143 protein-coding genes, 2 tRNA genes and 1 pseudogene are annotated in these 181,774 nt (G+C 54.6%); 77 read left to right on the top strand and 69 right to left on the bottom strand.

All coding sequences use genetic code 11. The features are described 5' to 3' along the window. From ltrA to ABD971_RS19595, 10 genes are all read left to right on the top strand, one after another. Positions 1 to 1,461 (top strand): group II intron reverse transcriptase/maturase (gene ltrA / locus ABD971_RS19640; protein ID WP_345324842.1); only part of this gene is annotated, 1,461 nt, incomplete at its 5' end. 241 nt (positions 1,462 to 1,702) lie between these two features. Continuing rightward, positions 1,703 to 2,245 carry an SMI1/KNR4 family protein gene (locus tag ABD971_RS19635; RefSeq protein WP_345324840.1) on the top strand — a complete coding sequence of 181 codons (543 nt, stop codon included), beginning with the start codon at positions 1,703 to 1,705 and terminating at the stop codon, positions 2,243 to 2,245. 70 nt (positions 2,246 to 2,315) lie between these two features. Then, positions 2,316 to 2,969 (top strand): hypothetical protein, encoded by a 654-nt coding sequence (locus ABD971_RS19630; RefSeq protein ID WP_345324838.1) that lies wholly within the window; start codon positions 2,316 to 2,318, stop codon positions 2,967 to 2,969. A 273-nt stretch (positions 2,970 to 3,242) separates the two neighbouring features. After that, complete coding sequence (locus ABD971_RS19625; protein WP_345324836.1) at positions 3,243 to 3,581, top strand: hypothetical protein; 339 nt, start codon at positions 3,243 to 3,245, stop codon at positions 3,579 to 3,581. Positions 3,582 to 3,756: 175 nt separating this feature from the next. Then, positions 3,757 to 4,137 (top strand): hypothetical protein, encoded by a 381-nt coding sequence (locus tag ABD971_RS19620; protein WP_345324834.1) that lies wholly within the window; start codon positions 3,757 to 3,759, stop codon positions 4,135 to 4,137. Positions 4,138 to 4,401: 264 nt separating this feature from the next. After that, positions 4,402 to 4,962 (top strand): leucine-rich repeat domain-containing protein, encoded by a 561-nt coding sequence (locus tag ABD971_RS19615; RefSeq protein WP_345324832.1) that lies wholly within the window; start codon positions 4,402 to 4,404, stop codon positions 4,960 to 4,962. Between the two features lie 275 nt (positions 4,963 to 5,237). Next, entirely contained in the window at positions 5,238 to 6,314 is a 1,077-nt protein-coding gene (locus tag ABD971_RS19610) for a TlpA family protein disulfide reductase (protein WP_345324830.1), read from the top strand. Positions 6,315 to 7,077: 763 nt separating this feature from the next. Next, positions 7,078 to 7,230 carry a hypothetical protein gene (locus ABD971_RS19605; RefSeq protein WP_345324828.1) on the top strand — a complete coding sequence of 51 codons (153 nt, stop codon included), beginning with the start codon at positions 7,078 to 7,080 and terminating at the stop codon, positions 7,228 to 7,230. 1,799 nt (positions 7,231 to 9,029) lie between these two features. After that, entirely contained in the window at positions 9,030 to 9,614 is a 585-nt protein-coding gene (locus tag ABD971_RS19600; RefSeq protein WP_345324826.1) for a hypothetical protein, read from the top strand. A 96-nt stretch (positions 9,615 to 9,710) separates the two neighbouring features. Continuing rightward, complete coding sequence (locus ABD971_RS19595) at positions 9,711 to 10,724, top strand: DUF1559 family PulG-like putative transporter (protein ID WP_345324824.1); 1,014 nt, start codon at positions 9,711 to 9,713, stop codon at positions 10,722 to 10,724. 526 nt (positions 10,725 to 11,250) lie between these two features. On the opposite strand, the gene ABD971_RS19590 is transcribed toward ABD971_RS19595, so the two are convergent. After that, positions 11,251 to 11,472, bottom strand: coding sequence for a hypothetical protein (locus tag ABD971_RS19590; protein WP_345324822.1), 222 nt, complete (start codon positions 11,470 to 11,472; stop codon positions 11,251 to 11,253). A 216-nt stretch (positions 11,473 to 11,688) separates the two neighbouring features. Here ABD971_RS19590 and ABD971_RS19585 point away from each other — a divergent pair, with 216 nt between their 5' ends. The 6 genes from ABD971_RS19585 (at position 11,689) to ABD971_RS19560 (ending at position 17,301) form a co-directional block, all read left to right on the top strand. Further along, positions 11,689 to 11,991 carry a hypothetical protein gene (locus ABD971_RS19585; protein WP_345324820.1) on the top strand — a complete coding sequence of 101 codons (303 nt, stop codon included), beginning with the start codon at positions 11,689 to 11,691 and terminating at the stop codon, positions 11,989 to 11,991. A gap of 103 nt (positions 11,992 to 12,094) precedes the next feature. Next, positions 12,095 to 12,664: a type II secretion system protein gene (locus tag ABD971_RS19580; protein ID WP_345324818.1), complete on the top strand. Its 570-nt coding sequence runs from the start codon at positions 12,095 to 12,097 to the stop codon at positions 12,662 to 12,664. A 306-nt stretch (positions 12,665 to 12,970) separates the two neighbouring features. Then, positions 12,971 to 13,387 (top strand): hypothetical protein, encoded by a 417-nt coding sequence (locus ABD971_RS19575; RefSeq protein WP_345324816.1) that lies wholly within the window; start codon positions 12,971 to 12,973, stop codon positions 13,385 to 13,387. A 2,049-nt stretch (positions 13,388 to 15,436) separates the two neighbouring features. Further along, positions 15,437 to 15,781, top strand: coding sequence for a hypothetical protein (locus tag ABD971_RS19570; RefSeq protein WP_345324814.1), 345 nt, complete (start codon positions 15,437 to 15,439; stop codon positions 15,779 to 15,781). Between the two features lie 242 nt (positions 15,782 to 16,023). After that, positions 16,024 to 16,866: a hypothetical protein gene (locus tag ABD971_RS19565; protein ID WP_345324812.1), complete on the top strand. Its 843-nt coding sequence runs from the start codon at positions 16,024 to 16,026 to the stop codon at positions 16,864 to 16,866. 24 nt (positions 16,867 to 16,890) lie between these two features. Further along, positions 16,891 to 17,301 (top strand): glyoxalase superfamily protein, encoded by a 411-nt coding sequence (locus ABD971_RS19560; protein ID WP_345324810.1) that lies wholly within the window; start codon positions 16,891 to 16,893, stop codon positions 17,299 to 17,301. 306 nt (positions 17,302 to 17,607) lie between these two features. Here the strand turns inward: ABD971_RS19560 and ABD971_RS19555 are convergent, their stop codons facing one another. Then, a complete protein-coding gene (locus tag ABD971_RS19555; protein ID WP_345324808.1) occupies positions 17,608 to 17,835 on the bottom strand; it encodes a hypothetical protein in 228 nt (75 codons plus the stop codon). A gap of 793 nt (positions 17,836 to 18,628) precedes the next feature. On the opposite strand from ABD971_RS19555, the gene ABD971_RS19550 reads away from it, so the two are divergent. Continuing rightward, positions 18,629 to 19,387 (top strand): hypothetical protein, encoded by a 759-nt coding sequence (locus ABD971_RS19550; protein ID WP_345324806.1) that lies wholly within the window; start codon positions 18,629 to 18,631, stop codon positions 19,385 to 19,387. A 111-nt stretch (positions 19,388 to 19,498) separates the two neighbouring features. Here the strand turns inward: ABD971_RS19550 and ABD971_RS19545 are convergent. After that, positions 19,499 to 19,651: pseudogene (locus ABD971_RS19545) on the bottom strand (IS91 family transposase); the annotation flags it as partial. Positions 19,652 to 20,218: 567 nt separating this feature from the next. Between ABD971_RS19545 and ABD971_RS19540 the strand changes: the two are divergent. From ABD971_RS19540 to ABD971_RS19530, 3 genes are all read left to right on the top strand, one after another. Continuing rightward, positions 20,219 to 20,794, top strand: coding sequence for a hypothetical protein (locus ABD971_RS19540; protein ID WP_345324802.1), 576 nt, complete (start codon positions 20,219 to 20,221; stop codon positions 20,792 to 20,794). Positions 20,795 to 21,666: 872 nt separating this feature from the next. Next, on the top strand, positions 21,667 to 22,116 hold the full coding sequence (locus ABD971_RS19535; RefSeq protein WP_345324800.1) for a hypothetical protein: 450 nt from the start codon (positions 21,667 to 21,669) through the stop codon (positions 22,114 to 22,116). Between the two features lie 1,408 nt (positions 22,117 to 23,524). Then, complete coding sequence (locus ABD971_RS19530) at positions 23,525 to 24,391, top strand: hypothetical protein (RefSeq protein WP_345324798.1); 867 nt, start codon at positions 23,525 to 23,527, stop codon at positions 24,389 to 24,391. A gap of 479 nt (positions 24,392 to 24,870) precedes the next feature. On the opposite strand, the gene ABD971_RS19525 is transcribed toward ABD971_RS19530, so the two are convergent. Continuing rightward, complete coding sequence (locus ABD971_RS19525; RefSeq protein ID WP_345324796.1) at positions 24,871 to 25,338, bottom strand: hypothetical protein; 468 nt, start codon at positions 25,336 to 25,338, stop codon at positions 24,871 to 24,873. Positions 25,339 to 26,329: 991 nt separating this feature from the next. Here ABD971_RS19525 and ABD971_RS19520 point away from each other — a divergent pair. Then, a complete protein-coding gene (locus ABD971_RS19520; protein ID WP_345324794.1) occupies positions 26,330 to 27,535 on the top strand; it encodes a hypothetical protein in 1,206 nt (401 codons plus the stop codon). Between the two features lie 174 nt (positions 27,536 to 27,709). Here ABD971_RS19520 and ABD971_RS19515 read toward each other — a convergent pair whose 3' ends face one another. Then, the gene (locus tag ABD971_RS19515) at positions 27,710 to 30,244 is read right to left on the bottom strand and encodes a ComEC/Rec2 family competence protein (RefSeq protein ID WP_345324792.1); all 2,535 of its coding nucleotides are present in this window, start codon (positions 30,242 to 30,244) and stop codon (positions 27,710 to 27,712) included. A 214-nt stretch (positions 30,245 to 30,458) separates the two neighbouring features. Here ABD971_RS19515 and ABD971_RS19510 point away from each other — a divergent pair, with 214 nt between their 5' ends. Next, entirely contained in the window at positions 30,459 to 32,540 is a 2,082-nt protein-coding gene (locus ABD971_RS19510) for a prolyl oligopeptidase family serine peptidase (protein ID WP_345324791.1), read from the top strand. Between the two features lie 49 nt (positions 32,541 to 32,589). On the opposite strand, the gene ABD971_RS19505 is transcribed toward ABD971_RS19510, so the two are convergent. Beyond that, on the bottom strand, positions 32,590 to 33,618 hold the full coding sequence (locus ABD971_RS19505; protein WP_345324789.1) for a D-alanine--D-alanine ligase family protein: 1,029 nt from the start codon (positions 33,616 to 33,618) through the stop codon (positions 32,590 to 32,592). A gap of 99 nt (positions 33,619 to 33,717) precedes the next feature. Continuing rightward, positions 33,718 to 34,728: a putative zinc-binding metallopeptidase gene (locus tag ABD971_RS19500; RefSeq protein WP_339938140.1), complete on the bottom strand. Its 1,011-nt coding sequence runs from the start codon at positions 34,726 to 34,728 to the stop codon at positions 33,718 to 33,720. 124 nt (positions 34,729 to 34,852) lie between these two features. Here ABD971_RS19500 and ABD971_RS19495 point away from each other — a divergent pair, with 124 nt between their 5' ends. Beyond that, entirely contained in the window at positions 34,853 to 36,127 is a 1,275-nt protein-coding gene (locus ABD971_RS19495) for a GTPase (protein ID WP_345324786.1), read from the top strand. Between the two features lie 83 nt (positions 36,128 to 36,210). Here ABD971_RS19495 and ABD971_RS19490 read toward each other — a convergent pair whose 3' ends face one another. From ABD971_RS19490 to ABD971_RS19440, 11 genes are all read right to left on the bottom strand, one after another. Next, entirely contained in the window at positions 36,211 to 36,552 is a 342-nt protein-coding gene (locus ABD971_RS19490) for a hypothetical protein (protein WP_345324784.1), read from the bottom strand. A gap of 48 nt (positions 36,553 to 36,600) precedes the next feature. Beyond that, positions 36,601 to 37,410, bottom strand: coding sequence for a DUF4198 domain-containing protein (locus ABD971_RS19485; RefSeq protein ID WP_345324782.1), 810 nt, complete (start codon positions 37,408 to 37,410; stop codon positions 36,601 to 36,603). 136 nt (positions 37,411 to 37,546) lie between these two features. Next, a complete protein-coding gene (locus ABD971_RS19480) occupies positions 37,547 to 38,641 on the bottom strand; it encodes a DUF1559 family PulG-like putative transporter (protein WP_345324780.1) in 1,095 nt (364 codons plus the stop codon). 348 nt (positions 38,642 to 38,989) lie between these two features. Next, positions 38,990 to 39,637: a hypothetical protein gene (locus ABD971_RS19475; RefSeq protein WP_345324778.1), complete on the bottom strand. Its 648-nt coding sequence runs from the start codon at positions 39,635 to 39,637 to the stop codon at positions 38,990 to 38,992. A 181-nt stretch (positions 39,638 to 39,818) separates the two neighbouring features. Continuing rightward, entirely contained in the window at positions 39,819 to 41,453 is a 1,635-nt protein-coding gene (locus tag ABD971_RS19470; protein WP_339938149.1) for a peptide chain release factor 3, read from the bottom strand. 433 nt (positions 41,454 to 41,886) lie between these two features. Beyond that, complete coding sequence (locus ABD971_RS19465) at positions 41,887 to 42,495, bottom strand: nucleotidyltransferase family protein (protein WP_345324775.1); 609 nt, start codon at positions 42,493 to 42,495, stop codon at positions 41,887 to 41,889. After that, on the bottom strand, positions 42,492 to 43,646 hold the full coding sequence (locus ABD971_RS19460; protein ID WP_345324773.1) for an XdhC family protein: 1,155 nt from the start codon (positions 43,644 to 43,646) through the stop codon (positions 42,492 to 42,494). Before ABD971_RS19460 ends, ABD971_RS19465 begins: the two co-directional genes overlap by 4 nt. Further along, the gene (locus ABD971_RS19455) at positions 43,643 to 45,880 is read right to left on the bottom strand and encodes a xanthine dehydrogenase family protein molybdopterin-binding subunit (protein WP_345324771.1); all 2,238 of its coding nucleotides are present in this window, start codon (positions 45,878 to 45,880) and stop codon (positions 43,643 to 43,645) included. The genes ABD971_RS19460 and ABD971_RS19455 overlap by 4 nt, the downstream gene beginning before the upstream one ends. After that, entirely contained in the window at positions 45,877 to 46,926 is a 1,050-nt protein-coding gene (locus ABD971_RS19450; protein WP_345324769.1) for an FAD binding domain-containing protein, read from the bottom strand. Before ABD971_RS19450 ends, ABD971_RS19455 begins: the two co-directional genes overlap by 4 nt. Then, positions 46,923 to 47,612: a (2Fe-2S)-binding protein gene (locus ABD971_RS19445; protein WP_345324767.1), complete on the bottom strand. Its 690-nt coding sequence runs from the start codon at positions 47,610 to 47,612 to the stop codon at positions 46,923 to 46,925. Before ABD971_RS19445 ends, ABD971_RS19450 begins: the two co-directional genes overlap by 4 nt. Positions 47,613 to 47,724: 112 nt before the next feature. Continuing rightward, positions 47,725 to 49,029, bottom strand: coding sequence for an aldose 1-epimerase family protein (locus tag ABD971_RS19440; RefSeq protein ID WP_345324765.1), 1,305 nt, complete (start codon positions 49,027 to 49,029; stop codon positions 47,725 to 47,727). 277 nt (positions 49,030 to 49,306) lie between these two features. Here ABD971_RS19440 and ABD971_RS19435 point away from each other — a divergent pair, with 277 nt between their 5' ends. The 3 genes from ABD971_RS19435 to ABD971_RS19425 all read left to right on the top strand — a co-directional run bounded on the left by ABD971_RS19435 (position 49,307) and on the right by ABD971_RS19425 (position 54,964). Further along, positions 49,307 to 51,667 carry a DUF1553 domain-containing protein gene (locus ABD971_RS19435; RefSeq protein ID WP_345324763.1) on the top strand — a complete coding sequence of 787 codons (2,361 nt, stop codon included), beginning with the start codon at positions 49,307 to 49,309 and terminating at the stop codon, positions 51,665 to 51,667. 6 nt (positions 51,668 to 51,673) lie between these two features. Next, a complete protein-coding gene (locus tag ABD971_RS19430; protein ID WP_345324761.1) occupies positions 51,674 to 53,098 on the top strand; it encodes a DUF1501 domain-containing protein in 1,425 nt (474 codons plus the stop codon). 360 nt (positions 53,099 to 53,458) lie between these two features. After that, the gene (locus tag ABD971_RS19425) at positions 53,459 to 54,964 is read left to right on the top strand and encodes a sulfatase family protein (RefSeq protein ID WP_345324759.1); all 1,506 of its coding nucleotides are present in this window, start codon (positions 53,459 to 53,461) and stop codon (positions 54,962 to 54,964) included. Positions 54,965 to 55,399: 435 nt separating this feature from the next. On the opposite strand, the gene ABD971_RS19420 is transcribed toward ABD971_RS19425, so the two are convergent. Further along, on the bottom strand, positions 55,400 to 56,722 hold the full coding sequence (locus tag ABD971_RS19420) for a serine hydrolase domain-containing protein (RefSeq protein WP_345324757.1): 1,323 nt from the start codon (positions 56,720 to 56,722) through the stop codon (positions 55,400 to 55,402). A gap of 442 nt (positions 56,723 to 57,164) precedes the next feature. On the opposite strand from ABD971_RS19420, the gene ABD971_RS19415 reads away from it, so the two are divergent. The 9 genes from ABD971_RS19415 (at position 57,165) to ABD971_RS19375 (ending at position 75,445) form a co-directional block, all read left to right on the top strand. After that, the gene (locus ABD971_RS19415) at positions 57,165 to 57,911 is read left to right on the top strand and encodes a DUF72 domain-containing protein (RefSeq protein WP_345324755.1); all 747 of its coding nucleotides are present in this window, start codon (positions 57,165 to 57,167) and stop codon (positions 57,909 to 57,911) included. 333 nt (positions 57,912 to 58,244) lie between these two features. Next, positions 58,245 to 58,763 carry a TspO/MBR family protein gene (locus tag ABD971_RS19410; protein ID WP_345324753.1) on the top strand — a complete coding sequence of 173 codons (519 nt, stop codon included), beginning with the start codon at positions 58,245 to 58,247 and terminating at the stop codon, positions 58,761 to 58,763. Between the two features lie 160 nt (positions 58,764 to 58,923). Further along, on the top strand, positions 58,924 to 59,406 hold the full coding sequence (locus ABD971_RS19405) for a DUF1569 domain-containing protein (protein WP_345324751.1): 483 nt from the start codon (positions 58,924 to 58,926) through the stop codon (positions 59,404 to 59,406). Between the two features lie 306 nt (positions 59,407 to 59,712). Further along, the gene (locus ABD971_RS19400) at positions 59,713 to 62,205 is read left to right on the top strand and encodes a family 78 glycoside hydrolase catalytic domain (protein WP_345324749.1); all 2,493 of its coding nucleotides are present in this window, start codon (positions 59,713 to 59,715) and stop codon (positions 62,203 to 62,205) included. A 490-nt stretch (positions 62,206 to 62,695) separates the two neighbouring features. Continuing rightward, complete coding sequence (pap, locus tag ABD971_RS19395) at positions 62,696 to 64,183, top strand: polyphosphate:AMP phosphotransferase (protein WP_339938178.1); 1,488 nt, start codon at positions 62,696 to 62,698, stop codon at positions 64,181 to 64,183. Positions 64,184 to 64,362: 179 nt separating this feature from the next. Continuing rightward, the gene (locus tag ABD971_RS19390; RefSeq protein WP_345324746.1) at positions 64,363 to 65,781 is read left to right on the top strand and encodes a sulfatase family protein; all 1,419 of its coding nucleotides are present in this window, start codon (positions 64,363 to 64,365) and stop codon (positions 65,779 to 65,781) included. 589 nt (positions 65,782 to 66,370) lie between these two features. Then, positions 66,371 to 69,661, top strand: a complete 3,291-nt coding sequence (locus ABD971_RS19385) for a PAS domain S-box protein (protein WP_345324744.1) — start codon at positions 66,371 to 66,373, stop codon at positions 69,659 to 69,661. A gap of 524 nt (positions 69,662 to 70,185) precedes the next feature. Next, positions 70,186 to 74,823: a PAS domain S-box protein gene (locus ABD971_RS19380; protein WP_345324742.1), complete on the top strand. Its 4,638-nt coding sequence runs from the start codon at positions 70,186 to 70,188 to the stop codon at positions 74,821 to 74,823. 271 nt (positions 74,824 to 75,094) lie between these two features. Beyond that, positions 75,095 to 75,445 carry a hypothetical protein gene (locus ABD971_RS19375; protein ID WP_345324741.1) on the top strand — a complete coding sequence of 117 codons (351 nt, stop codon included), beginning with the start codon at positions 75,095 to 75,097 and terminating at the stop codon, positions 75,443 to 75,445. 55 nt (positions 75,446 to 75,500) lie between these two features. Here ABD971_RS19375 and ABD971_RS19370 read toward each other — a convergent pair whose 3' ends face one another. The 4 genes from ABD971_RS19370 to ABD971_RS19355 are packed head-to-tail and all read right to left on the bottom strand — an operon-like array spanning position 75,501 to position 78,911. Beyond that, on the bottom strand, positions 75,501 to 75,743 hold the full coding sequence (locus ABD971_RS19370; RefSeq protein ID WP_345324739.1) for a hypothetical protein: 243 nt from the start codon (positions 75,741 to 75,743) through the stop codon (positions 75,501 to 75,503). A gap of 46 nt (positions 75,744 to 75,789) precedes the next feature. Continuing rightward, positions 75,790 to 77,538 (bottom strand): sulfatase, encoded by a 1,749-nt coding sequence (locus ABD971_RS19365; RefSeq protein ID WP_345324737.1) that lies wholly within the window; start codon positions 77,536 to 77,538, stop codon positions 75,790 to 75,792. A 55-nt stretch (positions 77,539 to 77,593) separates the two neighbouring features. Continuing rightward, a complete protein-coding gene (locus ABD971_RS19360) occupies positions 77,594 to 78,652 on the bottom strand; it encodes a hypothetical protein (protein WP_345324735.1) in 1,059 nt (352 codons plus the stop codon). A gap of 37 nt (positions 78,653 to 78,689) precedes the next feature. After that, a complete protein-coding gene (locus tag ABD971_RS19355) occupies positions 78,690 to 78,911 on the bottom strand; it encodes a hypothetical protein (RefSeq protein ID WP_345324733.1) in 222 nt (73 codons plus the stop codon). A 219-nt stretch (positions 78,912 to 79,130) separates the two neighbouring features. Between ABD971_RS19355 and ABD971_RS19350 the strand changes: the two genes are divergently transcribed. Beyond that, on the top strand, positions 79,131 to 82,238 hold the full coding sequence (locus ABD971_RS19350; protein WP_345324731.1) for a DUF6797 domain-containing protein: 3,108 nt from the start codon (positions 79,131 to 79,133) through the stop codon (positions 82,236 to 82,238). A 361-nt stretch (positions 82,239 to 82,599) separates the two neighbouring features. Here ABD971_RS19350 and ABD971_RS19345 read toward each other — a convergent pair whose 3' ends face one another. The 5 genes from ABD971_RS19345 to ABD971_RS19325 all read right to left on the bottom strand — a co-directional run bounded on the left by ABD971_RS19345 (position 82,600) and on the right by ABD971_RS19325 (position 90,240). Further along, on the bottom strand, positions 82,600 to 84,066 hold the full coding sequence (locus ABD971_RS19345) for a sulfatase (RefSeq protein ID WP_345324729.1): 1,467 nt from the start codon (positions 84,064 to 84,066) through the stop codon (positions 82,600 to 82,602). A gap of 176 nt (positions 84,067 to 84,242) precedes the next feature. After that, the gene (locus ABD971_RS19340; protein WP_345324727.1) at positions 84,243 to 85,730 is read right to left on the bottom strand and encodes a sulfatase family protein; all 1,488 of its coding nucleotides are present in this window, start codon (positions 85,728 to 85,730) and stop codon (positions 84,243 to 84,245) included. 151 nt (positions 85,731 to 85,881) lie between these two features. Then, positions 85,882 to 87,279: a sulfatase family protein gene (locus ABD971_RS19335; RefSeq protein WP_345324725.1), complete on the bottom strand. Its 1,398-nt coding sequence runs from the start codon at positions 87,277 to 87,279 to the stop codon at positions 85,882 to 85,884. A gap of 131 nt (positions 87,280 to 87,410) precedes the next feature. Continuing rightward, positions 87,411 to 89,339 carry a sulfatase gene (locus ABD971_RS19330; RefSeq protein WP_345324723.1) on the bottom strand — a complete coding sequence of 643 codons (1,929 nt, stop codon included), beginning with the start codon at positions 89,337 to 89,339 and terminating at the stop codon, positions 87,411 to 87,413. A 667-nt stretch (positions 89,340 to 90,006) separates the two neighbouring features. Beyond that, positions 90,007 to 90,240 (bottom strand): hypothetical protein, encoded by a 234-nt coding sequence (locus ABD971_RS19325; RefSeq protein WP_345324844.1) that lies wholly within the window; start codon positions 90,238 to 90,240, stop codon positions 90,007 to 90,009. Between ABD971_RS19325 and ABD971_RS19320 the strand changes: the two genes are divergently transcribed. Both ABD971_RS19320 and ABD971_RS19315 read left to right on the top strand, forming a co-directional pair. After that, positions 90,142 to 90,609 (top strand): sigma-70 family RNA polymerase sigma factor, encoded by a 468-nt coding sequence (locus ABD971_RS19320; RefSeq protein WP_345324721.1) that lies wholly within the window; start codon positions 90,142 to 90,144, stop codon positions 90,607 to 90,609. The two genes, ABD971_RS19325 and ABD971_RS19320, sit on opposite strands and share 99 nt — an antisense overlap. Continuing rightward, positions 90,606 to 92,402 (top strand): LamG-like jellyroll fold domain-containing protein, encoded by a 1,797-nt coding sequence (locus ABD971_RS19315; RefSeq protein ID WP_339938200.1) that lies wholly within the window; start codon positions 90,606 to 90,608, stop codon positions 92,400 to 92,402. Before ABD971_RS19320 ends, ABD971_RS19315 begins: the two co-directional genes overlap by 4 nt. Positions 92,403 to 92,436: 34 nt before the next feature. On the opposite strand, the gene mqo is transcribed toward ABD971_RS19315, so the two are convergent. From mqo to ABD971_RS19300, 3 genes are all read right to left on the bottom strand, one after another. Next, entirely contained in the window at positions 92,437 to 93,930 is a 1,494-nt protein-coding gene (mqo, locus tag ABD971_RS19310; protein ID WP_339938202.1) for a malate dehydrogenase (quinone), read from the bottom strand. A 596-nt stretch (positions 93,931 to 94,526) separates the two neighbouring features. Beyond that, a tRNA-Arg gene (locus ABD971_RS19305) sits at positions 94,527 to 94,600 on the bottom strand. A gap of 121 nt (positions 94,601 to 94,721) precedes the next feature. After that, positions 94,722 to 95,513, bottom strand: coding sequence for an SGNH/GDSL hydrolase family protein (locus tag ABD971_RS19300; RefSeq protein WP_345324718.1), 792 nt, complete (start codon positions 95,511 to 95,513; stop codon positions 94,722 to 94,724). Between the two features lie 42 nt (positions 95,514 to 95,555). Here ABD971_RS19300 and ABD971_RS19295 point away from each other — a divergent pair, with 42 nt between their 5' ends. Next, a complete protein-coding gene (locus ABD971_RS19295; RefSeq protein WP_345324716.1) occupies positions 95,556 to 96,629 on the top strand; it encodes a thiamine phosphate synthase in 1,074 nt (357 codons plus the stop codon). 20 nt (positions 96,630 to 96,649) lie between these two features. Here ABD971_RS19295 and ABD971_RS19290 read toward each other — a convergent pair whose 3' ends face one another. Beyond that, positions 96,650 to 97,249: a TlpA family protein disulfide reductase gene (locus ABD971_RS19290; protein WP_345324714.1), complete on the bottom strand. Its 600-nt coding sequence runs from the start codon at positions 97,247 to 97,249 to the stop codon at positions 96,650 to 96,652. Between the two features lie 244 nt (positions 97,250 to 97,493). On the opposite strand from ABD971_RS19290, the gene ABD971_RS19285 reads away from it, so the two are divergent. From ABD971_RS19285 to ABD971_RS19255, 7 genes are all read left to right on the top strand, one after another. Next, complete coding sequence (locus tag ABD971_RS19285; protein ID WP_345324712.1) at positions 97,494 to 98,357, top strand: hypothetical protein; 864 nt, start codon at positions 97,494 to 97,496, stop codon at positions 98,355 to 98,357. A 184-nt stretch (positions 98,358 to 98,541) separates the two neighbouring features. Then, positions 98,542 to 99,138, top strand: coding sequence for a class IV adenylate cyclase (cyaB, locus tag ABD971_RS19280; protein WP_345324710.1), 597 nt, complete (start codon positions 98,542 to 98,544; stop codon positions 99,136 to 99,138). 138 nt (positions 99,139 to 99,276) lie between these two features. Further along, entirely contained in the window at positions 99,277 to 99,729 is a 453-nt protein-coding gene (locus tag ABD971_RS19275) for a hypothetical protein (RefSeq protein WP_339938214.1), read from the top strand. Between the two features lie 417 nt (positions 99,730 to 100,146). Next, complete coding sequence (locus ABD971_RS19270; RefSeq protein WP_339938216.1) at positions 100,147 to 100,614, top strand: hemerythrin domain-containing protein; 468 nt, start codon at positions 100,147 to 100,149, stop codon at positions 100,612 to 100,614. A 103-nt stretch (positions 100,615 to 100,717) separates the two neighbouring features. After that, positions 100,718 to 100,802 (top strand) — tRNA-Leu (locus ABD971_RS19265). 460 nt (positions 100,803 to 101,262) lie between these two features. Next, complete coding sequence (locus tag ABD971_RS19260; protein ID WP_345324707.1) at positions 101,263 to 103,809, top strand: excinuclease ABC subunit UvrA; 2,547 nt, start codon at positions 101,263 to 101,265, stop codon at positions 103,807 to 103,809. Between the two features lie 313 nt (positions 103,810 to 104,122). After that, complete coding sequence (locus ABD971_RS19255) at positions 104,123 to 105,808, top strand: alpha/beta hydrolase (RefSeq protein WP_345324705.1); 1,686 nt, start codon at positions 104,123 to 104,125, stop codon at positions 105,806 to 105,808. Between the two features lie 137 nt (positions 105,809 to 105,945). On the opposite strand, the gene ABD971_RS19250 is transcribed toward ABD971_RS19255, so the two are convergent. The 3 genes from ABD971_RS19250 to ABD971_RS19240 form a co-directional block, all read right to left on the bottom strand. Then, a complete protein-coding gene (locus ABD971_RS19250; protein WP_345324703.1) occupies positions 105,946 to 106,164 on the bottom strand; it encodes a hypothetical protein in 219 nt (72 codons plus the stop codon). A gap of 205 nt (positions 106,165 to 106,369) precedes the next feature. Next, a complete protein-coding gene (locus ABD971_RS19245) occupies positions 106,370 to 106,585 on the bottom strand; it encodes a hypothetical protein (RefSeq protein ID WP_345324701.1) in 216 nt (71 codons plus the stop codon). Positions 106,586 to 106,777: 192 nt separating this feature from the next. Further along, complete coding sequence (locus ABD971_RS19240) at positions 106,778 to 108,373, bottom strand: adenylate/guanylate cyclase domain-containing protein (protein ID WP_345324699.1); 1,596 nt, start codon at positions 108,371 to 108,373, stop codon at positions 106,778 to 106,780. 382 nt (positions 108,374 to 108,755) lie between these two features. Here ABD971_RS19240 and ABD971_RS19235 point away from each other — a divergent pair, with 382 nt between their 5' ends. From ABD971_RS19235 to ABD971_RS19225, 3 genes are all read left to right on the top strand, one after another. Continuing rightward, a complete protein-coding gene (locus ABD971_RS19235; RefSeq protein ID WP_345324697.1) occupies positions 108,756 to 109,886 on the top strand; it encodes a hypothetical protein in 1,131 nt (376 codons plus the stop codon). A gap of 141 nt (positions 109,887 to 110,027) precedes the next feature. Beyond that, positions 110,028 to 110,795 (top strand): ABC transporter ATP-binding protein, encoded by a 768-nt coding sequence (locus ABD971_RS19230; RefSeq protein ID WP_339938225.1) that lies wholly within the window; start codon positions 110,028 to 110,030, stop codon positions 110,793 to 110,795. After that, on the top strand, positions 110,792 to 112,507 hold the full coding sequence (locus ABD971_RS19225) for a hypothetical protein (protein WP_345324695.1): 1,716 nt from the start codon (positions 110,792 to 110,794) through the stop codon (positions 112,505 to 112,507). Before ABD971_RS19230 ends, ABD971_RS19225 begins: the two co-directional genes overlap by 4 nt. A 205-nt stretch (positions 112,508 to 112,712) precedes the next feature. Here the strand turns inward: ABD971_RS19225 and ABD971_RS19220 are convergent, their stop codons facing one another. The 5 genes from ABD971_RS19220 to ABD971_RS19200 all read right to left on the bottom strand — a co-directional run bounded on the left by ABD971_RS19220 (position 112,713) and on the right by ABD971_RS19200 (position 118,529). Further along, entirely contained in the window at positions 112,713 to 113,828 is a 1,116-nt protein-coding gene (locus ABD971_RS19220; RefSeq protein ID WP_345324693.1) for a TlpA disulfide reductase family protein, read from the bottom strand. A gap of 251 nt (positions 113,829 to 114,079) precedes the next feature. Then, the gene (locus tag ABD971_RS19215) at positions 114,080 to 114,880 is read right to left on the bottom strand and encodes a formylmethanofuran dehydrogenase subunit C (RefSeq protein ID WP_345324691.1); all 801 of its coding nucleotides are present in this window, start codon (positions 114,878 to 114,880) and stop codon (positions 114,080 to 114,082) included. Next, a complete protein-coding gene (fhcD, locus tag ABD971_RS19210; protein ID WP_345324689.1) occupies positions 114,877 to 115,803 on the bottom strand; it encodes a formylmethanofuran--tetrahydromethanopterin N-formyltransferase in 927 nt (308 codons plus the stop codon). The genes ABD971_RS19215 and fhcD overlap by 4 nt, the downstream gene beginning before the upstream one ends. A 5-nt stretch (positions 115,804 to 115,808) precedes the next feature. Beyond that, positions 115,809 to 117,449 (bottom strand): formylmethanofuran dehydrogenase subunit A, encoded by a 1,641-nt coding sequence (locus ABD971_RS19205; RefSeq protein WP_339938236.1) that lies wholly within the window; start codon positions 117,447 to 117,449, stop codon positions 115,809 to 115,811. A 69-nt stretch (positions 117,450 to 117,518) separates the two neighbouring features. Further along, positions 117,519 to 118,529 carry a hypothetical protein gene (locus ABD971_RS19200; RefSeq protein ID WP_345324685.1) on the bottom strand — a complete coding sequence of 337 codons (1,011 nt, stop codon included), beginning with the start codon at positions 118,527 to 118,529 and terminating at the stop codon, positions 117,519 to 117,521. A gap of 140 nt (positions 118,530 to 118,669) precedes the next feature. On the opposite strand from ABD971_RS19200, the gene panB reads away from it, so the two are divergent. Continuing rightward, the gene (panB, locus tag ABD971_RS19195; RefSeq protein ID WP_345324683.1) at positions 118,670 to 119,482 is read left to right on the top strand and encodes a 3-methyl-2-oxobutanoate hydroxymethyltransferase; all 813 of its coding nucleotides are present in this window, start codon (positions 118,670 to 118,672) and stop codon (positions 119,480 to 119,482) included. A gap of 199 nt (positions 119,483 to 119,681) precedes the next feature. Continuing rightward, the gene (locus tag ABD971_RS19190; protein ID WP_345324681.1) at positions 119,682 to 120,755 is read left to right on the top strand and encodes a hypothetical protein; all 1,074 of its coding nucleotides are present in this window, start codon (positions 119,682 to 119,684) and stop codon (positions 120,753 to 120,755) included. A 4-nt stretch (positions 120,756 to 120,759) separates the two neighbouring features. On the opposite strand, the gene ABD971_RS19185 is transcribed toward ABD971_RS19190, so the two are convergent. The 5 genes from ABD971_RS19185 to metG all read right to left on the bottom strand — a co-directional run bounded on the left by ABD971_RS19185 (position 120,760) and on the right by metG (position 125,766). Continuing rightward, positions 120,760 to 121,239 carry a hemerythrin domain-containing protein gene (locus ABD971_RS19185; RefSeq protein WP_339938242.1) on the bottom strand — a complete coding sequence of 160 codons (480 nt, stop codon included), beginning with the start codon at positions 121,237 to 121,239 and terminating at the stop codon, positions 120,760 to 120,762. A gap of 99 nt (positions 121,240 to 121,338) precedes the next feature. Then, the gene (epmA, locus tag ABD971_RS19180; RefSeq protein ID WP_339938244.1) at positions 121,339 to 122,313 is read right to left on the bottom strand and encodes an EF-P lysine aminoacylase EpmA; all 975 of its coding nucleotides are present in this window, start codon (positions 122,311 to 122,313) and stop codon (positions 121,339 to 121,341) included. Next, complete coding sequence (locus ABD971_RS19175) at positions 122,313 to 122,831, bottom strand: GNAT family N-acetyltransferase (RefSeq protein ID WP_339938246.1); 519 nt, start codon at positions 122,829 to 122,831, stop codon at positions 122,313 to 122,315. The genes epmA and ABD971_RS19175 overlap by 1 nt, the downstream gene beginning before the upstream one ends. 35 nt (positions 122,832 to 122,866) lie before the next feature. Beyond that, positions 122,867 to 123,721, bottom strand: a complete 855-nt coding sequence (locus tag ABD971_RS19170) for an alpha/beta hydrolase (RefSeq protein WP_345324677.1) — start codon at positions 123,719 to 123,721, stop codon at positions 122,867 to 122,869. 5 nt (positions 123,722 to 123,726) lie between these two features. Further along, a complete protein-coding gene (gene metG, locus ABD971_RS19165; RefSeq protein WP_339938251.1) occupies positions 123,727 to 125,766 on the bottom strand; it encodes a methionine--tRNA ligase in 2,040 nt (679 codons plus the stop codon). A 403-nt stretch (positions 125,767 to 126,169) separates the two neighbouring features. On the opposite strand from metG, the gene ABD971_RS19160 reads away from it, so the two are divergent. Next, entirely contained in the window at positions 126,170 to 127,612 is a 1,443-nt protein-coding gene (locus ABD971_RS19160) for a trypsin-like peptidase domain-containing protein (protein ID WP_345324674.1), read from the top strand. Positions 127,613 to 127,879: 267 nt separating this feature from the next. Here ABD971_RS19160 and cheB read toward each other — a convergent pair whose 3' ends face one another. The 6 genes from cheB to ABD971_RS19130 all read right to left on the bottom strand — a co-directional run bounded on the left by cheB (position 127,880) and on the right by ABD971_RS19130 (position 137,200). Beyond that, positions 127,880 to 128,920 carry a chemotaxis-specific protein-glutamate methyltransferase CheB gene (gene cheB / locus ABD971_RS19155; RefSeq protein WP_339938255.1) on the bottom strand — a complete coding sequence of 347 codons (1,041 nt, stop codon included), beginning with the start codon at positions 128,918 to 128,920 and terminating at the stop codon, positions 127,880 to 127,882. Between the two features lie 10 nt (positions 128,921 to 128,930). Further along, positions 128,931 to 131,807 carry a hybrid sensor histidine kinase/response regulator gene (locus ABD971_RS19150; RefSeq protein ID WP_345324671.1) on the bottom strand — a complete coding sequence of 959 codons (2,877 nt, stop codon included), beginning with the start codon at positions 131,805 to 131,807 and terminating at the stop codon, positions 128,931 to 128,933. A gap of 87 nt (positions 131,808 to 131,894) precedes the next feature. Then, positions 131,895 to 134,387, bottom strand: a complete 2,493-nt coding sequence (locus tag ABD971_RS19145; RefSeq protein WP_345324669.1) for a methyl-accepting chemotaxis protein — start codon at positions 134,385 to 134,387, stop codon at positions 131,895 to 131,897. A gap of 32 nt (positions 134,388 to 134,419) precedes the next feature. Beyond that, positions 134,420 to 135,034: a chemotaxis protein CheW gene (locus tag ABD971_RS19140; RefSeq protein WP_345324667.1), complete on the bottom strand. Its 615-nt coding sequence runs from the start codon at positions 135,032 to 135,034 to the stop codon at positions 134,420 to 134,422. Next, complete coding sequence (locus ABD971_RS19135; RefSeq protein WP_345324665.1) at positions 135,031 to 136,542, bottom strand: CheR family methyltransferase; 1,512 nt, start codon at positions 136,540 to 136,542, stop codon at positions 135,031 to 135,033. The genes ABD971_RS19140 and ABD971_RS19135 overlap by 4 nt, the downstream gene beginning before the upstream one ends. Positions 136,543 to 136,555: 13 nt before the next feature. Beyond that, positions 136,556 to 137,200, bottom strand: a complete 645-nt coding sequence (locus tag ABD971_RS19130; RefSeq protein WP_345324663.1) for a chemotaxis protein CheW — start codon at positions 137,198 to 137,200, stop codon at positions 136,556 to 136,558. A 189-nt stretch (positions 137,201 to 137,389) separates the two neighbouring features. Here ABD971_RS19130 and ABD971_RS19125 point away from each other — a divergent pair, with 189 nt between their 5' ends. Further along, positions 137,390 to 137,812: a response regulator gene (locus ABD971_RS19125; RefSeq protein ID WP_339938268.1), complete on the top strand. Its 423-nt coding sequence runs from the start codon at positions 137,390 to 137,392 to the stop codon at positions 137,810 to 137,812. Then, a complete protein-coding gene (locus ABD971_RS19120; RefSeq protein WP_339938270.1) occupies positions 137,805 to 139,217 on the top strand; it encodes a TonB-dependent receptor in 1,413 nt (470 codons plus the stop codon). Before ABD971_RS19125 ends, ABD971_RS19120 begins: the two co-directional genes overlap by 8 nt. Before the next feature lie 37 nt (positions 139,218 to 139,254). Here ABD971_RS19120 and ABD971_RS19115 read toward each other — a convergent pair whose 3' ends face one another. The 5 genes from ABD971_RS19115 to ABD971_RS19095 form a co-directional block, all read right to left on the bottom strand. Then, positions 139,255 to 140,211, bottom strand: coding sequence for a DUF1559 family PulG-like putative transporter (locus ABD971_RS19115; protein ID WP_339938272.1), 957 nt, complete (start codon positions 140,209 to 140,211; stop codon positions 139,255 to 139,257). Between the two features lie 183 nt (positions 140,212 to 140,394). Then, positions 140,395 to 141,195: a sirohydrochlorin chelatase gene (locus ABD971_RS19110; RefSeq protein WP_345324661.1), complete on the bottom strand. Its 801-nt coding sequence runs from the start codon at positions 141,193 to 141,195 to the stop codon at positions 140,395 to 140,397. A 51-nt stretch (positions 141,196 to 141,246) separates the two neighbouring features. Further along, the gene (locus ABD971_RS19105) at positions 141,247 to 141,633 is read right to left on the bottom strand and encodes a heavy-metal-associated domain-containing protein (RefSeq protein ID WP_339938276.1); all 387 of its coding nucleotides are present in this window, start codon (positions 141,631 to 141,633) and stop codon (positions 141,247 to 141,249) included. Positions 141,634 to 141,722: 89 nt separating this feature from the next. Continuing rightward, the gene (locus ABD971_RS19100) at positions 141,723 to 142,745 is read right to left on the bottom strand and encodes a DUF3500 domain-containing protein (RefSeq protein WP_339938278.1); all 1,023 of its coding nucleotides are present in this window, start codon (positions 142,743 to 142,745) and stop codon (positions 141,723 to 141,725) included. 200 nt (positions 142,746 to 142,945) lie between these two features. Continuing rightward, on the bottom strand, positions 142,946 to 144,361 hold the full coding sequence (locus ABD971_RS19095; RefSeq protein ID WP_345324657.1) for a Gfo/Idh/MocA family oxidoreductase: 1,416 nt from the start codon (positions 144,359 to 144,361) through the stop codon (positions 142,946 to 142,948). A gap of 378 nt (positions 144,362 to 144,739) precedes the next feature. On the opposite strand from ABD971_RS19095, the gene ABD971_RS19090 reads away from it, so the two are divergent. Next, positions 144,740 to 145,147 (top strand): SseB family protein, encoded by a 408-nt coding sequence (locus ABD971_RS19090; protein WP_339938282.1) that lies wholly within the window; start codon positions 144,740 to 144,742, stop codon positions 145,145 to 145,147. A 181-nt stretch (positions 145,148 to 145,328) separates the two neighbouring features. On the opposite strand, the gene ABD971_RS19085 is transcribed toward ABD971_RS19090, so the two are convergent. Then, positions 145,329 to 145,733: a hypothetical protein gene (locus ABD971_RS19085; RefSeq protein ID WP_345324654.1), complete on the bottom strand. Its 405-nt coding sequence runs from the start codon at positions 145,731 to 145,733 to the stop codon at positions 145,329 to 145,331. A gap of 107 nt (positions 145,734 to 145,840) precedes the next feature. Then, the gene (locus ABD971_RS19080) at positions 145,841 to 146,302 is read right to left on the bottom strand and encodes a pyridoxamine 5'-phosphate oxidase family protein (protein ID WP_339938286.1); all 462 of its coding nucleotides are present in this window, start codon (positions 146,300 to 146,302) and stop codon (positions 145,841 to 145,843) included. A gap of 198 nt (positions 146,303 to 146,500) precedes the next feature. Here ABD971_RS19080 and ABD971_RS19075 point away from each other — a divergent pair, with 198 nt between their 5' ends. The 4 genes from ABD971_RS19075 (at position 146,501) to ABD971_RS19060 (ending at position 150,163) form a co-directional block, all read left to right on the top strand. Beyond that, positions 146,501 to 147,685, top strand: a complete 1,185-nt coding sequence (locus ABD971_RS19075) for a DUF1559 family PulG-like putative transporter (RefSeq protein ID WP_345324651.1) — start codon at positions 146,501 to 146,503, stop codon at positions 147,683 to 147,685. Positions 147,686 to 147,739: 54 nt separating this feature from the next. Further along, positions 147,740 to 148,111 (top strand): BlaI/MecI/CopY family transcriptional regulator, encoded by a 372-nt coding sequence (locus tag ABD971_RS19070; RefSeq protein ID WP_339938289.1) that lies wholly within the window; start codon positions 147,740 to 147,742, stop codon positions 148,109 to 148,111. After that, a complete protein-coding gene (locus tag ABD971_RS19065; protein WP_345324648.1) occupies positions 148,111 to 149,205 on the top strand; it encodes a M56 family metallopeptidase in 1,095 nt (364 codons plus the stop codon). The genes ABD971_RS19070 and ABD971_RS19065 overlap by 1 nt, the downstream gene beginning before the upstream one ends. 166 nt (positions 149,206 to 149,371) lie before the next feature. Continuing rightward, positions 149,372 to 150,163 (top strand): FkbM family methyltransferase, encoded by a 792-nt coding sequence (locus tag ABD971_RS19060; RefSeq protein ID WP_345324646.1) that lies wholly within the window; start codon positions 149,372 to 149,374, stop codon positions 150,161 to 150,163. 51 nt (positions 150,164 to 150,214) lie between these two features. Here ABD971_RS19060 and ABD971_RS19055 read toward each other — a convergent pair whose 3' ends face one another. The 4 genes from ABD971_RS19055 to ABD971_RS19040 form a co-directional block, all read right to left on the bottom strand. Further along, the gene (locus ABD971_RS19055) at positions 150,215 to 151,009 is read right to left on the bottom strand and encodes a class I SAM-dependent methyltransferase (protein ID WP_339938295.1); all 795 of its coding nucleotides are present in this window, start codon (positions 151,007 to 151,009) and stop codon (positions 150,215 to 150,217) included. 25 nt (positions 151,010 to 151,034) lie between these two features. Next, positions 151,035 to 152,162 carry a glycosyltransferase family 4 protein gene (locus tag ABD971_RS19050; RefSeq protein ID WP_345324644.1) on the bottom strand — a complete coding sequence of 376 codons (1,128 nt, stop codon included), beginning with the start codon at positions 152,160 to 152,162 and terminating at the stop codon, positions 151,035 to 151,037. Positions 152,163 to 152,770: 608 nt separating this feature from the next. Then, positions 152,771 to 154,000: a DUF1559 family PulG-like putative transporter gene (locus ABD971_RS19045; RefSeq protein ID WP_345324642.1), complete on the bottom strand. Its 1,230-nt coding sequence runs from the start codon at positions 153,998 to 154,000 to the stop codon at positions 152,771 to 152,773. A gap of 526 nt (positions 154,001 to 154,526) precedes the next feature. Further along, positions 154,527 to 154,727, bottom strand: coding sequence for a hypothetical protein (locus tag ABD971_RS19040; RefSeq protein ID WP_339938301.1), 201 nt, complete (start codon positions 154,725 to 154,727; stop codon positions 154,527 to 154,529). 361 nt (positions 154,728 to 155,088) lie between these two features. Here ABD971_RS19040 and aroF point away from each other — a divergent pair, with 361 nt between their 5' ends. The 9 genes from aroF to ABD971_RS18995 all read left to right on the top strand — a co-directional run bounded on the left by aroF (position 155,089) and on the right by ABD971_RS18995 (position 162,492). After that, positions 155,089 to 156,126 carry a 3-deoxy-7-phosphoheptulonate synthase gene (aroF, locus tag ABD971_RS19035; RefSeq protein ID WP_345324640.1) on the top strand — a complete coding sequence of 346 codons (1,038 nt, stop codon included), beginning with the start codon at positions 155,089 to 155,091 and terminating at the stop codon, positions 156,124 to 156,126. After that, complete coding sequence (tpiA, locus tag ABD971_RS19030) at positions 156,123 to 156,878, top strand: triose-phosphate isomerase (protein ID WP_339938305.1); 756 nt, start codon at positions 156,123 to 156,125, stop codon at positions 156,876 to 156,878. The genes aroF and tpiA overlap by 4 nt, the downstream gene beginning before the upstream one ends. A gap of 59 nt (positions 156,879 to 156,937) precedes the next feature. Continuing rightward, positions 156,938 to 157,510: a preprotein translocase subunit SecG gene (gene secG / locus ABD971_RS19025; RefSeq protein WP_345324638.1), complete on the top strand. Its 573-nt coding sequence runs from the start codon at positions 156,938 to 156,940 to the stop codon at positions 157,508 to 157,510. Positions 157,511 to 157,515: 5 nt separating this feature from the next. Next, on the top strand, positions 157,516 to 158,493 hold the full coding sequence (locus ABD971_RS19020; protein WP_345324636.1) for a YicC family protein: 978 nt from the start codon (positions 157,516 to 157,518) through the stop codon (positions 158,491 to 158,493). 17 nt (positions 158,494 to 158,510) lie between these two features. Beyond that, positions 158,511 to 159,113, top strand: coding sequence for a guanylate kinase (gmk, locus tag ABD971_RS19015; RefSeq protein WP_339938312.1), 603 nt, complete (start codon positions 158,511 to 158,513; stop codon positions 159,111 to 159,113). Next, positions 159,098 to 159,373, top strand: coding sequence for a DNA-directed RNA polymerase subunit omega (locus ABD971_RS19010; protein WP_339938314.1), 276 nt, complete (start codon positions 159,098 to 159,100; stop codon positions 159,371 to 159,373). The genes gmk and ABD971_RS19010 overlap by 16 nt, the downstream gene beginning before the upstream one ends. Further along, positions 159,370 to 159,921: a flavoprotein gene (locus ABD971_RS19005; protein WP_339938316.1), complete on the top strand. Its 552-nt coding sequence runs from the start codon at positions 159,370 to 159,372 to the stop codon at positions 159,919 to 159,921. Before ABD971_RS19010 ends, ABD971_RS19005 begins: the two co-directional genes overlap by 4 nt. A 67-nt stretch (positions 159,922 to 159,988) precedes the next feature. Then, positions 159,989 to 161,644 (top strand): putative manganese-dependent inorganic diphosphatase, encoded by a 1,656-nt coding sequence (locus ABD971_RS19000; protein ID WP_339938318.1) that lies wholly within the window; start codon positions 159,989 to 159,991, stop codon positions 161,642 to 161,644. 173 nt (positions 161,645 to 161,817) lie between these two features. Beyond that, positions 161,818 to 162,492, top strand: coding sequence for a class I SAM-dependent methyltransferase (locus ABD971_RS18995; RefSeq protein ID WP_345324632.1), 675 nt, complete (start codon positions 161,818 to 161,820; stop codon positions 162,490 to 162,492). Between the two features lie 106 nt (positions 162,493 to 162,598). Here ABD971_RS18995 and ABD971_RS18990 read toward each other — a convergent pair whose 3' ends face one another. Further along, the gene (locus ABD971_RS18990; RefSeq protein ID WP_339938322.1) at positions 162,599 to 163,141 is read right to left on the bottom strand and encodes a hypothetical protein; all 543 of its coding nucleotides are present in this window, start codon (positions 163,139 to 163,141) and stop codon (positions 162,599 to 162,601) included. A gap of 850 nt (positions 163,142 to 163,991) precedes the next feature. On the opposite strand from ABD971_RS18990, the gene ABD971_RS18985 reads away from it, so the two are divergent. Beyond that, positions 163,992 to 165,554 carry a sigma-70 family RNA polymerase sigma factor gene (locus tag ABD971_RS18985; protein WP_339938324.1) on the top strand — a complete coding sequence of 521 codons (1,563 nt, stop codon included), beginning with the start codon at positions 163,992 to 163,994 and terminating at the stop codon, positions 165,552 to 165,554. A 114-nt stretch (positions 165,555 to 165,668) separates the two neighbouring features. Beyond that, on the top strand, positions 165,669 to 167,063 hold the full coding sequence (locus ABD971_RS18980) for a tetratricopeptide repeat protein (protein WP_345324629.1): 1,395 nt from the start codon (positions 165,669 to 165,671) through the stop codon (positions 167,061 to 167,063). Between the two features lie 251 nt (positions 167,064 to 167,314). Here the strand turns inward: ABD971_RS18980 and ABD971_RS18975 are convergent, their stop codons facing one another. The 6 genes from ABD971_RS18975 to hpf all read right to left on the bottom strand — a co-directional run bounded on the left by ABD971_RS18975 (position 167,315) and on the right by hpf (position 173,103). Beyond that, positions 167,315 to 168,919, bottom strand: coding sequence for an Rne/Rng family ribonuclease (locus tag ABD971_RS18975; protein ID WP_008697929.1), 1,605 nt, complete (start codon positions 168,917 to 168,919; stop codon positions 167,315 to 167,317). A 75-nt stretch (positions 168,920 to 168,994) separates the two neighbouring features. Then, complete coding sequence (locus ABD971_RS18970; protein WP_339938329.1) at positions 168,995 to 169,765, bottom strand: TIGR03936 family radical SAM-associated protein; 771 nt, start codon at positions 169,763 to 169,765, stop codon at positions 168,995 to 168,997. Positions 169,766 to 169,783: 18 nt separating this feature from the next. Then, positions 169,784 to 171,529, bottom strand: a complete 1,746-nt coding sequence (gene ptsP, locus ABD971_RS18965; protein WP_339938331.1) for a phosphoenolpyruvate--protein phosphotransferase — start codon at positions 171,527 to 171,529, stop codon at positions 169,784 to 169,786. Between the two features lie 279 nt (positions 171,530 to 171,808). Beyond that, positions 171,809 to 172,129, bottom strand: a complete 321-nt coding sequence (locus ABD971_RS18960; protein WP_339938332.1) for an HPr family phosphocarrier protein — start codon at positions 172,127 to 172,129, stop codon at positions 171,809 to 171,811. Next, a complete protein-coding gene (locus ABD971_RS18955) occupies positions 172,129 to 172,608 on the bottom strand; it encodes a PTS sugar transporter subunit IIA (protein WP_008697920.1) in 480 nt (159 codons plus the stop codon). Before ABD971_RS18955 ends, ABD971_RS18960 begins: the two co-directional genes overlap by 1 nt. 150 nt (positions 172,609 to 172,758) lie before the next feature. Beyond that, positions 172,759 to 173,103, bottom strand: a complete 345-nt coding sequence (gene hpf / locus ABD971_RS18950; protein ID WP_339938335.1) for a ribosome hibernation-promoting factor, HPF/YfiA family — start codon at positions 173,101 to 173,103, stop codon at positions 172,759 to 172,761. A 274-nt stretch (positions 173,104 to 173,377) separates the two neighbouring features. Between hpf and ABD971_RS18945 the strand changes: the two genes are divergently transcribed. The 7 genes from ABD971_RS18945 to ABD971_RS18915 all read left to right on the top strand — a co-directional run bounded on the left by ABD971_RS18945 (position 173,378) and on the right by ABD971_RS18915 (position 181,486). Continuing rightward, complete coding sequence (locus ABD971_RS18945; protein ID WP_339938336.1) at positions 173,378 to 173,680, top strand: hypothetical protein; 303 nt, start codon at positions 173,378 to 173,380, stop codon at positions 173,678 to 173,680. Between the two features lie 47 nt (positions 173,681 to 173,727). Continuing rightward, complete coding sequence (locus ABD971_RS18940; RefSeq protein WP_339938338.1) at positions 173,728 to 174,750, top strand: agmatine deiminase family protein; 1,023 nt, start codon at positions 173,728 to 173,730, stop codon at positions 174,748 to 174,750. A 179-nt stretch (positions 174,751 to 174,929) separates the two neighbouring features. Next, a complete protein-coding gene (locus ABD971_RS18935) occupies positions 174,930 to 175,790 on the top strand; it encodes an OmpA/MotB family protein (RefSeq protein WP_339938340.1) in 861 nt (286 codons plus the stop codon). Between the two features lie 91 nt (positions 175,791 to 175,881). Next, entirely contained in the window at positions 175,882 to 177,267 is a 1,386-nt protein-coding gene (locus tag ABD971_RS18930) for a redoxin domain-containing protein (protein ID WP_345324621.1), read from the top strand. A gap of 345 nt (positions 177,268 to 177,612) precedes the next feature. Next, entirely contained in the window at positions 177,613 to 178,845 is a 1,233-nt protein-coding gene (locus ABD971_RS18925; RefSeq protein WP_339938345.1) for a DEAD/DEAH box helicase, read from the top strand. Between the two features lie 68 nt (positions 178,846 to 178,913). Further along, entirely contained in the window at positions 178,914 to 180,062 is a 1,149-nt protein-coding gene (locus ABD971_RS18920; RefSeq protein ID WP_345324619.1) for a DUF932 domain-containing protein, read from the top strand. Between the two features lie 341 nt (positions 180,063 to 180,403). After that, positions 180,404 to 181,486 (top strand): DUF1559 family PulG-like putative transporter, encoded by a 1,083-nt coding sequence (locus ABD971_RS18915; RefSeq protein WP_339938347.1) that lies wholly within the window; start codon positions 180,404 to 180,406, stop codon positions 181,484 to 181,486. Positions 181,487 to 181,774: the final 288 nt, after the last annotated feature.

Here is a 181,774-nt window from a genome sequence, read left to right as displayed (position 1 = left end):
CGCATAGTACCGCAGCCGCCCAAAGTCCAATTGGGTAGCGAGAAGCCGGGTAATACCGGTGTAGGGAAGGCGGTCAGGATTTTTCGCGACCAAGACGCCCCACCGCCCACACTCAGTGGTGAGACTTCGGTGCTGGACCGCTTGGATCGCATCACCCAAAGAGCGGAGACGCACCCAGAAGAGGTGTTTAATAACCTCTTCTCGCTGCTCAACTATGAGCTGCTATGGTACGCCTTTCGCCGATTGAAACGAGGCAAAACGCCAGGAGTCGATGGCGTCACGGTGGAAGACTACGAAGAGAATCTCGAAGGGAATCTTCGGGAACTGCTCAGTCGACTGCACCGGGGCAGCTATCGTCCGATGCCAAGCTTGCGTAAGAACATCCCCAAAGGGAATGGGAAGACGCGAGCGCTTGGTATCTCTTGCGTGGAGGATAAACTTGTCCAAAGCGCGATCGTGATGATCTTGGAGCAAATCTACGAAGTCGACTTCTATGACTTTTCGTATGGTTATCGCCCTGGGAAATCGTGTCACGGGACACTAGCGAATCTTGGCGGGATCATTGCGACGCGGAAAGTGAACTGGGTCAGTGACGCCGACATCAAAGGCTTCTTTGATAACGTGTCTCACGAACGTCTTGTCGAGCTTTTGCGGAAACGCATCAGCGACAGCAAGATGCTTCGGCTGATCTGCCGTTTCCTGAAAGCGGGTGTGATGGTCGATGGCAAATTGCAGGCGACCGAAGACGGAGTTCCACAAGGAGCAAGTCTCTCACCGTTGTTAGCTAACGTGTACTTGCACTACGTGTTAGACGAGTGGTTCGAACAAGAGGTGCGGCCGAGACTTCGCGGTGAAGCGTACTTGATACGCTTTGCCGACGATTTTATCTGCTGCTTCGAGTTGGAATCGGACGCGAGGAGATACCAAGCGGTTTTGCCCAAGCGACTTGACCGGTTCTCGTTATCCATCGCCGAGGAGAAAACAAAGTTGATTCGTTTTGGACGTTTCGCGCGTCGCGATAGCCAGCGGCGAGGTGAAGGGGCCCCAGCGACCTTCGATTTCCTCGGATTCACTCACTACTGCGGTCTCTCAAGAGCGGGCAAGTTCAAACTGAAGAGGAAAACGTCGGGGAAGAAGCTGCGTGTGAAGTTGAGAGAGATGCGGCTCTGGTTTCATCATCAGCTTTCCACTGCGGTTGGCGAAATGTGGCAAGTCTTGAACGCGAAACTTCGCGGGCACTATCAGTACTATGGGATCAATGATAATTGGCCGATGCTGATGGCGTACCGTAGCAAGGTTCGCCGGATGGCAAAGCGTCACCTAAGTCGTCGCAGTCAAAAGAGCTATGTGAACTGGACCGATTTCAATCGATTCACGGATCTTCATCCTTTGGCGAATCCGAAATGTTTGACGGACCTGATCGCGATGAACCGGCAGGGGGTGTGTGGCGGTGAGAAGTGAAATCTGGGAGCCGGATGCGGTAGCCCCGCACGTCCGGATCTGAGAGGGGCCGAGGGTCAATGAGGCAGGGTTAAAATCTTGTGACACCACCAGGGAAACCGGTGGCCAACAGGGAACGCAAAGCTTAACCTAAACCGAAGAGACCTCGGTCTACTCGCCCTGAGCGACCGGCAGCGCGCTTACAAATGGAAACTCTTGGGCGGTCGCCCGGTTACGACCACCGTTCGTCAGAAAATCGTATATGCCCTGGCCATCCCATCTCAGACTCGAAGCTAAAGAACCATTTGATGCGTCGGTTGTCGCAGATATTGAGCGTGCTATTGGCGTCACCCTACCCAAGCAGTTGCTCTCGTTTCTGAAAGACACTAACGGTGGTGGTTACGTTGACGATTTGCTTGCGGAATGTGCTGTACCGACACCGTTTGGGGAATCGAACATTGTAGAGATTGGCAACCTCAAAGGAATGCTCAGGCTACTTGATTCAGACGTCACTCCTCGCAATATGATCTGCATTGCTCATGGCCATTTCGGAATGACGACGTGCCTTTCTGTTGCCGGGATAGACCACGGCTGTGTCTATGCATTAGACACTGAAATGCGATATTTCTGGACGGCGGAAACCCTGTCCAAGTACCCAAGTCTTGCCCCGTCGATCAAGGAATTTTTTCGCATGCGTGACGGAGGAGAATTGCCGGAGCGCCCATGGGGCTATGAGAATTGCTATCTCATTGCTGAAAGCTTTGACGAATACCTGACCAAGCTCCACCCGTCCTTTGAAGACTGACGAACCATCGCATGCACGGGAGTGGCGGTGGCCAGTCTGTCTTTAAGTCAATATCAACTCCCGCCACCCCGTGATGCGAATCGTTATGGCATGGAGCGGAATGCAGCGTTTTAGTCTACGAGCGGTCCTTGTATTCGTTGCGTTTCTTGCGCTCGTCCTCGCGTTCGTGATGCTTCAAGCTCGCAACTCCGTCCTGCGTCGCGAAGTCGAGATGTTGCGAGCAGAATTGGGTTATCTCGTCCCCGCAGACGTTTCAAAGGTAAATCTCATTGAGGTGCCGACGGGTGAAGAATACTCGTGGCGGTGGCGTGTCTTCGCACCACCGGGAACTCAATTTGACGCAGGTATCGTTACCGAAGAGATTCCGAAGAGCGGTGCGCCCTCGCCATCATTCCTGGGTGTTGAAATACCTTCCGAACAGAACGGTGTGTTGGTTACGGCGTCGATCACAAATGATCTCGACGCTGGCTACGTACTAAAACTGGATTTTGGAAACGGAAATGTCGTTCGTGATGGAACACTCAAATCGCGTGACGAATTTTCCGATGGATCGGCCTCCCTCATGACCGCTGGACGAAATGGTCCGCAGGTTTGCGACTTCAATGAACCGATAATCTTGCATCGTCGCCGGCTGCATGAACAGACTTCGCCAACCACCTATAGCGAACCTAAGGGGAAATCTCGTGGTATGATGTTTTGGATCACCCCAACGAAGAAGCCATAACCATGGGTTGGACGCGGAGGCCTCGAAAGTGTCTTTGGGCAGTGGTTGCTCATTCGCTCGGCCCCGGTCAACCCCGACCTTACCCGACTGAAATCCGCTACCTACCTTTCAAAAATTGATGACGCCATGAATCGCTGTCTTTCGGTCTTCCTCGCCATAGTTGCGATGTCACCCGCGGCATGCCTCGCCGAAGCTCCTGTTCCGACTGGACACTCAACTGTCCACATTGTTTTCATTACGCCTCAATCGCAACAGTCTCGAACGCAACCAATGATGACCGGAATGGTTGGCGCCCAAAAACCAATGGCTCGAGTTGGCAATCTATTTCTTCCGGCTGACGAGATTCGTCCTATCCGAATAACGATCGACGGTGATTTCGTCGGGCATGCGATGGTTGGACCGCAGGACATCACACCTGTATTTGTTCTTCCGAAGGGTCTTCACAAATTCACGTTTGCGATCGAGGGCTCCGATCCGGCTCCAGCCGAGATTACGGTGCTGGGGACTGGCTCAAAGCAATACTTGATCGCCAAGCTGCCTTCTGAAAAAACGCTACCGAAGGACTCCGCTACTTCCGTTGATGCGACGGCGGTTCAACCGTCTGGCAACTAGCGGCGGATAACCAAGCCATTCACACGGAGGACGGCATCGTGTTTTTACAAATGGAAAATCTAATCGCCGTCCCCGGTCACGGCTACCGTTATCCCATGCAAATATCGTGAATTCTCCCGATCCACCACGCTTAACATTCGCGGCAAGTCGATGGCGATTTTTTCTCGCTACTACGATGAGTAGTTTGTCCATTGGGATCGTGATCTATTGTCTTACACGATGGTTACAAATCCCGTATGGCTGGGCGGTATTCATCGTCGTGATACGCGCGGCGTTTTGGGCCTGCGCGGTCGATATTCGCAACTTCGACGTCAACATAGATGGGCGCACGCTGTCTGGACCCACCTTGATCTTCAGCTCTCAACCAGTATCCATCGAACTTGGCGATGTCGATCCTGAATTCGTCAGTGAGTGGATGGGCGTCTTCTCTGTGCACGATTCCACTGGCAGCGAGGTGATGGCACACTACAGGTACTACTTGCCGGAAGATCGCGTGGTTCTTCGTGGTATGATCGAACGCCTTCGTCGGCCACGACCCGCCACGTCTGTGGGATAACCATGGCATTCACGCGGAGCGGGGCTTGCGGCCGAATTTGAAATGGACAACTTTACTCTCCCCACCCGGTGATGCCGGTCGTTCGTCTAGTGGATAAAAACGTGGGACTAATGCCCTCATCAACTCTCAATTTGCAACCACCAAATGAACACACGTCGGTTCAGACGATTCACACTGAGATCTATGCTTCTGTTTGTTGCAGCATTCGCATGTGGTCTTGTTCTGCTCCGTCCCTTTTTTGAACGACGAAATCTTAGTAACAGGGTGAGTTCTCTTGGTGGCACGACCTATTTTGATTGCTCCGATCTTCCGGATTGGGTCAGAGCAAGAGCTTCCGACGAGACACTTGAATCGTGGGGGATAGCCAAAGTCTTCACAGTAAACCTCCAAAAAACGAATGCCGATGACGAGGACCTAAAGGTCATCCTAGGGAGAGTTCACTACGGACGTATCTTTCTCAGTTATACAAAAATTACTGACGATGGCCTGGAGCACCTAACAACACTGCCACAATTAGATACTATTGTATTGGACCACACGGAAGTTGGTGACGAAGGATTGTCGTCTCTCAGTTCACTTCCAGTCTTAACTACCTTGGACCTAAGCGGGACGGCAGTAACCAACGATGGACTGCTCGGTTTGCAAGAGTTTCCTGCGTTAAAAACTTTGGTCCTTATGGACAATCCTCAAATTACCGATGCTGCGATTGGGAATCTTGTTTTATTGAGCAATCTTGAGAGGCTTCACCTCGAGAATTCCGGTTTAACGAAAGAGGGAATTATGGATTTGAGAAAATTACTCCCCGACTGTGAAGTAATGGACTGAATATAGGATTCAACTGCGTGAAAGACCTCGCGATAAAGACGAACCATACGATCAACCGAAGTCGCGGAGTCGTCGTTTTTGACAATTGACAATCTCCCGCCGCGACTCGGTTATCGCTTCCGTTCTGTGCTTAGATCCGAGTTTGAAAAATGCGTCATCTACTTTACACGGTAATTCTTGCTGCTCTCTGCGTCGACGTCCTCGTTGCCCAATCGCTGAAGGACGAATTCCAACAGCTTCAGCGTGAGTACGCTTCGAGTACGGAGGCGTGGCAGGTGAAATATGACGGCGTCAAGACTGAGGACGGTTCGATCGCGCGTTATCGGGAATGGCCCGGCTGGTCATTTGCTTCGAAATTCACTTCCTTCGCGGAAGACGCTGGATCGAGCCAGGAGGGGTTTGATGCACTTTTGGAAGTTTTGAAGATGGGGAACTCCGTTGGTGAGTTTGATCAAGATTTGTTTGACGATTATGAACGCGCGATCGAGTTGATCCTAGAAAAGCACCGCGAAAAGAAACTTCGCAACCTCTGTGCCCAAGTACGCGTATCGAAGCAGTCTGAAAATTTCTTGCGTACTCTTATGGTTGAAGGCGATTCAAACGAACTCCGTGCCGAAGCGTGCTTCTTTCTTGGAAGACTCTTGTCGCAGAAACGAGACATGTGTCTGCCCAATTCATGGGCGAAACGCCCAGGCGTAGGTGCCTTTGGCGAATATTCGGACTCTCGCGTGAGAGCGAATCTCGACCGGTTTCTTGCTAATCAAGACATCGAACAACTTCAATCCGAGGCGATTCGCTGTTTTAAATTGGTCACCTCAGACTATCCTGACGTACCAACAGCGCGGGGCGACGAGAAGTTGAGCGATCGCGCTCGTCGCGAAATTTACGAGTTAAGACACTTGGCAATCGGCGTAACTGCACCTGATATTGTTGGGGCTGACGTAGATGGCAAACCCATGCGATTAAGTGATCATCGTGGCAAGGTTGTGCTGCTAGTTTTTTGGGCGTCTTGGTGCGGTCCTTGCATCGGGGACATTCCACACGAAAAAGAGCTTTATGCAAAATTTGTGGACCGACCATTTGTAATTGTCGGCGTAAATGCGGACGACACCTTAACGTCTGCCCAGGATTCAGTTAGAGACAATGCGATTCCTTGGCGGTCATTCTGGAATGGCCCCGATGGCATCGACGGACCCATTACAACTAATTGGAATGTTCGAGCCTGGCCAACCGTCTATGTCCTGGATCCGGAGGGAACGATTCGGTTCAAACATCTTCGCCGTGAAGAACTTGGCGAACCTCTTGAGCAACTGGTTACTGAGACTGAGACGAACGTGTCCAAACAGAGATAGACGCACAGAACCCTCGCGTGCACCCGAGCACGCGAGCCGAGCGTTCTTTAAATTGAGAATCTTCCGCGCGTGCCGGGTGATGCGGGTCGTTACCCGACTGGGATGCCCACAACTGTTGGACTCAGCATTCGGCACAAATCAATGACAAAATGGCTTTTTGACTACTCCTTAGTCGCAACGTTCGTTTATTTTGCGATCTTTGGTTCGTTTTCCGAAATCGTTCACCCACGAATAAGGCACCGACTGTGGATGCCTGGACTTGCGATTGCAATTCTGCTTGCAGTCGCGTCAACGCTCAGCATGCTGCAACCCATTGACCTATTTGCTGCGATCTGCGGCTTTACTGTATTTGTTGCGTTAACAACCGCAGGGCTAGCTACGAATGCTTGTTCTTCATGCGGGAAAATTGGTCCCGGGATTGCGTGGCGCACATGCTGCCAAGCCTGCAATGATAAAGCACAGACAACGGAAAACGACCAATTGGAAAGCTGTCCCTTTGCCGTTGATCCAATGCGTATTGCGGATGACGGCTAACAAATCGGTGAACGTGCGGACTGGCAAGGTCTGATTGACGAGCGGGTGCGAAGGATCGCCTGGGTAACTGCTAGCCACAGGCCCAGTGTTGAGTGTTGCAGGCTGCGTATAGGCATCATTAGCTGAAGTCGTAGCTTGAAGCGTACACGGCAGAGGTAGTGAGGATGAATGGATCGCAGGTGGTTTGCGCGACCGTGAACGGGATTAGCTCCGAAATTTTGGTTTCCTGTTGGATGCTGCCCACGGTGTGTGCACGCCCGAAGGCGAAACTCGCGGTCGCGTCTTGGCGAGCGACATCGAGAGTCCCGGAGTCGAAGATCCACTCGCGCTTTTGCACTGCGTCTTCAAGGCAACCAGTGACGCCCAAAAGTTCTTGATCTGACTATGAACTCCAATCATGACAAATCGAGTATGCCCGCGAAGCCGAAAAGGCGACAAAGGCAAATGACTCTTTGGGAATCGGATGACTGCATAGTTCCGTTGACTTCGGGTAATGCCGTACGAGGGAAGTCTGGCTTGCTGGCCGGCGTTCTCGGTACAGACTGGTTTGTTGTGCTCGCACGTGCCAAGGATTAACGGGTGTAAGACAGAAAGATTGTTGCGACAGAAAAATTTGTAGGCTGAGAAGCGAGTCCTCAATTTTTCGGTTTTCATCTTTCTGTCAACCATTTTTCTGTTCGCAATTCCGTCATGCATCGCTCATTCGCAGTGATTAGCGAGGATTTGCGGGCAGACGTTTAGGTGCGGTATTCGCCACGAGTCAGGCGAATTTTCAAGAACCGGAGTGCTCGCATTACGGACTTGATCGCGATGGGGAGTGCGAAGTGATGCCAGGTGAGAGGTGTCGGCTGGGAGCCGGATGCGCCGGCGGCGCCAGTCCTGTTCTGAGAGCGTTCGGTGATCAATTGCACAAGGATCAAACATTGTGACACCCCAAAGAGAAATCGGTGGCAAACCGTGAGCACAAAGCGTATCCTAACACCCGAGAGACTCCGTTCTACTCGCCCCAAGTACGCGAGTCGGGCGGTCTTGAAGTTGAAAGTCTCGCGCGCGTACAGGGTGACGCGTGACGTTCCCCGACAAAGGAAATTCACATACCAAAGTGGCTCGCATCACTACGCGACTTCATCAACGGTCGCCCAGGCCCGATTGATGTTTGGGCTGCTGTTCGCCGGGCAGGCTGGTCGGAATCGTACTAATGCGAATTGTCGACGCTCAGCCTCCCATCAGAACTGCCGATACACGCCGCCGCAAAGGAATTTCTAAGACGCTATGGTGGCCTTACGATTGACGTTCGGGGAGAGGTCACGATCTCACCGGTCGAATGCGACGACGATATACAACATATCCTGAACGCACGAAATTCTGACGGACGCGACTACTACCCTGTTGGTCGAATTGACGACGAATGTGCCACATGCATTCTGATCGACGGTGAGGCCAACCTTTATTTGTACATCGCTCCCCCGGGCGCGGAAGCACCGCCATGGCCGGTTACAGACTTCAAAGCTGTCATCCGATTCGCCATGGGATAGACTGCAATGGTGTTTGAAGTACGGGGAACCCGCCAATGCACCCGAGCGGCGAAGTCGAGCGTTTTCAATTGGACAATCACTCGTCGCTGCCCCGTGATCGGTGGCGTTATCCGACTGAAATCACTAGCCCATTCATTTCGCTGGCTGCACCTTGGCTCAACGTGACCTCGTCATCCGCGAACGCATCTCGATGCCCCGCCTCAACCGACAGCTTTCCCGAACGCAAGTTGGGCTCGCGCTCGTACTTGCAATCACGATCTACGCCTGGGCATCAAGGCCGTTGATCGGTCACCCTTCGTTGATTTCGATGGTTGGCTTGCCTGGCATTGCCCTGATCTGCTTGGTGACCCGAACAAATGCTCTTGACATTCTTCGATGTTACCTTGGGGGTTTTCTTGGAGCGTTGATAGGATATCGCCAGTTTTGGCCGCTTGAGGCACCAATGATCTTCACGTACGCTGTCGGAGGTTGGATGCTTGCCGTTGCGCTCAACTTGCTTTTGCGGGTTTCGCGATCACCGAAGCCGCAGGATGAGAGCGGGGAATCCTTGGTTGCACCTGAGTCCGCGAGTTAATATTTTTGAAGTGGAGAATCGTTCGCACGGCCCCGCTGAACCGTGTCGTTATCGCCATCGGATCAGTCCTTAATGACGATTGAGAACTATAACGAATGGCTTGCTTTGCCTGACGATGTCCGGCAATCGTGTCTGTCGAAATGGAACGCCTACACCCACGAGATGTTCTGGGTTCCAACCATGGCCGCGGCGCGGCTTGCCGCGTCTTCTGCGTTCCCTGTGACCGATATTTACGTTGGCATCTATCACGGTGGTGCGTACGTTTTGCACTTAACCGTGGACGACGAACACTTGACGTCTTGCCCGAAGCCATTGAAGCAAACGTTCGACGGCTTTCCGGTAATCTGGATGGGAAATTCATATCAAGACCCAGAGAATCCTCAACCATTTCTCGGTGAATGGGAAACACACGGAGTATTTGGCGACTTTCGAGTCATCGTCACGGAGGGCGACGGGCTGTCGGTCCAATGTACGGATCTCAGATCCAAAGCCGATTTGGATGTATTCGATCAACGTATCGCGTTCAATCAATTGTCGTTCGTGACCCGCACAGAATCACAGAACGTTCTGCATACGATACGGCTCGATGATGGCAATGTGCTAAACTACCAGTTGACCGTGGGCCAGTTCGCCCGCAGAGCAAACAAAGAGGCGTAACCATGCGATGATACGGAGCGGCGATGGTCGCCGTTTTGGCAATGGCAAACTCGTTCGGCGCCGCCCGCACATCACCGCCGTTATCGCAAACCAGTAATGCTTGATCCCAAAATGCCTCGCGACCGTATGCAAGCCGAGACCAGCGTGAACAAGATACAACGGTGTGGACTGACGCTTATTGAGATCGTCGTCACCGTTACGCTGATCGCTATCCTGATTGCGATCCTTGTTCCGGCAATCCAAGCAGCCCGAGAATCCGCACGCAAGACCCAGTGCCAGAGCAACCTGAAGCAAACCTCACTAGCGGTGCATACATTTCACAATTCGCACAAGAGTTTCCCATCTCCCTACGGCGGTACATCACTGAGCTATCCGCTCGAAGTGTGGGATCAGTTCCACATGCACTCGTGGCGGGCAGCCCTATTGCCGTACATGGAACAGTCATCGCTTCACGATGCCATCGATTGGCACGTACTGGCAACTGATCGAGTAAATGAAACGGTAGCCAACACCGTCGTTTCGAGCTACATCTGCCCGAGCGGAACCTCGCCCTCTTCCGATACGGGAATGTCGTTTCCGCAGAAGCGAAATCCCTCCAATCGCAATCCTGAGGATCGATATCATGTGGTGCGGAGTGACTACGATGCTTTGGCGGGCACTGGTGCAGAGCAAGGCATCCTTTGGGGAGTCTGGGGGAAACCTAACTTTCGTGTAAACCCATATGGCAATCCACTGGATACCGAAGAACTCCTGCTTGCGCACAGCAAGGGACGCTTCAAAGACATTTCCGATGGTCTTTCACAAACGATTATGGTCGTGGAACGCGGAGGTCGGCCATTGCACATGGTTGACGGGCTGCCGAATGCGACATCGACTAACCCAGACGCCACGTATGCTGGCCAGATAGCTTGGTCCGCTAGCAATTCACTGACGTGGAGGCTACTGCCCGGAAAATTCTCGATCAATCACGACAACCAGCAATCGATCTACTCGAACCACGCTGAGGGCGTCTATGTTGCGATGTCCGACGGATCTGTCACCTATCTATCTGAATCGACCGATCTGAAAACCCTCTCCAAGATGATCGGCCGCAACGATGGAACGAATTAGCCGAACATGACGGATCTCCATGACATCCACGTCGCGGACTGGAAATGGCTTGAAGACGAGCGAGTGGGAAGGGAGACAGGGAGACAGGGAGACAGGGAGACAGCTAGACAGGGAGACAGGGAGACAGGGAGACACGGAGACACGGAGACACGGAGACACGGAGACACGGAGACACGGTCATGAGGAGTGAGGAGTGAGGAGTGAGGAGTGAGCATGGCACAGACTGAATCGTTGCTCTGGCACTCCTGGTGAAAAAGCGGATGGCAGACAGAAAGAGTGATGCGACAGAAGAATTTTTTGAGACGAAGTAACGCGTGGGATTTTTTTGATCTTCATCTTTTTGTCACCCATTTTTTTGCCTGTTTTTGGACATCAGGGGAGGACGATTTTATTGGGCTCCGGGGGCATTGATTTGTGTACATGGTTCAACAAGTCTTCGATTGCCGCTGGTTCCGCGGTTAGCTCGAGTCGTAGGTTGCGGCGCGATTGTCCCTTGGCAGTTTTGTCATGTCGCACTCATTCGCGATCATTGGCGTGATTCGCGGGCAAGCGTTTGCCAGCGGTATTCGCTGCGAATCAGATGGATTTCCACGGGGCAAGTGCTGGTGACGCGGACTTGATCGCGATTGGGGAGTGCGAAGTGATGCCAGGTGAGAGGTGTCGGCTGGGAGCCGGATGCGCCGGCGGCGCCAGTCCGGTTCTGAGAGGGTTCGGTGATCAATTGGACAAGGATCAAATATGGTGACACCCCAAGGAGAAATCTGTGGCAAACCGTGAACACAAAGCGTATCCTAGCATCCGAGAGACACCGTTCTACTCGCCCGGAGCCGGGCTTGCGGGCGTTTTGGCAATGGGACGTCAACTCTCCCGGCCTGCAAAAACCTAACGTTCTGCTGTTTAAATGCGATTAACACTGGTCTTCGTGGTGCTACTACTTGGCTGTGCCAATCGCGACTCAAATACGATGACGAACCTCACGATCGAGTACCGCGGACAACACGTTAGGATGTCACAGCCCTTCGGCGACTACGAAGAGTACACCGACGCCATGGATCTAATTGCTGAGGAGGAATACGAACGGGTCACTGCTGCAGTACGTCGCGCCGCAGTGCCAAGCTCCGTCGCCTCGATTGAAGAAATGTCACGAGCTATCGGGGATGTAGAGTTTCCCGGTTTCCAAACGTACTCCACTTCTCGGTTACCGAACAAGAAATTGGCTACCATCGGTCCGACGGCCGAACCCATGAGTTTTCCCGCAACAAAGTGAAAGCAGAACAATGGCATGCACGAGAGGACGGCTTGCGGCGTTTGCTACAATGGATGATCAACTCTCCGTCCCCCCGTGATTTCCACCGTTCGCCAGAGTCAACATGCGTGTTCTAAAAGTTTCCTCACTGCAGCGCGACGGTGTGACACTGATTGAGCTTCTTGTGGTGTTCCTCATCCTTGGGATTTGCATCGCTTTATTGCTACCCGCAGTCCAGTCCGCCAGAGCTACCACACGCCGGACCCAGTGTGCCAACAACTTGCGCTGTTTCCACTTTGATACCGCATTGTTTCGAGACCAATTTCCCTGTCCTGACTCGCCCGATGGCTTTGGATACTTTCGCAATCTCGAAATGGAAAATGATCCGTTGGTGTTCAACGCAACGCATTCGACAATGGAATGGTTGGAGCATAATGGCGGCCCTCTTGTCGTTGATCCGGCGTCACCGCCGGACATGAATCCGGAGACGTGGTTCACAACCACCAATATCACCGCCGGATTGGTACTGCCAATCGTAGACAAGTATATTGCTCGCAGTCGGCATATAGGCGACACCGCAAACTACCTTTTTTTGGACGGCCACATCGAGATTATTGAGTCAAAGGTAATTGAAGGCTGGGCGGAATCTGGTTTCAATTTCACCGAGGCTGGAGCAGGGCTTCCGCCACATTGATTACGTGAAGCTAAAGACTGGCGAACGAAACGATGCACGTGAGTCGCCGAGTTGAGTTGATTGAAGTGGTGAGTCGTTCGCGGCAACCACGTGATTGTTGACGTTATGCCGTGATTTGGAGGTCTGATGTATGTCCAAATCCTGACGACACTCGTGCCAGTGGACTGCTGGATGGAATACTGAAGTCTCTCAAGACGCAGACGGCGACGTGGTTCGTCGGTTTGGTGATCGCAATGCTTGGGCTATTTTCCGCAAGGATCACTGAATCAGTGAAGTTCGCGTTGAATCGCGCTGAATCGCGCTGACTTGCGAACGACGCAATGCGAAGAGTTAGCGACTGAGGTCAGCCAGTATATCTACATTGCGGAACTAAATACAGAGTTCATCGAGTATGAATGGACAAACAGAATGTCACTGACGGGACTGATCACCGAATATAACGAGTCGATCTCGACACTTCGGAAAAAGGAGTACGTCTATCTTGCATGGATTCAGAAGTTCTGGGGGGAAGGCGAGGTTGCCCGATTCGAAGAATTCATTAACGCGGTACGCGAATTCGATTCAGCAATCCACTCTCTAAATGACCAGTTTGAAGCAGTCAACATCACCGAGAAACAAGAGAAAGTCGATCCAGAACGTGCCAAAGAAGCACTTGAGCTGTTGATACCGGCCGTCGAATCTGTTCGTAAGAACGGTCGAAGGTTGTTGCTGTCGCTTTCGTGACCGACAACGCAAGCCAGACGGCATAACAATTAAGGCTTTGACATCGCGGAGCGAGGCACGAGCGGAGTCGATGTTCAAGGCCTTGATTCTAGAAGGCCGGTGGAACGCTTTGAAGATTCAGCGATCACCTAGAGAATTTAAGGGTTTTGCTTTCTTGTCGCGTGACCGCAGGACTGATGATGGCGGCGGGGATGGCCCGGTGTGCCAAGCTGGATCCAGCAACTGGGCCGCTTTCTGGATGTTCTAATAGCCTGCCGATGCGTTTGCGGGCCGTGTGTTTCGCGACCTGCGCAGACCGTCTGCGACCGCACTCCTGGTGACGCTTCGTTTTTGACGGTTCGAACGATCGTAAGCTGCATCGTTTAGCTTGCCTTTTCCTGCGTTGGTCCGCGACGATAGATCACTCGGTGGTTCGTGCAGCGGCTCGCTGGAGGGAACGGTGTCAACGGTGGGATTGCCGACTGGAGCTCTGTTGTCTCCGTTTGCTCCTGTGCAAACCCCATCAACAACTGGCGGAAGAGCGGGCGTGGCGGAATGGGGTTGTGGGCCTTCGACGTGGCAGCTATCGCGTGTTGCCCGCGGAGTTCGGTGCCTGTCTCCAGTGGCGACTGTTCTTCAGTCTGGCTTGCCGCGTGGTCGATCACTGGGGTTCTCGGCTCATTAACTTAGCCAACCACAGATGAACGCGGATGAACACAGATTCATCCATTTAAAAGTCTGCGTCCATTTTAGTTTATCTGTGGTTCCATGTCTTCTCTGCCAAGAGTGATGCTGCGGGCACCGGGCTTGGGTGCACTTCTGGGCTCTGGCGAGAATGGGGCACCTGCGTTGTTCCAGCCGTTTAGCCAGAACCATCCGAAGCAGGCGAGCACGCGGCAGGGCTGGTGGGTAATGGCAAGCGTGTCCACGCGTGTCATCTGATCCGTACTGTTTGCCGACTGGCGATGCTTACTTGATGGCAATCGTTTCGGCGATTCGGGCGGTCTTCATGCATGTTGGAGCGTCTGCAAACGGATTTACTGGCGGTCGTTGCGCTCGCTATGATTGGATCCACGTCAGCCGCCGTGGTTAGCGATATCCCGTTACAGCAATCTGGGGAACCATGAGGCACATGTTGTGGATTGGACATGGTCTGAAGACGACCGGGCGGGATTGAGGAGTGAGGAGTGCTTGGTGGACAATAGCGGATGTAGGACAGAAAGATTGGTGCGACAGAAAGATTTTTAAGACGAAGTAACGCGTGCCCCTTTCTTCTGACTTCATGTTTTTACCTGTAATTGGTCGCCATTCGCACTTGTCTACTGAGCAGCGAATCCATCGCAGTTTCGGCATCATTAATGCCGCTGTTTTTCACAGCTAGATGACGTAGCGTCATTCGTCCCGGGTTAGCGATAGTTAGTGTGCCAGTCATGCTGGGTAACTTCAAGCGACCCAACAAGTACCGATCCTTGTTCGCTCCTAATTTGCTCAAGCAATCGCTTCTTATTTTCTAACCAGTGATTTTTTAACCTTTCCTCGGCAGCGCTCGACTGTGTCATGATTGCCACAAGCGGGAGATTGATTCTCGCCGGCGACATCTGGCGGTACGACACTGCTCGTTGCAGAGAGATGTTTTCGTGGATCGAGGTAAGTGGTAGACAGAAAGATTGGTGCGACAGAAAAATTTTTAAGACGAAATAACGCGTCCCCATCGTTCTGCTTTTGTCTTTTTGTCAACCATTTTTTTGCCTGGGATTAGGTCGTTAGAGAACGTTGTGTCTTAATAGGATCGTGATCGTCAATTGAGCTCGTCCGATGAGCACTGCGTCGAATGCTACGGCGACGGTTGCACGTTGCCCATTGGCGTTCATTTGCGTGCTTCGCGGGTGAGTTTGCCATGTTAGATTGGCCACGAAATAGCCGAATTTTCACGAGTCTCAATAGGGGGTCACGGCGTCTCATCACAATGCAGTCGGCGTTTCTGAGGCAACTCGCTGAACCCCGACGTTCGCGAAAGATTTGTCTCTGTGAATGACACGCTTACGTCTTAGATTTTCGATCCTCGCCACGATGACCGTGATTGCCCTTGCCGCGATCATTTTTGCCGTCATTGCTGCTCGGCCATCGACAACGATCAGAATTACGGCGCACGAAAACGGTAGCTTCACGTGTGAAACACGGACTTACAGAGTGCGTGAACTTAAAGCTGCTGTGTCCGATGCTGTCGCGCGCCGAAAGCGTTGGTTCATGACTCCCAAAACGCAAATCAACTTTGAGGCGGGCGTCAAATTCACTCAGGTGCCTCAGATAATGAGCCTCGTCGCATCGGCGGGATGCAAAGACGTGCAGGTTGGCCTGCCGCCTGAATTATCCAGTAAACTATCCAGGCCGGGGCTTACCTCGGAGCCATGGTAGATCCTTGTTAAGAGAGTGAAGAAAATAATCAGGAAACATGCCAGCACCGTGAGAATCGGCTAAACTGACAATCGAAAAACCCATCCACCTCCACTGCGACAGCGGCTTACTTGGACAATGTGGTGCACCCAAGGACGGCTTGCACGCTTTTCCATCGGGCAACCAACCCGCCGTGTCCAGTGATCGTCAACGTTCTGCCAGCCAAAGCAATGAAAATGCGTGATCCTAAAGGACCAATGAAAGTGAGAAAGTGGACCCAGTTTCGCCTGGGAAGTGTACTGGTAGCGGTTCTTTTCTGTGCGTTGGCTGCAGCTTGGTTTTCGGATCGTTCGCACTTAAAAGAGCGTATCCGCCAATTGTCGAGTAGAATCGCTACGCAAGAAGAGCAGATTGCCCGTCTGCAACATCGTTTGGAAGTTCGACTTGAGCATGCCCAGACTCGCTATACGTGGGCAAATGCCGACGAATTCATCGAGATGATCCGGACCGTGGCCGACGAAGAGACGTTCAATGACAAAGGACCTTCGTTGTTGGAAGCGGAACAACCGCTGATCGATGATGTCGTCCCGAGACTCATTGAACTGCTCGAGAGCAAAAATGAGAGGACGGTGGAACGGGCGTTGACAACCTTGCAGTGGATACAGCAGCACGCACCAGAAAAGATTGCGAGCCACTCGTCACAAGTCGTCACTGGGATCGGCCCCTTGCTCAGCAGCGAACACGAGCGGATTGTCGCCATGTCAATGTACACGCTGTCTTCGTTTGGAACTGCGTCCCGCGGCATGCTTTCTGAACTACAGACGCTAATGAACGACGATGATGCATGGCTGGCGCCGGATGCAGCGATTGCGATCGCAAGAATAGATCCGCATGAACGTCAAGTCGTTGCCCTTCGGCTGGTCGAGTTGATCGAAATGAAGCACCCAAACTGGTATCAAGCAGCGTTCCACCTCCCCCAAGTCGCCGATTCAGATGTCGCACGTAGCGTTTTAGAAGATGCTTATGCAGACGCAGAGACTGACGCCGAACGCGAGATGGCCACGATCGCGTTAAATCAACTGCCGTCTGTAACAGAACCAGAATGATGCACGCGAGTGGGGGGCAGCAACATGAGTGAATCAAGCCAGGAGTCACGACGCGGGTTCGAGATCAGATCCTCGATCCCTGTTCTGCGGATGTTCGATGAAGCCAAGGCAAGGGCATACTATTTGGACTATCTAGGTTTTGAGGTCGACTGGGAGTCTCGGTTTTCCCCAACGGCGCCATTGTATATGCAGATCCATCTGGGAGATGCCATCCTGCATCTCAACGGGCATGCCAAGCAGGACGCACCGATTTCTGAAGTCAATATTCCAGTCCTCGGATTACAAAACTATTGTGACTATCTAAATGCGAAAGGGTCCGAATTTCCAGAGGCAGTGGCGGTGGATCCACGATATCAGGGGCGGAATACAGACTTGAATATCTGGGATCCGTTCGGCAACTATCTGGTTTTCTGCTCGCAGACGACCGAAAGTTAGGGAGACAGGGAGACAGGGAGACAGGGAGACAGGGAGACAGGGAGACAGGGAGACACGGAGACACGGAGACACGGAGACACGGAGTGAGGAGTGAGGAGTGAGGAGTGAGGAGTGAGGAGTGAGGAGTGAGGAGTGAGGAGTGAGGAGTGAGGAGTGAGGAGTGAGGAGTGAGGAGTGAGGAGTGAGGAGTGAGGAGTGAGGAGTGAGCGGCAGGTGATGGTGGATGTGGGGCAGAAAGATTGGTGCGACAGAAAGATTTTTGGGACGAAGTAACGCGTGCCCCTTTCTTCTGACTTCATGTTTTTGTCAACCATGTTTTTGCCTGTATTTGGTCTCCATTCGCACTTGTCCACTGAGCAGCGATTCCATCGCGGTTTCGGCATCATTGATGTCGCTGTCTTTCTGTTTTTCAAAGCTAGATGACTGACGTAGCGTCATTCCTGCTGGGTTAGCGATGGTCAGTGTGCCAGTCATGCTGGGTAACTTCATGCGAGCCAGCAAGTACCGATCCTTGTTCGCTCCTAATTTGCTCAAGCAATCGCTTCTTATTTTCTAACCAGTGATTTTTTAACCTTTCCTCCGGCGACATCTGGCCGAACGACACTGCTCGATGCAGAGAGATGTTTTCGCGGATCGAGGTAAGTGCTAGACAGAAAAATTGGTGCGACAGAAAGATAGAATGCCATGCCAATTCGCGATCGGGCATGAAGGACTCGCGTTGTCTCCATTTTTTAACCGATCATCTTCTAACCTTTCTGGGTATCTCGGGTGCGTGGGCATCCGCGGTCGACAGTGGTGCCTGCCATTGCTTCGCGAGTTTGCTGCGACCGCGGTGTCGATATCCCGCGAACTCCAGGCCAGAGATTGCGATCGCTGTCGCCGCTATTGATCGTCGATCATTCATTGATAAGTCCATCGCCATTTTCGTCATTCGGCGTGCATTCGCGATCATTGGCGTGATTCGCGGGCAGTCGTTGGCGAGCGGTATTCGCTGCGAATCAGTTGGATCTCCACGGGGCCTGAGTGCGCATGCCGCCGACTTGATTGCGATTGAAGAACGCAAGGGAATGGCAATTGAGAGGTGTAATCTGGGAGCCGGGGTCTGTAACGCGGCACGTCCGGATCGGAGAGAGGCGGCAGGGCAATGAGGCGGGGGTAAAATCTCGTGGCACCACAGCGGGAAACCGGTGGCAAACAGGGAACACAAAGCTTAACCTAAACCAAAGAGACCTCGATCTACTCGCCCGGAGCCGGGCTTGCATGGTTTCACGAATGGAACGTCAACTGTTCCGGACCGCCGTCCCCGCCGTTGCATGTATGAAATCTGATGAACGCCGACACGCTCCCATGGCTCCGCAAATCGATTTGCATGCGTCCGTCGCCTTTGGAAGTGCAGTCAATCGCCACCGACGTCTACGATCGCACGTGTCGTACCGACTTCGATGCGCCGGGCTTCTGCGTCGTCAACGTTGGCAACTCCATCGATTCCGTTGCCTTTCGTCAACTGATGGTCGAGCTCAAACGTGCAATGGCTGGAGTTCACGAATCCAAAACCGACAGCACGCTGATCTACCTGTCTGCCGCGCGATTCGATCAACAAGAAACAACTCGCCCTCATCTTGATGGTGGCCCGGACGAATGCTTCCTCATGTTGGGCTATGAACCCAGCGAGGTGGACTCCGAGCTCGAAATCTCGGACTACGCGAAATGCGCGTTCGATCTCAGCCTGTCGCCCAAGGAATTCATGGCCAAACACAATCCAATGTTTCAACCCGGCTATGAATTGCTGCGGCCGTATTCCACACGCATCCCATGTTTTTCGCGAAACGACTACCAAATCATTTGCGTCAACAATTCATCCGCACCGTTTTCCCCTGACCAACCGATGTGGCAGGGCACGCTCCATACGGCCACAATTCTAACTCCCGATGAATCAAAACGGCGCGTCATCAACTCAACAATGATCGCTGTGGCACCTGCTGGCACTCCTGAAACAATCACGGAACTTCAGCAAAAAGAATTTGTCACTACTTCGACGATTCATCGGCGGGGCTATGATAAACAGCACCTCGAAGACGACACGTAAACATCGCATGAACGCGGAGAATGTCAACGGAGCAATTGGGTCGTTAGCGACTTTCCCACGCGTTCCCCGATACGCGTGCCGTTATGTCACCTCGACCACTGATTAGCGGTCACCGCAATCCGAGTAGTACAGCGGTTGGGGCGGCGGTTTCACTTTCGACGCATGTCCGCTTGTCAGCCAGAACGTCCAGCCTAAAATCAGCCACACCAACCAATGCACCTGATCGAGTTTGATCTTCGAGTTCGGACTCATCCAGCCAAGGTGCTCGTGGTTTACGATGACCGATCCTTGTTGAGAGAGTATAGAAAACAGCAAGAAAACGTTCCAGCGCCGCGAGAATCGACCAAACAAAACTAACGAAAAACACCCCCACCTCGCCGCGGCAGCGGCTTAAATGAACCATGCTATCCACCGAAGGACTCGATGTGCGGTTACGCTATGATGAAACGCAAATAGATGCAGTCGAGTTCGCGATCGTGGATAACGATGTTGTGCAGCGGAGGACGGCATGGGCATTTGCCGACGAATCTCGCCATTCTTCACGATTCGCTCGATAGGATTAGAATGCGGCGAACTGAGGTCGCGGAGTCGTTCTTTTGAAAATTGAAAATCAATCGCCGCCACGCGGTTGTCGGGTCCGTTCTGCACCAAATTTTGACTTCTCCAATGACCAATAAATGTTCGCAGTGCGGGTTGACGACGCACACTGTCGATGCAACGAAGTGTCTGCTGTGTGGAACGCCATTTTCTGGCGCAGATCGTGGTCCGCAACTCGGCCAATCAGCCGCCCTCGCGATACGTTCAACTCCGAGGAAGTGTGCGAAGTGCGGGATGACAACGCACTCCGAAGATGCGGCGAATTGTTTGCTGTGCGGAGAGTCCTTTCCTGATCCGCTCGTTGCGTCACATCCGATTGGAGGCGAACCACAGGCAAATCAGAGAGCAAGGCAGGCGGGTCACTCGACTCGCTATGTCAGTCGTCGAGAAGGTCTCAAGCCACGCAGGTTGATCGCTGTCTTCACGGCTCTGCACGGTGTTGTCGGGCTGCTTGGCGGAGCGGGGCTCGTTGCAATGATCCTGCTTAAAGTCATTCCTACCGTGAGTGTTTTGATGGTCATGCTCGCAATTGTGACTTTCATTGCGCGAGGCGTCTGTGGTGGCGTTGGCGCGATATTGCTGTGGCAGGGAACAAAACGAGGCTATCAGCTCTCGTTGGTTTGTTGGAGCTATGTTGTCGTGGTTGGCCTAATCGCGGTTGTCCAAATTCCACTGTTAGATCTGCCGGATGCGGTATTGGCAAAGCATATTGGATCAACGCTCGGCAAACTCATGTTTGGCATCCCGTTCTCGTACCTGCTCGCGAGTGACTTGCTTCGCCTGAAATCTACGGAAGTCAGGTCATCTTAAGTACCGGCTGGACTGTGCCTGACTTTGTCGGCAAGGGCGCTTGTCATCAATTAGTAGAGAGGGAGACACGGAGACACGGAGACACGGAGACACGGAGACACGGAGACACGGAGTGAGGAGTGAGGAGTGAGGAGTGAGGAGTGAGGAGTGAGGAGTGAGGAGTGAGGAGTGAGGAGTGAGGAGTGAGGAGTGAGGAGTGAGGAGTGAGGAGTGAGGAGTGCGCGGCAGGTGATGGTGGATGTTGGACAGAAAGATTGGTGCGACAGAAAGATTGAGAAGGCGGCGCGTTGGGTGTCTTTATCTTTTTGTCAACCATTTTTTTGCCTGGGTTTTGGTCCTCAGGGGACGTTGCGATTTATTGCGTTTGCGGTCGTCAATTGAGTGGGTCCGTTGCCCATTGGCGTTCATTCGCGTGATTCGCGGGCTAACTTGTGTTGAAAGAGAATCTCCTGCCGTCGCGTTGCGACTGGAAACATGTGTGGCCGGTTAGCGTGAGCGATCGCAAAATAGATTGGCAAGCCGATTCGCGATTGGGCATGAAGGCCTCGCGTTGTCTCCATTTTTTAACCGATCATCTTTTAACCTTTCTCTGTATCCCGGATGCGCTATGAACAAGCAAGGCATCGCTGCCTATGGGAATGCGGCGATGCAAGCGATGCGACACTGGATTGTTGCTCGGCCTTATTTCGGTCGATATCTTGAAGGAACACGGAATCGATTTTGTTGGTGAGTCGTCCGCCACGCAATTCCAGCGCAAGAATCATCAGAGGCACACGAGATCGCGATCTGGGGTACTTGGCCGTTAGAGAATCGCCCGCGAGATCCGTATGAACACCACCGTTATCGACTAGAACCCCAGCCTTGATGTTGAAATGACAAAACGTGTACGCAAGCCCAACCGCGTGGGAAAGCCGGGACGAGTCGGCATTGTTCATGGAGCCGCTTGGGCCAAGTTGGAATGGTTTGTTCCATTCACTGACGGTCACGCCTACATCTACCACGGACATGAAGACCCGCAGGATCACAGCGACTGCGGCCCACACATTTTCTGCTGTCCGGAGGCCGGAAAAAAATTCCTGCAGCGATTTCCTGAGTCTGAAATGAACGAGGCTGAGTGGAAATTTACCTCCGCATATGATCTGATTGGTTGGATGGGGTCTCAAGGGCCGAAGGTATTCTATATCTTCTTCTGTGATCCCGATGACCCAATGGCATTGCGTTTTGCAGGCGTAAGGCTAGGCGACATTCGAAAAGTGCTGATGAAACGCCAGTCGCTCGATAGTTTTCTTGATATCGCTGACTGTATTGACACCCGCCGATAACGGTGAGCCTTTGACATCGTGAAGAGCGAGTCGATGTTCATGAGTTTTGCTCAGGAAGCCCGACGATGCGAGGACGCTGTCTCGACCAATGACTTGAGTTTTGCTTCGGTGAGTCAATCGTCATCGCTGGCCAGTCAGAACGTCGAGTCTGAAAATAGCCATACGACCACAAGACACTACAACTATCGAGGATAGATGCCATGCCTGCTCGACTCGTTGCCAGCGCCGTGACCAAAGAAACGCTCTCCGTGGGCGTCGAGACCGTTGATGGCACATTTTTTTGCCGAGGAAGGAAAGTAATCAGGCAGTGCACCCGTGCGGCAAAGTCAGGCGTTTTGACAATGGGCGATCTGCCGTCGCTGCCGGGTGATTTCCGCTGTTGCCGGACCGGAAATTCGAAGCCGTGAAAATGGAATCCAGGGCCGCGTGAACGATCGCGTCGTTACCTGGTGCTGAACTTTCGCGACATACTCGACGACTCGCAGTTTGCCTTCTTCCTTTGGGGCCTTGCCGAGTGCGCGTGTCTGGGGCAATAGCGGATGGCAGACAGAAAGATTGGTGCGACAGAAAGATTTTTAAGACGAAGTAACGCGTGGGGTTTTTTCGGTCTTCATCTTTTTGCCAACCATTTTTTTGCCTGGGTTTTGATCACCAAGGGACGTTGCGTCTTAATGGGCTCGTGGTTGTCAATTGAACTCGTCCGTTGAGCATTGCCTCAATCGCTACGGCGGTGATTGTGCGTTGCCTGTTTCCAGCTAACTCGCACCGAGCATTGAGTCAATCATCGGTCGCAACGCCACAAATGCTTGACGCGGAAGAGGGTGTCCTGCACAGGTCAAGGGCTAATCGAACTCAGTGGGGCTGGTGGTGTTCGCTGCGCTCAAGCCACCGGCTCGTTTCTGCAGTCCTGCCGGGATCAACTCTCAAGCAGCGGCGCGGTAGCGGAAGCCGGTGGCAAAAGATTGCATTGCGACTTGGGGTGAAGTACACTCGGTCAAAAAAAACGAGGCGGTACAAAAAAGCAGCATGCCCCATTGCCGTGCTAACGGCTCGCCATCTATCCATATGCAAATAGCGTGTCGATTGGAACTGGATTGCCGTATGAGAGACGCCGCATTGATTGAGCGTTAACGTGTTTCGAACAAGTTGCCCCGAAGGAAACCGAAGTGACGATCGAAAAGGCGGGGATGCCGCCGCTCAAATACTGGCTCAAAAATCGAAAAGGGGATTGCTGGGCGCGAGTGGTCTTGCCTGATGGATCACGCAAATGGGCTCGACTTCGCGGCGGCTTCTATACCGGGAAAGAGCCTTTAACGCGTCTTGGACGCGTAGTCTGGTTTTCTCCGATGAAATTCGGTCATTTCGAGGCCGAGCTTCTGTTTTGAATTCAAACTTTTGTATTGGAAATATGAGACACATCATTTTTTTGGTTTGCTGTTTAGCGATTGCATGTTTGGGTTGCGCGAAGCCGACTGAGACGTTGGAAGCAGTATCCAAGGTCGAGCATTCTGGCTTCAAAATTGATAGTTCGCGGCTAACGGCTCCCTCTGGGTGGAAGAATTTTGAATACAAGTCCGAAGACTACCTGTTGGGGCTCAAGGATCTCGACGTCGCAACGGCAGACCCGTTGTTGCAAGATGCATGGAGATTTGTCGATTCAGATTCGCGTCCTCATCCGCACGACTTGCGGCGGATTCCCGGTTTCATGCTCGAGAGTGCAGAGTTCTTTGCTGAGACGGGCGAAGTGGAGCGAGCGTTAGATCTCTTGCAGCGGATGGCGTCGAAGGAACTCGTGACCTCCGAGGATTTGGACGACGAATATTTTCCATCTCTCGCTGAGAATACGCGGTTTATTAAGATTCGCAGCCAGCTGAAGAGCAAGTCCGATACGAATGTGTTGGCAAAGCTGATGATACGCACTCCGCCTTTGTTTGCTCTTGATGAGATCGCGGCGATTCCGTTGTCACCGTCATTCGTGGCTCCGCAAACCGGATCCGTAACCGTACTCTTCATCGGCACAAAACTTTCGAATTTTCAATACGCGGCCGAGGCGACCAAAACGGGTGCGAACGTGATCGCAATTGTTGGGGCGGCTGACAAGCAAGTTGAAGGTTTGCAGGCATATCGCTACGAAGGAGATATTCGTCGCAATTTCGGGCTACGTAGCGACACCACTTTCATCGCAGACAAAGACAATCAGGTTCTCGCATACCTGCTGCCGCTGTCGGAGGATGGTTTGTGCACAGCGATCGTTGCCGATCTTCAGGAGCGATAAGCCACCGTTTCGTATTATTTAATTGCTCATCATAGGACGTTGCGTTTTATTGGTATCGTGGTTGTCGATTGGTGTCGTCGGTTGAGCCGTGCTTCGATCGCTGTCGCTGCTACCGCGGCTTTCGTGCGTTGCCCATTCGCGTGATTTGCGGGCAAATTTCTAGAAACAATACTTGCCCGCGCATCATGGGAATTTCCGCGAATCTCCAATCCTCTCGCCGCCGACTTGATCGTGGTGGGCCGTGTGAAGTAATGCCAGGAAAGGAGGTGTCCACTGGGAGCCATTGGACAAGGTTCAAATATTGTCATGCCTCAAGGTGAAATCGGTGGCGAACTGAGAGCGCAAAGCGTATGCTAACATCCGAGAGATGCCGTTCTGTTTACTTGAAGGACGGCTTCGGGTTTTACAAATGGAGCATCTCTTCCGTACTCGGTGACTCCTGTCGTTTTACCAGTTGAATGAAGCTACTTGAAATCAAATCAGAAATTGAGAAACCGCCTCGTCCTTGGTTTCAACTGTTTCGATTGTCTGTTGATCGTGGCGCTGCCAAAGAATGGTTCGGCTGCGAGCCATTTGTTGAATTCGTTGACGGACTGGGCAATGCTGACATTTGGGCAATGGAATTTGAGTGTGGTCTTCGAGTTGGTTGCGAGTTCTTGCACCTCGAAACCGGTGGCACCATTAGGGCGTCCGAGCCAAACGCCTCGCACGTTCAGAGACACCTCCGGCACTGGCAAGCAAAAATGGAACCGTATCCAGTCGGTACCTTTACCGATTTGGACAAAGCGACGATACAACACTTCGCGGACCGCCACCCAGAGTTGCTCGAGCGGCATTCTTATCAACTGTGGCGAATGGGGGACGACGGCAACGAAATGGCCATTGGTGAACGGACGTCGTTTCTTGATGCGAGGTGCTGGCAACACGATCTGGAGTCTCGCAAACACAAACAGATCTATTGGATATCGAAGTGTGCGATTAGCGAAGGTTAGTGTTCTCTCCGACTTGAACGCTAATTGCCACTAATAGACGCTAATCAAATCACGGTCTTGCCCATGTTTCCGCTGGTTATCGCCAGCTTGCTGAGTTGCTCGGTCGATTGGTGCTGGGGTTTTGCTCATCATAGGACGTTGCGTTTTATTGGTATCGCGGTTGTCGATTCGTGTCGTCGGTTGAGCCGTGCTTCGATCGCTGCCGCCGCTACCGCGGCAAGGGTGGTGCGTTGGTGCCCAAAAACCCACGCTGACGCGTTTTGAAGTTGCGCTTTTAGATGTTCTTCTGGTTAAAGGCCCAGCTATTTGCCTAGCCTGGTCCAACGGCCAGGTTTTCGATGCACAGAAACCTAAGAGCCAACGGTCCGGCCATTTGCTAGCCGCCCTCATTAAGTCCCAGCAAACGGCCGGGCCGTTGGCCCTACAATTCATTGGTTTTCTTGGTCCCAGCCCGTTGGGCTGGGCTAGGTAAACGTCCGGGGCTTTGCCCCTAAATACAAAATCGCAACTTCAAAACTGACGCGTGGGGCTAAATGCTGTCGCTGCTACCGCGGCTTTCGTACGTTGCCCATTCGCGTTCATTCGCGTGATTTGCGGGCAAATTTCTAGAAACAATACTTGGCCCGCGCATCATGCGAATTTGCAGGCGTATCCATAGGAGGTGGCAACGCGTCGTGCAAACGCCTTCGTCGGATCGGAGGTTATTCGCTCATCCTCGGGACGGTTGCGTCAAGGGATTGGGGACGCTCTCGGGTAACGAGCGATTGATCTGAAATGGCTCCACCCATTGCTCTATAGCCTGCGGTCGCTTTGCCGGCTATCGGTTTTTTCGTGAATCTTGTCGTCGATGCCAGTCGCATGGGTGCGGCCAGATTAGCTATATTGCAGCCTGTGTTTTTTAAGTCATATCAAGTTCCGCGGAACGATTCGTTGGAGAGTAGCTGTGTTGTTTCGACCGATTGCGTTCGTGTTGGCGTTCGTTTTTGTAGGTGCAGCGTCTGCGGCAGAATTGCAGTTTGACGGACTTGTTGATGACACGGGGCGCCAATTGTTGATCGGCAAGCCCGCCGTCATTCAATTTATCAGCGGGACGGTCGTTGGTGACGTCGAAGTCGTGGGCTTCATCAAAGACCCTCGATCCGACGCGATCCGTTTTTTTCAGTACCAGGACGGCAAACGCAAGCCGAGGATGAAGGCCACGGACGTGTATCGTCTGTTGATCGACGGACGACCCTACTCGTTTCGCTACCATCGACCCTCGGGCGGTGTTCACCTGATTGACTTGGGCAAGGCGCAGGCGGATGCCGAGGCCCGCATTACCGGTAGCAACAAGACGCTTCGTGACCCGCAAACGGACGACGAAATCAGAGAGGCGGTTGGCGATCAGATTGTCATCTTCAATGACGCTCGCAAAGCGCTTGCGCCGGTCAACTTGAGTTTCGCGGAATCTGACTTTTGTCTGCTGTTGACCGATTTTCCGCAACAGGCGGCGGAGCAGGTTGCCGAGCAGGTCGATGTGATGTGTCAACAAATGAACAGTGTCTTTGGGCTGCCCAAGAGTGCAAACATTTGGCAAGGCAAGATGATGGTGGCGGTGTTTAGCCAACGCGAGTTGTTTGGAAAGTTCGAGTCGGATGTTTTGGATAACCCGAACTTTGGAACGAGTACGACGATCTATCATCACAATCGCCAGCGTTTTTTGGTTGCGACGTACCGCGAGAAACTTGATGCTTCGGTTGCCTCGACCATCTCGTGGAGCATGGCGGCCGGGTACATCGATCGCTACCGTTCCGATGTCAAGCTTCCGCGTTGGGTCCACTCCGGTTTGCAAGACATGTTGCATCGTGTCATGTTCCCAGATCCAAAAAGAGATGCCGCAGCACGAAACACGGCGGCCACCCGGCTGAGACGCACCGGAAGTCTGCTAGGCATCTTGCAGGCGACGGAACTCGATGACGAGCGTGAAGTTCTGGCCAAACTATTGGTGATTCACCTCGTCGAAGCCGATCCAAAAGCATTCAGCCAATTCTTTGAAGACTTGAAATTGGGTCACAAGTGGGACGCCGCACTGAAGGCAAATTACGGGGCGACCCCCGAAGCCTTCGCCGCCGACTTCGGACGACGGATGGGCGTGCCCAATCTGACCCCGTGATGCGGGGTGATGGCCAGACAGAAAGAAGGTAGCTACGAGAAAACGCTTCGCCGCGTTGTTCTTCACGGCTTAGTCGATGTTTCGGCTGGCTTCGTTCATGGAAGGTTTTCGTGTCTTCTAACCTGTGATCTTCTAGCCGTACTTCGCAGTGGCTTCGCTATCCGTGGAAGCACATCACCACGGCGATTGCTTCCATGACCGCACTTCGATCTTGCCGTCCTGGCGGATGCGAACTCGGACGGCGCCGACTTCGGCCGTCACGTGCACTCCGGCGCCGGTCGTATCTAGCATCGCTCGCACCGCCGGCTTTCTTGCTCGCTTTCCGCCGCTGACGATTACCTCGGCGGGACGCGACCACTGCAGGATCGATTCGGCATTCATTGTCAAACTGCCGTGATGCGGTGCCATCAACGCTCCGCCAGGCGGTGGTCGCTGGTGGTTGATCAGCGTTTCTGTTCCGGGTGGCTCGAGATCGCCGGGTAACAGCAGTGTCTTTCCGCCACAATCGATTCGTAACACCAAGCTGTTCGCGTTGTCGTTGCCACCGATTCGCTGTGGCGGCGGATGCAATATCGAAAAGGTCTGGGGGAGCTCCGGTATTTTCAGCGAATCAAACACTTCGATCACCGGCACGTTTGCGGCATCGATGGCCAAGCGTGTCGGGACCAGCCCGACTTCGTGTTGATCAAGCATCCCAGGAGGCGTGATGATTCGATCGACCGCGAACCGCCGCAGCACTCCGGGGATCGCATTGTAATGATCCGAGTCGGCATGCGATAAAAAGATCGCATCCAACCGTGTTGCTCCGATCGCCCACAACGCCGCATCGATATCTCGACTGCTGCCGGTCTGGTTCGCCATCCGACCGCAGTCGTATAGATACACGTGGCCTGCGTCGTCCCGCATGACAACGCTTGTTCCGTGACCGACGTCGACAAACGTCGCTTCGAACGTCCCACGATCAATTGGCGGGGCTGTGGTCGCCATCATCCACGCGGCCATCATCCAGACGACGATCCAGCCATAACGAAATCGCGAACTCGCTCGGCTTCGTGACCGGAAAAGCGAGCCAACCAACACCAGATAAAAGACGGCAACACTCCATGCCGGCGGCGACGGTAACCAGAAATGTCCGTAGGGGACTTCGGCGGCAACGCCAATGATATGCCGCATGCACTGCAGCCCGACGCCGCACAAGAAACCCGGCAGACCTGCTGCGGCAGCCCAGCCCCACCCCACCACCACCGTGGCGACACCGCAAGCCAAGGACCAAAACAGAAACGGGCTCAAGATTACATTGGTCACAACGCTGACAAACGAGATGACATGAAATTGGTGCCACACGAGTGGGATGCTGATCGCGGTCACACAGCCGCTGTACCAAACCATCCTCGCCATCCATAGCCACCCCATTCGTCCATAACGAACCCAGACTGATTGCGAGGATTGCAGCAGTGCATCGAGTTGCCGTTCGTTTTCGATGGCCAAATCCACTGCAGGGGACTCCGTAATCGTGCGGGCACCACATAAGAACAACGTTGCCACGGCCAGGAACGACAGTTGGACGCCAACATGAAACAGATTCTCTGGGTTAATCGCCATCAACATCAATGCGGCAAGCGATAATGTATTGATTGGCTGCGTGGGACGCCGGAACCACAGCGAGCACATCAGCATCCCGACCAAGACAGCCGCTCGCATCACAGGCGGACGGCCTCCGGTGATCGCGGTGTACAGGCAGCACACCAACAACACCCAGGCGATTTTGGCTCCGAGTGGAAACCGCAGCAACATCGCGACCCAGCTGGCCAACACGATCACGATTGCGAGATGCAATCCGCTGACGCTTAACAGATGGGCGGTTCCCGTTATCAGCAACAGATCACGGGTTTCGGGGTCGACAAAGTCGCGTTGCCCGATCACCAACGCGACCGCCAATGGCCCGGACGACTCGCCGGTGTGCTTTAGCAACAATTCACGGCTCTCGGTCGCAATGATGGCGATTCGGCGATCGAAATCGAAGTGGCGTCCGATCACTTCGATCTGAGTCTCGCGAGCGACGTCGATGCGGGCGTGAATGCCGCGGCGGCGGTACACCGGACGCAAGTCGTTTTCACCTGGATTGCTGGGAGCGACGATCTTTGCCAGTGCCCCATGAACTCGAATGACATCCCCCGGCAACAAATGGTCGAGTCGTCCGCTGCACACGACCATCGCTCGTCCGCTGCACGGAACAAAGTCGTCGCCGACACGAATCCGGGCGGTCGCCAATTCAATCACCGATTGCCAAGGCGATTGATCACGTCCTCGCACGGAATCGGCTAGCGGATTGCGGCGAATCACCACCGGGCGATCGATCGACCCTTCGAGAATGGCGGGTTCAGAATACTCGGCCGCATAGTGCCCAATCGAGGCCGTTTGATAGGCAAAGTCATTGTAGCCATGCCACAGTCCCGCAAGCGACGCCACCCCCAGCACCACGGCGACGCGTTTTAATACCGCAGTGGGAAACGCAAACAGCACGCAGGAACCGACGGCTACGCCCCCCCACAGTATGGATCGCGTCTGGAACTCGAGCGACAATCCTGCGTCAATCGCGATTCCGATCCCAGCCGCAATTGCCAGTAGCAACAGGGGGTGCCGTGGCCAGAAGTCGGCCATCGGACGGCGGGGATCGCGATCATGTGCCGCACCCGATACCGCATCCAAAGCAGGTCCCCCTTTTCAATCCGCAGGAAAAATCGAGTACGATAGCCAAGCCGACGCGTCCGACTTTCGATTTCTCAACCCCCTCAGTCTATCACATCCAATGTTACACCCCTTCAAACGGCCACGGTTTCCGGTGTCAACACTGGCAGCATCCACGGCCACATGCACTCTACTTAGCTCACTGTTCCTCTCAGGGCTCAATACCCACTTTGCCATGGCACAAGAATCAACCACGCTGACGACATCCCAACGCACGATGCAGTACCCCGAGACCAAGACGGTCGACGTCACCGACGACTACCACGGGCATCGCGTCGCCGACCCCTATCGCTGGTTAGAGGATACCGAGAGCGAAGAGACCGCCGCTTGGGTGGAGGCTCAAAACAAAGTCACTCAGGCGTACCTGCAATCGCTACCCGAGCGAGAGTCGATGCGAGCAAGGCTGGAAAAACTGTGGAATTACGAACGCTTCGGTTTGCCCAGCCACAAAGGCGACTACTACATCTACTCGCATAACAACGGCTTGCAGAACCAAAGTATCCTCTACAAAGCCGATTCGCTCGATGGCGAGCGTCAAGTGCTGATCGATCCGAACACGCTCAGCGAAGATGGCACGGTCGCACTCGGTTCGACCGTCACCAGCAAAGATGGAAAGCTTTTGGCGTATTCCTTGGCCGACGGCGGCAGCGATTGGCGAACTTGGAAAGTCCGTGACGTGGCGACCGGGAACGATCTGGATGACATCGTTCGCTGGAGCAAGTTCAGCGGCATCGCTTGGATGCCGGACGCGAGTGGATTCTTTTACGCTCGCTACACCGCGCCGGTCGAAGGCCAAGAATTGACCGGCACCAACGAGAACCAACGTTTGTATTTTCACCGTCTTGGTGACGACCAATCCAAGGACACACTGATTCTCGAGCGGCCTGATGAACCTAAATGGGGATTCTCGCCCACCGTCACCGACGATGGACGCTATCTGGTGATTCACAACTGGAAGGGCAGCGAGCCGAAATCGCAAGTCTTCATCAAAGATTTGACCGATCCTGATGCCAAGGTCGAACCGTTTATTACCGGTTTTGATGCCGAGTACGAATGGATCGCGTCGGTCGGTGCGACCCACTACTTCGTGACCGACAACGAAGCCCCGAAACGCCGTTTGATTGCGGTTGCGGTGGGCCAATCCGATCGTGAGAATTGGAAAGAGGTGATCCCCGAGTCCGATGACGTGCTGGAATCAGCAAGTTTGTTTGGCGAAACGTTTTATCTTGGCTATCTGAAAGACGCGCGAAGTCGCGTGGCTCGCTATTCGATCGAAGGCAATTTTGTGGACGATTTGCCACTGCCCGGTGTGGGCAGTGCTAGCGGTTTCGGCGGCCGCCAAGATGCAACCGAGACGTTCTTTGACTTTACCAACTACGTGACTCCCAGTGAAATCTATCGCATTGATTTGACCACCGGAGAAACCTCGTTGTGGCGACGTCCTGAAACGCCGATCCAAGTCGACGATTACGTCACCGAACAACTCTTTGCGACCAGCAAGGATGGGACGCAGGTGCCAGTGATTGTCACCCGGCATCGCGATACCAAGCTGGATGGTTCCAATCGTACGCTGCTGTACGCCTATGGTGGATTTAACATTTCGCTGACTCCCGCGTTTTCACCCGCCAATGCGGCCTGGATCGAAAACGGAGGCATTTATGCGGTCGCAAACCTGCGCGGCGGAGGCGAATATGGCCGAGATTGGCATGAAGCCGGTATGCGGCTGAACAAGCAGAATGTGTTTGATGACTTTATCGCTGCGGCGGAACATTTGATCGACAAGGGGTACACCCAGTCGAGTCGATTGGCGGTGCGTGGGGGCAGCAACGGTGGGCTGCTGGTTGGTGCCGTGATGACGCAGCGACCTGAACTTTTGGGTGCCTGTTTGCCCGCCGTGGGCGTGATGGACATGCTGCGATTCCACAAGTTCACGATCGGATGGGCTTGGGCGACTGAATATGGCAGTAGTGACGAAGCGGACCAGATCGAAAACCTGCTCTCGTATTCGCCGCTACATAATTTGAAACCGGGGACGTGTTATCCCGCCACGCTGATTACGACGGCAGATCGTGACGACCGGGTGGTGCCGGGACACAGTTTCAAATTTGCAGCCGCGTTACAAGCCGCGCAGAGCTGCGACAATCCCACGCTGATTCGAATCGAAACGCGAGCAGGCCACGGTGCGGGCACGCCGGTCAGCAAACGGATCGACGAATATGCGGATCTATGGGCATTTTTGCTTGATAATCTACAGTAGACGCGGTGCAGTCGTGATTCGTTCCCATGCGTCGATCGCATGGGGCGGGTCAGACCGTCATCCAGGCTGCCTTGTATCGTAGCCCTAGGTTGAGGATTTTTTGCAGCAGCATCTCGTACGTGATACCGATCGTCTCGGCCGATTCCGAAAAATCTTCGCCATATTCAATGTTGGGATTCGCATTGGCTTCGATCACGAAGATCTCGCCTTTGTCGGTCATCCGTAAATCCATTCGCGCGTAACCACTCATGTTCAGTGCACGGTAGACTCGTTTGCAAAGACGAGAAATCTTTAGTTTTGTGGCGTCGTCGAGATCCTTGGCTTCCTCGGTGGTGATGCCATGTTTCTCTTGGTATTTGTGATTCCACTTGACTTGGCGAGTCGCGATTTTGGCGATGTCATCCGGCATCTTGGTGAACACCATTTCCCACGGCGGGAAGGTTTGCAAGCGGTTGTTGCCGATCACCCCGACGTACAACTCGCGGCCTTCGATGTATTGTTCGGCCATTGCATCGTCGTTCGTCTTGTCATGGATGAACTTGACGCGTTCCACCAGCGCTTCGTCGTTATGGACAATCGAAGCCTGCGCGATCCCAAACGAGGCGTCTTCGATCGCCGATTTCACAAACAGTGGGAACGACAACTTTTTGGGACGATGGATCGTGCGACCCGCAGGAAAGACCGCAAACCGAGGCGTCGGAATGCGATGATACGTGAGCACTTTTTTCGATAACGCCTTGTCCTTGCTGAGCAGCAATCCACGCGGATTGCATCCGGTATAGGGCTGCTGCATCAATTCCAGATAGCTGATCACGGCAAAGTCATAGGTGACCACGCCGTGAAACTCTTCCAACATCATGAAGGTGATGTCGGGTTTGAATTCACGTAAGGCTTCGCGGATCGGCGTCAGATCATCGTACACCCCGATCGGAAGCACCTCGTGGCCGATGTGACGCAGCGTGTCACAGACGTCAAATTCAGCCTTCCAGTTGTCTAGTTCTTTTTCGTCAACGCCCTCGAGCGTCAGCGGCGGAACGTGTCCGTCGCGAACGAGTACCAAGATCCTTAGCGAGCTCATAATCCCGCTCCGTCTGCTGACGAACCTCGGTTGACGAGCAGGGGGGCACGCGTGAGTAGGAAGGTGCTGGTGATCAGCGAGGTTTTCCTAAAATGATTGCTACATCGCAACACGATGCCGTCCTTCGTGTAAAAAGTTGGTGGTTCGCACTGCGACTAAAATCATGGCATCTCGCTTGACTTGTTCGATGGCGCCGCCGAGTCGCAAATTCAATTCGCGGCATCGTTCGATCATTTCTTGGATCACCTGGTCAATCGTGTAGGTGTATTCGCCGGTCCAGTGGGCCACGATCGTTCGCAGTTCGTTGCGAATTCGGCTCAAAAAGGCGGCGGCGGTCACATTGCGTCGATGTTCTTCGTCAGACGAAAACAGTTTGCGAAGGTCGGCATCATAGATACTCGGATAGTCGACGCCGTAATGTTCACGTTTTCGCTGATAATGCGTCCGTAGCGTTTTTCGGAGTCGGCTGACCGGATCGATCGTTTTTCGGTTGTAAACCAGCGGTCGTTTTCCTTGAATCGACTTCATGAACTCGTCGACAAACTCCAGTTTCTCGATCGCGGGCCAATCGCGATATTGAGTCCGCCAGCGTGAGCCTGGCCGCAACCAGACCGCAAATGTCTCGGCAAAATCCTCCAATGGATGGGCTTGAGCGTACCACATATCGAGGTTCAGCACGTAATCGCGACTCGATGGCGTCGGTTGGTAGTAATCGGGGTAGGTTTCCGAGGGGCTGCCGAAAAGTTCGCGATAACGTGCTTTTCGGCGGATGCGAAACGCGGTATCAATCGCGTGTCCCGCTTCGTGACGCAATATTTTCATGCACCACTGTTGTGTTCCTCCCTCGACCTCCAAGAGCTGTTTTCGCTCGAGCCGAGCCAAGCGGGGATGGGCCAAGTAGAAGGGGATCGCGATTCCGGGGATGCCGTCGGGCGAATACCAATCGTCGCTGAGCCAGCAATGCGGCCGAAAATTTAACCCCCGACTCGCCAATTCCTGGTTCAGCTGCTCAATTCGTTTCTGCAGCGGCGTGTCACGAATCGTGAGCTTTAAATCGCACATCCGCATATCCAGCAGCCGTTTGTCACTTAGCTTGGATAGGTTTGGCATCGTCGAGAGTTTGGGCTCTGGTTTTGCCATTTCACCGTGCATGCAATGAAGCAAATGAACAAGAATCGAAACGAAGAGTTTGCGTCAGTTTATTCAACTTGCCAGATTTGTTACCCCTAAAAAGATGTCTTCTAAAAAAAACAGCAACGGTGGCAAGGCTAATTCGCGCGAAGCGTTACGGTTGGGCCCGAGTGTGTGCACCCAATTCACCGGCGCCGGCCGCTCGGCGATCGCCGTGATCGGGGTCGCCGGACCCGCGGCCCGCCCAGCGGTGATGCGATGTTTTACCGCGGCATCGCCTCGCGAAGTGAAACCCAACGAAATCCGTTATGGCGACTGGCACGGACCGATGCGGGGCGTCGATGACGGTTCGGGGGTCGAGTCGGTTGCCAGTGAATCGATCGTCGTGATCATGCGAGCAGAGGATCAATGGGAAGTCCATTGTCATGGCGGCACCGCCGCGATCGATCGCATTCTGGCTGATTTGAACGAGGTCGGAATCACATCGGTCAAAAACGAGGATTGGCCCCATCCCTGGTTTGCCGCCTCGGTGGGTCCCGTGACTCCGTCGCTATTGGTCCGCGAAGCCACTGCTGTGTTGACGCAGTGTCAAACCGTGCGAACCGCCGCCGTCGCAATGGATCAAGTCCGCGGGGCACTCCATGATTGGGCGTCCCAATGGCTCAATGTCGCTGATCGCTCCGCGATCTTGCGGGCGGCTGATGAGAAGGCCGGCGATGATCGCACGCCAATTGGTATCGACGACCTGCATCGTGAAGTGCGTGCGATTTTGGCGTATGCGGCGATCGGGGTGCGGTTGACTGCGCCGTTTCGTGTCGTGTTATCAGGCCGCCCGAACGTCGGAAAAAGCAGTCTGATCAATGCGATTTTGGGGTACGACCGCAGCATCGCAACCGCGATCGCAGGCACCACGCGTGACGTCTTGCACGCCGAGACCGTGATCGACGGGCTGCCCATCCGGCTGACGGATACCGCCGGGATCCACGACAGCGGCGAGTCGATCGAGCGTGAAGGGATTAGCCGGGCGTTGCGAGAAGCCAGCACCGCGGATTTGGTGCTCGCCATTCAGACGCCCGACACCCCTGCGATTGCCGATCCGGCTTCACCGACGCCGCGAATCGACGTGCTCAACAAAAGTGACTTGCTCACGACGAAGTCGTCCGCAAACGATGTGATTCAAACCATCGCAACGACGGGCGAAGGGATCGACGTCTTGCTCTCTGCGATCGCAGATCGATTAATCGGAGCGTTTCCGCCTGCGAAATCTCCTGTCCCGCTGAACGAACGTCAGGTGCGGTGTCTAGAGAAGCTGCTGGACACGACCGAACCACTGCGGTTAACCGCCACACTCAAAGAACTGCTCGACGGGCCGGCGTAGCGGCGGCATTGAATTCAACATCACGTTCGCATCCACCGGATCGGCGTCGCTTGATCAGCGACTTGATCCGGCGTGCAGTTACATCAAGATCCCTCGGGGATCTCGGTGCTGGCGATGACTTCGTCCGAAGACGCTTCGAAGTGGTTGCGGCACGCTTCGCTGCAAAGATGTGCAGTGTACCCGTGCACCTCGCAAGTGATCTGGTCGCTACCGTCCATGCCAAGTTTGCAGACGTAGCACTTTTCGATAACATGATCTTCGGTGCCATCAAGCAGGTCGGCTTTTTGCAGGGCAACGAGCGTCGCTTCGCTAGCGGGCTCGGTCGTCGCCAGTGGCTCTGTGGTGGTCGCGGGGTCGGTGTTCTCGCTACAGCCTAGGACTGCGATCGAAAGCGTCGCTGCCGCGAGAAAGAAAACTCGTTTCATCGTTTTTTCCTTAAGTAAAAAATGGATTTCAGAGGGCGTCGCGTCGTTTCACTTGTGGTCGGCAACGCGGTGTGAATTTGGGACATCGATGGTGATCGTCGATGCATAGCTGGTGAATTCATAGTCGTCGCTCCGCTCGTCCATCGCGGTGTAGTGAGCGACGATTAAATGACGATTGCCGGTCTTGGGAACAAACGTCACCATGCCGTCACTGTCGCTGCGAAATTCGTATTCGGAATCAAATTCGCCCGCCAATTCAGTCCCTTCGGGGATGAACGCGACCACGGCATCGGCGAGCGGTTTACCTCGGTGCAGCACTTGAACCGTGATCGGGCTGCCGGCGACGGTTTCGCTAAACGGACACGTTTGCATGACCAATTCGAGCGGCAATCCGAGTGGTTTTTGATGGACATGGCGATCCACCTTCGGTGAGTCGAGCGAATCGGAAACGAGGAAATAGGTCTTGGCGGTGCGAATGCTGCGGATCGATTTGCCGTGGTTCATCACGCGATCAAGTGACTCGACGACACAGTGAACGCCAGGCTGGTGAACCGCCAACGGGGTGGTCCAGTAACCTTCTTTCTCAGCCGATGCCGTTGCAAACATTTTACCCTTGATGTCGGTTCGCTGCCCACCGGGCGCGATGTGGTCAAGTGAAACCCAATTGAGGGTAATTCGGCCCGCAAGTTTAAAATCACGGTGGTGGTTGCCGTGATTGCCAAGCCGAAGGTCAATGTAAACGTTTTCGCCGGTCCGCACGATCGGCGTGTGGGTGTTGACCCAAACGTCGTGCGCCGACCCGGTCGACGTCGTCAGCATGACAAATAGCAGGGGCAGGAACTTTGGTAAGCGATACATTTTTTTTCTCTACAGTTTTGAAGGAAGGAAAATCAATTTGGAAAGGTAGGCCCCACCCAGAGTTTGCTACCGCTCGCTCTGAGCTCCATAAAACTTGTTTTGAGGAGGTGAAATTGATGCGGTCTACAGTTTGTCTTTAAAGATTGGGCATGACTTCGTGGCCACTTCGAGTGCCCAGCGCACGCCATACGTCGAGGTCGATGCTTTCGTTTAGAAATCCGACGCTGCCGTCGCAGCGTGCGACGTGCACGCCGCCGGGGTGGTTGCTGCGAACGCCGAATACGCCCCAGCCGCAGCTCTGCATATCCGGAATCCCACTTTGCGGCGGGTGATAGTGCGTGTATCCGGTCCAGTACTCACGGCCGTTGATCCAGCCCGCGCCGCGTTGTCCGGACCATCCGCGGTGCAGACTGCTGGCACGCGTGTAGGCTTCCATCAAATTGGGATCCTCAGGCAAAACGTAGCCTGTCATTCCGGGTTCCGACGGTGGCATTGACCCACTGATAAAGGCACAGGTCACATTGAACATCGTGCGTCGCCGCATCGAGTCAATCGTCGGCTCGCTGGGGGACTGCTCGAGCTGGCCAAGCAGATGTTCGGAAAACGCCGCGGTGTTACTCAGCCCATCAAGGATCGCTTCAAAACCAACGTTGGCATTGATCCACGATACGCCGTCAGTGGGAAGCCGGGTGTCGTACAGCGTGCCCACGCCGGTGCCGGTGTTCATCGCGTAGTTGGTACCGGCATAGGCCTGGGTGGGGCCATTTCCTGATAGCGAGGTCACGAAAAACGTTTGGTCATTAGCTTCGCTCGGGCACGTCAGCGTGGGGATCGCGGTCGCCGCTGCGGTATCGTGCGGGGCGACCAATTGGCCGGGACAGCATCCGACATGCAGCGGCCGATCGAAATGGATCATGTCCAACATGTTGCCTTGTTCATAAAACGGTGCCATCTGAGCGAACACCGAAAAGTTGCCTGCCGTGCTGGTGCCGTTCGTGTAATTGGTTGGCAATTTGCGGTGCGAGCTTTCGTAGTTGTGCATCGCCAGCGTGATTTGTTTCAGGTTGTTGCTGCACTGCATCCGCCGGGCGGCTTCACGAGCTGATTGCACGGCGGGCAACAGCAGCCCAACAAGGACACCAATGATGGCAATCACAACGAGTAGTTCGACCAGGGTGAATCCGCGTCGAGCCGGTTTGGGTATGGGGGGAAGCGAGAGGATTGGGGGCATTTTGGAAGTCCGTTGTGGTGTGGTGCGGGTGGGCGCGGACCGCTAGCCAGCACGCGGCAGGTAGCTGTCGCGAAGGAAGGGCGATGGTATTTGCATTTGGGTTTTGCATTCAGGCGTCGTAGGTCGCTGTCGCGCCAGCGGCGAAGACCACACTGGTGTGAGGAGCGAGCCTTCAAACACTAGCGCGGCAGCGGTGATTTCTGCGTACTCCGAAAATTCCACGCAGAGCGGGACGATCGGACGCGCAGCAACGAGCCAGATTGCAATCGGAACCGGGGGGGAAGAGGCCTTTAACGCACGCGGGGCTGGAAAGCCGCACTTGCATTTAGGCACTGGGAGACGCGGGCGCTAGGGCACCGGCGGTTCCGGGCAATGAGGGATGGCGACCGCTTGTTCATTGTCGATCGCAAAGCGGAACAGCAGCAGCGGAGTGCAGCAGGCGAGCGTTGGCGGACGGTTTGGGATCACCGCACTCGAAAAGATCGACCAGAGTAAATCGATGCCGTGACAGCTCGCAGCATCCTCGAGCCGAACAAGTCGTGTTTTCGGCGGCAATTCGGGGCTAGAATCCTGGTCCGCCGCGGTGGCGGGCTTCGCCGCACATTTCGCCGATGCACCTGAGCAACAGCCGCACGCGGTCGCGGGTTTGGATGGGGATGTTTCGCTTTTCACCAGCGAAAGATCAAGGGATTTGCGAGTCCGAGCGATCAAAAATGCAGGAGGTTGGACGTTGTTTTTGGCCGCCCATTGCAATTTTTCGGCGTCACTGTGGCAGCAGCATTTGTCCCAACAATACTCGGCCGTCGAGCAACCGCAGGGGCAACTTTCACAAGGAAATCGCCCGGTTTTCTCGGGGAGAGGAGCGGAGATGGGCAATCCCGTCATTCCACACGTCAACACAATCAACAGCGTGACGCTGATGATCCGTTTGAGCGTGTTCGATCGAGGGGAATGAAAGAAAAACAAAGCGGGCTCAAAGCCTCTACGGCGTGCCAAAGTTCGGCTCGCTCCTCACGCTTGAGATTCTACACGCCGCCGAGGCAAAGTAAATCAGCAACCGGCGGCGAATTCGTGCGACTTGCTGCCGCATCACCGGAGTGTCAGGTGTCGCGATCGCGAAGTCATCGATCAGTTCGTCCCAATGGACGGTTCGGTCGTGGGTGGATCAGTGGACGGATCAGTGCGACGTTGCCACACGCATTTCCTGGAATTGAATATCGGGATTGGCACGATGCAGTGCTTTGACATCCCATTCGGATTGAAGCAATACAGCGTCGTGGCCAAATTGGTCCAGTGCGAGTTTGCCAGAGTAGGGGAGTCGGATATTTGCTTTCTGCTCAGGCGTGGCGTTAAACCAGCGGACCAATTTGTACGGCCGCCAACTCAGCGACGTGGGGGCGTTGTACTCGGATTCCAGACGATAGCGGACGACATCGAACTGCAATTCACCGACGGCGGCCAACAAATTTTCGCGACGTTTGGTGTGGGCGTCATGAAAGACTTGAATCGCCCCTTCTTCGATCAACTGTTTCAGCCCGCGGTCGAACTGTTTCCGCCGGGCGGTGTCGGTGCAATCCAGCACGGCAAAGAACTCGGGTGAGAACTGGGGCAATCCCTCTTGGTGGACAATCTCATTCTGGCACAGCGTGTCGCCGAGTCGAAATTCGCCGGGGCAAACCAATCCAATGATGTCCCCCGGGTAAGCCTCGTCGATTGTTTGGCGATCTTGGCCAAAGATGCGAAACGCGCGAGCCAGCCGAATCTTCTTCATCGATCTCGCGATCGTCACTTCCATGTCGCGTTCGAACATGCCACTGCAAACTCGCAAAAACGCTACGCGGTCGCGATGCCGAGGATCGAGGTTCGCTTGGATCTTGAAAATGAATCCCGAGAAGTTGGGCGAAGGAGGCTCGGTCGCGTTACGAGATCCCGGCGGTGGACATAGTTTGAGGAATCCATGCAAGAAGTGTTCGATCCCAAAATTGGTCAACGCACTTCCAAAGAATACCGGCGTTTGCGCACCACTAAGAAATTGACTCTGCTCCAGCGAGGCTCCGGCCATTCGCACCAATTCCACCTCTTCGCCGGTGGCGTCAACAAGATCCGAGCTGATCGCCGGTTCGACCGTTTCCAAATCCGACCAGGAGACCACTTTTGACGAGATGCGACGATTGGCACGATGTTCATCAAACAGGTGAACCGAATCGTCATGCAGGTCGATGAAGCCGCGGAAGTCTTCGCCGCTGCCCAGCGGCCAATTCTGGGGTACCGGTTCGATCGAAAATTTGCGTTCAATCTCGTCGATGATTTCCAGAGGCGAGCGGCCGCGACGGTCGACTTTGTTGACGAACGTCAGCACGGGAATCTTTCGCAGCGCACAGACGCGGAACAGTTTTTCCGTCTGAGCCTCGATCCCCTTGGCCAAGTCGATCACCATCACGGCGGCATCGGCGGCCATCAGCGTGCGATAGGTGTCTTCGCTAAAGTCATGGTGACCAGGGGTGTCCAGCAGATTGATCTGGGCTCCGGCAAACTCGAACGTCAATGCGGTCGAGCTCACCGAGATACCACGCTCCTGCTCCATTTCCATCCAGTCGGATTTTGCTGTCCGCTCGGATTTCCGGCCTCGAACTGCACCGGCGATCTCGATCGAGTTGCCAAACAGCAGTAGCTTTTCGGTCAACGTCGTTTTGCCCGCATCGGGGTGCGAGATGATAGCAAACGTCCGTCTCCGCAAACGCTGTGTTTCAATTTCGGCAATCGACGAAGCTGATTTGGCGGCGGTGGCGGGGCGGGTAGGCAGAGTGCTCATAATGGAACTTGGATCGTAGATGACAGGCGTTTCGTGGAGAGCCACTTGTGGCGTCGTCCCTCACTTCCTGGTCGAGCGGTAAAGCAGGCAGGTCCGATCAGGCGAAAGGACACGGAAGAAGAAGCACAGCGTTCGAGAGTGACTGTCGAGTAAGGTGACAATCGGACGGCGATGTTCGCACTGCATTGCAGCGGTTCGCCGTCGGCATTCGTGCTAAGGGGGAGTGGTCATGCAGAAAAGGTAACTTCTTAGTAGCCTAGCAGCAACGGGACATCTCGGATTCATAGCGTCTGGTTCATACTCACAGCGTCATGAAAATTGGGGGATTTCAGGTCGCGACATGGACAACGGTTCACAAAACGGACCTGGGATGTGAATCCACTAGCGAGCGTCGTGGAACGTATTAAAAGTCCGTCACGAGGGATCTTTAGCCTCAACCGCTACGGAGAGAACGCCGACGCAACTTGATTTCATCTTGCGGCGAATCGATGTCGCAAGCCGCTTCGGGGCACTGCAGCAGATGCACCGTGCCCCGTGGCTGAGAGCGGAGCCAGTTTTTGGCACCTTGATCTCCGTGAAGTTCCAGCAAGCGCAAGATGGCGGCGCTAAAGCATACAGGCACGCCAGCCCCCGAGGGATACTGCGTGGCGGAACTGGCGAAGTCGCCGCTTATGACGGTGTCGATCAAGGCGGCGTAGTGTTCGGTTTCAATCGCGGGTTGGTCGCACAACGCGATCAGAATCGCGTCATCTTCGTTCCATTGAGACTGAAGTTCGCGAATCGCCAATCGCAAGCTCGTCGATTGTCCGTCACGCCAATCTGCGTTGTGCAACCAGCGAACCAGCGGATATTCATCCGTGTTCACACTGGCGATGATGGCTTCTTTATGGGCACCGACAACCACGTCGATTTGCTCAACTCCGGCCGCGCCAATTGTCTGGATCACATGCGTTAGCAAGTTGCCATCACCCCAGCGGATGAGCTGTTTCGGGTGGCCCAAGCGTGTTGAGCCGCCTGCGGCAAGAATGATCGCACGCTTCACGGCGACGTCACTGCGGTGAGTCGCACGAGTTCAGCCGGTTCGTGCAGCGGCTGGTTGCGACGGTGCAAAATGCCGCCGTCACGTTCACTTTCGATTGCGATCAATTCAGCCACGATCGAGATCGAGATCTCTTCAGGTGAAACCGCACCGATGTCCAAACCAATGGGGCTGCGGATGCGATCAATCTCGGTTTCGCTGAGTACGCGTCCTTGTTCGTAAAGCCGTTGGACCAAGCTCGCAAGTCGACGTTTGGGGCCAAGTAAACCAACGTATCGACTTTGAGAATCAAGCAGTTTTGGCAACAGTTTCACATCGCCTTCGAAATCGTGAGTCATTACGACGATATCCGTTCGCACATGAATGCTTAATCGCTCGCACTCCTCTGCGGGGTCATTGCAACGCACGTCGATCCGGCCATCGGGGACAAGGTTTGCAAAGCGATCTCGGTGGGCGAGTTCCGCACGTTTGCCGATCACGGTAACGTGCCAACCGAGTTGGGCCGCGGCGCGGACCAGCGGAATGGCGTCGTCGCCGGCGCCAAACACCACCAATTCACGAGGTGGACGCAGGATTTCGACGGCGGTTTCAACTTCATTGCCGTCGCGATCTCGATACATCAGTACTCGGTTGCGGTGCGATCCGAGCCATTCTCGCTCGCATTCGCTATCGATCGTCAATCCAGGGCGTGAAACAAAACGTTGGTCCGCCATTTCGACCCACATGTCACCCACGTCGTACTCGGCACTATTGCTGCGGTAAACCGTCAACAGCCTCGCGATCAATCCGTCTTCTTCAACACAATCAAGCACGTCGATGGCGATGGTGTCATCCGCTGTCACGCGTTGGCACAACACGTACACGACACCCTCGCATCCGGTGTTGTAACGCGTCGCAGTGACCGAATTACCACGAGTGTCAAACGCCAGCAATCGCGGCCCGGATTGGGTCGCTGACCAGACGCGTCGACAGAGATCTTTCTCGAGGCATCCTCCGCTGACATATCCACATCGCTGGCCCGATTCCGTCAACAGCAGTCTCGCACCAGGACGTCCATACCCGCTGCCGTCAAGTCGAACCACGGTGCATAGAACGCACGATTTCCCTTCTTCGATCACATCACGGGCAAGTTGAATGAGATGACGAGTATTCAAACCATCACCTTTTCGGGGGTAATGGGAAGACTGCGAATTCGTTTGCCCGTGGCGTGGTGCACTGCGTTCGCGACCGCAGCGGCGACACCGGTGATCGAGATTTCGCCAATGCCTTTCGCTCCGATCGGCGAGGCATCGTAATCAGCAGTATCAATCCACATGATGTCGATTTCGGGAATGTCGGCGTTGACCGGGATATGGTACTCGGCCAGATTGTCGTTCGTGATCCGTCCCAAGCGATGGTCCCAGTGAGTCGCTTCCTGCAGCGCATGACCAATGCCCATGATCATCCCACCGATAAACTGGCTGCGTCCCGTTTTCGCATTCAAAATGGTGCCGCACGAGTAACACCCCAGCATTCGCCGCATCCGTACCAAGCCAAGCTCTTCATCGACAGCGACTTCGACAAACGTTGCCCCGAACGAATGCTTCGAGAACGACGAATCCTTTGACGCTTTCAGTTCCCCCATCACGCTGACCGATTCCTTCATCGCGTCAGAGAGCAAATCTTCGATTGCGACTGATCCCTTTGGGCTGACCAGAGTTCCGTTTGCAAAGCGAACCTCGTCGACTTTGACACCGGACAACGCTGAATCCGATGGGGCGAGTCCCATTAATCGACTTTTCAGCTTTTCGACCGCATCGCGAATCGCACCACCGACGCTTGCCGTGGTCGCGCTGCCGCCCGAGATGCCGCCTTTGGGTAACACGGTATCGCCAAGTTCCATCGAAACTCGCGATGCAGGCACGTCCAACATATCGGCAAGCAACTGGCTTTGGGCGGTCCGGGTTCCCGTTCCGATCTCTTGCGAGCAGCAGTCAATTCTGACACGACCGTCCGCATGCACGGTCACGCGAACTTTGGTTGGAAAGGTAAAGAAAGGATAAGTGGCCGCCGCGACTCCTTGGCCGATCAACCAGTTGCCCTCGCTTTGGCTGCGAGGGGCACGATCGCGATCGTTCCATCCGAAACGCTTCGCCCCCGCGTCCAAACACTGCATCAGCAAGCGACTGCTAAATGGTTTGCCCGAGTGGATATCCTTTTCGGGTTCGTTGCGGCGACGCAGTTCAATCGGATCGATATTCAGTTCTTGGGCCAGTTCGTCGATGGCCGATTCCAGGGCAAACATTCCAGGCGTCTCTGCGGGCGCTCGCATGAATGTCGGCATTTGCGAGTGCAGACGACATTGTTTCTGGTCCAGACGCAAATGGTCCGTGTGATACATCATCCGCGTCACCATCGTGAAGGCTTCGCTGTACGTGTCTTTGATCGCCGTGGAAGCATAGCCGTCGTGAATGATCGAGTGAATTTTTCCATCCTTGTTGGCTCCGATCGCAACACGCTGGCGGATTGGCGTGCGATGACCTGTTCCGCCATACAGTTGACTTCGTGTGACGACGCACTTGCAGGGCTGGTCCGTCAGTTTCGCTGCGAAACACGCGAGCAACGCGTGAGGCCACATCAAGCCCTTGGATCCAAACGCACCGCCGACGTATTTGCAGATCACGCGAACTTGCTTTGGATCGATGCCAAACACTTTGGCGTAACTCGTTTGTGCCGCCGACAAACTTTGCGAAGTTTCGTAAACGGTCAAGAACGGCTTGTTGTTTTGGGTGGTCCAGTGCGCGATCGCAGCATGCATTTCGATTGGATTGTGATGGTTGCCAATCAACGGATATTCGTGGTCAACCATCACCTCACTTTCTTGCAATGCCTGTTCCGCGTCACCGATAGTGATCACCGCTGGCGCCCCCATCAGTTTTTCAGGACGTTCGTCCGCTTGCGCTTGATCGATATCCGTGACGTGCGGTTTGGTTTTGTATTTTGATTTCACTTGTAGCGCCGCATCACGCGCCGCGGTGAACGATTCAGCAACGACGGCGGCCATGTATTGCCCTGCGTGAAACACCTCTTTCTCGGCGGCGGGAAACAGCGAAGAAGCCACCGTGGTGGCAAAATTGGTTTCCGAGCCGGATTGGACCCGCGTAAACTTAGGCACATTCTCGGGCGTGATGATCAGCCGCACTCCGGACATCTTTTCTGCGTCGCGTGAGTCAATCTCGCGAACCGTGCCGTGCGGGATCGTCGACGGAACCGCAACGACGTGCAACATGTTTTCGATTGGCCACTCGGCAGTGAACGTGGCCGTGCCTGTGACTTTCTCGCGGCCGCTGACTCGGACAAGTGGTTTTCCGACCGGACCCTGTAAATCTAAGCTCGTATAATTCGTCACTGCACACCTCGTCCGTGTTGCATTGCCCAAAGTTCTTGATCGTTAAGTGGTCCGTGGTCGCGGAGGATTTTTAAGGCTCGAACAAGCGTCCTTTTAGCGAGTCGGACTTTGTACTGCGTCCCCGGTGGCGGGTTCGCGTTGGCGAGCGCGGCGTCGGCCGCTTGTTCGAACGTGTTGTCTGTGGCTGGCTGACCAATTAACGCGTTTTCCGCCTCGGGGCTATGCCAGGGAATCGACCCCAGCCCTCCAAGACCAACATTGGCCGATTTGATCGTTGCCGAGCTTCCATCGCCGTCAAGCTCGATGCCGACCGACGCGCTGGCTAACGCAAACGCATAGCTGCTACGTTCACGGACTTTCAAGTAGATGCTGTTTCGCAAGGTGGCTGAAATCGGCAGTTCAATCGCGGTAATCACCTCGCCGCGCTCCAGTGCAGTTGAATATTGGAATTCCGTCTTGTTTGGCTGACGGTAGAAAGACCTTGCATCGATCGCTCGGTCGCCCTCGCGACCCGTTACTCGCACTTGGCCTGCGAAGGCGACTAAGGTGACGGCAAAGTCACCGGGGTAGACGCCGACAAGCCGGCCGTTATTGCCGAGGACCGCCATCATCGAGGTCTCGACCCCGGGCGTGTCAAATTTCAATTCCGCGTCTCCCTCGGGATTGAGCGGCATGTCGGGATGGCGAAAGTAGGTACAGCGTGTTCGCTGCAATAGATTGCCGCCGAGCGTGGCCATGTTTCGGATTTGGGGCGACGCCGCCAAAATCAGCGATTGACGCACTGCCGCGAGCGAGTCTTTGACAGCCTCGTCGTCGGCAAGCTGGCTCATCGTACAGCCGGCCCCGATAACAAGTTTCGCTTGCTGCACCGAGACGCTGTTGTCTAGCAGCGGTTTGACGAAGCTAAGCCGAGAAGGCGTCAGCACGTTGAGTTTCATCAAGTCTAGCAACGTCGTGCCGCCACCGAGCAGCATCGTTCCCTCGGCTTGCAGTTGTCGTCCCGCTTCAGCAATGGACGCAGGACGCTCGAACTGGAATGGAATCATGACGGCTCCTTCGATGTGGAAGAGTCCGATGAGGAAGAATCGGAAATCACGACAACGCCGGAGGCGGGATCGCTTTCCGGTTCACTTCCGGCGACTTGGCGGACGGCCGCCAGGATGTTGGGATAGGCACTGCAGCGGCACAGATTTCCGCTCATCCATTCGCGGGTCTCCTCGCTCGATCCAGCCGCATGGCCTTCGTCGACACAAGCGATGCCCGACATGATTTGGCCCGGCGTGCAATAACCGCACTGATAGGCATCGCAGCGCAAGAAAGCTTGTTGCATTGGATGCAGATTTTCGCCGCTGGCCACTCCTTCGATCGTTTTGATCTCGGTTTGGTCGACCGTGGCAGCCAAGGTCAAACAGGACAGCACGCGACGGCCATTGATGTGAACCGTGCACGCCCCACAAGCTCCATGATCGCAGCCCTTCTTCGTTCCGAAGTGCTGCAGATCGTCGCGAAGCAGGTCCACCAGCGTGGTGCGAGCGTCGATCGTAACTTTTTTGGATTTACCGTTCAGTTTGAACTGAATGGTGACAGTTGGTCGATTGGCGGTCACATCGACATCGGTTGGCGTCTCAGCGGCCACCGCCGCGTTCGCTTCGCTGAGGACCACCGAAGTAGCCGACGCCACTCCAACATTCTTGAGAAATTCGCGGCGTTTGACTTCAATGCGATCGGGCATAGCAGGATCCGGTGCCGATTGAGATAAGAGCTTCGAGTGGCGTCCCCAGCGAAGCAAGTTACGCGCCAATGACTTGCTTGGTGGTCTCTCTCGGCGTTCCAGCGGATTGCCGCTACGGCGACGGCAGCGTGGGCGATTTCTCTTCCAGCACCACCGGAGCCGTCTGCAAATTTCGGATTTCGGCTTCCATCTTGCTCACCGCTTCGGAGCCGCTGTGGAAACCGTACTCCAGTTCAAAACTGCGTGATTGGCCGGGTGCCAGTTTGGGCACGCGGCCGAAATGACGTTCGATGTTGCGATTGAATGGGAAACCGGTGCCCGGTTCGATTCCGGTCACGTAACCATCCGCTTCGGCTGCGGTGTTCTTCCAAATCGTCAAATAAGGCAACTGTGACGTATTCCATGCGACCGAGGCTGCTTGGTCGCCGGCGTCATTGACCAGCATCGCTTGGGTGCGTCCGCTCGCATCCGCGATCGGGTACACCAAATAGACTTCTTCGATGAATCCTTTGGTCGGAGCCTGGTAGTTTGCAAAGTGATCGATTGATTTTGCGGCGTTCTCGTTCATCGGTTCGATCTTCTCCGCTGCAACGACAGTGCGAGCGTTTTTCTCTAACAGCGGCGCGCCGAAATTGGTGTGATTGATCAGCTGGAATTCTTGCTCGTCGGCACCGTGATTGACCAACGTGTCGGTGATCCGCAAAGTCGGTTCGCCTGGAACCACCGAAATTTCGGTGATCAACTCGAGTTTCGGGCCGTAAAACATTCGCTCGTTCACGATGCCTTGCAGCCGGATGCGATGAGGAGCTTCGCGATCGACCGTAACGGTGACCTTCGACGCGGGAATGTTTCCGATCTTGCCGTGCAGCGTTAGATCCATCTCGACCTTGTCGCCCACGTTGTTGGTGAATGCGTCCTTGCCGGGATGTCCCGCGTATTCCAATCCGCAGCGGACCATCCATTCGTTGAATCCTTCGAGCCATCCAAGGCCGCCTCGGCTTTCGAGATTGATGTATTGCGGATGAACTACTTCTTTGACGGGCGAGTCCCAACCAAACCTCACCGCTGCGGAATCACGTTCATTCGAGTTCGCTTTTTTCGTGACACGCAACACGCTCATGCCTCGCGTGGGAACCACGACGATTTCCAGCACACCGTTATCGATCGTGACCAGTTCGCAGCCCTCTTGTTTGCCGCCGTGCAGTGTCGTTTTTTCCACGAACCATGCCGGTTGGTTTTGCGGCGACACGTCGGCGAAGTCTTTCGCAGTGATTCGCAAACTCTCGGTTCGCGTATTCGTTTCGGTGTCAGTTAGAACGACCATGTGATCACCGTCGCTATTGTCTTGGGCCAATCCCACCGTGGCCGCACCACTGCATGAGAGCACCGCGAGGACGAAATGGAAACGATGGAACATGGGTTAGCTCGCCTTTGTGCAGTCTATGGAGTATTTTGGGATCCAACGTAATCGAATTAGCGTGCACGGTCGGCAAAACGTTGCGAAGAATTGGCAAGTTTGCAACAATTCTGTTGATGCTGCGAAAATCCACGCCGGCCTCGTGTCGCTCGGTTATGATGAGGGACAGGCCTTTGGCGGACAACGACCCTCTGCAAGCAAAAAAGCACGCCGGGTCGCTTCGCCGCCTCGGTCCCACCCTCGCTCGCTCTCCCTTTCCCACCTTTGAACCTGCCTGATGCGTTTTTTACCGTCGATTCTTGCGCTATTGCATGGCTTGCTGTTCAGCGGGCTGTCGCTTGTTGTCTCGCTCGATGCGGCCGAGATTGTCGACGGTCCTCCATCGTTTGCACCCGAACAGATCGAGTTTTTCGAAACGCAGATCAGACCGCTATTGGTCCAGCACTGTTTCGATTGTCACAGCACCGATGCACCTGAGCCCGAGGCCGGGTTGTACGTCGATTCACGAGAAGGTGTTTTGCGAGGCGGCGAATCAGGTGCCGCAGTGGTGCCGGGCAAGCCGTCGGAAAGTTTGCTGATCCAATCGGTTAACTACGAAGCGAGCGAGATGCCGCCGGATCGTAAATTGGATCAGCGGCAAATTGATGCGTTGACAAAATGGGTTGAAATGGGAGCTCCTTGGCCTCAGGTCACTTCATCGCCGGGAGTCCCGATCGCAACCGGTACCGATTGGTCCTCGTTTGATTGGGCGTCCGCTCGACAGAGCCATTGGGCGTGGCAGCCCGTGCAGCGGCCGGAAATCCCTATGGTGGACCCAAACTTCGTGGTCAATCCGATTGACAATTTTATTGTCGCACGTCGGATCGCAGCAGGACTTGAAGCAGTGGCGACCGCGGAACCCGAAATTCTAGTCCGTCGCATTTACATCGATCTGATTGGCGTACCGCCCACGCCGGCACAAGTGCAGACGTTTGTTGAGTCGGCGACGGTGAATCGGCAAAATGCGGTCGAGTCGCTGGTCGATGAACTGCTCGCTTCGCCGATGTACGGCCAACGTTGGAGCCGTCATTGGTTGGACGTCGCTCGTTACAGTGACGGACAGGGTGGTTTTCTGGATAACAAACCGCTCGACGCTGCATGGCGTTATCGCGATTGGGTTGTCGATGCCCTCAATCAAGATATGCCAATCAATGAATTCATTCGTTTGCAAATCGCCGGCGATCAAAACGGCGAGTATTCCGAAGCAATCGCGACGGGGTTCTTCGCACTCGGGCCAACCTATCGATCCGACGGTGGCGATCCCGACAGCGTTGCTCAGGCCAAAGGCGAAACGCTGGACGACCGCATCGATACGCTCACGCGAGGATTGCTGGGGATCACCGGAGCGTGTGCCCGTTGTCATGACCACAAATTTGATCCGATCCCTCAACAGGATTACTATTCGCTCGCCGGGGTTTTCAATAACACGGCGGTGCGGGACATGCCGCTCGCGGCGGACGATGTGGTCAAGCGTTTTGACGATCACCAACGCAAAGTCAACGAACTGCAAAAACAGCTCAATCAGCTCAATAAAAAAATCAAAGATGATAAACGTGATGCAACCGCCGAGGAACAATCGCAGTTGGACGAATGGCAGGCGAAATTAGCGGAATTAAAACAGAACGCTCCCCCCGGCTACGAAATCGCGCATACGTTACACGACACGGGTGACGGCGATATGAAAGTCGCATTGCGAGGCAATCTTCGCCGCACCGGTGACGTCGCACCGCGTCGTTTTTTGCGGCTGTTGTCGGGCGAAGAATCGGATCGATTCACAAACGGCAGCGGACGTGCGGAGCTTGCCGCTGCGATCGTTGATCCCGAAAACCCTCTGACGGTTCGCGTTTTTGTCAATCGCGTGTGGATGCATCACTTCGGCGCTGGGCTGGTTCGCACACCCAGTAACTTTGGCACGCTCGGTGAACCTCCGACGCATCCTGAGTTACTCGATTGCATGGCTAGCGAGTTTATCTCGGGCGGTTGGTCACTCAAATCGCTGCATCGCCAAATCATGACTTCGGCCAGCTACCAGCTTAGCAGCACGTTTGACGAGCAAGCATTTAAGGCCGACGGCGACAACCGGCTGTTGTGGCGAATGAGTCCTAGGCGAATGGATGTCGAAGCGTGGCGTGATTCGCTATTGGCGGTGACCGGTGAACTCGATACGTCGCTGGGCGGTCCCTCGATCGCGGATGTCACTCAGAATAAACGCCGAACACTGTACGCCAAAGTCAGCCGCAACGGTGATGTCTTTGAGTCGGATCGTTTCCTGCGTCGATTTGATTTTCCGCTGATGCGGGCGACGGTGGCCCAGCGACCCAGCAGCATTGTGCCACAACAGTATCTGTTTTTGATGAATAGTCGCTTCATGGTCGAGCGAGCGAAGTCGCTGGTGTCGTTGCTGGCGACTGAAAATGAATCCGACGTGGCACGGATCGAGCACGCTTATGATTTGTTGTACTGCCGCAGTCCCGAGCCGATGGAATTGCAACTCGGGCTTCAGTTTCTTTCCAGTCCCGAGGATGCGAATCCGCTTTCGCGATGGGATCGCTACGCTCAAGTCCTGCTGAGTTCCAATGAATTTATGTTTGTGAGGTAATTGAAGATGTTTCACTATGATCCGATGCCCGTGCTGAGCCGCCGCGGCGCGCTTCGCAAAATGGGCGCGGGGTTTGGCTCGATGGCGTTGGCGAGCGTGGTTGCGCAGGCGGAAGCAGCAGCGGGATCGGCCGTATCCGCTTCGCCGCTATCACCGAAATTGCCGCACTTTGCCCCTAAGGCCAAGCATGTGATTCAATTGTTCATGCCCGGCGGTCCGTCTCAGGTGGACACGTTTGACTACAAACCACAGCTAGCGAAGTTCGCGGGCCAGCGGCCGGCAATGGTCGATCGTAAATCGCTGCGGAATACCAAGATGGGGCTGATGCCGTCGCCGTACTCGTTCAAACAGTACGGTCAATGCGGCAAGCATGTCAGCGAGATTTTTCCGCACGTTGCCCAGTGTGTTGACGATATTTGTTTCATCCATTCGATGCACACCGACATTCCCGAGCATGCCGGCGCGATGATGATGATGAACGCCGGTCATCTGCAACCGAGTCGTCCCAGCATGGGGTCATGGTTGGTCTATGGATTGGGAACCGAGAACCAAGACTTGCCGGGATTTGTCGCGATGAGTCCACGGGCTCAACCACGCAACAAGCTGGCGAATTGGGGCAATGCGTTTTTGCCAGGCGCCTACACCGGTACCTATGTCAACATTCACGAAATGCAGCCCGATCACATTTTGGACGACCTGAAAAACGGTTGGTTGCCCAAGGCGGGCCAGCGTCAGCAGGCCGATTTGCTGACACGGCTAAACCAGATCGATCTGGAGCGTCAACGACAAGACCAGCAACTCGAAGCGAGTATCCAGACGATGGAGATGGCGTTTCGCATGCAGTTCGCCGTTCCGGATGCGTTTGATACAAGCCAGGAATCGAAACAAACGCTGGAAATGTACGGCGACAGCGAATATGCAAAAGGTTGCCTGTTGGCGCGGCGGTTGATCGAACGTGGCGTCCGTACCGTTCAGCTCTCTCATTCGATCGATGGTTACGATATTGCTTGGGATACCGGGCACAACAACATCGTCGACGGCCATCGAAAATTGGCGGTGGCATGTGATCAAGGGATCGCAGCGCTGATCAAGGATTTGAAACAGCGTGGGCTGTTTGAAGAGACCTTGCTGATTTGGGGAGGCGAATTTGGCCGCGCCCCGACCTCCGAAGGCCAAAAGGGCCGCGACCATGATCACTACGGATTCACCACTTGGATGGCAGGCGGCGGCGTGAAAGGTGGAATCAGTTACGGATCGACTGATGAATTTGGGCTGACCGCCGTCGAAGATCGTGTGCACGTCCACGACTTGCATGCGACGGTCTTGCACTTGATGGGGCTGGACCACGAGCGGTTGACGTACCGCTACAGCGGGCGTGACTACCGTTTGACCGACGTGCACGGAAAAGTGGTGAAGGACATTATCGCCTAAAACGCAGGACGAAAAGACAAGCAGCAGACCCCAAAATCGGTTTTCGCTTCGCCGCCATATCCGCGTCAAATTCGCCCTCCCCCCTCCCGTAGTGGATCTTGCTAAAGATCCCTGTGCGGAAAATTACGGTGCAAAACAGCATTTATGTCGCCTCTCCGTAGTGGATCTTGCTAAAGATCCCACCCCGAAACATCCCGGCACATCGAAGACAACACGACGCTCAAGCAACTATTCCATTGCCTCGCGAACTCAAGTTTTGGTCCGGGTAATTTCGCCCGGATGATGCATCCACCTTGTGCGACTACAATAGACACCTCCCCAAAACACTCCCCTGATTCCCCTTTTCAGCGAAAGCTTATCGTGACCTTGCTTCGTATTCTCGTCGCCGTTCCCGTTATTGCACTGACTCTACTGACCGCCGTCCGCAGCGATGCAAAAGACGCGGCGGAACCCAAACGTCCCAACGTGCTGTTCATCTTGACCGATGATCAACGCTACGACGCGCTCAGCTGTATGGGGCACCCTCATTTAAAGACGCCAAATATCGATCGCTTGGCCGACGAAGGATTGCTGTTCAAAAACCACTTTTGCACCACCAGCCTCTGTTCGCCCAGTCGTGCTTCGATCCTGAGTGGGCTTTACGCTCACACCCATGGTGTTACGAACAACTTCACCGAATACCCGGCGGACATGACCAGCTTTCCGCTGCGTTTGCAGGACACAGGCTACGAGACTGCCTACGTCGGTAAATGGCATATGGGCGAAGGGAATGACATGCCGCGGCCCGGGTTTGATCATTTCGTGACGCATAAAGGTCAAGGTAGTTACTTTGACACCGAGTTCAATTTCAACGGCAACGACCGCCGCGTCGTCAAGGGCTACTACACCAAGGTGGTGACCGATATGGCAATGGACTGGATCGGGGACCGCGACTCGGACAAACCTTGGTTGATGATGGTGGGCCACAAGGCACCGCACAGCTTCTACTTTCCTGAAGAGAAGTATCAAAAGACGTTTGACGATGTGGATGTGCAGTATCCCAAAAGTGCATTCAATTTGAGTGACAAGCCAGCGTGGTTTCAAAAGCGACTTGATACTTGGCATGGAATCTATGGACCGCTGTTCGATTGGCGAAAACAGTTTCCCGACAAAAGTCCCGAGGCAGTAAAGGACTTTGCTCGCATGGTCCGTGCTTATTGGGGAACGCTGTTGTCGGTCGACGACAGCGTCGGGCGTTTGTATCAGTTTCTCGAAGAGCGTGGCGAGCTCGATAACACGCTGGTGATCTTTACCTCGGACAACGGGTTGTTGGAGGGCGAACATGGGATGGTCGACAAACGGACCGGGCATGAACCTTCGATTCGGATTCCGCTGGTGGTCCGTTATCCGGGGCTAACCCAACAGTCTCGCGTGATTCCGCAGTTAACCGCGACGATTGATTTTGCACCCACGATTTTGGATATCTGCCACGCCGAGCCGCTGGAAAAGGTGCACGGGGCAAGCTGGAAACGTTTGGCACAAGGCGACACGTCGGATTGGCGAACCAGTTTGTATTATGAATACAACTATGAAAGCCAGTTTCCTTACACACCGAATGTTCGGGCGCTGCGAACCGACCGCTGGAAATACATTCGCTACCCGCATGGTGACGGATCGCCTGATCGTCACATGGCGGAACTGTACGATTTATCGGTCGACCCCGAAGAAGACACGAATCTGATCAACGTCGCAGAATATGCGGGGACGGTCAAAAGGCTTCGTGCAGAGCTGGATCGTTTGATCGCCGCCAGCGGCGATGGCAAGCCCGACAGCATGCCGATTGACGAAGGCATCCAGTCGGGGTTGCCCGAAGAGTCGATTCGCTAAACTCGGGGTGTTGCTTGTAAGAGCGTCGGTGTTGCGACACCGACAATTGCATCACTGAGTTGTCTACAGGGCTCTTGGGTGAAATGCCAGTCGCACTGCGAAACAATTAGCTGGATCGCAGCGGCAGACGATGGCCAGGGATGTGCGGGGTTAAAAGATGGGAGGTTAAAAGATGGGAAAACAGGGGTGGATCAAGAGTATTCCGGTCTAACAACTCTCCGTGTCTCTGTGTTGAAACGCGACGCTGTGAAGCATTTAGAGGCGGCAAATTACGGCAATTGCGTCTTGTAGCTAGGCTCGCCAGCGCGTGGGTGGTTGCCGCGCAAATGCGAATCAACACCTTCTGGCGAAGGTCGCTACGAGTAAAGGCTTCACAGGGCTCGCCCAAACGGCTAACGGGATTTCACTCAATGATTCCTGCCTAAGTGCTTAGATCTATTGGGTGTCGGCCTTGTAGCGGATGCGAAACAAATCAAAACGTGAATTAATACGCACTTTTGCGAGCGCCTGGTCACCGTCGCGAATCAATGCAGTCGATGTCGTGTTCGTGGGAAATCCAGCATCTGTGCTTGTCAGCACGACCCAATTGAATCCGCTGGAGCTACGCGAAATGTACGCGGACATGCCGCACGCGCCACCACCATGCGCCGCGGTAAAGCCGTTTTGTGCGGGCCAGATATCCCATCCAAATCCGTAGAAATTCGGTTTCGGTGATCCATCGTCTCGAACAAGCGGTAAGCCTGTGGGTGGTGAAAACATCGCCTTGATCGCATTGGGGGATAAGATTCGCATGCGTGTCGGCGAGTCGAATGCGGCTAGCAACCGAGAAAGGTCAACTGCAGAAGCGAGCCAGCCGCCGTGCGACTCGACAACCTTGTTTGGCCATGATCGATGATCACACTCAACAAAGCTACCGCGGATCGGCTCTCCATTCTCCTTTGTATGGGTGTATGCCGTTGCCTCGTTGTCATACGGTTCGTCCGCGCGAAGTCTCATTTGTTGAATACCCAGTGGCCTCAATACCTCGTTTGTCACGTAATCTTCGTAGGTTTTGCCTGTCACTTTCTCGATCACTCGGCCCAAGATGCAGTAGCCAAAGTTTGAGTAGGCATGCTTTGTGCCAGCGTCAAAGTCCAGCGGCTTTGTGAGCATGTATTGAACAATGTGATTCGGGTGCAACTGTTCGTGGGCGATGTTTAGATGCTCACAAACACGCACTCGGTTGCTTGTTCCAAGTGGATCATAGGAAGCGTTTCGATCCCATCCGCCCGTATGGTTCAGAAGATGCCGGATGGTCACCGCTCGAATTCGAGCATCAAACTCTTCGTTTCCGTTCGCAGACGGATCTAGCTCTAAAACGTCAATGAAACGATCATCGAGCCCAAGCTTCCGGTCCTGGACAAGCTTCACGACCGCAATTGCAGTAATGGGTTTGGACACGCTGGCGATACTGAACAGCGTTGTTGGCTCCGCCAGATCTGCTGTGGATAAATCGCGATATCCAATCGCTCGGGCGTAGATCAGTTTGCCGTTTCGTGAAACGGCAACGGCCGTCCCGACGGCATCGCGGTTATTTGCAAACTGTTCCACAAGCGGATCTAGAACCGACGCGATTTCCTTCGCGATGGTGGGGTCCGACGATGGATCGGGCGAGACCGGAATGGTGTCGTTCGGACGCGACAGCGGTTCCGCCGCATTAGTGCAGGGAAGGTAAAGTAACACGCTCGCCACGAAGGCCGGAATCGTAAGGTGCTTCATCAAGGTGCGGTCAAATCTAGAAAGACGGGTGGATTCGGAAAGGCAGGCATTGGGTTCACCGCATGGCAGCGATAATTGCGCTGCCGCGGTGGATTTTTAATCGGCTACATTGCTGTTCGATTCGAATCGCAATTACCCGACCATCGACGACACGATGCTAACGCTGTTCATCGGAGAGGAAAACCCGACATCATGCCGATCGACGAAGGCATCAAGTCCGGCTTACCCGAGGAGTCGATTCGCTAAGCAAACGTTCGGAAATAACTCAGTGGCACGACGGGACTCGTAGCCTCGTCCACTACCGAGGAATCAGTTCACTGGCGTGATTTGTAACAAAACGCGATTGACGAAGTTATTTCCGAACAGTGTCTAAGCGGCCCAAAATGTGCACGCGTTCCTACGATGCATACAATCTTCCGTGGACGTTCGGGTGTTAGACGAAATGGTCGCTTCGAAAGTACGTTTAGGCACTGCAGGATGGAGCTTGCGAGCCGAGCACAAACTCCACTTTCCCGGAACCGGGACACATTTGCAGCGTTACAGCAACGTTTTGAATGCCGTCGAAGTGAACTCGTCGTTCTATCGCTCGCATCGTCCTCAGACATGGGCGAAATGGAGTGAAAATACGGGTGAGACGTTTCGTTTTAGCGTCAAAGCACCACGCCAGATCACGCATCATCGGCGTTTGAAAGACATCCGCGATTTGTGGGAGTCGTTTTGGAGCGAAGTCAGTCAGCTTGGTGAAAAATTGCGAGTCGTCTTGTTTCAATTGCCTCCGTCGCTGGCCTTTGATCAACAAGTCGCAAGTCAATTCCTTTCAGTCGTTCGTGAGTCTTGCCAAGGTCCCGTTGCACTGGAACCACGACATCCGAGCTGGTTCACGCCGAAACCAAACGAGTTGCTTAGTGAGTATCACATCAGTCGCGTGGCGGTCGATCCTCACCCCTGTGGGTTGTCGGCGCTTGAACCGGCGGGTGACACTCGCATCGTCTACTACCGGCTTCACGGTCACCCCAAGATTTACTATTCGAATTATTCGGACGAGTACCTCAAAGACCTGCAAAACCGAATTCACGATTGTTCGGCGGACGAAGTCTGGTGCATCTTCGACAACACGGCGGAGGGTCACGCAACCTTCAACGCGTTGCAGCTAAAACAGCTCGTCTCGGAACTCGGCGCCGACGTTTGAGTTCCCGCCGAAGTTGGAGCCAATTGGCCCGCGAATCACGCGAACAAATGCGAATAAGAGCAGCAGGACAGTTACATCCGCTTTGTGGTGATCGGTTCGCATCCGATGAAAGATCGACGATTTGCTTTAGCTTAGAACAATCACAGTGCTGCGAATCACTCCGTTTGCAATCCAGCGAGGGATCGGCGTTCGCAACGATACTGGACACTGCGATACAATCGACCTGCTGACTAATGATGAAGCTGGCGGTTTAGGACGAGGCGGATGGGCGGACGATTTCGCTTTGGGAACCTCAGTGCACCATTTTCACCGAGAAAGGCAGGAGGTTTTGCAATGACGGATGATGCGTCGATTCCTCAACGACGAGACTCGTCTCCAAGTAAGTGGGCGGTCTGGATCATGCTGATTGCCTTTATCGCCGTCTGCCTGGGGGCGGCCGGGGTTGGAGCGATTGCGACGACTTCTGAAATCGATGGATGGTACAAGACCATTGAAAAGCCGTCGTGGAATCCTTCGGCATACGTCTTCGGTCCCGTCTGGACGACACTGTACGTGATGATGGCGGTCGCTGCGTGGTTGGTATGGAAGCCCGCGGGACTGAAGGCTGCCAAGACTCCACTGACTTTGTTCGCTGTGCAGCTTGCACTGAACATAGCATGGTCGTGGGTCTTCTTTCGCTTTCACCAACCAGGCTGGGCGTTCGTAGAGATCGTGATTCTGTGGCTGGCTATCGCGGCAACAACCATCGCGTTCTTTCGGCGGTCGAAGCTTGCAGGCGGGTTGATGGTCCCGTACTTGCTGTGGGTTAGTTTCGCCAGTGTGCTGAACTTCGCGATCTGGCGGCTAAATTGACCGTGGCGTTGGTTGCCAATGATTCTCGAATTAACCGAGGATTAGCGCCCAATCGAAAAGTCAAGCGGTGCCAGATCACTTCGTGTTGACGGTTTGGGGGGATCGTTATCATCATCGATAGCTCGTCAGATCATTTCTGCAGCATCGTGTTGGGGACCCTATGACATCGTTACCGAAACGCGAGTTGGACTTTCACACCGGCGATGAAGTCGCAGCGGAGATCGAGCGACTGCGACGCCAAGGGTACTCAAGGACCAAGAATTGGAACTTGACCCAAATCTGTGAACATCTGACTTGCACGATGAGGGGTGGGATAGAAGGATTTGGTTTTCGTCTGCCGTGGATCTTGCGAGCGACGGTTATCAAATGGATTTTCAGGCGAATTCTGAGAACGCGAAAGATGTCCAGTGGACCCACGATCAAACGTTTGAAACCCAAAACGCAACTCGGTGCGGACGACGACGCGATCATCGATCAATGTATCGAAGTCATCGGCCAAGCCGAGCAGTACGATGGCTCGTTTGACGATTACCCCTTTCTTGACAATCTAAAAGCGGATGACTGGCGACAATTTATGTGGCTGCACGCAGCCCATCACCTTGGCTTCCTGATTCCCAATTCGAAGAAGAATACCCACACCTAGTGCTTCATTTGGCCTTGATTTGGGGGTGGCGGAGATCCACCTACGGACTTCCGTCGCTGGGCCGTACAAGCTACTGGGCCGTACAAGCTACTGGGCTTGCACGGGTGACTCTTCCGTGCTGTCGCGTGAACGCGCGGTACTTGTAAACTTGGTCTCGAACAGGAGGCCATCCTCTTTTCAGCCTATAGTCAGCAGCGGGCTGAGCGAACTGCGGCATTGGGAAATATCAAGCCGGGCGATTAAAATGTCCATTCACGCTTATTAGTTAAATTGTATCTTCAAAATACTCACAGCTAGGTCTGCATCATGACGCCCCCATTGTTTCCCGGTTTGAACGCAGCGTTTATGTTGATGCTGTTTTTGTTTATTGCGAATTGCGGTGCAGAGGAATCAGCTTCGGTTTCAATCTCCAAACCAGCGATTGAACAAGACGGTTCCGCCGGTTTTGAAGCGATGCTTAGCCGCGGGTACACGCCGCTGTTCAACGGAAAAGACCTTTCTGGATGGTGGAATCCGTATCCGCACGGTGAAGCTAAAGTCGTTGATGGTGAAATCCATCTGATGGCCGATGAAAAATTCTTCTTGGTCACCGAAAAGAAGTACTCGGACTTTCGCGTCAGCGTTGAAATCCACCTGCCCGAAGGCGACGCCAACTCGGGAGTGATGTTTCGTTGTCACGTCGACAAGGACGCGAAAAAGAAAGTGTATGGCTATCAAGCCGAGTGTGATGGTTCGGATCGGCGGTGGTCTGGCGGGTTGTATGACGAGTCGCGTCGCGGTTGGATTTGGCCGAGCACGAAGGGGCGATCACGGGATCAATTCCTCGAGCACGAAGAGGAATCAAAGGCGGCTTTTGCTGATCCAACGATCGCAGGTGCGCTAAATCGCGACGGCTGGAACCGGTTTGTGATCACCTGCATTGAAGACCGTATCACGATTGAACTGAACGGTGTGCCGACGGTCACGTTCCGCGATGCAACCGATGCGTCGGGGTACATCGGCATCCAGCATCACGGCGAAGATGGGCAAACCTACCGCTTCCGAAATCTGTTCATCAAAGAGTTGCCAGAGATTCCTGCGGAGGACTCGGTTTCGCTGACCGATCAGGCACCTGTATCGGTCAAGAAAATTAGCGACACAATTACACTCGTTGATTTTGGCAAAGTCGCATTCGGAAACATTGCCATGCGGGTTCCTCAAGAGGGACGTGGTGAGGGCAAAGTTCACTTTGGCGAGAAGTTGAAGGATGGCCGGATCGATCGCGAACCACCTGGGACGGTTCGCTACGGAGTGAGCCGATTTCGCAACGGCAGCGGCGAGATCGGAACGTGGATCGTGCCGACCCCGGTCGACGTGCGAAACACGGAACAAGCCGGTGCGACTGGGGCTCATCCGCCTGCGGTATTGACACCCAAGTCTTGGTTGCCCGTGATGCCATTTCGCTGGGTCGAAATCGAAAATTGGGCTGGCGAGTTCAAGCCGGAATACATCGTCCGCCGCGCCGCGTTCGCTTCTGGCTGGAATGACGACGCAAGCTCGTTTGAGTGTTCTGACGAAATGCTTAACAAGATCTGGGAACTGTGCAAATACAGCATCAAGGCGACGACGTTCGCCGGTGTCTACGTGGATGGTGACCGCGAGCGGATTCCGTACGAAGCCGACGCGTATCTGAATCAATTGAGTCATTACACCACCGACGACGACGTCGAGATGGCGGCGAGATCGTTTGATTGGTTGATTGAAAATGGAACTTGGCCAAGTGAGTGGGCGCCACATATGGTGTTCATGGCTCACGCCGAGTGGATGTATTCGGGCGATGATGAGTGGTTGAAACATCGCTACGAATCGCTGAAGGCGAAAACGTTGATGCATCGAAGTGGTGACGACGGTTTGGTTCGCAGTGAAGAAATGGATCAAAAACGGCATGACATCGTCGATTGGCCGCAAAAGGAACGCGATGGCTATGTGTTCACGGAAATTAACACCGTTGTTAATGCATTTCACATCGAAGCGATGCAGCAGATGGCCGAAATGGCGCGTGCCATTGGAAAGCACGATGATGCGAAGGCTTTTGAAGATCGAGTCGAGCTGGCCCGAGCATCGTTCCAAAAAACGTTATTTGACGAAGCTGCGGGAATCTATCGCGATGGTGTCGGCACGGATCACAGCAGCATCCACGCCAACTTCTTTCCGTTAGCGTTTGGTTTGGTGCCCGAGGACAAACTTGCGGGGGTTATCGCGTGGCTCGAAAAACAAGACATGCAGTGCAGCCCCTACGCGGCACAGTATTTCATGGACGCACTGTTCAGTAGTGGTAGCGATGAAAAGGCGATTGCGTTGATGACCGCCGATGGAGATCGCAGTTGGAAGCATATGGTCAACAGCGGAACGACGATCTCGTGGGAAGCCTGGGACCTGAAATACAAACCCAACCAGGATTGGAACCACGCCTGGGGCGCGGCTCCGGCGAATCTGTTGCCGCGATACGTGTTGGGAGTGCAGCCCGCAGCCTCAGGCTGGACGACCGCAATCATTCGCCCTCACCCAGCCGATCTCAAACACGCTGGCGGCAAGGTCCCCACGTCGCGAGGACCGATTCAACTCGATTGGCAAAACGAGGAAACGTTCACGATGTCGCTCAGTCTGCCTGAGGGGATGACGGCCAAGGTCGATCTACCCGCGGCCAACGGCACCACTGGGGTTTACGTTGACGATGAACAAGTCGCGGCGAAACAAGTCGGCGAACGTTGGCTCTTGGAAAAGGAAGTCCGCGGCGCGATCCAGATTGAAGTCCGGTGAATTTTTCCTTCCCCCGGGTTCATGCCGCCAACGCCTGACCTGGTCAAGCGGGTGACGTCGCCCCTTCGCTTTTTCGCTGTACGGCGGCACAAATATTCAAACGCCTGCGATCGACCAACTGCATCGAAGTGCCATCGGATCGAGCAGCATTATAAGTTTGAGCAGCATTTTGAATCCGCGCCCCTGAATTTCTTTGGCTCTTCATTGTTGGCGTGCAGCGGTCTCGGTCCATGCACTTTGCTGCTGGATGAGACGCTTGGAACTGCGAGTACTTATGTTGGGGGGATCACTCGCGAGGGATCACGCAGCAGTGCCGGAAGAGCGCTAGCCAGAGGATACCCCACCGCGGAATTCTGGCGCAGACAAAAAAACGGGAATTCGGTCGCTCGTGTTTCGCAGTGGGGGCGAGAAGTGCATCGCTACTCGATTGCCGGATCACAACGCTATACTTAGGTGAAATCGCTCGCCTGGAAGAAAAAAGGTAGGACTTGTGAGACTGGTAAACTTTGTGCATTCCGAGAAACTCAAGAAACGCGAGTTCGAGGATCGGCTACCGGCTCTGCGCGCGGAATTGTTAGAGGTGCAGAACTCTCTTCGTAAAGCAGATTTCCCTGTCATCGTTCTGTTTGCCGGCGTGGACGGAGCGGGCAAGAGCGAAATGGTCAACTCGCTGAACGAATGGATGGATCCCCGATGGCTGATCAATCGAGCTTACGCTAGGTCGTCCGGTTCCGATGCGGAGGTTGAGCGGCCGGTCTTTCGCCGCTACTGGCACGACCTACCGCCTCGCGGTCAGATCGGGTTGTTCTTGAGTGCTTGGTATTCACAAGTGTTGTTGGGATCGGTCGCGCAAACCGTTTCTGAATCCGAGTTCCCGAGGCATGTCGAACGAATTCGTCGGTTTGAACGCACGCTGGCAACCGACGGCGCGTTGATCCTCAAATTTTGGATGCATCTGGACAAACGGCGGCAAAAAAAGCAGCTCGAAAGATTGGAAGCGAATCCTCTAACCGCTTGGCGTGTGACGCACACGGATTGGGCACATTGGGCGATGTACAACCGATTCGTCGTCGCAGGTGATCAAATCATTGACGCAACCGATACTCCGCTCGCACCATGGCGGGTCATCGACGGTGCCGATCAACGATACCGATCGATCGCGATCGGGCAACATATTTTGGACGCGATTAAGAAACGTTTGAATGACGTTTCGCCGCCCCCCGTGTCGACGGACTACAGTCCCAGTCCTGTCAATTGGTTATCTGGTGTCGATTTAAAGCAGTCCCTCAATAAGAAGGAATACCGGCAGAGGCGAGAGCAGGCACAGGGTGACCTCAATCGACTATGTCGACAAGCCAAACAACAAAAGGTTTCCAGTATCCTGGTCTTCGAAGGCTGGGACGCCGCCGGCAAAGGAGGCGCGATACGACGGATCTTGCGAGCACTTGATCCGAGGACTTATCGAGTGATTCCGATTGCAGCGCCAACCGAAGAGGAGCACTCGCAGCACTACCTGTGGCGATTTTGGCGTCACTTACCCAGCGCCGGTAATATCACGTTTTTTGACCGTTCGTGGTATGGACGAGTGCTGGTTGAGCGTATCGAGGGGTTTGCTCGAACCGATGAGTGGCAGAGAGCCTATAACGAAATCAACGAGTTTGAGCAAGAGTTGGTCGAAAGCGGCATCATGATCTGCAAATTTTGGTTGCACATCGACCAGCAGGAACAGATGCGCCGATTCGAAGAACGCAAAACGACACCCCACAAGGCGTGGAAGTTAACGGAAGAGGATTGGCGCAATCGGGAAAAATGGGACGTGTATGAATCAGCCGTCAATGACATGATCCAACACACTAACACATCGTACGCCCCCTGGACCATCGTCCCGGCAAACGACAAATACACCGCGCGAATTCATGTGCTAGAAACCGCCTGCGAACGCTTGCAGAAGACACTGAGTGATCGTACTCGAACCTAGCTCGATCGACTGCACAAGGATTGATCGACAGACCCGGATCCTGCAACTTAGATTATGGTCCATCGCAGCTCGCCCACCGCACGCAGTGCAAGTGCATCTTCCGTAGCCCTCAAACCCCCGATCACAGCCGACTTCGTCAAATTTAAGTTCGAACTTTCCTTCTATCGCATGTATTTCAAATGACTGAGAAAACCTTTGCCCTGATCGTGTGCCTGTTCCTCGCCGCATTCCAAATGACCGACATCAACCGAGTGGATGGGGCGAACGAACAGGCGAGCGAACAAGCGAATGAGGGCCGCTCCGGTACCGCTCCAATGAATGTCCTAATTCTTTATGCCGATGATTGGCGGCATGACACGTTAGGAGTCGCTGGCAATCCGGTTGTGAAAACGCCGAATCTTGATCAGCTCGCGAGCCAGGGGATGCGATTCACTCAGAACTGCGTCACCACCTCGATTTGTGGCATCAGCCGTGCGTCGTTGTTCACGGGACAGTGGATGTCGCGACATGGCAACCAGTCGTTTAAACCATGGAAGACCGATTGGTCCGAAACGTATCCGGGCTTGCTGCGTGACAGTGGCTACTACGTTGGGCACGTTGGTAAATGGCACAACGGGAGACTTCCGGCCGAACACTTTGACTTTAGTCGTTCCTACTATGGGACCCACTGGATCACCAAGCCCGACGGTTCAAAGATCCATGTGACGCAAAAGAATGAAAACGACGCGATGGATTTCTTGAAGAGTCGGCCTACCGACAAACCCTTTTGTCTGACCGTTGCGTTTTTCGCCACGCATGCCGAGGATTCTCATCCTCAGCAGTTCCTGCCACAACCCGAAAGCATGCAGTTGTATCAGGACATCAAGATTCCGGTGCCAGTCAATGCGACCCAACAGTCGTTTGAACGGTTACCGGATTTCGTGGGCAATGAAAAGAACGAGGGACGCAACCGATGGCATTGGCGTTTCGATACTCCGGAAAAGTATCAAACGATGATGAAGAACTACTATCGATTGGCCACCGAGGTCGATACGACGTGCGGCCGAATCTTGGCGGAACTGAAGAAACAGGGAGCCGCTGAGAACACGTTGGTGATCTTCACGACCGACAACGGCTATTACCACGCCGAACACGGGTTGGCGGACAAATGGTACCCACACCAGGAAAGTATTCGCGTTCCATTGATCATCCGTGATCCGCGTATGCCACAGGAAGCTGTTGGACAAACCAATGACGAATTCACCCTCAATGTGGATCTTGCTCCGACCATCCTTGCTGCTGCCGGGATCAAGGCACCGGAAACGATGCAGGGAACGGACATCACGCCGCTGTATCTTTCCAAAACGAAGCCCCAGTGGCGTGACGAGTTCTTCTACGAGCATCCGATGCTGAGGAGCACCGACTTCATTCCTGCCTCGGAAGCATTGGTACGCAAGGATTGGAAGTACTTTTATTGGCCCGAATTCGACCGTGAGCAACTGTTCAATCTGAAAAACGATCCGATCGAAGAGAACGATCTCGCCGCCAATCCAGAACATGCGGCGCAGTTGAGCGAGATGCGAGCACGATTTGCCGAGCTCAAAGCCGCCGCCCAGTAACGTTCAATCATGTAACGTTCAATCATGTAACGTTACAATCGAATGACGCCCTATGCGATGATTTCCTTGACCACGCGACTCGGCTCGACCCCCGGCCAACATTTGTCCATTGTCTGGCGGGGGTCCCGCTTTTATTTTTGCAGACCGACGCGTCCTGAGCGAGGTAGCCTTGCGGTGGCTCGATCGTTTGGTTGTAGAACGTTCGCACATTGCCACCGACTGCCGTTGTAAACCCCGTGCGTGCCGTGACCGATCCTGAATGGCTTCGTCGATAAGGGTTGGATCGAGTCGGCTCTGGGGGGGAAACATCGTCAAATTGGCACGAGGGTACGGTTTTCCAAACCTCCTAGGCCTGTCCCATTACTTATACTTAATGGACCCGTGGTGAATGTTCGTTGAGTGTCCATTTCAAATGGGATGCAATCAAAGAGGGCGTTTAGGCAGATTGGCTTTACCTAGTAAAAAGAGCGAGCTGCGATGTTCGTCCGATTTAACGAGAGTGGGTAAACAACAAGTGCTTCTCTGGATTCGCTTTCGTTGATACCGTAATCGATCATCAAGTGCACTCATTTGGGAAAATTTCAGGGCCATGGACCAACTACGACAGATTCATTCTGATCCGGTAACTGATCCGCGTCGACTGGCCAGCTTGCGAGCCACGAAACTGCTTGACAGTGCACCGGACATTTCATTTGATCGACTGACGCGGCTGGCGTCCACACTGCTGAAATGCCCGGCAGCGGTCGTGACGCTTGTTGACGAGCACCGCCAATTCTTCAAAAGCTGTGTAGGGCTGCCCGAGCCATGGGCGACACGACGCGAGTCGCCGCTCAGCTATTCCTTTTGTCGGCAGACGGTCGTCTGTGATACTCCATTGATTGTTTGTGACTCGCATACCGATGATCGAGTCAAGGACAATCCGGCGGTAGAGGAGCTTGGCGTCCGCGCGTACGCAGGGGTGCCGATACGTGCACGCTCCGGAGAGGTGCTCGGTTCGTTTTGCGTCTTTGATGCCGTGCCACGCGATTGGACCGAGACCGAGCTTGAGATACTGCATGATTTGGCAGCGTCGGTTGAATCCGAGATCGAGCTGGTGACGCTTGCTAATCGCGAGCGAGAGCAGCACCATTTGTTGAGAGTCATTATCGAGCAGTCGCCGCTGGCGATCAGCGTCATCGACGAACACGCAACGGTCTACCTGTGGAACAACGCAGCCGAAAAAATGTTTGGCTACAAGGCATGCGAAGTGTTGGGCAAACCGTTGCCAATCGTTCCGCTAAACAAAGACGACGAATGTCGTTTTGTGCGAGAGCAATTGGCCGAAGGTAAGACGTTCCAGGGGATATCCGCCTACCATCGCCATCGCGACCAGTCGAATGTGCATGTGAAAATTGCTGCCGCGCCGCTACAGGAATATGGCGGCGAATCCGGGCGTAGTTTATTGATCTTCGACGATATCAGCGAACAGATTCACGCAGATCAGGAGCGTGAAAAACTTGTTCAACAGCTGCAAGAAGAGAGTTCGTTGATGAAAGCGTTGCTGGATCAACTCCCCGCAGGCGTCGTTGTTGCGGAAACTCCTAGCGGGCGCGTGCTGTCTGTAAACGAGCGGGCCCTTGAAATTGTGGGCGGAAAGATACCCGACAGCGTCGATCCGAATTCGCTAACGGACTTCATCGGATATCATCCAGACGGTCGCCGGTACGAGCCACAGGAATGGCCGTTGGCACGAACGATCCTTCATGGTGAATCCACTTCCAACGAAGAAGTTCTTTTCGAAACGGAACAGGGATCGATCCGCCGATTGTTGGTCAGTTCCAAGCGAGTGGTTTTGGGCGACGGAAATCAGGCTAGGGCCATCACCACCTTTAGCGACGTGACCGAGCTAAAAGAACTCGAAGCCGCTCGGTACCGCAGTGAGGAGCAAGCCAAACAGATCCTTGCCAGCAGCCAAGATTGTATCAAGATTCTCGACCTGGAGGGGCATCTGCTTTCGATGAACATCGGCGGGATGAAATTGTTAGAGATCGATGACATCCAAAAGCTGGTCGGAAAGCAGTGGATCGATTTTTGGCAGGGGGCCGACCGACAATCTGCGGCCGATGCGGTTGCTGCCGCACGCGCAGGGCGGGCGGGACGATTTCGCGGTGTTTGTTCGACTTACCAATCGAAGCTTCGAAAGTGGTGGGACGTGATCGTCACGCCGATTGCAGGAGCAGACGGAAGTCCAGAGCAGCTGCTGTCGATCTCTCGTGACGTTACCGAATCGGTGCTCGCCGAAGAGGAGCGTGAAGCCCTGATTAAACGCGAGGTTCAAGCCCGCAAAGATGCGGAAATTGCCAGAGAGAAGTACCGGAACTTAGTCGATGGCTTGGACGCGATTGTCTGGGAAGCGGACGCAAACACATGGGAGTTCACATTCGTCAGCGAACGCGCACAACAGATTCTAGGCTATCCGATCGATCAATGGCTCTCGAACACTTCGTTTTGGCCTAGCATCATTCACCCCGAAGACCGCGATGCGTCGGTTGCATTGTGTCGCAATGCGTGTAATGAATGTCGCGATCACGATTTCGAGTATCGGGCAGTAACACGCGATGGACGTTCGGTTTGGTTGCGAGATATCGTATACGTTGTTTCGGACGATGCGGGCAGACCCAACCATCTCCGCGGAGTCATGGTGGACATCACTGCCAAAAAAGAACTCGAGCGTGAGTTGCGACAAAGAGCCGACCAGTTGAGCGAAATGGATGCTCGCAAGAATGAATTCCTCGCAGTCCTTGCGCACGAACTGAGAAATCCACTGGCTCCGATTGGAAATGCGGCCGAGTTGTTGAAGTTCTGTAGTGATGACCCCAAACAGATTGCAGAAATCGGTGAGATTCTTCAGGGCCAAGTTTCCCAGCTTATTCGGCTGATCGACGACCTGATGGATATTTCGCGGATCACCCGTGGAAAGATCAAACTACAACGTGAACCGGTTTCGCTCGGCGAGGTTCTAGAGACCGCTTTGACTTCGGTTCGCCCGTCATGCATGAACCAGCAACACACGTTGCAGTCCCACATCGACGCGGCTCATTCGCTTTGCGTGGTTGGCGATCGCGTTCGTCTTGCCCAGGTTTTCACAAACATTTTGAACAACGCGTGCAAGTACACTCCGCCTGGGGGCACGATCCAGCTGTGCTGCGATGCCGTCGACGACGTAGTGGCAATCTCGATCGAAGACAACGGGATCGGAATTTCATCGCAGGATGCCAAAGGGATTTTTGAAATGTTCACGCAAGTCGAAAGCTCGGTGACTCGTAGTCAGGGAGGTCTTGGGATTGGGCTGACGCTCGTCAAACAACTGGTTGAAATGCACCAAGGCACCGTCGAGCTGGATCAAACGCGAGAGCAGCCCGGCAGCCGATTCGTGGTTCGGCTACCGCTGGCCCAGGTCGATGAAACAAAATCAGACGTTGTGGAGCCTTCGGTGTCGCCGGAGTCGCTGAAGGTTGTGGTAATCGACGACCTTCCCGCGGTGGCGACCTTGTTGGTCAAGCTGATTGAGGCGCTGGGGCATACGGTGCATGTCGCGTATAGCGCGAACGATGGGATCGAGCTGGTTCGCGAGCAAAAGCCGGACATTGTTTTTTCCGACATCTGTATGCCTGACAAATCGGGTTACGAAGTCGCACAAGCACTGAGGTCGCTTCCTGAACTCGACGACTTGAAAATCATCGCCATGACCGGCAATGGGCAACCCGAAGATATTCAGCAAGCCCGCGAGGCCGGATTCGACCAGCATCTAGTTAAGCCCGCAAGCGTTGCGGTGCTGCGACAAGTCTTTGACGAATTTATTGCCGTGCGTGCAAAACAACGCGCCGTCAGCCCCAACTAGAACACGCGTGTTCTCAGGACGGTGACAATGCGGCCAATGAAAGTCTTGACGACTTCTGCTGCGCTAAATTAGCACAATCCCTATGCGAAAAAATCCTTCACCGCGTAGGCAAAACGGCTAACGGATTCATCCGTCTTCTGTGCCGCAGTGGGACTCTGCGAAGGCGGTTGCCTCCCCCCCCCATGAAATCGATTGGATGTTCGTCGACCAATGTGATCGATTGCAGTCAGTGAACTGGTTGTGAACCGATCACGGTTGGATTTCGTTGCTGAATTGACGCGGGGAAATGCTGATGAACGGGTTGCCTGGATGACACCTCATCGATTCACGCGATGGAGCGAGTCCGGTGGCATGACGATTGCTTAATGCGTCGAATTCGCCAACGAACGTGCTAGCCCTTTTTTGCAAGCAATACAACCGCGATCCATCCATTCGACGTTCGGCATGTTTGGCGTCTGGACTTGGTTACGGCAGAGGTTTATCTTTCCGCACCCCAACTACAAAAAACTGACGACACGAACGAGATGAGCGATTTAAACCGTAAGATTATTATCGCCATCCCCAAGATTACCGCCGTCATTGAAAAGCATACTCAAAATGACTTTAGGCATTACAAGACAACCACGCTGACGCGGCGAATTCGTCGGCGGATCCTCGTACTGAAGCTGTCTTCGGTTGATGACTATATCGAACTGTTGCAATCGTCACGCGAGGAGGTCTTTCGGCTATTCCGTGACTTGTTGATCAGTGTCACGGCGTTTTTTCGAGACGCAAACGCGTTCGAGTCTCTGGCACGCGACGTCTTGAAGCCGCTGGTACATCGGCATCAGGGCGAAGTCCCGCTTCGGATCTGGATCCCTGGCTGTGCGACGGGCCAGGAAGCCTATTCGATTGCGATACTGATAGCCGAAATCCTCGAGCAATGCGACAAGGAAATCAGCGTACAGATCTTTGCTACCGATCTCGATGAACGTGCGTTGTCGGTTGCGAGGTCGGGGAGTTATCCGATTGGGATTCAGGATGAAATTACCGAACAGCGGTTGCAAAGGTTTTTCAGCAAACGCGGGAACCGCTATTTTGTGACCAAGAAAATTCGCGACATGATCTTGTTTTCCGCACACAACTTGATCAGTGATCCACCGTTTACGAAGGTCGATCTGATCTCGTGTCGCAATCTGCTGATTTATCTCGGGGCCCATCTGCAAAAGAAGCTCATTCCGCTTTTTCACTACTCGCTACAACCCGGTGGTTATCTTTTTCTCGGGCCTGCCGAAACCCTCTCGGTTAACCGAGAGCTGTTTCGAACGTTACACACCAAACATCGACTTTATCAGCGACGTGTCACCACCCTCGATCGCCCTAAAACCCTCGAGCCACTCGTGATGAACCTGAATCGTTTTGGCACCCATGCGGATGCGGGCAACAGCGAACTCGACCTGTTTCGGTATTCACAGCAGATCATCTTAAGTGAGTTCGCTCCGCAATGGATCGTTTGCGATGACGAAGGTCAGATCCATTCATTGTCATCGGATCCGGCTCCGTTCCTGAAAATAACGGGAGGCAATTTTAAGAACAACATCATCACGATGGCGCACGAGAATTTGCGAACCGGTCTACGTGCTGCGTTTAGCGAATCGAAAGAGCATCGACGTCGGGCATTATCCGAGGGCATGTCGATTCCGGTTGAAGGTGGCATCCAGCGAGTTCATATCACGGTTCAGCCGGTGCCGGAAATGGGATCGGATCAAAATCTGCACCTCGTCGTTTTCCATCGTATCGGTTCCCCTCTGCATGCCACTATCAACGATGATTCGGTCAAAACAGGTGGCGGCGGAGGACTCGTCGACTCGACGGCGGGGCAAGTCATCGAGCAATTAGAACTCGAGCTTCTGCGCACTCGCGACGCACTTGAACGCACGGTTCAAGAACTCGAAGCATCGAACGAAGAGCTGAAGTCGTCCAACGAAGAATTGCTCTCGATGAACGAAGAGATGCAATCGGCCAACGAAGAGCTCGAAGCATCCAAAGAGGAATTGCAAACCAGTAACGAAAATCTCGTCCGCAGCAACAACGATATCCAAAATTTGCTTCGCAGTACTAGGATTGCGACGATCTTTTTAGATAACCAGTTGTGCATTCGTAGTTTCACGCCCGCGGTGAAAAAGATTTATGATCTGCGTGAAAGTGATGTCGGTCGCAAGCTGACGAAATTTGCATCCGAGGTCGAGGGGATGCCGCCGCTTCCTGATCCACGAACGCTGTCGGACGACGATGAACTCGAGGATATGATCGGACAGATTGCCGGTCGTACTTACATTCGCCGGGTGACCGCGTACCGCGGCAGCGACGGAGAGCACGATGGCATCGTTGTTACCTTTAGTGATGTGACCGAACTGAGCGACAGCCAAGAGTTGTTCAAGACTCTGGTCGATGTTGCAGCGCAGATCGTTTGGACGACGGATGCGGAAGGCCGAGTCGTGGAAGATTCGCCGAGTTGGCGTGCATTTACCGGTCAATCTTACGAGCAGTGGGTTGGAAACGGTTGGGTCAACGTCGTTCACCCCGACGATCGCGAAGGCATCGGGCAGGCGTGGAAGGTTTGCGTTGACAATGGCAAATCGCTTGACCACGAGTTTCGTTTGCGACATCACAGTGGCGTTTACCGCTGGACTCAGGTGCGAGCAGCCCCTATCCGCAATCGCGATGGATCGATCCGCCGCTGGGTTGGAATGAACATTGATATCCATGATCGGATCATGGCGGAAACCAATTTGCGTCGCAGCGAAGAACTGGTCCGCACGATCGCCGAGAACTCGACCAATGCGTTGATCATGATGGATGAAAAAGGTTACTTGACTTATTGTAACCAAGCCTGCCTGGAGATGACTGGTTTCGATGAAGACGAGATTCGGTCGAAACCGCTACACGATCTGATTCATCACCATTATCCCGACGGACGCCCCTATCCGATGGCGGAATGCCCGATCGATCGTGCATTGCCAGAGGATTTCAGCGTGCGTGCGCACGAAGATTTGTTCTTTCGCAAAGACGGCACGTCGTTTCCCGTGATGTGCGCCGCTAGCCCGATTTTCCGCCACGGGGTGCCGGTTTCAACCGTGATCGAAGTTCGCGACATTAGCCATCCGAAAATGGTCGAAGCGGAGCTTCGCGAGAGCGAGGTGCGATTCCGAGAGATGACCAATGCGGCGCCCGCGATGATCTGGGTGACCGATGAAAATCATTACTGCACCTTTCTGTCGCAGAGTTGGTATGACTTCACCGGCCAATCGGAAGAAGAGGGGCACGGATTGGGGTGGACCACCGCCGTTCATCCCGATGACCAGGAAGCGGCGAAGAAACAATTTTTAAACGCAGCGGACCAGCGTGCTGAATACGAGATCGATTTTCGGCTACGACAAAAGGATGGTTCCTATCGCTGGGTCATTGATGCTGGAAAACCGCGCTTTGACAAAGATGGGAACTTCGCTGGCTATGTCGGTAGTGTGATTGACACGCACGATCGTCACGAGGCCGTCAGGAAGATCTCGATCAGTGAAGAGCGTTTGCGAAACGCTGCTGAAGCCGCTGGTTTCGGGATGCTGCACGCTGACTTGGTCGCCGGGACGGTTGGGTATTCCGATGAGTTTAAACGACTGATCGGTTTGCCGGACGATGCGGAGCAATACGTTCTGGATCACAAAATCCCGGACTGGGTTCATCCCGACGACCGCGAGATTTGTTTCCGTTTTTTCAAACGGCTGCTAAGGCTGCCCGAAGGCGTCAGTGACACGGTCGAGCACCGCGTGCTAAGAAGCGATGGTGAAGTTCGGTGGGTGCGAATCCATGCGCGGCCGATTTACACCGGCGAAGGCGAGAAAACCCGAGCGACACAGTTGATCGGAACGTTGATTGACATAACGCAGCAGCGTGAATTCGAAGCGTCGCTGCGCGAAGCGCGTGAACAAGCCGAAGCGGCAAACGAGTCGAAAAGTGCCTTCCTGGCCAACATGAGTCATGAAATTCGCACTCCCATGACTGCCATCTTAGGCTACACCGACTTGATCGCTGAAAAGGTTCACGATGATGAGGCGTTGATGTGGGTTCGCACCATCCGCCGCAATGGTGATTTCTTATTGGACATCATCAATGACATCTTGGATTTGTCCAAGATCGAAGCAGGGAAGTTGGACATCGCTCAAGAGACGTTTTCACTCGCTCGGCTGATCGAAGATGTTCGCGTCATCATGGACGTCCGTGCCAGCGAGCGAGGCATCCAGCTCTCCGTCGAATACCAGACACCGTTGCCAGCCTGGGTTCTGTCCGATGGGAAGCGTTTGAAACAGATTCTGATCAATCTTGTCGGGAACGCGATCAAATTTACTCCTGAAGGTGCCGTCACGTTGCAGGTGTCATTTGCATCCAGGCAACTTCGTTTTGATATTATCGATACGGGCGTCGGCATTAGTGACAAGCAACTTGCAAATCTATTTCAGCCGTTTTCTCAAGGGGATGGAAACGTCAATCGCGAGTTTGGTGGCACCGGATTAGGACTCGCGATCAGTCAACGCTTGGCACAAATGCTCGGCGGCGAGATCACGGTCGAAAGTGCTTTGGGACGCGGTAGCAAATTCACCGTCATTGTCGCGGTGGCGGAAGTCGCTGATTCCGGCGTCGTCTCACCCAACGCAACCGATCTCGCTTTGCGAAATTCGCAAAAATCGGTAACGGTCAATGCCGAGATTCTGATCGTCGATGACCGCCGCGACATTCGTTTTTTGAGCAAGACGTTTTTGACTCAAGCGGGCGCAAATGTCAGTGAAGCCGAAGACGGCCAGTTGGCGATCGACATGGTCAAACGTTCGATCAACGAGGGACAGGTGTATCATCTGATTTTGTTAGACATGCAGATGCCACGGCTTGATGGCTATCAAACCGCACAGCGATTGCGTCAACTCGGTTACCATGGCCCGATCATCGCGCTGACCGCCGATGCCATGCAAGGTGATATGAACCGGTGTATCGAGGCCGGATGTAACGACTATCTGAGCAAGCCGATCGACAAGACAGGAATGCTAGAGAAAATCGAGCAACATTTGCAAAATGGCGCTGGAGGAATGGTCCCAGATTCAACAAAGAGTCATTGGCAACCCTCTGGGAAATAGAACGTTCTGAAACAAAGTGAGCCGGCTGAGGTTGCGGCTTCTTCGGTGTTTGCGATCGCCGCCGCACAAATGGCCAATTGTGCCAGCGTGATCGCTGATTGTGCCAGCGTGAAAAGATAAACGGTTTCAGCAGCTGCCACGAAATCGGCACTGCCACAAAATCGCCACTGTCACGAAATCGGCACACCGATTGCATGGACCAACTGGCAAAGGGAAAAACCAATGGAAGGTCAAAAATCCTCATCTGTCAACTATGTAAGGAGACATTCAAATGGTTGCGCTGACCTCAACGTGCTCGGAAATCTTCCGCTTCGACAAGCTCGGAGTCGTCATTCGTGTCGATCGCATTGGCCGACAAACAACTTTGGTTGAGGTCACGATGTCCGACACGTTATTCGAGGACGAATTTGTTGCAAACCGATGGCTCAACCATTCGTCCAATACGGTCGCAATGGAAGATGCATCCAAGCACAGGCATGCGATTCGAAACCGGCTACAGTCTGCAAGTTTATCGTTGGATGTACTGAAGCGTTGGTCAGCCGAAGACGCCGCGTCGGACGTGGAACGAATACTGGAAATCGCAGTCGAGTCGCTCGGCGAACTTGAGTCGATGGCTGTCTGATTCCTGTCTAACAAGATTCCTGACTAGCAAAACGCCTGTCTAGCAAGACGTTGGATTATCGCATCTCGTTGGCTTTGTTTTTGAATCGAGAGCCATGATCTGCATTTAGAGGCGGATCATCGATCGATAGTGGCGTGCCAGTCTCTCGAAACGTGTTGATTCGTTGGTGTGCTCGTTGGGCATGAGCGTCTGATGGTTGTTTTTCGCCACCGCCGCACTTGCGTGAATGTCCCTCGCGTAACGTGGTACGACTGAGTGCTGCTGCCAATCGAATTCGCGTTGTTGAAAGAGATTTCATTCGACGGATGCCCAGCGTCTTGGACACTATTTCGGAGTATTGGAAACTATTTCGGTGTTGCGACGTGAGGTTTGATCGCAGCGGGGATCAGCTTGAATCGCGGATCGCCTTCGACTGTGCGAATCGCTCGTTCGTCGCCCAGGTACTTGCGGCGTAGGTCCACGAACGGACGTTGGCGAGCCTCTTTCGATGGATCGTAATCGGGATTGATGGCTGGTGTGTATTTCACGTCGACGTTCGAATCAATCCAATCATTCAATTGAACGAATAACTCACGAGCCTTCTCTGGCATCGCCGCAGACAATTCGTTCTGCTCGTAAGGATCCTTCGTAATGTTGTACAGTCGCAGCGCACCGGACCAATCGAAAATCAATTTCCAATCCCCACTGCGAACTGCGGATGAAGGAGCCGACGGCAAGTCGTCCTCGGGGTTCTTGACGATCACATTCAGAGGATAGTGCTGATAAAAAGTATCGCGAGTGTATCCACGTTTCGCATTGGCGGGGTCGCCAAGCAGTGGGGCCAGACTACGCCCGTCGATGCCGCCCGGTTGGATATGCTCGGAAAGCTCATAGCCGGCCAAATCCAACACCGTCGGGAAGATGTCGTTGCAATCCACCGGTACGTTGCACCAGCGATCTCCGTCGACATGGCCTTTCCAGCGAATCACCAAGGGCACGCGAATGCCACCTTCGAAGTGCGTCCCCTTGCCACCCTTAAACGGCGCGTTGTTGGTCGCGAGCGGATCGGTGTACATCACGCCGCCGTTGTCACTCATGAAGACAACCAACGTGTTTTCGTCCAGCCCGGTTGCTTCGAGCGTATCGAGAATCCGGCCGACCGAGACATCCAACCGTTTTAGCATCGCTGCGTAGATTGCATTATCATGGCCGTTCCAACCGCGTGTCGGTTTCTTTTCAAAGTGGGCGACATCATCGGCGCGTCCTTGAAACGGAGTGTGAACCGCAAAGTGACAAAAGTGCAGAAAGAAGGGCTTGCCGTTTGTCGCCTGCGCATCGTCTCGACGACGCAAGTAATCGATTGCATGCTCGGTCAGTTCATCGGTGAGATATTCCTGCCCAAGGTTTCCGCCCGATTTTCCACGCAACAATTTCGGCTGCGGTGTTTTGGGGTGCAGCTTTTGTCCGCTATCCCAAATGCCTCGCCAATTGAAGTAGGGCGATCCGCCTTCGTCGAGATACGAGATCTCTTCAAAACCTTGATCGGCCGGCTGCCAGCCCTGCGATCCATGACCACCCACATGCCATTTACCGATAAAGGCAGCGTCATGTTCGGGCATCGCTTCGGCGATCGTCGTTTCGTTTTGTCCATTGTCCGATGGTTGGCCTGACGCCAGTGCATCGCGGGTGGTACCGTTGAGCAAGGCTTGCTGAATCTCAATTTTGTCTTCCCAGACCAACGCGTCCTGAGCGACATAGCCTTGCGGTGGCTCGACCGCTTGGTTGTAGAACGTTCGCACATTACCACCGACTGCCGTCGTAAATCCCGTGCGCGCCGCGTACTTGCCCGTCAACAGACTAGCCCGCGCCGGTGAACACAGATGGCAAGCGTACGCCTGCGAGAACGCAAGTCCTTCCTTGGTCAGACGATCGAGGTTCGGCGTTTCGTAGTACATCTGCGCAGGATCGGTCCCCGTGAACTTTCTCGCGTAGGCATTCATGTCAACGATGCCCAGATCGTCCGCGAGAATGACGATCACATTGGGCTTTGCGGCATCGAGCGAAGAATTGAATGCCAAGCTGAAGCAAAAAAGAAGAAGGAACAATCGATTCATCGTGAGGACCGTGGTAAGAATTGTGTTGCAGGCGACGGAGTGGGAGCAGTGCGAGTCAAGTTGAGGGATCAACAAGCTGGGACTTTTCCGAGGAGTATTTTGTCCACAGTGCATCCAACCGCGAGGCGATTTCACTTTCGTTACCCACGATTAACCAGTAGCGATATCGAAACGTTGTCTTGCGGCCTAGCGGCACGCGGTCGATCGGTGCGACATGCATACACGGGCCGGCTGCGGGATCGTTACTTTGACCGCCGCCGTGAGGGCCGAAATTCCAACTCTCACCAGCCGTGGGCGAAAAGACCGCGACGCCCTGACCGGATGGCTCGAACATTGCCATTGCTTTGCGAGGCGGAGTTGTACGGCCCCACGGCGGTCCAGGCGGTTGGTGTTCGGGCCGCCATTTTCCATCGCCGAGATAGCTTTTCACGGATTCGAAGTTGCGAGTGAAGTAACAGGCAGGGACCTCTTGAGGACTGCTTTTTGTCTCGCCCCAAGGATCGTCGTCGCGACGCAGCGTCTTGATTTCACATTGCACGCAAACGACACCTGGCATGTTCGGCTCCAGCGTCGTCCACTGACGCATCACGGCCTCTGCCTCTTCATCGGGCATGTCCCAAAGCTTGGGGATCGTTTCCGAGTACAAGGTACTGCCTGTCTTTTCAAACGCAGTCACTCGTGCCCAAGATCCTTTGCTGCCCTCGCTGCCGACACCTCCGCCTTGGATGGGATTCCATGACCAAGGACTCCACGCTTTATTTTGTCCTTCGGACGTTCGATCAAGTCGACGACCCGCGTAATAGGATTGTTGAATCAAACGACCCGGATCGGCAATGTTGACGATGTTTCTCGGATAGGCGTCCGATGACAACCACGTGATCGCGCCGCCTTTCTCGCGATCAATACCAACCTTTACCGACCCGTTGTCAATCATTAACAAGTCAGCGGCGGGTAGTGAAGTCGTAATCAGAAAGCAGCAAAGCATGACCACACCCGCAGGTCGCTTGCTAAGGCAACACGAATCCATCATCACCGTTTTTCGGGTGGATGGGGAAAGGGCCTGTTTCAATCGGGTGACTAAACCACGCTCGTCTCGTCGAAATATTTGATTCATCGATCGCGGATAAGGTCGAGGGATATTTATCATTTGGTTATCGCTTGTCGTTTTTGTTGCGGTCTCGCCGTAGGTTGTACTTCGATTCTTTGGGAATGCGTCGGCGTGGAGCCGCCTGCTTGGGCAGGCCTTCGGCCAGTCTGGCCTTCGTCGCAATCATGTCCGAAGAATCAGCCAAATTAGTAAACTCATGCGGATCGTTTTTCAAGTCGTAGAGTTCTTCAAAACCGTCGTGATAGCGAATGAACCGATATGACAAAAGTATCGGGACAGTACGATCGCTGGAGAAAGCCCGTCGCGTCACCGTTTGCACTCTTCGCTTCAGTATCTATGCTTGCGGCCCACCCTTCTCACAGGAAAAATGAAAAACTCGTAAGAAATTCTGACAGATATCGCGTAGAGCGGCATACTACTCCCACAATCATTCATCCTCACTTGTGGTACACCGATGCTCTGTATTCGATTCGTTATTCTTCTAATGTTTTTGGCAACAGCGACGGCGACGGCTCAGGGGGAAACGCCAGCGCTGCATCAATTGCTTGAACGAGCAGACCCGGCGGATATCGCCGCGGAGGCTCGTCGCCGTGGCGATCCGGCTCGCGGAGCCCTGGTGTATTTCAAATCTGCCGCTGGCTGCATTCAATGTCATGAGAGTGCTGCTGATCCGATGGCGGGTCAGGATTCGCCACTTGGCCCAGACCTATCGCGACTCGGCGACGAAGTCACCGACGTTCATTTGGTGGAGGCTTTGTTGCATCCGTCCAAGTCGATCCGCAAAGGGTATGGGACGGTTCAAGTGTTAACGGTCGATGGTGATGTCCGGTCCGGAATGTTCGTTCGCGAAGACGACGAGACACTGGTGCTGCGTGACGCCGCAAACTTACAGTCCGAAATCGTGATCGCACAGGATGATATCGAAGCACGCAGCGAGCAAAAGATTTCGATGATGCCGGGCGGATTGATGGCGACATTTAACTCTCAGCGTGAGGTCCTCGACCTCATCAGCTACTTGTTTGCGATTCAGGCGGGCGGTCCCGCGCGGGCAAGTGAGTTGAAACCGAGTGCAGATCAATTGGTTGTCGCAGACGACACCGCCAATTTAAATCACGCCGGCATCCTGAGGAGAGTTGAGAAGACACACGCGAAAGGCGGAAAACAGATTTTCGAAGCATCGTGCGTGCAATGTCACGGAGCAGACGGGAATACGCCGTCGCTGGCCACGGCACGCGCGTTTGGTAAACAAAAATTGAAGTTTGGTGCTGATCCCTACAGCATGTTCCAGACGCTTTCCAAGGGCAACGGATTGATGGCTGCGACCACTGCGTTATCACCAAAAGAACGTTATGCGGTCATTGGCTACATTCGCAATCGCTTCATGAAAGATTCCAACCCCGACTATCGACCGATCACGAATGAGTATCTGAAATCACTGCCAACCGGTACGGATATGGGAGACTTCAAACCGGATCCTGATCGTGACTATGGACCGGCGTTGGCGTCTCAGTTGGGGCGCGACATCAACAGTGCTCTAACAGTCACCCTGGGCGACCAGACGATCGCTTACAACCTGCACACGATGGACCAAGCCGGCCTTTGGACAGACGGTTTTCTCGACGTCGATCAAACCCAACACAAACGGGGGCGCGGCGAAGGCTACTCGCAGCCCAAGGGGACTCCGGTACCCGGCTTGGCGACTTGGCGGTGGGGACACGATGAATCGCTCGACTACCCGACCGATGACGTGTTGCCACGCGGACCGTTGCCACAGCGCTGGCTGGACTATCGTGGTCACTATCTGCATGGCGACCGAATCGTTCTTTCCTACGCGATTGATGGACGCAAAATCCTTGAAGTTCCTTCCGCGATCGACGGTAAAACCGCCGTACGTCAAACGCTGCGAATCGGCGAGGGAAAGGCTTTGATTTTGGCCGTTGGACCGCACCAACCTCAAATCAGCGGAGACACCACCGGCGTCACCGTAACGCTCGATAAACAGCAACATTGGGTCGTGCGAATTCCCCGCGACAACGATTCGCGTTTGCTCGACATCGTGCGGTTTGCAAATGCCGATGCGGATTCGCCAAAGCGTAAGAACTTAAGTCTGGAGCGGATCGATCCGGCTGAGATGGTCGCAGGTGGTGACTTACGCTGGCCGCAAACGCTTGAAACGGTTGGGTACCGCGGTTTTCAAGACGGGGCCTACGCTGTCGATACAATTTCGGTTCCTGAGTCGACCCCGTGGAACACTTGGTTTCGTACGTCCGCGATCGATTTCTTTCCCGACGGCCGACTCGCCGTTGCCACCGTCGGTGGAGATGTTTGGATCGTTTCAGGTGTGGATGACGACCTGATGAACCTGAAATGGAAGCGGTTTGCTGGTGGCATGTACGAACCGTTCGGGATCAAGGTCGTCGACGGACTGATCTACGTAACATGCAAAGATCGGCTGACGCGTTTACACGACCTGAACAACGACGGCGAAGCTGATTTCTACGAAAGCTTCAGCGCTGACACGGATGTTTCGACCTACTTTCATGCGTTCAACTTTGATCTGCAAACCGACAGCCAGGGCAACTTTTATTACGCCAAGAGTGGACAGTATACGGATTACAAGTTGCCTGGCGCGGTCGTGAAGGTCTCGCCGGATGGCAAGACACGCAGCATCGTTTGCACTGGTCTGCGGACGCCAAATGGCATGGGCATTCTGCCCGATGATCGGCTAACCGTTAGCGATAATCAAGGCACATGGATGCCGGCATCGAAGGTCAACTTGGTAAAACCCGGCGGTTTCTATGGCTACGTTCAAAACCAAAAGGGTGGCGCATGGGCACCGGATGGTGGTCGGATCGACGCTAGGAACGTAGTGCCGCCAAAGACGTTCGACCCGCCGCTGATTTGGATGCCACAAGAGGTCGACAATTCGTCGGGCGGCCAAGTGTATGTCGATGACTCACGCTGGGGACCGTTGGCGGGACGTCTTCTGCACACCAGCTTTGGGCAAGGCAGTTTGTTTTATCTGATGACCCAGAAAATCGGTGGCACCGAACAGGCAGCGCTGATCAAATTCCCACACGATTTCGGTACCGGAATCATGCGTGGCCGAGTGAACCCCGTCGACAGTCAACTCTATCTCACAGGACTCAACGGGTGGAACGACAACGGTCGCGCGGGTCTTGCCGACAACGGTATCTACCGAGTGCGGTACACGGGCAAACCGCTTCGCATGATTGAAGATTGCCAAGTTGAATCGGGCGGCCTTCGCATTCAGTTCAACTTCCCCGTCGATCCCGCTTCGGCAACCGACGTCGCCTCGTACGCCGCTCAACAGTGGAACTACAAGTGGACCAAGAATTATGGATCGGACCATTATCACCCTGAAACCGGAGAGCTTGGCGAGCAATCGGTGGCAATCTCGAGCGTCCAGTTATCCGAAGATCACAAGTCGGTGCTGCTGAAAATTCCTGGGCTTCGTCCCGTCAATCAATTGCGTTTGCAATTGAATGTTAACGACGAATCCGGTGCAACATTCAGCGAACAGGTTTACTGGACCATTCATAATGTCGTTCCACCAAGTGCAACGCGTTAAGCTTCATGTGGGATAGGCTTCCAGGCTCGTCAATGCAGACAATACAGACATGACAGGCTAGAAGTTTTTTGTACCCCACGACAATTACGAGCTTATCCCGATAGGGATTTCCAGCAATTAGCCGGTGGTTTGAGCGCAGCGAACACCACCGGAAAACGAATCATTCCACAATCGTTGACCCTGAAAGGGTCACAGGTGACGGTGCTGTGACCCTTTCAGGGTCAAAACCGCAGTTGAACGTCGGATTCCGTAGGTGGCGCTCCGCTTACCTACGGCTAATTGCTTAAATCCCTATCGGGATAAGGTGACAATTCGCTCGACATGAGTTGTGGGGTATAAAAAGGCTGGAAGCCTATCCCACTTACTTTTTTTGTTTGCCCTTGCCTGGCTTGCCAACAATCGCTGCCTGATTCTGCTTGAAGCCTGCTGCATCGCGTTTGGCGATCAGTTGTGCTCGCAGCATCTTCACCACCGCGGCATACTCTGGACTATTTGCTTGGTTTGTGAATTCGCCCGGGTCTTTTTTCAGATCGTACAGCTCCGAGCCGTTCTCGCCAAAGCCCCACTGAGTGAAGCGATAGTCCATTGTGCGAATCGATTCCCCACCGCTGCGGCTGATAGTGAATGCTTGGTCCTTCTTCCAGGAAGACGATTCGGTATCAACCAGAAGTGGTTTCAAGCTTGTTCCCTGAAGCGTGTCCGGAGCGGGAAGGCTGGCCAGTTCGGCCAGAGTCGGATAAAGATCGACCAGTTCCGTGATCTTTGTAGTGCTACGGCCGTGCTGATCCTTGAGCCACGGCACGCTGATGATGAATGGCACACGCGTGGCCTCTTCGAACAAGTGCTGCTTCTGGTATTTGTGGTGATGCCCCAAAAGGTAGCCGTGATCACTGGTGAATACGACAATCGTATTATCCGCCAACCCCTTTTCTTCCAAAGCATCCAGGACGCGTCCGACCTGTGCGTCCATGTAGGAAACACTGGCGTAGTAGGCCTGTAACAGCCCTTTGTGCAGTTCCGGCGTCACCCCGTACGTTGTGCTGTTTCGTTTGTAATTGCGGATGATTCCTGGCACATCGTCCAAGTCATTCTCCGGCACCTCTGGTGCTTCCATTGCCTCTCGATCGTATTGGTCGAAATACTTTTTCGGTGCGACCAGAGGCACGTGCGGTCTCACAAATCCCACGGCTAGAAAAAACGGTTTGTCTTTCACCTGGTTAAGCATCTCGATGGCACGATCTGCTGCCATCCCATCGGCGTGTTCGCTGTCTCCGCTGGATGCAATCACCCCAGTAAAGCTCTGTGATCCTTTGTCTTTTGGCGACCAGTTCGTTAGTTCGCCGGGAGCGTTTTGTTCGGGAGCTTTGATGTTGATCGCTGTGTCCCATGAAAATGGATCATCGCTTTCCGCTGTTCCGTCGATGATCTCAAACGGAATGCCCATGTGATAAATCTTGCTGACTCGTCCCGCGTAGTAGCCGTTGTTGCGAAAAGTCTGCGACAGCGTTACCACATTGGGCATACTGCCTCGCAAGGTGCCTTCATTGCCCAGCGTCAAATTTGAATACGGATAAAGGCCAGACATGATCGAGGCACGCGACGCACCACAAACCGGATACTGACAGTGCATGTTCTGGAACTTGACGCCGCGCTGTGCCAGCCGATCGAGGTTGGGTGTTTTGCACTGCTTGTGCCCAAAACCGCTCAGTGCGGTATTCAGATCATCTGCAATCAGGAACAAAACGTTCGGCTTTTCAGCATGTGCCGGTGATTGCGGAATCAGTGTCGCTGCGATCATGGCAATAATGATCAGACAAGTCGTTTTCATCATTCGATTCTCATATAGCGAGTTGTAGACTTAATTCGTTCATCATCGCAGGTCTTCCAGGCTACGGTTGAGGCTTAGGACCTTCGGAGTCATTACTGACGTAGCGGAACTCGCGCGAGAGTTTCGGCCAGCCTGGAAAACGAAAGTCTTGACGACTTCCGCTACGGGAAAACCCGTCACTTATTGTTCCGACGGTGCTTAGATCGTGTGGTGTCGTTCGGCGTTATCTCTGGCAACGAAAAGTCTTTTAGCAGTTGCGGCGGTCCGCTGAGCGACTGGTCGTCGCCGACTTCTTTCATTCGCTTGGAAACCAGCTCGCGAAGTTCTGCCAGCTTCTCGGCGTGGTCAGGCAAGCCCGCGAGATCGTTCTGTTCGTACGGGTCCTGATCGAGTTGATAAAGTTCTTCGGCTGGATTGCTGTGATAGTCGTGCAAGAATGCTGACGCCTTCGGGTCGGTTTTTGCGGCGTCGATGTACGATTGCCAGTGGTGGCCGGCGTGTGCCCAGTGCCCGTCAATACGCGGCACTTCCTTGGCCCAGACGTCCGTGTGGGTGGTGTAAGCGAACTTGGGGTGCAGGTTGCGGATGTATTTCCACTTGCCCACGCGGACGCTGCGAATCGGGTAGACGTTCTTTTCGTTGTCACCTTTATGCGTTGCGAAGATCACGTCGCGATGCTGGTTGGTTTCGCCAACCAGCACTTTGGCGAACGAACGCCCGTCGATGCCTGCGGGCGACGTGCCACCGGCCAAGTCGATCAGCGTGGGCATCAGATCAATCCAACTGACCATCGCACCGGTCGATGAATTCGGCTTAATCTTGCCCGGCCAAACGGCAATCAACGGGGTGCGGATTCCTGTTTCGTACAGAGACCATTTTGCGAACGGCCACGGCATCCCATGATCGGACGTGTAAACGACCAAAGTGTTGTTCACATCCAGGTGTTTGGCGATCAATTCTCGAGTTTGCCCGACGCGGCGGTCGATGTCCTCGGCGCCTTCGACGTATCGCGTCATTTCCACTCGCGCTTCGTACGTGTCAAAAATCTTCGGCGGAATGACGACATCTTCGGGAGCAATTCGGGCCTCTTCTTTGGGCGGCCAAGCGGTATGCGTGTCGGTCCAACCAAGAAACAGTGCCAGCGGTGGCGCGTCCACGGGGCGTTGCTGGAGAAATGACTCCACCTGATCCAGTGTCATGGTTTGTTGCAAGCCGCCGCCGCCGAGAATCTTGACACTGTCCGGCACGTACTGGCCGAAGTGTTTCCGCCCGGCGTGGCCAACCTTCCCGTGGAAGACGATTTCGTAGCCTTGATCCAGTAGCGTCGGCAGCAGCGAATGGACGCCGGGCTTGAGTTCGAATTCGTGGTTGCCGACGATGCCGTTATTGTAAGGCATTCGCCCCGTAAACAGTGCCGCACGACTGGGCGCACAGGCTGGCGAGGCGACATAGGCATTGTCGAATCGAATCCCCTCTTCCGCCATTTTTTGCAGGTTGGGCGTTTGGAACTCGGGTGACCCATAAACGGAAGAGTGGTACACACCGTGATCGTCCGCAATGGTGATCACGAAATTCGGCGGTTTCGCGACGCAAACGGTTGCCTGGAACACTAGGCTGAAAAGCATCAGCGGTAAAAACGATCGTTGGCGAACAGTTGAATTCATAGGGTTTACTTAACGTTGATTGCTGTTTCTTGCATCAAAACAAGTCCCCGTGCACGTGAGTGCAAAGAGCTGTGGCGCGGACTTGACGTATGCTTGGATTCTATTTGTTGGCCGTTGCTTTCTTGCGAGCCTCACGTGGTTGTTACTTATGCTACCGCTTTGCCTTGGCTCTTGCGGGAGACTTTACGCGATTGGGCGTTTTTCCTTCTAGGTAGAAGTCGTAGTAATCGATCCACGCCGGTGTCATTGGGCCGGTCGCCAGCCCCGGTGGATCCAGCGTTTCGGACCACGTTGTCAGTTTGCGTCGCAGTCGGTCGGCGACCTCCGGATATTTCCTTAAGACATTGTGCTGCTCTTCAATGTCCGATTTGAGGTTATACAAATATTCACGCTCTCCTCCCCGCAGCAGCTTCCAATCGCCTTCGCGAATCGCGGCCTGAGCAATCCACCGCCACATCAATGCGTCGTGGGGTGCGGCCTTGTTTTCGCCGCTCAAAAATGGAATCAGGTTAACGCCGTCCAAATCACCGGGCTTGGTGTCAAGTTTTGCCAGTGACGCTGCCGTCGCAGCCACATCCAAGGCGCTGATGGGATGGTCGTAAATTTGGCCCGCGGGAATCGTGCCGGGCCACGAGATGACGAAGGGCACGTGCATGCCACCTTCGGCCAGCATTCCCTTTTCACCATTGAGTGGATCGTTGAGCGAACCGTCCCAACCCGGACCACCGCCCGGGGCGTCTCGTTTGTGAATTTTCAGCGGTGCTCCGTTGTCACCGATGTAGAAGATCAGTGTCTTTTCCGTCAGGTTGTGTTTTGCCAGCGTGCTTGTGATCAACCCCACGCCATCATCTACGGCCGAAAGCATGGCGAGTGCTTGACGGCGACGTTCCGGCATCTCACCCGGAAAGCGGTCGAGATATTTCTTTGTTGCGTCCAGTGGGACATGGGGAGCTCGGTAAGCCACGTACAGAAAGAACGGATCGTCTTTGTAACGGTCGATGATCGCCGCCGCCGCTTGGCTGCATCCGTCGATGTGATAGGCCTTGGTGGGCAACATGCCCATCTCGCGATCCTTTCCATCCAGGCCGATGTTGGCAGCGAATGGTCCGCCGCTGTTTTGGTTGTAGACATGTTTGAAGCCGTGATCGGTGATCTTTGGCCCCGCGCCAAGGTGCCATTTTCCGAACTGGGCAGTGATATATCCGGCGGACTGAAGTCGCTCGGCGATCGTGAGTTCTCGGTCAAAACCTTCGAGCGATTGGCCATTGGCTTCGACCCCAAACTTGGATTGGAATTTTCCTACCAGCAAACCTGCCCGAGACGGAATGCACTGCGGTGCAGTGCTGTACCCGTGTCGGGCCAGTACACCGCTGTTGGCAAGAGCGTCGACATTCGGAGTTCGCACATCATCAACCACACCCTGGCATGAAAGGTCGGCGTACCCGTGGTCGTCGGTATAGATCACGATAATGTTGGGACGGTCGTTGGCAGTCGCTGCTGCAGATAACAGCAACAACAGCAAGACGGTCTGTAGGGGCAGCGATTTCACGTGTTCACCTTTCGGGTGTTTCTAGTTGTTTTGTTTGTCAGGTCATCGATCGCGATAACCAAAATCTTCCGCTCGAGCGAATGGTCAGCGGCATGAGATCCGATTGCAGTTGTGATTGATCCAGTGATGAATCAGAACTTCCATCGATAAATCTCACGCCCATCGCCGGTTGTCAGTCGAATATTGGCGAGAGTGATTCTGCCTTGCCCCGTGGCAGGGTCGATGCGGACGGCAAGGACGGGGTTATCGACAGACCACTGAATGCTGTACTCGTGAGGCTTGCCGTCGTGTTTGACGTCGAATGGTGTACTGCGGTCGCGGATGAATGCGGGGGAAACGTCTTTCTCGTGCCAAAACAACTGCCCCGCTCCCGTTGCGTCCGAGCTCATTGTGAATTTCAGCACGAGCGTCTTTTCAGTAACCGCAGCGGGAAGCGTGTAGCTCAAATAGGGATCGCCACCATCACTCGACAAGATCAGCGAACCGTCTTCGAGCACAAGCTGGCACGTGCCGCCGGGTAGCCAGCCAGCAACTGGCTTTTGGGCTTTCAGAGGCTGATTCTTTTGGGTTTTGCTTCCGCCTTTGCCGGTGCCTTTCAAGGACGCTTGGCCGATCAATTCAGGACGATACTTCGTTGGATCAAACTTGGGATTCGGTAAAGGCACAACGGCGTTGGTGTCGGTCAGAAAATCGTCGATTGGTTGGTCAAGTTCACGGACTCGGTCAGGCTGAGCCGCGGCGAGATTATTCTGTTCACCAAGATCGTTCTTCAGGTTGAACAATTTGTAATCGTGCTGGCCATCGTCGCCGCCGTGAAAGATGCGAATCAGCTTCCAGTCGCCAGCGTGAACGCTGACGGACGGGGGCAGCCACTCCGGAATGTTGGGCGAGTGCGGAAAGTACGTAAAGATTGCATCGCGATCCAGTGGCTTTCCCTGCAATGCGGGAGCGATGCTGATGCCGTCGAACGACTGATTGGGCTGAGGATCGATATCGAGCCGCTCCAACAGAGTCGGATAGAAATCGCAACTTTGAATGACTTCGTCGCTGCGTGAGCCAGCTTTCACGTGACCCGGATCAACAACGATCGCTGGGCCGCGGACTCCGCCTTCGTACATTGTCGCCTTGCCACCACGGAGCGGAAAGTTACTCGTTGCCGACGTGCCGTCGACCTCGTTGTACATGTTGCCGCCGTTGTCCGATGCGAACACGATGATCGTGTTGTCGGCAATGCCAAGTCGGTCAAGCGTGTCTAGCAGGGTGCCAACCGCATCGTCCATACTTTCGACCATCGCGGCATAGGTTGGACTGCGCTGCGGATCGTTCTCATCAACGTGTTTTCGATACTTGTCGATCAGGGATCGTTTGGCATCAAAGGGCGCGTGCACGCTGAACATCCAATAGTTCAGGAAAAAGGGTTTGTCGCGGTGCCGCTGCATGAACGCGACGGCTTCCTTCGCCATGCGATCTTCAAGGTGCTCGTTTGGGATATCCGGATCGTGGTCGAAATCTTTGAACATCCACGGTGCGACATAGCTTCCCGCCGGTCCTGGACCAGGATGGTGAGGAATGTCCACTTCGAAACCGTGTTCCAAGGGCGAGTACGGCTCCGATCCGAGATGCCACTTGCCAAAATGTCCGGTCGCATAGCCATTGTCTCGGAACATTTCCGCCAGCGTGTAGTAGTTGGTATCCAACCGAGACACCGAATTCGGAATCGTGCATTTCTGATTCGCGGGACCGGTTTGGGTCGCGGTTGCCGTTAGAGTGACTTGCGGCAGATGGCAATTCGGCGAAGTGATTCCGTGACGTGCGGGACTGAGCCCCGTCAGCACGCTGGCTCTTGTTGGCGAGCACAATGGACTGGCCGAATACGCTCGCGTGAACGTCATGCCGCGAGCTGCCAGACGTTCGATATGAGGTGTCTTGTAGAATGATGTCGTGCCGAACAGCGTCGTGTCGCTCCAGCCAAGATCATCGGCAAGGATGAAAACGACATTCGGTGGTGACGCTGCTCTAACGGTTGAACAAAGACAAAACGCGGCGACCACTGATATCATCAGCACCCGTTGCGACGGAGAACATGAATTTCGGTTGCGTTGAGAGTGCGGCACGAGCGGCTCGGGGTTGAGGTGGGAAAGTTTTTCCGACTCGGCTCGAATCTGATTCGCTTTAAAAGTCGAGCCGACGAGCACTTGTATGCCTGGGAACGCCGAATCTCACACAGGAAACTGACAGAATTGTCCGTATGCGTTTGGTGATCCTGGTCGTGTGGATTTCGCGGAAAGTTGGCGAGTTTTTCTCAAAGTCGTGGCAGATTCCAGAGCGGGCGGCAAACATGTTAGAAGCAAGCGGAAATCCACGCTCTGGCGAGCGCAGCCACGACGGTACTGAAATAGCCGGTGCCAAGGGGGGTGTGATGTTCTCTTGTCGGAGGGCGCAGTAACGTTTATCACTGAAGTCAATCGAGACCATCCAAGCAGGTTGGCAGGAATCATTGAGTGAAATCCCGTTAGCCGTTTGGACCAACGCTGTGAAGCATTTCCTGTAGCGGAACTCGTCAACGGCTTGTTGATTTAGTAAGCCGCTCGCGCGTAAGCGGCCGGGTTCCACGCATTACCCGGTGCCTAACGGCTCACGGCCCACGGCTCACTACTGCGATTTGCATTTCGATTAAATCAACAGCCCGCTAGCGCCAAAACGGCCAGTTTACTGAGAGACTCCTGCCTAACTGCTTAAGGGACGTTTAGGGCATTTTAAGGTGTTAAGTTGACGGATTCTCTCGAAACGCAACGAGCCATTGCTCATGTTCTCGCGGGTGACCGTGAGGCTTTCCGGCACGTCGTGCGCGAACACAGCTTGATGCTCCGAAGTTACCTGGGCAGCCAGTTGCATCGTGCCGACGAGGTCGATGATCTCGCGCAGGAAGTGTTCATCAAGGCCTTTCGCAATCTTGATCAATTTGAGTCGGGAAAGGATTTTCGGGCATGGCTTCGTGGGATCGCGAAGAACGAGCTCTTGATGCATTTTCGCAAAATCGGCCGGCGTAACGCGAATGAGGCAAAGTTTCGTGAGGAGGTTGTCGAGGCCATTCAGAGCGATATTGATCACGTCTTCAGCGGGCAAGCCGACGCCGCCATTGAAGCTCTGCTGCGATGCATCAATCAACTTCCCGAACGGATGCGTTTGGTAGTACGGTCGGGACTCGACGGTATCAAAGCGGCGTCGATGGCAGGCGAATTATCGACGACGGTCGGCGCCGTTTACAATCTTCACTACCGCGCCAATGCGTTACTGCGTGAATGTGTTCGTAAGGAGACCGACCAATGAATGCGGATCTACAGCAGCTACTTGCTGCCTGGCTTGGCAACGAGTTTGACGACAAGACGCTCACACCGATGATCGAGCGGCTCAAGTCGGACGACGAATTCCGCGAAGCGTTCGTTCGTGAAGTTATCATGCATGGTCAGTTGAGGGCCGTTCAATCAAGTGAGCCGCGTTGGCTTGAGCTTGAAGATTTGATTGGTGCAGCGGTGTTGGACCGTGAATCGGATGATCTTGAATCAAGGGTGATGCACGAGATCACGACTCCTGGCTTTGCAACGATTGAAACTCGCAAAGATAGACGCCGCTGGCAATCGCTTGCACTTGTCGTGGGCATGGCGGCGTCATTGGTTGGATTTTTGACATTTTTCTTTTGGTCGAGCGGTCGGATTGATCCAGACAAGCATTCCGTCCCACTAATCGCCTCGGATTCGGTAATCGTCGATTCTGATTCGGGTGAAATGGCGGGGCGCAGTGGCGTGGCGGTCCTTAGTCAAGCAGTCGATGTGGATTGGGGGGATGGTGAACCGATTGTGACCGGAGCACTGGTGGGCACGGGCGACCTTGTGCTGCGTAGCGGCACGATTCAGTTGGATTTTCTATCGGGTGTGCGTTTGCTTGTGCGCGGTCCAGGAAACTTGGAGCTTCGGGGCGCGGATGAGGTCTTTTTGCGCGAAGGATCAGCGAGCTGCTTCGTCTCTGAGATGGGACATGGTTTCCGCATCGTCACCAAGGAGATGGAGGTCATCGACGTAGGAACGGCGTTCAGCATCGATGTGGGACGTGATCGACAGTCTCAGGTGCATGTTCTGGAAGGTTCCGTCGAGATCAAAACACCAAAGACCGCGATGATGGCCTTGCAGGAACATCATGCGATTCGCATGACCGATGCCGGACCCGAAACGGTTCCGTATTCACCCGGCCGTTTTCCGGATCCCTCGGATCTTCGCAAAAAGCGGAACGAACGTGCACAGCGACAATACATGCTTTGGCAGGAAAAGGCTCGCGAATTGAGCAACGACCCTGCCGTCCTGTTGCACTATACCTTTGAAGTATCGGATCCCGGTGCGTTGGAGGTTCGGAACACAGCGGCCGACGCGTCCAATGCGACCGACGGCGTCATCATCGGCTGTGACTGGACCACCGGTCGCTGGCCTTCAAAGCGAGCCGCCGGATATCGTAACGCCGGAGATCGTATTCTGTTTCAGGTCCCTGGTGCCCACGAATCACTCACCATGCTCGCCTGGGTGCGCATCGACGCGCTGACGCAGCCAATCACGTCACTGTTAATGACAGAATCTCCACGTCGCCGGGCCCGTTTTGCTCCCACCGGCGACCGGGTTGTTCAGGAAGCGCTCGCCCGACGATCCAGATCCAAGGTGCAGACCGTTCGCTGGGAACTGAATCATGAAAATGCGAACGCGACATTTAACATCGGCTATGGAAACGTCTCTCCCAAGAGTTGGACTTATAGCCAAACAGCCGCCCGCAATCCAGCAACCCTCTCGGACAACTGGGGCCAATGGTCGTGCTTGGCAGTCACTGCAAACGTGGCAACGGGCGAGGTCGTTCACTTTCTAAACGGCAAACGCATCGGTACTGGAAAACTAAAAGATTCTTCGCCGCTGCTGTTGGACTTTTTGGAACTTGGCAATTTCGGAGTTTCCGCAGACGAACTGGAGCGTACCTCCGGCGGGTCACAGCGTCGCTTCTATGGAGTGATCGATGAAGTTCTGATCGCAAACCGCGTCTTCGACGATTCAGAAATCGAAGAGATCTGGTCGGCAGGAAAACCGTAAACCGATTTGCTGATCGCCAGCACGCCCCGCAATCTCACGCTCGGTCCAGTTGCAAGTCGTGGTCGCATCGCTGGTGGACTTCGCGAAACAGCTCTGTCGACGATGGCTCTTGCAGCTTGACATCAAAAGTGGGGATCATCTTTTTCATTCGCTCATGACCGTCGCGATCGTCCAACAGTTCGGGCAAACAGTCCTGGATGACTTGTAGCATCAACGAGACGGAAACCGAAGCACCTGGAGAAGCGCCCAGCAATGCGGCGATCGTCTTGTCTTTGTCGGTGACGATCTCCGTTCCATAGTGAACGATCCCTGCCTCACCGTCTTCGCGTTTGATCGCTTGAACGCGAATTCCGGCGTCGACCAGACGCCAATCCTTGGCTTGGGCTTCTGGATAGAACGTTCGCAGCAATTTCATTCGACTTTCCATGCTCTGCAGTCCCTGTCCAATCAAGTATTTGACCAGTGGCAGATTGTAGGCACCGACTTTTAATAGCGAGGCGATGTTGTCCAGTCGGATCGAACCCGGTAAATCGGTCAGTCCGCCGGACTTGGTCAGAAACCGTGTTGTCCAGGCGGCAAAGGGACCAAATAGAACCGCCTTTTTTCCATCAATCACCCGCGTATCGAGATGTGGAACAGCCATCGTGGGCGCTTCGCCTTGGGCTTGTCCATAGACTTTCGCGGAGTGCTGCTCCACGATCGCTGGGTTGTCACAAACCAGCCACTGTCCGCCGATCGGAAAGCCACCAAAGCCTTTGCTTTCAGGGATTCCTGATTTCTGTAGCAGCGGCAAACTGCCTCCACCCGCTCCGACAAAGACAAATTTTGCCGACTTGGTGAATTGCTGACTTGTTTTCCGATCCTTGACCGTAACATCCCAACCCTGTGACGTTCGTCGCAGTCCGACAACGCGATGACCGGTGGCGACGCCGCAATCGTCTTGCATCGCCATCCAACCAATCAGTTTTCGAGACAGTGCGCCAAAGTTGACATCGGTGCCGCCTGTCATCCGTGTTGCAGCGATGGGAGTATCGTCGCGTCCGTTGACTAACAGCGGAGCCCATTGCTTGATCTCATTGCGATCGGTCGAGAATGCCATTTCAGCAAAGAAGTGATGGGACGACATCGCTTCGAATCTCGCTCGCAAGAAATCGACCTGGGATTGGCCGTGCACGAAACTGACATGCGGAACCGGGTTGATAAAGTCCGGCGGCGTGTCGATCATCCCTTCGGACACCGCATACGCCCAGAATTGACGTGACTGTTCAAATTGTTCGAAGATCGTGATCGCGTTGCTCACATCGACGGAGCCATCGGCGTCACGATTCGGGGTGTAGCTTAGTTCGCAGATACCGGCATGTCCCGTGCCCGCATTGTTCCAAGCATTCGAGCTTTCCTGAGCAATTTCTTCGCAGACCTCATACAGCTGGATCTTTAAACTTGGATCCAGACGTTTCAGCATCGCGGCTAGGTTTGCGGACATGATTCCGCTGCCGATTAGGATGACATCAGGGTTATCGATAGACATTGGGATGAACAATCCGCTTTGAGGAGAGGAGGCCACTTTGAAAAGGAGCTGAGGCGTCCAGGGACGCGTTTGCTGATCTACAAGTTAAAGGCAGTTCGAAAGTTCGTCGATCACAGAATCAGGCCCAGAATCATCAGGCCCAAAATCAGGCATCGTCGAGTGATGTCCATTGCCAGGGGAGTGAGACCATTTTTTTTAAAGCTGCGATAAGCTGCCACCCCCCTAATTTTAGTCATCACCATAGGGGAAACCTTGACGATGGTGTCAGGCACTAGCACAATCGTGCCACAGGAGGAAATAGAGCTGATTTCACGAGGACGGTTTTCGAATCGTCGTGGATGAAAGGAACCGCAGAAACCGTTCGGGCTTCACGCCCACCACTGCTCGGGAAGTCGTGACGACATTCGCTACCGGTTTTCGAATAGGTTCTTCGTCGATACTGTGAGGTCCCGAGGCGACATCGCAGCGACGAACAACGCAATCATAGGATCGCAATCATAGATTCCCACTTTGGGTCGATGCTCGATCCAGGCATTTTGCTCGATCCAGGGATTTTGCTCGATCCAGGCATTTTGGTCGAGTGCGACCAGAGAAAGCACCCTCGGCAGGATTCGAACCTGCGACCTGCTCGTTAGGAATGAGCTGCTCTATCCAGCTGAGCTACGAGGGCGTTTGGAAAAGTGAGGCGTTTTGAAAATGGGGGGGCGTTTCATTGCCAATGACTTCAGAACGGTGAGCGTTCTGAAGTGAAATTTTGCAGCTGCGCTGGCGACGTGGGAAGGGGGAACGGACTACTTTTTTTCTAACGCGTTTCGGACCGACTTCGCCACTTGCTCGGCTAACTTCTTTGACCCCGCTGGGGTGTAGTGCACGTTGGCCTTCAATTGTAAATCCGCATGCTCGGTTGCAAAGTCGTACATTGGGTCGATCTGGATCCCACCCACCTCGGCCATCACCTTGGCCGCGGCATCATTGTAACGCTTTGCGTCGCCCGCGATACGTCCGGCCGCTCCTGCAGGAACCGGCGTGGTTTCTCGCCAAATCACCGTCGCGCCGGTCGCTTTGAGCCGCTCGGCAATCTTTCTCAAATTGTCTGCGTACTGATCGATCGGAACTTGGCGTTGGCTTGTCGCCGCGTTGGGATCCGCCAAATTTTGTCCCTTCGGACCCATGAATTTCAAGTCATGCAGCCCGAAATTAAAATGGATGACGTCCCATTTGCGATCGCCGATCCATGCCTCAAGCGACTGCAACCCGCGTGTGGTCGGTCCACAATTGACCGCCGGGCGATAGACATTTGCCACGCCATCAAGCTGCTTGCGGACATCCACCATGTAACCGATCGAGATCGAATCGCCGATCAGCAGCACATTGGGAAGTCCCTCTGCGGCCACGGGCGGCTGGAATGCCGGGTTCACCTTTTTGGGCTTTGCATTACGATTCGGAGCTGGTTTTGTTTGCGTTTTCTCAGGGCTGGCTTTACCCCCGTCGTCCGCGGTCGCTGGAATCGCCATCGGCGAAAATGCGATCGTGATCATCAATACCGAAGCAACGATGCTTGCGAAAGCTGCGGATGTCTTCATGTTTCTTATTCCTCTCTCGTTTCCCGTTGACGACTTAAACCGATGCCAATCCTAGCAGGTCAGGCGACCTATCGTATTCTGGATGCCTCGATAAATCGAGCGACCGAAGGGCTTCGCACCTTGGAAGAGTATGCCCGGTTCGCCCTGGACGATGCTGCCCTCAGCGGCAACTTCAAATCGCTTCGCCACGATTTGACGACCGCCATTGGCCAAAGTGTCGATCGCCAGCGATTGATCGAAGCGCGTGATACGCCGGGCGACGTGGGGACCGAGATTCGTGAAGCGGCCGAATACGAGCGGTCGTCACCGCAGAAAGTGATCGCGGCTGCCGCCGCCCGCATCGCTCAATCGCTGCGAGTGATCGAAGAGTATGGCAAAACAATCGATGCCAATTTTGCTGCCAAGGTGGAACAGATCCGCTATCGAGCCTACCAAGCGAGTGCATCGTTGGAGTTGGCGGCATTCACGAACCAGCACACCGCTCAGCTGGCCGCAGCAAAATTGTATCTGCTGATCGATGGCGGTGAATCGGAGTCACAATTCGTCGCTTCGATCCAGCGGCTTGCAGCGGCGGGGGTGGATATTTTTCAACTCCGTGATCACTCGCTCGACGACCGCACGCTTTACCGTCGCGCGTGTGTCGGTGCGGCGGTCGCGCGAAAGCAGGGGCGGTTGTTCATTGTCAATGATCGCGCCGATATCGCGGTTGCCTCCGGTGCGGATGGCGTCCATGTCGGACAAGAAGAATTGCCAGCGGCCGCGGCTCGTGCCATCATCGGAAATCGCCGCTTGCTAGGAATTTCCACTCACTCGATCGAGCAGGCAAAAGAGGCGGTCGATGACGGTGCCGACTATATCGGATGCGGTCCCATTTTCGCGGGCCGTACCAAGCAGTTTGATGCTTACGTGGGACCAGAGTTTCTGAAGCAAGTCACACAGTCGATCACGGTACCCGCGTTTGCAATCGGAGGCATCGATCAAAGCAACGTCAGCGAAGTGATGGCAACCGGTTGTGACCGGATCGCGGTCACCGGCGCGATTCGCGATGCCGAGGACCCCGTGCATGCCGCGAAGACGCTAAAGCGAACATTGCTATCGGGAACACAAACTGAATAACCGGTGTCGTGGTCTGCCGCTTACAATAGTTCCTCGATTTTGGCTTTCATTTGATCGACGCCATTGGGCGAAAATCCTTCCCACACGCCGCGGATCGTGCCCTGCTGGTCCACCAGCACCGAAGTCGGGAAATACATGTGCGGTTTCCCAAGCGACTTGGCAACGTTCTCTCGCGACATACCACGCGGATCGGCGAACACATCCGTATCGGCATCGATCGAATCGAGAAAGTTTTGCGTTCGTTGTGCTAGGCTTTCGATGGTTTCCGACGACCCGGCTTCGCACGAAATCGAGATGAACGCAAAGTTATCGTTGGATGCAAATTCTTGGACCATTTCCGACAGATGAGGGTATTCCATCGTGCAGGGGCCGCACCAGGTTCCCCACAGATGAATCAGCGTCACTTTGCCTGCGGGTAAGCCTTCGATCGACATTTCCGAAGGATCTTGGGAAAGTCGAACCAATTCTAGTTGCGGAGCGGACTTGCCGATCGCAACGCTGTCTTGCGAATCGCTGGCCGGTTGGTTTCGACTGACAGCGAACAGCCCAAACGCTAAGATTAAGACGAGCAGCGGCCACCACGACCGGGACGCTCTTGGTTGTTGGGGAACTTCGTTCATATCAGTTGTTTCGGAATGTTGTTGCACGCTAAAGGTCGTTTATCAAAAAGCAATAAATCAAATGGGTCACCTTCGAGCTTTTCATCTTGCGATCTCGTTCGCTCTCTTTTCGTTCACTCTATTATCGAGTGTAGCGACGGTTCAGTGGACATTCGCCCAGGATTTAAATGGGCAGAATACGGGCTCAACCGCCAATTCCCCCCCAATCTATCTGCAGGAACCCCAATTAAGCGAGAGTAGTGGTTTGGCCGCCTCTCAGCGGCAGCCTGGGCACTTCTGGTCGCATAACGATTCAGGCGATACCGCACGGTTGTTCGCCTTTGATTCCCGCGGGAAAGCCACAGGCAGCTGCGAATTGATTGCGGCTTCGTCGTTGGATTGGGAAGATATGGCCTCGTTTGAACTGGGTGATCGAAAGTACCTGCTGGTGGCAGATTGCGGAGACAACGACTGCAAACGCGATGCCTGTTTTTTCTATTTGTTCGACGAACCTGACCCGACACGTGCGACAAAAATTAAAAGTTATCTCACGGTACAGCTCACCTACCCCGATGGAGCCCGCGATTGCGAAGCGATTGCGGTGGATCCCACCCGCGGCAAAATCTTGATGATTGCCAAATCCGCGATCCCGTACGTGAACGTTTACTCTGTAGAGTTACCTGATTTGCTGGGACGACTGGAATCGCTCCGCTCAGCTCCGCCGGCGTCGATCGCGGCAGCGGCGTCGGGCGACTCAGCGACGTCGGGGGACTCAGCGGCGTCGGGCCCCGCGGCGATCCGGGTGGTGGCAAAAGTCGAAGGGGTGCTGGCGCTGCCGATGGTTTCGGCTGCCGATATTGACCCACGCACGGGCGACTTGTGGATTGCCAACTACTTTCAAGCTTTTTGCTTTCGCTGCTCACCACGCGACATGTCGGTTGCCGAACAAACAAAACAGGTCGCCGAAGCCAGTGATCTGCCTCGCCTGAGACAGATCGAAGCTCTGTGTATGGACGAGAACGGCGAAATTTGGGTGACCAGCGAAGGGACGCCAACACCACTGAGCCGAGTGGCCAAGCCGCTGCCATCCTCGCCAGGTCGCGGAGGCGTCCAGCCTGTCGTCGACTGACCCGCCTGGCGTCGGCGGGCCAGTCTGGCATCGGCTGATTGGCCTGTTTTCGGCTGATTGGCCTGCTTAGGGCGGGCCGGTCTGGGGTTGGCTGGCCGGCCGTACGGTTAAGTCGAGTCTGCAGCAACGTCACCTCCTGGCTCCATCACACACACTCACTCACTCGCTTGCTGTGAAAGCCATTATGTTTGAAGTTGAGCAAAAGTTTCATTTGGACGATTCGACTGCCACCGAAGCAAAGTTGTTGGAGGCGGGGTTTCAGGCCGTCGAAACTCAGACCCACCGGGATACCTATTACAATCATCCGTGTCGTGATTTTGCCCAGTCCAAAGAGGCGTTACGGGTGCGGCGGATCAATGGATTGCCGCGGATCACGTACAAAGGAACGAAGTTGCCTGGCGCGATCAAGGCTCGGCGTGAATTGGAATGGGAACTGGGGCCCGGGGATGCCGATGGCGACAAGACCGAACAGTTGCTGCAGTTGCTGGGGTTTCAGCGGGTCGCCGAAGTTTGCAAGACGCGCTGTGTGTTCGAGCCGGCTGAATCCGCAGCGGAGTCAACTGCAAGCGATTGGGGCGGCTTTTCAGTGGTGCTGGATGACGTCCAGCAGGTTGGCCGATTCGCCGAAATCGAGTTGATCGCCGAGAACGAGTCGGATGTCCCGCAGGCCCGCGACCGAATCAGGCGGCTGGCGGACCGGTTGGGCTTGCGGCAAACCGAGTCACGAAGCTACTTGAGAATGTTGCTGGAAGTCTCGGCTGGCAAAAGTATCGGTGAATAAGTGCCCTGTAGGTCACCGCGAGAGGGTAAGCTCGTTTGACTAGTCCAGCTTGACTAGTTTGCTTCCCCTTACCAAAGCACCTATGCTTGTAGTCTGACGAGCATGTTTAATGAAACTAAATTTTTGGAGAAGAAAAGTATGTTGCTGAAGAAAGTTGCAAGCGGTTTGGCCATCGCTCTGATCGCTACCGCGACGGTATTCGCTGGTGATGTCGAATTGGAAGGGGTGCAATGCGTCGTTGCGTCGAAGCCTGCCGATGCGAGCAAGTCAGCGGACTACAAAGACGGCAAAGTCTATTTCTGCTGCAATGGATGTGCTGGAAAGTTCGCGAAGAACAACGAAAAGTTTGCCAACAGTGCCAATCGCCAATTGGTGGCGACCAAGCAGTACGAGCAAAAAGCTTGCCCGATTAGTGGCAAAGACCTGAATCCTGAAACCGCCACCGAAGTTTCGGGGGTCAAGGTGACGTTCTGCTGCAACGGCTGTAAGGGCAAAGTCGAAAAGGCAGAGGGCGATGCCAAAGTGAAATTGGTCTTTGGTGAGAAGGCATTTGCGAAAGCGTTCGCAAAAGCAGAGGAAAAAACAGAGTAAGTGTCCGATTGGTAATCGAAAAAGGTTACCTTGTTTTCACTTTGAAAAAATCGAAGAAGCCGAGCGTGTCGCACGTTCGGCTTTTTTTGTGCGTTGGCCTTGGCTGGCTTCCCAGACCAAGGTGATTCTGAGCGGAAATCGTCCAGCGATCTCCGCTGCGTTGAGCGAACGGCAACCAGCGATATATCTGTGATGTGCACGGACGTTCACCGTCAGGCCGGATATTTTCTAGCTACTTTTCCGCGTCCGACGTTAGAATTCCAGATAATTCGGCTTCGTATACAGCCGTTGCTTCCTCCGCCGCTGAGGTACTTTGATCGAGTGGCGGCACTATCGTTGCTGCATTGTCCTTTCAACACGGATTTACAGGAAAGAGGGATACTCAACACCGAACACCATTAAAAATGAGTCAGATCCATGAAACCCGAATCGAATCACAGCGTTTCCGTGCTTTTTGGACACTGGAAACAGGAGCACAGCAGTCTGCAGCAGGAATTGGATGCCTTCCGCGACTGGACCAGCGGCATTGCGGAGCAGCCGTCTCCGGAATTTATCGAGTCCGCTAACCGACTGCGTCAGATTCGCGACCGACTTGTGGATCATTTTGTTCGGGAGGATCAGATTGGCAGACAACTTCGTTCGCACTACCCGAAAGGTTCCCTCGAGGTAGAGGCAAGTTACCGGCAAGCGTGCCAGGACCACGAGGAACTGCTTTCGGAGCTTGACGATCTGGCCGAGCGGCTAGATCAGGTCGAGCCCCCTTTTGGAACGTGGGCCGATGCGGTTCATGAAGTCTCGTTGTTTATCGACCGTTTGGAAGAGCACGAAGAGTGCGAGGCAGAGCACATCCAGTGGCTCGCCCCACGAGAAGACACGGCGGTATGAGGGTGGCGGTAGGAAGGTAATGGGGCGTGTCTCGATAAACTAGCCACAAACTAGCCACACCTGGAGTGGACTGGCGGAGCAAAATCCCGTATTTTGGCGGCACGCCCAGGTGGTGGAATTGGCAGACACAAGGGACTTAAAATCCCTCGGCCGTTATGGCTGTGCGGGTTCGAGTCCCGCCCTGGGCACTGCGGCAAGAATCAGTGGCAACATCTTGCACACACGAATCTGCGTTTTCTTTGGATTCGTGTGAATCACCCTGGCACAGGGTGGCCCAATTTCCGGATACGGTCACCGGATCGTGCGACGCCTCCACCGTGGATAAACCATCTCTGGCCAATCCATGGATCGCAATGAGACGGTCATCCGCGCCCGCAGCGATGGTGAGATTGAACCAGGCGACGATAGTCCCCAATTTGTTTTCAATTTGCACTTGTGTATTCGCAATGCAATTTCGAGAACAACAGAACCGATCTCGACTGGCGTGAATTGCTGCGGTGCCAATCGGTTCCACGCACTGGCCCGCAAGGCTGCACAGGCCCGTAAAACAACTGGCTCAGCCGTACTGTTTTCAAAGCGAGAAGAGACTGAATCATCGCTCGAAAAAAATCCAAGAACGTCCCCTGTGACCCTGACCACTGCATTCAAGTGCGGGGTGCGCGCGTCCACAATCTGAAGAACATCGACGTCGATCTGCCTCGCAACGCACTCGTCGTGTTTACGGGCATCTCTGGTTCAGGAAAGTCTTCGCTGGCGTTCGGAACACTTTTCGCCGAATCGCAGCGGCGCTATCTCGATTCGGTGTCGCCTTACGCGCGGCGATTGATCGACCAGGTTGGCGAACCGGACGTCGATGCGATTGATGGATTGCCACCCGCCGTCGCACTTCAACAACAGCGGGGCACGCCGTCCGCACGGTCATCGGTGGGTAGCGTCACCACGATTTCCAATGGCCTTCGCATGCTCTACTCACGTGCTGGGAATTATCCACGCGGCCAGAAGATGTTGTATGCGGACTCGTTCTCGCCCAACACTCCTGAGGGAGCCTGTCCTCGATGCCACGGCATCGGTCGCGTGTTTGAGGTGACGGAAAAACTGCTCGTGCCCGATGATACGAAAACGATTCGAGAGCGAGCCGTCGCTGCGTGGCCGCCGGCGTGGCAAGGTCAAAACCTTCGCGATATTCTTGTTTCACTCGGGCACGACATCGACAAACCATGGAAGAAACTGCCTCGCAAAACTCGCGACTGGATTCTGTTTACCGACGAGACACCCGTTGTCCCGGTTTATGCAGGGTTTGATCTTGACGAAGCTCGCGAGGCGAAAGAACACGACGCATCGCCAAGTTACATGGGTACGTTTGCGAGTGCCAGACGCTACGTGCTGCACTCGTTCGCGACGACGCAAAGTCACCGCACCAAGAAACGTGTCTCCCAGTTCATGCAGATTTCGGAGTGTCCGGACTGCAATGGAAAAAAACTGAAACGTGAATCGCTATCAGTCAAGTTTACTGGACTCGACATTGGCGAGTTGTCGCAGTTGACGCTGACCGAACTCGCGCGACGGCTGCGTGATGCTGCCAACACAAAACCGTCAGCGAGAGACCTGCACCGAGAAAAAGCGATCGTCGCTCAGCGGATTGCCAGTGACATTCTTGCCCGAGTCGAAGCGCTCACGACTCTTGGCCTGGGATATCTGTCGCTCGAACGGAGTACGCCCACTCTATCGCCGGGGGAATTACAACGCTTGCGATTGGCCACACAGATTCGGTCACAGTTGTTCGGCGTCGTCTATGTTCTTGACGAACCGTCGGCAGGCCTGCATCCCGCCGACACTAAGGCACTGCTGGGTGCGTTAGATGAACTCAAACAAGCGGGCAACTCATTGTTTGTCGTCGAACATCATGTAAGCGTCATCCGGCATGCCGACTGGATCGTGGACATTGGGCCGGACGCAGGAACCCATGGCGGCGAAGTGATTTACAGTGGCCCATTAGACGGTTTGCGCGATGTCGAAGAATCGCATACGGCGCGATATCTGTTTGGACACGAGGCAAGCGAGAGCACCTCCGCAGCGACGCTCGCCAAGAGTATCGCAACACAAAGCGGTCGGCCGAAAGTCTCGACGACATCCACTGCGGCTGGAGCACCGCGACAACCGACAGGTTGGCTGAAGTTGGAGCAAATTGAACGAAACAATCTCCAATCGCTAGACGTTGAGTTTCCGCTCGGCGTATTGACGACCGTGACGGGTGTATCTGGTTCGGGCAAGTCGAGCCTTGTCAGTCAGGCACTTGTCGAACTCGTTAGCGAAACGCTGGGACAGAAGAAGGCCGTTGAAGCCCCGAACGGTGAAGTCGATCTATTGGAACGAGAGCTAGAGACGACGACGGGTGGGCGGATCGTTGCCGGAATGAAACATGTACGTCGACTGGTAACGGTTGACCAGAAGCCGATCGGTAGAACGCCGCGATCGAACCTTGCCACCTACACCGGTTTGTTCGACCATGTTCGCAAGTTGTTCGCGTCGACTCGCAAAGCGAAGGCACGTCGTTACGATGTCGGCCGCTTTTCGTTCAATGTTGCCAAAGGACGTTGTCCGAACTGCGAGGGAGCGGGATTTGTCAGCGTCGAGCTGCTGTTTCTGCCCAGCGTCTACACGCCCTGTCCGGTGTGTCGCGGCCAACGCTATAACGAAAAGACGCTTGAAATCACCTACCGGGACAAGAACATCGCCGAAGTACTTGATTTGACCGTCGAATCCGCACACGCATTCTTTGCAGAGGAAGCTTCGGTGCTGCGTGCCCTTGATGCCTTGCTGCAAGTCGGACTCGGCTACCTGCGACTCGGTCAACCTGCAACCGAGCTGTCCGGTGGCGAAGCGCAGCGAATCAAACTTGCAACCGAGCTGCAGCGCGCGCAGCGAGGTGATACGCTTTACGTTCTTGATGAACCCACCACTGGTCTGCACCCAGCAGACGTGTCAATGTTGATGTCGCAACTAAATGGACTTGTTGATGCAGGCAACACCGTAATCATGGTCGAACACGATATGCAGGTTGCTATCAGCAGCGACTGGATCATCGACATCGGCCCTGGCGCAGGCGACGAAGGAGGACTTGTCGTTGCCCAAGGCCCACCTGCGAAAGTAGCAAGTTCTAAAGCCAGCCGAACCGCTCCGTTCCTATTCTCGTAGCGGCGTTCATCAAGAGTTTTGGTCTGTATCCTGAGTCAGCGAACGACTTGACGACGTTCACCACTACTAAACATGACCCAAATTGAGCGCATGAGCCAAAGCCATAACATCGCGTAACACAAATTGGCGTTGCTTCTATCCTCGATCGTCAACGACTGCTATGTCAGAGCCATTCCCGATCCATCAACGCTACTCGGTCACGATCATCCAGCGACGTTACGAATCGAGCTGACGCCATAGCCACGTAACTCATCTCGACATGCGACATGCACGCCACCTTGTGATTCAGCCCGACTCGCCGAGAATGAAGAGAATGAGCCTGTACAAAATCCGACTTGTGATGACTGGATGGTTGTCGCGATTGCTAGCGTCCTTTTCCGTCGCATCCACTGCGTTGGGGCTGTTTTTCTTCTGTTCTTCGTTAACTCCATCGCTGTTGCCACGGCCTCCGATTTTGCAGGGGTTGCTTGGGGGAATCTCGTTGATCGTTGGATATGCGATCGCCAAAACGCTGCTGGGCATCTGGCGATTCATGCAATTGCGTGAATTGGGCGAAACGAATGCCAGACATGTCTCGATGGGGCTGCTGGGCGTGATGAGTTTGCTGTCCATTTTGACGCTGTCTCGCATGACCGTTTGGCAAAATTCGATCCGTGACCGGATGCAGATGCCGCCTATTGACTCGTCGTATCCGCTTAGCGTGTCGGCAACTTCGATCATTGTTGCCATCCTCTTGCTACTTGTCGCCAGAGCGGTCTGGTTTCTGGTTCGATCATTTGCAAATTGGCTCGGTCGCATCATGCCACCTCGAGTTGCTCTGGTGGTATCGAGCGTTATTTTGAGTATTTTGATTTTCAACCTCGTTAATGGTTTGATCGTCAAGACTGCACTGCATGCGATAGATGAAGCGTTCGCGGCAATTGACGAGGCAACCGACGACGAGCATTCACAGTCCCGGGCCTTGGCGTCATTGGGAAGTTCAGATTCGCTTGTTCCTTGGAATGAGATTGGAAAGAATGGCAAGGTTTTTGTGGCCGATGGCCCCACTGCGGATGACATTTCGGAGCTTACGGGACGTTCCGCGAAGTCGCCGATTCGAGTCTATGCGGGATACAACACAGGCGATTCACTCGAACAACGAGCCAAGGTTGCTCTGGACGAATTGATTCGCCTGGGTGGTTTCGATCGTGAAGTCTTGATCGTCGCGACACCGACAGGCACGGGATGGTTGGACCCTTCGGCTGTCGATCCGCTGGAGTACCTGCACGACGGCGACATCGCCACCGTGTCGATTCAGTATTCGTATTTACCAAGTTGGTTGACGATCATGGTGGAGCCGGACCGTTCGCGACTCGCCGCCAAAGCCCTGTTTCGGCAGGTCTATTCGCACTGGACAGCGTTGCAAAAAGACAGTCGACCCAAGCTGTATCTGTTCGGACTCAGTCTTGGGTCGCTCGGCAGCGAAGCGGCACTCGATTTCTATAACCTGATCGGCGACCCGATCGACGGGGCCGTACTGAGTGGTCCCCCGTTCCCAAGTACGATGTGGACAGAATTGGTCCGCAGTCGAAAGCCTGGCACTCCTGCGTGGCTGCCGGAGTTTCGCGATAGCGAGTTGGTTCGCTTTATGAATCGCGACGGGACCGCAACGTCCGTTGATACCGACTGGGGAATCATGCGGATCATTTACCTGCAACACGGCAGTGATCCGATGGCGTGGTTTTCACCATCGTTGGCCTGGAGCGAACCCGACTGGTTGAAAGGTGAAAAGGCACCCGATGTCTCTCCCTATTTTCGCTGGTTTCCTGTCATTACGTTCCTGCAAGTCGGCTTCGACGTGCCGATGGCAACCACGGCACCGCTCGGTTACGCTCACAACTATTCGCCTGCCGAATACATCGACGCTTGGATCGAAGTCACTGCGCCAATATCGTGGACCAAGGAAGATACAAAATCGCTCAAAGCAGCGTACGCGGACTTCAATCCCTCACCGATTTGATTCCCTGTCATATTACCCGCGAGTCGGCCGTATCAATTTCTGTTGTACCCGCTCTTTGGTCCACTTCTTGCAATGTGAATTGGGAACAATGTTCCACTTAACGGAAGTCACCATCATGGTACGTAAAAAGATAATCGTTACTTCATCTGCACCCACCGCAAGCCGTTGTAAATTTGCACGTCGTGGGTTTTGACACGCAATAACCATTCTGCGGAAACAAAAACGACACTCGTACGACTTCGCCGGATAGGCTCGTCAAGTCTCGTTTCCTTCGTCGTCGTGAAGCCCCGCCACTGTATGCCCTCTTGCTTGCGGACCTCGACGCGAACGCCGGCCAAAACACGAAACTGCTGCATTGAAAATCCTCCCAATCCATGGAAGGCGACAGGCTAGTTCAATCCGATGACACGTGTGGTCAATTGATCCCTTTTTTTTTTGGCATGTTGATGATTCCGTGGGCTGGACCGTGGCTGCGGGGAGTTCCGGCACTGCGGTTGTGACGAATTCATCATCATTTTCGCATCCTGCCGGATCTGCGTCGCTACTGCGACTTGATCCAACCTATCGACTATTCGCCCAGTACAATGTCACCCACTTCGCCAGCCAATCCAACGCGTAAAGGAATGCAGTGGTAACGAGTCCGACGATGAGCATGGCAAGAAGAAAACCGGCCAGCGATCTGACCGCTTTGGGATCGAACGTATTGTCTTGGCGCCGATTGCCCTCATATCGATTTTGCGAGTCTGGTACCAGTTCGGGGGCTCGATAGGGATTCATGGCGTGGAAACTTTGCAGGATTTGTATGCTAGCCGCGGCTAACGATTTCGGGTCGCAGGGCGATCGCTGTTTTACCAGGATACTATGTCAACGGAGGCCAGAACGTAGCGGAGCGAAGTTCCGGCATGGCGGCGGCAACGAATTTTCGATCATATTCGCTACTGCTGGATCTGCGATGCTACCGCGACTTGATCAATACTCGATGGCAAAAACATTGATTGGATCGGCTTTGCCTTTGACTCGTTGCGGCGGTAGATCACGCATGGTTGTTTCCGCCGTGAGTTGCTCGGCGGTGCTCTGGGTGACGATCAGGTGGCAGCCCAATTCTTTGGTCAACGATTCGACTCGTGCCGCCACGTTCACGGTGTCACCGATGGCGGTGTATTCTTGACGTTTTGGAGATCCGATACTGCCGACGACCGCGGTGCCGGTATTGATTCCGATTCCAATTTCCAGATCAGGCCAACCCGCTTGCTCGAAAAGGGGTCGTGACTCGGCAACCCACCGCAGCATTGCTTTTCCTGCATCCACCGCTCGCTGGGCATGGTGATCCGATGTTTTTCCGATCCCAAACAGGGCCATGAATCCGTCGCCCAAAAATTTGTTGACCATCCCTCCGTGTGACTCCACAAGCTCAACGGCCTCGCGAAAAAAAACGTTCAGTGCCGTCACAACTTGTTCCGGAGAATGGTGCGACGAAAAGTGAGTGAAATTGCGAACATCGACAAACATCACCGACACCTTCTCTTCTCGACCGCTGAGGTTGTCGCCCTGGCTCATGATTTGACGAGCGGCTTCCTCGCCGACGTGGCGACCAAAGGTTTGCTGCAGCTGTTCGCGTTCGCGTAGTCCTTGGACCATGTTGTTAAAACGCTCGATCAGCATGCCAAAGTCATCCGCGCGCAGCAGATCGACGCGGGCGGTTAAGTCGCCGCGAGCGACACGCATCGATGCCACGTTCAGCTCGTGAATCGGAGTTGCAACCAACTTGGATAACATCACGCTCGATATCAATCCAAACAGGATTGCTACGAGTCCCACGGCGACGGCGAACCAGGGAGCCCGATGGGCTGCGTCGGGCAGCAGTAATATCAGCACCAGCGAAACCACCGGGCTGACAACTGCCGAGAAAATCCATAACACGCCGCGGGCGGTGATGTTCAGGGGGACTCCGCCCGGTACGGCTGCGGGATTGTGCTGCTGGAAGAACACCGGGAACAAAAATTTTTGGATCGCCAGCTCGACGGCAAAGAAGCTATGAGTCACTGCGATCAACGATGCGGTTAAGAACGACGTGATCAGATGGGCGACGACGTCACCGGATAACGGTTCGGGAACCGCGTAGAGTGCCGCTGGGAAAACGGGAATGCAGCTGAGCCATCCTACGGCAGCCACCAATAGAAACCACCAGGGTAAATTGACGATCCTCTTTTGGGCTTTCCGCAGGACGTCGGCATCCACCGCATCGCCAGCGATCAACGCGTTGTGGACCGGCCGCAACCATACCAACGGCGTTACAAAGCAAACGACCGCGATCGGATAGACCAGCAGGTTGAACCATTGCCAACATTGGTTGAAACGGGCCATCTGTGCCGTCGAAAGCAACGGTTCAACCTGGACGTGGTTATAGGCAATGTTAAAAACGCTGCCGATCGCATTGGCAATCAGCGGCGATAACCCCACCACAACCAAGCCATACCGCTGAAAGAAACTCCAGCGAGCATTTACGGTGTCGTTGTCATCGTGATCTGCAGCGATCGATGAGTAAGAGGAGTGTGGTTTTAGCATTCCTCGCTCATTCCTGCTGGCCGTCGGCAAACGCGTGCAAACATTTTGTGCTTTCCCCCCCGAGTTGCGTTGACCGTCATCTTGAGCGATCGAGCATCGCAAAGCAAATCAGCCGGGGGTGTCGACGGGAGCTGATTCCGCATACGCTTCATTTTTACACGTTTCTGCTTCGGAACGTTGGAACAATCACGGGCGGTTTGTCGCTAATCGCTCCGCGATCCAAGAATTTCATTGTTTCGACGTGCCTTACAAATTGCGATAAGGTTGGATTTGCGTGTTGGGATCTTGGGGACTGTCTCGGTGTTGGGCAGGCATGTTAATGGTGCTGGTTTTGGTCACGTTTCCGCTATGGTTTGGGGGCGTGCCATCGCTGCGGGTCCCAATGTCTTCAACGCTCCATATGCTGCCGTCATGGGGTCAGACGATTCCCGGGGTTGTGATCCTGGCCGCGTGTGTTGCGATCGTTGCCACTGCCGAGCTTCAGCGTGCGTGGTTGTGGTGGATCGTTGCCGCCGCGTTCTGCGTTTCGTTTGTGCTCAATCAGCACCGGCTGCAGCCCTGGGCGTACCAAAGTGCAATCTACGCGGTTGTCTTTGCCACGCTGGATCGTGAAATGGCGCGACGATGGCTTATTCCATTGGCCGCAAGCGTTTATCTGTACAGCGGACTTGGGAAACTTGATTACCAGTTCGCTCATACGGTGGGCCAGAATTTTCTTGGGGCTGTTGATCTGCCAGGCATCGGGAATTTGGCGGATCGGTTCGAGCACAACACGCTGGCGATGATCGCATTGCTGTTGCCGCTAAGCGAAGCGTTGATTGCGATCGGATTATTGTTTCGCCGGACGCGGCGAATCGCAGGTGGCTGTGTGATGCTGCTGCACCTGAGTCTGGTGGTGATGTTAGGTCCCTGGAATCTGGACCACAGTAACGGGGTATTGTTTTGGAACATCCTGCTAATCATTCAAGCGTGGTTTTTGTTTGTGAAGCCGATTGCGGAACCGCGTGAGTCTTCGCCGTCTTCGTCGTTGTCGCCGTCCGCGACAGCAGTCGCTTCCGCAGACAAAACGGTCGGCAAACGCTTTGTAGCGGCGGTCGTAATTCTCGCGATCGTGATGCCCGCGACGGAGCGGTGGGGGTACTGGGATCACTGGACGTCGTGGGCGCTGTATTCCCCGCATAGCAGTCGTGCGGAGGTTCAGATTCATCGCTCGGCGATGGACCAATTGCCTGCCGATATGCCGCCATTCCTGGTGGATGACGACTCCGATGGCTGGCATCGATTACAGCTGAATTTGTGGTCGCTCGATCGCTTGAACGTTCCCATTTACCCGCAAGCCCGTTTTCAGTTGGCGGTCGCCAGTCGTGTGGCACACCTCTATGACTTGTCGGACTCGGTACGTGTGATCGTCAAAGGTGTCGCTGATCGCCGCAGCGGAGTGAGGAAAGAGCAACGCATGATGGGACGTAAAGAGATCGACGCGGCACTGAAACACTACTGGATCGCCCAATAGATTACAGGCTAAAACGCATCGTCGATCCGGCATAATCGTTACAACGCAACTTGCGAGTGTCGCTGCTTACTTGTGTGCTAACTTTCAGTACATCGGTAACAACGAAAATTTTCTCTTTGCGACGTTTAGCGGTTGCGGACCATGATCAAAGTTCAAGGCTTGCGTAAAATTTACGATCGGCATTTAGCGGTCGACGGAGTCTCGTTTGCATTACAGCCAGGCCAGGTTTGCGGTCTGGTGGGACCCAATGGGGCGGGCAAGACCACGGTGATGCGATGTTTGGCGGGCTTGATCCCGCCGTCCAGCGGATCGCTAGGGGTCGCAGGTTGTGACCAGAAGACCGATCTGATCGAGCTAAAACGCCGCTTGGCGTACGTCCCCGACGACCCGCCGCTGTTTGATGATTTAACGGTGGGACAGCACTTGGAAATGATCGGGCGATTGTACCAAGTCAAAGAATTTCAAGCACAAGCGACTCGGCTGCTAAACCAGTTTCAATTATTGGACAAAGTCGACGCGGGAGCGACGACGTTGTCACGCGGGATGCGTCAGAAGTTGGCGGTGTGTTGTGCGTATCTTTTCGATCCTGCGGTGCTGCTACTTGATGAACCGATGACAGGGCTTGACCCACCAGGGATTCGCGAGTTGTTGGCATCGGTCCGCCAGCGTGCTCAAGCCGGCGCGACCGTGATGATCAGTAGCCATTTGTTGCCGATGATCGAAGGCGTCTGTACTCATTATTTGGTGATGAAGCAGGGCGAAGCAAAATTTTTCGGAACCGCCGATGATCTAAGATCCGCCTATCCAGGGATCGGTTCGCTCGAAGATGCCTATTTCGCGGCTATCGAAAGTCCCGTGGTTTGCCCTGCAGTGCATGCGGAGGTTGCGGTGATGGAAGGGGTGGCATGAGCGGAGAATCGCAGCAAGCCGAGTTCGGATCACGCTGGGATGCGCCGCAGGTGCATCGAGATTTGTTGTGGTTGACGAACGCGCGTAGTCAATTTCGTTTGCGGCGAACATTCGAACGAATCTGCTCGCCCAGACGCATTGTCGCGACGTTGTTGGCGGGTGTTTTTCTCGTCGCCTATCTGATGTACGGCATCTTTGTGCTCTCCAATCGAGCTGCCGCGTCTCCGGATCACCTGCGGGCTTGGCTCTCGGGCGGCATGGTGCTGTACGCGTTTTATCACGCGGTTCGCTGTGTTTGGACCGAATCGATGGTCGATCTCGAGATGACGCCCGCGGAACGTCTGTGGTTGGGCGGCGGACCGCTGCATCGATCAAGTTTGGCGACGTACCGAATCACCAATATTGTTTCGGCGACCGCGATTAAAACACTGTTGTTGACGATCGTGATCGCTCGCGATGTTCAGCATGTTGAACTACTGGTTCTTGGTGTGTTCAGCTCGCTTTTATTGTTGGATACCGTGCGGCAAATTTTGGTCCGTATCGCCAGCGGGCTAAGCGATGTGAATCGTCGACGTGCTAAGGCGGTCAGCGTGGTCATGATCAGCGCGGTGGCGCTACAAGTGATCGCTAAAGTGACCGCGATGACTCCGATGGGGTCACCGACATGGTTGTATTTGATTCACGTCTTCTATTCGGTTGGCGAGCTTGCCCAGGGAGTGGTGATTCAGGCCTTTGCCATTGCTTGGATTCCGATGGCGTCGCTGGCGGTGGCTAGTAGCTATTCGATGTGGACACCGATTGCGATTGTTTGCAATGTGATGACGATCTTGTTTGCCGTTCGCGTTTTGGTTTGGGCCGATCACTGGGCGCTGATGCAAAGCCGGACACAGGAGCAATCGCTGCTTCGCGAACTGGATCGTTCGGATGGCAATGGGAGTGCGACGAGTCGATTCGCAGAGAATCGGTCGCTTGAGGTGGATGTGCTTTGTGGTCATCGAGGGCTGAGCGCGACAGTGGCATTATTGGTTCGGCAATACCAAAGCGTGCGGCGGTATCGCGGAACGATTTTGATCAGTTTTGTGATCCCGACGCTGCTGTGTTTGTCACCGTTGGTAACCAATCAAGTGATGGAGCAGTGGTTTTATGTGGTCAGCGGGGTTGCGTTGTGCACGATGCTGCTTGCACCCCCGGCGCTGCGTCTCGATTTTCGTCGCGACTTGCTGCGGATGCAGTTGCTAAAGTCGTTGCCTGTTAAACCGCTTTCGATGGTCGTCGGTCAATTGACTTTGCCCATATTGATCACATGGATCTTTCAGTGGGTCACATTGACGATTGCAGCTTTGGTCGTCCATCCCGGATGGGGTCAGTGGTTGATGTGGACGATGCTGATGGCTGCCTTTGCGGTCTTCACCTTTGCAGCGGAAAACGCATTGTTTTTGGTTTATCCGCACCATGCTCACCAACAAGGGTTAGGGATGATGTTGCGAGCCAAGTTGACGTTTTTAGGCAAAGCAGGTGTGATCGCGGGCTCACTTGCATTGTTAGTGCTTTGGGCCGCAGTGTGTAAAAGCATCTTGCCGGAAAGTTTTCATGCGTTTGGCTTCGTCGGCGGCGCCATCGTAGCGACGTGGGGCATTGCTGCGGTCAGCGTGTTGGTCACGGCGATGTGTTGGCGGCGTTTTGACCTGTCATTCGATCTGCCTCCGCAGTAAGCTCCCGATACTAAGTACTCGTCCCTAAATGGCCCGTCCCTTCGTGGCAAGCTCATTCCGCCGACTGACTTGATTCGGTGCGGTTTTTACGCGGTCGGATGAGTCCATGAAAAAAACATTCCGACCCGAAGGGCAGGAATGGTTTGGTGTGTTCATGAGGCGACTAAATACTGACGCCTCCTTTATTGATGGACGGCAGGTTTGTTTACTTGCCTTCTTTTTCCGTCTTGAGTTCTTCGAGGAACAACTCCATTCGTTTCTTTTGACGATCGTCGCTGAGTTCGACGGCCTTTTCTTGAAACTTGATTGCTTCGTCGATTTTTTCATCGATCTTCGAAAGCTGAGCCAAGATGTTATAGACAAGCGGCTTGGCTTCGGCGTCGACTTTGTCGGCGACCGGTGCGAGTGCGGCAACGGCTTCACCAGCCAACGGGCCGACGCTTCCGCCTTGTTGGACAACCGCGGTCAGCGAGTAACCGAATTGACCCAGCGACATCCAATCGCCCTTCATTTCCGCCAGACGCTCACGATAGTATGTGATCACTTCGTCGGTGACATGTCCGGCTGACAACATCAAACTCGAACGGAAATCCTTCAAGTTCGCTTGCAGCGAAGGATCCTTGGTTTGGGTGATTTCTTTCTCAACAAGCTTGATTGCTTCGTCAAATTTTCCAGCACCCGCCAACATCGAAATTTGTTCGATCGCAGCTTCGAGACGCTGCTGTTCTTCCATTGCTTTTTTGAACGCTTCGCGGTCCCATGAATCCGCGACCACTTTTTGCAGTGGTTCTTCCATTTCCATGGGGTGGCCGATCCATTCGACTTGGCTGGTCTTGCCAACGATAAAGGCGGTTGGGATGCCCTGCTGGTTGGCGGCTTCCATGTAGTCTTTGTAGACCGAGCGATCGGGGTCGGTGGTCAACGAGTAAGCCGACGTGATTTCGTCGAACGTCTTTTTCAGTTCTTCGTTCTTACGCGCCAAGAACTCTTTGACCTCTTCGACTTCTTCGTCCGAGACGCTGATGATTTGTACATTCTCGCCACGGTATTGGTTTTGTAATTCGGCGAGATGAGGCATGCTCATCACGCACGGGCCACACCAGGTTGCCCAGAATTCAACCACATAGACTTTGCCCTTTTCAAACTTCTTGACCGGTTTGAAAAAACCTTTGCCGTCTTGCAGCCAGTGCTCGATATCGATCGAGGGAGCTTTGGAGCCAATGCCCAAAGTGGCTTCGGCTTTTGCGGCGGGTGACACGAGCGAGGCCACTAAGCACGTCGCTGCGACAAGGAGAGTGGATCGGAAAGAGAGAATTTTCATTTTCAAAAATGCTTGATTTTGTGTAGGGGAATTGGCCCACGAGAGAGTATCGGGCCGGTGTGTTTGGTCGATCAGACGCCAAAAGCGACGGCGTGCTACCGATGAAAATAGTCACAATGCCCCGCTTCCCGCCAGTGGATCAGGGAATTTCGGAGCGAATGACGACGCTTCGCCGTAACAAATTAGCCGAAAATCGGGACCCGAGTAACGTTGCACCGCAAATTGGATGCCTGGATGACAAAATAAGGGCATTAACGGGGGAAAAGGATCTCGCCCTGGCCGCCGACCGCAAAATCACCACGAATCGACTGAAAACCGTCTACTGCAATCCGGTCGACGAGTTGCAAGACATTATTGCAAGCAAAGGACAGTGCCCGGTTTTTTGTGGCCCAGGCCTTGGTTTCACGTCCCAACAAGGGGCAGATGACCGAATTTGCCTCAATGGGCTCGCTGAAACGCGTGCGACTGGTGTCGGGCGGTTCAGTGACGATTAGCGTGCCTCGCCGCATCGCATAGCCGATACTTTTGCCAATTTCGGCCGCGACAACGATGGTGCCGGCGATTTGATGGCTGCCGACAAAGTCCCCGGCGGCACCTTCGATGAAAATTTCACCCCGTCGCATACGGTGGCCGACGTGGTCTCCGGCCGCGTCACGAACGACGATTCGGCCTCCGGACATGCCGCTGCGAAACGCGTCGACGGGGGCCGCGAGGAAGTCGCCAGCGGCGCCGGCGATAAAGATTTCGCCTCCCGACATCATCGCTCCGGCATAGTTGCCCACGCTGCCTTGGATCGTTATTCGTCCGCTACGGTGATCGATCCCCAGTCGATGAAATCGAGTCAGGTCACCCACTAAACGCAATTCGTTTTCACTCTGCAATTTTGAAACGGAAAACAGATCACCAAGCGGTCGTGGTTCCTGGCCGCACCGCAGTGTTAAACGTTTAATTTGGTCTGGGTCGCCAATTTGGGCCAATGCCCGCAGCGAGATTGCCGAGGCGTCGACGTCATGTTCGGGTTGCTGTCGTAATTCTAAAAGCCAGCTATTCATTTTAGAATCTCCGCCAGGTGGAAATGATGTCGTCCGAGTTTTCCACCATAGTTACCCGCGGTAATTCTCAGCAGTCCACCGTCGGTTTGCGAATCACATGCTGCCTGGATTCCCACTCGCATCGCATGGGCGATTGCTGCGGTCGATAGTCCATCAATCACGATTTCCATCGCAACCGATTCATCCCGCGTCAATTCCGAGGATGGGTCCATGGTGCGAAGCGTGGGGCAAAAAGCATTGTTGGTCGAGGCAAACAGGGCAGCGTATTTTGAACCGACTTTGGATCCGCTACGTGTAACACCTCCGGGGAACGGAGTGATAACACCGTCGACGGTTCGTATAGCCTGGACCGCGGCACGACATGCGGTCGAGACCGCTTTGACGTTGTTGCCGATCAAGATAAAGTTTCCACCGCCAATTCCATCGATACGGGATACGTCGTGGTCGCAGACAAATTCGCCGTCCATCACCGGGATTCGCCAATAGCGCCGGGACCCGATCATTTTGCTGATTTGGTTTCCGTCGCCAAAGTAACGCAGCGATTTTCCGATCGGAATCCGTTTGTCGGACTTGGGAGTGGTTTCTTCGATTCCGGCAAACAACGCAGTCGTGGGGCACGTCAAAATGCATTGGCCGGCACGTTGCGGGATTTGCTTCTCCATCTCTTTGCCCGAAACGGTAAAAGCAAGGATGGCAACGCCGGGACGACCATCGGGGGTTTCGTCTACGGCGAGTTCACGTTCGACGGCGATTTCGATACCGCATGCAATCACGCTTGTGCCAAACCCCGTCATCGCGGCAGCGGCATCGGTTGCCCATTGGCGATCGTCCGCAGTGATAATCAAACGCGTTGCCTTCATATCGAACGCTTCGGCAAAGGTGGCGTTGATGCGAATGCCGTTCAGCTGAATGAATTCATCCATGGCGTTTAAATTGTTCCTCGCACGGCGAGATGGCGATGAGGCGTCGTGCCGAGCGTGCTTTGCATTTCGTCGTCGCTGATCCTCAGCCGGTTCATCGCCATCGTTCCCTGTTCGGCATATCGCTGGGCCAGCATCGGGATCGTGTTGGGATCAAAGGAGGCGTTGACGGTGTGGGTGATCGTGGGGACTGTGGCCACATCGCAGGCTCCTTCGCCGCGAACGATCTGGCCTCGACGGATTACATAGGTGGGCTCGGCAAACATTCGTTCGATGTTTTCCTGCTTGCGATAGATCACCACGTCGGCCTGCGATCCGGGTGCCAAGTTGCCTACGCCCTTTAACCCCAGGATGGCGGCGGGAGCGGAACGTGTCATCGTCGCGATTTCGGCAAAGCTGTATTGACGCGACATGCCCGCCAATTGGCTCGCCGCGGCGGCTTCGGGTTCAATCTCGGCGAGTGCGGTTTCGCGGTACGAGCGGTCGCATAGCAGCCGAATTAAATGCGGGTACGTGGTAAACGGACCGCCATTGGGATGATCGGTTGTCAAGAAAACTCGCGAAGGATCATCGACCATCAAGAACAATTCCAAGCCAATCGCCCACTGCAAGCTGTGGACATATTGTTTGCGTCGATAGCGAAAGGGAACCACCCCACAACCGGCTTCGCACTCGACATCGACCAACACCGATTTTCGCGGTTTGGCATACCTATGGTTGTCGTATTGGTGCATCGAATCGGCGCTGATGGTCACCGTTTGGCCGAACATCACCTGTCCCACATCGATCGTGACGTTGGGATGGGTTTGCAGGACACGAGCCAATTGCTCGGCAGCGGAGGACATTTTGTAGGGTCCAGAATCGCCATAGCTATGGAATTGAGCATGGGTCAGATGGATCGGCAAACCGTCGGCCGCTTCGATCGTTGCTAAGGTCGACGCTATGTTGCCAGGAACTCCGAGGTTGCTGCAATGGACATGCAGCGGATGAGCCAAACCGATCTCGTGAACCGCGCGGCACAAGCGGCGAATGATCGTCGATGGAGTCACACCGTACTGAGGGTGCGGTGTGTTGACGTCAAATTCGCGTGTGTTGAACTTGAACGCGCTGATCCCGCCCGGATTGACGACCTTGACTGCGATGCACTGCGTTGCCGTGACCATCCAAGCGACATAGTCATTGATGATCGCTTGCGGTGCATCTTCGGCGAGCAGTTTCAGTAGCACGTCATCGTTGCCGAGTAAGCAGTAGCCGCCAGTATCAATTCCAACTGCATCGGCCATTTCGGCGTGGGCCGAACGAGCATTACAGGGAATCACGGCGGGCTCGAAACAGGTGGTGTAACCCATGTCGAGATAGCGATTGCCGACGAGGCTAGCGGCCGGCAAAAACTCACTCATCCGCGCGCTCTCGCGAGGAAACTGGTCTTGCAGCAGCAATCTAGCCAGCGTCAGTTTTCCGCCACCGATATGCGTATGCATATCGATCGCCCCGGCCAATACGATGCAATCGGTTGCGTCAATTGTTTGGTCAGCTGTCAGATTCGCAGTGGGCTTCGCGATCGATTGGTCGCGGATCCATAAATCGTGAACTCCGTCGATTCCCGATGCTGGGTCAATGACGTGGCCTCCATTGACACGCATCAACATGGAAAAACTTTCAAACTCAAGGACGGGGGACGCATCATCATTAAAAAAGAGAGAAGGGGGACGGCGGGGTCACTCCGCCGCTTTGGGTTGAGCATCGGCTTCATTGACGCCTATCTCACCGGCTTCGTCGGCAGGGGCGTTTTTTTCGGCGTCGTCCGTATTACGATCCTTTCGAGATTTGCGGCGACTACGTGGATTTTCGTTGGCCACTGGTTCGCCATAGACTCGATCGGTGGTGATCGTGATGCTCTCGGCCTTGACTTTGGTTTCATCGGGAGGTTGATAGAAACCGCTGATCGAGACCGGGTCGCCGGGCTGAGCCAAAGAGAGATTGTTCAGACGCAGTTCAAATTGAGCGTCTTCGGCTAATTGGCAGCGGACGGGAATCTTGCCCGCTTGCGTCATCATGATGCCATTGGGGGTGATCCCCATCGGGATGCCGACCACTTCATATTTCTGCGGTTCGGCGCGTTGTTGAGGATTGGCGTGACGGTCGCCGTAGACGCCAGGGGTAAATTTGTCTCGCTGGCTGCCTTTTAATTGTTGCGGAGGAACAGGCTGAAAAATTTCAACCTTTTCAATCTTCGATAACGGATTGCCTGCGCCGTCGAAGACACCCGAAAATCGGATCAGCATCCCACGGCCTAGGAAGGCAGGTTTGGCTTCGGCAACAAAGGCGAGATTGGGTAGCTCGTCGGGCGGCTGAACAAACATCTCGGTGCCGTCGTCGCGGGTGATGACCAGCACGCCTGGTTGGGCACTTTTGAGCGTTCCTTTGAACTGAGTGACCATATTCGCGCCGGCTTGGGCAGAGGCGGTCGAGACGAACATTAGCGAGAGCGAGAGAGCCATCAGCGAATGCGAGTGAGCGAAACTGATCCGCATCAGACTAACAAACGCATCGAATCCGAGGGCCAACCAAGTCTTGTGCGATGGACGAATCCTGCGTGATGGATGGGGGTTGGGGGGCAGGGCGGCGGTGCGAATCGCCGCACAAACGCCGGAATGCCGTGGTCGCCCGCGGAATTCGGGGCGGCTGAATTGGGCGCTAGTAAACCGAAACAGAGAAAGATTTTTCATCGATTTGATTCCCCCATAAAAAACGAGAAAGCGGTAGGGTTGGTCAAACCATCCCCGCTGGACTTCTCGCATTGTACGGTTAGCTTGATGGCTTGTATTGATCCCTAACGTTTTGATTCCTCCGAGCCCCCGACGCGTCGATGTCGCCTGCTACGCCCTCCACCGCCCGTTCACGCGTGACCACCCGATCGCTTCAGCGAATGCGTGAGGATGGAAAGACGATCTCGATGTTGACCGCGTACGATTTTCCGACCGCTGCCATTTTAGACGATGCGGGGATCGACATTTTACTTGTCGGCGATTCGCTTGCGATGGTGGTGCAAGGCCACGAGACAACTTTGCCGGTGACGATGGACCAAATGTTGTACCACGCCGAAATGGTCGGACGGGCGGCAAAGCGAGCGATGGTGGTCGTCGATCTGCCGTTTCCTGAGGGACAACGCGAGATATCTCGCAGCGTCGATTGTGCCGCGCGTGTGTTGAAAGAAACCAAGTGTCACGCGGTCAAGCTCGAAGGGGGCGCCGAGCAAGCGGAGCGAATCGAGACGTTGGTGACCGCTGGCATTCCGGTCATGGCCCATGTCGGGCTGCGGCCTCAGAATATCCATGTCGACGGAGGCTACCGAGTGCACCGCGAGATCGATGCCTTGGTGGTCGATGCATTGGCAGCGGAAAAAGCGGGCGCGTTTGCGGTTCTGGTCGAGTGTGTCACGGTCGATGCCGGAAAAGCGATCACCGAAGCGGTCGCGGTGCCAACGATCGGTATTGGTGCAGGACCGCATACAACGGGGCAAGTGCTTGTTACCAACGATTTGATTGGATTGACTCAAGGGTATACGCCCAAGTTTGTACGGAAAATCGCCGACGCCTCGACGCTGATTCGCGACGCGGCGACGACCTATCGCGAGGCGGTCGCCGACCGTTCTTTCCCCGGTGCAAGTGAGTCCTTTTGATCCGCAGGGTTGGCGCGGATGTAGCGATTGCAATGAGCGGACGTCCATCAACACTTCCGGCAACCGCCCCTCGCTTGCGAATGGGTTAAGCGTCGGCGGATGAATTGCCGAAGTCGGTTTTGATATCATTTTTTTCAGCTGACTGATCAAAACCCACACGCTTCGATGATGGGGCGTTATCGCTGCAAGGCTTGCAAACATGGATGGAAACACAAGCAACCGGCTCGATTTAGCCGCATCGATTGCGACGTTGTTTCGATCGGCGTCGATGATGTTGGCGTTGGTCGGTTCACTGCTGCCGTCGCTTGCCGCGGGTGGCAGCGGCATGTTGGAATTCGATGCACCGGCTGCGGACCGTCCGCTGAACAATTTTGACAAGCTCGACTTAGCGGGGCCGCATCGATATGAGCCACTTTTTGGCGTCGACATCGGCGGTCTGGCGCTAAAGCGTTCGGCACCCGATGCGTTTCCCTTGCTGTACACCGATTCCTCTGAGTTGGTAGAGACAAGCGATGGAATCGATCCCGAGATGAAACTGGGGACACGGATTTCGGTGACCCTTTTCAATTTGACGCGGTATGCTCCTGGGGTCGATTGTGACTTGGTGTTTTTGTCGGTCGACGATACGGTGGCCGAGACACGGTTTGACGCGGGCAATTACACCACCACCAATCTGCATCCGCTGTTTTATGGTGGTTTTCCGGCAAGCCCCGGTCCCGGCTACACAATGTTTCTTGACTCGGATCTCGATTCGGCGGAATGGATGATTGGTTACCGGCCGATACAGCGGATTCGGTTGACCGCGGGGCTTCGCTGGTTTCGCTTGGACGAGACGTTTGACGTGATTGATACCGCATCGCTGGCAACGACGACGCGATCGGGCTTTTTCTCGACAGCCTCGAACAAGGCATTTGGATTTCAAGTGGGTGGCGAAGCAACGTTGTGGACCAACGGACGATCACGCCTGTATGCTCGTGGCAAGTATGCGGCACTCGACAACGAGGTTCGTGGTTCCGCCGTGGCCCAGAACACGTCATTCAGCTACGAAGGCGACAAAGATACGTCGCTGTTCGATGTCGAAATTGGCGGGTCGATGTGGTTGTGCAGTTGGGCTTCGCTGCAAGTGGCTTACCAAGGATTATGGTTAGAGGACGCCGTGGGGGCGTTGGAGCAATCCGCGTCGCAATCATTCTTCGATCCAGCCACGCAGACGCCTGCGTTTCACGATTTGAACTGGAACGGGCTGAATTTTGGATTCAGCATGATTTGGTGATGGATCAGTCGCCGACGCCGAGATCATCGTCAAAGGCCTCGAGGATTAGTTTTAGTTCAGCTTCCTCGTGCTGGGCAAACGACCGCAAGAATGTATCGTAGCGGACCAGCAGTCGGGCGATCTTTTCTTCTTGATCGGCGGTCACTTCGCTTGCCGATTCGGTCAAGTGGCGAATCGCCTCGAAAAGCGTGGTGTGCTGCGAACGCAGCGATTCTGCATGCGTGCTCAGTTCCGGCGACGTGTCGATCGCTTCATCAAAATAGCCAAACGCTTCTTCGAGCGAAAAGTGAAGCGCCAGCTGGTCTCGGAATTCCGAGAACAAGTCGATGAGTTCGAGCCAGTGGTTGGTCGCGATTTTTGGATGCGACACCATCGGGCCGATCTTATCCACCAAAACCTTTAAGTGATGGTTATCGTCCTTGATGTCCTTTAAAAACGCTGCGTTGACGGCTAATCGCCGAGTCGAAGTTGCATTATTGGTCATGTCGACTACTCGCATTTGTGTTGTAAAGAGATTCTCATTCTAACACGGGGTGGATCAAGCATGGGGCGTGATCCGGTGGATAGACGAACTAAGCTAATTCTAAGCGATTTCAATCGTCAGCGGTACAACTTTGTCAATCGAGTGTGACTTTGTATGTAACATCAACAGACGATCGAAACCGAGTGCGACTCCCGTGCTAGCGGGCAGTCCACGCCGCATTGCTTCCACCAACGAGTTGTCGATCGGCAGAGGGGTTTCGCCGCATGCGATGCGGCGTTGGTTGTTGATCAGCGTCCGCTGGAGCAACTCGTCTGCGTCGAGTAATTCGTCATAGCCATTAGCGAGTTCAATGCCCTTGAAAAACATTTCAAAGCGAGCGGCGCAGAGTTCGTCATCCGCCGCTTGGCGTGCCAATGCCGCTTGGGTGAGGGGGTAGTTGCGAACGATCACGGGCACTTCGCGGCCAAGATTGGGTTGAACATGATGAGTAAACAGCACGTCCAGCATCGCATCGCGGTCCTTGGCGATGTCTTTCGCAAGCGATGCGTCGATGTCCGCGGTTTTGGATTGCAGTCGCGGCAACGGTTCGGTGATCGGATCGATTCCGAGGGCTGCCGAAAATGCATCGCGGTAAGTGGTGATGTCGAAGCGAGCCGTTCGCAGCACCTCGCACGCCAACGTTCCGGTGGTGTTGATTCCCGAGTGGATATCGGCACCGACATCATACCATTCCAGCATGCTGAATTCGACGTTGTGCATCGGCCCGCGTTCGCCAGCCCGAAACACCGGTCCAATGCTGTAGATCGACGGTGCTCCGGCGGCCAGCATGCGTTTCATTGCCAACTCGGGCGACGTTTGCAAATAGTAGCACTCGGGAAGATCCGGTTCGGCGAGGGCAAGCTGTTTTGTCGAAACGGTCAACGGGTTGATGTACGGATCGACGATGCAGTCGCGTGACAAACAGGGCGGTTGCACTTCCAAGAAACCACGTTCGTCAAAGAACGTTCGGACTTGCCGAAGTAACAGTGCACGCGCACGGATGTGATCGATGTTGCAGCGAGAGTGGTGTGACATTAATTGCCATCGGGGCGAAAAATCTTTTGCAAGATCGCCACGTCGACCCATTGGTCGTTCATGCGGCCGATCTCTTTTTGAATGCCGACCATCTCGTAGCCGTGACGGTAATGAAACGCAAGACTGCGTTGATTGTCGGCAATGATGCGAGCGACTGCATGATGCAGATTGCATTGGACACAGTGTTGGTCCACTCTCTGCTGCAATTGGTTGCCGATTTGGCGACCTTGGCCATCGGGGGCAATGTAGATTGCGGTTTCGCAACAAAATCGGTAGCCAAATCGATCGCTGTAACGCCGCGCCGATGCCCATCCGAGTAACGATTCGCCTGATTCGGCAACATACCAACCATCCGGTTTGGGTTGCTTGATTCGCTGGCCCACCATTTCGCTCGACAGATGGACCGTGTCAAACGTGGCGCCGCCCACATCCACATAGTGGTTGTAGATCTCAGCAACGCGAGCGGCATCGTTCTCGGTTGCGTGGCGAATACGAATGCGGAGGTCGGAAAGTGACATTGCACTGGCTATCGAAAAAAATGGCTCAATAAATCTTAGAGTTGCGATTGTTCGCGAAGCCAACGCACGGCATCACGGACCGCTGGCAAGTGTTGTTCATCCATCGCGCCATCGTGATCGAGCCCGTCGAGTTTGACAAGCGTTTGAGGGCCGGCGTAGGCATCGCGAATGCGTTGCTGCAGCGCGGGAGGAACAAGCGAATCGTTTTGGCATTGCAAAAAGATTGCCGGCACATTGACGCTCGAGGCGGTGTAGATCGCGTTCATGGCCGGCGCCAATTGGTCGGCTACCGGATGGATCAACCGGCCCAGCGGATAACGTTTCGCCACATGTTTCACCACCAAATCCACCGGCGGAGGATTTCGCAATAGCAGACCTCGAATCGGAGACGAGCTTTGTTGCGCGATCGCGGCGACATGCAGCGCCGTGGCGCAGCCGAGACTGTTACCACATAACCATACCGCGGGGGTCGTCGTGTAGCGTTGTGCGTAGCGATCGATCGAGGCTTCGAAGAAGTCGATAGCGGCTTCGGCAATGCGGCGAAGCGTCGGACGGCCAGCACTGTTGCCGTACCCCGGCGGGTTCCAGGTCCAAGTATGGATGCGAACATCCCGCATCATTTCCGTCGGAAACGGCGTCGAACGCTCGGCTCGTCCTGCCGTTCCAGGGAATTTCAGCAGCAACAGATCCGGTGGATCACTCGCATTTGCCGGAGTGTCCCCAAATCCGGGGTCGGGATAATTTGCGTAACCAAATGTCTCCAGCGGCCCAAAACGCGACGGCAGCTGCAATCGATGCTGCATGCCATGGTCCACGCAGTCACGCGTGGGCCGGAGCACCAGTTTGTCGAGCAAAAAGCTACGGAAGTGATTGATAGGCCGTTGCAGCATTTTGTTTAATGGACACGTTGACCGGGTTGAGCGCCTTCGTCCACGCCGAGGACAAACACTTCGGCGCCACCAGGGCCTGATGCCGTTACCATCCCTTCGCTCAATCCAAAACGCATTTTGCGTGGTTGAAGATTGGCGACCATCACGACCAAACGGCCGATCAACGCTTCGGGTTCGTAAGCAGCTTTGATTCCGGCGAAGACTTGACGTCGCTCGTCACCGCCGAGGCTGAGCGTCAACTTCAGCAACTTGTTGGCTTCCGGCACATGCTCGGCATTGACCACGCGAGCGACTCGCAAATCGACTTTGGCGAAATCATCGATCGTGATCTCATCGGCCAACGGTTCGTCTTTGAGTGGTTGGTCGCTGTCGTTGAACGTCGGCAAGTTGTCTTGCTTGGTTTCTTCGGCTGCCAATTCTTTGCTTTCGTCGATCATCTTCTTCAAATCCTCGGGTTGAACTCGGTCCATCATTCGTTGGAACTTGGCAACAGCGGTTCCGGTAAGGGGTGTTTTACTTTGCTCCCACGATGTGATTTCTTCGCCTAACAGATCACCACACTGCTGAGCCAATTCCGGCAATACCGGCGTGAGATAAATCGTCAATTGTCGGAACAGGTTAAGTGCGACCGTACAAACGTCGCGTAGCTCGTCCTGACGATCCGCATCCTTTTTCATTTCCCACGGCTTTGCGTGCTCGACAAACGGGTTGGCGGCGTCGGCCAGTTCCATGATCCGCCGCATGGCACGAGAGTAATCACAGGATTCGTACGCGGCAGCAATTTCGTCGCCCGCATCGGCGGCGGCCTGGAATAAGCCCCCATCGTCGGGGTAGGTTGCCGACAGCCCCGTTGAGCTCGCGAACTTGCCAACGCGGCTGGCAAGGTTGACCACTTTGCCAACCAAGTCGCTGTTGATCTTGTCCGTAAACTCATCGATCCCAAGGTCGATGTCTTCCACGCGAGCGGTCAATTTGGTGGCGTAAAAGTAACGCAGATACGCAGGTTTTGTGTGTTTTAAATAGGTTTCGGCGGACACCAACGTGCCAGTCGACTTGCTCATTTTTTCGCCGGTCACGGTCAAAAAACCGTGGATACGAACTTTGGTCGGCAAACTGTAGCCGGCCGTTTTCAGCATCCCGGGCCAGAATAGCGTATGGAAATAGGTGATGTCCTTGCCGATGAAGTGATGGATTTCGCAATCGTCCGATTTCCACCAATCCTCGAGCTTTTCGCCGTTGGCATCACACCACTGTTTTGTGCTGGCGATATAGCCGATCGGTGCATCGAACCAGACGTACCAATAATTGCCGGGCGAATCGGGGATTTCGAAACCAAAATAGGGCCCTGGGCGGCTGATGTCCCAGTCGCGAAGTTCGTTAGCTAAGAAATGGCCTTTCAAATAGTTGGCCGTTTCGCTCTGCAGGGCATCGCTGCTGTCGATCCACGTCGCCAAAAACTCGTGCAGCTTGTCGAGTTCGACAAACAAATGGAGAGCTTTGCGAAGTTCGGGCGTCGCGCCGCTAAGCGTGCTCTTGGGGTCGATCAAATCGGTGGGACTGTACGTATGTCCGCATACGCAATTGTCGCCTGGTTGGTCTTTCTTGCCACATTTGGGACAGGTACCGCGGACAAACCGATCGGCTAGGAACGTTTGGGCTTCGGGATCGTAAAGCTGCTCGATTTCGCGTTCGGCAATCAAGTCGTTCGCTCGCAGCGATTTCCAGAACTCGCCACACAATTCGCGATTGGCGTCGCTGTGGGTGCTGCCGTAGTGGTCGAACTCGATGCCAAATCCGCTGAAATCGCGTTGATGCGACTCGCTCATTGCCGCGATCAATTCCTCTTCGCTGCGGCCTTCTTTGCGGGCTCGAATCATGATGGCGGTGCCGTGGGTGTCGTCGGCACAGACGTAGATACAGCGGTTGCCTCTCAATTTTTGGAATCGGACCCAAATGTCCGTTTGGATGTATTCGACCAGGTGCCCGATGTGGATCGGACCGTTGGCGTAGGGCAGGGCGCTAGTGACAAGGATTCGGCGAGTCATCGAAATTGATTTGGGAACGTTGGGAAGGGAAGCTGCCAGGAATCGGACAATCGATTTTTATCGGCAAAGCATCAAACGGAGGATGCCGCGAGCGTCTTGGGCGGATTGTAGCTTTGAAACTCGTTTTCGACGACGCGGGGCGACGATCTGTACACGTTTTTGCCGAGTCAGCGGAATGAACAAATTGTAAAAAAATGGGTGTGAAACTCAAAAAAAACTAAAGTTCCACGAGGATCGCGGCCATTGATCTTGCCGTGACCGGGTGAATTCATGCAGTATTGCGATCCTCAGGCGACCAAAATCCAGCAGGGACGTTGGAAAATTAATGCGGTCGTCTCCTGTTCGGCAGGCCAATGACGGCTCGCCCGAAATGACCACTACCGTCCATGGAGGGACGAGCGTGATGAAGACAATGTTCGCGATCGCGATTGCATTTGTAGCGGCAACAAATTGCTTTCAAGGTGTCACGGCTCAGGCTGCGGGTGCCATTCTGATCGACTTTTCTTCCTCGCACTGTCCTCCCTGTCGGGCGATGCAGCCCGTTCTTGCTCAACTCGAACAGTCCGGCGTCCCCGTGCGGCACGTCGATGTTCAAGCTGAACCCGATCTGACCCGCCGCTACGGAATTCGTCAAACCCCCACTTTCGTCGTCGTCGCCAGTGGAAAAGAAGTCACTCGATTGGTCGGCACGCAGTCGCTTGCCGATTTGCAAAATGCACTGGCGATCAATCCCCGCGGTCCATTGGTGCAAACCGGATCGATGACCCGGACGGGCGACCCGTTCCCGGCTCCCCAAACTCGCTTGGCTCCGGTGGGCCGTTTGCCAGTCGGCCCAGCTCATAACCAGTCTGCTCAAAATCAGACAGCTCAAAACCAGACATCCCAAAACCAGGGCTTCCAAGGCCAAACATTGACGGCAGCATCCAATCGCGATGCCACTCGGGCGATCGAGCCGATGCCAAGTCTGAGCAAAGCCGATGCGGTGGAACGAGCTCGCGCTGCCACCGTTCGCCTGCGTGTTCATGACGGAAAAGGCTACGGCGCCGGCACCGGCACCATCATTGATATTCAAGGCGAAGAAGGGCTCGTTTTGACTTGCGGGCACCTGTTCCGCGAGACCAAAGGCGAGGGAAAAATCGAAGTCGATTTGTTTGTCGGAGGCCAAGTGCATACGGTTCTCGGGCAATTGCTCGACTACGACGCCGATGATCGTGACATCGCCTTGGTCGTGATTCGTCCCGGATTCGCGATTGATCCCGTTGAAGTAATTTCGTCGGTCGATCAAGTTCGCACCGGTCAGCCGGCGTTCAGCTACGGTTGCGATCGTGGTGACGACCCGAGCCGACGGGACACTCGCGTCACCGGAGTCAATAAATACAATCAACATATCAACGCCTCGAATCTCGAGATCGAAGGGGCTCCGATTGATGGACGAAGCGGCGGAGGATTGTTCGACGACGCAGGCCGTTTGATCGGAGTATGCAACGCAGCGGACTACAAAGATGACGTCGGTATCTATGCCGGTCCGGGTGCCGTGCACTGGCAATTGGACCGAGTGAACTTGACCAGCTTGTATCAAAACAACGGAGCCACAGCGGCTCCCGAGCGAATGGCGAGTCTGAATCAAGATGCGGTCACACCCGTGGGGCTTCCTCAATCCGCTCTGCAGCCATCGGCCATCGCGGCCCCGGCCGACTTTGCCCCCGCAGGCGTCTCGCAGGCGAGCAACCAAGAGGTGATCGTGATCATCCGCGATCGAAACAGCCCACAAAGCTCACCGCAAGTAATGACGGTCAGTGAGCCGACTCAGGACTTTCTGCGAATGGTCCAGCAACAGTCGCGCTAGAGCATCGACCAAACTTTAAGTGGCGTAGTCGGTAGTGGACGAGGCAACGAGTCCCGTGCCGCAGGACTCGTTGCCTCGTCCACCACGACAGTGAGTTTTTTGCCGATACTAAGACACTCGTAGGCTATCGCAGCTCTGTTTTTGCGTAGAGCCGGTTTCTACTGGACATGCGTCTTTAAGCGAACCGGCCGGTGCGAACCAGCCCTACTTCGATCGCCTACCCGCCATTCAAGTTGCGGCGGAATACGATGCAGGTCGTTGGCAACGCTAGCAGACAAGCCGTTGCAGCTGTTTGGCGATTTGGTCCAGCGGCAGGACCGAGTTGATGATCTTGTGTTCAATCGCGACTTTTGCCATTCCAAACACAACGCTTGTCGCTTCGTCCTGGGCAATCGTGGTGCCGCCAGCCGCGTGGATGCGCTGCAGTCCGTCGACACCATCGCGGCCCATCCCGGTCATGATCACGCCCGCACAGGCTTTGCCGAATTGTTCGGCGACGCTGGCAAACAGATGCGTTCCGGCGGGTTGAAATCCATCGATCGGCGGATCGTCGGACAGCCGAATTCGCGAACCTCGCCCCACACCGAGATGGCTGCCGGCTGCGGCAACGTACACACAACTATGCTCGATTCGTTCGTGATCACAGGCCAGCCGAACGGGCAGGGGCACCACGCTATCGAGCCAGCTGGCGAAGCCGGCAACAAAACTAGGGACCATGTGTTGCACCAGTAGGATCGGAGCCGGGAAATCGGCCGGCAGCGCGCCCAGCACTTTGGCCAATGCCGGAGGCCCACCGGTTGATGACAGGATCGAGATCGCTTGGATCTTGGCGCGTGTTTGGGGGGCGGACACCTCGCGAACGATATTCGGTTCACCGTTGGTTTTCAGCCGTCGTCGACGCCGAATCACCAACACGCCCGCCATCGCTTTGACGGTGGTGACAATCTCTTTCGCCAACACAGCATATTTGGGCGAATGAGGCCCTGGGGGTTTTAGAAGAATCGCAAGTGCACCGGCACCGAGCGCTTCCATCGAAGCTTCGATCTCTCGAACGCGCGTACTCGCCGAGACGATGACGATCGGTGTGGGCGCTTCGATCATGATCTCGCGTGTCGCTTCCAATCCATTCATCCCGGGCATGTTGATGTCCATTGTGATCACATCGGGATGCAGTTCTTTGGCTTTTTCGACCGCTTCGTGTCCGTCTTTGGCAAAACCGATCACACGAAAACCCGCTTCTTCACACAGGATCGCCCGCAACACTTCACGCGAGGTAGCGGAATCGTCGACAATCAATACCGTGTGCATCTTTGTCTCCTTAAACCAACTGGGCTAACGTGTCGAGAAGGTTGGCTTGGTCAAAGCTGCCTTTCACGATGTATCCATTTGCGCCCGATTGGACCCCGCGTTCTTTGTCGTTGTCAGACCCACGCGCAGTGACCAAGACAATGGGGATCTCGGCGGTCGGTGTATTGTTTCGCAATTTTAACGTCAATTCAAATCCATCAACTCGCGGCATGTCGACATCGCTGACGACCGCGTCAAAATGATGTTCTTGAGCCGCCGTCCATGCTTGCTCGCCATCGGCAGTGGCGACGACATCGTAGCCCGCGGTTTCAAGAATGTTCTTCAGAAGTTCTCGCGTGGTTACTGAGTCATCGGCTAACAATAATTGTTTGCGAGCGGCTGATTCTTGTTTTTTGGGCGTTGAATGCGAATACGTCGGAGCAATGCCAAGAGCGGTGCGAACAACGTTGGATGCATTCATCACCATCGCGATCCGTCCGGTGGGCAGCAGTGTGCAGCCGGAAAAGTGACGTAGACGTCGAATTCGGCTGCCAAGGTTCTTGACCAAAACCTCTTGCTCGGCCAATACATCATCTACCGTGACGGCGACCCGCTGCTCACCCGCTGCTAAGATGACCGCTAACCCTTTCGACAATTTTCCCGCGATCAGTCCCTTGGATTTTAAGCCAAGGGTCGCCGCCAGCGATACAATCGGCGTCGGAGATTCGCTGAGCAATAACGTGTCGCGTCCCAGCGACGTGCGGACTTCGTTGATGCCGAAACGCACCAATCGCCGGACCGCTGTCGTCGGAATTGCATAGACTTCGTCGTTCACTCGCACCAGCAGCGAGCGGATCGTTGTCAATGTCAACGGGACCAACAACGTGAACCGCGTCCACTGGCCCACGCGAAAGGTAACATCCACCGCACCATGTAATGATTCCACACGGCTTTGCACCACATCCAAACCGACGCCGCGGCCAGAGATGTCGGTGATCATCTTTGCAGTGGAAAACCCAGGTGCAAATACCAATCGTGCTTGTTCGCGGCGGTCCTCCGGGACTTCCAAACCTCGCTTTTTGGCGATCCCACAGATGCGATCCAAGTCGAATCCCGCACCGTCATCTTGGACCACCACCTCGACTTGTCCGCCACGCAGCGAGGCGCTGACGGTAACCGAAGCGGTTTCGGATTTTCCAGCGGCAACACGCTCCGCGGTTTTTTCGACACCATGATCCACCGCGTTGCGGACCAGGTGCAATAGCGGATCCTTGAGTCCCTCCAACACGGAACGGTCTACTTCCACATCGCCTCCCACGATTTTGAAGTTGACCTTTTTGTTGCTGGCGGTCGCGATGTCGCGAACCGCACGTCCGAGTCCGCCGCAGGCATCAGTAAACGGCAGCATTCGCACATGATACACCTCGTCATCGAGTTGGCTGCAGGTTTGTCCGAGCAGGCGGTTGTCGGCTTCGATGAGCGTCGACAATGCTTCGATCTTTTTGGTCAACAGCGTGAAGGATTTTGATGTTTCTTCGATCCATGACTCGGCGATTCCAGAGACCGACGGCGGCGGAGGCGTCGCGCGGCTTGGCGTCGTTTGACGTAGGGTGCGTTGGGAATGGAGCCAACGTGATTTGAGTTCGGTGGCGAGATCACGCAGATCGTTGGCGTCTTTTTCTCGCAGCGAAAATCGCCCTCGGACCACCAGCAGTTCTCCGCTGTAGGCGAGTAAAGCGTCCAGTTTTTGGGCGGGGACGCGTATCGAAGCCGCCTGGTCTGCCGCGGCAACGCGTTTGCCAGACTCGCCAGGTTTCGGGGGCTCAGTGGATTTTGCCGATTCGCTGGACTTGGAAGGATCGCTGGATTTCGGGGGATCGCTGGGTTTTCCGGAGCTGCGGATCTTGCCGTCGTCGCTGGACTTGGTAGGCGGGGTCGATGTGGTGTCAGGGGGCGATGTGGTGTCGCGAGTCGATGTGGTTTCGCGGGTCGGATGGTGTTTCGCCGGATCGAGTCGGCCGAGCTTGTCGCTCATTTTCTGGATCGAAGCCGTTTGCAAATCGCGGCCATCGCGAAGTCGTCGCCCCGTTTCAGCAAACGAGTTTGCCGTTTCCAGGATCCGTGAAACCAGCTCCGCAGTCACGTCCTGGTGCTCGTTTTGTATCCTCGTGAGCAGTTGTTCGAGATGGTCACACACCTCACAAACCACCGCGAGACTGCTTGTTGCGTCCGAGTCGTTTGCGGCCGACGTTTTCAGGCAGCTCGTCGCATGCAGCAGCGAGGTCAAGGCGTTTTGTTTTTCGGCATCGCTTTTTGCTGCTTCCAATCCCAACGCATTGGACGAGATCGTCGCAACATGGTCGTCCAAGTCATTCAGGAACGCGGCGACACGATCGTCCCCAGGCATCGCACTGGAAACCGCAGTCGCACTGGACGCTGTGGCTTCCGCAGGCTCCTCTGCTGTGGCCAGCGACGACTCGTTTGACGTCGATTCGCTGGAGGTCAATTCGTCTGCGACTTGCTTCAGTTCGGGCAACATCTGCACCAGCGACGAATCGTCGAGAGATTCTTCGGCGCGAAGTCGCACGGAGATATCTTCGATTCCGTCGATGACTTTTAGCATCAACGAGATCATCGCAGGAGGCGCCGAGCGACGCTGGTCGCGAAAGTAACCAAAAATATCTTCGAGATGATGGCACGCCGTCTGGATCGGCTGCACATTGACTGCGGCAGAGGCGCCTTTGAGCGTATGGGCTGCGCGAAAGATCACTTTCCAAATTTCATCAAGCTGTTCCGGAGTTTGTTCCTTCTCCACCGCCAAGAGTTCACGACCGAGCGTTTCAATATGTTCGCTCAATTCCTGCAGGAACGTCTCCATCAGTAATTGTGCAAATTCTTGTTCGTCCATTGTTTTTGGGTCCTGTACGTAGGGCAAACTTCCTGTTCGCCAAGCAGTCTGAACATCAAAATGGGGTGAAGACGCGATGGGCGACGATTAAATCTCCGTCAGCGAAGCGAGTTCGTTACTAAGTCCATTCAAATTTCGGGCGGATTCTTCGATCTGTTGTACGGCACTGAGGCTCTGTTTGGTGACGGTGTCGATGTCGCGGATCCCTTCGTTGAGTTGCCGTACCCCGGCCGCTTGCTGGTTTGCGGAGGCCGAGATTTGCGTCGCCATTTGAGTGGAATCGGCAAGGGTTTGGGCAAGAGTTTTGATCACCTCGCCGGCTCGCGATGTGACGTCGCTGGCTTGGCTGACAGTGTGCGTGCCATGTTCGGTCGACAGCACGGCGGCATTGGTTGCCGCTTGGATCTCGCTCAAAATCGAGCGTATTTGTGCGGTGGCACGTTTGGATTGTTCTGCCAACGATTTGACTTCGGCCGCGACGACGGCGAAGCCTTTTCCATGTTCGCCGGCACGCGAGGCTTCGACGGCAGCGTTCAGTGCGAGCACATTGGTTTGTTCGGCGATGTCGTTCACGGTGGCGATGATTTCGCCGATCGCTTGGGCACGTTCCGCGAGTGACAGCATGTTTTCAGCGATCGACTCGACTTGTCGTTTAACCTCTTCCATGGCGGTGACGGAACCTTCGATCGCCATTCGTCCTTCGTTGCCCACTTCATCGGTGTGGCGAGCGGCCTGCGCGACTTCGTCAGCACGTTGGGCGGCTTGGGCCGCTGTTTGGGCAATCTCTTCGGCGGTGGCGACCACTTCGGAAACCGTCGCGGCCTGTTCCTGTGCCCCGGCAGCTTGTTGGCTGGTCGTGGCCAAGATTTCTTGAGTCGCGGTGGCAAGCCGCTGCACCGCATCTCGAATGGCATTAAACAGCTTCCCGCGTTCCAGTTCGTTGCGTTTGCGTTCTGCGATGTCTTGCAGCGTTGCGATAATAATTTCATCGCCCGCGTAGTTCATCGCCACGACTCGCATCAATAATGGGATTTCGGATCCGTCGCGATGTCGTCCTGTCACTTCGGAACCGGCCCCTAGTCTGCGTACTTCGCCCGGCGCAAGATGATGCGATGGTTGATGCGATGCATCGTTACACAGCGCGCGTGACAAAAGAGAGGCGTTTTGCCCGACGAGCTGGTCCTCGCTGTAACCAAACATCTCTCGCGTGGCGCTGTTGCACGACAAAATCGTGCCTTCGCCGTTGAGCGAGATGATAGCGTCGGCGGTCGAGTCGATGGTCGCTTGCGTTCTCGATTTTTGGTCTTTGGCTTCGGCAATATGGCTGCGTAGTGCTTGGGTCATTTCGCGAAAAGAGGTGTTCAGTTGGATCACCTCGCCCGCCCCATGGATCTGTGGCATGGGTTTGTCGATTTGACCGCCCGCGATCTCATCGGCGGTACGACTGAGCGTGGCCAGCGGGGCTGCTAAACGTCCAGCGAAAAAGTAGCTTGCCGTCAAGACACCGAGCATGATCAAGGTTCCTGTTAATAAGAACCGATTCCGTAAATCCGTGACGCTTTGCAGCGCCGACTCGCCATATTCGCTGGTAGTGACCCCCCAGAATCGAGTGCGATCGCTGGGGTCGTAGAAGACTCGGGTAAAGGTGCCGAGCATCGATTTGCCATCGGGACGATCCGCTCCCTGAACATAAATCGCTTTGGCGTTTTTGCCATAATGCGTGCCTTCCAGGTCGTTTCTCAGTAAACGTTCGGCACGCACCGGACGCAGTACATCAAACCGATCGTTGCTCATCGCAGTCGCATCGCTATTGCTACTGCAATACAGGAACTGCATCGTGTTATCGACAATTTCGATGACTTGTTCTTGACTCGCGCGATCGCCTGCAAGCGTCTGCACTGCGTTATTGAACAAGATGTCGCCTGCGAGGGTGATCACAAAAATGCCACGGAACTCGGCGAGCGTTTCTTCGCTCGACTTGCTGAACACCGGGGTGCAGACATGGACGGTCGCGTTGCCTCGGGGGTTCAATTGCAGCGGCGAAACATAGGTGTTGCCACTGCTGAGTTCGCGTGTTTTTAAAAAGTAAGGTGCTTGAGCGATATTAGGGATTTGTTCGGTTTCCAATTCGTAGTCGCCCCGTCGCGATACCACACGCATCACGCCACGGCCCTCGGCGTCGTAAAACGCCGATTCAATCCGCTCGCCATAAGCACGCATTTCGGTGGTGATGATTTGTGCGAGTCGTTCCATCCAAATTTGAACATTCGATCCCGTTTGCACCGGATCTTGGCCTGGGTTTTGTTCGTTGTCCCAGCAGCGGATGATGCCAGGGATCGGCGGATAACTTGGGATCGCGAGGGTATCCGCACGCGAACGCGCCAACGTGCTCTCCAGGTTGCTGGCGATCTCGTTGGTTTGCGCGACCATCTTTTCGAGTGTCATTTCGGTGACAATCTCGCGACTCTTTTGGAACGCCAATGTTCCCAGCGCTAAAAGCGAAATGAGAATCGCAATCCCCAGCAAGACGGAGATCTGCCACCGCAGCGAAAGTTTGCGAATGTGTTCTACCAATGTCATGCCGATGCCTCTAAGGTTGCCGAGCGAACGCGTCACTCACTTTGGTCTACATACAAATCTTCGCATCCCAGCAGGGCTTCGCCATTGAGCACGAGCAACCCCTCTTTACTGCACCCGAGCATTAAGTCGCGATAACAACCCGCCACCCCCATCGGTTCGAGCAGTTCGTCGCGACGCAGTGCCACCACATGCTCGATGCCGCTGACTCGAATCGCAAATTCAGGTCGGTCGCGACCTAGCACCAGGACCTGCAATTTTTGTTCGTCGTCGGCGGAGATGCCAAGCAGTTTTCCCAAGTCGATCACCGTCGTGACTTCGCCGCGAAGATTCGTGACGCCCACAAAGTGGGGCTCGAGTTGAGGAATCGGAGTGATCGCATTGGGGCAGGTCAACTCGAGCACGTATTCCGAGCCAATCGCAAACTCTTCGCTGCCGATACGAAATCGCACCACTTCAAGGACTTCGCGGTTGTCAAGCGTTTGGTCTGGAACGCGGGCAAGTTGGCGGGCGCGTTCGTCCAGGACTTGAGCGGATTGTTCCGGGGTCAGACTGTCGGTATCAAGCAGCGTTTTGCCAGCTTCTTCGAGACGACGTTTGGCATCATCCCAGTCGAATACTTTGGTGAGTTTATTGTCAGCTGCAATCATGGTGTTTTCGCAAGCAGAGCTCGGATTTTTGTCATCTGCGATTCGGCTGCCGCCGCAGTCACCGCCGCTGTGTCCTGTTTAGAAAAGGGGATCAAAGTCTGAGGATCTTGTTGGTTACACAATTTCAGCGCAGTCTCGAAATGACGATAGGCAATCTTCCATTGTCCTCGCCTGAATTGGATCGAGCCAGCTAAAAATTGGGACATCACGTCACTTCGGTCCAAAAACAAGGCCCGCCCAATCGCACGTGCGGCTTCGTCAAGTTGGTTGGCATCCATCAGCAATCGGGCACGCAAATAATGCAATTCCGTCGCGAGCGGATGGTTCGCAACCGCTTCGCTACACGATCGAAGTGCCGCTGCGGCGTTCAGATGAGCTTGGCCGCGAATATGAATCACGCAGGCGTCAGGGTGCTGACGTTGATTCTCGGTTAAACGAACCGCCGCTGCGTAATCGCCGGCGGCAAGCGCCCCGCGAGCCTCTGCCATCACGCGTGAATGGAGAGGCATCTGCGACGGGGACTGCCGAGGCGAGGGGGCCACTGATTTGGCCGGTTCCGCAGCCGGTGGCAACGATTTCGCCTTGGCTGAGCGGGGGGAGTTGATGGGCCTCGAAACATCCGATTTCGGCTTAATTTCTGTCTTGGATTTCGTCACCCCTGCCGCTGCGTTTTGTCTCGTCGCATTGGGGTTGCTGCGTTGGTAGAACGTGCCATATTGCGTGGTAATCGCGGCGAAGTCGCTGGAGTGAATTAGCGAAGGGTCTCCCGAAGCTGTGATCAACCAACCACCGGGAACCAAACACTCATACAACCGGCGTGCAATTGCATCAATGGTTTCGCGTTGAAAATAGATCAACACATTGCGGCACAAAATTAGGTCAAAGTTTCCGATTCCGGCACTGCGATTCGGATAGTTATCCGATGCCAGGTTTAGCAATTGAAAGCGAACATGCCTGCGAACCTGTTTACTTAATTCATAACGTTGGTCGTGCTTCGCGGAATGCGTTTGCACCAAATATTTTGCGACCTGTGACATCGCACCGCCACGAAAGGACCAATCCCGATAAGATGCTCGCCGCGCTTTGGCGATCGATTGGATCGACAGATCGGTGCCCAATACATCCAGTTGCTGCGACTCTTGTTGACACAGAATCGCAAGGGAATAGGCTTCTTCGCCGGAGGCGCACGCCGCAGACCATGCTCTCAGGATCGTGGAATCGCCGCGACGTGAACGGAGTTCGGGAATAATTCGATGGCGGATGAAATCGAATTGCTTGGGCTCACGGAAAAAGTAGGTCTCGCCCACCGTGATCTCATCGACCAATTCGTTGTATACCTGAGGGTCCCTCTGTATCGCGGCAACAAACGCTGCGGAAGTTGTGATTCCGAGACGTTGCATCAGTAGCAATAAGGTGCGCTGGATCGATTGTGTTTGGTCACTGCGAAACGAAATGCCGGTACGCTGCTGGATAACGGTAAGGACATGGCTCAGTTCGCTGTCGTTCACCTCGCGGGCTCCATCACGAGGTGTATTCGGTAGCGACGACCGATGCCGCGAGTTCCAGCACGTCTTTCATGGCGTTCTCAGAATACAGCCTCGTCGGATCAAGTACTTGAACGACGCCCAACTGCGTTTTGGCGACCGTTCGCAAAAAGCGGGGAGAATGGCTCGTTTCCGATCGGGCATGGTCGCCCTCCGCTGTGTTTTCGCCCTCCGCTGTGTTTTCGCTGCCCGCTGTGTTTTCGCTGCCCGCTGTGTTTTCGCTGCCCGCTGTGTTTTCGCTGCCCGCTGTGTTTTCGCTGCCCGCTGTGTTGCCGCCGACGGTGGTGTTGCCGCCTGACGCGGTGTTGTCGCCAGTGTTGTCGTCGCTGCGGACTCGTATTAGGTCGACGGCATGGTCGACGTGCCAAGCGATTTCGCAGCATCCAACTCTCATCACAATCAAATGATCGGTCGTGCGAATCTTTGCGTTGCCAAGTCCCAGCAGTTGTTTCGTATCGAGAACGGGCATCACATGTCCGCGTAGATTGACCAAGCCCATCACTCCATCGGGCGCTTTGGGGACAGGCGTGAGCGAGACGGCTCGCAGCACTTCACGAACAAAGTGAGTTTCAACGCCAAAGTGGCGTTGTTCGCATTGAAAGACAAGGATTTCAAGTTCCATGGGCGTCGACTCTTACGGTCCTCCTGAAAAAAACGAACTCCGACAAAGAGGACTTCCGGCCTGTCATTCTACACCCCTTGATCAACATCCGATGTTAGAATTTAAGCTGGAGTGCAGGTTTTAAGGATTGGCGATTTAGGGACAGAACACGGGATTAACCTTCAAGGGCGACGAGCCATGGAGCGTGCGATGAAAATCTTGATTGCCGACGATGATCCTGTTTCTCGACGGTTGCTGCAGAGCTATCTCGAGAAATGGGAGTATGAAGTGACGGTCGCCAAGGATGGTAGCGAAGCGTGGCAATGTTTCCAGAACGACGACTTTTCGCTGGTGATTTGCGATTGGATGATGCCCGGGATCGATGGTCCTGACTTGATCCGCCGGATTCGCGCGGCGCGGGATCACGCTTATGTCTACGCGCTGTTGTTAACGGCAAAGTCCAAGAAGGGAGACTTGGTCGAAGGCATGGAGTCGGGAGCGGATGATTTTATTAGCAAGCCGTTCAATCACGACGAGCTGCATGTCCGGCTGAGAGCGGGCGAACGGATCATCAACCTGGAACGCTCGCTACGGGAAACTCAAGAAGCTTTGAGGAAGTCGCAGCATGAGTGAACTGGACCAAGCCGATCTGCTTGACACCCGAGGCAAGGCGCTGCGAACGAATCTTGATTCGCAGCGTTATGGCACGTTTGCCGAGATCGGGGCGGGGCAAGAGGTGGTGCGTTGGTTCTTTCGTGTCGGCGGAGCCGCCGGGACAATCGCCAAAAGTATTTCGGCCTATGACATGGCAATCAGCGATGCTTTTTATGGCACTTGCGATCGCTATGTTTGTCGTCCTCGTTTGCAAAGTATGTTGGATTACGAATTCGAGCAAACGCTCGACAAGCTTGGACCCACTCGCGGCGATACGACTGCGTTTTTTGTGTTTGCCGATACCGTCTCGGCCCGCAATTTCAAAGGCACCAACGAGTGTCATGGCTGGATGGGCGTCAAACTGCAAGCTGTGCCTGGCGATGAACCCAGCCAAGTGATCATTCATGTGCGGATGCTCGACGGAGAAAATTCGCAACAACAGGAAGCACTCGGCGTGGTCGGAGTCAATCTCGTCTATGCCGCCTGCTTTCTAAAACATGATCCTGACCAATTTGTCCGATCGCTGCTGGATAATTTGACCGTCGATCGTATCGAGATCGACATGATCGAGTTTTCGGGGATCGCGTTTCGTCAAGTTGACAACCGCGTGATGAGCATGAAGTTAGTCGAGCTCGAGTTGAGTAATGCGGCAATGTTTGCGGCCGATGGAACGGTCCTGCAACCATCCGAAGTGCTTTACAAGAAGCCGATTCTTGTCGAACGAGGAAGCTTTCGTCCGGTCACCCACGTCAACATCGACATGCTTCGCTGTGCTCGCGAACAATTTTCCGCCGAGCTCGGAGACGATGCAGGCGAGATCGTTCAGCTGACCGAAATGACGCTGAAAAATCTGTTGACCGACGGTGCACTGGATTATTCTGATTTCATCGCGCGAATCGAATTGCTGGCCGCCGAAGGCATGATGGTCATGATTTCGGATTATTTTGAATACTACCGGCTAGCCGCCTACTTGGCTCGCTTCAGCCGGAATCGGATCGGGATCACGATGGGAGCCTCGAGCCTGCGGGAACTGTTTAATGAAAAGTATTACACCGAACTGCAGGGCGGGGTGCTCGAATCGTTTGGGCGATTGTTCAAGAGCGATTTAAAGCTGTATATCTATCCGTTTGTCGATCCGGAAACCGGTGACTTTACCGCGGTCCAGAATCTCGAAGTCGCCCCAAATCTTCGTAAACTGTACGAGTACCTTGTCGAACGAGGGTGCATTGAACAGTTGAGTAGTTTCAATGATGCCTATCTGTCAATCTTCTCACGCGATGTGTTGAAGAAGATCGAGGCCAAGGATCCGACATGGGAAACGATGGTTTCCGAACACGTCGCCGCAATGATCAAAGAGCGGCGTTTCTTTGGTTATCGTCCGTAGTCACACGTGAGTTTCGCTACCGCGTTACGACCACTTCTTAAAACGTTTCGGGAACCTCGTGGCCTTGGATCGATGCGTTGGCTTTGTGAATTTGAAGATCGATGCTGAACGTCGCCATCTTTACCGATCCGTCCAACATCAGCACGTTCCATCCGGCCGGGTGAGCACTGCCAAAATCATGGCACACCAAACAATCGTTCATGCGGTCGAGCATCGGAGGCCGCACGGCGTAGCGAGCATAAGTGCTAGGCGTGTCGTCATCGCGGGGGTCACCGGAAATTGGCATTTGGTCGCCTTGGCAAACGCCCGTGCTGTAGTTGTTGGGATCCATTGCCTTTTCACCCACCGCGTAGGTGACGCTCAGTCCGTCTAGGACATCCCGCGCCCGAGTAGATCGGCCCAATTGCCAAGCACCGCTCTTTTCGACTTGGACCATGCGATCGCTGAAGACGTCGCTGGGGTCAAGTTCACTGCCGCTGCCTGCGGAAATGGCATAGTCGGTGCGTGCCGCCTCGTTGCCGTAATGGGCTTGGTAACGTGGCATCATCGGATACGGCTGAGCATCGCGACGCGACGGGCAGTGCAGCATTGGGATTGCCGACTGGATTGTGGCAATTCGCTCGGAGGTCAAAGTTGCGTTCGGTGTTTCAGCGAACCGAGACAACTGGGCTGCCAATTCATTCTGTTCTGAATAGGCCAGCGTTTGCGCGATCCAGTTCGCACCTGCCATCGCCAGTTTCGGTTGATTGCGATCGGGGAAGATGACCAACTGCGGATTGGCCTCGCCGGCATAGCCAGGAAATTGGCGAAATCCGGTCGAGTAATTGTGAAAGCTGAGCCCGATTTGCTTCAAGTGATTTTGGCACTGGACGACCCGTGCCGCTTCACGAACCGACTGGACCGCCGGTAACAATAGTCCGACCAGCACCCCGATGATTGCGATCACAACCAGCAGTTCGACGAGCGTGAACGCACGATGGTTGGCTTGTCGCATGGCACTGCCGCGGGGGTGAATTGATAAGAGATGGGAATCGCGGTTGCGTTTGGATGCCAATGACACAAGGACGCAGGTTCCTAGGGCATCAACGATCAAAAGCCTTTTTACTATAAGGGTCGCTACCCCAATGTCGCAAGCATTTTTTCGGGGGCGAAACGGCCGCCGAAAGCTGTGCGGGCACTACACCCGCGAGACGTTTTCAGTGATTCTGGCCGCGATCGCACGAGCCACGAGTTCATCAGGTCCCAGATACGACGACAGACGGATTTCGACGTCGGGGAATTTTGTCTGCGTCTGCGTCACGATCTTTTGAATCGCTTGGAACAAGCGGCCATCAAATAACAGATGAGGATGAATTAAGATTTGGCGGTGGTGTCGTGCCTGTTGCTCGAGCGTTTCCGCGAACCGCGGCTTCGCCATCGCATAAAACGAGGTCGATGGATTGGCGATGCCCAGCCGCTGAGAAACCACTTCGCTTAACACTCGCATGTCGGCCTGGGCACACGGATCGTGGCTGCCGCGACCGACCATCATCAACATGATTTCGTCTTCAGGCTGGGCAAGCTCATCACGTGCGGTGCGCAAGTGACTGCAAACCAAATCCACCAGTGCCGCTTGCCGCGAGATGGGGCGTGTGTGTGAAAACGTCACATGCGGAGTTTCCGCTTGGCACTTTCGCACCAAGTCCGGAATGTCCTGTTTGGCATGTCCGGCAGCAAATAGCAACAGCGGAGCCACGCGGATTTCGGTGACGCCTTGGCTGACCAACCGATTCCACGCTTCGGGGATCGTCGGTTGCTGGAATTCGAGCAAGCAGGGTTGGACCTGCATCGAGGGAAGATGTTTTTGCAGCTTTTTCGAAAGCTGGAAAAACTGCTGCGTGCCGACCTCGTCTCGCGTGCCGTGCCCCACTAACAAGACGCCATGCGGTTTAGCGTCTTGCTGAATTGGATTCGGCGAGGCAGGTCGAAGGTCAGGCACGGTACATTGTCAGACGCGATAATTGACAGACGCGGTGATTGTCAGACGCGACTAGTGCACGACGTCCGATTTTGCGAAACCTTCTTTTTCCAGAGCGGTCAAAGCTTGGCCGACATCGAAACCGGGCTTGTAGTGCACGATGACTTGTCGATTGTCGATGATGCCTTCTTCTTTCTGGGCTGCCAATTCCACGGTATCAACCGCTTCGGTGTTTTCCAACAGTTCTTTGACACGTGGGTAACACGATACCGAACAGTGCATTTCGGGAACCGCAAGCGTCAGGGTTCCTTCGTCGGCCATCACGGCGGTGGACACTGTTTCGGTTGCCGCGCTGGCCACTTCGTTGGCCGCTTGTTCTGACTGAGGGGGCATCTTTGCCACAGCCACCATGATGATAACGGCAGCTAGGGCTGCGATCGCGTAAGCAATTCCACGCATGAAAAGTCTCTCTGGAAAAATGGTAAATCGTTAAAGGGATCGTCGAAAAGATTGTTCTGACTGTAACGTGCCCGCTGCCCGCGACAAGATCAACTGTTCGTTTTCACGCTCGGGTCATCGGCCACATTGACCCACACGTGGACGTGAGGGGCACCCCGATAGTGCCACACAAATGCGGGGCCTTCAAGACGCCAATTGTCCCAAACCTTGTCATTGCCGATGTCATTGTCTTGGTAGAACGACAATTCACAGGCTTCGAGGCCTCCCTGGCTCTTCAAACAGCGGACCACTTCATCGCGATCACTTTGACGATACATTTCGACCAGTTTCTGCAAAACGGTTTGCAGGTGGGCTTGTTGGTCCCCAGACATGTCGGACACCGGCAATCCGGTTCGCTTGCCTTGTTTGCCACGGAAATGAACGTTTTGTTCTCTTGGCGTCTTCGCGACCAAAGCTTCTTTTTGTTGTCGTCCGTCGAGCATTTTGTAGAGGTCGTTTGCCGCGACGGCTTGATCCCAAAATACATTGTCGATGTGTTTGGCACCCTCATTGAACTCCGGCGCGTGGCCATAGAAAATCGGCCCGCCAAAGGCCACATGGTCAGTCGAGTCGCCGTCGCAACGCAGCGTCATGTGGCGACCGGTCATCACCATTTCGAACTTGCCTTTACCAGGAGTCCCAAAAATAGCAATCGATTGTTCGTTTCCGAATCCGCCAGCGTCATCTTCGAGTTGTTGATAGTAACGCTCGTGCCAATCGGGATGAATGATCGATTCAAAGGTTTGCTTGATCAAGTCGCGTTGTTCTTCGCTATAGAAGTCGTCGTTGATCTCGTGTTTGGTGATGTTCCAGTTGTTGGCAACAAACGTTCGCAGCAGACCTCGTTTTGGATCGTGGTGATCCCAATCGAAACAAACATCGCCACGTTGTTTTTCGCTGAGGGTTTCATACAGACGACCGACCAAGGTTTCGGCGGTGGGCGTTGATTCGGCAGCTTTGGCTGCAGAGGAAAGCAGCGGGGCAGCTGCGGTACCCGCGATCGCGGCGCCTGCGATCGCAGCGGAGCTATGTCCCAGAAACTGACGACGGTTGACGGAGTGGGGATCGTTCATTGCGTAGTCCATGAAGGTATGGGAGAGAGAGGTGGGGCGAAGGCGGGCTCGAAGCCGAACTTCGATATTATAGGGGGCCTCGTCTGGCGGAGGAAAGCAAATGCGGTCGGCAAATTTGTGGAAAAGCAAAACAAAACGCCGTAGGTGAAACGATTCTCCTACGGCGTTTGTCATGCATTTTAGGTGGATTTAGCGAGATGCTAGCTCTTCACTGGTTTTCGCATCTCAATTTCATAGCCTTCGCGATAGGGGCGAGCCAAGAAGCTGTTGGCTTCCTCGTCGCCCACGATTTGCTCGGCGGAATCGTCCCACTTCAAATCGCGGCCCAAGCGAGCGGTGATGCCCGCCAAGTGACACACGTTAAGCATTTCCATGTGCGAATGCACATCCGAAATCGGTTCTTTGCGTTCGCGAACACAATGCAGGAAGTTGGCCCAGTGTTGTTTGCGGCCGTTGTGTTCCATCGGCAATCCCTTGTAGACCTTGGAAATCGCATCTTCGGGCAACGGGTTGCTCGCCAAGTCCTCGACGGGTTTACCAACCAATTTGCCCCGATTGACAAAGATTTTGCCTTGGGTTCCCGTGATCAAGACACCATTGTCCGTGTCGTTGCGGATGATCATTTCGGTATTCCCAGGATACTTCACATTGAACTGGAATCCGGTCGCGGTGTTGTAGCGGTCGTTTTGCACAGGGAATCCGTCTTGGAAATCGACGGGATGTTTCGCGGTTCCGCTGATTGACAGTGGGCCTTCGGTTTGACCGTTTAGCTTCAGTGCCCAGTTACAAATGTCGACATGGTGAGCACCCCAGTCGGTCAGTTTTCCGCCCGAGTATTCGTACCACCAACGGAATTCGTAGTGGCAGTTGGTGTGCGCTTGCTTGGCCTTTTTCATGTAGCGGTAATCCACCTTCGGCGCCGGGCCGAGCCAACGGTCCCAGTTTAAGTTCTCTGGCACTTCGGCAACCGGGATCTCAGGACTTGTGGGAGCGCCACCGATTGCAGCTTGAACCTGAGTGATTTTTCCGAGTCGGCCTTCGGCCACCATCGCCATCGCTTTGACGAACAAGTGGAACGTGCTTCGTTGTTGCGTGCCGACTTGGACAATCCGCCCGGTATCCTTTTGCACCTTGCGGATCAATTTGCCTTCGTCGATCGTCAGCGTTAGCGGTTTCTCGCAGTACACGTCTTTGCCAGCCAACATCGCTTCGACAAGCGGTTTGGTGTGCCAATGATCCGGCGTGGCAATGTGGATGACGTCGATATCATCGCGATCGAGGATTTCCCGATAGTCTTCGTAGACGTCGGCCTTGCCATCAGAAAATCTCTTGCTGAATTTGTCGGAACGTCCTTTATCGACGTCCGCGACCGCAACCACATCCAACCATTCTTTGGCCGAGTCGATGTTCCCCGTTGCCATTCCACCGGCACCGATCACACCGATTGTCATGCGATCGTTTTTGGATTGTGTTTCAGCCGCTTGCGTTTTAGAGCTGCTGAAAAAGTAGGGGGCCGAAGTCGCCGCACCCACCGCAGCACTGGTTTTTAAGAATTCACGTCGTCCATTGGCTTGGAGGGAACGCTCAGTAGAGGGGGCATTTTCGTTGCGATTCATTGGGTATCAACCTGTCTGGTTTGATGAACTCGAGGAGTTTTTGTTGTTCCGGCAGTATATCTCAATTCGCTTACGAGTGAATCTGATTGGGCGTGAATGCCGCAGACGGGCGGTTTTCTGCGGTTTTGAAAGACCTTCGGGGCCTCCGCCAGGCGGGGCTTCATACCAAGCCAGAGCGTCAGTGGCCGGGCGGGGGTGTCAGTGGGGAGAGAAGTCTCGTATTGCGGTTTCGGTTATCCGAAGTCTAGCGGCTTTTTGACCGTTTTTGGTGGAGAATGGGTGGCATCTGCTATCGAGAGGCTCGGCGTGATACACTTAGAGATTGACATTTCGAAGCATTCTTTCCGTTTCTTAAACTCTTTACCGAGCCACGCGTCCATGACTTTTCAATCCCACATCCAAGCTTTGGATGCTGCGATCGCCGAACGCAACGCAAAAGAAATCCGTTCTATCCTGCTTGGACTTGATTTCGTGCTAATCAACATCGACGACGAAGACGAGGGCGACGGTGACGAGGAAAGTATGGGAGCATTGACGGCTGAGATCGAAGACGCCGACGTGTTGGTGGCCTTCAGCTCCGAAGAGAACGCGGGGCTGTTTGTCGGGGAAATGGGAGATTTGTTCAGCGAAGAAGACGAAGTGCAGGGTTTTGTCGTCGATGGCGAGACGTTGCTCGAGTTTCTTCCCGAAGGATTCGGTTTGCTGATCAATCCGGAAACCGAATACAAGCAAATCATCGATCCTGAGCTCGCCACCGAGATCCTCGAACTTGGCGAACCGGCCTAGAGGAATTTGCTTTGCCAGTGGCTCAGAGTGCGCGTCGGTCGTAGCGGAGGTCGCCAAGACTTTCGGTCGATGGTTCCAACGATCCGCATTCCGCGCACGCGTTTCGCTCCCCCTGCCAACCATCTTTGCCGGTTCCGAAATCCACGTTCCCGACGTGGTTTAGGGATCGGAAGGTCAGGACCTAGCTGGCTTGCTTGGGCTTCACCAGGCAGTGGAATCCAACACACGGTTCTTCGTCTTCTCGCTCATCACTCGCCGCTTGCAGCAGTTCTTGGACTTGCTGCATGCGAGCCGGGTTCAATGCCGCCGAAACCACTCGCTGTTGGCCATCGTCGCCGATTACGACGGTGGTGATCACGGCGACCGTGTCTTCGTGTTGGAGCGCCGTGATGATGTGCTCGCCCACCTGTTGTTCGGCGTTTTTGATCGTGGTGACAAATTGAGCCATTTGTTGCGAGTCGACATCGTTTGTTACATTTCCCCCTCGCGGCCGTGATTTTTCGGTGATCTGGCTCTCGATCACCGATTCATCGTCGTCGGGCTGCTCATCGTTGTTTGGAGTGGGAGCCGAGTGGGATCCGTTCATAGGTAAAGTCCAAAGTTGCTATCAATAAGAACTGAGCGAATTCGTTACGCTCCACCGTCTCGCCTCGCTGGATCGGGCGGCGACAAGATTTCAACGGTTTCGTAATCTCAGCGGTTTCGTAGTTCGTCCGCCGAGATCGTTTCAAACCTGCCGAAACCTGCAATCAAATGGGCTTCCTCGACATCAAAACGGTAGAACGCGAAGTCGTCAAAGTCGGCATACACGGTGGCATGCGGGTGTTTGCCTAGAAAAATCACGCGTGCTTCCTCTTCTTCGTCCTTGGCGATCCGAACACAGGTTCCGCCGAGCGAGACGCGTGCCCCGACGAGCGGAGCGATCGATTGGTCGCATTCCTCGACGATCATCAGCGAGCAGCGGACGCTGTGGCTCAGGTTTTGAGTGTGTTTGGCGAGGCTGCTGAGCAGCATCAGCACCGAGGTGGGGCTTTGCGAAGCGATCGTCACCAAACTCACAAACGGCGAGTTGTCCTCGTTTAACGTCCCCAGACTTGCCGTTATCGCGTTTTCGGTAATCACGACGACTGTGTTCGCATTCGCAACTTTTGTCATTTCAGTTCCGTCATTTCCGTAGAGACAAATCGTGTGCTTGGCACCTGATTTGGAAGAGGGGAGGGGGGAGAAAATTAATGGCATCCACTCGAAACGCAAATCAACGCTTCTTATTTCAGTTCCGATTCATTCTAGCTGGCGACGAGGCGGGCGGGTTGTGAAACATCCGCATTGCGACATTACTAACACCTTCGTAGAATGCATCCGCTTTCCGAATCGAAAAAGGGCGACGACGGCCCTGATTGGGAATTCGAAATACAACAATACGAACGAATCAGGCGGTTCGAGGCGAACGGTTCAATGGATTGGATTGGCAAAATTAAAGTGATGACGCGATTGTATTGTCTTGGCAAATTGACTTTTCAATTGAATCCGCGTCCGCGATACGGGTTGCAACGATTCTCGGCCCCCCATCGATCAGCGGCCTCCAGCAAGCGGCCGGTCCAAAACGAAGGGACGTATCAGACGGAATTAGCCCGCTGTACTGGATTTAAAGTTCGGGCTGGTTTGACGGTCTTGGAATTGCTGGTGACGATGTCGATCATTGGGATCTTGGTGGCCTTGCTGCTGCCCGCGATCGGTTCGGCGCGTGAAGCGGCGCGGCGGGTTCAGTGTGTAGACCATTTGCGGCAATCCGGGATGGCGCTTCACCAGCATCACAATGCCAAGGCGGCCTTGCCCGCCGGTTGGCAACTCGACGCAAAACAAGAAACCGCATTGGGATGGGCGGTCCAAGTGCTGCCGTTCCTCGAGCAGCAGAGTTTGAAAGACAAAATCGATGCCCAGCCCACGCTGCTTGATCCTGGCTTTGCGGAAATCCGGTCCCAGCCATTGGTGATGATGCTCTGCCCCTCGGACATCACCGAGCCGACCTTTGTGCTGTACGCAGGCGACGAGCACGAGGACGAAGACGAGCACGCCGGCGGGACAACGCATGCGTTGGATGGGGCAAAGTTACCGCTTACCCGCGAGCCGGAAGCGATCGTCGAATTGCCGACGGCAAACTACGTCGGTGTTTTTGGAACATTAGAGGCAGATGATGCGGTGCCTGCACCGCTCGGTGATGGTGCGTTTTTAGAAAACCGGCCCGTCCGTTTTCGTGAGTTCCAGCGTGGTTTAAGTCAAACGTATTTGGTCGGCGAACGCACGATGGCTCAAGTCCCCTCGACTTGGTTGGGGATCAGTCTGGAAGGCGAAGACGCGGCGGCGAGGTTGGTAGGCTCTGCACTGGAGGGAATCAACAATCCGTTGGCGGATGAGTGTGATTTTTCAAGTCGTCATCCCGGTGGCGCGAACTTTTTATATGGCGATGGTCACGTCCGTTTTGTTGACCAAAATATTGATTTAACGTTGTACCACGAAATCGCGCGGTTGCGACGCTAACACCGATGGGACGAGTTAAGTGATGTGTATTCGTTTTCAATGGGGCCAAGCTGGATGAACCGTATTCAATTGACGAAATGTGAAGCCGAGGTGATGGCCGTCGTCTGGCGCGAAGGCCAAGTGACCGTGCCGCAAGTCCTTGCCGCGATTGATCGCGATTTGGCCTACACCACCGTGATGACCACGATGAATATTCTCGAAGAGAAAAAGATTGTGCGTCGTGGCGAAAAGGTCGGCCGTGCCTACAGCTATCTGCCACTGGTCAGCCGCGAAGAGGTGCGTCATGGCATGATCCAAGAACTTGCCGAGCAACTGTTTGGCGGGTCCGTTCGCTCGCTGGTCCTCAGCCTCGTCAACTCGGAAAAAATTACCGCCGAGGACCTCTCGGCGATGGCCGAAGCAGCCGATGAGTTGGAGAAGTCTTGATGAACGCTCCGTTTGTGTGGGAGGCTGTTTCGGGGATCTGTCTGCAAGTCACTTTGGTGGTGATGGTCGCGGCGATCATCGAGCGATGGTTGAACGAATCGGCCTCGGCGTGTCGCGTGTGGACCGCAAGCTTTGTTGCCGTAATCGCATTGGTTGCCAATGCCATCCTGCTTCCTCACTTTCGCATTGCCACCATTCCGGTAAGCCAATTGAACGATCGAGTCGATTGGATCCTGCAGTGGCAAACATGGGGTCTGTACGCGGGAGGCGTGATCTGGTTGTCGGGAGTTTGCTTGATTCTGCTGCGTCGTGGATGGGGCGTATGGCAGTTGCTGCGTTTTCTAAAACAGGACTGCGAAACGGTTTCATTTGATCAGCTCGGCTTGTCCACGATTCCGGCCGACTTTTTGCCACCGCGGTTACATCTGCTGGTGTCCGATAAAATGACAGGGCCTTTTTGCCGGCAATTCCATCAGCCGACAATTGTCTTGCCAATGTACCTGATCGAAGGCGATCAAGAGGTGCTGCGGCATGTGATGCTGCACGAGTTATCGCATTTGAGAACCAACCATCCGCTGCAGCTCTTTCTGCAGCAAATCTGTACTTCGCTGTTGTGGTTCCATCCCGCGATTTGGTGGGCGGGATACCGAGCCGAGGTGGTTCGCGAATTTTTGTGTGATGAGGTGGCAGCACAGTCCGCGGGCAAGGTCGTTGACTATTTACGCACGTTGATTCAGATCGCACAGCGGAGCGTGAAGCATCCAGCATCCAAATCGGCAGCCTGTGCGTTGGCGTTTGGCCGCCGCAAAAGTGTGATCGTCCGCCGCAGCGAGCGACTTGTTCGAATCGCAAAATCCCCCACCCGCTTCAGCCGCCCGCGGCAATCGTGCGGAGTTGTGGGGGTGGTGTTGATGACGCTGATCGTTTCTCACTTGTGGCTGCCCGTGAATGTGTTGGCATCCTCTCGCAGTCATTGGTCACCTTGGCCGAGTTGGACCGCCAAGACGCTGCATGATTTTGGGGTCAACGTTCGTGACTTTGAGCCCTTTGACGAGCGGCATGAATTCAGCGAATCGTCTCACCACCACGATTGACTGACAACGTAGCAAAACGATGTTGCGGCAGATCCGGGGGAATCGCTAATCTGTGGCAATCGATGCTGCCATCGGGCGGACCGAGTTGGATCGGTCCCAGGTGACGAAGGCTGTGTTGGCTTTACCGCGTCGTGTTGAGTCGTTCATTAGGATCTCGGGCCCACGGATGTCAGACGCTTCTTTATCGCCACCGTCGCGGTCGGAAGAGACAAATGCTCGTTTAAACAGGCGTCATCGCGATGCGGGTTGGTGTAAAACCGATTCGCAAGGCAACGAAAATATCGGCTTGATACGACGGTACGATATCGATTTGGTATTGGATGTCGGTGCCAATCGCGGTCACTATGCCCAAAGTTTGATCCACAGTGGATATGCGGGACGGATCATCTCGTTCGAGCCCGATCCGAAGACGTACGCCAACCTCAGTGAGACCCGCCGAGGTTTTCGCAATTGGAAAGCCGAACCCTTCGCACTCAGTTCCAAAAACGGTACCGCGCTACTGAATGTGGCGGCCGACGGGATCAGTCATTCGCTGCAAGACCTTTGCGACCATCCCCTATCGATCGCTGCGGGATCGGTTTACGTGGCTCAAGTGCCCGTCCGTGCCCGTCGTCTTGATACGGTGTTTAATGACTATTACACCAGCGGCGATCGCTGTTACATCAAACTAGATGTTCAAGGATATGCGCATCAAGTGTTGGCAGGGGCCAGCGGGTGTCTCGAGCGAGTTGTGGCGATGGAGATGCCGTTGTCGATCCAGCCAGGGCCGTCGTCGATCCAGCCAACGCACTCAGACCATTCGTTTGAGCAGGAATCGATAGAGTTGATGAGTCAGCTCGGTTACGAGATGGTGCTGTCGAGTCCCGCTATGTTGGATCCCAACACCGGAGCGATGTTGCGAGCCAATGGGATCTTTGTGCGACGTCAAGCCATAGCGGCGGTGAAAGCCGCCGCTTGACATTCATCGCTTGACATCCGCCGTGAAGCCACCGCTGTGAAGCCACCGCCGTTAAGCCACGCGGCGTCTGGTTCGCTCGATGGCTCGCTGAGCGTCCGCTTGCAGTAGTGACTTGCGTTTTCGAAAGCCGTCAAACACGCGGATCGAGCGATTGCGAACCACGGTCCGCAGCAGAAAAGGATTGAGCTTCTCTTGGCTGAAGACATGCATGCCTCGCCGCGTCACGGTCAGATGACGCTTGTATTGTGAGGCAATCGACTGCAACGCTCGATGCGACCATAACGCAATGTGTTGACCGCCTTCAAGCACGTAATACCACCATTGGTCAGGTTGCGGTGCGGGATCAGGAACAATCCGGGTCGAGATGATCCAATTGGCCCCGAGTGCATCGAGGGTTTTCAGGTCCTTGTGCGGATCCGCCATGTGCTCAAAGACTTCGAATGCTGTCACCAGATCAAATTGCTTGGCACCGGGTTGGACTTCGTAGCCTCGCGCGAACAGGTTTTCGCAATAGGGATCGTAATGCGAGAAATCGTGGCCGCGGTCACGCATCATGCGGGTGAACATTCCGTAACCGCCGCCGTAATCGACACTGGCTTGGACGCCCGGCATTACCAATCGGAGCGTGCGATCGACAATTTTTGAAAACGCTGCGTTCCGCCCTACCAAGCCGACGTCGGTCGACACAATCGCCGAGTCATACGCTTCGTCCAGCCAATACGGTGTTTCGGTCTGAATGAATTCACAATCGCTGCAGCGAAAGTATTCGATCTCGTGTCGTGCCAGGATGGTTGCTCGTGCGAATGATTCCGAACGTCCGTTGCAGACGAGGCAATCCATTGCCATGGCCGGGTCCTTGAAAGGTTATGAACTACGCGGCATGACGCACGCGATTTTGTTTCAGCAAGTCTTCATAGACCTTTATCGTCTGTGTGGCAGTGTTTTCCCAGGAAAAATAATCGGCACGGCGATGACCGGCAGCAATTTTGTTCTCTCGGTCGATGATCGAGTCGTCACCCGCGGCAATCAGCAGCTCGGCAAGCTCGTCAACATTTTCGGGGTCAAAGAAATAGCCCGCGGAACCTGCGACTTCACGCAGCGCAGCACAGGACGACGCAAAGACCGGACAGCCATTGATCATCGCCTCTAGCACCGGCAGACCGAATCCTTCCATTTTTGAGGGGAAAACAAACGCGCTGCAGTGCTGGTACAGCGTTTTTAGCAGCGAATCTTCTGCGGCAACGTACAGATGGGTGCGGGGATCGTCGTGAGACCAACCCAGAGCGGCTTGCTCGCGCGGCTTCATTCGCGGGCCCACCAACACAAGATTTAACTCGGGCGTTTGCTGCTTCATTTTGTTCCAGGCACGCCACAGCAGATCAAAGTTCTTGTAGCCTCCGCGACGGCCAACGAACAAGACAAATGGCCGCCCAGCGAGTTCCGGGGGCAGGGGGGCGGTATGCACGTCCGCCAACCCGCTGCCTAGCGGTGTGATCGACGCACGGTCTGCGGCCGATGGAAACCGCTCGCACAATTCGTCGTACGTGGTTTGCGAAATGCAGCAGATGTGGTCTGCGATGTCGATCGCCCGTGCCTTCATCGTCAGCGACTTGCCCGTTGGATCGGTGTTGGGAAATGCCTCGTGGATGAAGTCATAAACCGTGATCACCGTCGGCACGTTGGATCGTTCGATCGGACGTCGGCACAAACCTTGGTAATAGGTCCAGTGCACCAGATCGGCTTGCTGCTGGTGCATCCGTTTGCTGATGCGGCCGTGCTGGGCAGGATGCCAAAGCTTACGCAGGAACTTTAGCGGCGGCCGCGTTCGCACCGCTTCATATTGGAATCGAGGATGGGTTATTCCCGTCGCCGGGTCTTCTGGACCGAGCATGATCGGCGTGGTTTGCGCGGGAAGTCGATTGATCAGCTCGACAAAATAGCGTGCAACGCCTCCGCAACGAAGCATCTCGAATATGGAACCTTCGTATAGAACTCGCATGCTATCGTTATGGTTTGTCGGAGATTAAGTAAACGGAAATGGAGACGGGGTCGCCAAGCAAGCCTGTGCTGTCGGCAAGGTTCGTTTTGCGGACGATCAAACTCACTCTGCGAAAATGGCGGAACGGGTTGATCGTCCGTATGCCATCATCACATTCGGGGTGAGAGCGGCTCTGTTGGGGATACGGTCTAACCCAGCAGGCCTGTTGTAGCAAACTATCCTCGTTTAGAGAAAGACATTTCAGGGCCGCCACCCAATGGGATCGCACCCCCAAGTAATCTTCGTCTCGCCTCAATAACAATTGCTAGCATTCCTCGCGATCTATTTCGTGTGCGAGTATGTCAAATGCGAGTATGTCGAATGCGGGGGATTGCTGGCTTGCAATTTTTGATCGGTTGTGAGGAGCACCAGCTTGTGTCGTTTTCTCGGCAGCGCTCTTCTTTACCATTTGCTATGAGTCTGCTGGGGTCGGGTATCTCGTTTTGGTGTCTGTCCCCGATATATGCTTGCATTTGAAAAGGGGGCAAAAAAAAGCCGCCCCACTTTGTGTCAAAGCGGGGCGGCTGTGGAATCGCGACTTAACGAGATTTTTCAAGCTTGCGGGCGATTTAGATCTCACCCTCGGGAGTCTCTCGCGATGCTCGCGTGCCTAAGGCTCCCCACAATCCATAGGGACTCTCCATTCCCGCTCGGACGCCTTCGCCACCATCGCGTTCGGGAGCACGGTGGTTGCCATCGCCCGCTTCGATGCTGTCGGTGACAAACTTCACTGCACCATCACCCATCAAAACGTGCGCGCCCCCTTGGTGGTAACTTCCTGCGCTCACCAGTACTGCGTTAGCCATTGCGTTGCCTGACAACGCGTTTGGGCTATTGGGGGGCAAGATGGTTTGAAAGCTGGTGGTCGAGGCTCGACCATCGGCCCAGCGGGTGCCTCGTGCAAAGGAACCCTCGTAAAGGGTCAGCCCAGATTGCTTAAGGAATTGGGGTCTCGCAGGGTCTCGAGTGGCATCGACCGTCGATTTGGGATTCGATTTCAGCCCTTCTGCACCCCCTGTGATGCTGCGAACGATTGTTCCTTTGACCTGTCGAATCTGGCCGCAGGTGGGGATTTCGCCCATCGCGATGGTGTTGGCAAGACCGTCCAGCACGTCACGAAAAGCCGTCTTCTTTTTACGTGGCCAGAAAAAGCCGCGGTTCGCCGCTTTGGCACGTGTGATCATCCAGCCTTGGGCTGTCGTATGGGTGCCACCTGAGCTGCTGTGGAAGACGCCGATTTCGTTCATCCCCCCGAAGGAAACACGATCAATTCCGTCGCCAATATTGGCGGCATAATTGGTGCGTCCCCCCGCAGGAAGTCCCGTGAATGGGTCGCTTGGGCAACGCAACGAGCCGATCTCGGTGGACCAAGGGACATAGGTCAATTTGAACCCGCTCGGCCCCATTGGATGCCATTTTCCGCCCGTACCGCTCGGGGTGCTGCCGTCGGTGGTCTCGAGGCTTGGGTTGGAGATTTGTTCCCACAACGCCTGTTGTTCAAAGAACGGCGTTAATCCAACCAGAAAACTAAGTCGTCGACGATTGGTGTCATCATCCGCTTTGGCAGCACCGAGTCGGTCGGTGCCCCCCATTTGCGTTGGTATTTGTTTGTAAGCGGAATGATAATTGTGAAGTGCTAAACCGAGTTGCTTCACATTGTTGCTGCACTGCATCCGCCGTGCAGCCTCGCGTGCGGCTTGAACGGCGGGCAATAACAGTCCGACCAAAACGCCAATGATTGCGATGACTACGAGAAGTTCCACCAACGTGAAACCGCGCTGCGCTCTAGGGTGATTCATTTCTGAATGTCTCCTAAGTGAAAAAGGGAAAAGAGTTTTCAGCAGAAAAGTGGGGGGTGAGATTAACAACCCCGTGCAGGTCGTTTGCGCGACCTGGATCTTTACCGTATCAGTGCGCAGCGGGGTTTATCACCCCTTAAATTGCCGGTAGAAAAGAAATTGTCCAAAAAAAGAGGCAAAAGTGCTTGAATTTTGCGTTTTAGGTGACCTGTCGGGCACTCGGAGCGCCATTTCACGATCCCAAGGGATGGGGACAGGCAAGGTGCCGCTGACCCTGGTTAGACGGTGACGAATCCGTGGTTAGTGCCAAAACGAGGGCACGGTGAAGCCTTTTCTCGCAGCTACCTTCGTCAGAAGGTGGTGATTCGCTTTTGCGCTGCGACAGCCACGCTCTGGCGAGCGTAGCTACAAAACGTCATTGCCGTAGTTTGCCGCCTCTAAATGCTTCACAGCGTTGTTCAAAACGGCTGATTGAATCAGCAGACTCACGAAGAGGGTAGAAGAGGTGGCAGAAAACCTGGCGAGATTAAGGATTATCAGCAGTCGGGCCACTTGATGCCGAACCGGCATCCTCGCCTGGGTCCTCGGTACTTTCTTCATTCTCTTCGGCTTCGATCGACGCCATATCGTGCCCGCCGACAATGGTTGACTCATCACTGCTGCCGCATCCAGGAACAAACGTTAGCGACGCGAACAGAAAAACGAATGCAAAACTTAAGCGAATCATCAATACACCTTGAAAAGAGACAAACTTGCAATGCGTCGAACGGTCTTGATGGCATCCATCAAGGCTCGACCACGGTACCGCCAGTGTCTCAGGGCCTAAAGCGGATGACAAGTCCGTTGGGGGGGCAAGTGGAGAAAGTATCGTTTGCGGTGGGGGGAGAATCAGGAAAGTAGCGGATCAATGCGCGATAATTCGGTTTGAAGCCCAATAATTCGGCCTGAAGAACGTTCGCTGGTAAAGAAATGCGGTGCCACAGGCCCCCATTGGCCTCGACGATTCTGCGGTTTGCCTGCTACATTGCCCCGCTTGCCCAACTCGGCATTCTCCGACAACCCATAACTATTCACAGGCCACCTACGCCGTGATCGTCATTCTGCAAAGCAACGTAACGGAAGAGCAAATCGATCACGTGCTTCGGCGGATCGAGGCTCTTGGGCTGCAGCACCACCTCAGCCGTGGGACGTTTCGCACCATTGTCGGCATCATCGGCGACGAAGAAAAACTGCAAGCCGAGCCGCTGCACGCAATTCCAGGCGTGGCGCAAGTCATCCCTGTGCTGCCGCCTTACAAGTTGGCCTCGCTCGAAGCCCATCCCGAACCGAGTATTGTCGACGTTTCCGGAGTGAAAATAGGCAATGGGCATCTCGGCATGATCGCTGGCCCCTGCAGTGTCGAAGATCGCGACCGCATGTTCCGGATTGCAGAAAGTGTGTGCGAATCGGGAGCCAATCTGTTTCGTGGCGGTGCCTACAAACCGCGAACCAGCCCCTATGCATTCCAGGGACTCGGCGAAACGGGGCTGAAATTGCTGCGTGAAGTGGGCGACAAGTTTAATATGCCGGTGGTCACCGAGGTGACCGATCCTCGTTTGGTGGAATTGGTCGCTGAACATGCGGACATGTTGCAGGTAGGTGCACGCAACATGCAGAACTTTGCCTTGTTGACCGAAGTTGGCAAGTCGCAGCGGCCGGTGTTACTGAAACGTGGCATGAGTGCCACGATCACCGATCTGTTGATGTGTGCCGAATACATCCTGTCCCAAGGCAACATGAATGTGGTGCTTTGCGAACGCGGGGTCAAAGGGTTTGATAGCGCGACGCGGAATCTTTTTGACGTCGCAGCCGTTCCTTTGATTCACAATTTGTCGCACTTGCCTGTGATTGTAGATCCTTCGCACGCGACCGGCCGGCCTGATTTGATTCCCGCTTGTGCGTTGGCCGGTTTGGCCGCCGGGGCCGATGGCGTGCATATCGAAGTGCACGATTGCCCCGAAGAAGCGAAAAGCGATGGCCCTCAGGCTTTATTACCCGATCAATATCGTCAGCTTGCAGACCAAATGAAAGAACTTGTTAAGCTGTTTGGAAAAACTGTGTCCCCGCTTCCGGAGAAAATGGGTTGAGTCGTCAAACAATTATTGCTGGTAACTGGAAAATGAACACTCGTTGTGACGGTGCCGTTGCACTGGCCAAGGGTGTGGTTGCCGCAGTCGGCGAAACGCCGTCGGTCCAAGTGGTCCTCTGTCCACCTTCGGTTTATCTGTCCAGCGTGGCGGATGCCGTCGCAGGCACATCGGTCCAGCTCGGCGCACAGAACCTGTACGCTGCCGAAGATGGTGCGTTCACGGGCGAAGTCAATGCAGCGATGTTGACCGATGTCGGCTGTGGCTTTGTGATCCTGGGGCACAGCGAGCGTCGCGCCTTGATGGGCGAAACCGATGCGGATGTCAGCAAGAAACTGCATGCGGCACTCGCGGGCAACTTGGTGCCAATCGTGTGCGTCGGCGAAACGCTCGAAGAGCGTGAAGCGGGTAAAATGGAAGAAGTGATCCAAACGCAAGTTCGTGGATCGCTGGCAGGACTCGATGAAGTCCGCGCTGCGGGGATCGTGGTGGCGTACGAGCCTGTATGGGCGATCGGGACCGGCAAAACCGCTTCTCCCGAGCAAGCCGAAGAGGTTCATGCCCTGATTCGCAAATTGTTGGGCGAGATGTTCACAACCGACGTAGCGGCACAGATCCGGATTCAATACGGTGGCAGCGTCAAACCAGGCAATGCCAAGGAATTGCTTGGACAACCGAACATTGACGGAGCTTTGGTGGGCGGAGCTAGCCTGAAAGCCGAAGATTTCGCAGGAATTATCGCGGCGGGTTAAACCCTGCACCGTCGCGAACACACCCTTACACATTGTCTATTTGAAGGACGAACTAAGTCATGATCGCTCTGATCGCTGGATTTTTGCTGATTGCGTCGCTTGAAGGAGCCATTTTGGGCTTCTTGATGGGATTTTTGTCGCTGTTTTTGATTCTGTTGGTGTTGATCCAACGTGGAAAGGGTGGCGGATTGACCGGAGCGCTCGGTGGTCCTGGGGGACAAAGTGCATTTGGTAGCAAGGCCGGAGACACGTTTACCGTGATCACCGTGGTCGTTGCCACCGTGTGGGCGTTCTCGTGTGCGTTCACGATGTGGTTGCTCGGCACCCATGCTCCGACCTCGACCGCCGACTCGGTGATCAAGTCCGGCGGCGGTGACAAAGACCCCGTTGGTGAAACGTTCAAGCTTCCGAAGCTTGATGGCGAAGGAGCCAGCGGTTTGGAAGCGGGGTTGTCTAGCGGCGAAGAAACCAGCGAAAACTCGGTGCAGCTGACGCCTGCGACCAGCGGCGAAAAGACCGAAGAAACCAGCAGCGAAGAAGCAGCCACCGACGAAGAAGCTGCGGTGGAAGCCACCGAAGAATCTGCGACGGACACCGCAGCAGAATCGGCCGACAGCGACGGCGACAAGTAGACTGCATGAACTCGGTTACTCCTGAAAATGCTCGCAGCATGACCGGTCAAGGTCATGCGTCGCTGCAAACGGATCTTGGTACGTTTGTGGTGGAGGTGCGCACCGTCAATAATCGCGGTTTCAAATGCGTCTTGCGATCAAGCGATGCGTTATCGGCATTTGATTCGCGAATCGAGTCGTTGGTTCGCAAGTTGATCCATCGCGGCAGCGTGAATCTATCGGTCACTTGGAAGCGACCTTCCTCGGAAACGCTGCCTCTGATTGATCAACAGGTGCTCGGAGCCTACTTCGAACAGCTGCAGAAGGCGAAAGCGACTTTTGCCGGCGATGGCGCGACGATCGATTTGGCCCAGCTTGCGATGTTGCCTGGTGTGGTGGTCCCCCGCTCGCAAGACCGCGTCGACACGGCGGAGGTTTGGCAGGGAGTCGAGCAGGTGATTCGCGACGCGGTGGACAGTCTTGATCAAATGCGGGCTCAAGAGGGAGCTCACATGGCGACGAGTTTGCGGGCGGATTGCGATTTGATCCGCGCGCATGTCGATCAGATCGCCGAGCTCGGACCGCGAAGTGTCGACACCTATCAAAAGCGTTTAGAGACAAAGATTCAGCGTGTGTTGGCTCAGCACGACATCGAAGTGCCGATGATCGATCTGTTACGCGAGGTTCAGATCTACGCCGATCGGGTGGACTACAGCGAAGAGATCACGCGGCTAGGCAGTCATTTGCAGTTGTTTCTGCAAACCCTCAGCGGCAGTGCTGCTGGCAGTAATCAGGCTGCAGGTGGCAATCAGGCTGCCGGTGGTGGCGAAGCGGCGGGCGATCCCGAGCCATCGGGCCGCAAGCTCGAGTTTATTGTTCAGGAAATGTTGCGAGAAACCAACACGATCGGCAGCAAGGCGTCGCAGACGGAAATTTCGGGGCATGTCGTCGAGATCAAGTGTGCAATCGAACGGATGCGAGAATTGGTCCAGAATCTCGAATAATCCAGCGAAGGCAAGACATGAATTTGGAAGGACGTGGTCGGCTGATCATCATTTCCGGTCCGAGTGGAGCGGGTAAGTCGACGGTGGTGCGCCGATTGCGAGAGGAATGTCCGTTACCGTTGCTGTCGAGTATCTCGGCGACCACGCGCAAACCGCGGCCGGGGGAACAGGACGGAGTGGACTACTTTTTCTTGGACCACGAAGAATTTGAACAGCGACGTCAGGCGGGCGATTTCCTAGAGTGCAAAGAGGTGTTCGGCCGTGGCCATTGGTACGGCACACTCAGCGAGCAGGTCGCCACTGGTCTGGAAGCTGGAAAATGGGTTATTTTGGAGATTGATGTCCAAGGTGCCCTGGCAGTCCTCGATCACAAAGAGTTCAGCCCGATTACACTATTCATTCACCCCGGTGGGATGGAAGAGCTTGAGCGGCGGCTTCGCACACGCGGAACCGAGTCCGAAGAAGCGATTGCAGCGCGGCTAGAAACCGCCTGTCGCGAGATGCAGTTTATGCATCGATACCAATACGAAATCATCAATGGGTCGGTCGATCGAGCCGTCTCGGATATCTGCCAAATTTTGAAAGACCAAAAGGAAAAACAGCCATGCTCGAAGAGCTAAAAGAAGAAGAGATCGTCAACAAGGTCGGTGGTCGCTTTAAGTTGAGCACCCTGATTCAAAAGCGTTTGGTGCAATTGAACCAAGGCAGCCGGGCGCTTGTGAATGTCGACACGCACGACAAGATGACGATTGTGTTGCAGGAAATCATGCAAGACAAAATCGTTTTGAACATGGATAACGAAATCCAATCGCTCGAAGATCTGACGGCGGCTGCGGATGCCGCTTCGGACGGTCCTGATTTGGATGCGTCGGATCTATGAGTGAGCAGAGGCGGGCAATTCTGCTCGCCGTCGGTGGGGGGATCGCAGCCTACAAGGCAGCGACCGTTTGCAGTCGTCTCGTTCAATCGGGCTACGATCTGCGTACGGCCATGACCGCATCGGCATCTCAATTCATCGGCGCTGCCACGTTTGCAGCGCTCTCGGGTAAAACGGTCGCTCAGGGTTCCTTTGATCCTGAGCGATTTCCGTTAGGGGCCCACATCGAGTGGACTCGCGATTTGGACTTGTTGATCGTCGCTCCGGCAACTGCGAATCTTTTAGCAAAGTTTGCCTCAGGGCTCGCCGACGATCTTATTAGCACGTTGTACTTGCAAGCCGAATGTCCCGTGTTGTTGGCGCCAGCCATGAGTGCGTCGATGTGGAGCAAACCGTCGGTCCAGCGGAACGTGGAAACGTTGCGTCGTGATGGATGTCATTTTGTTGGTCCTGAATCGGGTTGGCTAAGTTGCCGCGTGCGAGGCGAGGGGCGAATGGCCGAGCCTGACACGATCGTCGCGGCTGCGATTCAGCGGGTGCTTGCGTCTTAGTCCGGCTGCATGATGTTTGACTTTAATTCTATCTCTCTTTGCTGCGTTTCGCGGTACGAGCCAAACCATGACTGTCTTTGTTTTCGGGCACCGCAATCCCGATACCGATGCGATTTGCAGTGCGATTGCCTACGCTGATTTTCTCAAGAAAACGACGCGCCCCGATGCGATCGCCGCCTGTTGTGGAGCACCAAACCAGCGGACCGAGTTTGCGCTTCGCAAAGCCAAGTTGCCGCCGCCCCGGATCATCATGGACGTGCGTCCTGAGATCGAGGACGTCTGTCAACGCGACGTCGTCTTCGCCCGCCAATCCGAAGTCTTCTACGAAGTCTATCAGCGGATGAAAGAGCACGGGCTGCGGGCGATCCCGATCGTCGATGATCATGACAAAGTCGTGGGCATCGTCACGCTGCTAGAACTGCTCGAATTGGTGCTGCAGGGCGGAGTGGATCCGGTTCACTCACGCGAGGTTTGCAGCAACCTGACCAAAGTCGCTTCGGTGCTCGGGGGCACGTTCCAGCACGTTGTTGACCCCGATCGAACCGACGAGTTTGTTGTCACAGTCGGTGCGATGAGCGCCGAAGGGTTCACTCAGCGGATGAACCAATTTTCGGCCGACCGCTTGTTGGTCGTCAGCGGTGATCGGCCGACGATCCAATTGCCCGCACTCGAACTTGGTGTTCGCGCGATGGTGATCGCGGGCGGTTATGAATTGTCCAGTGGGTTGTTGCACTTGGCCAAGGCTCGTGGCGTTTCGGTGATCATCAGCCCCTATGACACTGCGACGACCACGATGCGAATCAAGGCCGCTCGCTTGATCGATTCGGTGATCGATCGTGACTTCATCTCGTTGTCGGCAAAGATGCCCGTCGAAGCGGCGCGTCAACAAATCTTTCGTTCCTCGCAAACCGTCTTCCCCGTACTCGACAATGGAAAACTGTTTGGCGTGCTCAGCAAAAGCGACTTGGTGACCCCTCCGATGCCTGAATTGGTGCTGGTCGACCACAACGAGTTGTCGCAAGCAGTGCAGGGCGCCGAGGACGCGATCATCACCGAGGTGCTCGATCATCATCGGCTCGGTGGTTCGCTCAAGTCATCCAATCCGATCCGCTTTACCTTGGAACCGGTGGGGTCGACCTGCACGCTCGTCGCTCGCTTGTTCCGGCAAGCCAACTTGCAGCCCTCCGCCGGCGTGGCGCTGTGCATGGCGTCGGGCATCATTAGTGATACGTTGTTTTTGCGGTCTCCCACCACCACCGATGTCGATCGGGATATTTTGCAATGGTTGCAGCAGTTTTGTTCGCTTGATTTGAACGAGTATGCGACCGAGTTCTTTGAAGTCGGGTCGGCGTTGCGATCCGGAGAAGCTGGCCGCGTGGTGCGTGAAGATTGCAAAGAGTTTGAAGAGGCGGGAGTCAAGTTTTCAATCTCGCAGATCGAAGAGATTGGCTTCGATTTGTTCTGGGAGCGTAAGGATGAGCTGGTCGCGGCGCTCGATCAGCTGGCAAAAGACAATCAGCTCGACTTTTCGGCGCTGTTGGTCACTGATATCTCCAGCAACGGCAGTTTGTTGTTGATGAGCCGGCAACCCGAAGGGTGGGACGAGATCAATTACCCCGAACTCGAAGAGAATCTGTATGAGCTCGAAGAGGTGGTCAGTCGCAAAAAGCAACTGCTGCCGTTGATCATCAGCCTGCTCGATTCCGCCCCCTCGTCGAACTGAATTCCAGCTGCAATCCTAAGTGTCCCTATTCTCGCCCCCGCTCGGCTTGGGAGTCCCTAACGATCGAAACGATTAACGAATCTATCTACGACCATCCAAAATATTACGATCTCGTGTTTGGCGCGGACTGCGCAGCCGAGGTCAAGTTTATCCAGGCTTGCGGAAGCGAGTGGATGCAGCGAGCTCCGAAACGGCTGTTCGAACCGGCCTGTGGCACCGGGCGGCTACTCTATGCACTTGTCAAAAAAGGGTTTCGCGTCGACGGGCTCGATCTCAATCCCAAAGCGGTCGAATTTTGCAATGCTCGTTTTCGTCGGCATGGCGTGCGGGAATCCGCGTTTGTGGCCGACATGTCCGATTTTAAAACAAAATGGAAATGCGACCTCGCGTTTAACACCATCAATAGCTTTCGCCATCTGTGCAGCGAACGCGAGGCACGCGGGCATTTGCAATGTATGGGCGAAGTCGTTCGCCCCGGTGGTCTGTATTTGCTGGGCGTGCATCTTACGCCCACTACCGTCGCGCCGAGTGAAACCGAGTCATGGTCGGCGCGTCGCGGACACTTGGCGATCAGCACGCATATGTGGACCAACGAGCGAAATACGGAAAGCCGCATCGAGCGGTTTGGCATTCGATTTGATATCCACAGCCCGTCGCACAGTTTCCGGATTACTGACGAGCTGGTATTGCGAAGCTACACCCCCAAGCAAATGAACCGATTGATCCAATCGAGTAAGTGTTGGGAGGTCGTCGCCACCTACGACTTTGGTTACGACGTCGAGCATCCGATTGAGGTCGATGCATCGACCGAGGATGTCGTGTATGTCTTGCGACGCAAGCCCGAGTAAATGCAAAGCCCTGTCGTGTCGCGTCGGGTGTTTGGCGGCAACGCCTCGACTTTTGTGGCGACCCGGTTTTTCTGTACCAAGTGTCTTCTAAAAACGATAATGACGCTTACTGGCGTCGCGAGCGACCGGAAGACGCAAAAATAATGGCTCCGATTAAAGTCAGAATCGCGACACCCCCAGCGATGGCCGCATTTTGTCCCCAGCCCTGCTTTAAATTTTGCACTCGCTTGTAGCCATAGGGGACGGGCAGTTCCAGCCCGGCCTCTTCCATCTGTTCGTATTCCCGCAGCAGTTCGGCGGGATTTCGCGTCGGATAGACCTCTCGCACCTCTTGCAGATGAATCTCGGTGGTCACGGGAGCATCAATCAGTGCCCAGCGAATGCCGCAGTAAGCCGCGATCAAAAGGCTTGCGGTGCAAATCAACCCCAAAGCCACGGTGCCGAACGTTTGCGCGAAGCCGGCCTCATTGTAGGGGGGTGCAGGGCCCGTGTCGGAGGGCTGGGACTCGTCCCTTGGCAGTTGCTTGAGTTCTCCGAGCCGGGGGACAGCGACCGATTGCTCGCAGGAGGGACAGAGAACGGAGTCACCCGCTTGCGAGGGGGTGACGGGGATCACGTTCTGACAATGGGGGCATGAAAGTTGGTACATGAAGATCAAATGAAAAAGAATTGAAGGCGAAGTGGGTGGACCACGGAGGCAACCTGACTAGAATCCAAAGTGTGCAAACGGCGCCACCGCCAACCCCTACCGCTCCCACCCGTTGACAGAGAATTCGTGTGACTTGCTCTCACTTTACTCCGCAACCGTGTCGGACACCTCCTATGGTGACTCGTGGTAACAATAACGAACTGTTTTGTTCGTCCTGGTGGACCGAAAGGATCGGGTCCCACCTACAAGAGTGGTCATTTGCCGAATGTTGCCAGGGAGGCAAGGAAAGCTGAGCGACTTAAATTTAGGTCATGAGGCTTGGAAGTGTTTGGATCGGGGAAGCTCTTGATTACGGCATCAACGTTGGGTTGGTTCGTACAGAGTTAGACCGGGCAATCTGTCATTCGGTGGTTGGTCAGCAAAGAGGGTTCCTCTTTTCTAACTTCTCCAGCGGGTGGGTCGCTCAGCCAGTCCCATGAACTGTTTCCGCAAAGCTCATTTCATGCCTAATGCAAAAAATCCGTTCATCTAGAAACTCCTTCCATTTGAAGTACTGTCGCAATAATGAGTCCACTGTGGTGTAGAGTTAAGGAGCAACTTTGTTCTCAAGCAACTCGTTAAACAACTTAATGTGAAACGAATTCACAGCTTAATGTGAAATGACGTTCACAGGGGGCTTCCGCTCATTCCTTTGTCAACTTGCACCAATACCAAACTTGCACATCGATAAATTTTTACATTTGCCATCCACCGCATGATTGTTCGTTTCGTTTGAACTCATCCCGTTTGAAACGATACGAAACCGATTTTCAGCCCTCATATCTCACACTGTTCCGCTAGGAGTTCCCCTTTGTTCGATACACTCTTGGACGAATTTGATGACGTAAGCGTCCAAAGCACCGAAGCCGTGACCGGCAGTTTTCGCAAGCTGCCGGTTGACGACAGCGACGATAACGATGCTGCCGTTGCGATGGCTTCGGCTGCCGATGGCGAAGTCCAACTCGAAAGCCCCGACGAACTGCTTGCTGGTGACGAAACCGAAACGTGGTCCGATGATCCGGTTCGGATGTACTTGACCCAAATGGGCGAGATTCCGCTACTGACACGAAAGCAAGAAATTGAACTTGCCAAGCGGATTGAAGAAACACGCCGTCGGTTCCGCACCAAACTGCTCGAGAACCATTACGTTCTCGTCGAAGCCTACAAGACGCTCAAGAAGGTTTACCGCGGCCAATTACCCTTTGACCGTACCGTCCAGGTTTCGGTAACGGACCATTTGGAAAAAGAGCAGATCGTCGGTCGTTTGCCCCACAACTTGCGTACGCTGCAAACCTTGCTGCGACGTAACCGTCACGATTGGAAAGTCGCACTCAGCAAAGCGGCTTCGCAGCGACGCCGTGTCGAAGCTTGGCGATCGCTTGCACGTCGTCGTCGTCGTGCCGTGCGTTTGATCGAAGAACTCGGTCTACGTACCCAGCGAATCGAAACACGAATCGACTTGCTCGAAAAGTTCTCGCACCGCTTGACCGAAATCGACCACATTATCTCGGACCAAAAACGCACCAAACATGGTCGCGAGGTGCGAGAAAAATTGCTTCACGAACGACGCCAAATCCTGACCGCGTGCCAGGAAACACCAACATCGCTACGCAATCGCGTTGCCATGCTCAACAAGGTGTACGCCGAGTACCAACAAGCCAAGCGTGAACTCAGCGAAGGAAACCTTCGATTGGTGGTTTCGATCGCCAAGAAGTATCGTAACCGTGGTTTGTCGTTCCTGGATTTGATCCAAGAGGGGAACGCCGGTTTGATGCGTGCGGTCGACAAATTTGAATACCGTCGTGGTTTCAAATTCTGTACCTACGCGACTTGGTGGATTCGCCAAGCGATCACCCGTGCGGTTGCCGATCAGAGCCGAACGATTCGTATTCCGGTTCACATGGTCGAAACGATGAGCCGCGTGCGAAACGTTGCTCGTCAATTGCTGCAAGAGCTCGGGCGTGAACCCACGATCGAAGAAACCGCACGTCGAGCCGATGTGACCGTCGAAGAGGCACGTCGTGTGTTGACGATGAGCCGGTTCCCGATTTCGTTGGATCGTCCCGTTGGCAACAGCGAAGACAGCCAGTTCGGTGATCTGCTTCCCGATGGTGCCGCAGAGAGCCCGCAGATCGGTGCGACGCAAGAAATGCTGCGTGACCGTATCACCGGTGTCTTGAAGTCGTTGTCCTACCGTGAGCGCGAGATCATCAAATTGCGTTACGGGCTCGGCGATGGTTACAGCTATACGCTCGAAGAAGTGGGGCACATCTTTAAAGTGACCCGCGAGCGTATTCGCCAAATCGAAGCCAAGGCTGTGCGAAAGTTGCAACAACCAAGCCGTAGCCAAGATTTGGTAGGCTTCCTCGACTAGTCAAGTCGATCCATTTGTATTAACAATCGATGGCGATGTGCTTGCAAAAGTGCATCGCCATTTTTTGTATCCGCGATTTGCCGAATTGCAGCCTGATCAAGGAACCCAAGCACGATGCCCACCGTCCATGAATTATTGCAGCAGGGTTGGCAGCGGCATCAAGCAGGCAAGCTGGACGAGGCAATCGAGGTCTATCGTCACGTGCTCGCGCATTCCCCAAAAAACGCCGATGCGTTGGTCTATCTAGGGATCGCGTTTTTCGATCAGCGCGATTTTGCACAATCCGTGGCGGTGTATCGCGAAGCGTTAGCGATTCGTCCTCAGTTTCCCATTGCTTGGAACAATCTCGGCAATTCGCTGCGGATGCTCGGGCAGATTGATGAGGCTGAACAGGCGTTGGCGACGGCGCTCGAGCAGCAACCGGGCTACCTTTCGGCGCTCAAGAACCGTGGCACGCTGTGGGTCTGGTCGGGTGAGATCGAGCGAGGGTTGAAGTGGTACGCCGAAGGATTGAAGATTGATCCGAAGAATGCAGAACTGCACCGTAACCTCGGTGTGATCCATCTGTTGCTGGGCAATTATGACGTTGGCTGGGCCGAGTACCGTTGGCGGTGGGCGATGCCGGGGACCTATCGCCCCAATCTGCCAACGCCGGTTTGGCAAGGCCAGGATCTTGCGGGGAAATCCATCCTGTTGTACCCCGAGCAAGGACGAGGCGATGCGATTCAGTTTATCCGAGTCGCGTCGGTTCTGAAGCAAGCCGGGGCGACCGTGTACGTCCAGTGTGCGGCCGAGATGATGCCGTTGTTCTCGTCGGTGCCAGGAATCGATCTGTTGCTGCCCGCTGGTTCCGTCGTCCCGCCGATCGATTATCAAGCGTCGTTTTTGGACGTGGTCGATTTCTGGTACCAACAAACCAAGCAGCTTGCGGTTGCGGATCAGCTATTTTCCGCAGGCAGAGGTTATTTGGTGTCCAGTCCGATGCAAAACGAAACCTGGGCCGAGTGGCTGCGGCAGCACGTTCCAGGGGCGGATGGTTCGAGCACACGTCGGATTGGAATCAATTGGCAAGGAAATCCTGAGCATCATGCGGATGTCTATCGCAGCCTGCCGCTGCAGTCGCTCGAGCCGCTGGCGAAGATCCCCGGCGTATCGCTGGTGAGTTTGCAGTTTGGCTACGGGGCGTCCCAGTTAGATGAGGTTGGCTTTGCCGATTCGGTGGTGCGATTGCCCCAAGGAATCGACTCGGCGACGGGGGCGTTTACCGATACCGCCGCGATTTTGCAAAATCTGGATGCGGTTGTGACGACCGATACATCGATCGCGCACTTGGCCGGTGCCCTCGGCGTCAATGTGACCGTGCTGTTGGGCAAGGTGCCCGATTGGCGGTGGCTGAATCAGGGTGCCGAGACACCGTGGTATCCCAGTATGGAATTGGTTCGTCAAACCGAGATGGGCGATTGGGCGGATGTCGTCGACAAAGTCGCCAAGCAACTCGCCTCGCCGTAGCGGAAGTCGTCAACGGCTTTCGTTTTCTGGGATGCCCGAAACTCTTGACGGCTTGTTGATTTAATCCAAATGGAAATCGCAAGGGTGAGCCGTGGGCTGTAAGGCACCGGGTATCGTGTGGGACCCGGCCGCTGACGCGTCGCGGCTCAATAAATCAACAAGCCGTTGACGAGTTCCGTTACCCCGTCCACAAAAAAACGCTCGAGAACCGAGGTTCGCGAGCGTTTTGAATGACTTCGAATTCGCTTTGATTACGAATCGATTTCAACGCGTTCGCCGTGAGCGTCGCGGCAATCCATTTCGAGGTGCTCGGGGAACAATCCCTCGCTGCCTAGGATTTGGACGGCCATCTTGCCGATGTCTTCGGCTTCCATCACGTCACGGCGTTTTTTGTTGTTTAGGTAAGCGGCGACTTCGTCGTTCACTCGAATCGTCACGCGTTCGATGTGCTTGTTGCGAACGGCAAGCGCCAGCATACGAATCACTTCGATCGACATGCTTTCGGCGGTCTTGACCAATCCCCGGCCCTGGCAGCACGGGCAATCGGTATAGATGCTGCGTTTCAGGCTTGGGCGAATGCGCTGGCGTGTCATTTCGATCAAGCCAAACGGGCTGGTTCGCAAGATCTTGGTGCGGGCGCGGTCGGTCGACATTGCATCGCGAAGTGCTCGTTCGACTTTGCGTCGATAGCTTTCTTTACGCATGTCGATAAAGTCGTTGACGATCACACCGCCGAGGTCACGCAGACGCAATTGGCGGGCGATTTCTTTAGCGGCGGCTAGGTTTAAGCGGAAGGCGTTTTCTTCGGCGGAATCATTGCCGCGGAAACTGCCGCTGTTAACGTCGATTGCCACAAGTGCTTCGGTGGGGTCAATCACGATCGAACCGCCGTCAGGTAATTGCACCTGGCGTTGATTGATCATCATGATCTCTTCTTCGAGCTTGTGTTTGTGGAACAGCGGCTCGCTTCCTTCGTACAGCTTCAAACGATCGACGACGCGAGGCATGACCATTTTCAAGAAGTCACGTGCCTTTTCGTACGACTCGGGTTCATCGATCAGAATCTGATCGATTTCGTCGCAATAAATATCGCGGATCGTACGGATAATCAAATCGCTTTCTTCGTACAGCACGCCTGGTTCGTTAAGCGTTTTGACGCGGCGAACGATGGCTTTCCAAAGACGCAACAGGTATTCCATGTCGCGTTGCAGTTCGATTTCGCTGCGGCCCGCGCCGGCGGTGCGAACGATAAAACCGAGACCCTTCGGAGGATTCAACGACAAAAGGCATCGTTTGAGCCGTTTGCGATCGTCCTCGTCTTCGATTTTGCGGCTAACGCCCACGCGGCACAGTGCGGGCATCAAAACCAAGTAGCGACCCGGGATTGAGATGTAGGTGCTCAGCGTCGGACCCTTGGTTCCGATACCTTCTTTGATCACTTGGACAAGGACTTCGTCGCCGCGGCGAAAGATCTCTTGGATCGGCGGTTTAACGCGAGGTCGGCCCCCTTTGAACGCGTGTTTGTTGCCATGACCTGAGTCGCGTGCCCGCTTAGCAGCCGCTTCGGCCATTTCGTCGGACTCTCGCATCACCTCTTCGGGGTCGTAGCCGCCTTGACGAAAGTACTGAGGTTCGACGTCGCTGATATGTAGAAACCCGTTGCGTCCGACACCAAAGTCGACGAACGCGGCCTGGATGCTTGGTTCAAGGTTGACGATCTTGCCGCGGTAAATGTTCCCGGCAAACGCTTCGACACTTTTCCGTTCGATGTACAACTCGTCGAGTCGGTCATCGGCTAACACTGCAATCCGACATTCCTCGGGTTGCAGTACGTTGATTAGCATTTCTTTCTTCATAAAAAGTCACCTTTCAGGTGGTTTTGTCAGCTTTGTGCGAACCAATCAGTTGCGTTCGCATGGACGCTGACAGGGTTAGTATTCGGTAGTTGTGTTGTGGGTGGCGTCGGTCGCGATAGCGACTTCGGCAGGGTTGTCGGATTGAAATTCGTTTTCCAGGATGACGCGTTCGCGAATGACGAGCGATCCGTTTTCGATCCAGTCGTCAAACCCCAGCAAATCGAGGACGTCGTGCGGCTTCAGCGATGCCGAATCGGACGCCGCCAGCGTCAATCGCAATCGATCACCGGAAAGTTCCAGGTTCAAGATTTGTTCGGCGACGTTGGCCACCAGTGTTTTCTTTTTGCGCTCGACCGTGACGGTCGCTTGACCAAGCAATCGCGTGATCGCCGCCTGGATCGCCGCCGCGTCCGCATGCTCAGGAAGCGTCACCGAAAACCGGCTCTGTTTGAGTTGCCCTTTGCCAAACGCTTCGGGCAATTGGCTGACGCTTTTGATGATCAGCCCCGGTTGGTTGTCGTTTTCAAGGCGTCGGAGTAGTTCCGCAGGCGAGATGTTTTCCGCCAATTCCAGTTCAACGACTTCATCGAGCCCTTCGACACCGAGTGCCAGTGCGGAGGGAAACGCGATACGGGGCTTGGGATGAAAGCCTTCGCTCATCGAGAGTTTGAGTGCGGCGCGGCGCACGATCCGCTCCCATAGTCCCGCCAGATCACGGTGGCTGATCCAGCGCAACAAGCCGGTTTTCTGGAACCGCACTCGATACCGAATCCTGAGCGATGCCAATTCGTTTGGCGCCGCGTTTTTTGATTCGGTCGGTTCAGAGGGCTCAGTCACGTTACTCATTCGCTTGCAGACGGATCATCAGTGAACGATCAGCTCCGGTGCTAAGGCACTGAGTCGGTCTTGAAGATAGAGGTCAACATCACGTGCTGCCTCGAACGTCATCGCGCGTTCTGCAATCTGGATGCATTGCTTCAGCGTGACGCTGCGAATCGCCTTCTTTACGCGATGCAGCGACGACGGCGGAACGCTCAAATTGCGAACGCCTAATCCGATCAGTAATAATGCGCGGCCGGGGTTGCTGCTCATCTCGCCGCAAACCGCTAGCGGTGTCTGGTTGGCATCGGCCACCTTGACGCTGCTTGCGATTAGCCGCAGGACCGCAGGGTCACAGGACTGGTAGAGATCAGCGACGTATTCGTTGCTGCGATCGACCGCCAAGGTGTACTGGGCGAGATCGTTCGTGCCGATGCTGAGGAAATCGACTTCTTTGACAAAGCGATCCAGCATGATTACCGCCGCTGGGACCTCGACCATCATGCCGACGGGAATATCCGATCGATAAGGGATGCCTGCTTCGTTCAGGTCCTCGGCTACAACATTCAATAACATGCGAGCTTGTCGCAATTCCGCAATCGTGGTGATTAGCGGAAACATCACTCGCACGTCCCCGTGGACCGCGGCGCGAAGCACGGCTCGAAGTTGGGGGCGAAACAGGTCGAGGTTTTTTAGTGATAGCCGAATGCTGCGGAGCCCGAGGAACGGGTTGTGTTCTTGTTCGGCAAGCGGACGCTGTCCCATTTTGTCAGCACCGAGGTCCAGCGTACGAATGACAACGGGGCGACCGTCCATCTCGCGGACCACTTGGCTGTAGGCTTCGTAATGGTCCTCTTCGCTTGGCTCTTCGGTGCTGGATAGGTACAGGAATTCGGTTCGGTACAACCCGATGCCGTCGGCGCCCCGTTCGAGGCACGATTCGGTTTCGTGCGGAAATTCGATATTCGCACTCAGTTGAATTCGCACCTTGTCCGCGGTTTCGGCAGGCAGATCCTTGAGTTCCGCTAGTCGTGCGGCAAGCGACTCGCGTTGTTGCAGACGTTCTTCGTAATGGGCTAGTGTTTCTTCGTCAGGATCGATAATCACGCGACCGCGATCGCCATCGACAATCACTGTCGCTGCGGCTCCGATATTCTCGAGAAACGTTCCAATGCCAACGACGGCGGGAAGTTCAAGTCCTTTGGCGACAATGGCGGTATGACCACCGGGGCCACCGGTCTCGGTGCAGAAACCGCGAACATATCGTCGGTCCAAGCTCGCCGTTTCACTGGGAGTCAACACGTGCGAAAGCACGATCACGGGTTCAGTGAGCTCGGACAACGGTTGCCGCGATACGGCACCTAATTGCAGCAGCAATTGTTTTTCGATGTCCAACACATCTTCGGCGCGATCGGCAAGCAGCGGATTGTCGAGTCGGCGAAGTGCTGCGGCGTAATTGTGCAGCACGCGGCTGACGGCATAGGCTGCTGATTGCCGCTCTTCGCGAATTCGGCGTCCCAATTCCGCGTGCAGTCGCGGGTCATGCAGCATTTGCAATTGGGCTGCAAAGATGTCGCCGGTGTTCACACCAGCAACGGCCGAAGTTTCCAGGCGATTGGTTTCCAGCAGGGCGGAAACCGCGTCCACGGCGGTCTGTAGGCGCGTGTACTCACCTTCCGCATCTTCTGCGGCCACGAGGCACCGGGGTATTCGGTAGCCATCAGGGTCCAGGACGAGCGCAGGACCGATAGCAACGCCCGGTGAAACGGGAATGCCTTGTAATTCGACCATCGTTGGCCGATGAATTGTCGGCGAGAAAGCAAGAGTTGTGTGGCGTGCACGTGGTGCAGGTTCCGCCTCAGCGCAATCCGCTACTGGACGCTATCGGTCCATCGTTGGACCGGTCGTTTCTTGACGCTCTCTCAAGACGCTCCATCGTTATGTTCGCTTGAATTGGGTTGATCATTGAAGAGATCAAGCACACTCGCTTGTTGCTTAGCTCCGGCATCGCTCTGGATTTTTTGATCCGTTATTGCCGGTTAAGCTTGAAACTCGGGCGTTGCTTCGATTTTAAGGGTCGGCAACGGGCCTGACGTCTTCCTCGACTGTGTTTGCTAGTTCATCGAATCCAGAATCAAACAGTTCCGCAATGGCTTGAATCGCAGCTTGCGCATCCTTGCCGTCGGCACTCAGCGCTAGCTCTGTGCCGTGGCTAGCTCCGAGTGTCAGCAGTGACAGGATGCTTTTGCAGTCGACATGCTCGTTGCCTTTGCCGATTTTGATCACCGATTCAAACTGGCTGGCCAGTCGAACAAGCATGTCGGCAGGGCGTGCGTGCAAACCTTGCGGGTTTTTGACGACAACGATTCGAGTTAATGGGGGTGTGTTCATTAGCCAGATACGAACTGGTTGTCATCCGCTTCTTGAAGCAATTGACTGATGTCTTCTGGGGTCTTGCTCTGTTTCAAAAATCGGCAGAAGTTTTCGTCGCGAAGTTGACGCGAGATATTTTCGAGAGCTCGAAGGTGATCGCCAGGACGCTCCGGAGGGCTGATCAACAGGAAGAACAATTGCACGCGTTCGCCGTCGAGCGAGTCGAAATCGACCCCTTCCACGCTAACGCCTACGGTGCCGACCAATTTTTGCACGCTGGGGTGCTTGGTGTGAGGGACGGCAACGCCACGGCCAATGCCGGTGCTGCCCAACTCTTCACGCTTCATGATCGCGGCGATGATGTCTTGCTGCTGGTCCGCGTCGATCTGCCCTGAATCCAGTAAAGACTGGACAAGTTCTTGGATGACCTCTTCCTTCGATGCGGCCTTCAGGTCCGCACGAATGGCTTTGGTGCTGATAAAGTCTGCAAACTTCATGAGGATGTGATTCCTTTGTGAAATCAAATTATAAAATGTATTGTGAGATCGAATCATCAAAACCGTTTTGCGAAACGTTTGATGTCGATCGCAACGATCGAAGCTTGGAGAGCCTAGTGAGTGCCGACGTTTTCGGTCTGCCTCTGATAATTAGACTTCGTCCGTGTCAATCGTCGTGTCGATATGTTTGTGTCCGGTGGCGCGATGCCCCGTTTTTTTCTCTTTGAGTCGTCGTAGTTGCTGTTCCACCTTGGGGATTGCCGAATCAAGGGCTGCGATCACGGTGGTGGATTCCGCCGTCGCAACGCTGTCGTCCGCATGTTCGGCGGAGACGCGAATTTCTACTTTGGGATTATCCAAATGCTCTAAGTCAACGGTGACCTCGATCGCGTTAATTCGATCAAATAGCCTTCGCAGCTTTTCGGTCTTCTCAACAATAAGTTGCTGATCGCCAGGTTGAAGACTCCCATGACGCGTCGAGACGCTAACCTGCATCGTGTTGACTCTCCGTAATACGGTAGAAAAAGTGGACGTGTGGGGTCGTATGATGTGAAGTCTTGCTCGATCCTCGGTTGAGGACCGCCCCGAACACAAACAATTAGCATACGCGAGATTCCCGAAAAAGAACAGCGATACTTTGCGGCGGATATCGGGGAGGAGCATTTTTTTTCCGTCGTCCGCTGCCCCGGTGACAACTCGCGGCTTTCCGGTTACGCTAGGCAGCTTAAATCACATCCAATTCGTTTCCTCGATACCCCTCATTCTTCACATGGCCCGAAAGGTCGTCAGTCGTAAAGCGAAAGCTGCAGAGGCGGAAGCTGCAGAAAAACTGGCCACGGCCAAAAATAAAGCCAGCAAGAAAAAAGCCTCGACTCGAAAATCCAAGAAAAAGCAAGCCGAAGATGTTCGTCTGAAGCTGTATTGGGGAGTCTTCAGCCAGAACCTCAAACGTGTTGCCGTTTTTGAGTTCGACCAGAAGAAAGATGCTGAAAAACGAGCTTTAGAGCTCAGTAAGGGCGGCAAATCCCCCCACTTCATCCAGAAAGTCAAAGAAGAAATCAAGTTCGAGTAGGCCTGCGGGTCGCCTCATGAGCAACATTTCAGCTGGAGAGTAGCTGCTTGAGTCGTCGTACGCCTGCGGAGTGGGAGCCTCAAGAGGCGGTTTGGCTAGCTTGGCCGCATAGCCTCGATACTTGGCCAGGTCGATTTGACCGTATGCCGGCGTTTTTTGCCAAATGGGCGACTCTGATGGCAGAGTCGACAGCGGTTCGAATCCTGCTGCCTGAGTCTTTGGCAGGCGATGCGAAGGCGTTATTGCCCAAAAACAACCATCTCGAGCTTGTTTTTTGCCCGACCAATGATTCTTGGGTTCGCGATTACGGCCCCACCTTTGTCCATGATTCCGAAATCGGCGGTCTCGTCGGAATTGATTGGCACTACAACGCCTGGGGCGGTAAATACCCGCCTTGGGATGCCGACGATGCAGCGGCCGCACGGATCTGTGACCATATCGGGATCCCGGCAATTCGCAGTAAATTGTGCCTCGAAGGCGGCGCGATCGAAACCGATGGCCAGGGCCGATTGCTGACCACGCCTGAGTGTCTGATCACATCGACGCGGAATCCGGACTGGTCTAGCGAAGCGATTTCCCAGGAACTGCACGCCCAAATGGGAGTCACGGAGATCCTTTGGCTCAGCGGCGGCGGTCTGGTGGGCGATGATACCGATGGGCATATCGATCAATTGGCACGGTTTCTCGATCCCTGCAACATCGTTGTTGCGGTTTGTGACGATCCCAACGATCCTAACCACAAACCGCTCGAAGATAACTATCGTCAACTGCGTTTGTGGGGCGAAACGAGTGAGCCCAAAGTCAATGTTCACCGCTTGCCGATCCCTGCAAAGCGGGAAGTCGATGGCCAGCGAGTGCCCGAGAGCTATTGCAATTTCTTGATGCTGGGACGCCAGCGATTGCTGGTGCCCACGTTTGGTCAGCCTGCGGCCGATGAGCATGCGATCGCAGTGATTCGTGAATTGGCCTGCGGAGCCCAGGTGGAATCGATTGATTGCCAGGATCTGATCTGGGGGCTCGGGGCGCTGCATTGTGCAAGTCGAGACCAGCCAAAGGCTTGCGAAGCTTAGCTGTTGCGTTCGGCTTTAGAAGGTCCGCCGCACCGCTATGAAAGCGCTCGCTTCTCGCGCGGTCGCTAGCGGAAAACATGCCCCGCGAAAAAAATTGCTCTTGCCATGGGGTGTTGGCTGCTTTTAGTGTTCGCACTAACAGGGTTAGGCGGTTTTCGCCTTACAGCACAGGAAGAGCAATGTTTTTCAGCAACGATCATTTGGCAATCGCAAAACAATCGAGCAGCTTACTGCTCGCTGTTGCGTTGACCTGTGCGCTCGGATGCAGCCAGAACCCTTACCTTGCCTCGTCTGCGGGCGGAGTTTGGAATGCTCCAGGCGGTGTTTCTGCTGCGGTCGACCCGACCCAAGCGAGACTTGCCGAGTTGAATCGACGCGTTCAGTTGCTTGATGATAATAATCGTCAATTGCATACCCAATTGGCGCAAAGTGAACAGCAGTCGCTAGTTTATCGCGATGAGCTGGAATTGATTCGCAAGCAATTGTCCGAAACGAGCGCCAAATTAGAATCGACCTCGATCGCTGCCAGTGAAGCTGAGAATCGTGTTCGCGGTTTTCAGGCGTCCGCGCAGCAGCGAGGCGGCGCATCGATCAGAGCGAATACAGATCTGCTGCAAGCGGCCAGCCGGCTGAACCTTGGCGGTATCCCCGTCGAGCAGAACGGCGAAGTCATTCGCATTGTGATTCCGGCGGACCAATTGTTCCAACCCGGCACCAACCAAATGCTGCCTCAGGCATCCGCGACGCTCGATCCGATTGCCGCTCAACTTCGTAGTTTGTTTCCGCGTCAGCGGATTGGCGTCGAAGGCTACACCGATGACTCGCCGCTGTACGGTGGCCAAGTTGCAACCAGTCACCAATTGGCCGCCGGCCAGGCCGCAGGAGTGCTCGAGCTGTTGACTCGCCGCGCTGGCATGCCGCCGAATCAGTTGTTTACGGTGGCGCAGGGTGCCAACAACCCGCGTCAACCCAACACCACCGCCGCAGGCCGCGCCGCCAACCGCCGCATCGAGCTGGTGATCTATCCCGACACGTATTAATGCGTCGTCCCGGCCCGTGTGTAGCCATCGCCCCTGAATCGTTCTATCATGCGAGCGTTCGCTTTACGCATGAATTTGGGAGCTGTTCGAGATGGTTGCTCGTCTATTTTTGATCGCTGTGTTGGCCAGTCCTGTTGTCGCTTGGGCTCAGGATGACAGCAAGGGAACTGCAGCGGCCAAGGGATCCGCTGCCAATGCGGGCTCGTCACAGTCGCCTGCGTTCGTGCTGGGGGATGATGTTCGCAAGGTGCTCCAGCCGTTTTTTGCTTCGATCAACAAGGCGGATGTCTCTCGAGTCACCGTCGAAATGTTGACCGAGTCGATTGTGCAGGGCAAAGTGGTCGAGTCTCGCAAGGCGACCTACCAAATCGCTTCAAAACATCCCAACAAGTTCACGATCTATTTGAAAGAACCCGACCAGCGAACGCGGATCTATGCAAACGGTAAAGAGATGGTGGTGGCGCTTTCACCGGAGGCGTATTACCGAATCGATGACCGTCTCGATCTGCAGCAAGCGGTCGTGGAATTGCCAATCGCGATGGGGGCCTATCCCGAACCCGTGATGGCATTGTCGCTTGCGGGGGTCGATCCCTCGTTGACCTTTCTGGGCGGCATGAAGTCAGTCGAGATTGTTAATCACGGCAAATTCCGTGGTCGTGTTCCGTCCGTTCAGATTCGTGGCGTTCAGAACGATGCGGTCAGTTGGGATTTTTGGATCAGCGAAGAAGAGCCAACCAAGCCGCTGCGTTTGCTCGTCGATTTAACCGCAATGCTGCGGGCAACAAAACAGGTCCAGGTGCCGCAAGGGTTTAAGTATCAGATTCAATTTGACTTTCTCTCGTGGCGAATGAGTGGTGAGGTCAGTGATGCGTTGTTTGCATTTCGTCCGTCCAAGGATGCCACCGAATACAAGTCGCTTGACGATTACCTACAGTCGGTTGCTGGGGCGGTGGCGGAACATCCGCTGTTAGGAAAGAAAGCACCGGGCTTCAGCGGAGAAACCTTGGGGGAACAACCGGTTTCGCTCGAGGGTCTGAAGGGCAAGGTTATTGTGCTCGATTTTTGGGCCACTTGGTGTGCCCCCTGTGTCGCCGCGATGCCGGTATTGCAGGAAGTGACAAGCGAGTTCGCGGATAAGGACGTTGTGTTTTTGGCTGTCAACGTGGGTGAAGATCTCGAGTTGGTGAAAAGCTTTCTCGAGAAACAGGATATCGACTTGGACGTTGTGTTAGATCCCGGCGGGAAAATTTCCGATGCGTTTCGCGCTGATGCGATCCCGCAAACCGTCGTGGTTGGCAAATCGGGTGTGATCGAGTCGGTGCACATGGGGTTCCCCGGCGCGGATGAGCTGCGGCAACGATTGACCGACGAACTCAGTGTACTCAGCGTCGGCGGGCATATTGAAAGTAAGCCTCCGGCTGAAGAAGAGAAGTCCAGCAACGATGCCGACCCCGCCGGCGATCCGAAACGCAAGTAGCATTAAGCGTGTGGGAAGGTCACCCGCAATCATCACTTTCTGGTAACAGAGCTCGTCAAGAGTTTCGTTCCATGGTGTATGCCCCCCCCCGAAACTGTTTGCGAGTTTCGCTACGAAACCCTTCGCTGCGCTGCGTTTTGACGCTAGCCACAGTTTCGTCACCATCCAACCGGGGCACTCGCCGCGGACCTTCTTTTGCCAACGTAACGCCGCATTCGCGAAGCTCGCTACCGAAAAAAAATCTTTCCTTTTTCTTCTCGCGTTGACCGGACGTGTCATCACGCGCGGGAATGATGCCTTCTGACTTGCGATCAATTCCTAAAAGATCCTCAGGAGGAGAAGGCGATGACAGGTTCACTCTTGCAGCGAAACACCGTGTCCGGTTCGCATTTGCAATCCAGTTTTGACGCTGGCCGGCTTCAGGGCTTTTCAGTCGGCGCCGGCGGCGCACTCGATGCATTGCTAGCGGGGTGCGCTGTCCAGTCACGGCCGTACCAGCGGCGGATCATCGAGTCGGCGGTGCGGATGATGGGCGGAACGTTCACCAAGCGTGACGGGCAGCTTGCTCCTAAAGCCTCCAGCGTTTTGATCGAAAGTCCAACGGGCAGCGGCAAAACCGTGATGGGGTTGGCGATCGCCGCACTCATCCAGCGTGCCACCGGAGCTCGTGTGGGCTGGGTCGCGATGCGGCGAAATCTGTTAGCCCAAGCCGAAGCCGAAAATCAGTTGCGTCGCTTCGGTGTTCGCATGCAAACCATCAGCATGTTTGAAAAGTCGCCGCCCAAAGTCGACCTGTTGGTTGTCGACGAAGCCCAGCATGATGCGGCAACCAGTATGGCGAATCTGCATAGCCAAATTCAGCCCGCTTGGACCCTCGGGCTCTCCGCGACCCCCTATCGCAGCGATCGCATCAAGCTCTGTTTTGACCAAGTCATTCGTGACGCGGGGATCGCGTCGTTGATCGCCGATGGCTACCTCAGTTCCTATCACCACTACACGATTCCCGAATACACGCCGAGTCAAGTTGCCAAGTTCTTGATTGGTGACCCCGATCGATGGGGACGATCGCTGGTCTTTTTTCATCGCCGAACCGAGTGCGAGTTGCTGTACATGCTGCTGCGTCAAGCTGGTGTTACCTGCGCGGTGGTGACCGCGACCAGCAATCGCGAGAAACAGATCGAGTCGTTTGTTTCGGGTGAGACGCAAGTTTTGATCAACATGGCAATCTTGACCGAAGGCTTTGATTGTCCCGAGTTAAAAACAGTGTTCTGTCGGCCCAGCGGCAAAGGGTGCACGATCCAGATGGCCGGTCGCGTGTTGCGGTCAAGTCATCGAGTGCCGGTCAAGCAAGTCGTGCAGTGCAACCGCACGCCGCATCCGATGCTTCGCACTGCACCGGCCGCGGAGCAGTATTTGTGGACCGATGAAGGATGGCGAAGCATTCGTCCGAATCGAATGTTGAACCAGATGACTGCCATCGCTCGCAATCGAGTGGCGGCGGCCGAAGTCTCACTTCCGAAATTGGTGGCGATGCATCGTGGCAAAGCCGCCAAAGCTTGGTTTTCACGTGCTCAATAGGCGATTGGCTCAGTCGCTACGGTTCCCGTTCGTTTGCTTTCCCTTTCTATCTCAGGAGTCCCCCGGTGATGTCCACAGAAATTGTTCAACCCTCGTTGTCCGAAACGAACTCGTCGGTTTCAAAGCAGAATTCACCTCGTTTTTGTTACGGTCATGCGACCGTAGCCGACTTGAAAGTTCGCAAAGTCGAGCGGACGGAAAATGGCCGAGTCAAGCTGCGTCACCTCGAGATTGACGGCCGGCTGGTTACGGCGTCACGGCGGTTTTGGCGGTCGTTCTTTACACGCTTTGGCATCGCCGAAAACGTGTTTCGTTATTTCTCGCCCGACGAAGTTTTTGCCAGGATCAGTCAGCAAAACTCCGATGATGCCTTCCGATTCTGTATTGCCGAGCACGCCGGAGGTAAACAGAAAACCGAAGGCACGCTGCTGGCCGTCACCAATGTCAAGCGGCCGGTGATTCGTTACCACGAGATCGCGGAATTGGTCGAGCAATTCGGTGGAACCGATGTGCGGTACCACGAGGGATTGTTGATCAGCACACATCAGCCGCGAGGCGGTTCGAGGTCGCTGCAGATCGGAGGCGATCAATTCCACGACCGCTTCTGTTTGGAAACGCCGGTGGATGGTTTTGGACACCCACGGCTGTTCTTGTCGATGCTGCGGCTGGTTTGTCAAAACGGAATGATCGGTTATGCCAAGGCGTTTCGCAGTGATATTCCGGTTGGCAAAAAGATGGACTACTGTATCGCTCGCGCGCTCGATTCTTATGACAACGGCGATGGTTATGCCGCGATTCGCCAACGGTTTGAATCGAGCCAGACCTCGTGGGCATCGGTGCACGAGTGTCTGCAGCTTGGCGTGGTCTTGGATCGTGCTCAGCGCGAACGGCAATTGACATGTGATGGTTTGATTGGTCGTTTTCGCAGTATGGCAGGCAACCTCAGCGAACTATATGGACTTGCGAATCTCGAGGCACTCAGTGACAAGCGTCGCCGGATCTTGCCCAGCAAAGCTCGAGTGTACGACCTGATTAACTTTGCCAGCGAGGTTGCCACGCATCACGCGTTACCCGAGGGCGCCCGGCGACTGCAGGCTCACATCGGATCGTTGATCTCCGACGAATACGATCTCGAAGGGACAGCCGAAGGGGCCCCTGATTTTGACGCCTTTTTCATTGATGATTCCGGCGCTGGCATTCGCCAGAGCGTGAACTGAGCGTGGCTGGCTTCGACGCAGTCGCCTTGCACCGTCGCTCGCTACTGCCGATTTGAAATCGGCAAGAATCTCGATTTTGTTATCGCGGGGGATTTTTTCTGCGGGAGGCATCGTCCCCTTGTGTTAGTGCGGAGGTGGTCGTGTTCCGCATTGATTTGTTGTGTCCCGTCGGCCACCGAATCTTAAAGCGACGTTCACAAACTTCACGCTGAAAACCAACATCGGCTCTCTTTAATCCTCATCGCTCTGGCGTGCAAACCATCTCCTGCAAACTATGTCTTGCAAAAAGGTGTGGTCCACGTTTTCCGCAATAACCATGTCTAACTGATGAAGGGTTTAAATTGAGTCAACAAAATCGTGGCGTCTCTCACTACAAGCGTTCGGCATTCACGCTTGTCGAACTATTAGTGGTGATTGCTATCATCGGAGTCCTCGTGGGGCTCTTGTTGCCCGCCGTTCAGGCGGCACGCGAAGCAGCACGCCGCATGCAATGCCAAAACAATATGAAGCAATTTGGCTTGGCGATGCATAACCATATGTCCGCGTTTGGCGCCTTTCCCCCCGGAAACGTTAATTATGACGAGCACGAGAATCGTTTCAAGACGGGGGGCTGGCAACATGGTCAAGACGAATTGGGATGGCATTGGCTACCGATGTTGTTTCCCTATATGGAACAACCTGCGTTATGGGAATTGGTCCAGCGTTGTGACGACGCGGTTCCCGGTCAAGCGATGAACCCTTGCGATCACTGCGAATACAGCGCAGCCCTGGGGCACTTGGGGCGTGAACCCCTGGGCGGGTTCGATTCGTGTCCTTCGGCACCCGTCGTGCGTGAACAGTTTTCTGACGGTGCTTATGGTTTAGAGGCACTTGCCAAAGGCAATAACTATGCCGTGAATTGGGGTTCCGGTGACATGTTGTCGTGGGAAACCAAGGAGACACGCGGTGCGTTTGGTACCTATTATGTCGATGAGTCTAAGATTTTTAAGAACGGAGTCGCAGGCGATCGTTTTCAGAATCGAAATGGGATGAAGAGTCGCGATTTTCTCGATGGGCTAAGTAACACGATTGCGATGAGCGAAGTGATTGCGGCCGAGTCCAAGACCGACATTCGCGGTGTTTGGATGTCGCCTGCGATGGGGGCCACGATTTTCTCGACCTTCTTGAACCCAAACTCGAGCGAGAAAGATGTGTTGGCGGCCTGTGGTGCGGATATCGATGACGATGGCAAGAAGCCTCGTTTGGCCTGTGATGAGGTGCAGGACACCGCAGCGATTTACGCCGCAGCACGCAGTTACCACACCGGCGGTGTGAACGTGTTGATGGCCGACGGAGGCGTCCGCTTTGTCACCGATTCAGTCGATAACCTGAATGTTTGGCGGCCGATGAGCACCGCTCAAAACGGCGAAGTCGTGAATCAGTAATGATTCGAGCCAATCTAGATTGATCGACTTTTACAGCAAGTCGCAATGATGCTTCGTCACATTTAAATCGCACGCCCGACGTCGTCCGGCGAGCGATTTTTGTTTTGTAGCTACGCTTGCCAGAGCGTGGATGGTTACAGCTACCGCTCCACCAACTTCGGTGACTGCGGAGCTAGTAGCAATGATTACAGGCCGGAGGCCGACACACCCTCTGCCGGTGGCGTGAGCCGAGCCCTTTCAAGCTAGCATAAACCATATTCGTGCCGCATTCGTAACTGAATGTAAGCC

The sequence above is a fragment of the Novipirellula rosea genome (genome assembly GCF_039541335.1).
GTDB lineage: Bacteria > Planctomycetota > Planctomycetia > Pirellulales > Pirellulaceae > Novipirellula > Novipirellula rosea.
Note: the sequence above shows the minus strand (reverse complement) of the source record. Positions and strands in the feature narration are given on the sequence as shown.

Bases quoted from the DNA above. Each gene is read 5' to 3' on its own strand.
- ABD971_RS18945 (WP_339938336.1), top strand. From the start codon at position 173,378: ATGGCCCGAAAGGTCGTCAGTCGTAAAGCGAAAGCTGCAGAGGCGGAA.
- ABD971_RS19005 (WP_339938316.1), top strand. From the start codon at position 159,370: ATGAGTGAGCAGAGGCGGGCAATTCTGCTCGCCGTCGGTGGGGGGATC.
- fhcD (WP_345324689.1), bottom strand. From the start codon at position 115,803: ATGGATGAATTCATTCAGCTGAACGGCATTCGCATCAACGCCACCTTT.
- ABD971_RS19420 (WP_345324757.1), bottom strand. From the start codon at position 56,722: ATGAAGCACCTTACGATTCCGGCCTTCGTGGCGAGCGTGTTACTTTAC.
- ABD971_RS19365 (WP_345324737.1), bottom strand. From the start codon at position 77,538: ATGAATCGATTGTTCCTTCTTCTTTTTTGCTTCAGCTTGGCATTCAAT.
- ABD971_RS19370 (WP_345324739.1), bottom strand. From the start codon at position 75,743: ATGAAATCTCTTTCAACAACGCGAATTCGATTGGCAGCAGCACTCAGT.
- ABD971_RS19220 (WP_345324693.1), bottom strand. From the start codon at position 113,828: ATGAAAATTCTCTCTTTCCGATCCACTCTCCTTGTCGCAGCGACGTGC.
- ABD971_RS19215 (WP_345324691.1), bottom strand. From the start codon at position 114,880: ATGAATAGCTGGCTTTTAGAATTACGACAGCAACCCGAACATGACGTC.
- ABD971_RS19400 (WP_345324749.1), top strand. From the start codon at position 59,713: ATGACGCCCCCATTGTTTCCCGGTTTGAACGCAGCGTTTATGTTGATG.
- ABD971_RS19115 (WP_339938272.1), bottom strand. From the start codon at position 140,211: ATGCGACAAGCCAACCATCGTGCGTTCACGCTCGTCGAACTGCTGGTT.
- ABD971_RS19085 (WP_345324654.1), bottom strand. From the start codon at position 145,733: ATGAACGGATCCCACTCGGCTCCCACTCCAAACAACGATGAGCAGCCC.
- ABD971_RS19200 (WP_345324685.1), bottom strand. From the start codon at position 118,529: ATGAAAAATCTTTCTCTGTTTCGGTTTACTAGCGCCCAATTCAGCCGC.
- ABD971_RS19170 (WP_345324677.1), bottom strand. From the start codon at position 123,721: ATGCTGCAACGGCCTATCAATCACTTCCGTAGCTTTTTGCTCGACAAA.
- ABD971_RS19230 (WP_339938225.1), top strand. From the start codon at position 110,028: ATGATCAAAGTTCAAGGCTTGCGTAAAATTTACGATCGGCATTTAGCG.
- ABD971_RS18975 (WP_008697929.1), bottom strand. From the start codon at position 168,919: ATGAAGAAAGAAATGCTAATCAACGTACTGCAACCCGAGGAATGTCGG.
- ABD971_RS19635 (WP_345324840.1), top strand. From the start codon at position 1,703: ATGCCCTGGCCATCCCATCTCAGACTCGAAGCTAAAGAACCATTTGAT.
- ABD971_RS19410 (WP_345324753.1), top strand. From the start codon at position 58,245: ATGACGGATGATGCGTCGATTCCTCAACGACGAGACTCGTCTCCAAGT.
- ABD971_RS19560 (WP_345324810.1), top strand. From the start codon at position 16,891: ATGAGTGAATCAAGCCAGGAGTCACGACGCGGGTTCGAGATCAGATCC.
- ABD971_RS19415 (WP_345324755.1), top strand. From the start codon at position 57,165: ATGGTCGCTTCGAAAGTACGTTTAGGCACTGCAGGATGGAGCTTGCGA.
- ABD971_RS18970 (WP_339938329.1), bottom strand. From the start codon at position 169,765: ATGAGTAACGTGACTGAGCCCTCTGAACCGACCGAATCAAAAAACGCG.
- ABD971_RS19500 (WP_339938140.1), bottom strand. From the start codon at position 34,728: ATGCCAAACCTATCCAAGCTAAGTGACAAACGGCTGCTGGATATGCGG.
- ABD971_RS19040 (WP_339938301.1), bottom strand. From the start codon at position 154,727: ATGATTCGCTTAAGTTTTGCATTCGTTTTTCTGTTCGCGTCGCTAACG.
- ABD971_RS19225 (WP_345324695.1), top strand. From the start codon at position 110,792: ATGAGCGGAGAATCGCAGCAAGCCGAGTTCGGATCACGCTGGGATGCG.
- ABD971_RS19120 (WP_339938270.1), top strand. From the start codon at position 137,805: ATGAGTGAACTGGACCAAGCCGATCTGCTTGACACCCGAGGCAAGGCG.
- ABD971_RS19620 (WP_345324834.1), top strand. From the start codon at position 3,757: ATGAGTAGTTTGTCCATTGGGATCGTGATCTATTGTCTTACACGATGG.
- ABD971_RS19450 (WP_345324769.1), bottom strand. From the start codon at position 46,926: ATGATTCCATTCCAGTTCGAGCGTCCTGCGTCCATTGCTGAAGCGGGA.
- ABD971_RS19065 (WP_345324648.1), top strand. From the start codon at position 148,111: ATGAACGCTCCGTTTGTGTGGGAGGCTGTTTCGGGGATCTGTCTGCAA.
- ABD971_RS19550 (WP_345324806.1), top strand. From the start codon at position 18,629: ATGAACGCCGACACGCTCCCATGGCTCCGCAAATCGATTTGCATGCGT.
- ABD971_RS19190 (WP_345324681.1), top strand. From the start codon at position 119,682: ATGGATGGAAACACAAGCAACCGGCTCGATTTAGCCGCATCGATTGCG.
- ABD971_RS19300 (WP_345324718.1), bottom strand. From the start codon at position 95,513: ATGAAGACATCCGCAGCTTTCGCAAGCATCGTTGCTTCGGTATTGATG.
- ABD971_RS19090 (WP_339938282.1), top strand. From the start codon at position 144,740: ATGACTTTTCAATCCCACATCCAAGCTTTGGATGCTGCGATCGCCGAA.
- ABD971_RS19270 (WP_339938216.1), top strand. From the start codon at position 100,147: ATGAAACCCGAATCGAATCACAGCGTTTCCGTGCTTTTTGGACACTGG.
- ABD971_RS19510 (WP_345324791.1), top strand. From the start codon at position 30,459: ATGGCACAAGAATCAACCACGCTGACGACATCCCAACGCACGATGCAG.
- ABD971_RS19160 (WP_345324674.1), top strand. From the start codon at position 126,170: ATGAAGACAATGTTCGCGATCGCGATTGCATTTGTAGCGGCAACAAAT.
- ABD971_RS19235 (WP_345324697.1), top strand. From the start codon at position 108,756: ATGTCTTCAACGCTCCATATGCTGCCGTCATGGGGTCAGACGATTCCC.
- ABD971_RS19505 (WP_345324789.1), bottom strand. From the start codon at position 33,618: ATGAGCTCGCTAAGGATCTTGGTACTCGTTCGCGACGGACACGTTCCG.
- ABD971_RS19000 (WP_339938318.1), top strand. From the start codon at position 159,989: ATGACTGTCTTTGTTTTCGGGCACCGCAATCCCGATACCGATGCGATT.
- ABD971_RS18990 (WP_339938322.1), bottom strand. From the start codon at position 163,141: ATGTACCAACTTTCATGCCCCCATTGTCAGAACGTGATCCCCGTCACC.
- ABD971_RS19240 (WP_345324699.1), bottom strand. From the start codon at position 108,373: ATGCTAAAACCACACTCCTCTTACTCATCGATCGCTGCAGATCACGAT.
- ABD971_RS19045 (WP_345324642.1), bottom strand. From the start codon at position 154,000: ATGAATCACCCTAGAGCGCAGCGCGGTTTCACGTTGGTGGAACTTCTC.
- ABD971_RS19390 (WP_345324746.1), top strand. From the start codon at position 64,363: ATGACTGAGAAAACCTTTGCCCTGATCGTGTGCCTGTTCCTCGCCGCA.
- ABD971_RS19495 (WP_345324786.1), top strand. From the start codon at position 34,853: ATGTCTTCTAAAAAAAACAGCAACGGTGGCAAGGCTAATTCGCGCGAA.
- ABD971_RS19175 (WP_339938246.1), bottom strand. From the start codon at position 122,831: ATGTCACTTTCCGACCTCCGCATTCGTATTCGCCACGCAACCGAGAAC.
- mqo (WP_339938202.1), bottom strand. From the start codon at position 93,930: ATGTCTATCGATAACCCTGATGTCATCCTAATCGGCAGCGGAATCATG.
- ABD971_RS19535 (WP_345324800.1), top strand. From the start codon at position 21,667: ATGACAAAACGTGTACGCAAGCCCAACCGCGTGGGAAAGCCGGGACGA.
- cheB (WP_339938255.1), bottom strand. From the start codon at position 128,920: ATGCACACGGTATTGATTGTCGACGATTCCGCTACCTCGCGTGAAGTG.
- ABD971_RS19600 (WP_345324826.1), top strand. From the start codon at position 9,030: ATGACGATTGAGAACTATAACGAATGGCTTGCTTTGCCTGACGATGTC.
- ABD971_RS19360 (WP_345324735.1), bottom strand. From the start codon at position 78,652: ATGAATCAAATATTTCGACGAGACGAGCGTGGTTTAGTCACCCGATTG.
- ABD971_RS18980 (WP_345324629.1), top strand. From the start codon at position 165,669: ATGCCCACCGTCCATGAATTATTGCAGCAGGGTTGGCAGCGGCATCAA.
- ABD971_RS19530 (WP_345324798.1), top strand. From the start codon at position 23,525: ATGAGACACATCATTTTTTTGGTTTGCTGTTTAGCGATTGCATGTTTG.
- ABD971_RS19340 (WP_345324727.1), bottom strand. From the start codon at position 85,730: ATGAATTCAACTGTTCGCCAACGATCGTTTTTACCGCTGATGCTTTTC.
- ABD971_RS19080 (WP_339938286.1), bottom strand. From the start codon at position 146,302: ATGACAAAAGTTGCGAATGCGAACACAGTCGTCGTGATTACCGAAAAC.
- ABD971_RS19470 (WP_339938149.1), bottom strand. From the start codon at position 41,453: ATGAGCACTCTGCCTACCCGCCCCGCCACCGCCGCCAAATCAGCTTCG.
- metG (WP_339938251.1), bottom strand. From the start codon at position 125,766: ATGACTCGCCGAATCCTTGTCACTAGCGCCCTGCCCTACGCCAACGGT.
- ABD971_RS19070 (WP_339938289.1), top strand. From the start codon at position 147,740: ATGAACCGTATTCAATTGACGAAATGTGAAGCCGAGGTGATGGCCGTC.
- ABD971_RS18925 (WP_339938345.1), top strand. From the start codon at position 177,613: ATGACAGGTTCACTCTTGCAGCGAAACACCGTGTCCGGTTCGCATTTG.
- ABD971_RS19375 (WP_345324741.1), top strand. From the start codon at position 75,095: ATGGTTGCGCTGACCTCAACGTGCTCGGAAATCTTCCGCTTCGACAAG.
- ABD971_RS19105 (WP_339938276.1), bottom strand. From the start codon at position 141,633: ATGCGTGGAATTGCTTACGCGATCGCAGCCCTAGCTGCCGTTATCATC.
- ABD971_RS19295 (WP_345324716.1), top strand. From the start codon at position 95,556: ATGCCAATCCTAGCAGGTCAGGCGACCTATCGTATTCTGGATGCCTCG.
- epmA (WP_339938244.1), bottom strand. From the start codon at position 122,313: ATGTCACACCACTCTCGCTGCAACATCGATCACATCCGTGCGCGTGCA.
- ABD971_RS19130 (WP_345324663.1), bottom strand. From the start codon at position 137,200: ATGGAACTTGAAATCCTTGTCTTTCAATGCGAACAACGCCACTTTGGC.
- ABD971_RS19020 (WP_345324636.1), top strand. From the start codon at position 157,516: ATGAACTCGGTTACTCCTGAAAATGCTCGCAGCATGACCGGTCAAGGT.
- ABD971_RS19485 (WP_345324782.1), bottom strand. From the start codon at position 37,410: ATGTATCGCTTACCAAAGTTCCTGCCCCTGCTATTTGTCATGCTGACG.
- ABD971_RS19625 (WP_345324836.1), top strand. From the start codon at position 3,243: ATGACCGGAATGGTTGGCGCCCAAAAACCAATGGCTCGAGTTGGCAAT.
- ABD971_RS19440 (WP_345324765.1), bottom strand. From the start codon at position 49,029: ATGTTCCATCGTTTCCATTTCGTCCTCGCGGTGCTCTCATGCAGTGGT.
- ABD971_RS19275 (WP_339938214.1), top strand. From the start codon at position 99,277: ATGTTGCTGAAGAAAGTTGCAAGCGGTTTGGCCATCGCTCTGATCGCT.
- ABD971_RS19345 (WP_345324729.1), bottom strand. From the start codon at position 84,066: ATGAAAACGACTTGTCTGATCATTATTGCCATGATCGCAGCGACACTG.
- ABD971_RS19055 (WP_339938295.1), bottom strand. From the start codon at position 151,009: ATGGCAATGGATTGCCTCGTCTGCAACGGACGTTCGGAATCATTCGCA.
- secG (WP_345324638.1), top strand. From the start codon at position 156,938: ATGATCGCTCTGATCGCTGGATTTTTGCTGATTGCGTCGCTTGAAGGA.
- ABD971_RS19330 (WP_345324723.1), bottom strand. From the start codon at position 89,339: ATGATATCAGTGGTCGCCGCGTTTTGTCTTTGTTCAACCGTTAGAGCA.
- ABD971_RS19540 (WP_345324802.1), top strand. From the start codon at position 20,219: ATGACAACGCACTCCGAAGATGCGGCGAATTGTTTGCTGTGCGGAGAG.
- ABD971_RS19125 (WP_339938268.1), top strand. From the start codon at position 137,390: ATGAAAATCTTGATTGCCGACGATGATCCTGTTTCTCGACGGTTGCTG.
- ABD971_RS19050 (WP_345324644.1), bottom strand. From the start codon at position 152,162: ATGCGAGTTCTATACGAAGGTTCCATATTCGAGATGCTTCGTTGCGGA.
- ABD971_RS19245 (WP_345324701.1), bottom strand. From the start codon at position 106,585: ATGAATCCCTATCGAGCCCCCGAACTGGTACCAGACTCGCAAAATCGA.
- ABD971_RS19185 (WP_339938242.1), bottom strand. From the start codon at position 121,239: ATGACCAATAATGCAACTTCGACTCGGCGATTAGCCGTCAACGCAGCG.
- ABD971_RS19315 (WP_339938200.1), top strand. From the start codon at position 90,606: ATGAATGCGGATCTACAGCAGCTACTTGCTGCCTGGCTTGGCAACGAG.
- ABD971_RS19100 (WP_339938278.1), bottom strand. From the start codon at position 142,745: ATGAACGATCCCCACTCCGTCAACCGTCGTCAGTTTCTGGGACATAGC.
- ABD971_RS19430 (WP_345324761.1), top strand. From the start codon at position 51,674: ATGTTTCACTATGATCCGATGCCCGTGCTGAGCCGCCGCGGCGCGCTT.
- ABD971_RS19205 (WP_339938236.1), bottom strand. From the start codon at position 117,449: ATGTTGATGCGTGTCAATGGAGGCCACGTCATTGACCCAGCATCGGGA.
- ABD971_RS19140 (WP_345324667.1), bottom strand. From the start codon at position 135,034: ATGATTGCAGCTGACAATAAACTCACCAAAGTATTCGACTGGGATGAT.
- ABD971_RS19380 (WP_345324742.1), top strand. From the start codon at position 70,186: ATGAGCGATTTAAACCGTAAGATTATTATCGCCATCCCCAAGATTACC.
- ABD971_RS19585 (WP_345324820.1), top strand. From the start codon at position 11,689: ATGACGAACCTCACGATCGAGTACCGCGGACAACACGTTAGGATGTCA.
- ABD971_RS19075 (WP_345324651.1), top strand. From the start codon at position 146,501: ATGCATCCGCTTTCCGAATCGAAAAAGGGCGACGACGGCCCTGATTGG.
- ABD971_RS19570 (WP_345324814.1), top strand. From the start codon at position 15,437: ATGACCGTGATTGCCCTTGCCGCGATCATTTTTGCCGTCATTGCTGCT.
- gmk (WP_339938312.1), top strand. From the start codon at position 158,511: ATGAATTTGGAAGGACGTGGTCGGCTGATCATCATTTCCGGTCCGAGT.
- ABD971_RS19290 (WP_345324714.1), bottom strand. From the start codon at position 97,249: ATGAACGAAGTTCCCCAACAACCAAGAGCGTCCCGGTCGTGGTGGCCG.
- ABD971_RS19435 (WP_345324763.1), top strand. From the start codon at position 49,307: ATGCGTTTTTTACCGTCGATTCTTGCGCTATTGCATGGCTTGCTGTTC.
- ABD971_RS18930 (WP_345324621.1), top strand. From the start codon at position 175,882: ATGGTTGCTCGTCTATTTTTGATCGCTGTGTTGGCCAGTCCTGTTGTC.
- ABD971_RS19385 (WP_345324744.1), top strand. From the start codon at position 66,371: ATGGACCAACTACGACAGATTCATTCTGATCCGGTAACTGATCCGCGT.
- panB (WP_345324683.1), top strand. From the start codon at position 118,670: ATGTCGCCTGCTACGCCCTCCACCGCCCGTTCACGCGTGACCACCCGA.
- ABD971_RS19350 (WP_345324731.1), top strand. From the start codon at position 79,131: ATGTTTTTGGCAACAGCGACGGCGACGGCTCAGGGGGAAACGCCAGCG.
- ABD971_RS19490 (WP_345324784.1), bottom strand. From the start codon at position 36,552: ATGAAACGAGTTTTCTTTCTCGCGGCAGCGACGCTTTCGATCGCAGTC.
- cyaB (WP_345324710.1), top strand. From the start codon at position 98,542: ATGTTTGAAGTTGAGCAAAAGTTTCATTTGGACGATTCGACTGCCACC.
- hpf (WP_339938335.1), bottom strand. From the start codon at position 173,103: ATGCAGGTTAGCGTCTCGACGCGTCATGGGAGTCTTCAACCTGGCGAT.
- ABD971_RS19060 (WP_345324646.1), top strand. From the start codon at position 149,372: ATGTCAGACGCTTCTTTATCGCCACCGTCGCGGTCGGAAGAGACAAAT.
- ABD971_RS18935 (WP_339938340.1), top strand. From the start codon at position 174,930: ATGTTTTTCAGCAACGATCATTTGGCAATCGCAAAACAATCGAGCAGC.
- ABD971_RS19320 (WP_345324721.1), top strand. From the start codon at position 90,142: ATGCTCCGAAGTTACCTGGGCAGCCAGTTGCATCGTGCCGACGAGGTC.
- ABD971_RS19255 (WP_345324705.1), top strand. From the start codon at position 104,123: ATGAGCCTGTACAAAATCCGACTTGTGATGACTGGATGGTTGTCGCGA.
- ABD971_RS19580 (WP_345324818.1), top strand. From the start codon at position 12,095: ATGCGTGTTCTAAAAGTTTCCTCACTGCAGCGCGACGGTGTGACACTG.
- ABD971_RS19480 (WP_345324780.1), bottom strand. From the start codon at position 38,641: ATGCCCCCAATCCTCTCGCTTCCCCCCATACCCAAACCGGCTCGACGC.
- ABD971_RS19250 (WP_345324703.1), bottom strand. From the start codon at position 106,164: ATGCAGCAGTTTCGTGTTTTGGCCGGCGTTCGCGTCGAGGTCCGCAAG.
- ABD971_RS19145 (WP_345324669.1), bottom strand. From the start codon at position 134,387: ATGACATTGGTAGAACACATTCGCAAACTTTCGCTGCGGTGGCAGATC.
- ABD971_RS18960 (WP_339938332.1), bottom strand. From the start codon at position 172,129: ATGAACACACCCCCATTAACTCGAATCGTTGTCGTCAAAAACCCGCAA.
- ABD971_RS18955 (WP_008697920.1), bottom strand. From the start codon at position 172,608: ATGAAGTTTGCAGACTTTATCAGCACCAAAGCCATTCGTGCGGACCTG.
- ABD971_RS19445 (WP_345324767.1), bottom strand. From the start codon at position 47,612: ATGCCCGATCGCATTGAAGTCAAACGCCGCGAATTTCTCAAGAATGTT.
- ABD971_RS19095 (WP_345324657.1), bottom strand. From the start codon at position 144,361: ATGAATCGCAACGAAAATGCCCCCTCTACTGAGCGTTCCCTCCAAGCC.
- ABD971_RS18995 (WP_345324632.1), top strand. From the start codon at position 161,818: ATGCAGCGAGCTCCGAAACGGCTGTTCGAACCGGCCTGTGGCACCGGG.
- ABD971_RS19595 (WP_345324824.1), top strand. From the start codon at position 9,711: ATGCTTGATCCCAAAATGCCTCGCGACCGTATGCAAGCCGAGACCAGC.
- ABD971_RS18920 (WP_345324619.1), top strand. From the start codon at position 178,914: ATGTCCACAGAAATTGTTCAACCCTCGTTGTCCGAAACGAACTCGTCG.
- ABD971_RS19010 (WP_339938314.1), top strand. From the start codon at position 159,098: ATGCTCGAAGAGCTAAAAGAAGAAGAGATCGTCAACAAGGTCGGTGGT.
- ptsP (WP_339938331.1), bottom strand. From the start codon at position 171,529: ATGGTCGAATTACAAGGCATTCCCGTTTCACCGGGCGTTGCTATCGGT.
- ABD971_RS19150 (WP_345324671.1), bottom strand. From the start codon at position 131,807: ATGGACGAACAAGAATTTGCACAATTACTGATGGAGACGTTCCTGCAG.
- ABD971_RS19405 (WP_345324751.1), top strand. From the start codon at position 58,924: ATGACATCGTTACCGAAACGCGAGTTGGACTTTCACACCGGCGATGAA.